The organism is Halarchaeum grantii, from assembly GCF_014647455.2.
GTDB lineage: Archaea > Halobacteriota > Halobacteria > Halobacteriales > Halobacteriaceae > Halarchaeum > Halarchaeum grantii.
Map to the genome: position 1 here is coordinate 276,580 of NZ_BMPF01000003.1, position 223,733 is coordinate 500,312.

General features: G+C 69.3%; 198 protein-coding genes and 2 pseudogenes (1 of these 200 running past the window's edge). 96 read left to right on the top strand and 104 right to left on the bottom strand.

Going from position 1 to position 223,733, the window contains the following annotated elements:
* Together IEY12_RS11325 and IEY12_RS11330 are read right to left on the bottom strand one after the other, a co-directional pair.
* Positions 1 to 564 carry the 5' portion of a glycosyltransferase family 2 protein gene (locus IEY12_RS11325; protein ID WP_188883825.1) on the bottom strand. It extends 375 nt beyond the left edge of the window, so only the first 564 of its 939 coding nucleotides appear in the window; it begins with the start codon at positions 562 to 564; the stop codon falls past the left edge of the window.
* The gene (locus IEY12_RS11330) at positions 561 to 1,772 is read right to left on the bottom strand and encodes a glycosyltransferase family 4 protein (RefSeq protein WP_188883826.1); all 1,212 of its coding nucleotides are present in this window, start codon (positions 1,770 to 1,772) and stop codon (positions 561 to 563) included. Before IEY12_RS11330 ends, IEY12_RS11325 begins: the two co-directional genes overlap by 4 nt.
* Before the next feature lie 99 nt (positions 1,773 to 1,871).
* On the opposite strand from IEY12_RS11330, the gene IEY12_RS11335 reads away from it, so the two are divergent.
* The gene (locus tag IEY12_RS11335) at positions 1,872 to 2,687 is read left to right on the top strand and encodes a polysaccharide deacetylase family protein (RefSeq protein ID WP_188883827.1); all 816 of its coding nucleotides are present in this window, start codon (positions 1,872 to 1,874) and stop codon (positions 2,685 to 2,687) included.
* Positions 2,688 to 2,702: 15 nt separating this feature from the next.
* On the top strand, positions 2,703 to 3,926 hold the full coding sequence (locus tag IEY12_RS11340; protein WP_188883828.1) for a hypothetical protein: 1,224 nt from the start codon (positions 2,703 to 2,705) through the stop codon (positions 3,924 to 3,926).
* Here IEY12_RS11340 and IEY12_RS11345 read toward each other — a convergent pair.
* From IEY12_RS11345 to IEY12_RS11360, 4 genes are all read right to left on the bottom strand, one after another.
* Positions 3,923 to 5,086: a glucosamine inositolphosphorylceramide transferase family protein gene (locus IEY12_RS11345; protein WP_188883829.1), complete on the bottom strand. Its 1,164-nt coding sequence runs from the start codon at positions 5,084 to 5,086 to the stop codon at positions 3,923 to 3,925. The two genes, IEY12_RS11340 and IEY12_RS11345, sit on opposite strands and share 4 nt — an antisense overlap.
* Positions 5,087 to 6,313, bottom strand: a complete 1,227-nt coding sequence (glmU, locus tag IEY12_RS11350) for a bifunctional sugar-1-phosphate nucleotidylyltransferase/acetyltransferase (protein WP_188883830.1) — start codon at positions 6,311 to 6,313, stop codon at positions 5,087 to 5,089.
* A 94-nt stretch (positions 6,314 to 6,407) separates the two neighbouring features.
* Entirely contained in the window at positions 6,408 to 7,718 is a 1,311-nt protein-coding gene (locus IEY12_RS11355) for a hypothetical protein (RefSeq protein ID WP_188883831.1), read from the bottom strand.
* A gap of 2 nt (positions 7,719 to 7,720) precedes the next feature.
* Positions 7,721 to 8,767 (bottom strand): LamG domain-containing protein, encoded by a 1,047-nt coding sequence (locus IEY12_RS11360; protein WP_188883832.1) that lies wholly within the window; start codon positions 8,765 to 8,767, stop codon positions 7,721 to 7,723.
* A gap of 284 nt (positions 8,768 to 9,051) precedes the next feature.
* Between IEY12_RS11360 and IEY12_RS11365 the strand changes: the two genes are divergently transcribed.
* Complete coding sequence (locus IEY12_RS11365; protein WP_188883833.1) at positions 9,052 to 10,149, top strand: CobW family GTP-binding protein; 1,098 nt, start codon at positions 9,052 to 9,054, stop codon at positions 10,147 to 10,149.
* On the opposite strand, the gene IEY12_RS11370 is transcribed toward IEY12_RS11365, so the two are convergent.
* Entirely contained in the window at positions 10,146 to 10,298 is a 153-nt protein-coding gene (locus IEY12_RS11370; protein WP_188883834.1) for a hypothetical protein, read from the bottom strand. The two genes, IEY12_RS11365 and IEY12_RS11370, sit on opposite strands and share 4 nt — an antisense overlap.
* Positions 10,299 to 10,379: 81 nt before the next feature.
* Here IEY12_RS11370 and IEY12_RS11375 point away from each other — a divergent pair, with 81 nt between their 5' ends.
* Positions 10,380 to 10,637: a DUF7542 family protein gene (locus tag IEY12_RS11375; RefSeq protein WP_188883835.1), complete on the top strand. Its 258-nt coding sequence runs from the start codon at positions 10,380 to 10,382 to the stop codon at positions 10,635 to 10,637.
* 57 nt (positions 10,638 to 10,694) lie between these two features.
* Here IEY12_RS11375 and IEY12_RS11380 read toward each other — a convergent pair whose 3' ends face one another.
* A complete protein-coding gene (locus IEY12_RS11380; protein WP_188884020.1) occupies positions 10,695 to 11,873 on the bottom strand; it encodes a glutathione-independent formaldehyde dehydrogenase in 1,179 nt (392 codons plus the stop codon).
* Positions 11,874 to 12,003: 130 nt separating this feature from the next.
* Here IEY12_RS11380 and IEY12_RS11385 point away from each other — a divergent pair, with 130 nt between their 5' ends.
* The gene (locus tag IEY12_RS11385) at positions 12,004 to 13,002 is read left to right on the top strand and encodes a glycosyltransferase (RefSeq protein WP_188883836.1); all 999 of its coding nucleotides are present in this window, start codon (positions 12,004 to 12,006) and stop codon (positions 13,000 to 13,002) included.
* Positions 13,003 to 13,170: 168 nt separating this feature from the next.
* On the opposite strand, the gene IEY12_RS11390 is transcribed toward IEY12_RS11385, so the two are convergent.
* The 5 genes from IEY12_RS11390 to IEY12_RS11410 form a co-directional block, all read right to left on the bottom strand.
* The gene (locus IEY12_RS11390) at positions 13,171 to 16,077 is read right to left on the bottom strand and encodes a GAF domain-containing protein (protein WP_188883837.1); all 2,907 of its coding nucleotides are present in this window, start codon (positions 16,075 to 16,077) and stop codon (positions 13,171 to 13,173) included.
* A gap of 70 nt (positions 16,078 to 16,147) precedes the next feature.
* Entirely contained in the window at positions 16,148 to 17,149 is a 1,002-nt protein-coding gene (locus IEY12_RS11395; protein ID WP_188883838.1) for a DUF5305 family protein, read from the bottom strand.
* 5 nt (positions 17,150 to 17,154) lie between these two features.
* Positions 17,155 to 17,655, bottom strand: a complete 501-nt coding sequence (locus IEY12_RS11400; protein ID WP_188883839.1) for a hypothetical protein — start codon at positions 17,653 to 17,655, stop codon at positions 17,155 to 17,157.
* Complete coding sequence (locus tag IEY12_RS11405; RefSeq protein ID WP_188883840.1) at positions 17,652 to 18,656, bottom strand: signal peptidase I; 1,005 nt, start codon at positions 18,654 to 18,656, stop codon at positions 17,652 to 17,654. Before IEY12_RS11405 ends, IEY12_RS11400 begins: the two co-directional genes overlap by 4 nt.
* 16 nt (positions 18,657 to 18,672) lie before the next feature.
* Positions 18,673 to 19,218: a hypothetical protein gene (locus tag IEY12_RS11410; protein WP_188883841.1), complete on the bottom strand. Its 546-nt coding sequence runs from the start codon at positions 19,216 to 19,218 to the stop codon at positions 18,673 to 18,675.
* 146 nt (positions 19,219 to 19,364) lie between these two features.
* Here IEY12_RS11410 and IEY12_RS11415 point away from each other — a divergent pair, with 146 nt between their 5' ends.
* Positions 19,365 to 19,817, top strand: a complete 453-nt coding sequence (locus tag IEY12_RS11415) for a hypothetical protein (RefSeq protein WP_188883842.1) — start codon at positions 19,365 to 19,367, stop codon at positions 19,815 to 19,817.
* Here IEY12_RS11415 and IEY12_RS11420 read toward each other — a convergent pair.
* A complete protein-coding gene (locus tag IEY12_RS11420) occupies positions 19,789 to 20,742 on the bottom strand; it encodes an oxidoreductase (protein WP_188883843.1) in 954 nt (317 codons plus the stop codon). The genes IEY12_RS11415 and IEY12_RS11420 overlap by 29 nt on opposite strands.
* Positions 20,743 to 20,802: 60 nt before the next feature.
* Positions 20,803 to 21,729 carry a thiamine-phosphate synthase family protein gene (locus IEY12_RS11425; protein ID WP_188883844.1) on the bottom strand — a complete coding sequence of 309 codons (927 nt, stop codon included), beginning with the start codon at positions 21,727 to 21,729 and terminating at the stop codon, positions 20,803 to 20,805.
* A gap of 112 nt (positions 21,730 to 21,841) precedes the next feature.
* Between IEY12_RS11425 and tenA the strand changes: the two genes are divergently transcribed.
* From tenA to IEY12_RS11440, 3 genes are all read left to right on the top strand, one after another.
* Positions 21,842 to 22,507, top strand: a complete 666-nt coding sequence (gene tenA, locus IEY12_RS11430) for a thiaminase II (RefSeq protein WP_188883845.1) — start codon at positions 21,842 to 21,844, stop codon at positions 22,505 to 22,507.
* Positions 22,504 to 23,148: a TenA family protein gene (locus IEY12_RS11435; protein ID WP_229871201.1), complete on the top strand. Its 645-nt coding sequence runs from the start codon at positions 22,504 to 22,506 to the stop codon at positions 23,146 to 23,148. Before tenA ends, IEY12_RS11435 begins: the two co-directional genes overlap by 4 nt.
* Positions 23,149 to 23,276: 128 nt before the next feature.
* Positions 23,277 to 24,752: a sodium:solute symporter family transporter gene (locus tag IEY12_RS11440; RefSeq protein WP_188883846.1), complete on the top strand. Its 1,476-nt coding sequence runs from the start codon at positions 23,277 to 23,279 to the stop codon at positions 24,750 to 24,752.
* 80 nt (positions 24,753 to 24,832) lie between these two features.
* On the opposite strand, the gene IEY12_RS11445 is transcribed toward IEY12_RS11440, so the two are convergent.
* Both IEY12_RS11445 and IEY12_RS11450 read right to left on the bottom strand, forming a co-directional pair.
* On the bottom strand, positions 24,833 to 26,167 hold the full coding sequence (locus tag IEY12_RS11445) for a hypothetical protein (protein ID WP_188883847.1): 1,335 nt from the start codon (positions 26,165 to 26,167) through the stop codon (positions 24,833 to 24,835).
* Positions 26,164 to 26,847, bottom strand: coding sequence for a hypothetical protein (locus tag IEY12_RS11450; RefSeq protein WP_188883848.1), 684 nt, complete (start codon positions 26,845 to 26,847; stop codon positions 26,164 to 26,166). Before IEY12_RS11450 ends, IEY12_RS11445 begins: the two co-directional genes overlap by 4 nt.
* A 123-nt stretch (positions 26,848 to 26,970) precedes the next feature.
* On the opposite strand from IEY12_RS11450, the gene IEY12_RS11455 reads away from it, so the two are divergent.
* On the top strand, positions 26,971 to 27,900 hold the full coding sequence (locus IEY12_RS11455; RefSeq protein WP_188883849.1) for an ABC transporter ATP-binding protein: 930 nt from the start codon (positions 26,971 to 26,973) through the stop codon (positions 27,898 to 27,900).
* A complete protein-coding gene (locus IEY12_RS11460; RefSeq protein ID WP_188883850.1) occupies positions 27,897 to 28,685 on the top strand; it encodes an ABC transporter permease subunit in 789 nt (262 codons plus the stop codon). Before IEY12_RS11455 ends, IEY12_RS11460 begins: the two co-directional genes overlap by 4 nt.
* Before the next feature lie 159 nt (positions 28,686 to 28,844).
* Here the strand turns inward: IEY12_RS11460 and IEY12_RS11465 are convergent, their stop codons facing one another.
* Positions 28,845 to 29,312 carry a universal stress protein gene (locus tag IEY12_RS11465; protein ID WP_188883851.1) on the bottom strand — a complete coding sequence of 156 codons (468 nt, stop codon included), beginning with the start codon at positions 29,310 to 29,312 and terminating at the stop codon, positions 28,845 to 28,847.
* Positions 29,313 to 29,444: 132 nt separating this feature from the next.
* Between IEY12_RS11465 and IEY12_RS11470 the strand changes: the two genes are divergently transcribed.
* Entirely contained in the window at positions 29,445 to 30,842 is a 1,398-nt protein-coding gene (locus tag IEY12_RS11470; RefSeq protein WP_188883852.1) for a GntP family permease, read from the top strand.
* Between the two features lie 326 nt (positions 30,843 to 31,168).
* Here the strand turns inward: IEY12_RS11470 and gfo6 (IEY12_RS11475) are convergent, their stop codons facing one another.
* The 4 genes from gfo6 (IEY12_RS11475) to IEY12_RS11490 all read right to left on the bottom strand — a co-directional run bounded on the left by gfo6 (IEY12_RS11475) (position 31,169) and on the right by IEY12_RS11490 (position 37,138).
* A complete protein-coding gene (gene gfo6 / locus IEY12_RS11475; RefSeq protein ID WP_188883853.1) occupies positions 31,169 to 32,239 on the bottom strand; it encodes a D-xylose 1-dehydrogenase Gfo6 in 1,071 nt (356 codons plus the stop codon).
* Between the two features lie 49 nt (positions 32,240 to 32,288).
* On the bottom strand, positions 32,289 to 34,916 hold the full coding sequence (locus IEY12_RS11480) for a glycoside hydrolase family 2 protein (protein WP_188883854.1): 2,628 nt from the start codon (positions 34,914 to 34,916) through the stop codon (positions 32,289 to 32,291).
* 72 nt (positions 34,917 to 34,988) lie between these two features.
* Entirely contained in the window at positions 34,989 to 36,602 is a 1,614-nt protein-coding gene (locus tag IEY12_RS11485) for a GMC family oxidoreductase (RefSeq protein ID WP_188883855.1), read from the bottom strand.
* A complete protein-coding gene (locus tag IEY12_RS11490; protein ID WP_188883856.1) occupies positions 36,599 to 37,138 on the bottom strand; it encodes a gluconate 2-dehydrogenase subunit 3 family protein in 540 nt (179 codons plus the stop codon). Before IEY12_RS11490 ends, IEY12_RS11485 begins: the two co-directional genes overlap by 4 nt.
* A 126-nt stretch (positions 37,139 to 37,264) precedes the next feature.
* On the opposite strand from IEY12_RS11490, the gene IEY12_RS11495 reads away from it, so the two are divergent.
* A complete protein-coding gene (locus tag IEY12_RS11495) occupies positions 37,265 to 38,407 on the top strand; it encodes an ABC transporter ATP-binding protein (protein WP_188883857.1) in 1,143 nt (380 codons plus the stop codon).
* 37 nt (positions 38,408 to 38,444) lie between these two features.
* On the opposite strand, the gene IEY12_RS11500 is transcribed toward IEY12_RS11495, so the two are convergent.
* From IEY12_RS11500 to IEY12_RS11520, 5 genes are all read right to left on the bottom strand, one after another.
* Positions 38,445 to 39,095: a DUF624 domain-containing protein gene (locus IEY12_RS11500; protein WP_188883858.1), complete on the bottom strand. Its 651-nt coding sequence runs from the start codon at positions 39,093 to 39,095 to the stop codon at positions 38,445 to 38,447.
* Between the two features lie 83 nt (positions 39,096 to 39,178).
* Positions 39,179 to 40,039: a carbohydrate ABC transporter permease gene (locus tag IEY12_RS11505; RefSeq protein WP_188883859.1), complete on the bottom strand. Its 861-nt coding sequence runs from the start codon at positions 40,037 to 40,039 to the stop codon at positions 39,179 to 39,181.
* A complete protein-coding gene (locus IEY12_RS11510) occupies positions 40,032 to 40,955 on the bottom strand; it encodes a carbohydrate ABC transporter permease (RefSeq protein WP_188883860.1) in 924 nt (307 codons plus the stop codon). The genes IEY12_RS11505 and IEY12_RS11510 overlap by 8 nt, the downstream gene beginning before the upstream one ends.
* A 21-nt stretch (positions 40,956 to 40,976) precedes the next feature.
* Complete coding sequence (locus IEY12_RS11515; protein ID WP_188883861.1) at positions 40,977 to 42,326, bottom strand: extracellular solute-binding protein; 1,350 nt, start codon at positions 42,324 to 42,326, stop codon at positions 40,977 to 40,979.
* Between the two features lie 191 nt (positions 42,327 to 42,517).
* Positions 42,518 to 45,010: an alpha-L-arabinofuranosidase gene (locus IEY12_RS11520; RefSeq protein WP_229871211.1), complete on the bottom strand. Its 2,493-nt coding sequence runs from the start codon at positions 45,008 to 45,010 to the stop codon at positions 42,518 to 42,520.
* A gap of 184 nt (positions 45,011 to 45,194) precedes the next feature.
* Here IEY12_RS11520 and IEY12_RS11525 point away from each other — a divergent pair, with 184 nt between their 5' ends.
* Together IEY12_RS11525 and IEY12_RS11530 are read left to right on the top strand one after the other, a co-directional pair.
* Positions 45,195 to 47,330 carry an alpha-L-arabinofuranosidase C-terminal domain-containing protein gene (locus tag IEY12_RS11525; protein WP_188883862.1) on the top strand — a complete coding sequence of 712 codons (2,136 nt, stop codon included), beginning with the start codon at positions 45,195 to 45,197 and terminating at the stop codon, positions 47,328 to 47,330.
* 48 nt (positions 47,331 to 47,378) lie between these two features.
* On the top strand, positions 47,379 to 48,479 hold the full coding sequence (locus tag IEY12_RS11530) for a M24 family metallopeptidase (RefSeq protein WP_188883863.1): 1,101 nt from the start codon (positions 47,379 to 47,381) through the stop codon (positions 48,477 to 48,479).
* Between the two features lie 173 nt (positions 48,480 to 48,652).
* Here the strand turns inward: IEY12_RS11530 and IEY12_RS11535 are convergent, their stop codons facing one another.
* The 5 genes from IEY12_RS11535 to IEY12_RS11555 all read right to left on the bottom strand — a co-directional run bounded on the left by IEY12_RS11535 (position 48,653) and on the right by IEY12_RS11555 (position 54,820).
* On the bottom strand, positions 48,653 to 49,714 hold the full coding sequence (locus IEY12_RS11535; RefSeq protein WP_188883864.1) for an ABC transporter ATP-binding protein: 1,062 nt from the start codon (positions 49,712 to 49,714) through the stop codon (positions 48,653 to 48,655).
* A complete protein-coding gene (locus IEY12_RS11540) occupies positions 49,707 to 50,765 on the bottom strand; it encodes an ABC transporter ATP-binding protein (RefSeq protein ID WP_188883865.1) in 1,059 nt (352 codons plus the stop codon). Before IEY12_RS11540 ends, IEY12_RS11535 begins: the two co-directional genes overlap by 8 nt.
* Before the next feature lie 3 nt (positions 50,766 to 50,768).
* Positions 50,769 to 51,752 (bottom strand): ABC transporter permease, encoded by a 984-nt coding sequence (locus IEY12_RS11545; protein WP_188883866.1) that lies wholly within the window; start codon positions 51,750 to 51,752, stop codon positions 50,769 to 50,771.
* A gap of 11 nt (positions 51,753 to 51,763) precedes the next feature.
* Complete coding sequence (locus tag IEY12_RS11550) at positions 51,764 to 52,774, bottom strand: ABC transporter permease (RefSeq protein ID WP_188883867.1); 1,011 nt, start codon at positions 52,772 to 52,774, stop codon at positions 51,764 to 51,766.
* A gap of 162 nt (positions 52,775 to 52,936) precedes the next feature.
* The gene (locus IEY12_RS11555) at positions 52,937 to 54,820 is read right to left on the bottom strand and encodes an ABC transporter substrate-binding protein (protein WP_229871222.1); all 1,884 of its coding nucleotides are present in this window, start codon (positions 54,818 to 54,820) and stop codon (positions 52,937 to 52,939) included.
* A gap of 219 nt (positions 54,821 to 55,039) precedes the next feature.
* On the opposite strand from IEY12_RS11555, the gene IEY12_RS11560 reads away from it, so the two are divergent.
* Positions 55,040 to 55,252, top strand: coding sequence for a hypothetical protein (locus IEY12_RS11560; RefSeq protein ID WP_188883868.1), 213 nt, complete (start codon positions 55,040 to 55,042; stop codon positions 55,250 to 55,252).
* 136 nt (positions 55,253 to 55,388) lie between these two features.
* Positions 55,389 to 57,317 carry a glycoside hydrolase family 127 protein gene (locus IEY12_RS11565; protein ID WP_188883869.1) on the top strand — a complete coding sequence of 643 codons (1,929 nt, stop codon included), beginning with the start codon at positions 55,389 to 55,391 and terminating at the stop codon, positions 57,315 to 57,317.
* On the opposite strand, the gene melA is transcribed toward IEY12_RS11565, so the two are convergent.
* The 3 genes from melA to IEY12_RS11580 form a co-directional block, all read right to left on the bottom strand.
* Positions 57,314 to 58,642 (bottom strand): alpha-galactosidase, encoded by a 1,329-nt coding sequence (gene melA, locus IEY12_RS11570; RefSeq protein ID WP_188883870.1) that lies wholly within the window; start codon positions 58,640 to 58,642, stop codon positions 57,314 to 57,316. The genes IEY12_RS11565 and melA overlap by 4 nt on opposite strands.
* A gap of 123 nt (positions 58,643 to 58,765) precedes the next feature.
* Positions 58,766 to 60,271 carry an alpha-N-arabinofuranosidase gene (locus IEY12_RS11575; protein WP_188883871.1) on the bottom strand — a complete coding sequence of 502 codons (1,506 nt, stop codon included), beginning with the start codon at positions 60,269 to 60,271 and terminating at the stop codon, positions 58,766 to 58,768.
* A gap of 77 nt (positions 60,272 to 60,348) precedes the next feature.
* Positions 60,349 to 61,107, bottom strand: coding sequence for an IclR family transcriptional regulator (locus IEY12_RS11580; protein ID WP_188883872.1), 759 nt, complete (start codon positions 61,105 to 61,107; stop codon positions 60,349 to 60,351).
* A 110-nt stretch (positions 61,108 to 61,217) separates the two neighbouring features.
* On the opposite strand from IEY12_RS11580, the gene IEY12_RS11585 reads away from it, so the two are divergent.
* On the top strand, positions 61,218 to 62,393 hold the full coding sequence (locus tag IEY12_RS11585) for a mandelate racemase/muconate lactonizing enzyme family protein (RefSeq protein WP_188883873.1): 1,176 nt from the start codon (positions 61,218 to 61,220) through the stop codon (positions 62,391 to 62,393).
* A 631-nt stretch (positions 62,394 to 63,024) separates the two neighbouring features.
* On the top strand, positions 63,025 to 63,894 hold the full coding sequence (locus IEY12_RS11590) for a fumarylacetoacetate hydrolase family protein (protein ID WP_188883874.1): 870 nt from the start codon (positions 63,025 to 63,027) through the stop codon (positions 63,892 to 63,894).
* Between the two features lie 137 nt (positions 63,895 to 64,031).
* Here IEY12_RS11590 and IEY12_RS11595 read toward each other — a convergent pair whose 3' ends face one another.
* From IEY12_RS11595 to IEY12_RS11610, 4 genes are all read right to left on the bottom strand, one after another.
* A complete protein-coding gene (locus IEY12_RS11595; protein ID WP_188883875.1) occupies positions 64,032 to 65,435 on the bottom strand; it encodes a dihydrolipoyl dehydrogenase family protein in 1,404 nt (467 codons plus the stop codon).
* A 300-nt stretch (positions 65,436 to 65,735) separates the two neighbouring features.
* Entirely contained in the window at positions 65,736 to 66,974 is a 1,239-nt protein-coding gene (locus IEY12_RS11600) for a tyrosine-type recombinase/integrase (RefSeq protein WP_229871225.1), read from the bottom strand.
* Positions 66,975 to 67,250: 276 nt separating this feature from the next.
* The gene (locus tag IEY12_RS11605; RefSeq protein ID WP_188883876.1) at positions 67,251 to 67,997 is read right to left on the bottom strand and encodes a ThuA domain-containing protein; all 747 of its coding nucleotides are present in this window, start codon (positions 67,995 to 67,997) and stop codon (positions 67,251 to 67,253) included.
* Between the two features lie 46 nt (positions 67,998 to 68,043).
* Positions 68,044 to 68,709: a ThuA domain-containing protein gene (locus IEY12_RS11610; RefSeq protein ID WP_188883877.1), complete on the bottom strand. Its 666-nt coding sequence runs from the start codon at positions 68,707 to 68,709 to the stop codon at positions 68,044 to 68,046.
* Positions 68,710 to 68,827: 118 nt separating this feature from the next.
* Here IEY12_RS11610 and IEY12_RS11615 point away from each other — a divergent pair, with 118 nt between their 5' ends.
* The 4 genes from IEY12_RS11615 to IEY12_RS11630 all read left to right on the top strand — a co-directional run bounded on the left by IEY12_RS11615 (position 68,828) and on the right by IEY12_RS11630 (position 73,041).
* A complete protein-coding gene (locus tag IEY12_RS11615) occupies positions 68,828 to 69,496 on the top strand; it encodes an RraA family protein (protein ID WP_188883878.1) in 669 nt (222 codons plus the stop codon).
* Between the two features lie 60 nt (positions 69,497 to 69,556).
* On the top strand, positions 69,557 to 70,747 hold the full coding sequence (locus IEY12_RS11620) for a mandelate racemase/muconate lactonizing enzyme family protein (protein ID WP_188883879.1): 1,191 nt from the start codon (positions 69,557 to 69,559) through the stop codon (positions 70,745 to 70,747).
* A 103-nt stretch (positions 70,748 to 70,850) separates the two neighbouring features.
* Entirely contained in the window at positions 70,851 to 71,867 is a 1,017-nt protein-coding gene (locus tag IEY12_RS11625; RefSeq protein WP_188883880.1) for a GDSL-type esterase/lipase family protein, read from the top strand.
* A gap of 79 nt (positions 71,868 to 71,946) precedes the next feature.
* Positions 71,947 to 73,041 carry a Gfo/Idh/MocA family protein gene (locus tag IEY12_RS11630; protein ID WP_188883881.1) on the top strand — a complete coding sequence of 365 codons (1,095 nt, stop codon included), beginning with the start codon at positions 71,947 to 71,949 and terminating at the stop codon, positions 73,039 to 73,041.
* Positions 73,042 to 73,045: 4 nt separating this feature from the next.
* On the opposite strand, the gene IEY12_RS11635 is transcribed toward IEY12_RS11630, so the two are convergent.
* Entirely contained in the window at positions 73,046 to 74,500 is a 1,455-nt protein-coding gene (locus tag IEY12_RS11635; protein ID WP_188883882.1) for a family 4 glycosyl hydrolase, read from the bottom strand.
* A 138-nt stretch (positions 74,501 to 74,638) separates the two neighbouring features.
* Between IEY12_RS11635 and IEY12_RS11640 the strand changes: the two genes are divergently transcribed.
* Positions 74,639 to 75,409, top strand: a complete 771-nt coding sequence (locus tag IEY12_RS11640; protein WP_188883883.1) for an SDR family NAD(P)-dependent oxidoreductase — start codon at positions 74,639 to 74,641, stop codon at positions 75,407 to 75,409.
* Positions 75,410 to 75,506: 97 nt separating this feature from the next.
* Here IEY12_RS11640 and uxaC read toward each other — a convergent pair whose 3' ends face one another.
* Together uxaC and IEY12_RS11650 are read right to left on the bottom strand one after the other, a co-directional pair.
* Positions 75,507 to 76,874 carry a glucuronate isomerase gene (gene uxaC / locus IEY12_RS11645; protein WP_188883884.1) on the bottom strand — a complete coding sequence of 456 codons (1,368 nt, stop codon included), beginning with the start codon at positions 76,872 to 76,874 and terminating at the stop codon, positions 75,507 to 75,509.
* Positions 76,875 to 76,941: 67 nt separating this feature from the next.
* Positions 76,942 to 77,886: a mannonate dehydratase gene (locus tag IEY12_RS11650; protein ID WP_229871228.1), complete on the bottom strand. Its 945-nt coding sequence runs from the start codon at positions 77,884 to 77,886 to the stop codon at positions 76,942 to 76,944.
* A gap of 110 nt (positions 77,887 to 77,996) precedes the next feature.
* On the opposite strand from IEY12_RS11650, the gene IEY12_RS11655 reads away from it, so the two are divergent.
* The gene (locus IEY12_RS11655) at positions 77,997 to 78,362 is read left to right on the top strand and encodes a hypothetical protein (protein WP_188883885.1); all 366 of its coding nucleotides are present in this window, start codon (positions 77,997 to 77,999) and stop codon (positions 78,360 to 78,362) included.
* Between the two features lies 1 nt (position 78,363).
* Here the strand turns inward: IEY12_RS11655 and IEY12_RS11660 are convergent, their stop codons facing one another.
* Both IEY12_RS11660 and IEY12_RS11665 read right to left on the bottom strand, forming a co-directional pair.
* Positions 78,364 to 78,825, bottom strand: a complete 462-nt coding sequence (locus tag IEY12_RS11660; RefSeq protein ID WP_188883886.1) for a universal stress protein — start codon at positions 78,823 to 78,825, stop codon at positions 78,364 to 78,366.
* Between the two features lie 156 nt (positions 78,826 to 78,981).
* Positions 78,982 to 79,953, bottom strand: a complete 972-nt coding sequence (locus IEY12_RS11665) for an endo-1,4-beta-xylanase (RefSeq protein WP_188883887.1) — start codon at positions 79,951 to 79,953, stop codon at positions 78,982 to 78,984.
* A gap of 363 nt (positions 79,954 to 80,316) precedes the next feature.
* Here IEY12_RS11665 and gfo6 (IEY12_RS11670) point away from each other — a divergent pair, with 363 nt between their 5' ends.
* Positions 80,317 to 81,408, top strand: coding sequence for a D-xylose 1-dehydrogenase Gfo6 (gene gfo6, locus IEY12_RS11670; protein ID WP_188883888.1), 1,092 nt, complete (start codon positions 80,317 to 80,319; stop codon positions 81,406 to 81,408).
* A 59-nt stretch (positions 81,409 to 81,467) separates the two neighbouring features.
* Positions 81,468 to 81,716, top strand: a complete 249-nt coding sequence (locus IEY12_RS11675) for a hypothetical protein (protein ID WP_188883889.1) — start codon at positions 81,468 to 81,470, stop codon at positions 81,714 to 81,716.
* A gap of 1 nt (position 81,717) precedes the next feature.
* Here the strand turns inward: IEY12_RS11675 and IEY12_RS11680 are convergent, their stop codons facing one another.
* From IEY12_RS11680 to IEY12_RS11710, 7 genes are all read right to left on the bottom strand, one after another.
* Positions 81,718 to 82,830: an oligopeptide/dipeptide ABC transporter ATP-binding protein gene (locus IEY12_RS11680; protein ID WP_188883890.1), complete on the bottom strand. Its 1,113-nt coding sequence runs from the start codon at positions 82,828 to 82,830 to the stop codon at positions 81,718 to 81,720.
* Positions 82,823 to 83,908: an ABC transporter ATP-binding protein gene (locus tag IEY12_RS11685; protein WP_188883891.1), complete on the bottom strand. Its 1,086-nt coding sequence runs from the start codon at positions 83,906 to 83,908 to the stop codon at positions 82,823 to 82,825. The genes IEY12_RS11680 and IEY12_RS11685 overlap by 8 nt, the downstream gene beginning before the upstream one ends.
* Positions 83,909 to 83,911: 3 nt before the next feature.
* Positions 83,912 to 84,946, bottom strand: a complete 1,035-nt coding sequence (locus tag IEY12_RS11690; protein WP_188883892.1) for an ABC transporter permease — start codon at positions 84,944 to 84,946, stop codon at positions 83,912 to 83,914.
* Positions 84,933 to 85,943: an ABC transporter permease gene (locus IEY12_RS11695; RefSeq protein WP_188883893.1), complete on the bottom strand. Its 1,011-nt coding sequence runs from the start codon at positions 85,941 to 85,943 to the stop codon at positions 84,933 to 84,935. Before IEY12_RS11695 ends, IEY12_RS11690 begins: the two co-directional genes overlap by 14 nt.
* Positions 85,944 to 86,124: 181 nt before the next feature.
* Complete coding sequence (locus tag IEY12_RS11700; protein WP_188884025.1) at positions 86,125 to 87,921, bottom strand: ABC transporter substrate-binding protein; 1,797 nt, start codon at positions 87,919 to 87,921, stop codon at positions 86,125 to 86,127.
* A 115-nt stretch (positions 87,922 to 88,036) separates the two neighbouring features.
* Positions 88,037 to 89,851, bottom strand: a complete 1,815-nt coding sequence (locus IEY12_RS11705) for an ABC transporter substrate-binding protein (protein WP_188883894.1) — start codon at positions 89,849 to 89,851, stop codon at positions 88,037 to 88,039.
* A 105-nt stretch (positions 89,852 to 89,956) separates the two neighbouring features.
* Positions 89,957 to 91,780, bottom strand: coding sequence for an ABC transporter substrate-binding protein (locus IEY12_RS11710; protein ID WP_188883895.1), 1,824 nt, complete (start codon positions 91,778 to 91,780; stop codon positions 89,957 to 89,959).
* A 134-nt stretch (positions 91,781 to 91,914) separates the two neighbouring features.
* On the opposite strand from IEY12_RS11710, the gene IEY12_RS11715 reads away from it, so the two are divergent.
* Together IEY12_RS11715 and IEY12_RS11720 are read left to right on the top strand one after the other, a co-directional pair.
* On the top strand, positions 91,915 to 93,996 hold the full coding sequence (locus IEY12_RS11715; RefSeq protein WP_188883896.1) for an alpha-glucuronidase family glycosyl hydrolase: 2,082 nt from the start codon (positions 91,915 to 91,917) through the stop codon (positions 93,994 to 93,996).
* Between the two features lie 371 nt (positions 93,997 to 94,367).
* Positions 94,368 to 96,626, top strand: a complete 2,259-nt coding sequence (locus IEY12_RS11720) for a glycoside hydrolase family 3 N-terminal domain-containing protein (protein ID WP_188884026.1) — start codon at positions 94,368 to 94,370, stop codon at positions 96,624 to 96,626.
* Between the two features lie 153 nt (positions 96,627 to 96,779).
* Here IEY12_RS11720 and IEY12_RS11725 read toward each other — a convergent pair whose 3' ends face one another.
* The 3 genes from IEY12_RS11725 to IEY12_RS11735 all read right to left on the bottom strand — a co-directional run bounded on the left by IEY12_RS11725 (position 96,780) and on the right by IEY12_RS11735 (position 100,188).
* Positions 96,780 to 97,655 (bottom strand): fumarylacetoacetate hydrolase family protein, encoded by an 876-nt coding sequence (locus tag IEY12_RS11725; protein WP_188883897.1) that lies wholly within the window; start codon positions 97,653 to 97,655, stop codon positions 96,780 to 96,782.
* Between the two features lie 113 nt (positions 97,656 to 97,768).
* Positions 97,769 to 98,743, bottom strand: coding sequence for an aldo/keto reductase (locus tag IEY12_RS11730; RefSeq protein ID WP_188883898.1), 975 nt, complete (start codon positions 98,741 to 98,743; stop codon positions 97,769 to 97,771).
* A gap of 206 nt (positions 98,744 to 98,949) precedes the next feature.
* Positions 98,950 to 100,188, bottom strand: a complete 1,239-nt coding sequence (locus IEY12_RS11735; RefSeq protein ID WP_188883899.1) for a mandelate racemase/muconate lactonizing enzyme family protein — start codon at positions 100,186 to 100,188, stop codon at positions 98,950 to 98,952.
* Positions 100,189 to 100,807: 619 nt separating this feature from the next.
* On the opposite strand from IEY12_RS11735, the gene IEY12_RS11740 reads away from it, so the two are divergent.
* On the top strand, positions 100,808 to 101,572 hold the full coding sequence (locus tag IEY12_RS11740) for an IclR family transcriptional regulator (RefSeq protein WP_188883900.1): 765 nt from the start codon (positions 100,808 to 100,810) through the stop codon (positions 101,570 to 101,572).
* A gap of 241 nt (positions 101,573 to 101,813) precedes the next feature.
* Positions 101,814 to 102,899 (top strand): Gfo/Idh/MocA family protein, encoded by a 1,086-nt coding sequence (locus IEY12_RS11745; RefSeq protein WP_188883901.1) that lies wholly within the window; start codon positions 101,814 to 101,816, stop codon positions 102,897 to 102,899.
* A 41-nt stretch (positions 102,900 to 102,940) separates the two neighbouring features.
* Here the strand turns inward: IEY12_RS11745 and IEY12_RS11750 are convergent, their stop codons facing one another.
* The 5 genes from IEY12_RS11750 to IEY12_RS11770 form a co-directional block, all read right to left on the bottom strand.
* The gene (locus IEY12_RS11750; protein WP_229871231.1) at positions 102,941 to 103,723 is read right to left on the bottom strand and encodes a hypothetical protein; all 783 of its coding nucleotides are present in this window, start codon (positions 103,721 to 103,723) and stop codon (positions 102,941 to 102,943) included.
* Between the two features lie 66 nt (positions 103,724 to 103,789).
* Positions 103,790 to 104,362, bottom strand: a complete 573-nt coding sequence (locus IEY12_RS11755) for a DUF2238 domain-containing protein (protein WP_188883902.1) — start codon at positions 104,360 to 104,362, stop codon at positions 103,790 to 103,792.
* A 291-nt stretch (positions 104,363 to 104,653) separates the two neighbouring features.
* Positions 104,654 to 105,397, bottom strand: coding sequence for an SDR family oxidoreductase (locus IEY12_RS11760; protein ID WP_188883903.1), 744 nt, complete (start codon positions 105,395 to 105,397; stop codon positions 104,654 to 104,656).
* A gap of 25 nt (positions 105,398 to 105,422) precedes the next feature.
* Positions 105,423 to 106,337 (bottom strand): DMT family transporter, encoded by a 915-nt coding sequence (locus IEY12_RS11765; protein ID WP_188883904.1) that lies wholly within the window; start codon positions 106,335 to 106,337, stop codon positions 105,423 to 105,425.
* Positions 106,338 to 106,388: 51 nt separating this feature from the next.
* Complete coding sequence (locus IEY12_RS11770) at positions 106,389 to 108,041, bottom strand: thiamine pyrophosphate-binding protein (RefSeq protein ID WP_188883905.1); 1,653 nt, start codon at positions 108,039 to 108,041, stop codon at positions 106,389 to 106,391.
* A gap of 91 nt (positions 108,042 to 108,132) precedes the next feature.
* Between IEY12_RS11770 and IEY12_RS11775 the strand changes: the two genes are divergently transcribed.
* Together IEY12_RS11775 and IEY12_RS11780 are read left to right on the top strand one after the other, a co-directional pair.
* Positions 108,133 to 109,104, top strand: a complete 972-nt coding sequence (locus IEY12_RS11775; RefSeq protein WP_229871239.1) for a D-2-hydroxyacid dehydrogenase — start codon at positions 108,133 to 108,135, stop codon at positions 109,102 to 109,104.
* A 46-nt stretch (positions 109,105 to 109,150) separates the two neighbouring features.
* On the top strand, positions 109,151 to 110,053 hold the full coding sequence (locus IEY12_RS11780; protein ID WP_188883906.1) for a ribokinase: 903 nt from the start codon (positions 109,151 to 109,153) through the stop codon (positions 110,051 to 110,053).
* On the opposite strand, the gene IEY12_RS11785 is transcribed toward IEY12_RS11780, so the two are convergent.
* The 6 genes from IEY12_RS11785 to IEY12_RS11810 are packed head-to-tail and all read right to left on the bottom strand — an operon-like array spanning position 110,050 to position 116,883.
* Positions 110,050 to 112,248, bottom strand: a complete 2,199-nt coding sequence (locus IEY12_RS11785; RefSeq protein WP_188883907.1) for an LUD domain-containing protein — start codon at positions 112,246 to 112,248, stop codon at positions 110,050 to 110,052. The two genes, IEY12_RS11780 and IEY12_RS11785, sit on opposite strands and share 4 nt — an antisense overlap.
* Positions 112,245 to 112,748, bottom strand: a complete 504-nt coding sequence (locus tag IEY12_RS11790) for an LUD domain-containing protein (protein WP_188883908.1) — start codon at positions 112,746 to 112,748, stop codon at positions 112,245 to 112,247. Before IEY12_RS11790 ends, IEY12_RS11785 begins: the two co-directional genes overlap by 4 nt.
* A gap of 48 nt (positions 112,749 to 112,796) precedes the next feature.
* A complete protein-coding gene (pdxA, locus tag IEY12_RS11795; RefSeq protein WP_229871242.1) occupies positions 112,797 to 113,810 on the bottom strand; it encodes a 4-hydroxythreonine-4-phosphate dehydrogenase PdxA in 1,014 nt (337 codons plus the stop codon).
* Between the two features lie 27 nt (positions 113,811 to 113,837).
* Positions 113,838 to 115,085 carry a four-carbon acid sugar kinase family protein gene (locus IEY12_RS11800; protein ID WP_188883909.1) on the bottom strand — a complete coding sequence of 416 codons (1,248 nt, stop codon included), beginning with the start codon at positions 115,083 to 115,085 and terminating at the stop codon, positions 113,838 to 113,840.
* Positions 115,078 to 116,400, bottom strand: a complete 1,323-nt coding sequence (locus IEY12_RS11805; RefSeq protein ID WP_188883910.1) for a nickel pincer cofactor-dependent isomerase, group 22 — start codon at positions 116,398 to 116,400, stop codon at positions 115,078 to 115,080. The genes IEY12_RS11800 and IEY12_RS11805 overlap by 8 nt, the downstream gene beginning before the upstream one ends.
* A gap of 57 nt (positions 116,401 to 116,457) precedes the next feature.
* Positions 116,458 to 116,883 (bottom strand): nucleoside 2-deoxyribosyltransferase, encoded by a 426-nt coding sequence (locus tag IEY12_RS11810; protein WP_188883911.1) that lies wholly within the window; start codon positions 116,881 to 116,883, stop codon positions 116,458 to 116,460.
* Positions 116,884 to 116,976: 93 nt separating this feature from the next.
* Here IEY12_RS11810 and IEY12_RS11815 point away from each other — a divergent pair, with 93 nt between their 5' ends.
* Positions 116,977 to 117,918: a nucleoside hydrolase gene (locus tag IEY12_RS11815; RefSeq protein WP_188883912.1), complete on the top strand. Its 942-nt coding sequence runs from the start codon at positions 116,977 to 116,979 to the stop codon at positions 117,916 to 117,918.
* Between the two features lie 174 nt (positions 117,919 to 118,092).
* On the opposite strand, the gene corA is transcribed toward IEY12_RS11815, so the two are convergent.
* Positions 118,093 to 119,079: a magnesium/cobalt transporter CorA gene (gene corA, locus IEY12_RS11820; RefSeq protein WP_188883913.1), complete on the bottom strand. Its 987-nt coding sequence runs from the start codon at positions 119,077 to 119,079 to the stop codon at positions 118,093 to 118,095.
* Complete coding sequence (locus IEY12_RS11825) at positions 119,076 to 119,243, bottom strand: hypothetical protein (RefSeq protein ID WP_188883914.1); 168 nt, start codon at positions 119,241 to 119,243, stop codon at positions 119,076 to 119,078. The genes corA and IEY12_RS11825 overlap by 4 nt, the downstream gene beginning before the upstream one ends.
* A 141-nt stretch (positions 119,244 to 119,384) precedes the next feature.
* Here IEY12_RS11825 and IEY12_RS11830 point away from each other — a divergent pair, with 141 nt between their 5' ends.
* The 4 genes from IEY12_RS11830 (at position 119,385) to IEY12_RS11845 (ending at position 123,388) form a co-directional block, all read left to right on the top strand.
* Positions 119,385 to 120,269, top strand: coding sequence for a ParA family protein (locus IEY12_RS11830; RefSeq protein ID WP_188883915.1), 885 nt, complete (start codon positions 119,385 to 119,387; stop codon positions 120,267 to 120,269).
* Positions 120,266 to 120,631 (top strand): DUF7970 domain-containing protein, encoded by a 366-nt coding sequence (locus tag IEY12_RS11835; RefSeq protein WP_188883916.1) that lies wholly within the window; start codon positions 120,266 to 120,268, stop codon positions 120,629 to 120,631. The genes IEY12_RS11830 and IEY12_RS11835 overlap by 4 nt, the downstream gene beginning before the upstream one ends.
* 132 nt (positions 120,632 to 120,763) lie before the next feature.
* Positions 120,764 to 121,381 (top strand): rod-determining factor RdfA, encoded by a 618-nt coding sequence (gene rdfA / locus IEY12_RS11840; RefSeq protein ID WP_188883917.1) that lies wholly within the window; start codon positions 120,764 to 120,766, stop codon positions 121,379 to 121,381.
* Positions 121,382 to 121,426: 45 nt separating this feature from the next.
* Complete coding sequence (locus IEY12_RS11845) at positions 121,427 to 123,388, top strand: archaea-specific SMC-related protein (protein ID WP_188883918.1); 1,962 nt, start codon at positions 121,427 to 121,429, stop codon at positions 123,386 to 123,388.
* Between the two features lie 37 nt (positions 123,389 to 123,425).
* Here the strand turns inward: IEY12_RS11845 and IEY12_RS11850 are convergent, their stop codons facing one another.
* The gene (locus tag IEY12_RS11850) at positions 123,426 to 124,907 is read right to left on the bottom strand and encodes a molybdopterin-dependent oxidoreductase (protein WP_188883919.1); all 1,482 of its coding nucleotides are present in this window, start codon (positions 124,905 to 124,907) and stop codon (positions 123,426 to 123,428) included.
* An 85-nt stretch (positions 124,908 to 124,992) separates the two neighbouring features.
* Between IEY12_RS11850 and IEY12_RS11855 the strand changes: the two genes are divergently transcribed.
* From IEY12_RS11855 to IEY12_RS11865, 3 genes are all read left to right on the top strand, one after another.
* Positions 124,993 to 125,856, top strand: a complete 864-nt coding sequence (locus tag IEY12_RS11855) for an FAD-dependent oxidoreductase (RefSeq protein WP_188883920.1) — start codon at positions 124,993 to 124,995, stop codon at positions 125,854 to 125,856.
* Positions 125,857 to 126,090: 234 nt separating this feature from the next.
* Positions 126,091 to 126,855 (top strand): IclR family transcriptional regulator, encoded by a 765-nt coding sequence (locus tag IEY12_RS11860; protein WP_188883921.1) that lies wholly within the window; start codon positions 126,091 to 126,093, stop codon positions 126,853 to 126,855.
* Between the two features lie 163 nt (positions 126,856 to 127,018).
* Complete coding sequence (locus tag IEY12_RS11865) at positions 127,019 to 127,243, top strand: hypothetical protein (protein ID WP_188883922.1); 225 nt, start codon at positions 127,019 to 127,021, stop codon at positions 127,241 to 127,243.
* Positions 127,244 to 127,378: 135 nt separating this feature from the next.
* On the opposite strand, the gene xacF is transcribed toward IEY12_RS11865, so the two are convergent.
* The 3 genes from xacF to IEY12_RS11880 form a co-directional block, all read right to left on the bottom strand.
* Positions 127,379 to 128,821 carry a 2,5-dioxovalerate dehydrogenase gene (gene xacF / locus IEY12_RS11870; protein ID WP_188883923.1) on the bottom strand — a complete coding sequence of 481 codons (1,443 nt, stop codon included), beginning with the start codon at positions 128,819 to 128,821 and terminating at the stop codon, positions 127,379 to 127,381.
* A gap of 82 nt (positions 128,822 to 128,903) precedes the next feature.
* Positions 128,904 to 129,998, bottom strand: a complete 1,095-nt coding sequence (locus IEY12_RS11875; RefSeq protein ID WP_188883924.1) for a Gfo/Idh/MocA family protein — start codon at positions 129,996 to 129,998, stop codon at positions 128,904 to 128,906.
* 117 nt (positions 129,999 to 130,115) lie between these two features.
* Positions 130,116 to 130,844: a fumarylacetoacetate hydrolase family protein gene (locus IEY12_RS11880; protein WP_188883925.1), complete on the bottom strand. Its 729-nt coding sequence runs from the start codon at positions 130,842 to 130,844 to the stop codon at positions 130,116 to 130,118.
* A 750-nt stretch (positions 130,845 to 131,594) separates the two neighbouring features.
* Here IEY12_RS11880 and IEY12_RS15885 point away from each other — a divergent pair.
* Both IEY12_RS15885 and IEY12_RS11885 read left to right on the top strand, forming a co-directional pair.
* The gene (locus IEY12_RS15885) at positions 131,595 to 131,723 is read left to right on the top strand and encodes a hypothetical protein (RefSeq protein ID WP_268246005.1); all 129 of its coding nucleotides are present in this window, start codon (positions 131,595 to 131,597) and stop codon (positions 131,721 to 131,723) included.
* 187 nt (positions 131,724 to 131,910) lie between these two features.
* Positions 131,911 to 132,849, top strand: coding sequence for a dihydrodipicolinate synthase family protein (locus IEY12_RS11885; RefSeq protein ID WP_188883926.1), 939 nt, complete (start codon positions 131,911 to 131,913; stop codon positions 132,847 to 132,849).
* 633 nt (positions 132,850 to 133,482) lie between these two features.
* Here the strand turns inward: IEY12_RS11885 and IEY12_RS11890 are convergent.
* The 3 genes from IEY12_RS11890 to IEY12_RS11900 form a co-directional block, all read right to left on the bottom strand.
* On the bottom strand, positions 133,483 to 134,778 hold the full coding sequence (locus tag IEY12_RS11890) for a TRAP transporter large permease (protein WP_188883927.1): 1,296 nt from the start codon (positions 134,776 to 134,778) through the stop codon (positions 133,483 to 133,485).
* Positions 134,778 to 135,317: a TRAP transporter small permease gene (locus IEY12_RS11895; protein WP_188883928.1), complete on the bottom strand. Its 540-nt coding sequence runs from the start codon at positions 135,315 to 135,317 to the stop codon at positions 134,778 to 134,780. Before IEY12_RS11895 ends, IEY12_RS11890 begins: the two co-directional genes overlap by 1 nt.
* 197 nt (positions 135,318 to 135,514) lie before the next feature.
* Positions 135,515 to 136,597 (bottom strand): TRAP transporter substrate-binding protein, encoded by a 1,083-nt coding sequence (locus IEY12_RS11900; protein WP_188883929.1) that lies wholly within the window; start codon positions 136,595 to 136,597, stop codon positions 135,515 to 135,517.
* A gap of 169 nt (positions 136,598 to 136,766) precedes the next feature.
* Here IEY12_RS11900 and IEY12_RS11905 point away from each other — a divergent pair, with 169 nt between their 5' ends.
* Positions 136,767 to 137,801, top strand: a complete 1,035-nt coding sequence (locus IEY12_RS11905) for a mannonate dehydratase (RefSeq protein WP_188883930.1) — start codon at positions 136,767 to 136,769, stop codon at positions 137,799 to 137,801.
* A gap of 28 nt (positions 137,802 to 137,829) precedes the next feature.
* On the opposite strand, the gene IEY12_RS11910 is transcribed toward IEY12_RS11905, so the two are convergent.
* On the bottom strand, positions 137,830 to 138,273 hold the full coding sequence (locus tag IEY12_RS11910; RefSeq protein ID WP_188883931.1) for a universal stress protein: 444 nt from the start codon (positions 138,271 to 138,273) through the stop codon (positions 137,830 to 137,832).
* Between the two features lie 830 nt (positions 138,274 to 139,103).
* Here IEY12_RS11910 and IEY12_RS11915 point away from each other — a divergent pair.
* Positions 139,104 to 139,424 carry a hypothetical protein gene (locus IEY12_RS11915; protein WP_188883932.1) on the top strand — a complete coding sequence of 107 codons (321 nt, stop codon included), beginning with the start codon at positions 139,104 to 139,106 and terminating at the stop codon, positions 139,422 to 139,424.
* 54 nt (positions 139,425 to 139,478) lie between these two features.
* Here IEY12_RS11915 and IEY12_RS11920 read toward each other — a convergent pair whose 3' ends face one another.
* The gene (locus tag IEY12_RS11920) at positions 139,479 to 140,486 is read right to left on the bottom strand and encodes an aldo/keto reductase (RefSeq protein ID WP_188883933.1); all 1,008 of its coding nucleotides are present in this window, start codon (positions 140,484 to 140,486) and stop codon (positions 139,479 to 139,481) included.
* 97 nt (positions 140,487 to 140,583) lie between these two features.
* On the opposite strand from IEY12_RS11920, the gene IEY12_RS11925 reads away from it, so the two are divergent.
* Complete coding sequence (locus IEY12_RS11925; protein ID WP_188883934.1) at positions 140,584 to 141,588, top strand: TIGR03557 family F420-dependent LLM class oxidoreductase; 1,005 nt, start codon at positions 140,584 to 140,586, stop codon at positions 141,586 to 141,588.
* Positions 141,589 to 141,601: 13 nt separating this feature from the next.
* On the opposite strand, the gene IEY12_RS11930 is transcribed toward IEY12_RS11925, so the two are convergent.
* On the bottom strand, positions 141,602 to 142,480 hold the full coding sequence (locus IEY12_RS11930) for an SMP-30/gluconolactonase/LRE family protein (protein WP_188883935.1): 879 nt from the start codon (positions 142,478 to 142,480) through the stop codon (positions 141,602 to 141,604).
* 54 nt (positions 142,481 to 142,534) lie between these two features.
* Positions 142,535 to 143,266, bottom strand: a complete 732-nt coding sequence (locus IEY12_RS11935; protein WP_188883936.1) for a sugar phosphate isomerase/epimerase family protein — start codon at positions 143,264 to 143,266, stop codon at positions 142,535 to 142,537.
* 168 nt (positions 143,267 to 143,434) lie between these two features.
* Here IEY12_RS11935 and IEY12_RS11940 point away from each other — a divergent pair, with 168 nt between their 5' ends.
* Positions 143,435 to 144,457 (top strand): NAD-dependent epimerase/dehydratase family protein, encoded by a 1,023-nt coding sequence (locus tag IEY12_RS11940; RefSeq protein ID WP_188883937.1) that lies wholly within the window; start codon positions 143,435 to 143,437, stop codon positions 144,455 to 144,457.
* Here the strand turns inward: IEY12_RS11940 and IEY12_RS15890 are convergent.
* Entirely contained in the window at positions 144,454 to 144,582 is a 129-nt protein-coding gene (locus IEY12_RS15890; RefSeq protein ID WP_268246006.1) for a hypothetical protein, read from the bottom strand. The two genes, IEY12_RS11940 and IEY12_RS15890, sit on opposite strands and share 4 nt — an antisense overlap.
* A gap of 309 nt (positions 144,583 to 144,891) precedes the next feature.
* Here IEY12_RS15890 and IEY12_RS11945 point away from each other — a divergent pair, with 309 nt between their 5' ends.
* Entirely contained in the window at positions 144,892 to 146,049 is a 1,158-nt protein-coding gene (locus IEY12_RS11945; protein ID WP_188883938.1) for an MFS transporter, read from the top strand.
* 25 nt (positions 146,050 to 146,074) lie between these two features.
* Here IEY12_RS11945 and dgoD read toward each other — a convergent pair whose 3' ends face one another.
* On the bottom strand, positions 146,075 to 147,226 hold the full coding sequence (gene dgoD / locus IEY12_RS11950) for a galactonate dehydratase (RefSeq protein ID WP_188883939.1): 1,152 nt from the start codon (positions 147,224 to 147,226) through the stop codon (positions 146,075 to 146,077).
* 313 nt (positions 147,227 to 147,539) lie between these two features.
* On the opposite strand from dgoD, the gene IEY12_RS11955 reads away from it, so the two are divergent.
* A complete protein-coding gene (locus IEY12_RS11955) occupies positions 147,540 to 148,736 on the top strand; it encodes an iron-containing alcohol dehydrogenase (protein WP_188883940.1) in 1,197 nt (398 codons plus the stop codon).
* A gap of 157 nt (positions 148,737 to 148,893) precedes the next feature.
* Here the strand turns inward: IEY12_RS11955 and IEY12_RS15735 are convergent, their stop codons facing one another.
* The 3 genes and pseudogenes from IEY12_RS15735 to IEY12_RS11965 all read right to left on the bottom strand — a co-directional run bounded on the left by IEY12_RS15735 (position 148,894) and on the right by IEY12_RS11965 (position 149,818).
* The gene (locus IEY12_RS15735; protein WP_229871248.1) at positions 148,894 to 149,214 is read right to left on the bottom strand and encodes a TetR family transcriptional regulator C-terminal domain-containing protein; all 321 of its coding nucleotides are present in this window, start codon (positions 149,212 to 149,214) and stop codon (positions 148,894 to 148,896) included.
* A 164-nt stretch (positions 149,215 to 149,378) separates the two neighbouring features.
* A pseudogene (locus IEY12_RS15930) lies at positions 149,379 to 149,507 on the bottom strand (TetR/AcrR family transcriptional regulator); the annotation flags it as partial.
* A 26-nt stretch (positions 149,508 to 149,533) separates the two neighbouring features.
* Entirely contained in the window at positions 149,534 to 149,818 is a 285-nt protein-coding gene (locus IEY12_RS11965) for a hypothetical protein (RefSeq protein ID WP_188883941.1), read from the bottom strand.
* Between the two features lie 144 nt (positions 149,819 to 149,962).
* On the opposite strand from IEY12_RS11965, the gene IEY12_RS11970 reads away from it, so the two are divergent.
* Positions 149,963 to 151,279, top strand: coding sequence for a phosphoribosylglycinamide synthetase C domain-containing protein (locus tag IEY12_RS11970; RefSeq protein WP_188883942.1), 1,317 nt, complete (start codon positions 149,963 to 149,965; stop codon positions 151,277 to 151,279).
* A 34-nt stretch (positions 151,280 to 151,313) separates the two neighbouring features.
* Here IEY12_RS11970 and IEY12_RS11975 read toward each other — a convergent pair whose 3' ends face one another.
* Entirely contained in the window at positions 151,314 to 152,318 is a 1,005-nt protein-coding gene (locus IEY12_RS11975) for a sensor histidine kinase (RefSeq protein WP_188883943.1), read from the bottom strand.
* 142 nt (positions 152,319 to 152,460) lie between these two features.
* On the opposite strand from IEY12_RS11975, the gene IEY12_RS11980 reads away from it, so the two are divergent.
* Positions 152,461 to 154,749: a DUF2298 domain-containing protein gene (locus tag IEY12_RS11980; protein ID WP_188883944.1), complete on the top strand. Its 2,289-nt coding sequence runs from the start codon at positions 152,461 to 152,463 to the stop codon at positions 154,747 to 154,749.
* Here IEY12_RS11980 and IEY12_RS11985 read toward each other — a convergent pair whose 3' ends face one another.
* Entirely contained in the window at positions 154,750 to 155,115 is a 366-nt protein-coding gene (locus IEY12_RS11985; protein ID WP_188883945.1) for a hypothetical protein, read from the bottom strand. It abuts the gene before it with no gap.
* A 97-nt stretch (positions 155,116 to 155,212) separates the two neighbouring features.
* On the opposite strand from IEY12_RS11985, the gene msrA reads away from it, so the two are divergent.
* From msrA to IEY12_RS12010, 5 genes are all read left to right on the top strand, one after another.
* Positions 155,213 to 155,743: a peptide-methionine (S)-S-oxide reductase MsrA gene (gene msrA, locus IEY12_RS11990; RefSeq protein WP_188883946.1), complete on the top strand. Its 531-nt coding sequence runs from the start codon at positions 155,213 to 155,215 to the stop codon at positions 155,741 to 155,743.
* Positions 155,744 to 155,852: 109 nt separating this feature from the next.
* Positions 155,853 to 156,791: a M48 family metallopeptidase gene (locus tag IEY12_RS11995; RefSeq protein ID WP_229871251.1), complete on the top strand. Its 939-nt coding sequence runs from the start codon at positions 155,853 to 155,855 to the stop codon at positions 156,789 to 156,791.
* Between the two features lie 57 nt (positions 156,792 to 156,848).
* Positions 156,849 to 157,325 carry a universal stress protein gene (locus tag IEY12_RS12000; protein WP_188883947.1) on the top strand — a complete coding sequence of 159 codons (477 nt, stop codon included), beginning with the start codon at positions 156,849 to 156,851 and terminating at the stop codon, positions 157,323 to 157,325.
* Between the two features lie 855 nt (positions 157,326 to 158,180).
* The gene (locus IEY12_RS12005; protein WP_188883948.1) at positions 158,181 to 159,500 is read left to right on the top strand and encodes an orc1/cdc6 family replication initiation protein; all 1,320 of its coding nucleotides are present in this window, start codon (positions 158,181 to 158,183) and stop codon (positions 159,498 to 159,500) included.
* Between the two features lie 226 nt (positions 159,501 to 159,726).
* Positions 159,727 to 160,545, top strand: coding sequence for an SDR family oxidoreductase (locus IEY12_RS12010; protein WP_188883949.1), 819 nt, complete (start codon positions 159,727 to 159,729; stop codon positions 160,543 to 160,545).
* Between the two features lies 1 nt (position 160,546).
* On the opposite strand, the gene IEY12_RS12015 is transcribed toward IEY12_RS12010, so the two are convergent.
* The 3 genes from IEY12_RS12015 to IEY12_RS12025 all read right to left on the bottom strand — a co-directional run bounded on the left by IEY12_RS12015 (position 160,547) and on the right by IEY12_RS12025 (position 161,573).
* Positions 160,547 to 160,966: a CopG family ribbon-helix-helix protein gene (locus IEY12_RS12015; protein WP_188883950.1), complete on the bottom strand. Its 420-nt coding sequence runs from the start codon at positions 160,964 to 160,966 to the stop codon at positions 160,547 to 160,549.
* Positions 160,967 to 161,012: 46 nt separating this feature from the next.
* Positions 161,013 to 161,228: a hypothetical protein gene (locus IEY12_RS12020; protein WP_188883951.1), complete on the bottom strand. Its 216-nt coding sequence runs from the start codon at positions 161,226 to 161,228 to the stop codon at positions 161,013 to 161,015.
* Positions 161,229 to 161,315: 87 nt separating this feature from the next.
* Complete coding sequence (locus IEY12_RS12025; protein ID WP_188883952.1) at positions 161,316 to 161,573, bottom strand: hypothetical protein; 258 nt, start codon at positions 161,571 to 161,573, stop codon at positions 161,316 to 161,318.
* 172 nt (positions 161,574 to 161,745) lie between these two features.
* Between IEY12_RS12025 and IEY12_RS12030 the strand changes: the two genes are divergently transcribed.
* Complete coding sequence (locus IEY12_RS12030) at positions 161,746 to 162,552, top strand: aldo/keto reductase (RefSeq protein WP_188883953.1); 807 nt, start codon at positions 161,746 to 161,748, stop codon at positions 162,550 to 162,552.
* Between the two features lie 120 nt (positions 162,553 to 162,672).
* Entirely contained in the window at positions 162,673 to 163,524 is an 852-nt protein-coding gene (locus tag IEY12_RS12035; RefSeq protein WP_188884031.1) for an eIF2B alpha/beta/delta subunit family protein, read from the top strand.
* A 353-nt stretch (positions 163,525 to 163,877) separates the two neighbouring features.
* Here the strand turns inward: IEY12_RS12035 and IEY12_RS12040 are convergent, their stop codons facing one another.
* From IEY12_RS12040 to IEY12_RS12050, 3 genes are read right to left on the bottom strand one after another with little or no spacing between them, the layout of a single operon-like run.
* Entirely contained in the window at positions 163,878 to 164,960 is a 1,083-nt protein-coding gene (locus IEY12_RS12040; RefSeq protein ID WP_188883954.1) for a sugar ABC transporter permease, read from the bottom strand.
* The gene (locus IEY12_RS12045) at positions 164,957 to 165,922 is read right to left on the bottom strand and encodes a carbohydrate ABC transporter permease (protein WP_188883955.1); all 966 of its coding nucleotides are present in this window, start codon (positions 165,920 to 165,922) and stop codon (positions 164,957 to 164,959) included. Before IEY12_RS12045 ends, IEY12_RS12040 begins: the two co-directional genes overlap by 4 nt.
* A 3-nt stretch (positions 165,923 to 165,925) precedes the next feature.
* Entirely contained in the window at positions 165,926 to 167,188 is a 1,263-nt protein-coding gene (locus IEY12_RS12050) for an extracellular solute-binding protein (protein ID WP_188883956.1), read from the bottom strand.
* A gap of 236 nt (positions 167,189 to 167,424) precedes the next feature.
* Between IEY12_RS12050 and IEY12_RS12055 the strand changes: the two genes are divergently transcribed.
* On the top strand, positions 167,425 to 168,561 hold the full coding sequence (locus IEY12_RS12055) for an ABC transporter ATP-binding protein (RefSeq protein ID WP_188883957.1): 1,137 nt from the start codon (positions 167,425 to 167,427) through the stop codon (positions 168,559 to 168,561).
* Positions 168,562 to 168,651: 90 nt separating this feature from the next.
* Here IEY12_RS12055 and IEY12_RS12060 read toward each other — a convergent pair whose 3' ends face one another.
* Positions 168,652 to 170,661 carry a DUF7997 domain-containing protein gene (locus IEY12_RS12060; protein WP_188883958.1) on the bottom strand — a complete coding sequence of 670 codons (2,010 nt, stop codon included), beginning with the start codon at positions 170,659 to 170,661 and terminating at the stop codon, positions 168,652 to 168,654.
* Between the two features lie 102 nt (positions 170,662 to 170,763).
* Here IEY12_RS12060 and IEY12_RS12065 point away from each other — a divergent pair, with 102 nt between their 5' ends.
* Both IEY12_RS12065 and IEY12_RS12070 read left to right on the top strand, forming a co-directional pair.
* The gene (locus tag IEY12_RS12065) at positions 170,764 to 172,830 is read left to right on the top strand and encodes an alpha-amylase family glycosyl hydrolase (protein WP_188883959.1); all 2,067 of its coding nucleotides are present in this window, start codon (positions 170,764 to 170,766) and stop codon (positions 172,828 to 172,830) included.
* A 44-nt stretch (positions 172,831 to 172,874) separates the two neighbouring features.
* Positions 172,875 to 173,927 (top strand): TrmB family transcriptional regulator, encoded by a 1,053-nt coding sequence (locus IEY12_RS12070; RefSeq protein ID WP_188883960.1) that lies wholly within the window; start codon positions 172,875 to 172,877, stop codon positions 173,925 to 173,927.
* Positions 173,928 to 173,953: 26 nt separating this feature from the next.
* On the opposite strand, the gene IEY12_RS12075 is transcribed toward IEY12_RS12070, so the two are convergent.
* The 7 genes from IEY12_RS12075 to IEY12_RS12105 form a co-directional block, all read right to left on the bottom strand.
* On the bottom strand, positions 173,954 to 174,520 hold the full coding sequence (locus tag IEY12_RS12075) for a GNAT family N-acetyltransferase (protein WP_188883961.1): 567 nt from the start codon (positions 174,518 to 174,520) through the stop codon (positions 173,954 to 173,956).
* A gap of 95 nt (positions 174,521 to 174,615) precedes the next feature.
* Positions 174,616 to 175,266 carry a polysaccharide deacetylase family protein gene (locus IEY12_RS12080; protein WP_188883962.1) on the bottom strand — a complete coding sequence of 217 codons (651 nt, stop codon included), beginning with the start codon at positions 175,264 to 175,266 and terminating at the stop codon, positions 174,616 to 174,618.
* Between the two features lie 54 nt (positions 175,267 to 175,320).
* Positions 175,321 to 176,022, bottom strand: a complete 702-nt coding sequence (locus tag IEY12_RS12085) for an ABC transporter ATP-binding protein (RefSeq protein ID WP_188883963.1) — start codon at positions 176,020 to 176,022, stop codon at positions 175,321 to 175,323.
* A gap of 3 nt (positions 176,023 to 176,025) precedes the next feature.
* The gene (locus tag IEY12_RS12090; RefSeq protein WP_188883964.1) at positions 176,026 to 176,817 is read right to left on the bottom strand and encodes an ABC transporter ATP-binding protein; all 792 of its coding nucleotides are present in this window, start codon (positions 176,815 to 176,817) and stop codon (positions 176,026 to 176,028) included.
* Positions 176,814 to 177,908, bottom strand: a complete 1,095-nt coding sequence (locus IEY12_RS12095; RefSeq protein ID WP_188883965.1) for an ABC transporter permease subunit — start codon at positions 177,906 to 177,908, stop codon at positions 176,814 to 176,816. The genes IEY12_RS12090 and IEY12_RS12095 overlap by 4 nt, the downstream gene beginning before the upstream one ends.
* Positions 177,909 to 178,838 (bottom strand): urea ABC transporter, permease protein UrtB, encoded by a 930-nt coding sequence (urtB, locus tag IEY12_RS12100; RefSeq protein ID WP_188883966.1) that lies wholly within the window; start codon positions 178,836 to 178,838, stop codon positions 177,909 to 177,911.
* Positions 178,835 to 180,106 (bottom strand): urea ABC transporter substrate-binding protein, encoded by a 1,272-nt coding sequence (locus tag IEY12_RS12105; RefSeq protein WP_188883967.1) that lies wholly within the window; start codon positions 180,104 to 180,106, stop codon positions 178,835 to 178,837. Before IEY12_RS12105 ends, urtB begins: the two co-directional genes overlap by 4 nt.
* 478 nt (positions 180,107 to 180,584) lie before the next feature.
* Between IEY12_RS12105 and IEY12_RS12110 the strand changes: the two genes are divergently transcribed.
* From IEY12_RS12110 to IEY12_RS12145, 8 genes are read left to right on the top strand one after another with little or no spacing between them, the layout of a single operon-like run.
* The gene (locus tag IEY12_RS12110) at positions 180,585 to 180,989 is read left to right on the top strand and encodes an urease subunit beta (protein WP_188883968.1); all 405 of its coding nucleotides are present in this window, start codon (positions 180,585 to 180,587) and stop codon (positions 180,987 to 180,989) included.
* Complete coding sequence (gene ureC / locus IEY12_RS12115) at positions 180,986 to 182,686, top strand: urease subunit alpha (RefSeq protein WP_188883969.1); 1,701 nt, start codon at positions 180,986 to 180,988, stop codon at positions 182,684 to 182,686. Before IEY12_RS12110 ends, ureC begins: the two co-directional genes overlap by 4 nt.
* The gene (locus IEY12_RS12120) at positions 182,683 to 183,027 is read left to right on the top strand and encodes an urease subunit gamma (protein ID WP_123078179.1); all 345 of its coding nucleotides are present in this window, start codon (positions 182,683 to 182,685) and stop codon (positions 183,025 to 183,027) included. Before ureC ends, IEY12_RS12120 begins: the two co-directional genes overlap by 4 nt.
* Entirely contained in the window at positions 183,024 to 183,659 is a 636-nt protein-coding gene (gene ureG, locus IEY12_RS12125) for an urease accessory protein UreG (protein ID WP_188883970.1), read from the top strand. Before IEY12_RS12120 ends, ureG begins: the two co-directional genes overlap by 4 nt.
* On the top strand, positions 183,660 to 184,637 hold the full coding sequence (locus IEY12_RS12130; protein WP_188883971.1) for an urease accessory protein UreD: 978 nt from the start codon (positions 183,660 to 183,662) through the stop codon (positions 184,635 to 184,637). It abuts the gene before it with no gap.
* Positions 184,638 to 184,639: 2 nt separating this feature from the next.
* A complete protein-coding gene (locus IEY12_RS12135) occupies positions 184,640 to 185,242 on the top strand; it encodes a UreE family protein (protein WP_188883972.1) in 603 nt (200 codons plus the stop codon).
* Positions 185,239 to 185,940, top strand: coding sequence for an urease accessory protein UreF (locus IEY12_RS12140; RefSeq protein WP_188883973.1), 702 nt, complete (start codon positions 185,239 to 185,241; stop codon positions 185,938 to 185,940). Before IEY12_RS12135 ends, IEY12_RS12140 begins: the two co-directional genes overlap by 4 nt.
* A gap of 40 nt (positions 185,941 to 185,980) precedes the next feature.
* Positions 185,981 to 186,370 (top strand): ribbon-helix-helix domain-containing protein, encoded by a 390-nt coding sequence (locus IEY12_RS12145; RefSeq protein WP_188883974.1) that lies wholly within the window; start codon positions 185,981 to 185,983, stop codon positions 186,368 to 186,370.
* Here IEY12_RS12145 and thiD read toward each other — a convergent pair.
* Entirely contained in the window at positions 186,367 to 187,605 is a 1,239-nt protein-coding gene (thiD, locus tag IEY12_RS12150) for a bifunctional hydroxymethylpyrimidine kinase/phosphomethylpyrimidine kinase (protein WP_188883975.1), read from the bottom strand. The two genes, IEY12_RS12145 and thiD, sit on opposite strands and share 4 nt — an antisense overlap.
* Positions 187,606 to 187,784: 179 nt before the next feature.
* Between thiD and IEY12_RS12155 the strand changes: the two genes are divergently transcribed.
* From IEY12_RS12155 to thiM, 8 genes are all read left to right on the top strand, one after another.
* Positions 187,785 to 188,696 carry a TIGR03571 family LLM class oxidoreductase gene (locus IEY12_RS12155; protein WP_188883976.1) on the top strand — a complete coding sequence of 304 codons (912 nt, stop codon included), beginning with the start codon at positions 187,785 to 187,787 and terminating at the stop codon, positions 188,694 to 188,696.
* Positions 188,697 to 188,958: 262 nt separating this feature from the next.
* Complete coding sequence (locus IEY12_RS12160) at positions 188,959 to 190,731, top strand: nitrite/sulfite reductase (protein ID WP_188883977.1); 1,773 nt, start codon at positions 188,959 to 188,961, stop codon at positions 190,729 to 190,731.
* Entirely contained in the window at positions 190,724 to 190,864 is a 141-nt protein-coding gene (locus IEY12_RS12165; protein WP_188883978.1) for a hypothetical protein, read from the top strand. The genes IEY12_RS12160 and IEY12_RS12165 overlap by 8 nt, the downstream gene beginning before the upstream one ends.
* Positions 190,861 to 192,201, top strand: a complete 1,341-nt coding sequence (locus IEY12_RS12170) for an MFS transporter (protein ID WP_229871253.1) — start codon at positions 190,861 to 190,863, stop codon at positions 192,199 to 192,201. Before IEY12_RS12165 ends, IEY12_RS12170 begins: the two co-directional genes overlap by 4 nt.
* Positions 192,202 to 192,339, top strand: a complete 138-nt coding sequence (locus tag IEY12_RS12175) for a hypothetical protein (protein ID WP_188883979.1) — start codon at positions 192,202 to 192,204, stop codon at positions 192,337 to 192,339.
* The gene (gene mobA / locus IEY12_RS12180) at positions 192,336 to 192,938 is read left to right on the top strand and encodes a molybdenum cofactor guanylyltransferase (protein WP_188883980.1); all 603 of its coding nucleotides are present in this window, start codon (positions 192,336 to 192,338) and stop codon (positions 192,936 to 192,938) included. Before IEY12_RS12175 ends, mobA begins: the two co-directional genes overlap by 4 nt.
* A gap of 63 nt (positions 192,939 to 193,001) precedes the next feature.
* Positions 193,002 to 193,628 (top strand): thiamine phosphate synthase, encoded by a 627-nt coding sequence (gene thiE / locus IEY12_RS12185; protein WP_188883981.1) that lies wholly within the window; start codon positions 193,002 to 193,004, stop codon positions 193,626 to 193,628.
* Positions 193,625 to 194,458, top strand: coding sequence for a hydroxyethylthiazole kinase (gene thiM / locus IEY12_RS12190; protein ID WP_188883982.1), 834 nt, complete (start codon positions 193,625 to 193,627; stop codon positions 194,456 to 194,458). The genes thiE and thiM overlap by 4 nt, the downstream gene beginning before the upstream one ends.
* A 6-nt stretch (positions 194,459 to 194,464) precedes the next feature.
* On the opposite strand, the gene IEY12_RS12195 is transcribed toward thiM, so the two are convergent.
* Positions 194,465 to 194,902: an Hsp20/alpha crystallin family protein gene (locus IEY12_RS12195; RefSeq protein ID WP_188883983.1), complete on the bottom strand. Its 438-nt coding sequence runs from the start codon at positions 194,900 to 194,902 to the stop codon at positions 194,465 to 194,467.
* 183 nt (positions 194,903 to 195,085) lie between these two features.
* On the opposite strand from IEY12_RS12195, the gene IEY12_RS12200 reads away from it, so the two are divergent.
* From IEY12_RS12200 to IEY12_RS12220, 5 genes are all read left to right on the top strand, one after another.
* Entirely contained in the window at positions 195,086 to 195,472 is a 387-nt protein-coding gene (locus IEY12_RS12200) for an SHOCT domain-containing protein (RefSeq protein WP_188883984.1), read from the top strand.
* 65 nt (positions 195,473 to 195,537) lie between these two features.
* Positions 195,538 to 196,335, top strand: coding sequence for an aldo/keto reductase (locus IEY12_RS12205; RefSeq protein ID WP_188883985.1), 798 nt, complete (start codon positions 195,538 to 195,540; stop codon positions 196,333 to 196,335).
* A gap of 135 nt (positions 196,336 to 196,470) precedes the next feature.
* Positions 196,471 to 197,202, top strand: coding sequence for an ABC transporter ATP-binding protein (locus IEY12_RS12210; RefSeq protein WP_188883986.1), 732 nt, complete (start codon positions 196,471 to 196,473; stop codon positions 197,200 to 197,202).
* Positions 197,195 to 198,424, top strand: coding sequence for an FtsX-like permease family protein (locus IEY12_RS12215; protein WP_188883987.1), 1,230 nt, complete (start codon positions 197,195 to 197,197; stop codon positions 198,422 to 198,424). Before IEY12_RS12210 ends, IEY12_RS12215 begins: the two co-directional genes overlap by 8 nt.
* Positions 198,424 to 199,650 carry an ABC transporter permease gene (locus tag IEY12_RS12220; RefSeq protein ID WP_188883988.1) on the top strand — a complete coding sequence of 409 codons (1,227 nt, stop codon included), beginning with the start codon at positions 198,424 to 198,426 and terminating at the stop codon, positions 199,648 to 199,650. Before IEY12_RS12215 ends, IEY12_RS12220 begins: the two co-directional genes overlap by 1 nt.
* Here IEY12_RS12220 and IEY12_RS12225 read toward each other — a convergent pair.
* Together IEY12_RS12225 and IEY12_RS12230 are read right to left on the bottom strand one after the other, a co-directional pair.
* Entirely contained in the window at positions 199,647 to 200,168 is a 522-nt protein-coding gene (locus IEY12_RS12225) for a metal-dependent hydrolase (RefSeq protein ID WP_188883989.1), read from the bottom strand. The two genes, IEY12_RS12220 and IEY12_RS12225, sit on opposite strands and share 4 nt — an antisense overlap.
* Before the next feature lie 144 nt (positions 200,169 to 200,312).
* Positions 200,313 to 201,317, bottom strand: coding sequence for an aldo/keto reductase (locus IEY12_RS12230; protein ID WP_188883990.1), 1,005 nt, complete (start codon positions 201,315 to 201,317; stop codon positions 200,313 to 200,315).
* 211 nt (positions 201,318 to 201,528) lie between these two features.
* Here IEY12_RS12230 and IEY12_RS12235 point away from each other — a divergent pair, with 211 nt between their 5' ends.
* The 4 genes from IEY12_RS12235 to IEY12_RS12250 all read left to right on the top strand — a co-directional run bounded on the left by IEY12_RS12235 (position 201,529) and on the right by IEY12_RS12250 (position 204,696).
* On the top strand, positions 201,529 to 202,335 hold the full coding sequence (locus tag IEY12_RS12235) for an aldo/keto reductase (RefSeq protein ID WP_188883991.1): 807 nt from the start codon (positions 201,529 to 201,531) through the stop codon (positions 202,333 to 202,335).
* A 24-nt stretch (positions 202,336 to 202,359) separates the two neighbouring features.
* Entirely contained in the window at positions 202,360 to 203,295 is a 936-nt protein-coding gene (locus tag IEY12_RS12240) for a M48 family metallopeptidase (RefSeq protein WP_188883992.1), read from the top strand.
* Between the two features lie 167 nt (positions 203,296 to 203,462).
* A complete protein-coding gene (gene mobB, locus IEY12_RS12245; protein WP_188883993.1) occupies positions 203,463 to 203,918 on the top strand; it encodes a molybdopterin-guanine dinucleotide biosynthesis protein B in 456 nt (151 codons plus the stop codon).
* Between the two features lie 91 nt (positions 203,919 to 204,009).
* The gene (locus IEY12_RS12250; protein ID WP_188883994.1) at positions 204,010 to 204,696 is read left to right on the top strand and encodes a trimeric intracellular cation channel family protein; all 687 of its coding nucleotides are present in this window, start codon (positions 204,010 to 204,012) and stop codon (positions 204,694 to 204,696) included.
* A 68-nt stretch (positions 204,697 to 204,764) separates the two neighbouring features.
* Here IEY12_RS12250 and IEY12_RS12255 read toward each other — a convergent pair whose 3' ends face one another.
* Positions 204,765 to 206,393: a bacterio-opsin activator domain-containing protein gene (locus IEY12_RS12255; RefSeq protein WP_188883995.1), complete on the bottom strand. Its 1,629-nt coding sequence runs from the start codon at positions 206,391 to 206,393 to the stop codon at positions 204,765 to 204,767.
* A gap of 191 nt (positions 206,394 to 206,584) precedes the next feature.
* Between IEY12_RS12255 and IEY12_RS12260 the strand changes: the two genes are divergently transcribed.
* From IEY12_RS12260 to IEY12_RS15895, 10 genes and pseudogenes are all read left to right on the top strand, one after another.
* A complete protein-coding gene (locus IEY12_RS12260; RefSeq protein WP_188883996.1) occupies positions 206,585 to 206,962 on the top strand; it encodes a hypothetical protein in 378 nt (125 codons plus the stop codon).
* A 207-nt stretch (positions 206,963 to 207,169) separates the two neighbouring features.
* A pseudogene (locus tag IEY12_RS12265) lies at positions 207,170 to 208,546 on the top strand (diaminobutyrate--2-oxoglutarate transaminase); the annotation flags it as partial.
* Positions 208,543 to 210,021 carry a pyridoxal phosphate-dependent decarboxylase family protein gene (locus tag IEY12_RS12270; RefSeq protein WP_188883998.1) on the top strand — a complete coding sequence of 493 codons (1,479 nt, stop codon included), beginning with the start codon at positions 208,543 to 208,545 and terminating at the stop codon, positions 210,019 to 210,021. The pseudogene IEY12_RS12265 and the gene IEY12_RS12270, both read left to right, overlap by 4 nt.
* A complete protein-coding gene (locus tag IEY12_RS12275) occupies positions 210,018 to 211,853 on the top strand; it encodes an IucA/IucC family protein (protein WP_229871256.1) in 1,836 nt (611 codons plus the stop codon). Before IEY12_RS12270 ends, IEY12_RS12275 begins: the two co-directional genes overlap by 4 nt.
* Positions 211,850 to 212,473, top strand: a complete 624-nt coding sequence (locus tag IEY12_RS12280) for a GNAT family N-acetyltransferase (protein ID WP_188883999.1) — start codon at positions 211,850 to 211,852, stop codon at positions 212,471 to 212,473. Before IEY12_RS12275 ends, IEY12_RS12280 begins: the two co-directional genes overlap by 4 nt.
* Positions 212,470 to 213,891, top strand: coding sequence for a lysine N(6)-hydroxylase/L-ornithine N(5)-oxygenase family protein (locus IEY12_RS12285; protein WP_188884000.1), 1,422 nt, complete (start codon positions 212,470 to 212,472; stop codon positions 213,889 to 213,891). Before IEY12_RS12280 ends, IEY12_RS12285 begins: the two co-directional genes overlap by 4 nt.
* Positions 213,888 to 215,714, top strand: coding sequence for an IucA/IucC family protein (locus IEY12_RS12290; RefSeq protein WP_188884001.1), 1,827 nt, complete (start codon positions 213,888 to 213,890; stop codon positions 215,712 to 215,714). The genes IEY12_RS12285 and IEY12_RS12290 overlap by 4 nt, the downstream gene beginning before the upstream one ends.
* A gap of 832 nt (positions 215,715 to 216,546) precedes the next feature.
* Complete coding sequence (locus IEY12_RS12295) at positions 216,547 to 217,761, top strand: Cdc6/Cdc18 family protein (protein ID WP_188884002.1); 1,215 nt, start codon at positions 216,547 to 216,549, stop codon at positions 217,759 to 217,761.
* A gap of 151 nt (positions 217,762 to 217,912) precedes the next feature.
* Complete coding sequence (locus IEY12_RS12300) at positions 217,913 to 220,054, top strand: hypothetical protein (RefSeq protein WP_188884003.1); 2,142 nt, start codon at positions 217,913 to 217,915, stop codon at positions 220,052 to 220,054.
* Entirely contained in the window at positions 220,051 to 223,506 is a 3,456-nt protein-coding gene (locus IEY12_RS15895; RefSeq protein ID WP_188884004.1) for a UvrD-helicase domain-containing protein, read from the top strand. The genes IEY12_RS12300 and IEY12_RS15895 overlap by 4 nt, the downstream gene beginning before the upstream one ends.
* Positions 223,507 to 223,733: the final 227 nt, after the last annotated feature.

Sequence of the window (223,733 nt, forward strand, 5' to 3'; positions counted from 1 at the left end):
GTCGGCGAGGGCGTCGCGCTCGACGAGCAGGGTCGAGCCCGGCCCCATGAACACCCGCATCGAGAGCAGGGCCTCCGCGAGTTCGCGCCCGCCCTCCCGGACCGCGTCCGCGCGGAAGACGCGCTCGGAGACGGCGTCGGCGATCCGCGCGCCCGCCGGGAGGTCGGCGCTCGCGTAGTCGCAGTACGCGCCCACCCAGCCCTCGCCCCGCTCCGCGAGGACGGCGAGTTGGCGCTCGAGCTTCCGGGGGAGCCACTCGTCGTCCGAGTCGAGGAAGGCGACGTAGTCGCCGCGGGCGGCCTCGATGCCGGTGTTGCGCGCGGCGCTCACGCCGCGGTTCGTCTCGTGGGCGACGTAGCGGACGCGCGGGTCGTCGTAGGCGCGAACGACGGCGGCCGTGTCGTCGGGCGAGCCGTCATCGACGACGACGACTTCGAGGTCCGCCATCGTCTGCGCGAGGGCGCTGTCGACCGCGCGCGGGAGGACGGCCGCGCGCCGGTAGGCGGGAATCACGACGCTCACGCGCGGGGCGTCCCCGTCGCGTGTATCGTCGATCTCGCTCATTCGGCCATCACGTCCCGGTGGATCTCGCGGACGCGCTCGGCGTGGCGCGCCCACGTCCAGTCGTTTGCGAGGAGGCGGCGATGGCCGCGCTCGCCCATCGCGCGCAGGCCGTCGGGAGAGTCGAGGAGGGCGTCGATGGCGTCCGCGAGCGCGTCCGCGTCGCGCGGCGGGACGAGGATGCCGGTCTCGCCGTCGGCGACCATCTCCGGGACGCCGCCGACGGCCGTCCCGAGGATGGGCGTCTCCGCCGCCATCGCCTCGTACATCACCGTCGGGCGCGCCTCGGTGTGACTCGGGTGGACGAGGAGGTCGGCGGCGACGTGCCAGCGCCGCACCGCGACGGGGTCCATCCGCCAGAAGGCGTGCGTGCCGTGGTGCATCTCGCCGAGTTCGTTCACGAACCACCACCGGAGGTCGCCGTCGTGCCCGATGGCCGCGAGATAGACGTCCTCGCGTTCGAGTTGGTTCAGCGCCGCGACGAGCTCGCGCACGCCCTTCGCGGCCTCGAAGCGCCCGACGTAGAGGAGGACCTTCGTGTCGGGGTCGAGGCCGAGTTCGCGCCGGATGGCCTCCCGTCGGTCGGTCGGGAACTTCGACGGGTCCTCGCCGATGGGCACCGTCTCCACCTTCGAGGCGGGCGCGAAGCGCCGCGCGACCGCCGCGAGTTCGTCGGAGACGGTGAGCACCCGGCTCGCGTAGTCGATGGTCTCGCGAATCCGCGCCTGCACGTCGTCGGTGAAGGAGTCGTAGTTCCGCAGATCACCCGCGTGCGTCATCGCGACGAGCGGGACGTCGTTGTCGCGGCAGTAGTCGAGCGCGCCGTAGCCGTCGAGGTAGACGCCGCAGGTGTGGACGACGTCGTGTGGCGTCTCGAACGTCTCCGGGACGAAACTCGAGAGGCGTCTGCGCATCGAGTTCCCGGAGACGTGGTAGAAGCGCGACTTCGGGAGCGCGTAGAGGAAGCGCGGGTAGTGGACGCGATAGCGGCCCCAGCGCTCGGTTCGCGGGACGTGTCTGTACTCCGAGTAGGGGCCGACCGGGGGCGCGATGGGGGAGGGAGAGACGACGTCGAGGCCGACGCCCGCCTCGCAGAGCGCGTCCAGCGAGCGGTGGTTGAACGGCGTGCGGACTTGGAAGACGTGGCTCGGGTGCTCGACGGCGACCGCGAGCGCGCGGTAATCGGCGGCGTCCGCGTCGGCCTCGGACATATCCACGCAATCGCTGACACGGCGGATAACGCTTCCGGGGACCCCGCCGAGCGCGCGAACGGGGGTAGACGTTTACTCGCGCGGAGACGAGTGTGGCGCATGGACATTCCGGAGGCCGTCTCGGCGGGAAAGGAGGCCGTCTGGCGGACGCTCGCGGAGGCGGACGCCCGCCTCGGCGTCGCGGCGCCGACCTCGCAGAACGTGGTGTTGATGTACCACTCCGTCGGCGGGAGCGCCGGGAACACCGACGGTCGCGTCGTCACCGTCGAGGCGTTCCGCGAGCTGCTCGCGTGGCTCGACGGCCGCTACGAGTTCGTCGACCTCCCGGCCGTGCTCGACGCCGGCGACGGCCCGCGCGTCGCCGTCACGTTCGACGACGCCTACCGGAGCGTCCACCGTCACGCGCTCCCCGTCCTCCGCGAGTTCGACGCGCCCGCCACCGTCTACGTCATCGCCGACCGCGTCGGCGGGGCGACGGAGCGCGGCGTCCCCTACCTCACCGAGGCGCAGATACGGGAGCTCGTCGCCGACGACCTCGTCACGGTCGGCAATCACACGCGCACCCACGCGCGGTTGAGCGCGCTCGACGAGGCCGCCCTCCGCGAGGAAGTCGTCGGCGCCAAGGACGCGCTCGAAGCGCGCTTCGACTGCGACGTCGAGCGCTTTTGCTACCCCTACGGCGACTACACGCCCCGCGTGGTTGACGTCGTCCGCGAGAGCCACGACTACGCGACGGCCGACGACGGGCACGTCGCGCCCGCGACCGACCCGCACCGAATCCCGCGCGTCGATGCCTCCCAGCGGCCGACGGTGGTGCGTTGGGAGCTCACGGGCGCCGCCGAGAGCCTCCGGCGGCGCGTCGGGGGCGCCCCGCAGGGCGAAGGTTATGCCGATACGGGGACACGGATAGCGTAGTGTGTACTCGATGCCATGACCCGAGACCGCTGCGGCCCGCCGCGACGCGCCGTCCTCGGCGCGTCGCTCGCCGCCGCCCTCGGCGCCACTGCCGGGTGCGCGTCCCTCTTCGACGGCGACGACGACGGGGACGACGGGGGTGGCGTCGTGCCTGACGGCGCGCCGCTCACCGAGGGGGTCTTCGCCGCGCTCCGCGACGGCTACGTCGTCGGGATGGCGGACGCGCTCGACGGCGCCGTCTTCGACCCCGAATCCACCGAGACGCCCGTCCAGGACGCGCTCGACGCCGTCGACGCCCGCGGCGGCGGCCGCGTCTACCTCCCGCCGACGCGCGTCACCGAGACCGGCCCCATCCGCCCGCACGCGAACACGGGCGTCGTCGGGTTCGGCATGAACGTCTCCGTCGTCGAAATCACCGGGGCGGGAACGGACGGCGTGCGCTTCGACCGCCCGACGTCCGTCCAGCGCGTCGTCCTTGACGGCTTCGAGCTCAGGGGGCCCGGAGGCAAGCGGGATACCGGCGTCGCCTGCCACTACGTCGACGCGACCGGCGACCCCGCCGACGACCCCGCCGACGTCCACGTCGGCCGCCTCTACTGCCGGCGGTGGGCGAACAGCGTCCTCCGCGTCGAGACGGGCGTCGGCCCCTTCCAGTGTCGCTACGACTTCCTCCGCGCGGACGACTGCGACGCCGGCGCCGAGCGCGCCCTCCTCGACTGGCGCTCCTCGTACGGGCCCGCGAACCGCTTCGGCACCGTCGTCGCCTACCCGGCGGCGGGCGCGAGCGGGCGCGCGTCGACGATACTCGCACAGGACGGCGGCGAGCTCGCGTTCGGCGACGTCACCGTCGGCGGGACCGCCGGCGCGCTCGTCGCCCAGCGCGACGGCCGCCTCCACGTCGAGCGCGCGCACTGGGAGCCCGAGCGCCAGCCCACGACGCCGGACGCGCTCGTCTCGCTCGCCGGGGAGGGGGCCACCCGCGTCGGTGACGTCGTCGTCGACGCCGGCCGCGTCCCCCACGTCTACGAACTCGGCGGCGGCTTCGCGAACAAGCTCCTGCTCGCGCCGGGCGCCGCGCGCGGGCGCGTCACCGACGCCGTCGTCCACGTCACGGGCGGCGCGGCGGCGGGAAGCCGCTCGTGGTACTTCGGCCCGCTCGCGGACGTCAGCGTCGACGGCGGCGTCCCGAACCGCGGCCGCCTGCGCGTCCTCGGCGACGCGGGCGACGGCGTCGCCTAAGCCCGGAACATCCCGATGGCCCAGTGGTGGTCGCCGGTGGCCTGCCAGCCCAGTCCCGGGTTCCCGTCCACCGCGCACCACCACCCCTCGCCGTCGTACCACGGGTCGAACTGGTGTGCGAACCCGGAGCGCCAGCCGAGCGTCTCGCCGCTCGCGGACACCACCGGCGTCTCGCTCGCCGGCCGGTCGCGGTAGGTGTCGGGCGTCAGCGCCGTGATTTCGTAGGCGCACACCGCGCCGCCGTAGTGGTCGGTGCCGTCCTGATAGAACGCGAGCACGCGGTCGTCGCGAACGACCGGTCGCCCGCCCGGCCGGCCGCCCGCAGGCCGCCCGGAGACGACGGGGTTCGCGTCGTGTGCCATCCACGCGCCGTCGAGCGTCGCCGCGTGGTAGGCGTGGACGTCGCGGCCGTCCCCGAGCAGCGCCCACCAGCGCCCCTCCCAGCGGAAGAGCGTGGCGTCGTGGAGGCCGGCGGGGGGCGCGATGAGCTCGGCGACGCGCTCCCAGCCGTAGGGGAACTCGCGGGCGCGGTAGAGCGTCACGGGCGCGGGGTTCGCGGGGTCCTTCGACCACGCGTCCGGAACCATATACTGCTCGCCGCGCCACCGGAAGACGTACGGGTAGGAGAGGTGGTCGTCCGTCGCGAGCACCACCCGGTCGTAGGACCAGTCCGCGCCGTCCTCGCTCGTCGCGTGCGCGATGACGGCCGTCGGCTCCCGGTCGTGGGCGTACACCTCGAAGAAGCAGTGCCACTCGCCGTCGCCGCAGAAGAGGAAGGGGTCGGCGACGCAGTGCGCGCCCGTCACGTCCGTCACGTCCTCGACGGTCAACACCGGTTGGACGACGCCGGGCGCGGGCGCGGGCGAGAGCGGGTCCGACTCGGGCGCCGCCGTCGGGTACGTCGGGACGTCCGGGCCGCCGTGGAGGCCGTCGAGGCTGCCGGCGTCGACGCGTCCGGGCCGGCGCTCCGTCCGCGTGTGGTGGAGGAGTTCGCCGACGCGCCACGCGAGATTTCCCAGCGTCGGCGACGCGCCGAGACGCGAGCGGAGCGCGCGCACGGCGTCGCTCGCGCCCACTCCGCGATCCGCCGACGTGGCGTCGAGACGGCCGCGGGGATGGGTGGTTGGCGTCCCGTCGCCGCGCCGGCCGTCGCCCGTCATCTACTCGCCCCCGCGCTCGCGGCGGCCGCGCTCGCTGTCGGGGTCGAACATGACCGTCTCGCCCGGGCGCGTCGCGCCGTCCGTCGGGAGCTTCACGCCCGCGTTCAGGCTCGTGTTGATCCCCGTCTTCGCGCCGTCGCCCAGCACCACGCCGAGCTTTCGGCGGCCCGTCGAGACCGCCTCGCCCTTCACGAGCATCTTCACCGGCCCGTCGTCGTGGCGGAGGTTCGCGACCTTCGTCCCCGCGCCGAGGTTCGTGTGACGACCCAAGACGCTGTCCCCGACGTAGTTCAGGTGGGGAGCGTGCGCGTCCGCCATCAGGACGCTGTTCTTCACCTCGACGCCGTGGCCGATCTTCCCGCCGGGCCCGAGGTAGGTCGCACCCCGAACGTAGGCGTTCGGCCCGACCGTCGCGTCCGCGTCGAAGTACGCGGGCCCCTCGACGACGACGCCCGAGCGGACCGTCGCGCCCGCCTCGACGACCACCGGCCCCGAGAGGTCGGCGTCGTCGTGGACGTCGCCGTCGATTCGCCCCTCGAGTTCGCCGAGCTTCCACTCGTTCGCCTCCAAGAGCTCCCACGGCCGCCCGACGTCCAGCCAGCGCTCGAACGCCACCGGCGCGACCGAGTACGCCTCGCAGGCCCGCGCGAGCACGTCCGTGAACTCAAGCTCGCCGCGCTCGGACTCCCCGACGTCGAGCCACGCCTTCGCCTCGGCGGGCAGGGCGTACGCGCCCGTGTTCACGAGGTCGCTCGGTGGCTCCGCGGGCTTCTCGACGACGCCCGTCACCCGCTCGCCGGCGTCGTCCGTGATGAGGACACCGTACTGCGTCGGGTCAGGGACTCTGAACGCGCCGACGGCGGGCGCGCGATCGTAGAGCACCGAGAGCGAGTCCTCATCGTAGAGCGCGTCGCCGTTCAGCACGACGAACGGCGCGTCCTCGAGTTTCGGCGACGCCGCGCGCACCGCGTCCGCCGTCCCGCGCTGCTCGGTCTGCGTCGCGTACTCGAGGTCGAGGCCCGCGTGCGTCTCGCCGAACTGCTCGCGAACCGAGTCGTCGTCCGACTGGACGACGAGGACGACGCGCGACGCGCCCGCCGCCGCGGCCGCCTCGACGGTGTGCGCGACGAGCGGCCGTCCCGCCACCGGGAGCATCGGCTTCAGCTGGCGGTCCGTCAGCGGCCGCATCCGCGTCCCGCGACCCGCGGCGAGAACGACTGTCTGCATGAGTCGACCATCGACGACGGGATATAAAGAACCACGTCTATCGCGCCCCCGTCGAGTCGTCAGCCCGTGACGCGGCGGCGCGCCGCGACGTGCCTCACCCGAGCGGCGTCCCGGCCTCGCCGAGCGCGCGCAACCCGCCGGTGGTCGCCGAGGAGTGCGTGACGTCGACGTCGCTCGCGGCGCCCTCGTAGAACGACGGCTTCGCGGGATCGTTGGGGGCGCTGAGGTTCACGACGTTCGACGCGAAGCTCCCGCCGAGGCCGTAGTACGGGCCGAGCCGCTTGCGCGCGGGGTCGTTTCCGTTGTAGGCGTCGTGGCCGAGTTCGTAGACGTAGTCGGTGGTGCCCGTGATCTGCTTCACGTCGCCGATGGTGGCGGTGCCGTTGCCGAGGAGGCGCACGAGCGCGCTCGGCGTCGTGGGGTTCGACGTCGGCTCCCAGTGGATGCTCTCGAAGCGCACCTGCGCGTCCCACGTCTGGTGGAGGACGGTGCCCGCGCTCCCGCCCATCGTGAGGTAGTCGACGGTCTGCGTGCCGCCGCGCGTGAAGAACACCGTCGTGTTCCGCCCGCTCGACTCCGCGATTGGGTAGGCGGCGATGGTGCCGAACCAGTTCGCCGGGCCGTACCACGAGCGGAACTCGAAGAGCCCGTCCTCGTCGCCGGCGTCGCAGTCGTAGACCGTGAGTTCCTCGTGGCGGCACTGGAAGGGGCCGACGCCCTCCTCAACACGGTAGACGGAGTTCGTCCACCCCCAGAGGACGAGGCGGCCGATGTGGAGGTTCTGCGTGTCGCCGCTCACGTGGTGGATGGCGACGCCGGAGTTCGTCCCGGGCCCGGGGCCGTTCAGCGCGAACCCGTCGAGGTGCGCGTGGTCGACGCCGCCCGCCTCGTCGAAGACGACGCCGCCGACGCCGGCGAGGGTGATGTTCACCTTCGAGATGTCGGGCCCGAAACCCCGGATCTCGGTGTTGCTCGGGACGGTGATGCTCCCAGCTTCGCTGATGGAGTTCGGCGGGAGGCGGACGGTGCCGCCGCCGTTCGCGTCGAGGAGGTCGACGGCGTCCTGAACGGGCGTGTCGGTGTCGGCGGGGTCGACGGTCTGTGGCGCGGCGAGCTGGCGCGCAAGGACGACGAGGTCCCCCTTCACGAGCGCGTCGGTCACGCCACCGTCGAGGTCGCTCGTCAGCGACCCGAGCGCGTTCCACCTCGCGCCGTCCCCGACGTAGACGCGGCCCGTGTCGGTCGCGAGGAACTTCGAGTTCTCCTTTGGCGCGTAGTTCGTCCGGTTCGCGTCCGCGTCCCGGACCTCGACGTCGGCGTCGAGCGCCTCGAAGTTCGCGTTCAGCGGGACGTGCCAGTCGGTCGTGCCCTCGGCGGGCGTGTTGTAGCTGTGGTTCTCGGTCATGGTCAGATGGTACCGCCGTAGCCGTAGGCGCCATAGCCCTGCTCGCCGTAGTCGTCCTCCGGCGAACTCGTCGTGGTGGTCGGTTCGGGCGTCGTGGTCGTCGTAGTCGGTTCGGACGTCGTTGTGGTGGTCGGTTCGGACGTCGTGGTCGTCGTCGGCGTCGCGGGGCTCGTCGTCGAGGTGCCGTCGTAGAGCGCCTTCACGGACGCGGCGGGGAGCGCGACGTCGTAGACCCGGACGTCGTCGATGGCCCCGCCCATGTCGTAGACGTCGTTCCACTCGTTGTGGCCGCGCCCGAGGTAGAGCGGGCTGTTGTCGGGACGCACCGCGCCGGACTGACTCTCGTCGCGCCCCACTTCCGCGCCGTCGTAGTAGCAGACGAGGGCGTCGCCGTCCCACGTCGCGAAGAGGTGGTGCCACTCGCCGTCGTGGGGGTCGAAGTCGGCCCACGGGTTGACGAACGCGCGGCCGGAGTCGACGCCGACGCGCGCGCGGACGCTCCGCGCGGTCTGCACGTCGAGGACGTAGCCCGACCCCCACATGTGGTCGGTGGCCTTCTGAACGACCGTCTGCTCGACGGCCGAGGAGCGCGTGCGGAACCACCCACCGAAGGAGAGTTCGGCGGTCGGGACGAGCGCGGGGTCCGACGGGACTCGCGCGTAGTGGCCGTCGCGGCGCCGGCAGTCCATGCTCCCCGCGCCCCGAACGCCGGGCCGGCCGAGGATCGGATCACCGACGAGCGTCCCGTCGCACCCGCCGGCGACGTCGCGAACGGTGCGGCCGCCCTCCTCGTCGAGCGTCCAGCGCGCGACGGGCGCGGGAAGCGACACCGCGACCGACGCGTTACCGGTGACGTGCGCCAGTTCGACGGGGGTACCGCCGTAGCCGTACGCGACACCGCCGGCGTCGCCGCCCTCGGTACCGTCGAGGACCGACGCACAGCCGGCGAGCGACGCGAGCGTGGACGCGCCGGCGAGTTTCACGAGGTCGCGACGCGAGAGCGGGAGGCCGCCACCGTCGCCGTCGTCGGCTGGTCTTCGTTCACCCATCAGTCGTACTATAGACATCCGTCGAGATACGTCTATCTCTACGACGGGCAGTCGACCGCTCGGCCACACGCATCCGACGCAGTCGTCAGGTCCCCCTCGAAGCGCTATATTCCGAGATATATCGCAGTCAGACGATATTAGAGGAGGTCGTGTTCCACATCGGGTCTCGGACCGCCGCCGACAGCGACGAATCCGCGCCACCATATTGTTCGACTATCGTCGAACCATCCGGTGGGTGTCGGCGGGCGAACCTTTTAGCGCGGGCGTGCGAAGCACGGGACGTGATGACGGAGTCCATCCCGGTGACGGTCGTGAGCGGCACCCTCGGCGCGGGGAAGACGACGCTGGTCAATCACGTCCTCGCGAACCAGCGGGGCTACGAGGTAGCGGTCATCGTCAACGACATGGGCGACGTCAACGTCGACGCCGAACTCGTCGCCGACCGGAACGAGGAGACGGGCGTCGTCGACCTCTCGAACGGCTGTATCTGCTGTCGCCTCCAGGACGACCTGCTCACGGAGGCGAAACGGCTCGCCGACGAACGCGACTTCGACTACCTGCTCGTCGAATCGTCGGGTATCAGCGAACCCGTCCCCGTCGCGCGCGTCTTCCTCGACGGCTCCGAGGACAGCGACGTCGACCCCGCGGAGTTCTTCCGCCTCGATACGATGGCGACGGTCCTCGACAGCTACGGGTTCTGGAAGGAGTTCGATGCCGGCGCGAGCCTCCCCGGGGACGCCGAGGCCGCGAGCGCGGACGAACGGCCGCTCAGCGAGGTGCTTGTCGAGTCCGTCGAGTTCTGCGACGTCCTCCTCCTCAACAAGTGCGACATGGTGCCCGACGACGTCCTCGACGACGTCGAGGCGGTCGTGCGCGAACTCCAGCCGCGCGCCGATATCGTGCGCACGACGCACGCCGAAATCGACCCCGGACGCATCCTCGACACGGGGCGCTTCGACTTCGCGGAGGTGTCGCGCTCGCAGGGGTGGAAACGCCACGCCGCCGACGCGGGCGACGGCGGACACGGGCACGCGCACGGCGAGAACGCGGCCGAGCGCCACGGCGTCACCTCGTTCGTCTACCGGAGCGAGCGCCCGTTCCACCCGGCGCGCCTCGCCGCGTGGCTCGACGACCCCGACCCCGGTATCGTCCGCGCGAAGGGGTTCTGCCGCGTCGCCGGCTCCGAGGAGGTCCTCGGCGTCAGCCAAGCGGGGGCGGCCGTCCAAGCCGGCCCCATCGGCGCGTGGGAGGACGGCGACGACCGGGAGACGCGCCTCGTCTTCATCGGGCAGGAACTCGACGAAGCGCGTCTGCGCGAGGAGCTCGACGCGCTCCTGTGTGGGGACGACGAGGACGCCGAGACGTACCCGTTCCCGCTCTAGACGCCGAGTTCCTCGCGCAGGTCGTCCCAGGACTCCTGGAAGCCGTGCGTCGACGTCGACTCGCCGCCCATCGCATCCTGATAGAGGTCGTCGTACTCGAGGAGTTGTCCCCAGCCCCCGTCGTAGACGGCGCTACAGTAGATGCACATAGTGCGGGATACGCGACGTGACGCCTTATCTGTTCGCCCGCGACCGGAGCGCTCTTCCCCGGGCGACGCCGAGAGCCGGGCATGACGGCGAACGCGGCGAGCGACGAGAACGTCGTGGTCGAGTGCCGCGACTGCGCGTTCCGCGAGGCGGTCCGGAACCTGGGGCGTGCGCGCGTCGCGCTCGACGACCACGAGACGGCGACCGGCCACGAGGTGGACTGGGAGATCCGGCGCGTCGCGGCCGGCGTCGAGCGAGCGGGCGCGGACGCCGGCGTCTGCGGCCTCCCGAATCGGTCGACCCCGGAGACGCCGCTGCTCGACTACGAGGACGACGCGTAGCGCGCGGACGGGACGGCGGAGCGGACGCGACGCGGCAAAAAACGGGACGGTCGGTGGCTAGGGTTCGAGGATGACCTTCGTGACGCCTTCCTCGCGGTCGTCGAACTTCTGGTACATCTCGGGGGCGTCCGCGAGGGATTCGCGGTGCGAGACGACGAAGCTCGGTTCGGCGCGGCCGGCGACGATGAGGTCGCGCAGGTAGCGGTTGTAGGACTTCACGTCACACTGGCCGGTGGCGAGCGCTTGGCCCTTCTCGAAGAGCTTCCCGAAGTCGATGCCGAGGCGGCCGGCGGCCTCCATCTCGCTGATGGTCTCGGGCGCGCCGGGGTCCTCGGGGACGTAGAGGCCGATGATGCCGAGCTTCCCCTTCGGCTCGACGACGCGGATGAGCTGGTTGATGAGGACGCCGGGGTTCTCCTTCGTCGGGTCGTAGGGCTCGTCGTCGTCGCGGTCCTCGTCCGGTTCGACGGACTGGTAGCCGACGGCGTCGACGCCCTTGTTGACCTCGCCGCCGTTGGCGTCGATGATCTGCTCGACGGGGTTGCCCTCCTCGAAGTTGATGGGGGTGGCGTCGCAGTGCTCCTCGGCGAGGTCGAGGCGACTCGGGACGCGGTCGACGACGTAAATCTCCGAGGCGCCCTTGATCTTCGCGCTGTAGGCGGCCATCAGGCCGACGGGGCCGGCGCCGAAGATGGCGACGGACTCGCCGGGCTGGAGGTCGGCGAGTTCGGTGCCGTGCCACCCGGTCGGGAAGATGTCCGCGAGCATCGCGAAATCGTCCTCGTGGCCCTCGTCCGGCAGTTTGAGGGCGTTGAAGTCCGCGTAGGGCACGCGCATCTTCTCGGCCTGTCCGCCCTGATAGGGGCCCATGCCGACGTAGCCGTAGGCGCCGCCGGCGGGGACGCCCCCGTCCGGGTTGACGTTCAGGCAGAAGCCGGTCTTCCCCTGCTCGCAGTTCTTACAGTGTCCGCACGCGACGTTGAACGGGATGGAGACGCGGTCGCCGACGTCGAGCGAGTCGACGCCCTCGCCGACCTCCTCGACGACCCCCATCGCCTCGTGGCCGAAGACGATGCCCTCGTCGGCGGCGGTTCGGCCCTCGTACATGTGCAGGTCGGACCCGCAGATGCACGTCGACGTGACGTCGATGACGACGTCCGTCGGGTTCTGTAGCTCCGGTTCCGGCACGTCCTCGACGGCGACTTCGTGTGCGCCCTTGTATACGACTCCTTTGATTGACATTGGTTAACTCCCATTAGTTGGTTCACTATCAATTATAATAAGCGCTAGGGCGGCGTGCACTTCTCGGGGGACCGATGCGCGCCCCCTCACAGTTATTCGCCCGAGCGGCGTACGTGCGGGTGAGATGGCTCCCGACAGCGAGCGAGACGGCGTGGACGTCACCGTCGTCGTCGTCACGTACAACTCGGCGGGGACGGTCGCGGAGACGCTGGCGTCGCTCGCCGAGCAGACCTATCCGGCGGCGCGCTACGAGGTCGTGGTGGTCGACGGGGGGTCGACGGACGCCACTCGCGACGTCGTCGCGGAGTTCGACGCGACGCTCGTCGAGGCCGACGGCGCCGGTATCGGCGCGTGCCGGAATCGCGGCGTCGACCTCGCGGACGGCGACTACGTCGCGTTCACGGACTCGGACTGCCGGGTGCCCCCGACGTGGCTCGCGTCGCTCGTCGCGCGCATGGAGGAGTACGCCGACGAGGACTCGGTCGTCGGCGTCGGCGGCCCGAACGTCGCCTTCGAGGACGACCCGACGTTCGCGAGGGTCGTCGGGAGCCTGCAGCGCACGGTCTTCGGCTCCGGCGGGAGCCCGCAGTCCAAGTCCATCGACGACGAGCGCCTCGTGGAGTCCGTCGCCGCCTGCAACGTCCTCTACCGGCGGGAGGTGTTCGAGGCGTACCGCTACGACGACGACGTGAACGTCGGCGAGGACGCCGACCTTCACTATCGCCTCGCGCGCGACGGCCATCGCTTCTGTTACGCGCCGGATATCGTGGTCCGCCACCACCTCACGCCGACGGTCGGCGCGTTCGCTCGGAAGAGCCGCTCCTACGGGAGGGCGATGGCGCACCTCCAGCGCCGCCACGGCGCGCTCGTCCGGTGGTACGCGCCGCTCCCGACGCTCGCGCTCCTCGCCGGGGGCGCGGCCGCCGCACGCGACGCCCTGAAGGGTCCGAAGTACGTCCCGCTCCTCTGTCTCGCCTACTGCCCGGTCGCCGCGTCCGCGACGCGCGCCGTCTATCGGGAGCAACGGACGCCGCTCGCGCTCCTCGTGCCGCTCCTCCTCCTGCTCCAGTACGCCGCGTACGGCGTCGGCTTCGCGGAAGGACTCGTCGACACGACCACGTAATCACACCATGCAGTATTTCTGTTCAGTACTACTGGACAGTAATACTGTGTGTAGTCACCGGGCGTCTCGCCGTCCGCGACGGCGACTGAGACGGAACCGGGTCGGTGTCGCATCGAAGCGCCGTCGCGCTCCCGGTCCGCCTCGGACCCGGCACTGGCGGCCGGCGGTTCAGGAGGGGGTGCCGAGGACGTCGTCCAAGACGGCGGCGAGCGCCTTCCGTAGGTGCTGGTGGAAGGTCGGCCCGGAGACGCCGAGGTCGGACGCGACCTCCTCGCCGGTCCGCTGGCGCGGCCACTCGAAGTAGCCGTTAGCGTGGGCGGCGCGGAGCGTCTGGAGCTGGCGGTCGGTCAACATCTCACCGAGGTCGTGGCGGACGGAAGACGCGGCGGTGTCGGGCGTCGCGGTTCGCCGCGAGAGGTCGGCCGAGGGGAGGTATGTGCGGACGCCGTCCGCGAACGCGCGGACGTCCGTGGACGGCCGCACGACGGCCGTCACGCTCCCACCGTCGGGCGTCGCGTGAATGTGCCGGATGGTCGCGGCGCGGTCGGCGAACGCCTCGACGACCGGCGTGTTCGAGACGACGAACGCGAGCAGCGTCGTGTCGGACGCCGAGCGAACGACGTCGGCGTCCGTGACGGTGACGCTCTGCTCGGCGGCGGCGAGGACGTCGTCGGCGCCGCCATCGACGGTCGCGTACACCAGCCACGCGTCGTCGTGAGGGGCGACCGCGTCGACGTCGAGCGTCCGGTCGGCGCGGCGCGCGAGCGCGAACAGCGGGTCGTCGACGTCGTCGAGGTCGAACTCGAGTTCGAGCGAGCCACCGGAGAGGAGCGTCTCGCTCCGCTCGACGGTGTCGAGGGCGTTCGCGATGTGCGCGGCGAGTTCGACGAGGACGTCGCGTTCCTCGCCGACGAACGCGTCGGGGACGCCCGCGTAGAGTTCGAGGACGCCGTAGTCGGTGTCGTTGTAGCGAAGCGGGAGCGTTATCGCGCTCCTGAACCCGCGTGCCATCGCCTCGCGCCGGAGGTCCGCGACGGTGGGGTCACGGAGGACGTCCTCGACGACGACGGGCTCGCCAGATTCGACGGCGCGGCGAGCGCGGCTGTGCTCGGCGTCGCGTTCGATGACGTAGTCGAGGAAGGACTCGCCCTCGCCCGCCCACGCGGCGACGTCGATGTCGGGGTCGAGCGTCCCGATCCACGCGAGCGCGTAGCGGTCGTCGGTAGCGAGGTTCTCGCAGACGGCGCGGAGGACGCTTCCGCGCGAGTCCGCCTGCACGAGCGCGCCCATGATGTCGCGAATGACGCGGTTCAGTCGGTTGAGGCGCTGGAGGTCGCGGTTCCGTTCGCGGAGCTGGACTTCCGTCTCGCGCAGGTCGGCTTCGCGGGCGGCGCGTTCGAGCGCGCTCGTCGCGTTCGTCACGAGGAGGTCGGCGACGGCGGCGTCGCGTTCGCCGAACGAGGACCGGTCGGGTGCACCGGCGACGAAGACCCCGTGGTCGCCGAGCGGGTACGCCATCGCGCTTCGGGCGTCCGGCCACGGCGCGTGCTCGGCGTCGAGGTCGTGTTCGACGACGGTGCGCTGGTCGACGAAGGCGTCCCAGACGAGGCGGCCGCCGCCCGACGCGTCGACCGGCGGGAGGTCGCCGTCGCCGGCGACGGGGCGGAGGCGGCCGTCGGCGTCGTCCCAGCGATAGACGGCGATACGGGGCGCATCGAGGACGTCGTGGGCCGCCTCGACGGTGATGTCGGCGACTTCGTCGGGGTCCGAGGCGCGCGAGAAGTCGTCCGAGCGCGCGTGGAGGATGGCGAGCGCGCGTTCGCGGTCGCGGAGCGCGGCGGTGCGCTCGATGCGGTCGAGGGCGGCCGTGGCGTTCGTCGCGAGGATGTCGGCGAGCGTCCACACGCGAGCGGGCGCGCTGTGTTCCTCGAGCCCGAAGACGAGGACGCCGTGCGACCCGAGCGGGACGTAGAGGGCGGCGTCGGCGAGTCCGCGCTCGCGGCCGTCGTCGATGTCGGCGACGGCGTACTGTTCGGGCGTCCCGGAGTGGTAGACGCGGACGGCGGGGGTGTCCTCCGTGAGGTCGTAGTGGAACGGCCCGCTGTCGGCGATATCGGCCGTCGCGGCGGCGGGAACGAGGCGCTCGGTCGCCTCCTCGACGAGGTAGACGACGCTGTGCGAGACGGGGACGACGTACTCGACGGTGTCGGCGACGGCGTCCACGACGGCGGTCCGGTCGTCGGCTTCGAGGAGTCGCGTGGCGGTATGCTGGAGGCCCTCGAACGCCCGCTCGTAGCGCTCGCGTTCCGTGAGGTCACGGCCGATGCCGGCGATGCCGACGACGTCGCCGTCGTCGCCGTAGAGCGGGGCGGCACTGAACTCGAAAGGGGTCGTCCCGCCGTCGTCGCGTTCGAGCGGGAGTCTGACCGTCACGGACTCGCCGTCGAGGACGGCGGCGATCGTGGCTTCGAGGGCGTCGTGATGCGTCGGTGGGACGACGTCGGCGGCGGTGAGTTCGGAGAGGTCGGCGTCGTCGTAGCCGGTGACGTCGCGGAGTTCGTCGCTCCAGTAGAGCGGCGTGCCGTCGGGCGAGGAGACGTAGATGACGTCGTCGAGCGCGCCGAGAACGGTGTCGACGAACGAGAGGTACTCGTCGAGCACGGCGTCGCGGTGGTAGCGGCGGATGGCGTCGCTCGCGGTGTCGAGGAGGTGCTCGGCGAGCGCGCGTATGCTGTCAGAGCCGTCCTTCCGGAGGTAGCTCGTGACGGACGCGTCGATGGCGTCGCTCGCGACGCGCTCGCTCCCCTCGGCCGTGAGGAGGACGAACGGGAAGCGCTCGTCGCGCGCTCGGACGGCGGCGAGGAGTTCGAGGCCGGTCCGCTCGGGCATCGAGTAGTCGCTCACGATGCAGTCGGCCGTTTCGTCCTCGACGGCGGCGAGGGCGTCCGTGGGGTCGGTGGTCGTCGAGACGTCGACGCCGTCGTCGGCCGCGCGCTCGAGATGCGTCTGCAGGAGGTCGAGGAACGCCGGGTCGTCGTCGACGAGGAGGAGGCGGTACGGGTCGGAGACGAGCATTCGGGTTCCCACCTAGAGCGAGCGAACGGGTATGCGTTTCGCGGTTTTCGAGCCGTGAGCGGGGGGTGTCTCAGTCCTCGGTCGAGTTCGCGCGCGGCGTGTACCGGTAGCGCGCGGCCGGCGTGAGGACGACGTAGTGGCCCGATTCGGCGTCGTGGACGACGCGCCCGTCCACGTCGATGGCGACGTCGACGAGGTCCTCGAGCGTCGCGACGTCGACGACCGCGTCCGCCGTGTCGGGCGGCACGCGTCCGGCCGAGATCCACGCGTCGTAGCGGTGTCGGTGCAGGTCCTCGGCGACGGCCGCGAGCGACGGGCGGTAGGCGCGATGCCACGCGAGGACGCCGGCGGCGGTGAGCGCGAGCACCGCGCCGAGGCCGCCGAGCGCGGGGGGCGGAACGAGCCGTGCGGACGGCACGGGTACGGTCCGCGTTCGCGGCGTGTCGTGGTCGCGCGCATTCGACGGCGTCGCGGCGTCGTACCAGTCGCCGTGGAACGTGAGCGGCGCGCGCTCGGTGACCGTCCCGGTGTAGCCGGCGAGCGTGTAGGTCGCGTTCGCCCGGACGGCGACGCTCACCGTGCCGGCGCCGCCGACGTCCGCGCGGTGGGTGGCGAGGCGCTCGCGCACGCGCTCGGTGTCGATCGCGACCGGGGTGGCGAGCGCGCGCGTGTCGGACGCGGTCCGGGTGGTGAGCGGGACGCGGCGCGTCCAGAACGTCTCGCCGTCGCGCGTCGCGGAGTAGACGAGCGTCACGGTCTGTGTGACCGAGTCGAAAGAGGCGTTCGAACTGGCTAGTGTCGCTGTCATGCGGAGCGTCGGCGCCTCGCGCGGGATGACGGCGGGGTCGCGGAGGACGGTCCCGGAGTCGTAGAGCGACGTGTTCTCGGTGACGGTGGCGTTCGCGTCGAACGCGAGCGTGGCGCGCTGGGCGTTCTCGCGGTCGGTGACGTCGGTCGTGGGCGGGTGCGTCGCCGTCCAGCCGGCGGCGCCGAACGCCACGAGCGCGAGGACGCCGAGGACGAGCGCGACCTGCGGGCCGCGTTTCGCGAGGAGGTAGGTGAGTCGGAGCATACGTATCAGGTCGTGACGGTAGTCGAACGGTTCGGTGCGGAGACGGTGACGCCGGCCCCGTCGGCCTCGACGTCGAAGGCGAGCGAGCTGCCGTCGCTCGCGGTCCCGTCGACGGCGACGTCGACGGTCCGGTTCGCGCCCGCCGCGAGGGTGACCGACGCGCTGTCGCCGACGGTCGCGCCGTCGACGACGAGGTCGGCGTCGCTCGCGGCGTCACCCCGGAGCACGACGGTGACGGTGGTGGACTGACCGAGGTAGTTCGTGACGGTGACGAGTCGGCTCGTCTCGTTCGCGGTGACGGCGTCGGCGACGTCGAGCGCGAGGAGGCCGTTCGCGTCGGAGGCGACGGGGACGGACGACCCACGGTCGAGCGCGCCCGTCGTGTACGCACCGCTACCGGCGACGCCGTAGGCGAGCGCGCCGACGAGCGCGAGCGAGAGGACGGCGACGAGCGTCGTGTGCGACCACCCGCCGGACCGGCTCCGACTCCGGCGTCGGCGACTCACTCGAACCCCTCCACGAGGAGGCGGCGGAGCCGCGACCGGGACGCCCGCAGCCGCTCGCCGCCGTCGACGACGAGGGCGACGAGCGCGAACAGCGGGGCGAACGCGAGTGCGGTGCAGGCGAACGCGGCGAGCAGCGGGTGGATGGCGTCCAGTCGCGCGACGGTCCCCTGCGGGAGGACGGCCGGATAGCTCCGTATCGCGACTTCCACGGGGACCGGGCCGGGCGTCGCGGGTGCGCGAACGGTACCGGTGGCGGTGACGGCGGTGGCGTTTCGCGTCGTCTCGACGGCGTGCAGGCCGGTGGTGTGGACGACGCGGGTCGCCCACGGCTGGTCGGCGACGCCGACGGCGTAGGAGACGGTCTGCGCGGTGCCGACGGCGAGCGTCGAGGCGGAGCCGGTCGCCGTCGCGTCCTCCACGGCGAGGAAGGTCTCGGAGTGCGACGCGCCGCCGAACGCGACGACCGCCGCGGTCCCGAGGAGGCCGGCGACGAGTAGCGGGTAGACGACGCTTCGCGCGCGTTCGGGTCGGTCGCTCGCGGGGGCGTCGCGGCGCGCGCCGAGGAGGCCGGCGGCGGCGAGCGCGCCGATGAGGACGGCGACGTTCTCGCGGGCGATCCGGACGGCGCGCCCGAGGCCCGGGAGGAGCACGGGGTCGCCGTTCCACGTCAGCACCGCGCCGACGATGGCGTCGCGCGCCACGGGCGGGTAGCCGGCGCGCTGGTCGGTCACGGGGTTGTTGTCGCCGCGCGTGAGGTAGCCCTCGGGCGTCTCACCGACGACGCGGTGCGTGGTGTAGTCGCCGCGCGCGGCGCTCCAGAAGGTCACGATGTCGCCGGATTCGACGTCCCCGGCGGGGACGACGACGTAGCCGTCGCCGACGCCGATGGTGGGCTCCATGCTGTCCGAGTAGACGTACGACACCTGTACGGGCGCACCGGCGGGTGCGGCGACGAGCAGTGTCGAGAGCACGAGGACGGCGAGAACGGCGATGCGGAACAAGAACGGGGAGAGGTGCTTAGGCGTTGACCGTGACCGTCCCGGAGAGGTCGGTGCTGTTGTTGAGGCCGGTGGTGTCGACGCTCACGACGACGTAGTGCGTCTCGTCGGGATCGGCGGTGAAGGTAGTACTGGTCGTGTCGACGGCGGTGCCCACGTACCCGCCCGTGGAGTTGTAGACTGCGAGCTCGACGTTATCGCCAGAGGGGTCGGTGTTGTCGAACGCGTAGCCGAGCTCGAAGCTGTGCGAGGCGGCGCCGTTGTTGGTGACGTTGAACGCGTACGTCGGCGAGGAGGTCGTGTTGTCGCCGATGCTGAACGTGCTGTCGCCGTTGACGCCGGAGGCGGCGCTGTTCGTGAAGTCGATGGTGAGCTGGCCGTTGCTCCCGGTCCGGACGAGGTCGGTCGAGGCGTTCCCGGGACTGAGCGCGATCAGACCGGCGTCGTCAGCGACGACGTCCATCGTGGACGTCCGGTCGACGGACGCGGTCGTGAACGCGCTCGCGCCGACGGCGGACGCGATGACGACGATTCCAAGTGCGAGTGCAGCGATTTTGAGACGCATACAGACTAAACAGAGTACGTTCGGACCGGAAAGGTCGCTGTCTATTCACTTACCCGCGCGCGTCGAGAGCCTATCTGAATAGGGTCGGGGGCCGACGGCGGTGACGGGGAGACAGAGCTATGGGCCTGTGGTCGCTGGGTCGTGCCATGGCTGAACAGAGCACGTACCGACGCCTCGTCGGCATCTACGCGAAGGACGCGACGGCGACGGCGACGGGGGTCGTGATCGCACTCGTCGCGTTCTTCGGGCTCCCGGTCGGGCCCATCGAGGTACGACTACTGCTCGCGCTCGCGGTCGTCGGGACGCTGTTGAACCTCTTCGAGTTGCACGCGCCGGAGGAGCGAACGCGGGGGTTCACGGTCGCGTGGGTGCTCGCCGGCGGCGCCCTCACGGTCGCGTTGTTCGTCGTCGGCTTCCTGCTCGCCGCGCCGTTCGTCGAGGCGGTGTACGCGGGCCTCGCGTCGTTCCTCGTCACCTCCATCGGCCAGTACGTCGCGGTGGTGTCGACGAAGCCCATCTGGGGCGACGAGGAGGAGGAAGAGGACGCGGAGCGGCCGGGGTCGGAGTTACCTACGCAGGGGCGGGGAGGTCGTAGGTGACGCCGGTCAGTTCCTCGGAGACCGACCAGAGGCGCCGGGCGGTCGCGCGGTCGTAGGAGCGCTCGCTCGACTCCTGCGTGGTCGGGTGCCCGCGCATGTTCCGGAAGCCGCCGGGGCCGACGTACTCGCCGCCGTCGACGCTCGGGTGGGTGGCGGCGTAGAGGAGCGGCCACGCGCCCCGCTCGGCGGACTGCGCGAGGAGGGCGTTCGCGGCCTCCATGAGGAGGACGCGGAGGCGCGAGCCCTCGGCCTCGGGGCCGCGCCGCTGGAGGTTCGTCGCGGCGTAGCCGGGGTGGCAGGCGACGCTCGTGACGCTGGCGCTCGCGGCGCGCAGCCGGCGGTCGAGCTCGTAGGCGAAGAGGACGTTCGCGAGTTTCGACTGCGCGTACGCGCCCCACTTCTCGTAGTCGACCTCGCCGTGGAGGTCCTCGAAGTCGATGCGGCCGTTCTCGTGGACGCCGCTCGACTGCGTGACGACGCGGGACTCGCCGGTGGTCCGCCGGAGGACGGGGAGGAGGCCGGCGGTGAGCGCGAAGTGCCCGAGATGGTTGACGCCGAACTGTGTCTCGAAGCCCTGCGCGGTCTCGGAGCGCGGAATCGCCATCACGCCCGCGTTGTTGCAGAGGACGTCGAGCGCGTCGAACTCGCTCCCGTACCAGTCGACGAACGCGCGCACGGAGTCGAGGTCCGCGAGGTCGAGTTCGCGGACGGTGAGTGACGCGCCCGGGTAGTCGGCTTCGACGTCGGCCTTCGCGTCGCGGCCGCGCTCGGTGCTCCGACACGCCATGACGACGTGCGCGCCGCTCGCGGCGAACGCCTCCGTCGCCTCGTAGCCGATACCGCTGTTCGCGCCGGTGACGACGACGGTCCGGCCGGCCTGTGCGGGCATCTCGGTCGGCGTCCACTCGGCTGACTCGTCGAACATGCGTTCAACTCGCACCGCCAGCCGTATAACTCGTGTCGCCGCGGTGTGTGCCGCCGCGACTCACTCGGCCGCGGCGACGAGGGCGAGCGCGCGCGAGACTGCGTCGCGGGCGTCCGTGCCGAAGACGTAGCAGACGGGTTCGACGCCGTACGCGCCGCGGTGATAGGCGACGGCGGGGACGCCGTCCGCGAACGCGCGCCGGAGCTCCGCGTCGCGGCCGTCGTAGTCGGCGTCGAACTCGACAGGGTCGTCGCCTCGCTCGCGGGCGGCGTCGAGGAGGGCGTCGCTCGTCGCGAGATTGAGCGCACCCCGTATCGTCGCGTCGCGCTCGTTGGCGGCGAGGAGCGCGCCGGCGACGTGCTGGGACGCGCCGAAGGCGGGGTCGGAGGGGACGTCGATACGCCCGCGAACGGCGTGGACGCGCCCGGGGACGGCGGCGACGTCCGCCTCTCCCGTGGGGTCGGGGAGCGCGCTCGCGACGTTCGTCCCGACGTTCGGGACGTGTGCGGCGGCGTCGGCGTCGGCGGCGAGCGTGCGGACGGCGACGCGGACGTCGCGGAGGCGCTCGCGTTCGCGCGCGGCGGCCGCATCGGGTCCGCGCACGCAGAGGTCGCATTCGAGGCCGTCGAGCGCGGGCATCGCCTCCTCGTGGAGCGCGCAGACGGGACCCCGGTCGACGAACGACTGGAGGAGGGTCTCGATTTCGACGAGCGCGTCGTAGGCGTCGAGGTCGCCGTCGACCCAGCCGTCGGCGACGCGCGCCGCGGTCCGCCGGAGGCGCTCGTCGTCCGCGAGACGCTCCTCGACGTGCGCCTGCCCCGCGAGGTACTTGCTCACCGCGGCCTGCGTGATGCCGAGGAACTCGCCGATTTCGCGCTGGGCGCAGCCGCGCTCGGCGAGTTCGTGCGCGAGCGCGACGCGAACGGCGGGGACGAACGACTCGGCGACGATTTCGGCCGGGAGGCGGAGTCCGTCTCGCTGCTCCATCGGTGACTACTGGATTATACCACCCAACCATACCTCTGTCGGTGGCGGGACGGCGAGGGTATAATTGAGTTATACAACAAACTATTACCCGTATCGCCGCCCCCGTTAGCGCATGCCCATCAGCGACGACCTGCTCGACGCGGGAGAGGCGCTCTGGCGCGCACAGAAGACCCACCCGTTCGTCACCGAGTTGGCGGACGGCACGCTCGACGAGGCGGCGTTTCGCCACTGGGTCGAACAGGACTACCGCTACCTCCTCGACTACGCGCGCCTGTTCGCCGTCGCGGGCGCGAGAGCGCGCGACGAAGCGACGATGACGACGCTCGTGGGGATCGCGCACGACACGCTCGCCGAGGAGATGGACCTCCACCGCGAGTTCGCCGCCGACTACGGTATCGCGCGCGAGGAGCTCGAGTCGGTGAGGAAGGCGCCGACGTGCGAGGCATACACGGGCTTCCTCGTGCGCACGGCCTACGAGGGGTCGCTCGCGGAGATCGCGGCCGCGCTCTACCCGTGCGCGCAGGGCTACCTCGACATCGCCGCGCACGCCGCCGAGCGCGCGACGGGCGAGCACCGATACACCCCGTGGCTCGAGGCGTACACGAGCGACGAGTTCCGGGCGGTCGTCGAGCGGATTCGCGACTTCGTCGACCGCTGTGGCGAGCGCTCCCCGGGCGAGCACGACGCGATGCGCGAGGCGTTCCTGACGAGCGCGCGACTCGAGTACCGCTTCTGGGAGATGGCGTACACGCGCGAGGGCTGGGAGGTGGACGCGTGAGCGACGGCGTCGAAGCGTTGCGCGACGCGAGCGCGTGGGACGCCGCCGTCAGCCACGAGTTCGTCGGCGGACTCGCGGACGGCACGCTCGACGCGGCGGTCTTTCGGGACTACCTCGAACGGGACTACGCGTTCGTGGAGACGCTCGCGGGCCACATCGGCCACGCGGTCGCGGACGCGCCGACGATGGCGGCGAAACGCCGCTTCTCCGAGTTCCTCGCGACCGTCGTCGGCCCCGAAGACGACTACTTCGAGCGGGCGTTCGACGCGCTCCCCGGGCCCGCGCTCGCCGACGCGGACCCGGACGCGGGCGACGTCGGCGCGGCGTTCGCCGACTGCTTCGCGCACGCCGCAGCGGCCGGCGGCTACGCGGAGACGCTCGCCGTCCTCTGTCCCGTCGAGTGGGTCTACCTCGAATGGGCGAGCGCAATCGAGACCCCGCCGGAGCCGTTCCACTACCGCCGGTGGGTGGAGATGCACGCGAACGAGGCGTTCCGCGAGTTCGTGACGTGGCTCCGCGCGGAACTGGAGCGCGAGCTCGAGCGGGTGTCCGCGCGTCGCGCGGCCCGCGTGGAGCGCCTCTTCGTGCGCGCAGTCGACCTCGAAGTCGCATTCTTCGACGCCGCGCTCGCGGACCCATAACCTAGTTATACCACAACATTATATACCGGTGAGCGGCCACTGCGGGACGTGAGCGACCACGACACGCCGAGACAGGAACCGACGCCAGAGACGCACCGAGCGGCGAGTGACGGAGCGGAGGTGGCGTGATGCTCGACGCGACGCTCACGCTCGCCGTCGCCGTCGTCGCGCTCGCCGCGACGAGCGCCGTCGGCGTCTGGTACGCGCGTCGCGGCGAGCGCTCCCTCGACACCCTCCTCACCGCACGCGGGAGCGCGAGCGAGGGCACCACCGCCGCCTCCATCGTCGGCTCCGTCATGGGCGCGTGGATCCTCCTCAGCCCCGCCGAAGCCGGCGCCGCCTACGGCGGCCTCACCGCCGTCCTCGGATACGCGCTCGGGAGCGCCGTCCCGCTCCTGCTCTTCGTCCCCGTCGCGCGACGCGTGCGCAGCGTCATGCCGGACGGCCACTCGCTCACCGAGTACGTCCGCGCGCGCTTCGGCACCGGCTTCTACCTCTTCGTCCTCGTCGTCTCCGTCTTCTACATGTTCGTCTTCCTCGCCGCCGAGATGACGGGCGTGACCGCCGCGCTCGCGCTCGTCGCCGGCGTTCCGCCGTGGGCGACCGCCGCCGTCATCGGCGGCTTCGTCCTCGCCTACACCGCCTACGGCGGCCTCGTCGCCAGCCTCGTCACCGACACCGTCCAGACCGCCGTCGCGCTCCCACTCCTCGTCGCCGCCGCCGTCGGCGCGCTCTGGCAGGTCGGCGGAACGGGCGCCGTCCACGGCACCGTCGCGCGCGAGACCCCACAGCTCCTCACGCTCACCAATCCGGCGGCCGTCGCGTTCGGCTTCTACGTCGTCTTCGCCGTCCTCGGCGCGAACGTCCTCCATCAGGGGGTCTGGCAGCGCGTCTGGGCCGCCGAGAGTACGACGTCCGTCCAGCGCGCCTTCGGCGTGAGCGCCGTCGCCGTCGTCCCCCTGATACTCCTCGCGGGGCTCTTCGGTGTCGTCGCCGCCGCGCGCGGCCTCGTCGACGGCAACGCCGGCATCTCCTTCTTCCTCGTCGTCAACGACGTCTTCCCGCCGTGGCTCGCGCTCGGCGTCGTCGTTCTCGCCGTCCTCCTCGTCGCCAGCACCGCCGACACCGTACTCAACGCCATCGCGAGCGTCGTCACAGTCGACCTCGCCGAGTTCAGCGATGCCGACGAACGCACACTCACACGCGTCGCGCGCGCCGCCACCGGCCTCGTCGCGCTCGCCGCCGTCGTCGTCGGCGCACAGGGCTACGACGTCCTCACGCTGTTCTTCCTCGCCGACCTGCTCGGCGCCGCGACGTTCGCGCCGTTCGTCCTCGGCCTCTACCTCACCTCGCTCGGCGAACGCGGCGCGCTCACCGCCTCCCTCGGGGGACTCGCCGTCGGCCTCGCGTTCTTCCCCGGCGTCGCCGGCGTCCTCGGAGAAGCCGGTCTCCCCGTCTCGCCCTCGTTCTTCTGGGTGTTCGTCGGCTCCACCGCCGTCTCCGTCGCCGCGACGCTGCTCGCCGCCGCCGTCTCCACCGGGGAGTACGACTTCCGCGCACTCGGCCGCGTCGGCGCGCGCCTCACGGAGGTGAGCGAGCGATGATCTCGGAGCTGGGGTTCGCCGCGCTCGTCTGGGGCTCCGTTGCGCTCACCCTGCTCGTCCTCGCGTACATCCTCGCGACGCTACGCTGAGAGCGCGCCGACGACCCGCTCGCTCGCCCCCGGGACGGCCGCCGCCACGTACGCGACCCGGACGTAGCGCCCGACGTCGCGCACGAGATAGGTGACGGGCACGGGGTCGTCGTAGCTCGCGAGTTCGTCGTCGCTCCGCCGGATCGTCTCCGGGAGCCACCGGAGCCCGAGCGCGTTGAGCCGTGGGTGTCGGCCGCCCCGGGCGCCCGTGAGCGCCGTGACGGCATCGGAGCGGATCGCGACGACGTCCTCGGCGTTCTCGACGGTCGCGTAGTCGCCGCTCTCCACGGCCGCGACGAGCGCGTCGAGCGCGCGCAGGCCCGCGAGCCGGCCGTGGTGCTCGCGGATCGCGCCCGCGACGCGATCCATCTCGCGGTAGTAGCTCGCGTCGGACTGGACGTCGAAGAGGATGTCGTCGAGCGCGCTCCTGACTGCGATGGCGTCGATGTCCGCGTCCACGAGGTCGCTGCCGTGGTCGGCGTCCGAGACGTCGCTCGCGCGCTCCGCGACGGCGTTCGCGAGCGTCGCCTCCGCCGCGTCGAAGGTCCCCGCGTACGACCGCGTCGCGTCGAGCGAGGCGACGAAGCGGTCGTAGAGGTATGCGGCGTCCGCGACCGCGACGCGCGCCGATTCGAGCGCCGCCGCCTCGTCGGCGACGGCGGGCGGCCCGTCCGGGGCGGGGTCCACGAACGACCGGGGCGAGCGGAGCGACCGGATGCTCGTCCGGGCGTTCGCAACGAGGTCCTCGAGTTCGGCGTGCACGAGGAGCGCGCGCACGGCGTCCTCGGGGCTCCCGACGTAGCGCCAGCGCTCCCGGAACGCCCGCACGTCGTCCGCCACCGGCGGGGCGCGCTCGCGGACGTCCGCGCGAGTCAGCGACCCGTCGACCGCGCGCCACCCCGCGCGCGCCGCGGCGGCCGCCCGGCGCGCGTCGCGGAGCGCGTCGAGCGTCCCGGCGTCGGTCGAGGCCGACCCCGCCCGGTCGAGGGCGTCCGTCGCGTCCGCGTAGCGCTCGGCGAGCGCGTCGCGAACCGCGCCGTTCGGCACGTCGTCTCCCGTGAGCGGATGCGGGACGGCGTCGAGGTCGGCGCGCGCGCTCGCCGCCGCGCGGTCGAGGTAGTCCGACGCGACGGCGACGGGGAGCGGCGTGGGGATGGTCGGCAGGTCGCCGCCGAAGTCGTCGAAGGGCGCCGTCTCGACCGTCGGCTCGGTGTCGTCCCCGTCGATGGGGTCGAGGGCGCTACAGCCCGCGAGCGCGCCGAGGCCGACGGCGCCGACGCCCGCGAGGAAGCCGCGTCGGTCGCGGCCCGAATCGGCGTCGCTCATCGCTCGCCCCCGCTCGCGGTGTCGCTCGCGTTTTCGGGGAGCGGGCCGGCGTCGAGCGGGGGGCGCTCCGTCCGGTTCTCGATTTCGCCGGGTCGCGGACTGCAGCCGCGACTGCTCCACGAGGAGCCGTGGCTCGTGACGGCGTCGGGGTCGAGAGCGTCCGGGATGCGAATGAACCACGCGGTCACGTCGTCGGCGTCCGCCTCGCAGGCGTCGGACGCGTCGCGGTAGTAGCTCCCGTAGTCGATGTCGATGCTCGTCGCCGTCCAGTTCACGTAGCAGAGTTCGAGGCGGTGGCACGCGCCGACGGACCGGTGTTCGAGATAGACGGTCTCGGAGCCGTAGTCGGTGGCGTCGAGGAAGTCGCGTGCGGCGCTCGCCTCGACGCCGTCGGCGAAGCGGACGCGCTCGGCCGTCTCGTCGGTGGCGATGAGCGGGCGGCCGACGTAGCGCGGCGGCGACTCGGTGGTCGTCGTCGCGTCGCGCGGGCGGACCCACGCCAGCAGGCCGTTGCCGCTCGCGCGGAGGGTGACGGTATCGGGGTCGGCGAGCGTCGTGCCGGACAGCGACCGGTCTGGTGCGCTCTCTGAGGACGACGAGCTACCGTTACAGCCGGCGAGCGCGCCGAGGCCGACGGCGGCCGCGCTCGCGAGGAACCGTCTGCGCGTGTGGAGGGCCATCTCTGGACGGGGTGACGGAAACCGGGCACAAAAACCCGTCCCTGACTGCGGCGCGCGTTCGTGCGAAGGAGTGTCACGGTCTCACCCAAGGGCTATACGCCGCCTGTCTGAACACCTACCCGTATGGCCGCCATCGAAATACGGTCCCTCCGGAAGCGATTCGGCGACGTCACCGCCCTCCGCGGTATCGACCTCACCGTCGAGGAAGGCGAGGTGTTCGGCTTTCTAGGCCCGAACGGCGCCGGGAAATCCACCACCATCGACGTCGTCCTCGACTACCTCCGTCCCACCGACGGGTCGGTGTCCGTCTTCGGGCACGACGCCCAGACGGAGACGAAACGCGTGCACGAGCGTCTCGGCGTCCTCCCGGACGCCTACGGCCTCACCGGCCACCTCACCGCGCGCCAGCACGTCCAGTTCGCGATCGACTCGAAGGACGCCGACGACCACCCGCTCGAACTCCTCGATCGGGTGGGAATCGCGGAAGCCGCCGATCGGAACGTCGAGGGCTTCTCGAAGGGGATGAAGCAGCGCCTCCTCCTCGCGTGCGCACTCGCCGGGTCGCCCGACCTCCTCATCCTCGACGAACCCTCGACCGGCCTCGACCCGAACGGCGCGCGCCGGATGCGCGAGATCGTCCGCGAGGAAGCCGAGCGCGGCGCGACCGTCTTCTTCTCGAGTCACATCCTCGGGCAGGTCGAGGCCGTCGCCGACCGCGTGGGCATCCTCGCGGACGGCGAAATCGTCGCCGAAGACCACATCGCCGACCTCCGCGACGCCGTCGGCGACGCCGGCGGGACGCTCGTCCTCACGCTCGACCGCGCGCCCACGGAGTCCGAGCTCGCCGCCGTCCGCGGCGTCGACGGCGTCTCCGGTGTCGACGTCCGCGAGAACGCCGTCACCGTCGCGTGCCCGGCCGAGCGGAAGGCCGCGGTCGTCGACGCGATACGCGGGGAGGGCGCGGTGCTCCTCGACATCGAGTCCCGCCAGACCTCGCTGGAGGACCTCTTCGCGACGTACACCGACGGCGCCGAGGGGGAGGTGGAGCGATGAGCTGGCGTGTCGTCGCCGAGCGCGACGCGCGCGACCCGTTCCGCTCGATGAGCGCGCTCGTGCTCTTCGGCCTCTTCGGCCTGCTGTTCGCCGCCGTGGGCTACCTCGCGTCGGGGAGCACGGGCGTCGCCGGCATCCTCGGCTCCGTCGCGAACGGCATCGTCCCGCTCGCCGGCTACGGGATCTGCTACGGCGTCATCGCCGGGAAGCGCGACAGCGGCTCGCTGCGCGTCGTCCTCTCGCTCCCGCACTCCCGGCGCGACATCGTCCTCGGGAGCGCGCTCGGCCGCCTCGCCGTCCTCGCGCTCGCCGTCACCGTCGGGTTCGTCACCGCCGTCCTCGTCTTCCTCGCGGCGGGCGGGGGCGGCATCGACGCGACCGCCGTCCTCCTGACGTGGGCGCTCGCCGTCCTCTTCGCCGCCAGCGTCGTCGGCGTCGGCGTCGGCATCTCGGCGGCCGCGCGGACGGCCGGACGCGCCGTCGCGGGCGTCGCGAGCGCGTACGTCCTCTTCGTCGTCGCGTGGAACTGGATCCCGGGCCTCGTCCGCTACGTCATCGGTGGCTTCCGCTTCCCGACGGGCCCGACGCCGACGTGGGCGACGGTGTTCGCGTACTGTAACCCGGAGCGCGCGTACGCGGTGCTCTCGTCGACGGTCGCGAACCGCGCACCGCCGGTATCGAGCGAGGTGTATACGTCGCCCGGGTTCGCGCTCGCGGTGCTCGTCGCGTGGACGGTCGTTCCGCTCGCGCTCGGCTACCTGCGCTTCGAGCGCGACGACCTCTGAGCGACGCGCCCGCGCGCCGTTTCGACGGAGTTATATCGAACGCGAAAATACGGATGGGTAGCGACTGCTGTAGCAGTGTTCTTCTTGCTCTCGTTCGCGTGTCGTTCGCCCGGCGGCGCGGTGGGTGAGCGCCGCGACGGGTGAGCGGCGCGGAGTGCGCTACTCCTCGGACTCCGTGTGCACGGTGACGTAGCCGTCGAAGTCGAGGAGGATGCGCTGGATCCAGTCGCCGAAGAGGGCCTTCCCGGCGGGCGAGCGGCGCCGGCCGGTGACGAAGATGTGGTCGCAGTCGTAGTCGTCGGCGGCGGAGAGCGTCGCGGTCCCGTAGCCGCCGTCGATGACGCGAACGGCGACCTCGTACTCGACGTCCACGCCGTCGAGGGCGTCAGCGACGTAGTCAGCGAGCGCGCCCTCGGCGGCGTCGATGAACTCCGCCTCGTTGTCGTAGGTGACGCCCTCGATGCCGCCGAGCGCCTCGAACTTCTCGGCGTCCGAGCTGAGGTGGCGTTCGGTGGCGAACGTCAGGACGGTGAGCGGCGCGTCCGCGCCGCGTGCGTGTTCTGCTGCCTCGCGGAGGAGGTTCGAGTGTGCTTCCGACTCTTCGACGACGACGAGTCCTCGATGCATAGTCGGGGGTAACGACTCCCATCTGATAAAACCCACTGTCTATAATTAAAAATAATCATTCTCTTATAGTAACACCATGTCCAGTATTGCATAATTTTTATGTGGTGGGATTATCGTTCGTGAGATAGAGCGATGTCAGCAACACTCCCAGCACTCGCAGCGTTACTAATTGGCGTCGCCGTGGTCGTCCTGCTCCTCGTCGTGTGGGACCTCCCGGCGTTCGTCGGCCTCGTCATCTCCGCGCTCGTCGTCGGAGTCGTGAACGCAGCGCTCCTCCCGGACATCGCGTTCGGCTCGATACCCGGGGACGTCGCGACTGCGTTCGGGAACAACATGGCGGGTATCGGTATCCCCATCCTGATGGCCGCCATCATCGGGAAGTCGATGACCGAATCGGGCGCCGCCAACCGCGTCGTCCGGTCGTTCCAGTCCATCGTCTCGGACAAGAACGCCGACTTCGCGCTCTGGGGGAGTAGCACCATCCTCGCGATCCCGGTGTTCTTCGACAACGTCTTCTACCTCATGGCGCCGCTCGCGCGCTCCATGCGGGCCCGCATCGGCGATAACTACGCGCTCTACATCGCCGTCGTCGGTGGCGGTGGCACGGCCGCGCACGCGTTCGTTCCGCCGACGCCCGGCCCGCTCGCCGTCGCCCAGGAACTCGGACAGGGTACCTCGATCCTCGGTACGACCATCGTCATCGGCCTCGCCGTCGCGATCCCGTCCGCGCTCATCGCCGGCGTCGCCTACGGCCGCTTCATCAACACGCGCATCGACATCCCGCTCCGGGAGTCGATGGGCACCACCGCCGAAGACCTCGAAGAGCAGGCGAAGAAGTCCACGGAGAGCCTCCCCGGCTTCTTCGAGTCCCTGCTCCCGATCTTCGTCGCCGTCGCGTTCATCGCCGCCGGCACGTTCGTCACGACGTTCAAGGACATCTACCCGTCGCTCGCGGCCGTCCAGCCGTTCACGAACTTCATCGGTGACGCGAACTTCGCGCTGACCGTCGCCGCGATGGTCGCCGCGCTCACCTACCTGCGCATGGACGACTTCCCGCGTCAGGTCTGGCAGGACGAACTCACCGAAGCACTCCAGAACGGTGGTAACATCGCCGCGATCACCGCCGCTGGTGGCGCGTTCGGTGCGATGCTCGCCGCCTCCGGCATCGGCATGGTCATCGCTGACGCCCTCAGCGGCGTCGGCATCGGCCTGCTCATCACGGCGTGGCTCATCGCCGCCATCGTCCGCATCGCACAGGGGTCCGCGACCGTCGCGATGATCACCACCGGTGGGATCATGGCGCCGCTCGTCCCCGAGCTCACCGTCCACCCGGCCTACCTCGTCATGGCCATCGGCGCGGGCGGTATCACGACCTCGTGGTACAACGACTCCGGCTTCTGGATCGTCAAGGAGATCGGTGGCCTCACGCAGATGGAGACCCTCAAGACGTGGACGGCGGTCACGTCCATCCTCTCGGTCGCCGCGCTCGTCATCGTCCTCATCTACTCGACGATCCTCCCGCTCGCCTGAGCGACGACGAGACAGCCGCGACCTCCGTTCGACCCGTCGGTCGGCGTCGCACGCGCGACGCTTCTTTTTCGTTCCGCCGCTTCCGGATAGAGTCGTTGAGCGGGTTCCACACCCGAGGATCGTTTCTCGACGCTGATTGCCGCATCACAGCGACGCATAGACGGCTCGCGCGTATCGTTCGAGTCGGGGCGGCACGAAATAGGTTCCGGGAGAAGCGGACAGTATGAGGGAGGACTTTACGCGATTATTCCCGTAATACGTCGGTACAGACGGTGCAGTCGTCCGACGATACCGGCAGAAGCGGCTGCTAGTTGCGGGGTGCGCGCTCAGTCGAGCGCGACCGTCTCGCCCGACTCGGCGGACTCGTGGAGCGCCGCGAGGACGCGCATATCGTAGAGGCCGTGCTCGCCGTCCGCGTAGACCGGCTCGTCGGAGAGGACGCGGTCCGCGAAGTAGTCGAACTCCTCCGTCATCTCGTTCACGTCCTCGGCTTCCGCCGACACCGAATATCCCTCGCGGTCGAGTTCGAGGCGACACTCCATGTGGAACGCCGGCGAGAGCGTGAGCTTCCCCTCGGTGCCGGTGATGGTCAACTCCGTGTCGTCGTAGGCGTTCTGCGTCGCCGTGAACGCCGCGTGCACGCCGCCCTCGTAGACCGCCGTCGCCGTCGAGCGCTCGTCCGGGACGTCCGCGAACGCCTCGTCGTAGGACGCCATCTGCGCCTGCACGCGCACCGGGTCCGCGCCGAGGACGAAGCGCGCCGTGTTGATCGGGTAGATGCCGAGGTCCATCATCGACGTCCCGTAGCCGCTCGCGTCCGGGTCGAGGCGCCACTGGTTCGGGTCGTCGATCAGCGAGAGGATGGGCTGGGAGTTGTTCCCGTACACCTGCACGGGCTCGCCGATGGCGCCCGCCTGCACGAGGTCGCGCGCGCGCCGGACCGCCGGTTCGGTGTGCATCCGGTAGGCGACCATCAGCGGGACGTCGCCGCCCTCGGCGGCCTCGACCATCGCCTCGGCCGTCTCGACGCTCTCCGCCATCGGCTTCTCGCAGAGCACCGCCTTGTCGAGGTCGGCCGCCGTCTCGACGTACGCGCGGTGGTAAGCGTTCGGCGTCGCGATGTAGACGGCGTCGTACTGCTCGGCGAGCGCGCCGTCGTGGAAGTCGTCGCCCGACATCGCGTGCGGGACGTCCGCCTCCTCGGCGTAGCGCTCGGCCTTCTCCACGGAGCGACTGATGAGCACCGACACCTCACAGAGGTCCGTCTCGCGGATCGCCGGGATGGCCTCGTCGACCGTCCACCACCCGAGGCCGACGAGGGCGAACCGGACCGTCCCCTCCGTCGTCGTCTGCCAGTCGCGCTCCGCGAACGAATCGAAGACGTCGTCGAACTCCATAGCGATTAATCCGCAGAGCGGACAATAAATATGTGTGGAACGCCCCGCCTCACTCGGCGAGGAGGCGGTCGAGGACGGCGCGCGCGACCGGGTTCTCGTCGTAGGCGTCGGTCACGCGGAGCGTGCAGACGTCGAGGCGCCCGTCGCCGAGCGAGCGCGAGACGACGGCACCGCCGGGGTTCTCGATCCAGCCCTCGACGTAGCCGACCGACACGTCGTCGGCCACTTCGAGGTCGCTGACGTACGCGTACGGGTAGAGGTCCGCGAACGCCCACCCCGGCACCGCGTCGAGTTCCGGGAGGAGGTCCTGAAAGAGGACGCCCGCACAGAGGTTCCAGCTCTCCTCCTCGGGGAGCGCGGTGTACGTCACGTCATCGACGGGCGCCATCCCGCCCTCCTCGTCCGGGAGCACGACGACGTGTCCGCCGTGCTCGACGAACTCGCGGAGCGTCGCGTCGACGGCGGTGACGACCGAGACGTCGGCGTCGCCGGGGACGTCGGCCGTCGCGTAGCCGTGCTCGGCGAGTACGTCGCCGAGTCCGTCGTCCTCGACGAAGACGGAGACGGGCGGCGCGTCGTGGGCGGCGTCGACCGCGACGTCGCGGCTCGCGGTGCGCTCGCCGTCCGTCACCGAGAGCGTGGCCGTCGTGAGCCCCGGGGCGGCGGGCGCCTCAGCCGTGACGGCGTCCGTGAGACGGGTCTGCTCGTGGGCCGGAACGGCGACGTCGACGGTGCCGGTCTCGCCGAACGCCGACCACTCCAGCGTCGCCTCGTAGGGTTCCGCAGTGTCGTTGGCGACGACGACGTCCGCGCTGACGCGCTCGCCCGCCTCGAAGGCGTGTCGCGACGGCGCGAGGTGGAGCATGACGGGGGCGTTGAGGCGCGCGAAGTCGTCGTGGAAGACCTTCTCCTCGCGCTCGTAGTCGAGGATGCCGTTGAACTCCCACTCGATGTCCGTGAGCTCGGTGATGACGTAGCCGGCGACGCCCTCGTGCTCGCGCATGTCGGCGATGATCGGCTCGACGGACTGGAACTCGCGGCGTTGCCACGCTTCGGCGAACGCGTCGAGCGAGTCGAAGACGTCCGCCGCCGGGCTCTCGGCGAAGCGCTCGCGGACGCCCGCGGGGCGCTTCATCCCCGTGAGGAAGTCGTGGTCGAACCAGTGGGGGTCGCCGCCGTCGCGGCCTTCGAGGCGCGAGACGTCGCAGAGCCCCCACGTCCCGAACTCGGAGACGAGGAGGGGGACGTCGGGGTCGGCGCGGACGTCGCCGTAGTTCTCCTCGGGGTGCTCGACGATGTGGTCGAGTTTCTCGCGCCACGCGCCCACGCGGTCGGGCGCGACGAAGTACTCGTGGTAGTCGTTGAGGTCGGTCGCGACGTGCGCCCACCCCGAGTTGTCGCAGACGAGACGCGTCGCGTCGAGTTCGCGCGCGTCCGCGTAGAACGCCTCGAGGTAGTCCTGCTTCTCCGTGTCCGTCCAGAGCGGCTCCTCGTCGTCGTCGTGGCCGATGCCCCACTCCTCGTTGTAGAGGCTCCACGCGATGACGCTGGGGCGGTTGTAGTCGCGGGCGACCATCGCCTCGAACTGCTCGCGAACCTCGCGCTTCGAGCGCTCGGAGTAGACGGCGGGGTTCGCGGGTTCCTCCCAGACGAGGATGCCGAGGCGGTCGGCGAGGTCGAGGAACGCCGGATGGGCGGGCTTGATGTGCTTGCGCAGGAGGTTGAACCCGAGTTCCTTCGCCGTCCGGATCTCGCGCTCGAACGTCTCGAGGTCGGCGGGCCGGTAGTAGGTGTCCGGGTAGAACGCCTGGTCGAGCGCGCCGCGCATCGTGAACGGCTCGCCGTTGAGGTAGAGCTCACCGTCCTCGCGGGAGACACTGCGCATCCCGAAGGTGTCCGTGTGCTCGTCCAGCGTCTCGCCGCCCGCCGCGAGGCGGACCTCGACGTCGTAGAGCGCCGGGTCGTCGGGCGTCCAGTAGTCGGCGTCCGGGATGGCGAGGTCGAGCGACGCCGTCTCGCCGTCGAGCGCGGCCGACTCGCTCGCGACGGGGGCGCCGGCGTCGTCGACGACGGTGACGTGAACGTCGGTCGGGCTGTCGTCGGACGCGGTGACGGCCACGCGGGCGGTGTCGTCCTCGAGGTCGGGGGTGACGCGGGCGGCCGCGACGCGCGTCTCGGGGACGGTGACGAGGTCGACGGCCTGCCACGGGCCGCTGACGCGCGTGTACCACGGGTCGCCCTGCTTGCCGTGCGGGATCTCCGAGATGTCCTCGGGGTCGCGGACGCGGAGGACGATAGTGTTCTCGCCGGCGGTCAGCGCGTCGGTCACGTCGAGGCCGAAGGGGAGATACCCGCCGGTGTGGTCGCCGACGCGCTCGCCGTTCACCCACACGGTCGCCTCGTAGTCCACGGCGCCGAAGCGGGCGAAGACCCGCTCGTCGCCCGCCGCGAGCGCGTCGGCGTCGAACGTCCGGCGATACCAGCCGACGCCGGTGTACTCGCGGAGGTCCGGTTCCTCCTGCCACGAGTGGGGGACGGAGACGTCGCGGGCGTCCGGCCACGCGGCGTCGGGTTCGTAGAACGCCTCGTCGAGCCCCGCGTCGTCGGGGTCCGTGATGAACGCCCAGCGACCCGAGAGCGTGCGCGTCGCGTCGCGAGCGTGTAGCGCCTCGTTCATTATCAATGGTGTAACTACCGGCGATCCTATTCTATCTTTCGGAGGGCACGAGGGCGGAGGGGCGGGTCCGGCTCAGAGGTCCGCGTGGATGTGGTCGGCGGCCTTGAGCGAGAGCGCCCCGATAGTGACCGTGGGGTTCATCGCGCCGCCCGTCGGGAAGACGCTGCTGGAGGCGATGGAGAGGTTCGAGAGGTCGTGGGTGCGCAAGCGCTCGTCCACCACGCTCTCGCTCGGGTCGGTGCCCATCCGCGTCGTCCCCATCGGGTGGCTCCCCGCCCACGGCTGCGTGGGGTTCGCGGCGTACGTCACCGTCACGCCGAGCTCGTCCATGATGTCGCGCTGGACGTCGAGGGCCTTGCGCGCGGTCTCCACGGCGTGCTCGCCGATCTTCCACGAGACGTCCGGGACCGGGTTCCCGTGGTCGTCCGTCTTCGAGGTGTCGAGCGTCACTCTGCTGTCCTCGCGCGGGAGCTGCTCGACGAGCGCCTCGGTGCCGACGTAGCCGCCGACGCGCGTCGCGAGCGTCGACGCCAACTCGTCGCCCCACGACCCGTCTGAGAGCGCGGCACCGACCGTCGTCGGCCCCGCGTAGTTCAACAGGCCGACGAAGAAGCTCCCCGGCGTCGGCTCCTCGTGGTCGTAGAACTGGTGGGTGACCGACGTGGTGAAGCCGACGCGGTGTTGCTTCGTCGGCTGGTCGAGGCGGCCGCCCATGCCGACGAGCGCGTGCTCCATGAAGTAGCGCCCGACCGCGTCGGAGGTGTTCGCGAGCCCGTTCGGATACTGCTCGGACTCGGAGAGGAGGAGGAGACGCGGCGTCTCGACGGCGCCGCAGGCGATGACGAACTGGCGGGCCTCCTGTCGGTGCTCCGTCCCGTCCGGCGTCGCGTAGACGGCGGCCTCGACCGTCTCGCCCGCGTCGTCGTGCTCGAGGCGCTGCACGGGCACCCGGTCGAGGACGCGCGCGCCCTCCGACTCGGCCTTCCGGATGTGGACGTCGCCGCTGTACTTCGCGCCGGACGGACAGACCGGCATGCACGTCCCGTAGCCGACACAGCCGCTCCGGCCGTCGTAGGACTCGTGGTTGCGGGCCTGTGGCACGGAGTGGAGCGTGATGTCGAGTTCGTCGCAGGCCTCCTCGAACAGCGTGTCCGAGTAGCTCGGCGGGAAGGCGTCCATCGGGAACGCCTCTTCACGCGGCGGCGCGAAGGGGTTGTCCGTGCCGCCGGAGACGCCCATCTCGGCCTCCACGTCCGCGTAGTAGGGGCGGACGTCCTCGTAGTCGAGCGGCCAGTCGACGCCCAGTCCGTAGCGGGAGTCCATCTCGAAGTCCTTCGGGTGGAGGCGCGGCGTGTAGCCGATCCAGTGCAGCGTCGTGCCGCCGACGCCCTTGACGCGCGTGTCGTTGAGCGGGTAGGAGACGCTCCCCGAGGACGTGAACGCGTCGCGCGCGCCGCCCATGTCCCAGACGTCGCTGCGGTCGTGGGCGGGGCGAAGCGAGCGCTCCATCCGACGGATGCGACTCTGGAGGTCGAATCGGGGGCCGGCCTCGAGGACGACGACGTCGTGGCCGCGCTTCGCGAGCGAGTGCGAGAGGAGACCGCCGGCCGGCCCGGCACCGACGACGCAGACGTCGGCGCGCTCGGAGGGCGAGCGGTCGATGGAAGGGGTGTCGTTCGCACTCATAGGCTCGGCTCCTGCTGGTAGGCGCCGAGGCCGCCCGGGTAGCCGGCCGGGTTCTCGGTGCCGGCGATCGCGCCGCCCTTCGGCGAGGAGAACAGCGCGTAGAGGAGGTCGTTGACGAGGTAGTACCGGACGCGCTGGCGGTCGTTCCCGTCGGGGTCGGGGTCGGCGTGTCGCTGGCCGAGCGCGCGCAGGACGTCGTCGCGTTCCTCGACGGAGAGGTGGCGGAACGCGGCACCGGCCTCCGCCTCCGCGCGCGAGTCGAGGACGGCGACGGCGTCCACCACCTGCGAGCGGTGCGCGTCGTCGTCCTCGAAGCGACCAGTGGCGTACGTCTCGACGAACTCGGCGGTGCCCTCGACCGAGGAGGGGTAGAGGACGTCGGCGAGCGAGACGAGCGTGCCGATCGGTTCGTCGGGCGTCGGTTCCCCGCCCCCGTCAGGGGGACGGTCGTCGGAGACGGTGTAGACGGCGGCGCCCCCGACACCGATTCCGGCGGCCGCGAGGGCAGCGATGGCGTCGCGACGCGATAACTCCATGATTATTCATACGGTTAGAGGAACTTAACGTCTCCGTCGCCCCGCCAGTGCGAGGATTCCCGGAATGTGTCACCGTAACAATGGAGAACAATTATGTACTATCCGACGAAGGATATAGTGGAAACCATGAGCGAAGTCGGATTTAACCACGTCAAGAAGATGTACGACGGCGACATCGTCGCCGTCGAGGACTTCAGCCTCGACATCGAGGACGGCGAGTTCGTCACGATCGTCGGCCCGTCCGGGTCCGGGAAGTCCACGCTCCTCCGAATGCTCGCGGGACTCGAGGACATCACCGGCGGCGAGATCACCATCGGTGACCGCGTCGTGAACGACATCGCCGCACAGGACCGGAACGTCGCGATGGTGTTCCAGAACTACGCGCTCTACCCGCACATGACCGTGCGGAAGAACATGTCGTACGGGCTGAAGCTTACGTCCGACCTCGACGACGAGGAGATCACCAAGCGCGTCGAGGACGCCGCCGAGATGATGGGGATCGAGGACCAGCTCGAGAAGAAGCCGGCCTCCCTCTCCGGCGGCCAACAGCAGCGCGTCGCGACCGGCCGCGCCATCGTCCGTGACCCCGACGTCTTCCTCATGGACGAGCCGCTCAGCAACCTCGACGCGAAGCTGCGCGCGCACATGCGCATCGAGCTCCAGCGCATCCAGGACGACCTCGAGACGACGACGGTCTACGTCACGCACGACCAGGAGGAAGCGCTCACGATGAGCGACCGCGTCGTCATCCTCGACCAGGGCGAACTCCAGCAGGTCGGCACGCCCGCAGAGGTGTTCGACGAGCCCGCGAACCTCTTCGTCGCCGACTTCATCGGCTCGCCGTCGATGAACTTCTTCGACGTCGAACTCGTCGGGAACCGCCTCGAGGGCGAGGCGTTCTCCTACGAGGTGTCCTCGGGTGTCGCCGAGCGCATCGAGGAGCGGCGCACCGACGACGAACTCGTCCTCGGCATCCGCCCCGAGCACATCCACTTCGCGGAGCCCGATTCCGTCAACGCCATCGGCGCGATGCTCGACGTCCACGAACCCGTCGGCGACGACAACTACTTCTACCTCCGAGCGGGCGACACCGAGTTCACCATGCGCATCATGGGCGACCACGCACACGACGAGGGCGACGAACTCACCGTCTCCTTCGACGAGGAGAAGATGCACGTCTTCGACAAGGCGAGCGGCGAGAACATCATGACGGACACGGGGACGCCCGTCTCCACGAGGTCCAGCGAGCAAGTGACACAGCAGACGTAACGTATCGCGACGGCCTCGCTCTTTCTTCCGTCCCGTCTCAGTTTCGCCGTGATTCCGCGTACGGCGAGGACGCGTCCTCGGGCTGCTCGGTCACCGGCCCCAGTAGCACCTCGAGGTGGAACGAAAAGGCGATGCCGGCGAAGACGAGGGCGAACGCGACCGTCAGCAGGCCCGTGACGATCGCGACGAGGAGCGTCCCCATCGCCACCATCACCGCCGAGATGGCGTTCTGCCCCGTCCAGCGGACGGCCGACCTGAGCTCGGGTTCAAGGTCGCCGCCGTTCGCGAGCCCAACGAACGTCGGGACGAGGAGGAGCCACGCGTACGCGGCGACGTAGGTCGTGACGACGGCGAGTGCGAGCGTCAGCGCCGAGCGCGACGCCACGTACTGCCGGGCGTAGAGGACCGAGATGCCGAGGAAGACGGCGGGGACCCCGGTCAGCAGGACGGCAGAGAGGCCGTGGCGCCGGAGCGTCGCGCGAACGTGCGAACGGTCGATACTGTACCCCTCCCTGAGCGACTGGATCGCGGCGTACGCGGCGAGCGTCGCCGGTCCGAGCGTGACGACCGGGAGGGAGCAGAGGAACCAGAGCAGGCTCACGAGGATGAGTCGCGGGCCGTTTTCGTAGAAGAACCCCACCGCGTCGAAGAAGGACCGGTAGACCGTCTTCGTGTCGACTGATCTCATTACGCTAGCTGTACGGGCGCGCCAGTAAGTAGGTTACCCTCGTGAACGACGCCGGTCGGCGTCGCGCCGGGGTGACGAGGGCGTTACGTCACGCCCTGCATCTCCACGGCGGACATCAGCTGCTCCTGTAGGAGGAGGAACAGGATGAACAGCGGCCCCGACGCGATGACGGCGGACGCCATCGTGACGGACGGCTGGTAGGTGAAGTTGTCCCGGAGGACGACGATCCCGATCGGGAGGGTGTACATCGCCTGATCCTGGAGCACGATGAGCGGCCAGAGGAACTGGTTCCAGCTCCAGACGAACATGAACAGCGCGAGCGCGGAGAGGATCGACCGCGAGAGCGGGAGGATCATCCGCGTGTAGATCCGCCAGTTCGAGAAGCCATCGAGCTGGGCGGCCTCCTGAATCTCGTAGGGGATCTCCCGGAAGAACTGCGCCAGGAGGAAGACGCCGAGCGGCCCGGCCGCGAACGGCAGGATGACCGCGAGGTAGTTGCTGAGCAGCCCGAGGTCAGAGATGAGGATGTACAGCGGGATGATGTTCACGAAGCCCGGAACCATGAAGCTCGCGATGATGAGCCCGAGCACGTAGCGCTGGCCCGGCCAGTCGAGGCGGGTCAGCGCGAACGCGATCATCGAGTCGACGATCAACACGAGCAGCGTCGTGGTCGACGCGATGAGCAGCGTGTTGAACGCCCAGCCGATGATGAGCGAATCGGCGAGTAGGCCCGCGTACGCGTGCAGCGAGACCGGGTCCGGGATCCAGTTCATCCCCGCCGCGATGGCGCCCTCCGGCGTCTTGAGCGACGTCGAGATCATGTACATGTACGGCATGAGGAACAGCAGCGCCGCACCGTACATGACGGCGTGTACGAGCACACTCCGCGCGGAGACTTCTCCGGGGAGGAGCGATTCGAGACGGGTGGTGGTTGCGTTACTCATTGTCGCCTCCGATGAGGTAGTAGTTCAGGATGGACACGACGACGAGGATCGCCGTCAGGACGTAGCCGATGGTCGCGGCGTAGCCGAAGTTCTGCTGGTTGAACGCAGCCTCGTAGAGGTACATCACCAGCGTCGTGGTCGACTGCCCCGGGCCGCCGGACGTCATGACGTACGGCTGGCCGTACACCTGGAACGCCCAGATGAGGTTGATGACGACGACGAAGAAGATCGCGTGACGCATCTGCGGGACGGTGACGTCCCGGAACATGCGCCACGTCCCCGCGCCGTCGAGTTTCGCGGCCTCGTAGAGGTACTCCGGCACGCTCTGGCGGGCGGCGAGCAGGATGACGAAACTGAACCCGACGAGCCACCAGACCGTCGTGATCGCGATGGACGGCATCGCGAAGACGTACGACTGGAGCCACTGCGGCGGGTTGGACATGACGAGTCCGAGGTAGTAGTTGATGACGCCGTACTGTGTCGAGTAGAGGTTCGTCCAGACGACGGCCGCGACGGACACCGTCAGGATGTACGGGCTGAAGAAAATCGCCCGGAGCACGCCCCGTCCCCGGATGTCCCTATTGACGCCGAGGGCGAGGCCGAGGCCGACGATGACGATCGACGGAACGGTGAGCAGCGAGAAGTACAGCGTGTTCCCGAGCGCGTTCCAGAACTGCGGGTCGCCGAGCAGGTGGGTGTAGTTCCCGATCCCGATGAACTCGGAGCGCGAGGGGAAGAACGCGTTCCACTCGAAGAGGCTCATGTAGCCGCCCATCAGGAGCGGGTAGAGCAGGAACACCCCGAAGAGGACGAGGTACGGGAGCGAGAAGAGAATCCCCTCGACGAGCTCCTTGCGCGAGCGACTGACGTTCGAGAGAACCCCCTCACCTCCTTTGAAACGGTCGATAGCTGACATAGTGAAATCGTGAGAGAGTGGTTACTGGATGGTGGACGTCCAGTTATCGACGCCGTTCTGGATGGCTTGGTCCACCGAGATGTTCTGCGAGTACGCGTCGGTGATCCACGTCCAGTTGCTGGTGTCGTAGAGGTTCGCACTCTCGGGCTGCGGCCAGTAGGCGAGTTGGCCGTCCTCCGCCATCTCCTTGAACGGCTTCAGCGTCTTGTTCCAGATGTCGGATTCCGGGAGGGCGTCCCCGTTCAGGATGGGGCTGTAGGCCGGGAGGTGGCCCGCTTCCGAGCCCCACGAGGGGTTCTCCTGGGTGATCCACTCCGCGGCGGCGACGGAGGTCTCGATCCGCTCTTGACTGGCGTTGGACTTCTGCGGGACGATGATGGTGTGACTGTCCGCGGTGGTGCGCAGTTGGTCGGCGTCGGGGAAGACGCGCGGCTTGTCGAAGCCCCACTCGAAGTCCTGTTCGCGCATGACGTTCACGTACCACGTTCCGTTGACCGTCATCGCGACGGAGCCGTTCCGGAAGCTCTGCGCGACGCGGTCGGCCGAGATGTCGGGGGTGTCCCAGTTGCGCTCGCCGGAGACGCTCGCGAGGAAGTCGAGGGAGTTGGTCCCGGCTTCGTCGCCGAAGACCGCCTCCGTCATGTCGTCGTTGAACATCTGTCCGCCGTACTGGTTGAGACCCATGAACCACTGACGGAACCCACCGCCACCGCCCCAGTACGGGTCGGGGCTGAACGGCTTCGCGTCCGTGTTCTCGAGGATGGCGTTACAGGCCTCCTCGAACTGCTGGAAGTTCTCGATCGGCGGCTCGACGCCGGCTTCGTTGAGGATGTCGACGTTGTAGTAGAGGCCGACCGGGTGGGAGTCCATCGGCACCGCGTACGTGCCGCCGTCGATCTGGCAGGCGCCGAGGATCTGATCGACGTAGTCGTTCGAGGAGAGCATCCCGCTGATGTCGTTCAGCGTCGGCTTGAACCGGCGGAGGTAGGACGCGTGCGAGATGGCGAGGTCCGGCGGCGACCCGCCGGTCATCGCGGTGTACAGACGGTTGTAGTGCTCCTCCCACGGCGTCCGCTGGCGGTTGATGGTGACGTCCTCGCCGAGCGGGCGTTCCTCGTTGAACTTGTCGATGATGGACTTCATGACCTCACCGTCACCACCACCGAACAGGGTCCAGTAGCTCAGCTCCATCCCGCTACCGCCGCCACCGCCGCCACCGCCGCCACCGCCGGTTAGTCCCGAACAGCCGGCGAGGCCGACGGCTCCCGCGACGCCCGCCGCCTGGAGGAACCGTCGTCGGCCGGTTCGTTCGTTCGATGCCTGTCGCTGGTCGGTATGCGTGTCCGCACTCCCCACTGTGTTGTCCGACATCACACTCAAACAAGACCACCTATTCATAATAAATGTTCCCCAAGAACCTGTGACACAGGCGACGAATTATAAGTTGGAAAACGTAACGTTACATCATTGCATACACTGTGTTTCGCTTCGGTGAACCCGGCGTCTTTACACCTATACTCCTGTTCCTGATTTCGCGGTGGCTACGGAAGTGAGGGAGTCGACTACTCCTCCTGTTGCCCCCGACCGCTCCGCTCCGACTTGCCGGGTTGGGAGTCCGCCCCGTCCCGCCCCTTCCGGCGGCCGGGTTTCCGCTCGTTCTCTATCGGGATGTCCTCGACGCCGTCGAGGCCGGGCCAGACGCCGTTGTCGCCGATGACGTCGGCGCGCCCCCGATCACCGTCGACGTAGAGACGCGCGACCGAGGCCGGCCCGAGCGAGAGCGCGAGCGTGCCGTCCGAGCCGACTTCCCGCACGACGTGCTCGACCGTGTAGTTCGTCGGCTCGTCCCACGACATCGGGAGGGCGTGCGGAAGCGGGCGCTCCGACGCCGACGGCGCGAGCTGGACGAGTTCGACCGCGCAGTCCGCGTAGCGCTCGCCGAGCTCGACCGACACCTCGCTGTCCGTCCGGAGGTTGCGGTTCGTGAGGAAGACCGCGAGTTCGCGGCCGCGACGCGCCTGCATCGCGGCGGCGTCCACGTACGGGACGTCCGACATCGGCTCGATGCGCGGGCCCGTGTCCGGGAGGTCGCGACTCGCGCCGGTCGTCTCGACGCCGACCGAGTTCCACTCGGTATCCCCCTCGAAGACCGCCGAGTAGAGGCCCGTGACCGACCCGTCGGGCCGGAGCGGGTTCGGATCCGGCGGGTAGTCGTCCGTCTTCACGGGCACCCACGACTTCGTCGGCACCCACGTCTGCGAGACCCACTCGACGGTGTCCGGCTGGCGAATCGCGGCGTTCAGCGCGCCCGCGACGTACGACGCGCCCGGCATCGTCTCCGGACCGGGGTAGGGCGCGCCCGACGCGACCGTCGGGAAGATGCCGAGCTCGCTGAGGTTGAGGTAGAAGTCGTCGTACCCCTTCTCGTCCGCGAGGTCGCCGAGACCGGCGAGCTGGTCGCCGAGTTGGGTCGCCGCCATCACCATCACCTCGTTGTAGTCCCAGTCGTCCGCGTCGTGTTCGGCCTTCCACGACTCGACGGCGTCCGCGTCGTCGAGTCCCCACTGGTAGCGGTGGATGTTCAGCCCGTCGAGGAGGTCGGGGTCGAGTTCCTCGAGGAGCGTCTCGTTCCACGGGTTGTCCGCGTGCGCGGCCTCCCCCGGGTCCCACCCGCTCGCGATGACGGTGATGTCGTCGTCGACGTCGCGCATCGCCTCCGAGTAGGCGTCGAAGCCGATGCGCTCCTCGGAGCCGGTGGCGTACTCGCCCGCGTCACTGGTGTGGCCCCACTGCCAGTCGCCCCAGACCTCGTTGCCGACGCCCCAGTGCTCGACGCCCCACGGCTCGGAGCGGCCGTGGTCGGCGCGTAGCGACCCCATCTCGGTGTCGGCGTCGGCGTTGACGTACGCCACCCAGTCGGCGGCGTCCTCGGGGAGTATCTGGCGCTCGGCCGCCCACTCGGGCGGGTTGTCCCACCAGCCGACGGTGATCTCGGGCGTGAGGTCCGCGACCTCGCAGAGTTCAAGGTACTCGGCGGTGCCGAAGAAGTTGGGCTGCATCCCCTGCCACGCGTGGTTGAAGCGCGGCGTCCGCTCCGCGAGCGGGCCGATGCCGTCGCGCCAGTTGTACTGACTCGTGACGTTCCCGCCCGGCCACTTCAGCCACGTCCCGTTCTGCTCCGCGAGCAGCTCGACCGTGTACGGGTTGAACTTGCCGTTGACGGCGTCGTCGGCGGCGAGTTCGACGAAGTCGACGTCGAAGTGGCCGGTCCCCTCGGCGGTGAACGTCACGGCGTACTGGCCGTACGGCGTCTGGACGTCCGCGACGGCGCCGCCGACGTACTGGTCGCCGCTCCGCTCGTCGAGTTCGAGCGTCGGTTCGTGGCGCGTCCACTCCGCCCCGACGCCGAGCCGTTCGGCCGCGAGGACGTCGCCGTCGAGCGTTTCGAGGGCGACGGTGACGGCGTCGACGCTCCCGCGCACGGAGACGCCGAGGTCGTAGCCGAGCGTGCGCTGGTCCGGGAGGACGATGCGCTGTTTCAGGCCGCCGCTCGCGTCGTCGAGCGTGATGCGGGGATAGCCGACGGCGCCGTTCGGGGTCTCCCCGCCGGCGACGTGCTCGCCGTCCGTCCGGTGGGCGACGTCGACGCCGTCGCCGGCGACGCGCTCCCACGGATAGGGCAGCACGTCGTCCCGGTCGATGTCGTAGAAGGTGTCGATGCCGTCGCCGAACCAGTAGTCCGGCACCCGCCAGAACGTGGGGTTCATGGCGTGCAGCGAGTAGACGCCGGGATAGATGGTGGCGTCGCCGTAGTGCTCGTTCAGCCGACCGAAGAGCGTGTCGGGGACGGTCGCCTCGGAGCGCTCGTCGGTATCGACCGAGACGGTGTTCCGAACGGGCGTGCGCGAGTCGGCGTCGTCGGCGGACGCGACGCCGCTCCCCGCGCCGGTGACGGCGCCGGCGGCCAGGAGGGACTGTGTGGCGAGGTACTGGCGTCGGGAAAGGCCGGCGCGCTCGGACTCCGTGCTCTCCTCGTGCGGTGGGTCGGACGACATGTGTTCACAACCATCTCCCGTCAATATAAATAATTAACGTTAATGATTGATGTCGTTTCCGGGACGACTGCATCGAATCGTCGGACGCTCGTTCAGTACGGGGAAACGGGAAGCCAGCGACGGGAGCCGGTAGAGTCGGCCGGTCGGCATAGCTATTTACGGGCCCTCCGTGACACACGAAGGCATGGCCGACCTCCTCCGCCACACGAGCGGTGGCGACGGGACCGCGACCGTCAGTCTCGACCCCGACCGGCGCGCCGACCACGACGTCTCGGACGAGCTCTTCGGGAAGTTCGTCGAGCACCTCTACTCGCCGTGGCGCGTGAAGAACGCCCTCGAAGCCCAGACGCTGTTCAACCCGACCGTCGGCTCGTGGAAGTTCCAGCACGAGACCTACGACGCCGACGGCGGACGCGGCGCCATCCACGACCACGACGAGATCGACGAGCGCATCCGGACGTACGTCGAGACGCACGACCTCCCGGCGGCCGACCGCCTCGAAGCCGCCTATCGGGACGGCTGTGCGTTCTGGTGGTTCCACCACGGCGACGGCGTCCGCACCAGCCCCGACGTCGGCACCGCCGGCGACCGCGCCCAGCGCATCGAAACCGACGGCGCGCACGGGCACGCGGGCATCGCGCAGTGGTGTTACCTCCCGCTCCACCGCACCGAGCGGTTCGAGGGCGACGTCGCGCTCCGCGCCACTGACGAGACGACGGTCCGCCTCGCGGTCCACGAGACGGACGCCGACGGCGCGCTCGGCGACCCCGTCGCCGAGACGACGGTTCGCGCCGGCACGACGATGGCGACCCGCGAGTTCGACCTCGGCGTCGTCGACTACGACTGCGCCGACGACGCCGTCTTCGGCTTCAGCGTCACCACCGACGCGGACGCGAACCTCGTCCTCGACCACGTTCGCTGCTACCCGGACGACCACGTCGAGACCGCCGACCCCGAAGTCGTCGAGTTGCTCCGCGACGCCGACCTCCCCGTCCTCCGATGGCCGGGCGGGAACTTCGTCTCGGGGTACCATTGGCGCGACGGCGTCGGCCCCGTCGAGGAGCGCCCGACGAAACCGAACCCCGCGTGGGACGGCATCGAACCGAACCTCTTCGGGACCGACGAGTTCCTCCGGTTCTGCGAGGCCGTGGGCTGTGAGCCGATGGTGTGCTTGAACGCCGGCGACGGCACGCCCGGCGAGGCCGCGCGCTGGGTCGAGTACTGCAACGGCGACCCCGAGGAGACCGAGATGGGCGCGCTCCGCGCCGCCAACGGCCACCCCGAGCCCTACGACGTCACCTACTGGGAGGTCGGGAACGAGGTCTACGGGCCGTGGCAGGTGACGTGGACGACGCCCGACGGCTACGCGGACCGCCTCGCGCGCTTCCGCGAGGCGATGGCGGCCGTCGACGACGACATCGAGGTGTTCGCCTGCGGGAACCGACTCACCGACTGGAACGACCCCTTCCTCGCGGCGAGCGACGACCTCGACTGGCTCACCGACCACGTGCTCCTCGAAGCGCACGCGGACGCGAGCACCGACCCCGTCGAGCTCTACAACGCTCACACGGGCGTCGCCGAGCAACTCAGCGAGGAGTACGCCGCCGTCCGCGCGGACTGCGAGGACGCCGGCCTCGCGGGGACGCGCCTCGCCATCACCGAACTCCAGTTGTTCACGCGCTTCGACGAGGGCGCTGAAGGCGACGCGATGACCGAGGACGACCTGCCGCGAAACTCCTCCATCACCGAAGCCGTCTTCGACGCGTCCATCGTCACCGCCTGCATCCGCGACGGCTTCGTCCGCATGGTGACCCACTCCGGCGTCGGCAACCACGGCGCGGGCATCCGGAAGACTCGTGAGCGCACGCACGCCGAACCCTGCTACTACGGCCAGCGCCTCGGGCTCTCGCTCGCCGGCGGCACGCCCGTCGGCGTCGACCTCACCTGCGGGACCTTCTCCACGGCGGCGACGTTCGGCGCCGACACCGCGGAGTGGTTCGGCACGCTCGATCCCGTCGAGGACGCACCCGCCGTCGACGCCGTCGCCGTCGACGACCCCGACGGGCACGACGCCGCCGTCCTCCTCGTCCACCGCGACGCCGGCCGCGGCGACGTCGACGTCGAACTCGCCGGCGGCGCGCTCCTCGACGGCCACGGCGAAGTGGCGGTGACAACGCTCGCCGCCGAGGAGATGACCGCCGAGAACACCTACGAGGACCCCGAGCGCGTCACGCCCACGACGGAGACGCACGCCGTCGAGGACGGCGTCGTCTCGCTCACGCTCCCGCGCTACGGCGTCGTCCGCGTCACCGCCGACTGACGCGGCCGGACGCGAGGCTTTTTACTCGCCGCACGCACCCCTTCAAGTATGGCGTACGCCACGGCGACGAAGCTCGACAGAATCGACGCACTCCGCGAGCGGCGCGGCCTCGACGAACTGTGGTTCCTCACCCCGACGAACTACGGGTGGCTGAGCGGCGGGAACCCCATCGTGGACGCGACGAGCGACGTCGGCGTCGCCGCACTCGGCGTCGGCGAGGACGGCGTGCGCGTCCTCGCGCCGAACAACGAGCGCGCGCGCATCCGCGAGGAGGAACTCCCCGGACTCGACGAACACGGTATCGCGCCCGAGACCACCGAGTACGGCTGGGAGTCGCACTCGCTTCGCGAGGCGGTCGCCGCCCACCACCGGGGCGAGGCCGCCGCCGATGTCCCCGTCGCGGGCCTCGACGTCGTGGACGCGACGCCGCTTCGCGCGCCGATGCCGGCGGCGGAGCGCGAGCGCTACCGAGCGGCGTGCGAGGAGACGGCGGCGGCCGTCGAAGCCGTCGCGCGCGACGTGACGCCGGGGACGACGGAGCGGGAGGCGGCCGCCGATCTCGCGCGAGCGCTCCGACGGCGCGGCTTCCGCGCGCCCGTCGTCCTCGTCGGCGGCGACGAGCGCTCACAGCGCCACCGCCACTTCACGCCGACGGACGCCGAGCTCGGCGATTTCGGCCACCTGACCGTCGTCTCGGAGCGCGCCGGCCACGACGTCGCGGTGACGCGGACGGTGGCGTTCGACGCGCCCGCGTGGCTCCGCGAGCGCCACGACGCCGCCTGTCGCGTCGCGGCGACCGCGCTCGCCGCGACCCGCGAGGCCGCAACGGCCGGCGACGTCTTCGACGCGATCGCCGACGCCTACGACGCGCTCGGATACGAGGGCGAGTGGCGCGCGCACCACCAGGGCGGCGCCATCGCGAGCGCGACCCGCGAGTGGACCGCCACGCCGGGAAGCGAAACGCCGATCGAGCGCCCGCTGCCGTACGCGTGGAACCCGACCGTGCAGGGCGCGAAATGCGAGGACACCGCGCTCGTCACCGACGCGGGAGTGGAGGTGGCGACGACGACGGGCGAGTGGCCGACGACGACCTACGAGGCGGTCGGCTACGACGCCCGCGTCGCCTTCCACGACCCGCTCGACCCCTGAGGTTCGACAACCGTCGTATAAACAATTATGTGGTCGTCGAACTAGCTGGCGTGTGTGCAGTACACGTGTACGCGATGTGCGACCGACGTGACGCGACAGAACGGACTCCTCGTCTGCCAGAACTGCGGCTACGCCCCGAAACACGGCGCGGACTAAAAGGAGAAGAGTAGCCCTCAGTCGACCAGTTCGGGACTCTCCCAGTACTCGTGGTCGTCGATCGCCCGGTAGCAGGCGACGCGGTGATTCCCGGCGTCGTCGACGTCCGTGCCCGGCGGTTCTTCCTTGCAGACCTCACGCGCCTCCGGACAGCGCGTGTGGAAGCGACAGCCCTCCGGCGGGTCGCGCGGGTCCGGGATGTCGATCTTGCGAAGCGGCGACTCCGGTTCCTCCTCGGCGTCCGGATTCAGGTTCGGCGCCGCCCACATCAACACCTTCGTGTACGGGTGCTGGGGGTTCTCGATGACCTCGTCTATCGGGCCGATTTCGACGAGCTCGCCGAGGTACATCACGCCGATGCGACCGTCCGCCTTCCCCGTCACGTAGCTCGCGTTCGAGAGGTTGTGGCTGACGAAGAGGTAGGAGGTGTCGAACTGGTCCTGCAGTTCGAGCATCAGGTCCATCATGTCGATGCGGAGGCTCACGTCGAGCGCGCTCACGGCCTCGTCCGCGAGGATGAGGTCCGGGTTCATCAGCAGCGCGCGGATGAGCGCGACGCGCTGGCGCTCGCCGCCCGAGAGCTGGTGCGGATAGCGGTTCGCGTAGTCCTCCGGGGGCTCCATTCCCACGCGGGAGAGCATCTCGTGGACGCGCTCGCGCCGGTCGAAGGCGTCCATGTCGGGTTTCGTGAGCTTCAGCGGCACCATGAGCGAGTGCAACACCGTCTTGTTCGGGTTGAGCGACGCGCCGGGGTCCTGATGGATGATCTGGAGCGCGCGGCGGATGCGCTCGAAGGGGATCTCGACGTCGCCGTCCTTGTCGCGGGCCTCCCAGACGTCCTGCCCGCGGTACGCTATCGAGCCCTCTGTCGGGCGTTGGGTCCCGATCGCCGTCTTCCCGAGCGTCGTCTTCCCGCAACCGGACTCCCCGACGAGCGCGACGACGTCGTTCTCCTCGATGTCGAGGCTGACGCCGTCGACGGCTTTCACGACGTCTTTCTCGCGGGAGAAGATGCCGGACTCGGACTCGAAGTGGACGTGGACGTCGTCGAGCGAGACGACGTGCTCGCCCTCAGTCATTGTACTCTACCTCCTGCAGGTTCAGCGGGATCTCCTCGCGAGTCCGGTCGATGTAGTGGCATTTGGATTGGTGGTCGGCGCTGCCGCCGGCGGACTGGAACGGCGGGTCGTTTTGCACGCAGTTCTCGTCGGAGATCGGACAGCGCGGGTGATACGTACAGCCCACGGGCACGTTCACCGGGTCCGGGCTCTTGCCCTCGATCGGCCGCATCTCCTCGCGCGGCGTGTCGAGGTTCGGCGTCGAGTTGAGGAGCGCGCGCGTGTACGGGTGTTTCGAGTCCGTGAGGACGTCGTAGGCGGGGCCGACCTCGATAAACTCGAAGGCGTAGAGGACGCCGATCCGGTCGGCGAGGTTGGCGACGAGCGGGAGGTCGTGCGTGATGAAGACGATGGTGAGGTCGCGCTCGCGGCCGATCTTCCGGATGAGCTCGATGATGGAGCGCTGCATCAGGAGGTCGAGCGCGGCCGTCGGCTCGTCCATCACGAGCACCTCGGGTTCGAGGAGGAGCGAGAGCGCGAGGAGCGCGCGCTGCTTCATCCCCCCGGAGAGCTCGTGCGGGTAGGACTCGAAGACCTGCTCGGGCTCGAGGTAGAGCTGTGAGAGGAGTTCGTCCGCGTGCTCCATGCCCGCATCGACGTCGCGGCCGTGCGTCTTCAGCGTCTCCTCGAAGTGGTCGCCGATGGTCATCGTCGGGTTGAACGAGCTCATCGCGCCCTGGAAGACCATCGCGATCTGCTCCCAGCGGATCTCCTTGATCTCGGCCTCCGACTGGTCGAGGAGGTCGATGGGCTCGCCCTCTTCGGGGTGGAACATGATCTCCCCGGAGAGCACGCCGGGTTCGGGGACGGCGTCGAGGAGCGCGGACGCGAACATCGACTTCCCGCTCCCGGACTCGCCGACGACCCCGAGGATCTCGCTCCGGTCGACGTCCATGTCGACCGAGTCCATCACCTTGGACTCCCCGCGCTCCATGTCGAACGTGACCGAGGCGTTCCGGACTTCGAAGATCGGATCCGTGACGTCGAACTTGTGTGTGGCTTCAGCGTGCATGAGTTACTTCTCCATCGGCGTGGTGTCGTCGATAGTCTCGGCGTGACGCGCCCTGATGCGTGGGTTGAAGAGCCGCTCGGTCCCCTGCGAGAACAGCACGAGACCGAACGACAGCATGACGATGGTCACCATCGGGAGGACGACCCAGTAGACCGAGTCCCACGAGTAAATCGCGCCGCCCGTCGAGTACGCTCGGTTCAGCATGATCCCCCAGTTGTTGAACGAAACCGGGAGGATACCGAGGTAGTAGAGGGCGACGGACCCGAAGATGACGGCGCGTGCGGTGTTCACGAAGCTAATCAGGACGAACGGCATGATGTTCGGCAGGATGTCGTCGAAGATGATACCGCTGAGCGAGCGCCCCATGATCCGCGACGCCTCGACGTAGGAGTTGTCGCGGAGTTCGAGCACCTGCGAGCGGATGTTCCGCGCGAGACCCGCCCAGCCGTTGATCGAGAGGACGATACCGATCAGGTACGGGCTGCTCGGCTCGAACGTGACGACGATGAGGATGATCAGCGGGAGGCCGGGAATCGTCATCGCGATGTCGACGATGGTCGAGATGACGGCGTCGACCGTCCCGCCCTTGTATCCGGAGACGGTGCCGAGGACGACGGCGATAGCGGTCGCGAAGACCGCACCCGCGAGGATCATCTTCAGCATCGGCGGCGTCGCGTGGACGAGGCTGGCCATCAGGCTCTCGCCGAGGTTGTTCGTCCCCAGCGGGTAGCCCGACGCCTCGAAGATGCCGGCGAGTCGCGGACCGCCGACCTCGGGCGGGTCGACGAGCCTGACGCCGACGGTGCCGACGAAGATGTAGAACAGGATGATGAGCGTCCCGAGTCGCGTCCGCCAGTCGCTCCAGACGACGCGGAACGGAGTCAGGACGTAGCGATCCAGTCGCTCTCGATAGAGGTCCGATTGGGACCGTGCGCTCTCTCGCTCGATACTCGAACCGCCCGTGAACGTATCGTTGGCTTCTGACATGGATGCGCTCGTTAGTACGACTCACCCGACCCCGAGGAGACGCGGGGGTCGACTTTGCTGTAGGTCAGGTCGGCGAACAGGATACAGATGACGACGGCGACCGTGATGGTGATGAAGATACCCATCATGAGCGGGTAGTCCCGCGCGTTGATCGCCGTCAGCAGGTAGTAGCCGAGTCCCGGGTACGCGAAGATCTGTTCGAGAATGACGGAGCCACCGAACATGAACCCGATGGAGATCATGAACTGCGTGTACAGCGGGAGCACGGCGTTGCGGCCGACGTAGCGGGTCGCGATCCGACGCCCGGAGACGCCGCGAAGGTGGGCGACGCGGATGTACTCCTCACCGATCTCCTTGATCGCGTTGCCGCGCATCCCGAGCGAGATACCCCCGAAGCCAGTGATGACGAGCGAGAGGATGGGGAGGATCGAGTGCTCGATGATGCTCCCGATGTACGCCACCGAGAACGAGGCCTCCATGCCGGACGCGACGTTGCCCGAGGCCGGGAGGAGGGAGAGCTGAATCGAGACGACGTAGACGAACAGGAGCGCGGCGATGAAGTACGGCACCGAGTTGAGGAACATCGAGACCACCGTCGAGCCGTTGTCGAACCACGACCCCTCCTTGTACGCCATCACGGCGCCGAGGACGATGCCGATGGCGAACGTGAGGATGATGGAGGTCGTGAGCAAGAAGAGCGTCCACGGGGCGGACTGGAGGATGATGTCCGCGACCGGTTCACCGTACCAGATCGAGCGCCCGAGGTCGCCCTGCGCGAGACTCGAGATGTAGTACCACAACTGCATCCAGATCGGCTCGCCCGGGTGAATGTTCATGTACTCCGCCGCGAGCGACTGGAGCTCGCTCATGCTGATCTGGTTTCCCGTGCGGGACTGCATGAGTTTCGCACGGAGGTAATCGACCGGGCCACCGGGCATCGCCCGGACGAGGAGGAAGGTGAGTACGACCACGGATAAGACCGTGAGAATCGACTGGCCGACTCGCCTGACTATGTATCGCATGGATTACTGTGTGACATCATTATTGTAGTGTCATATAGATTGTGGTCTTTAATGCAAGACGGCGCGGCGATGGCGGTCGGTGACGCCGCGACGGCGCCGTAGACCGGTGAAAAGCGGAGAAGCGTCGCAGTCGTCGCGTCGGCGTTCAGTTGGTCTTCTCGTTCAGTTGGACTTCCCGTTCATGAGGCCCATGCGCGGGAACCACCACTGCGGCCACTTCGCCTGCCACGCGGCGTCGTCCTTGGCGGGCTCCCAGTTCCAGTCATCGCTGGTCATCCACGCGGTGTCGTTGATCTCGAGGATGGGGAGCATCGGGATGAACTGGTTAGCGACCCACGCGAACTCCGTGATCGCCTCCTGGAGGTTCTCCTCGGAGGCGTTCCGGACGTTCTGGAAGAGCTGGAGGACGTCGACGCTCTGCAGTTCGCCGTCCGGTTCGCCGACGGGCGGGACCTCCACCTCCGTCGGCTTGAAGTTCATCTTGTACACCTTGTCCGCGAGCGGGCGGAACCACTGGCCGAAGGTGTACCACGGGTTGTCGCGACCGAGCGTCCACCCGGTCGCCGCAGTGACGTAGTTCCCCTCGAGGTAGTGGTTGGGGTAGTAGGACGTCGAGTCGATCATCTTCACCTCGGAGTCGATGCCCTCGTCAGTGAGCAGGCTGGAGATCGTCTGGTAGATCGGATGCCAGTCCGTGTAGCCCGACGGGACCTTGATCGGCATCGAGAGCTGCGTCCCGTCGGGGCGCATCCACTTGCCGCCCTGCTTCGTGTAACCCTCCTCGCGGAGGAGGCGCCGGCCGCGCTCGGGGTTCTGATACCGGTGGAGCTGTTCCTCGCCCTCGTCAGTGACCCAGCGCGTCCAGCGGTCGGTCTGCTCGTTCTGCCCGTTGATGTTGCCGACGAGACCGCTCGGCGCCTGCACGGGGACGCCGAACTCCCCGTAGTTGCGCGAGACGAGGTCGCGGTCGATGAGTTCGGCGATGGCCTGACGGACGCGGATGTTCCCGAAGTCCTCGTGTCCGCAGTTGAACGGGAGGGCCTGCCCCCAGAGCGCGGGGATCTGGTTCGTCAGGATGCCGTCGTTCTGTTTGGCCTGGCTGAGGACGGACTGGGGCGGCGTGAAGTTGCGCACCATGTCGATGTCCCCCTCGGGAGCCATCCCGAGGACGACGCTCGCGGTGTCCGTCGAGGCGCGGATGACGTCCCAGTAGTCGAAGTTGATCTGGTCCGCGTCCGGGTGGTGCTCGTAGAGCTCCATCCGGAGCCGGTTCGAGGAACGGGAGACGAACTTGAAGGGGCCGTTCCCGAACGGCTCATCGAACGAGGCGCTTCGGAGGTCGGTACGGACGCTGTTGCGCTCCTCGTCGCTCGTCGCGTCCATGAACCGTTCGACGTACTCGCCGTAGCGGTGATAGGGAACGTTGAGCCAGAAGTTGTTCAGCGACTGGCGGAAGATGCTCTCGTTGACCGAGCCGTCGAGCGGGAGTTCGATCTGCCGATCGCCGGTGACCTCGATGTCGTTCGCGTTGTACAGCCCGGCGACCGTCGAGTTGACGGCGGCGTGGCAGACGAACCACGCCATCAGGTCCTCGCCGGTGACCGGGTCGCCGGGGTCGCCGTTGTGCCACGTGAGCCCGTCGCGGACGGAGAGGACGGCGCGCTCGTTCTGGCCGTCGAACTCGTCGATGGAGACGGCGTAATCGGAGAACTCGTTCGTCGAGATGACCCACCGCTGCAGCATGTCCGTCTGCATCGGGTGACTGAACGGCTGGGTGAAGTTGAAGTGGTTGAACTGCCAGTTCGTCGGGTTGGCAGTGACGTAGTTCGCGAAGGAGTCGTCCGCGACGCCGGAGCCGCCGGACCCGTCGCTCGATCCGGTGGTCCCCTGCGTCGTGGTCCCGTCGTCGTTCTGCCCACCGCATCCCGCGATCGACACCATCCCCGCACCGGCGCCGGCCATCCCGGCGCGACGCATGAGCTCGCGACGGTCGATACCGCTACTAGCCCGACTGCTATCGTCACTCGAGTGGTTGCTCGATGTCACACAGGGTCATGTCGATTCATCCATAATAAATGTTAGCAAAGTATTCCAACTCGGCGACCGAACGCACGTTCTTCGGGTCGATACGGCCTATACCGCCGGGTATGCCGTATCTCGACGGCCGTGAGGAAACGGGACGACGCGGCGGTCGAGGCGCCTCGACGGCGGGTCGGGTTCCACGTATCGGTACGTATTTCACCGCGTCCGTGCTACCGATGCACAATGCAGCTGAGCAAGACGGTCTTCCGGTTTCTCCTCGTCATCGTCTCGTTCCTCGCACTCCTCACCCTGTTCATACTCCCGTTTCAGACGCCGGGAACCGGCGGATACGTCATCACGATACTCACGCTGGCCGTCCAAGTGGTGTTCATCCTCGCGCTCGCCGCTGCGCTCTACTTCGACTGGGACCCGCTCCGGGAGTTCGAGGAAGCGTAGAGGAGAATAAGCCGATCACCTCGTCCTGTTCCGCTCTGTGAAACGCCGAGTCTGCAAACCGGATCACCGGACGGGGTATCCGGTCGGCCGGTGGCCGATCCATCACAATTAATACCGTCTGTGCGGAGACAGTACTATGACTCGACGCCCGACTGACGAGCGACTCGACCCGGTACCGCTCACCGACGTCTCGATCGACGACGGGTTCTGGAACGACCGCCTCGAGACGAACCGCGAGGTGACGCTCGAACACCAGTACGACCGCCTCGGGGAGCGCAGCCTCGAGAACTTCCGCCGCGTCCGCGACGGGAAGACCGGCGGCTTCCAGGGGATGTGGTTCGAGGACTCGGACACGTACAAGTGGTTGGAGGCGGCGAGCTACGTGCTGGCCACCCGCGACGACCCCGAGTTGAGGGAGCGAGTCGAGGAGGTCATCGAGCTGGTGGGGGCGGCCCAGGAGGAGGACGGCTACCTGAACACGTACTTCGCGCTCGAGGAGCCGGAGAACCGATGGACGAATCTGAACATGATGCACGAACTCTACTGCGCGGGCCACCTGATCGAGGCGGCCGTCGCGCACCATCGGGCGACCGGCGAGACGTCGCTCCTCGCCGTCGCGACCGACCTCGCCGACCACATCGACGGCGTCTTCGGCACCGGCCCGGACGACCTCGACGGCGTCCCCGGCCACGAGGGCATCGAGCTCGCGCTCGTGAAGCTCTACCGCGTCACCGACGAGGAGCGCTACCTCGACCTCGCGCAGTACTTCGTCGACCGACGCGGCCGCGAGGACACCCGGCTCGGGTGGGAGGCCGAACACCCCGATGAGACCGGCGGCGACGTCCCGCCCGACATCTTCCTCGAGGACGGCAAGTGGGACGGCTCCTACGCCCAAGCCCACGAACCCGTCCGCGAACAGGAGACCGTCGACGGCCACGCCGTGCGCGCGATGTACCTATATAGTGGCGTCGCCGACCTCGTCGCGGAGACCGGCGAGGACGACCTCTACCGCACCCTCGAGACGCTCTGGACGAACATGACCACGAAGCGGATGTACGTCACCGGCGGCATCGGCTCCGAGTCCGCCCACGAGGGCTTCACCGTCGACTACGACCTGCGCAACCGCACCGCGTACGCCGAGACCTGCGCGGCCATCGGGAGCGTCTTCTGGAACCACCGGATGTTCCAGTTGACCGGTGAGGCGCGCTTCTACGACGTGCTCGAGCGCGCGCTCTACAACGGCGTGCTCGCCGGTGTCTCGCTCGACGGGACGTCGTTCTTCTACGAGAACCCCCTCGAGAGCCTCGGCCACCACCACCGCGCGGGCTGGTTCCAGTGCGCGTGCTGTCCGCCGAACGTCGCGCGACTCTTCGCCTCCCTCGGCGAGTACGTCTACGCACAGGGCCCCGACGACGACGTCTACGTCACCCTCTACGTCGGCGGCGAAGCCGACCTCAGCGTCGACGGCGCGGACGTGACGCTCACGCAGGAGACCGACTACCCGTGGGGCGACTCGACCACCGTCGGTATCGAGACCGAGACGCCGGTCGAGACGGCGCTCCACCTCCGCGTGCCCGAGTGGTGTGAGGACGTCGCGGCGTCCGTGAACGGCGAGCGCGTCGAGGCCGACGCCGGGGACGGCTACGTCGTCATCGAGCGCGCGTGGACGGACGGCGACTCGGTGACGCTCGACTTCGCCCTCCCGGTTCGGCGCCTCGCCGCGCACCCGGACGTCCCCGACGACGCCGACCGCGTGGCGTTCCAGCGTGGCCCGCTCGTCTACTGCGTCGAGGAGGCCGACCTCGACGGCGTCGCTCCCTCGCACCTCCGCGTCGACCCCGGGTCGACCGTCGAGACCCGCGAGGAGGCCGACCTCCTCGACGGCGTCGTCACCATCGAGGGCGACGCGCGCGCCGTCAGCACCGAGGGCTGGGAGGGCGCGCTCTATCGGGAGTACGACGACCTCGCGGACGACGAATCGGTGGCGACGCTGACCGCGATCCCCTACTACGGCTGGGACAACCGCGGGGCGGGCCGGATGCGCGTCTGGCTCCCGACCGACTAGGCGAACGCGGGGAGGTAGTCGGCGTTCGCCGCGAGGAGGTCGTCGACCATCGCGTCGAGTTCGTCGAGCGTGCAGGCGGCGCCCGCGAGCGGGTCGAGTTTGATCGCGCGCCGAAGCGCGTCCTCGTCGCGCTCCAAGCCCGCTTCGACGGCCTGCTCCTGTACCGCGACGTTCGTGCGAATCAGCGCCGCGAGCTGTGCGGGGAGGTCGCCGACCGAGCAGGGGTGGACGCCCGTCCCGTCGACGAGACACGGCACCTCGACGCAGGCGTCGTCGGGGAGGTTCGTGATGGAGCCCCCGTGGTTGCGGACGTTCGCGTTCACGCGACGCGGCGTGTCCGTCTCGATGGCGTGGATGATGCGGGCGGCGTACTCGTTCGAGCGCGACACCGAGAGGTCGACGTCCTCGACGTCGCGCTCGGCCTGCCACTCCTTCATCCCGCGATAGAACTCGAGGTACGCGCCCGTCGGCATCCACGAAGCCGTGATACCACCGGGGCCCTCCTCGTACCCGTCCGGCGGCGTGAGCTCCTCGACGACGGCCGCGTCCGTGCGGAAGTAGGGGAGGTACTCGCTGAGGTGGTGGCTGGACTCGGTGACGAAGTAGCCGAAGTGCTCGAGTAGTTCGAAGCGGACCGGGTCGGCGGTGTAGTGCTCGTCGTCGGCGGCCGCCTCGTGGAGCGCGGGATAGATGCTCTCGCCGTCGACTTCGGCGTCGAGGAACCACGCCATGTGATTGATGCCGGCGACCCAGTGCTCGAGGTCGTCGGCGTCGACGCCCGCGTAGTGCGCGATGGCCTCGGCGGTGTGCTGGACGCTGTGGCAGAGGCCGACGACCTCGATGTCGGTCGCTTCGTCGAGCGCCCAGCAGAGTATCGCCATCGGGTTCGTGTAGTTGAGGAGGAGGGCGTCCGGGCAGACCGCCTCCATGTCGTGCGCGACGTCGAGGAGGGTCGGGAGGGTGCGCATCGCGCGGAAGACTCCGCCGGGACCGAGGGTGTCGCCGACGGCCTGCTCGACGCCGTACTCGCGCGGGATTTCGACCTCGTTCTCGAAGGGGTCGGCGCCGCCGACGCCGATGGTGCAGAGGACGTAGTCCGCCCCCTCGAGCGCCTCGCGGCGATCCGTCGTCGCCTCGACGGTGGCGTCGTAGTCGCCCGCGTCAACCATCGCCCGCGCGACCGACGCGGTGCGTTCGAGGGCGTCCGCGTCGACGTCCATCAGGACGACATCGCTGTCGGCGAGTGCGGGATAGGAGAGGACGTCACCGAGGAGGTTTCTGGCGAACGTGACGCTACCGGCACCGAGGAAGACGATGGTGGCCATGGTCGGCCGAGACGGCACACGCTGTTAAGCGCTTGCATGAATCGAGAACCCGTCCGGCGAAACCGACGTGGAGCGCCCGAGCAGGGGCGCTCCGGAGCTACGAGACGAGGGTGGGGTGTCGGTTTACTCGAGCGTGATGGCGGCGACGGTGGACGCGTCGAGGTCGACGGTGAGAACGCCGTCGGCGACGTCGACGTCGAGGTCCTCGGCGACGAACTCGTCGGCGTTGTCGGCGTCGACGTGGAGGCCGGCGTCCTGGCCCTCGAAGAGGACCTGCGCGTCCGCGACGTCGTCGGCGGTGACGCCGCCGTCGACTTCGACCTCGACCGAGTGGCCCTCGCGGCAGTCGAGGTTGGTGACGGTGACGTACGTCTCGCCGTCCTCGCTCACGGAGGCGGAGGCGCCGACGAGCGGCAGGTCGTCGTCCTTGCGCTCGACGTCACGCGTCGGCGCATCGACGGTGGTCGTGACGGCCTCGTTGGCCTTGTGGGGCGCGTAGAGGTCGAAGACGCGGTACGTGGGGCGGGCCCACGCGTCGTCGCCGTCCGTCTCCACGAGACACTGGAGGACGTTGACGGTCTGCGCGATGTTGCTCATCGTCATCACGTCCGCGTTGTGGTTGAAGATGTCGAGGACGGCGGCGGCGGAGAGCGCGTCGAGGACGGTGCCCGGCTGTTCGAGACCGTTCTCCGGGACGGCTTCGGGATGCCACGTCCCCCACTCGTCGATGATGACGCCGATGTCGCGCGTCGAGGCGGCGGCGTCGACGGCGGACGCGATGCGCTCGATGTGCTCCTCCATCTCGAGGGCCTCGACGAGGAGTTCGTCGTAGTCGTCCTCGTCGGACTCGGAGACGGTCATCGCGCGCCCGTAGTAGTGGTGGAGCGTGATGTGGTCGAGCGGGAAGTCGACGCCCCACCGACCGCTCGCGACCTCCTCGAGGAAGCGGCGGTTCCACTCGTGGCCCTCGAAGCCACAGGCGATGAGGTCGACGTCGTAGTCGAGCATGAGGTTGTCCATCGACCCCATGTAGGTCGCGAAGCGGCGGTACTCGCGGGCGTACTGCTCGGGGCTCATCTGACCGCCACAGCCCCAGTTCTCGTTGCCGACGCCCCAGAAGGGCACCTCGTAGGGCTCCTCGTGCCCGTTCTCGCGACGCCGGTCGGCGAGTTCGGTGTCGCCGTCGTAGCCGCAGTACTCCATCCAGTCGGCGGCCTCCTGCGGGTCGCCGGAACCGACGTTCGCGGCGAGGTAGGGCTTGGTTCCGACGCGCTCACAGAACTGGAGGAACTCGTCGGTGCCGAAGGCGTTGGACTCCTCGGGGACGTCGTCGCGGCCCTGCGCCCAGAAGAGGTTCCGCCGTCGCGGGCGGTCCTCCTGTGGGCCGACGCCGTCCTCCCAGTGGTAGTCGTCGGCGAAGCAGCCGCCGGGCCACCGGAGGACGGGGATGTCGAGGTCGGAGAGCAGTTCGAGGACGTCCGTGCGGAAGCCGTCCTCGCCGGCCGTGTCGTCCGTGTAGAGGCCGTCGTAGACGCAGCGGCCGAGATGCTCGGAGAAGTGGCCATGCACTTCGGGTTCGATGCGGTCGATACGCGCCTCTGGATGAACGGTAACGCGGGCGTTTGCCATACAGTTCCAAGATTGGATGGTCGACCATTATAAATAGTTCGGTTCAATGGGTGTGACGAACCACCCGGACGCCGAATCTACTGATACTTCATGTTGACCTCGATGACGTTCGCCGTCCGGAGGACGAGGTCCGGGATGTCCTCGAGGAAGCGGTCGTCCTGCATCCCGCTCTTCGGTCCGGAGACGCTGACCGCGCCGAGGACGCCGTCGTCGCCCGTAATCGCCGCGCCGACGCAGCGCACGCCGGGGATACGCTCCTCGTCGTCGACCGCGAACCCGCGCTCGCGACATTCCTCGATCTCCTCGAAGAGCACGTCGCGGTCCGTGACGGTGTGCTCGGTGACCGCCGGGAGGCCGTGCTCGTCGAGGACGTCGTGGATCGTCTCGTCGTCGAACTCCGCGAGAATCGCCTTCCCCGCGGAGGTCGTCGAGAGGTGGACGCGCTTGCCGACGTGGGTGTCGAGTTGGAAGGCGTCCTCACCCTCGGCCTTCGCGTAGAAGACCGCCTTCCCGAAGTCCTCGACGACGAGGTTCGCGTGCTCGCCGGTCTGGTGGGCGATCTTCTGAATCTCGGGTTCGGCGACCTGATAGAGCGGGTCCTGCTTGCGGGCGTAGCCGCCGATCTCGAGGAAGCGCGAGCCGACGCGGTAGCCGTCGTCGTCGCTCGTCACGAACTCGTTCTGCTCGAGCGTCCGCAGGTGATCGAAGACCGTACTCGTGGGGAGGTCGAGGTGGGTCGCGAGCTCGGAAACGCCGGCACCGTCGAGATCCCGGAGCGCTTCCACGATATCGATGGTCGTTTGCACCGACCCGATGGGCGCGTCCTGCGTGGGCATACTGTGTCCGTTGGCAAGTGAGACGTATAGGGCTTCCGCCACTGGCGGAATAAATAGTCGAATTCCAGATAGATATATTTAATAGCCCGGTGGCTAACGTATCGAATGCAATGTCGGACGTAGAAATCACCGGCGTAGAAACATATCTGGTCGCGAACCCGTGGAAGCCGTGGGTGTTCGTCGAGCTCGAGACGGACGCTGGCGTCACGGGTCTCGCGGAGGCCACGACTCACGACAAGCCGCGCACGGTCGCGGCGGCCATCGACGAGATGTCGAACTTCTTCATCGGGAAGGACCCCTTCGACACCGAGGCGCTCTGGCTGGAGATGTACCGCAACGAGTGGTTCTCCAAGAACGTCATCAACACCACCGTCTGCTCCGCCATCGACATGGCGTGCTGGGACATCAAGGGCAAGCTCCTGGACAAGCCCGTCTACGAGCTGCTCGGCGGTCCCGTCCACGGTACGGAGCTTCGCACGTACGCGAACGGCTGGTACCAGAACACCGGCGGCACCCCCGAAGGGTTCGCCGAAGCCGCGAAGGAGGTCGTCGACCACGGCTACGACGCGATGAAGTTCGACCCCTTCGGCACCGCGTGGCAGTCCATGTCGCGCAAGGAGCAGAACAAAGCCGTCGACATCGTCGGCGCCGTCCGCGACGCCGTCGGGCCGGACGTCGACCTCATGATCGAGTGCCACGGCCGCTTCTCCGCCGGGCAGGCCGTGGAGATCGCGCGCGAGATGGCCGAGTTCGAGCCTACGTGGTTCGAAGAGCCGTGCCCCCCGGACTCGATCAACAGCCTCGCGGAGGTAGCGCGCAAGTCGCCCATCCCGGTCGCGACCGGTGAGCGGCACATGACCAAGCACGACTTCTACGAGCTGGTCACCCGGACGGACGTCGACGTCTTCCAGCCCGACCTGATGAACACGGGCGGCATCACCGAGGGCAAGAAGATCGCCGCCCTCGCGGAGGCCGACCACGTGGACGTCGCGCCGCACAACCCGCAGGGCCCCGTCGCGGGCGCCATCTACGGGCACTTCTGTACGTCCATCCCGAACTTCCGCATTCAGGAGATGTTCCAGACGTTCGACGTCGACTGGGTCAACAACCTCATGAACAAGCCGCTCGTCGTCGAGGACGGCTACATGCAGATCCCCGACGGCCCCGGCTACGGCATCGAGCTCGACCACGACGTCGTCTCCGAGCACATCTACGAGGAGGACCGCGTCCACACCATCGACCTCTGGGAGTCCGGCTGGGAGGACCGCGCACAGGACAAGCGCTAACCCCCCGAACCCCACCACCGTCGGCATTCGTCCCCTGCCGGGCCGACCGTTCCGTTCGGCCCCTACTGCCGTTTTCTCGCCGCCCACGACCCGGTAAGCGGCGGCGCTGTGCGTCTCGTTTTTCCTCGTCGTTGTCGCGTGCGCCCGCCGAGCAACAACAACGAGCAGCGTCCGTGTAGCTCATCTACCGAGCAGCAGCCACGAGCGCGAGCGTACGCGCGCAGAGTAAGAGACACGTGCCCGCCGTGACCGGTCGGCGAGCCACAGACGACGTGGTCCGTGTCTACCACGTGTTCGCGTGGCACGCCGCTCTCGACCTCCACGAGGCGCGCCGGTATCGCACGGGGGAAGTCGCACTGCCGATCCCGTGCCGAGCGGCGTGACCGGTGCGTCGTCAGCGTACCGATTCGTCGCGGATGCGCGACGCCGAGAAAGGAATGGTAACACACACCATATCCGCCATCAGCGGAACGCCGTTCCGGTAGGGTATGCCGGGTTATCGGCCGTACCGGTCGTGCTTTACAGAGTTATTCGCGTCATTTCTGTGGCCAGATTTGTCCGGCATCGCCGGACTCTGGTGTGAAGGTCCGATACACAAAGATATTTAGCAGTCGGTGGTGGACGTAGGAATATGCGATATTATCGTACGAAGCGGGATGACACCGTCTCGCTCATCGCACAGGAGGGCGAAACGGCCTACGACCTGACCGCGACCGAGAAGTCGCCGGACTCCTTCATGGACCTCGCGGCCGCCGCGTCGCTCGCGGACACGACCGTCGACGACATCGCGCGCCCGCTCACCGAGGAGGCCCCCACGGTCGACCTCGCGGACGTGCGCGAACACCTCATCCGCCCCATCGACCCCGACGAGGTCTGGGGCGCCGGCGTGACGTACGCCATCAGCCAAGAGTCCCGCGAGGGCGAAGGCGGACTCGAAGAGGCCTACATCGGTGCGTACGAGGGCGAGCGTCCCGAGGTGTACTTCAAGGCGACGCCGACGCGGACCGTCGGTCCCGGGGACAACGTGGGCATTCGCGGTGACTCCGACTGGGACGTTCCCGAGCCGGAGTTCACGACGATCCTCCACGACGGCGACATCGTTGGCTACACCGTCGGTAACGACATGTGCAGTCGCGACATCGAGCGCGAGAACCTCCTCTATCTCCCGCAGAGCAAGATCTACGACAAGAGCTGTGCCATCGGTCCCTGCGTCGTCACCGAGGAGACCATCGGTGACCCTCACGACGTCGAGATGACGCTCACGATCGAGCGCGACGGCGACGTCGCCTTCGAGGAGTCGACGTCGACGAGCGAGATGGTTCGCACCGTCGACGAGCTCGCCGAGTTCTTCCGACGCTACAACCACGTCCCGGAGTCCACCGCGCTCCTTACCGGGACGTCGATCATCCCGCCGGACGACTTCACGCTCGAAGAGGGCGACCACATCAGCATCGAGATCGAGAACGTCGGCACCCTCGAGAACACCGTCGAACAGCTCTGATCGAGCGGCAGTCGCGAGACCGTCGGCGAATCCCGAAGAAGCGCGCGAGCGACGGGGCGCGTCTCGCGCTAGCAGTCCATCGATGCGGACGAAATCCTCTCCCGTCGTCGGAGCGACGCGCACCGCGACCGGGCGCGTCAGTCGAGTTCCGCGCGAGCGTCCCGGACGAGGCCGTCGAGTATCTCGGGCGTCGTCGGGTGGTAGGCACGCTCCGGAACGTCGCGGACGTCGAGTTCGTTCTCCAAGACGACCTGCATCGTCTTCGCCATCACGTCCGCCTCGTAGTGGAGACCGTGATAGCCGAGCACCGTCCCGTCGTCGGCGTCGACGACGAGGCGGGCGTGCCCCCAGCGAACCTCCTTCAGCTTGAAGATGCCGTCGTCGGTGGCGTCACGCGACGCGACGACGACTTCGTGGCCCGCGCGCCTCGCTTCCTCGGCGGTCAGCCCGAGCGACGCGTACGGATAGACGCTCGCGCCCGCGAACGCCACTTCGTGATGGATGGGGTCGTACTCGGTGAGGCGCTCGCCGGCGACCGCGCGACGGACGTTCTCCGCGACCGTGCTCCCCTCCTCCTTCGAGTGATGGAGGAGCATCCGCTCGCCCAGCGCGTCACCCGCGACGAAGACGGTCGGGGCGTCCCGACACCGCATCGTCGCGGTGTCCACCCAGTCCCCCGCACCGACGTCGATACCCGCGTTCCCGAGGCCGATGCCCCGAACGTTCGGCCTGCGACCGGTGAAGAGGAAGAGCTGGTCGGCCTCGACGTCGCTGCCGTCGTCGAGGCGGACGCGGACGCCGCCGTCGCCGGTTCGCTCGACGGACTCCTCGCGGACCTCGGTCCGTATCTCGACGCCGAAATCCTCGCGATAGCAAGCGAGGAGTTCGTCGCCGAGCCGGTCGGCCGCACGGTCCAGCGGCCGCGCGTCGTGCTCGATGACCGTGAGGTCCATCCCCGCGGCCTCGCTCAGGTAGGGGACGAGTTCGAGCCCGACGTATCCGAAGCCCATCACGACACCGGAGTCCGGGAACTCGGTCGCGTCGAGGACGTCCGCGCTTCCCATCCAGTCGGCCGCATCGAGACCCGGGACGTCGGGGACGTTCAGCGACGACCCCGTGGCGACGACGACGTAGTCCGCATCGAGGTCGCGCCCGCCGACCCGAACGGTATGCGCGTCGACGAGGTGGCCGGTGTCGTGGACGAACTCGACGTGCTCGCGCTCCGCGAGGCCGTGGATGGACTCGCGGCGCGACGCCGCCCAGTCGAGGACGTGGTCGTCCTTGTGCGCGACGGTGCGTTCGAGGTTCACCTCGGGTGCCGCGCCGTCCAATCGGGGGTCGTGGCGCGCCTGATAGCGATGTGCGGTCGCCGAGAGAACGGCCTTCGAGGGCATACAGCCACGGAGGATACAGAGCCCACCTCCGGGGTCGCCGTCGTCCACGAGCGTCAGTCGGACGTCCATCTCGGCGAGCTCGCTCGCGGCGGCCGCGCCCGCGCTCCCGTACGCCCCGAGGACGACGACGTGTGGTCGGTCGGTCATACGCGAACGTACGGCGTCGGGCGACAAAGAGGATGGGGCCGGACCGGTGAGCGCATCGCGCTCCGTGTGCGAGGAGTGAGTCCGTCGTCGCGGTAGCGGTCGAGGGCGCGCGGGGTCGATGTCGACGCCGGATCCCGTCCCGTGAGGCGGCGAGTTCGCCGTCACTCGCCCCCGAGACCGCGGATCGCCGGTCCAGACAACTGCGGACACGGCGGGGTGGTGTGACGGCGTGGGCGACGCGCGCGACGTTCACGACGGCGAAGGCGTCGCCCGATTTCAGTATAGCGCCATGGGGTGTATCTACGCGAACAGCCCGGAGAGCGAGTCCGACATCACGGTGCGCAGGTGCATGCGGCGGTCGGCTTCGCTCAGGTAGTTCTCGAGGACGACGGAGGCGTCGGCGGAGCCCTGCGCTTCGGCGACGGGCGTGAAGCGCTCGGCGACGTCGACGACGGCCTCGCCGTAGAGCGAGTACCAGAAGCGCCGGCCGTACTTCGGGGTCGGTGCCTCGCCGCGCACCGTCACGCCCGTGCGCTCGACGAGAGCGGCGAACCACCGACGGAGGGTGTCAACGTGGACGTGTCCCGCGTCGGCCGTCGCCGAGGGGAAGACGTAGCCCGTCCACCCGTCCCTCTCGGCGACGGCGTCGAGGCGCGCGTCGAGGACGTCCGCGCCCGCGAGCATCGACACCGTGCCGGGGCCGTTCTTCCGGTCGCCGTCGCGGAAGTCGAGGTAGGGGTAGTCGTCCTCGTCGGGGTCGAGGACGACCTGTCGGACGTGGAGCGCGGCGAGTTCGGAGGGGCGCAACCCCCACCCGCAGAGGCCGACGACGAGGAGGCGTTCGCGGCGGTCCGCCGTCGCCCGCCAGAGCTCCGCGACGTCGTCCTCGGAGAGCGAGGGGTTGTCCCACTCGGGGACGTCGAGGCCGAGACGGGTCTCCATGCGGCGCATCGGGTTGTAGGCGATGTAGCCCGCGTCGACGAGTTCGCGGTAGAAGCGCCGGACGTCCTCGACGTACTTCCGGCGCGCGGCCGGGGTCTGGAGGGTGCGGTCGAGGACCTTAGACACGGTGAACGCGCGGTCGATCTCCTCGGCGCGTCGGGACTCGTCGCGGAGGCCGTCGAGCAGGTCGGGACCGTGGAGGTCGCAGTAGAGCCGAACGTACTTCTTCAGGCGCGCGCGATACGGGCGAATCGTCGTCTCCGGGTGGCCGCGATACCGGAGTTCGTCGAGGTGCGCGTCGAGGCGCTCGCGGGTGCGTTCGGCGGCCTCGCCCTCCGGAAGCCCCCAGTCGTAGCCGTCGTCGTCCGCGCCGTCGAGGACGTGCTCGCGGTAGAAGTCGGCGGGCGAGGCATCGAACTCGCGCTGGAGGTGCTTGACGAACCCCGGATACCGGCCGTTCAGCCACCGATAGGTGGGGGGTTCGGCGTCGGGACGGCGCTCGCAGTCGGGGTCGGCGCGCATCTCGGGGACGACGGTCTCGCGGAGGAAGGCGACGCAGTCCGCTTCGGCCATCGTCGCGTAACGTGAGTCACTCATAGCGCTCGCGGCGGGGGTGCGGTGTTCTAAGCCCGCCGGTTTCAGTGGGTAGAGCCAGACGGTCAGAGCACAAATAGGTTGTCTTGTGTGGTTGTCCGCTACCAGACAACCACACAAGACGCGTTTTCGACGCTGTACGGCATCGAACGCATAAATCACATATCGCGATAGTAAATCGGGGCGCACGCGGGGCGGTCGAACGGGGACGCTATCGACCGGTCGAGAGGGAGAGCAGCGCCGCTACGGCGGTCGAGCGCGCGAAAAAAGGCGGGCGCGTCAGTGGACGGTGCGGTCGTCGCTGGTGTCGATGTCCTCGATGGGGTCGGCGTTCCCGCGCGTGACGTCGGGCGCGTCGTCGTCGCGCGCCGCCCACTCGGCGGCGTTCCGCAGGACCTGCTGAACCTCGTCCTGGTAGTAGACCGGATAGGTCTCGTGGCCGGGGCGGAAGTAGAAGATGCGGCCCTTCCCCCGGTGGAAGACACAGCCCGAGCGGAAGGTCTCGCCACCCTCGAACCACGAGTTGAAGACGAGGGCGTCGGGTTGCGGGATGTCGAAGTGCTCGCCGTACATCTCGGCCTCGGGCACCTCGAAGGACTCGGGGAGGCCCTCGGCGATGGGGTGGGCGGGGTCGGTGACCCAGAGGCGCTCGGTCTCGCCGGCCTCGCGCCACTTCAGGTTGCACGTCGTGCCCATGAGGGACTTGAAGATCTTCGAGAAGTGCCCGGAGTGGAGGACGAGCAGGCCCATCCCTTCCTCGACGACGTGGCGCTTGACGCGCTCGACGACGTGGTCCTCGACGTGGTCGTGGGCGGCGTGCCCCCACCACGTGAGGACGTCCGTCTCCGCGAGGACGTCCTCGGTGAGGCCGTGCTCGTGGTCGTGGAGGGTAGCGGTCTCGACGTCGAAGCCGCCCTCCTCGAGCGCGTCGGCGATGGCGGCGTGGATGCCGTCGGGATAGAGTTCGGCGACGGTGTCGTTCTCCTGCTCGTGGACGAACTCGTTCCAGACCGTGATGCGTGTCATGCGGTCACGGACGAAGCGCGGGCAGAAAAACGCACCTATCGCGCGTTCAGTCGCGCGTGACCCAGCGGACGGCGTTCGCGAGGAGGGCGCGGACGCCGTCGTTCGTGAGCGAGGCCTCGTCGTGGCCGAGCGAGGAGTAGAAGACGCGCCCGTCGCCGTACTCGTTCGTCCACGCGACCGGCATGTCGGCGTGCTCGGGGTGGTCCATGCGCGCGAGCACGCGCACGTCGTCGTCGACATCAAGGACGTACGGCTCGTCGTGGACCGCGAAGTCCGCGAGCGCGGCCGTGACGGGGTGGTAGTGGTCGACGACGCTGACGTCGTACGTCGTCTGCTCGGGGTGCGTGAGGAAGTGCCCGCCGACGAGTTCGCGCAGTTCGGGGAAGGGCTCCTCGCGCGCGTCGATGACGGCGTCCGGATCGTCGGCGGCGGTGTTCGTCAGGTCGGCCGCGCAGTGGACGCCGAGGTAGCCCCCGCCGTCCGCGACGAACTCGAGGAGGCCCTCGCGCTGGGCGTCGCTGAGCGTGCTGTCCGTGAGGTAGTCGACGACGGCGTCGTACCCGGAGAGGTCTTCGAGCGCGGCCTTCTCGGTGGTGCTCGTGACGTCGATACTGTCTGGAACGGCGTCGGCGAGGAGCGGACCGTTCGTCTCGAAGCGATGGAAGGGGAAGCGGTTCCCGCCGATGAGGAGGACCGAGCGCGCGCTGGTCATGGCCGTGAATACGTGCGAGCGGTCATTAGTGCTTCGCACCCGACGACGCGAACCCCGCGCGGGTTGCCGGAGGCGCCACGGGTATGCGATATCTCCGAGACGATAGGGACGACCACCCATGGGAATACCCACCGAGCAACGCGAACGGCTGTCGAACCTCCACAGCGCCATCGTCAACGACGTGACCGACGAGATGGGCATCACGAACAACGTCATCCCGTGCACGCGGCTGGAGGCGCTCTGGAGTCGCGACCCCGTCATCGGGACGGCGCATCCGGCCCAGCGCGTCGAAGTCGGCTACGAGGAAGCGGGCGCGGACGACCCGCGCGACTCGGCGTTCTTCCAGTACCTCGAGGCCGCTGACGAGGGCGACTTCGTCGTGATGGCGTCACCGGACACGCAGGTCGGCCTCTGGGGCGAGCTACTGAGCACCATCGTCCAGGAGAACGGCGCGGTCGGCGCACTCATCGACGGCCCGACGCGCGACTCGCGGATGATCGAGGAGCACGAGTTCCCCGTGTGGGCGGGCGGCCACAGCGCCATCGAGTCGTTCGGCCGCGTGAGCTTCCGCGAGTGGGACGTCCCCGTCCAGGTCGAGGGCGTCACCATCCGACCCGGCGACGTGGTCTTCGCGGACTACGAGTCCATCGCCGTCATCGACCCCGACGACGTCGCGGAGGTCATCGAGCGCGGCGAGGAGGCCCTCGACACCGAGAACGATGTCCGGCGCGACGTCCGCGACGGCGACAGCGTCTACGAGGTCTGGGAGCGCTATGGCACCCTGTAGAAACACCCGGCGGGTTTCCGGTACTGCGTCGTTTATGCCCGGCGCCGACCGAGGTGGACCATGGTAGCACGGAGCGACGTCCGCGACGTGGAGGTCACGGACGTCCAGACGACGCGCATCGGCACCACCTTCGAGTGGACGCTCGTCCGGGTCTACACGGACGCGGGCGTCACCGGGACGGGCGAACTCGTGCTCGGGCCAGCGGCCGACGCGTACGTCGAGCACGCGAAAGAGCTGCTCGTCGGGAAGAGCCCGCTCGATGTCGACGCGCGGATGACCGAGCTCTACGACGGGCTCTCCTATCTCGGCGGGATGAACGGCGTCGGCGTCACGGCGCTCTCGGGCATCGACGTCGCGCTCCACGACCTCGCCGGGAAGCTCCTCGAGGTGCCCGCCTACCAGTTGCTCGGCGGGAAGCACCGCGACGCCGTCCGCGTCTACTGCGACGTCCACGCGGGCGCGCACCTCCACGACGCCGCCGAAAGCGGGGACGAGGGCACGTATCGCCCGGAAGCGTACGCGGACGCCGCCGAAGCGGTCGTCGACGAAGGGTGGGACGCCGTGAAGTTCGACCTCGACAGCCCGGACAGGCACGTCATCGACCGGAAGAACAAGCACCTGAACGCGCGCGCTATCGACTACCGCGCGGAGATCGTCGAGACGGTCACCGACCGCGTCGGCGACCGGGCGGACGTCGCCTTCGACTGCCACTGGAGTTGGACGGCCGACACCGTTCGACGCCTCGCCGCCGCCGTCGAGGACGACGGCGTCTGGTGGCTCGAGGACGCCGTCCCGCCGGAGAACCACGACGTCCAGATGCGCGTCACGCGCGACACGGACGTCACCATCGCGGCCGGCGAGAACGTCTACCGCGTCGAGGGCGCGCGCCGCCTCGTCGAGGAGCAGGGCGTCGACGTCATCCACCCGGACGTCCCGAAGAACGGCGGGATGCTGGAGACGAAGAAGATCGCGGACATGGCGAAGGCCTACTCCATTCCGCTCGCGCTCCACAACGTCGCCTCGCCCGTCGGAACGATGGCGTCCGCGCACGTCGGCGCCGCCGCCTCGAACTTCCTCGCGCTCGAGTACCACGCCCGCGACGTCCCGTGGTGGGGCGACGTCGTCGAGGAGGACGTCCTCGAACCGGGGCGCATCGAACTCCCGGACGCCCCCGGCCTCGGCGTCACGCTCGACCTCGACGTCGTCGCCGAGCACCTGTTGGAGGGCGAGAAACTGTTCGACGAGGCGTAGCCTCGTCGAGCACGCGGCGCGAAGCGACGCCCAGTTCGACGAAGCGTAGCTTCGTCGAGCGGCGTCCGATAGTCTCATACGGACGTCACCCGAGTCGGTGCGTATGGAGTCAGCGGAGTATCCGGTGTCGCTGCACAACGTCGCGGAGACCGTGCCGGCGGAGTGGGCCGACGGCGGCGAGCGCCTCTGTCGCGTCCCGGCGTCGGTCGGCGAGGAGTTGAACGAGATGGCGCGAACCCGCGTCCGGCATCCGACGGGGAGCGAGGTGCGCTTCGTTCCGGCGGACGACGAGACGACGATAGAGGTGACGCTCTCGGCGGCTGAGGAGACGCAGGTGCGGGTGTTCTGGGGCGTCTTCCAGCCGTGGGAGCCGACGGCGATCGGCCCGGAGCCGGAGACGCTCTCGCTCTCGGTGCCGGAGCGACTCGCGGACCTCGCGGCGACGGGGGAGACGGGGCGGTTCGACCCGCGCGTGTGCCGGATTCGCTTCGAGCGCCGGACGGCCGCCGCGCTCCACGGCGTCAGCGGCGACTGCCGGCCGCCGCGCGACGACGAGCGCCCCGGAAAGCGCCATCTCGCGTACGGGACTTCCATCACGGAGGGCGCGGCGGCGTCCGCGCTCCACACGGACTACGTTTCGCACGTCGCGCGCGAGAACGGCTACGACGCGCTGAACCTCGGCTGCTCCGGCTCGGCGTACTGCGAGGCGGCGATGGCCGACCACGTCGCCGGGCGCGACGACTGGGACGTTGCGACGCTCGCGCTCTCCGTGAACATGGCGAACACGGGCGGGTTCGAACCGGAGACCTTCCGCGAGCGCGCCGACTACTTCGTGAACACCGTCGCGGACGCGAACCCGGAGAAGCCCGTCGTCTGCATCACGCTCTTCCCGTATCACGACGACCTGACGGCGTCGGGGGACGCCGAGCACGCGGCGGCCTATCGGGCGGCGCTCCGCGAAATCGTCGCGGACGCCGACCGGGAGAACTGCCACGTCGTCGAGGGCCCGGAGCTCCTCGACCTCACGGGGCTCGGTGCGGACCTCCTGCATCCGGGCGACGCGGGGATGGCGGCCATCGGCGACGGACTGGCGGAGCGCCTCGACGCCGTCGTCGAGTGAGGGGCGGGACCGGGGCGCGTCGCCCCGCGACGACCACATTCCCGGACGGTTTATGGTGACGGTTGTCTTGGACGGAGACATGGAGCCTGTACGAGTCGGGATTCTCGGCTGCGGAACCATCAGCGACGCCTACCTCGGGGCGAACGACCGCTTCGACGAGTACGACATCGTCGCGTGCACGGACCTCGATATGGAGCGCGCGGAGGCGACGGCCGCCGAGTACGGCATCGAGGCGCTGGAGAGCGAGGCGTTCGTCGAGTCGGACGTCGAGCTCGTCGTGAACCTGACGCCGCCGTCCGTCCACGAGGGGACCTGCGAGCGGATGTTGGCGGCGGGCAAGCACGTCTACGTGGAGAAGCCGCTCGCGGCGTCCGTCGAGGACGCGGCGGGCATCCGCGCGGCCGCAGACGACGCCGGCCTGCTCGTCGGGTCCGCACCGGACACGTTCCTCGGCGCGGGCCTCCAGACGTGCCGGCGCGTCATCGACGAGGGCCGCATCGGTGAGCCGGTGGGCGCGACGGCAATCTGGACGTCGCCCGGCCACGAGACGTGGCACCCGAACCCCGACCTCTACTACAAGGAGGGCGGCGGGCCGCTCTTCGACATGGGCCCCTACTACGTGACGGCGCTCGTCACGCTGCTCGGCGCCGCCGAGCGCGTCACCGGGTCGGTCACGCGCGCACACGACACGCGCACCATCACGAGCGAGCCACGGGCCGGCGAGGAGATAGCCGTCGAGGTGCCGACGCACGAGTCGGGCGTGATCGACTTCGGCGACGGGACGGTGGCGAACGTCACGACGAGTTTCGACGCGCAGGACTCGACGCTCCCCGACCCCGCGTTCGAGATCTACGGCACGGAGGGGACGCTCGCGGTCCCGGACCCGAACCACTTCGAGGGGCCGGTGCGCGTCTCCGACGGCGACGGCTTCGAGACCGTCGAGATGGCACACGACTACACGGCCGGCCGGGGCGCGGGCGTCGCGGACCTCGCGCGCGCCATCCGCGACGACGGGTGGACGCATCGGACGAGCGCCGACCTCGCGTATCACGTCCTCGAAATCCTCGACGGCGTCCGCGCGTCCGCCGAGCGGGGCGAGCACGTGACCGTGGAGAGCGCGCCCGAGCGCCCGGCGCCGCTCCCCGAGGCGTTCCCGGGCGACCGCGACGAGTGACCAGTTAGATCTCGACGTCGACGCCGTCGAGGACGTCCGCGTCCGCGACGTTCCAGTCGTCGAGGTACTCCTCTTCGGCGGCGACGAGTTCGGCGAACAGCTCGGCGGCTTCCTCCGTCTGGAGCGTGCGGACCTGCGGGTCGATGAGGAAGCCCCGGAAGGCCTGATCGAGGTCGCCGTCGCGGGCGGCCTCGATTATCGTCTCGATGGTGTCGACGTGGCCCCGGATCATGCTCTCGACGGGGCGGGGGAAGCCGCCGGCGGCGAGCGGGCGGATCTCGCTCGCGCGCACGACCGCGTTCGTCTCGACGACCGCGCCGCGCTCGATGCCCTCGACCTGCCCGCGATTGGGCAGGTTGACGTTCGTGACGACGGACTCCCCGCCGGCGAGCGCTTCGAGGATGTCGAGGAACGCCTCGCCGGAGGCCTCGAGTTCGAACGCCTTCTCGCCGGCGAGCCACGCCTCGACGTCGGTCGTCTGCTCGGACTCGGCGGGCGTCCAGTGTTTCGCGCGGAAGTCGCTCCCCGTGCGCTTGACGCCCCAGCGATTCAGCCCCTCCTGTCCGCCGTGGAGGAACCAGTTCGCGTACTCGACGATGTGGCGGTCGCCCGCGAACGGCAGGACGCCGAAGCGCCGGAAGAGCTCCCACGACACCTGCCAGTTGTCGACGAACGGGCTCGCGTCTTCGAGGTCGGCGGGCGTGAACTCGCGCGTGCCCGCCTCGCTCTCCGCGACGTCTTCGAGCAGCGGCCAGAGGTCGACGCCGTCGCAGTAGGCCTCGTCGATCCACGTGAAGTGGTTGATGCCCTTGACGTTCACCGAGACGTCCGCGCGCTCGGCGTCCACGTCGAGGTGCTCGCTCGCGAGGTCCGCGAGGTGCGCGCGGGCGTGCAGGACCTCGTGGCACATGCCGACGGCGTTGATGTCGGGGTACTCGTCGTAGAGCGCGCGCGTGACGAAGTGGACGGGGTTCGTGAAGTTGAACACCCACGCGTCGGGGCAGTGCTCGCGAACGCGCGCGGCGATGCGCTTGTAGTCGTGGATGGTGCGCATCGCACGGAAGATACCGCCCGGCCCGATGGTGGCGGCGACGGCGCCGTAGATGCCGTGTTCCTCGGGGACGTCGAGGTCGTGGACGAACGTCTCGGAGGGGTCGTACTGCGTGGAGAGGAGGACGACATCGGCGCCCTCGAGCGCGGCGTCGAGCGAGCCGGTCGCCTCGTACGTCCAGTTCGCGGTGGCGTCCTCGCGCTCCTGCACCCAGTTGCCGAACTCGGCGTTGCGCTCGGCGGCCTCGACGTCGAGGTCGTAGAGCCGCACGGTGCCGTCGAAGGCGGAGAGCGCGAGGTCCTGCACGAGGTTCGGCACCCACTGTCGGCTCCCGCCGCCGACGTAGGCGATCGTCACGTCTTCGGGGTCGAGTCGCTGTCCACGCGTCGCTTTGCCGATGGCTTCCATGTCCGTGTCGTGTCAGGCGACGCCCAAAGCAGTACCGGAGCACGTGACTATTCGCCGGTAGACGCCGCGACGGTGACGCACGGGGCGTCGCCGGCGTCATGCACCACGTATAAATCACCGGCCGAAGAAGGGCAGACCATGGCCGCAGAGAGCATGCCGTCCGTGAGCGTCGAGGGGAAGACAGCCGTCGTCATCGGGGGGACGAGAGGGATCGGCCGCGCCATCGCCCTCGGGTTCGCGGAGGACGGCGCGGACGTCGTCGCGACGAGTCGCACCGAGGACGCCGTCGCGGACGTCGCCGAGGAACTCCGCGAGCGCGGCGCGAGCACGACCGAAGTGACCTGTGACGTGACGAGCGACGCGGACATCGACGCGCTCGTCGAGGCCACCGTCGCGGACGTCGGCGACGTCGACGTCCTGGTGAACTCGGCGGGCGTGAACGCGACGACGCCCGTCACGGAGATGACGAACGAGGAGTGGGAGCGCGACATCGCCGTCGACCTCACGGGCGTCTTCAAGGCCTGCCGCGCGTTCGCCCGCGAGATGGACGAGGGGAGCATCATCAACATCTCCTCGATGTCCGCCGACCAAGCCCGGGAGGCCCGCCCCTCCTACTGCGCGGCGAAGAGCGGCGTGAACGGCTTGACGCGCGCCGTCGCCGCCGACCTCGCGCCGGACATCCGCGTGAACGCCATCGCGCCCGGGTTCGTGAAGACGGAGATGGCCGGCCCGAAACTCGACGACGGCTCCGAGTTCCGCGAGACCGTCGACGAGCGAACGCCGATGGAGCGCGTCTCGACGCCCGACGAGATGGTCGGCACCGCCATCTACCTCGCGAGCGACGGCGCGTCGTTCACGACGGGCGAAGTCATCACCGTCGACGGCGGCTACGACCCGAGCGCGCAGTAGGTCGAGCCGACGGTTCGACCGAATACGCGAACGGTGAACATCGCGGGACCGACGGTCCCGCTGGCCGCACGGGGGCGACGGACGCTATGCCGGGCCCTCAGAGCCCGTAGAGTTCCTTCGGTCGGCGGTAGGCGACGTGCCGGACGAGGCGTTCGGCGTTCGCCTTCGGGATGCGTCCCTGTTCGACCATCTCGCCGACCGTGGAGGCGAGCGTGCGGCGGAACATCTCGAAGCGCGAGCCGTAGGAGACGAGTTTGCGCGAGTCGCTCACCATCCCCGCGTGATTCGCGAGGAGGTCGACGTTCGCGACGCGCTCGAGCTGGTTCGCCATCCCCATCGGGCTGTCGTTGAACCACCACGCCGGCCCGATGCTGACGGTCGGGTAGGCGCGCGCGACGACGGTGGCGCTCGCGTAATGCGTCGGGTCGAGGACGTAGAGCACCGTCTCCGTCTCGCCGTCGAAGCGGTCGAAGAAGTAGTCGAGGTCGTCGACGACGTTCACGTCGGGCGTGGAGACGTCACCGCCCGCGTTGATGCCGACGTCCTCGTAGAGCGCCTCGCGGTAGTCCCGGACCGCACCAATGTGGAGTTGGGTCACCCAGTCCTTCTCGCTGTTCAGCTCGCCGACGAACTCGAGCAGGAAGGCCTTGAAGTCGCGAGCCTCGGCCTCGGTGGGCGCGTCGCCCCGGCGGGCCTTCGCGTAGACGGCGGCGGCGCGGGACTCGCTCACGGGCTTCGAGACGGGCGTCGTCCCGGTGCCGACGTCGCAGGCGAGACAGCCGTGCTCGGCGAAGTGGTCGTGGGTCTCGCGGAGGCCCTCGAGGAAGCCCGCGAACGTCGAAACGTCCGCGTCGGTCGCGTCGTCGAGGTCGGCGACGAACTCGTCCCACGCGGCGTTCTCCACCTTCATCGCGCGGTCCGGGCGCCACGTCGGGCGGACGTCGACGCCCTCGACTTCCTCGGCGGCGCGCTCGTGGTACGCGAGGTCGTCGGTCGGGTCGTCGCTGCTGCAGAGCACTTCGACGTCCATGTCGCGCAGGACCTGCTGGGGGCGCATCGACTCCTCGGCGAGTTGCGCCTTCGTCTCGTCCCAGATCTCGTCGGCGGTGTCGGCGTTCAGCGGTTTCTCGATGCCGAAGCGCCGCTTCAGGTCGAGGTGGACCCAGTCGTAGGTCGGGTTCCCCGCGAAGTCCGGGAACACCTCCGCGAGCGCGTTCCACTTCGCGCGATTCGACGCGTCGCCGGTGATCTTCTCCTCCGCGACGCCGCGCTTGCGCATCAACTGCCAGACGTAGTGGTCGCTCGCGCCCTCGACCGCCCAGATGTCGTCCCACGGTTCGTTCTCGACGACCTCTTCGAGGTCGACGTGGTTGTGCGGGTCGATTATCGGGAGGTCCGCGACGGCGTCGTAGAGGTCGCGGGCCGCCTGCGAGTCGAGGAGGTAGTCCTCGTCCATGAAACCCATACCGTCGCTTGCTCGGAGACGGCGGATAAATCTACTGAACGCGGGGGCGAGGATGCGGTGGCTCGCGCTATTCGAGGAGGCCGCGGATGTAGCCGATGGCGAAGAGTCGTCCCATGTCGGTGTAGCCCGACTGGGCCTCCGAACGGTCCTCCTCGTCGAGCATCCGGGGGACGTGGTCGGGGCGGATGGGGCCGTCGAAGCCGACGTCGAGGTAGGCGTCCATCGCCGCGCGCATGTCCGTCTGCCCCTCGTCGTGCCACGTCTCGTTGAACGCCTCGGCGTGCCCCTCGACGTCGCGGAAGTGGACGAAGTGGATCTTCTCGCCGAGCGCGCGGATGGTCTCGGGGACGTCCGCGCCCATCGCCGAGAAGTTCCCCTGACAGAACGTCACGCCGTGGTTCGGGCTCTCGTGCATCTCGAGGATGCGCTCGTAGTTCTCGACGGAGTTGACGATGCGCGGGACGCCACGGAGTTCCGCGACCGGCGGGTCGTCGGGGTGGAGCGCCATCTTCACGCCTGCGTCCTCGGCGACCGGGACGACTTCGTCGAGGAAGTACTGGAGGTTCTCCCAGAGTTCGTCCTCGGTGATGCCGGCTGCGGGGTGGTCGTCGGCCTTCTCCAGGAGCGCGTGGTCGTACGCGGTCGTGAGCGAGTCGCCGCGCACGGGGAGCGAGTCGGAGGTGCGGACCACGCCGACCGGGTTCTCCGTCCACACCCAGCAGTAGACCGGGATGTCGAGTCGGCCCATGTTCCGGATGAGCGTCTTCACCGTCTCGATCTCCTCGTCGCGGCCCTCGAGGCCGAGCACCGTCTTCTCCATCGGCGGGCGGTCCTCGACGACGTCGAGCGAGAGGCCGTGGTCGGCGAAGCGCTCGCGGGCGGCGAGCAGCGACTCGTACGTCCACCACTCCTCCTCGCCCCAGAACCGGACGACGGCCGTGTCGAGGCCGAGCTGCTTGGCGATCGTCCACCGCCGGTCCGGGCGCGGCGGGAGCATGGTAGTCGGGTCCATGCGAAACGGGTTGTGGAGGAGCCGTATTATAGCCTTCTCCTCGTTCGTCGCGGGTGTCGCACGGACCGAAAGACCGTTCCGTATCGAGTGCCCCCCGTACGACAAGAACCATGACAGACGTCACACGGTACCAGACGCGAGTCGAGGACGGAACGTTCGCCGTCGAAACCGACGACGGGTGGCTCGAAGTGGGTGCGGTCGCGGACATCGTCGACCTCTTCGGCGGCGAGGAGTACGTCATCGAGTACACGGACCAGCAGGCCGCCGTCGCGTGGCTCGACACGGACGACGACAACACCATCACCGTCGACGTCCGCGAGACGCTCGAAACGATGAGCTACACGGACGACTTCGTCTCGAACCTCGCGTCGACGCCGGTCGACGAGGAGACGACGGAGGGGTATCCGAAGCGGACCGCGCTCTACGTCTCGCTGATGCGCGAGATACTCGACTCGAAGGGGAACCCCGAGGAGTGAGTTATTCGGTCGCGACCGTCACGTAGCCGTCGAAGTTGAGGATGACGCGCTGGGCAAAGTCGCCGAAGATGGCTTTGCCCGTGGGCGAGCGGTTCTGGCCGACGATGAACGCGTGGTCGCAGTCGTTGTCCGCGCCCGCCTGTACGACGGCGCGTGCGCGCTCGTCTTCCTCGACGACGTCGACGAGGACGTCCCACTCGAGGTCGAAGTCGCCGTCGATGACCTCGCGCGCGATGTCGTTGGCGTCCTGCTCTGCGCCCTCCAGAATCGTGCCCTCGCCGTAGCTGACGTTCTCGACGTCGCCGATGGACTCGAGGGTGTCGAGGTCGTGCTCGTACTCCGATTCGTCGAGCAGCATCAGCAGGAGGAGGTTCGCGTCCGTACCGCTGGCGTTCTCAGCGGCCTCCCGGAGGAGGTCGCGGTGTGCGTCCGTGTCGTCGACGACGACGAGTGCGTGTTCCATCTCACCATCTACCGGGTCCCTTCACAACATAAAACCACCGGCGTCGCGCGGCCGGCCGCCGACGCGTGCGGGCGTCTCAGCGGGTACGCGGCCGCGAGTAGCCACTGCCTCGCAAACGGGTGTTCGGCGCCGGCGACTAAAGTGGTGGGGGAATTTCTAGTCGGTGTCCTCAAGGCGCTCCTTCAGTGCGTGGTAGGCGGGCTTGGGGTCGTTGCTCGCGTCGAAGAGCAGGGGGTCCTCGGTGACGTGCGGGAACCACTCGGGAATCCACGAGTCGCTGTCCCGAACGCCCCAAACGACGAGCGTGTCGACGCCTTCGGCGAGGCAGACGTCGAGGACGTCGCGGTAGTCCTCGGCCTGCCGCTCGCGGTGGTTCTCGGGGGCGTCCGCTTCGGGGTAGGCGACGTCCATCTCGGTGACGTGGACGTCGAGGCCGAGGTCGCTGAAGCGCCGGACGTTCTCGGCGACCGACTCGGGGTCGGGGACGCCATCGAGGGCGTGCATCTGGAGGCCGACGCCGTCGACGGGGACGCCGCGGTCGAGCATGCCTTCGAGTAGCTCGTAGATCGCGTCGGACTTCTCGTTGACGGCGTCCGCACCGTAGTCGTTGTAGAAGAGGTCGGCGTCGGGTGCGACGTCGTTCGCCCAGCGGAAGGCGTCGTCGAGGTAGCGTTCGCCGAGCGCGTCGTACCAGACGGAGTCGCGCATCGTGCCGTCGTCGGCGACGGCCTCGTTCACGACGTCCCACGCCTCAACCGTCCCGCGATAGCGGCCGGCGACGGTGTGGACGTGGTCGCGGAGGAAGGCGGCGAGCTGGTCGTCGGTGTAGTCCCACTCCTGGAACCAGTCGGGGAGTTGGTTGTGCCAGACGAGCGTGTGCCCGCGGAGCGCCATGTCGTGTGCCTCGGCGAAGTTCGCGACGGCGTCGGCGTCCGTGAAGTCGTAGACGCCGGGTTCGGGACGCATCGGCCCCATCTTCATCGCGTTCTCGGCGGTGACGGTGTTGAAGCCGCGTCTGAGGGAGGTCCAGTAGCCGGCGTCGGTTCGCAGGGGGTCGGCGGCGACCGCCGCGCCGAGTCGGAAGTCGGCCGCGTCGGCGGCGTCGCGGAGCGTCGTGTCTTCGGGCATCGGCACGGACGTACGGAGCGCGCGGCCTTAGGTACTCGCGTTCCACCCGTCGATATCCGCGAACCCATCGATACACAAACAATAATTTAGTTATAATGAACACGATGTCAGCCGAGAGTCTCGTCGGTGTGGTGTCCCCGTCCGGACGACATTACAGGAGTATTCGTGTAAACGGCGCCGTGGGTGCGTCTATCCCTCACGAACGACAGCCCACGAACAGCGAACGGGCGTGCGATGCCCGCACTACCGTCCGAAAACACGACTCGTATGTTCATTCATTAAGAACAATCGGGCAGCGATGCGGACGCCGGAGACACCGACCGCATCGTCCAGTTTTATGCCCGCCGGCGACCACGAACGGGTATGGAGACGGCGACAGCGTTCGACAGGTTCAGGGACGGCTACGAGGAGCGCGACTGGGACGACGGCGCCGACGGCACGGTCCGCATCGCGCTCGTCGGCCTCGGCTGGTTCGCGCGCGACGAAGCGCTCCCGGCGATCGCCGACTGCGACTACGCCGACGTCACGGCCACCATCAGCGGGTCCGCCGAGAAGGCCCGCACCGTCGCCGACGAGGCCGGCGCCGACACCGCGCTCACCTACGAGCGGTTCCACGACGGCGAGGGGAGCGACGCCTACGACGCCGTCTACGTCGCGACGCCAAACGCCCGCCACCTCGAGTACGTCGAGACGGCCGCCGAACTGGGCAAGGACGTCATCTGCGAGAAACCCATGGAGGCCACCGTCGAGCGCGCCGAAGCCATGGTCGACGCCTGTGAGGCGGCCGGCGTCACCCTCATGGTCGCCTACCGGATGCAGGCCGACCCCGTGATGCGACGCGTCCGCGAACTCGTCGCCGACGGCTTCGTCGGCGATGTCGCGCAGGCGGGCGGGACGTTCGCGTTCCCGATGTTCGCAAACGAGGACGCCGACCCCGACCAGTGGCGACTCGACCCCGACCTCGCCGGCGGCGGCTCCCTCTACGACATCGGCGTCTATCCGCTCAACACGCTGCGCTTCGTCCTCGACGCCGACCCGACGAGCGTGCAGGGCTCGCTCACCAGCCCCGACGAGCGCTTCGACGGCCCCGTCATCGACGAGCACGCCGCCTTCCTCCTCGAGTTCGACGGCGGCGTGCAAGCGCTCTGCCGGTCGAGCTACGGCTCACACGGCGAAAGCAGCCTCCGAATCGACGGGAACGAGGGCGCGATCACCGTCGAGAACGCCTTCAGCCCCCGTGGCGAGCGGACCGTCGTCCTCGAACGCGACGGCCGACGGAGCCGCCACGAGGGCCTCGGATCGAACGAACTCACCGAGCAGTTCGACTACTTCGCGTACTGCCGTCTCACCGGCCGGACACCCACCGCCGACGGCGAGCACGGGCTCGTGGACATGCAGGCGCTCGACGGTATCCAGACGGCCGCAGCCGGTGGCCGCCGGGTCGACCTCGACTGACGGCACGACACTCATCGAGGCGATGGAGTTATGCATCGACGCCTCGCAGGATTAGCGAAATGGTACGATGGTCATGGGACGCCTTCTGGGACACGGTAGAGAACTTCACGCCGCTCTGGTTCGCGCTCGCGGTCACGGACGCCCTCATAGGCCTCGGCCTCGTCTACATCCTCCTCTCACAGCCCTTCGATACGTCGGATCCGAGCGTCGTCGTCGCGACCGTCGACCTCGCAATCGTCGCCGTCACGCTCGTCCCGCTCTGCTACGTCCTCTACCGGATCCGCCAGCTGAAGCGAGAAGAGTACTGAGTCAGTCCGCCGTCGTCGCGCCCTCGCCGCCCTCGGTCGTCTCCTCCTCGAGTTCCTCCACGGACGGGCTGTTCCAGTAGTCGTGGTCATCGCCGTACGCCCGGAAGCAGGCGGCCGGGTGGTCGTCCTCGCTCGACCCCTCAAGCGTGGGGTCCTGTTGCTTGCAGACCTCGCGCGCCTCCGGACAGCGCGTGTGGAAGCGACAACCCTCCGGCGGGTTCGTCGGGTCCGGGATGTCGATGTCCCGAATCGGCGGCTCCTGAACCCGCGTCGCGTCCGTCTCCAAACTCGGCGTCGCCCACTTCAGCACCTTCGCGTACGGGTGCTTGGGGTTCTGGAGCACCTCGTCGACCGGGCCGATCTCGACGAGCCGACCGAGGTACATGATGCCGATGCGACCGCCCGTCTTCTTCGTCAGGTAGCGGGCGTTCGAGAGGTTGTGGCTGATGAACAGGTAGGAGGTGTTGAACTGGTCCTGCAGTTCGAGCATCAGGTCCATCATGTCGACGCGCAGACTCACGTCGAGCGCGCTCACGGCCTCGTCCGCGAGGATGAGGTCCGGGTTCATCAGCAGCGCGCGGATGAGCGCGACGCGCTGTTGCTCGCCGCCCGAGAGCTGGTGCGGATAGCGGCCCGCGTAGTCCTCGGCGGGCTTCATGCCGACGCGCGCGAGCATCCCGTGGATGCGCGCCACGCGGTCCTCGGCCGTCATGTCCGGCTGCCACGTCTTCAGCGGGCGTTCGAGGATGCTCACGACGCGGCGGTTGGGGTTCAGCGAGCTTCCCGGGTCCTGATGGATGATCTGGAGCGCGCGGCGGATCTCGTCGAACGGGATGTCGACGTCGCCGTCCTTGTCGCGGGCCTTCCAGACGTCCTGCCCGCGATACTTCACGGCGCCACCGGTGGGGCGCTGGAGGCCGATCGCCGTCTTCCCGAGCGTCGTCTTCCCACAGCCGGATTCGCCGATCAGGGCGACGATCTCGTTCTCGCCGATGTCGAGGTCGACGCCGTCGACCGCCTGCACGACGTCGGGGTCGGAGAAGAGTCCGCCCTGGTTCTCGAAGTGAACTTCGACGTCTTCGAGCGAGACGACGGGTTCGTCGGCGTTACTCATCGACACGCACCCCCTCGATGTGCAGCGGCACTTCCTCTGGAACCTGCTCCCAGTAGTGACACGCCGAGGCGTGGACGACTTCGTTCGACTCCGCGTCTTCGTTCGTGATCATCATGTCTGGGTCGTTCGTCTCGCAGAACTCGTCGGCGAGCGGGCACCGCGAGTGGTACGAACAGCCGGTCGGGACGTTCACCGGGTCCGGGCTCTCGCCTCTGATCGGCTCCATGTGCTCGACCGGCGTCTCCAAGTTCGGCGTCGAGTTGATGAGCGCGCGCGTGTACGGGTGGTGGCCGTCGTTGATGATGTCGTCCGCGGTGCCGACCTCGACGAACTCGAAGGCGTAGAGGACGGCGATGCGGTTCGCGAGCCCCGCCGCGAGCTCGAGGTCGTGCGTGATGAACACCATCGTGAGGTTGTACTCGTCGCGGAGCTCGGAGAGCAACGCGATGATGGAGCGCTGCATCAGGAGGTCGAGCGCGGCCGTCGGCTCGTCCATCACGAGCACTTCGGGTTCGAGGACGAGCGAGAGCGCGATGAGCGCGCGCTGCTTCATCCCCCCGGAGAGCTCGTGCGGGTAGGCGTTGAGGATGCGCTCCGGGTCGAGGTAGACGTTGTTGATGAGTTCGCGTGCGCGCTCCATGCCCTCCCCTTTCGGGACGTCGTGGGCTTTGAGCGTCTCCTCGAAGTGCTTCCCGATGGACATCGTGGGGTTCCACGAGTCCATCGCGCCCTGGAAGACCATCGAGATGTCCTCCCAGCGCATCTGTCGGAGTTCCTCCTCGCTCTGGTCGAGGACGTCGACCGGCTCGCCGTCCTCCGGATAGAACGTGATGTCGCCGGTGGTGATGCCGGGTTCGGGGACGGCGTCGAGGAGTGCGGACGCGAACATCGACTTCCCGCTCCCGGACTCGCCGACGACCCCGAGGATCTCCCCGCGCTCGATGGACATGTCGACTTCGTTCAGCACGCGCGATTCACCACGGTCGAGGTCGAAGAGGGCGCTGAGGTCCTCCGCCTCGATGATGGTGTCCGATTCGGCGTCCGTGTAGATCGGTAGGTGTTGTGTCTGGTGACTCATGGTTCAGAACATCCCCTTGGTTTCGCCCGAGTCCGCGTCGCCGCTCGACTTCGAGGGGCCGCCGCCGGCGTGGCGAGCGCGGACGCGCGGGTTGAACAGGCGGTCGGTTCCCTGCGCGAAGAGGATGAGTCCGAAGACGAGCAGGATTATCGTGATCATCGGGAAGATGAGCCAGTACGCGGTGTCCCACGTGTAGAGCGCGCCGGCGGTCGAGTACGCCCGGCTCATCATGACGCCCCAGTTCGGCTTCGACGTCGGCAGGAGGCCGAGGAAGTAGAGGCCGACCGAGGAGAAGATGACGTTGCGCGCCGCCTGCACGAAGTTGACGACGACGTACGGCATCAGGTTCGGGAGGATGTCCTCCCGGATGATGGTGCTCGTCGGCACGCCGATGGTACGCGAGGCCTCGATGTAGGACTCCTCGCGGATGGTGAGCACCTGCGAGCGGATGGAACGCGCGAGCCCCGCCCACGCGTTGATGGTGAGGACGATACCGATGACGATGGGGCTCTTCGGCTGGAGGAGCACGGAGAGGACGATGACGAGCGGGAGGCCCGGAATTGTCATCGCGATGTCCGTGATCGTCATGAGCACTTGGTCGACGGTGCCGCGCTTGTAGCCGGAGAGCGTCCCGACGGCCGTCGCGACGGCGATGGCGAAGACGGCACCGGAGGCGATCATCTGGAGCATGAACGGCGTCGCGTGGACGATCTGCCCGAGGATGCCGCGACCGAGGTTGTCGGTGCCGAGCGGGAACTGCCAGTTCGTGAACGGCCCGACGTAGCGCGGGCCGGCGCCGATCGTCGGCTCGGGGACGAGCATGACGCCGACCGTCCCCATCAGGATGTAGAGGAGGACGATGAGCGAGCCGATACGAACCCGCCAGTCGGACCACGCGATGCGCGCGGAGGCGAACAGCCACGTCTCGAGCCACCGCATGTAGCGGTCACGGCGAGTGACCTCGGTGTCCGACTCGGCGTCGAATATCGAGGCGTCCGCGTCCGTCTCAGCGTCTGTGGGTGTCTCAGTAGGACTCATTGTTATCACCACCAGCCCGTGGGTCGATGAAGCCGTACGTCACGTCGGCGACGAACACGCCGATGACGACGGTGATCGTGATGACGATGAACCCGCCCATCATCAGCGGGTAGTCCCGAGCGCCGATGGACTGGTAGAGGTAGTAGCCGACGCCGGGGTAGCGGAAGATCTGTTCGAGGATGACGGAGCCGCCGAAGATGAACCCGATGGAGATCAGCAGTCCGGTGTACATCGGGAGGATGGCGTTCCGACCGACGTACCAGAGCGAGATACGCCGGGAGGGGAGACCGCGCAGTTGCGCGACGCGGAGGTAGTCCTCCCCGAGCACGCGAATGGAGTTCCCGCGCATCGTGAGCGCCCACCCGCCGAAGCCGGTGATGACGAGGGACGCGATCGGGAGCGCGGCGTGGTGGAGGACGCCCGCGATGAACGCGTAGTTGAACCCGACGATCGTCTCGGTGTTCATGCGGCCGCCCGTCGGGAACCACTGGAGCTGGTAGCCGAGAACGTAGACCAGCAGGATACCCGCGACGTAGTAGGGGATCGAGTTGAGCAGGATGCCGACGATGGTCGACCCGAGGTCGATGCGTTCGCCCTCGTTGTACGCCATGACGGCGCCGAGGACGATGCCGATGGCGAACATCAAGAGGATGGAGACGACCATCACGAGGAGCGTCCACGGGAGCGCGTTCGCGATGATGTCCGAAACCGGCTGGTTGTAGACGACGGAGCGCCCGAAGTCACCGGAGAGCACCGCAGTCATGTAGTCGATGTACTGCTGGAGCACCGGCTTCTCCGGGTTGATGTTCGTGTAGGCCTGCACGAGTGCGTTGATCCGCTGCATGTCCACGCTACCCGACGAGGACTGGATGAGCTGTGCCTTGAGGTAGTCCATCGGTCCCCCCGGCATCAGCCGTATCATCCCAAATGTGAGGGTGATGACGACCACCACTGTTAACAGGGCTTGGGCAACCCGTTTAGTGATACGATTTGCCATGGCAGAGGGAAACCAATCCAGCATTATTAACCTTCCTAATTGACGAACGTTAATGTCGTATATCGATGGAGGGCGTAGCGAATGCGGAACGGGCCGTCAGAAGAGCTGAAAAAGCGGCGGCCGCGAGTCGACCGGAAGCGTACGGGGGGTATGGGACCGGGGTCGGCCGAGCGTGCAGCGCCTAGTTCGTCGGGGTGACGTAGCCGAAGCGCGGCCAGTAGTAGTTACACCAGTTGACGAACTTCTTGTCCGTGTCCGCCGGCGGGATGTCCCACTCGCGGGTGTCCCAGAAGCTCGGGCGGACCTTCTCGATGAGCGGGAGCATCGGGAGGTTCTGGTTGACGACCCACGCGAGTTCGCGCGTCAGGTCGGTGACCTCCTGCTGGTCGCCGGTGGTGGCGAGCGTGCTGAGCTTCTGCTGGATGTCGACGGGCGACGCCTCGCCGTCCGGGGAGCCGAACGCGGGCGCCTCGGGCTTCTCGGGGTAGTTGAGCGTGGACGTCACGGTCCCGCTCGTGAGGATCCACGAGAGCGTGAAGAACGGCTTCGTCTTCCCGGAGTTGTTCCAGAACCACGGTGCGACCTTGAAGTTGGAGGGGCCCCAGTACTGCCCGAAGAACGTCGTGTTCTCGACGCCGCGCTTCGTCGTATCGATGCCGAAGTCGCTGAGCATCTGCGCGACGGTCGTGGTGAAGCTCGCGATGTCGCTCCAGCCGGAGGGCGTGGGAATCTCCATCGTGAACTGCTCGCCGTTGGGCTTGTACCACTGCCCGCCCTGCTTCGTGTACCCCTCTGCCTTCAGGAGTGCCTCGGCTTTCGCCGTGTCGTTGTAGGGCTCGTAGGCCTCGACGTCGCCGCCGAGGTTCTCCTTCCACGTGCCGGTGACGAAGCTCCCGACGCCGGCGGGCACGGAGACCGCGTGCTTGACCGGGTCGGCGAGGTCCGCCATCTTCTGCTGGTCGATGGCGTGCGCGACGGCGCGCCGGACGTTGCGGTTCCCGAAGTCCTCGTCGTCGTGGTTGAACGCGAGGCCGAACCCGTTGTAGCGCGGGACCTCGTACTGGCGGACGTAATCGGGGAACGACTTGACGATGCGCTGGGGCGTGAACCCGTTCATGACGTCGAGGCTCGTGCCGTTCTTCATGTCCGCCCACTTCTGCTGCGAGGACGCGAAGTAGTTCACCTCGTACGTCGGGAACGCCACGTTGTCGGCGTCCGGGTGGTCCTCGTACTTCGTGAGCGTGAGCGTCTGCTGGTTCGCGGACTCGTGCTCGAAGGGGCCACAGCCGAGGGGTTCGCTCGGCTGGTAGTTCTGGACGTCGCCCTGGACGGTCTCGCGTTCCTCCTCCGTGGAGGCGTTCCGGAACGCCTCGGCGAACTCGCCGTACTTCCGGTGCGTCGGCGTGTCCATCCACGTTCCGTTGAAGACGGTCATGATGGTCTTCTCGCGGTACTCCTCGTGGAGGGCGTACTCGAGGGTCGTCTCGTCGACGGCGGTCGCCTCCTCGACGTAGTTCGAGATCTCGTAGCCGAAGCCCTGGTCGATGGTGAACTTCGTGACGAAGTCCTCCGCAGTGACGGGTTCGCCGTCGTGCCACGTCTCCCCCTCGCGGAGGGACACCGTCAGCGTCGCCCCGTCGAACTCCCAATCCTGGAAGAGGTAGGGGATGATTTCGTCCGTCTTCTGGTTGTAGAAGATGAACGGGTCGAACACCACGCGGCCGCCCACCGTCGCGTAGTGGCTGGGCGCGTAGGAGTTCCACTGCATGTTCGTCGGGATGTAGCGACCCTGAATGGTGAGCGAGTCGTCGCCCGAGCCGCCCCCACTGCTCCCGTCAGTCGTGGACGTGCCGCCGTCGCCACCCTCGCTCGGCGTCTCCGAGGAACAGCCAGCGAGCGCTGCCGCGCCCGCCACGCCGCCCATCTTGAGGAACTGCCGACGCGCGGACCGCCAATCGTGACTACTACCGTCTGGCATACACACCCGAGTATCCCACACGAATATTTATTCCTTTGCATCGGCAGAATAGTAACGAAAGAAGGTTAGAGACCGGCGTCGCGAGCGGCCCCGTCGCGGGCGGCTCTCTCCGGCGTTACTGCTCCTTCGGCGAGACGACACCGATTCGCGGGAACCAGAAGTACTCGTTGTTGACGTACTTGTGGTCGGTGTCCGTCGGCGGGACGTTCCAGCGCTTCGAGTTCCAGAACGAGGAGCCGCTCACCTCGACGATGGGGAGCATCGGGAGGCTCTGGTTGACGTCCCACGCGAGTTCGCGCGTGAGCTCCGTCACCCGGTCGTCGTCGCTCACCGTCCCGAGCGACTGGAGCGTCGAGCGGACGTCCGCGGGCGACGTCTCGCCCTCCGGTTCGCCCATCGGCGGTACCTCGGGCTGCTCCGGGAAGTTGAGGTTGGACATCACGGTCCCGCTCGTGAGGACCCACGAGAGGCTGAAGAACGGCTTCGGGAGCGCCGAGTTGTTCCAGAACCACGGGACGACCTTGAAGTCCGAGGGCCCCCAGTACTGCCCGAAGAACGTCGTGTTCTCGACGCTCTTGTTCTGCGTCTCGATGCCGAAGTCGGTGAGCATCTGCGCGACGGCCGTCGTCATCGAGGCGACGTCGCTCCACCCCGACGGCGACGGAATGGTGAGGGTGAAGCGCTCGCCGTTGGGCTTGTGCCACTGCCCGCCCTGCTTCGTGTACCCCTCCTGTCGGAGGAGTTCCGCGGCCCGCTCGGTGTCGGTGTAGCGCTGGTAGACGTCCGTCTCGCCGCCGAGGTTGCGCTCCCACGTCCCCGTCCAGAAGCTCCCGATGCCGGCGGGCACCGAGACTGCCTGCTTCGACGACCCGAGGAGGTCGGCGGCCCGCTCCTGGTCGACGACGTGCGCGAAGGCGCGCCGGACGTTGCGGTTCCCGAAGTCCTCGTCGTCGTGGTTGAACGCCATCGAGTAGCCGTTGTACGCCGGGACCGTGTACTGCTCGACGTAGTCCGGGAGGGTCTTGACGATGCGCTGGGGGAAGAACGTCGTCGTCGTCGCGTCGAACGTCCGGCCGTTCTTCACCGCCGCCCACTGCTGTTGGTTCGAGGAGGAGTAGGTGACTTCGTACGTCGGGAAGGTGATCTGGTCCGCGGTCGGGTGGTCCTCGTACTTCGTGAGCGTGAGCGTCTGCTGGTTCGCGGACTCGAACTCGAAGGGGCCGGAGCCGAGGGGTTCGCTCGGCTGATAGTTCTGGACGTCGCCCTGAACGTTCTGCCGCTCCTCCTCCGAGGAGGCGTTCTCGAACGCCTCGGCGAACTCGCCGTACTTCCGGTGCGTCGGCGTGTCCATCCACTCCCCGGAGAGGACGAGCAGGATGGTGTCCGTCCGGTAGGGCTTCTTCAGGCCGTACTCGACGGTGTGTTCGTCCACCGCCGTCGCGTCGTCGATGTAACTGGCCGCTTCGTAGCCGAAGCCTTGGTCGATGGCGAACTTCGTGACGACGTCCTCGGCGGTGACGGGTTCGCCGTCGTGCCAGGTGTCGCCCTCGCGCAGGGAGACGGTGAGCGTCGTCCCGTCCACCTCCCAGTCCTGGAAGAGGTAGGGGATGAGTTCGTCCGTCTTCTGGTTGTACCGGAGGAACGGGTCGTAGACCATCTTCCCGCCCTGCTGGGCGTAGTGGCTGGGCGCGTAGGAGTTCCACTGCACGTTCGTCGGCACGTAGCGGCCGGGAACCGTCAGCGCCTGATCGCCCGAGCCGCCGTCGCTCCCGTCGTCGCCGCCCGTCGTCGACGTGGTGTCTGTTCCCTCGCTCTGACTCGGCGTCTCGGAGGAGCAGCCCGCGAGCGCCGCCACGCCTGCCGCGCCGCCGAGTCGGAGGAATCGTCGTCGCGCGTGTCGAAGACTGTCGTCGTCGGGGCCGTCTGTCATACGTACCCACCAACAAACATCATTATTATTTATAAATTAGGGTTCCGGGGACGGTTCCCTCGACGAGCGCGGTCGAAGCCGGAAGGAGAAGGGGGTCGAGCGGCGTTACTCGGTCTTCGGCGAGATGGCGCCGGTGCGCGGCCAGTAGTAGTACGGGTAGCGGACGTACTGCTCGTCGGCGCCCTTCTCCGGGACGTTCCACTCGTTCGTGTTCCAGAAGGACTGGGAGACCTTCTCGATGAGCGGGAGTTCGGGGAGGCTCTGGTTGACGACCCACGCGAGTTCGCGCGTCAGTTCGGTCGTGCGCGCCTCGTCCGTCGAGGTACCGAGTTCGCGCAGGATCCCGCGAACGTCGGTCGCGGTCGCCTCACCGTCGGGCTCGCCCATCGGCGGCACGACCGGTTCCTCCGGGAAGTTGAGGGTGTTGGTGCTGGTGTCGCTCGTCAGCAGCCACCCGAGGCTGAAGAACGGCTTCGGGCGCACGAAGGAGTTGTTCCAGAACCACGGGATGACCCGGAAGTTCGAGGGGCCCCAGTACTGCCCGAAGAACGTCGTCGTCTCGACGTTCGAGTTCTGCGTCTCGATGCCGAAGTTCGTCAGCATCTGCGCGGTCGTCTGGACGAACGAGACGATGTCGCTCCAGCCGGCGGGCGCCGGAATCTCGAGCGTGAGCTGTTCGCCGCTCGGCGTGTACCACTTGCCGCCCTCCTTGGAGAAGCCCTCGCCGCGCAGGAGGGCCTCGGCCTTGCTCGCGGAGTCCGAGCCCATGTACGTCTGATAGGCGGAGACGTCGCCACCGAGGCTCCCCTTCCACGTACCGGTGTGGTAGCTCCCGACGCCGGTCGGCGCCGTGACCGCGGTCTTCGTCGGGTCGGCGAGACTCGCCATCTTCTCCTGATCGAGGATGTACGCGAACGCGCGTCGGACGTTCCGGTTCCCGAATATCTCGTCGTCGTGGTTGAACGCGAGCGCGAACCCGTTGTACGCCGGCATCTGGTACTGGGTGACGTAGTCCGGGAGGGAGTTGACGATGCGCTCCGGGAAGAACGTCGTCGTCGTCGCGTCGAGCGTCTGGCCGTTCTTCACCGCCGCCCACTGCTGCTGGTTCGACCCCATGTAGGCGACCTGCGCCTTCGGGACCGGAATCGTGTCGGCCTCGGGGTGGTCCTTGTACTTCGTGAGGTTGAGGTTCTGCTGGTTCGCGGACTCGAACTGGAACGGCCCACAGCCGAGGGGCTCGCTCGGCTGGTAGTCCTGGATGTCGGAGAGGACCGTGTCCGTCTCCTCCTGCGAGGAGGCGTCGCGGAGGCGTTGGGCGAACTCGCCGTACTTCTGGTGCGTCGGCGTGTTCATCCACGACCCGGAGAAGGTGAGGACGAGGAGGTCAGTCCGGTAGGAGTTGGCGAGCGAGTACTCGACGGTCGTCTCGTCGACCGCCGTCGCGTCCGTGATGTAGTTCGCGATCGTGTACTGGAAGCCCTCGTCGATGGTGTACTTCGTGACGAAGTCCTCGGCCGTCACGGGTTCGCCGTCGTGCCACGTCACGCCCTCGCGGAGCGTCACCGTGAGGGTGTCGCCGTCCTTCTCCCAGCTCTGGAAGAGGGTGGGGATGATCGTGTCCGTCTTCTGGTTGTAGAAGATGAACGGGTCGAACACGAACGCGCGCCCGGGGTTCGAGTAGTGGCTGGGCGCGTAGGAGTTCCACTGCATGTTCGTCGGCACGTACGTCCCGGGGACGGTCAGCGACTGGTCGCCCGAGCCACCACTGTCGCCGCCGTCGCCGGTGGTCGACGTGGTCGTCGTGCCGTCCCCCTCGCTCGGCGTGTCCGAAGAACACCCGGCGAGCGCCGCCGCGCCCGCGACGCCGCTCAGTTTCAGGAACGTACGTCGCGGAGACTTCCCGTCGCTGTGGTTGTTATCGTCCACCATACCACCCCATATCCTTCATTAATATTTATTCTTTTCCATAGTGGCCGGTTCGGTCGGCGCACCCGCGAGTGACGCGGGGCGTCCGCGGCCGCAGACGACGAAGCTTTTAGCCGCGCTGGTGGATACGGTGTCGTATGGTAGTCACCGACTACGACGACTGCTGGCTTCAGTACGATCGAGTCGACGACCCCGATCGGTTGTCCGCGTACCGCCGGCGCTGTCTGCACGCGTACGTCTCCGAGGAAGGCCCCGAGCTCCGAGCCGTCCGACAGGAGCTCCGCGTCGGCCTCGACGGGCTACTCGGGCGCGAACCGCACCTCTGGCAGCACCCGCCGCGCTCGCAGGACGGCTTCCTCGCGGTCGGCCGGCGCGACAACATGGAGGTCGTGCGCCACGCCGTCGACGCCGCGGAGGTCGACGGCCTCGACGAGGAGGGGTACGTCCTGCGCGCGACCGAGTGGGAGGGCCAGGACTGCGTGGTCGTCACCGCGAACACGGACCGGGGAATGCTCTTCGGGACGTTCCACCTCCTCCGCCTGCTCTCGCTCGGCGAGCCCATCGCGGACCTCGACGTCGTCGAGGAGCCCCGCGCGAAGGAGCGCGTCATCGACCATTGGGACAACCCGTTCCGGGGCTCCGTCGAGCGCGGCTACGCCGGTCAGTCCATCTTCGACTGGGAGACGCTCCCGGACCTCCGCGAGCGGTACTGGGACTACGCGCGCCTGCTCGCCTCCACGGGCATCAACGGCGTCGTCGTGAACAACGTGAACACGGAGAAGCCCGACCGCGAGGGGGCGAACGACGCCATCGCGGGGATGGAGGGGTGGCAGCTCCTCGAGAGCGAGAACCTCGAGAAGGTCGCGGCGCTCGCGACGGTGTTCCGACGCTACGGCGTCCGGACGTTCCTCTCCGTGAACTACGCGGCGCCGATGCTCGTCGGCGACCTCGACACCGCCGACCCGCTCGAGGACGACGTGGAGGCGTGGTGGAAGCGGAAGGCCGACGAGCTCTACGAGCGTATCCCGGACTTCGGGGGCTTCCTGGTGAAGGCCGATTCCGAGGGCCAGCGCGGCCCCTACGACTACGACCGCGACCACGCGGAGGGCGCGAACGTCCTCGGGCGCGCGCTCGAACCCCACGACGGGCGCGTCTTCTGGCGCGCGTTCGTCTACTCCGAGCACGAGGACCGCGCCGTGCAGGCCTACGAGACGTTCGAGCCCCTCGACGGCGAGTTCCACGACAACGTCACGCTCCAGATCAAGAACGGCCCCATCGACTTCCAGCCGCGCGAACCCGTCTCGACGCTCTTCGGCGCGATGCCGGAGACGAACGTCGCCTGCGAGCTCCAGATCACACAGGAGTACACGGGACAGGGCGTCCACGCCTGCTCGCACCTCCCGCAGTGGGAGGAGGTCCTCGAGTTCGACACGCACGGCGACGGCGAGGGCACCGAGGTTCGCGACCTCCTCGTCGACCGGGCGGGCGAGGGCTTCGCGGGCGTCGCGAACGTCGGTGAGGACCGCAACTGGACGGGCCACGACCTCGCGCAGCTGAACCTCTACGGCTTCGGCCGCCTCGCGTGGGACCCGACGCTCGGCTCCGAGGAGGTGACCCGCGAGTGGGCGGCCCAGACGTTCGGGCGGAACCCGAGCGTCGTCGAGACGGTCACGCGCATCCAGGAAGAGTCGTGGCCGGCGGTCATCGACTACGAGACGGGCGGCATCGGCCTCATGCACATGATGTACAACGGCGAGGCCCGCCTCGAGAACCACTACGACCCCGGGCCGGAGGAGTGGCCGGAGTACACCGGTATCGCAGAGGACGGTATCGGCCTCGACCGGACGCCGTCGGGGAGCGACTACGCGAGCCAGTATCAGGGCCCGTGGCCGGCGCGCTACGCCGACCCGGAGACGTGCCCGGAGGAGCTCCTGCTCTTCTTCCACCACCTGCCGTGGGAGCACGAGCTCGACGACGGCACGACGGTGATCCAGCGCCTCTACGACAACTGCTTCGAGGGCGTCGAGGCGGTGCGTGCCCTCCGCGAGCGCTGGAGCGCCCTCGCGGGGACGGTGGACGAGCGCCGCCATCGGCGCGTCGCCGAGCGCTTCGACGAGCAGGTCGTACAGGCCGAGCGCTGGCGCGACAGCCTCGTCTCCTACTTCTACGAGTACGCGGGCGTTCCGGACGAACGCGGGCGCGTGCCGCTCGACGACTGACGCGGCACGACACCAGTGTTCTTCTTTGCGTAACGCCCGTGATTGATAGGTGCCGGTCTATTACGGCATTACACCGGTCGTGTTAGAAAGGCTGACTGGGCGCTGAGACGGCGTACGATTCGATTACGCCAGTATTCGTGTAAAGCGGTTCGTCACGAAAGTACAGTCGGTATCCCCGTCCGGCCGGTCGGCGGGAGGCACGTCGGCGGAAATCGTTCCTCAATGAAGAACTGTTGTGTCGTGATTCTGCGTTACCGGCGTCCATACGGTTAAGAACGAGGGTGCCAACAGCCAAGACGATGACCGACCAGACTACAGCGCCCACGGACGCGACCACCGTGGACGAGCGCGTCGAGGCGATACTGGCGGAGATGACGCTGGCGGAGAAGGCCGCCCAACTCGGCTCCGTGAACGCGGAGCGAATACTGACCGAGGACGGCGAGCTGGACAGGGACGCCGCCGAGGAGTACCTCGCGAACGGCATCGGGCACCTGACGCGCATCGGCGGGGAGGGGAGCCTCGACCCGGAGCGCGCGGCGGAAGTGACGAACGAACTGCAGGAGATCCTGCGCGAGGAGACGCGCCTCGGGATTCCGGCGATCCCGCACGAGGAGTGCCTGAGCGGATACATGGGGCCGGCGGGGACGACGTTCCCGCAGGGGATCGGGATGGCCGCGACGTTCGACCCCGCGCTGATGGCGGACGTGACGGACACCATCCGCGAACAGCTCGAAGCCATCGGCACCGTCCACGCGCTCTCGCCCGTCCTGGACGTCGCGCGCGACCTCCGCTGGGGGCGCGTCGAGGAGACCTTCGGCGAGGACCCCTATCTCGTCGCCGCGATGGCGTGTGGCTACGTCGACGGCCTCCAAGCCGACGGCGACGGCATCTCCGCCACCCTCAAGCACTTCGTCGGCCACGCCGTCGGCGAGGGCGGGAAGAACCGCTCGAGCGTCCACCTCGGCGAGCGCGAGCTCCGCGAGACACACATGTTCCCGTTCGAGGCGGCGATCCACGAGTCGGGCGCGGAGAGCGTGATGAACGCCTACCACGACATCGACGGCGTTCCCTGCGCGAGCGACGAATGGCTCCTCACGGACGTCCTCCGCGGCGAATGGGACTTCGACGGCACCGTCGTCTCCGACTACTACAGCGTCGAGTTCCTGAAGAGTGAACACGGCGTCGCAGGGACGGAACGCGAGGCCGGCGTGACGGCGCTCGAGGCGGGCGTCGACGTGGAGCTCCCGTACACGGACTGCTACGGCGAACACCTCGTGGAGGCCGTCGAGCGCGGCGAGCTCGCGGCGTCGACGGTGGAGGAGGCGGCGCGACGCGTCCTCACGATGAAGGCCCGGAAGGGCGTCCTCGACGACGCCACCGTGGACGCCGCGAGCGCGAGCGACCCGTACGACACCGAGGAGGCGAGCGAGCTGACGCGACGCGCCGCGCGCGAGTCCATCACCCTCCTGAAGAACGAGGACGATACCCTCCCGCTCGCCGGCGACGCTCTCGACTCCCTCGCCGTCGTCGGGCCGAAGGCGGACGACGCGCAGGAGCTCCTCGGCGACTACGCCTACGCCGCCCACTACCCGGACGAGGAGACGGCGTTCGAGGCGACGACGCCGCTGGACGCGCTGCGCGCACGCGGCGACGCCGAGGGCTTCGACGTCCGACACGCCGAGGGCTGTACGACTACCGGCCCCGCTACCGACGGCTTCGACGACGCCGTCGCGCAGGCCGAGGACGCCGACGTCGCCCTCGCCTTCGTCGGCGCCCGCTCCGCCGTCGACTTCAGCGGCACCGAGGCCGACATGGAGCAGCGCCCGAGCGTCCCGACGAGCGGCGAGGGCTGTGACGTGACGGACCTCGGCCTCCCAGGCGTTCAGGAGGAGCTCGTGGCCGAGCTCCGCGAGACCGAGACGCCGGTCGTCGTCGTCGTCGTCAGCGGGAAGCCCCACTCCATCGAGGAGATCGCGGAGGAGGCCCCGGCGGTCGTGCAGGCGTGGCTCCCCGGCGAAGAGGGCGGGGACGCCATCGACGCCGTCGTCTTCGGCGACCACAACCCCAGCGGCCACCTCCCCGTCTCCATCCCCCGCAACGTCGGCCAACTCCCCGTCCACTACAGCCGCCGTCCGAACAGCGCGAACGAGGAGCACGTCTACACGGAGAGCACGCCGTTGTACGCGTTCGGGCACGGGCTGAGCTACACGGAGTTCGAGTACTCGGGTCTCGAGCTCTCGACGGACAGTCTCGAGCCGGCGGGGACGCTCACGGCGAGCGTCACCGTCACGAACGCGGGCGAGCGCGCGGGCACCGACGTCGTCCAGCTCTACACGCGCGCAGAGAACCCGGATCAGGCGCGCCCCGTACAGGAGCTGACGGGCTTCGAGCGCGTCCACCTCGAACCCGGCGAGTCCGCGCGCGTCAGCTTCGACGTCCACGCCTCCCAACTCGCCTACCACGACCGCGACATGAACCTCGCAGTCGAGGAAGGCCCCTACGAGGTCCGCGTCGGCACCGCCGCCGACGACATCGTCGACACCGCCGCCTTCGACGTCACCGCGAGCAAGGAACTCCCGCGCACCGGCCGCACCTACTTCACCGACTCCCGCGTCGAGTCCGGCGAGTAACCCGACACGGCGGCCCTCGGTTTCGACCAGTGCGACGGCGCGACGAGGGGGGTCACTCGTCGTCGAAACGGTATAACTGTAGCGCGAAAAGGCGACGGCGGCGACGTGGCTCTGTGGAGCGTGCGAACGTGAGAAAACCCGCGTCGCGTCGGTTCAGACAGTGACGGTCCCGTTGGTGAGTTCGCCGACGTTTTCGACGTCGATGGTGATCTCGTCGCCGTCCTGAAGGGTGAAGTCGTCGGGGACGAGACCGGTCCCGGTGAGGAGGACGGCGGTCTCGGGCAGGACGTTGTGTCGGCCGAGGTAGTCGACGAGTTCCTCACAGGAGTGCACCATCTCGCCTGTCGTCGTCTCGTCCTCGTAGACGACGTCGCCGTTGCGGGCGATCCGCATCGAGAGCGTCAGCTCGTGGGGGTCGCCGACCGTCCCCGGGGAGGCGACGCACGGGCCGATCGAGCAACAACGCTCGAACACCTTCGCCTGCGGGAGGTAGAGGGGGTTCTCCCCCTCGATGGAGCGACTCGATACGTCGTTGCCGACCGTGTAGCCGACGACGTCGCCGCGGTGGATGACGACGGCGAGTTCGGGCTCGGGGACGTCCCACGTCGAGTCCCCGCGCACGCCGATCGGCTCGTTCGGCCCGACGGTTCGGGACGGCGTCGCCTTCAGGAAGAGCTCCGGGCGCTCGCTCTCGTAGACGTCGAGGTAGACTTCGGGCTTCCCGCTCTCCTCCTCACGGGCCTGCTCGCTGATCTCGTAGGTGACGCCGGACGCCCACACTTCCTCCGCCCGAACGGGCTGGTCGGCCTCGGCGGCGAGGCGGCCGGGGTCGACCGAGTCCGCGTCCGGGATGCGTGCGGCCGCGACGTCGTCGAGGGTCTGCTCGGTCGCGTTCGCCGCGCGCGCCAGCGCCGTGAACGAGCCGAGGTCCTCGGACGCCGACGTCAGGTCGTACGCCTCGCCGTCGTTGGTCTCCGCGACCAGATGAGTGCCGTCACTACCCTCCACAGAGAGGTGGTAATACCGCATACCTCACAATCCGTCACCGTGCATAAAAGCGTATCCCTATTGGCAACCCGTCCCCGGGCGTCGGGTCCGAGTGCGTAACGGTGGTCCCCGCTGTATCACACCGTCGCGAGCCCTCAGTGCCCGAAGACCGGGACGGGCTCGTAGGGCTCTTCGAGGTACGCCATCTCGGAGTCCGAGAGGTCGACGTCGGTGGCCTCGACGGCCTGCTCGAGGTGCTCGACGCTCGTCGTCCCGACGATGGGCGCGTCCACGGTGTCCTTGTGGAGGAGCCACGCGAGGCTGACCTGCGCCATCGTCAGGCCCTTCTCCGCCGCCAGCTCCTCGACGCGCTCGTTGATCTCCTCGCCGCCGGCACTCGAGTAGTCGGGGTTGGGGTTGTGCTTCTGCTCGGGGTCGCCGCGCGTCGTCGCGTGGATGTCCTCGTGGGGGCGCGCGAGGTAGCCCTGCGCGAGCGGGCCCCACGGGATCAGGCCGACGCCGGCCGACTCACAGAGCGGGTTCATCTCGCGCTCCTCCTCGCGGTAGACGACGTTGTAGTGGTTCTGCATCGAGACGAACGACTCGAGGTCGAGCGCGTCGCTGGTGTGGAGGGCGTCGGCGAACTGGTGGGCCCACATCGACGACGCGCCGAGATAGCGGACGTCGCCGCGACGGACGGCGTCGTCGAGGGCTTTCAGCGTCTCCTCGATGGACGTCTCCGGGTCCCAGCGGTGGATCTGGTAGAGGTCGACCGTCTCCATGCCGAGCCGCTCGAGGGAGTTCTCCAACTCCTGCTCGATGGTCTTCCGTGAGAGGCCCGTCGCGTTCGGGTGCGGGTCCGCCATCGCGGGGAACCGCACCTTCGTCGCGACCACCTGCTCGTCCCGGTCGTACCCCGCGAGGGCGTTCCCGAGGATCTCCTCGGATTCGCCGTTCGAGTAGGTGTTAGCCGTGTCGAAGAAGTTGATTCCGAGGTCGATGGCCCGCTCGATGATCTCATCGGCCTCGTCCTCCGCGAGCATCCAGTCGCTCCCGCTCCCGAAGCTCATACAGCCCAGACAGATCTCGCTGACGCTCATCCCGGTGGAGCCGAGTGTCGTGTACTCCATGCAGAAGCGCTCGGCGACGGAACGTAAATACCCACGGGTGGCGGAACTACGGCGTCGCTGCGCGCATCGAACGGAAGAGCGCCCCGGCGTGGAGCGCCCGGAAACGTGACAGAAGACGGCGACGGAGCCGGGTTGCGTCCCGGTTACTCGACGAAGCTTACGCTTCGTCGAACTGGGCGACGCGAGGCGTCGCTTGCTCGACGAGGCTACGCCTCGTCGAACAGGGTCTCGCCGGCGACCATGTGGTCCCCGACGGCGTCGAGGTTGAGGGTGAGGCCGAGACCCGGTTCCTCGGGGATCTCCATGCGGCCCTCCTCGATGAGGTCGTCCTCCTCGACCAGGTCCTCCCACCAGCCGAGCTCGTAGGAGTGGTACTCGACGGCGAGCGAGTTCGGGATGGCGGCGGCGACCTGTGCGGAGGCCATCGTGCCGATGGGCGAGGAGACGTTGTGCATCGCGACCGGGATGTAGTACATCTCCGCGAGGTCCGCGATCTTGCGGGTCTCGCGCATCCCGCCGACGCGCGGGAGGTCGGGCGCGACGATGTCGACGGCCTGCGGTTCGAGGAGGGTGCGCTGGCCGAACTTCCGGTAGACGTTCTCCCCGACGGCGATCGGCGTGGAGGAGAAGTCCGTCACCTTCTGCTGGACGTCGTGGTTCTCCGGCGGGACGGGGTCTTCGAGCCACCAGACGTCGTACTCCTCGAGTTCGCGCGCGAGACGCTTCGCGCTCCCCGCAGTGAACGACCAGTGGCAGTCGAAGGCGACGTCCGCCTTGTCGCCGACGGCTTCCGTGGTTGCCTCCACGATCTCGACCTTGTGGTCGATCTCGGGGTTGCGGAGGTGGCGGTTCGCGCGGTCCTTCTCGTGGCCGGAGGGGACGTCGAGGTCGAACTTGATAGCGTCGTAGCCGAGGTCCTCGACGACGCGTTCGGCCTCGGCGGCGCAGGCCTGCGGGTTCGCCTCGTCCTCCGTGTGGAGGTCACAGTAGATACGGACCTCGTCACGGTACTTCCCGCCGACGAGCTGGTAGGCGGGGACGTCGAGGAGCTTGCCCGCGACGTCGTGGAGCGCGATCTCGATCCCGGAGATGGCGGAGATGACTTTGCCGGAGATGGAGCCCTCGCCGCTCATCTTCTGGACGAGGTGCTCGTAGAGGCGATCGATGTCGAGCGGGTTCTCGCCGACGAGGAACGGCTTCATGCGCTCGATGATCTCGGCGTCGCCGCCGCCCCAGTATGACTCACCGGTGCCGACGACGCCGGCGTCGGTGTAGACGCGAACGAGGATCCACGGGTAGTTCCCGTCGACCATCGTCGTCTGTACGTCGGTGATCTCGGCGTCGCGCGTGCCACCACGCTCCTTCTCGACACCCATCGTCTCCGCTGAGAGGTCCCGCATCGTATACTCCGCGTTCGGGTCGCGGAGCTTCTCGTAGTCGACCATTGCGTCCGAGGTATTCAAAGGGGTCGTAGTAAAGGTTGTGGATACGAGCGCCCGGCCGCCACGCGATCGGGGAGGGCGAGAGGCGCGAATACGGGCCGTTCAGGGTCGGAATAGCTGAATTCGGGAGAGGGACAACACGTCAGAAGAATCCGCCACAGCCGGACGTCCGTGAGGGCCGGAGACAGAGACGTGTCGCTGGTGTGGGACGAAGCGGTCGATCCTTCGTCCGGCTGTGGCGGATATTTGGCTGGGTTCGGGGCGAGAGCGGGAACGCGTCGGTCCGCGGCCGAAACCGGCGTCCGCGCGTGTTTCCGGAGCGCCGCGACCGGGAAACGGACGGGGCGTTCAGCCATCGACCGGCACGCGCTCGTCCGCGACGCGTCAGCGGCGTCGACAGCGCGGATCGCGGTGGCGACGGCTCCTCCCTCCGGCGGCAGTCGGGGTGTGTCGACCGGCGTTCACACGACGTTCAGGCGGTTCCGAGACCGTTCGATCACCGATGCGTTCCTCAGGCGCGCGTAGCGGCGCCCTCGGCGTTGATCACCGGTGAGACCGTCGGCTCCCTTATGTTCACGATTGATGAATAATAGTTTTGTATGCTGGCGTATAACGTACGGTCATGCTCAAGGAAGCGTCGAACCCAGTGAAGTCGACGGTACGGACGTTCGAGGTGTTGGAGGGCTTGAAGGAGTTGAACGGGGCGCGCGTGACGGAGCTCGCGACCCACCTCGACCTCCCGAAGAGCAACGTACACAACTACCTGAGTACGCTGCGACAGGAGGAGTACGTGGTGAAGGACGGGGACGAGTACCGCATCGGCCTACGGTTCTTCGAGCTCGGTGCGTACGCGCGCAATCGGATGAAGATCCACAACATCGCGCGCCCGGAGATCGACGAGCTCGCGGCGGAGACGGGCGAGCTGACGAACCTCCTCGTCGAGGAGCACGGACGCGGGTCCTACCTCTATCGCGCCCGTGGCGAGCAGGCGGTTCGCGTTGCCGCTCACGTCGGAACGCGCGTCCCCCTCCACAGCACCGGGCTCGGGAAGGCGATCCTCGCACATCTCCCCGAGGAGTACGTCGAGGAGATCATCGCCTATCACGGCCTCCCGAGGAGCACGTCGGAAACGATCACGGAACCGAATGAGCTCTACGAGGAACTCGAGCGCACGCGCGAGCGCGGCTACGCCATCGACAACGAGGAGCGTCTGCGTGGGCTGCGGTGTGTCGCCGCGCCCATCCTCAGCAACGAGGACCGCGTCCTCGGCGCGGTCAGCATCGCCGGCCCGACGAACCGACTGCAGGGTGACCTCTTCGAGGAAGAACTCCCCGAGCGCCTCCTCGAGACCGTCAACGTCATCGAGTTGAACGTCACGTACTCGTAACGTCGCGTCGCCTATACAGGACTCCTATTCTTCTGTCGAGAACGGTTGTACAGTTCGATGCGGTGGTTTACAGCCATACAGCCATCAGTTCTAGGGGGTGCAGTCGGCGAGCGGGAGTTCGCCAGCGGAGAACGGTTTCGGGTGTGGCCATCGTTCCGGCGGTGGCGGACGGACGTGGCTCGCGTTCACCGGCGGTCGGACCGAGGGAGGATTTATGCGTGCGCGCGGGCAGAAACACACGATGGCACACGGCGTGATACAGGTCGGCACGGGCGGGCAGGGCGAGAACTGGTGTCGGACGTTCCTCGAACCGCACGTCGCGGCCGGGCGCGTCGAGCCGGTCGCGGCGGTGGACGTCGACGAGGACGCCCACGAGAACGCGGTCGACGGCCTCGGGCTCCCGCCCGAGCGGTGCTACACGGACGTCGAGGGGGCGTTCGCCGCCCACCCCGAAGCGGACTTCTGCACGGTCGTGGTTCCGCCGTGGATCCACGAGGACGTCGTGGACGCTGCCCTCGAGCACGGCCTCGATATACTCTCCGAGAAACCCATCGCGGACACGCTGGAGGCCTCCGTCCGCATCGCCGAGAAGGTCGAGCGCGCGGGCGCGAAGATGGGCGTGACGATGAGCCACCGCTTCGATCGGGACAAGACGACGCTGCGCCGGGAGATCCGCGCGTCGCGAAACGGCCCGCTCGACTACCTGGTCGGGCGCTTCACCTGCGACCTCCGCGAGTACGGCGAGTGGGGGGCGTTCCGCCACGACATGGACGACCCGCTCCTCGTCGACGGCGCCGTCCACCAACTCGACTTCCTCGCGGACATGGCGGGTGAGACCTGCGAGACGGTCTACGCGGACACGTGGAAGCCCGAGTGGGCGGAGTACGACGGCGACTGTCAGGCGCTCGTCCAGATGCGCATGCGGAACGGCGTCCGTATCAGCTGGGAGGGCGCGAAGGCCAACGCGGTCGGCCTGAACAACTGGGGGCAGGACTACGTTCGGGCGGAGTGTCGGGACGCGACGCTGGTCCTCGACGACCGCGAGCTCGCCCGTCACGCCCACCAGGAGGAGCCGGCGCGCTGGGGGCGCGGCGACGACGACCCCGAGGAACTCGCGCTCGCGGAGCGCGAGCACTGGTCGAACACGTGGCTGGTCGGGCAGTTCTGTGAGTGGCTGGACGGCGGCGAGCCGATGGCGACGAACGTCCGGGCGAACCTCCAGTCGGTCGCGCTCGTCGCGGCCGCCGTCGAGTCGAGCGAGACCGGCGAGCCGGTTCGGGTCCAAGAGCGACTGCGTGAGGCGGAGGCCGACGTCGACCTCAAGTAACGCGGCGTGCGCGAGGGGTGGAGTGGCGGGCGGCCGAGGGCTCAGAGCGGGAGGCCGCCCCAGCGGAGGGAGACCATCGCGGCGATGATGACGAACTGGAGGACGCCCTGAACGCCGGATATCTTGGCGTTTCGGAGGCCGATGTCGCCGACGAGGTCGGTGTCGGGGTTCTCGGAGGTTATCTCGCGGTAGATGCGGACTTCGCCGGGCATGAGGACGCCGTTCCCGAGGACGGTGAGGAGCGTGATGTCGACGAGGACGACGAGCATGACGGGGCTCGTCATCGCGAACGCGCCCATCGTGTCGTAGAGGAAGGCCGCGCTCCCGACGACGGCGACGCCGAACCACGCGAGCCAGCGCCGGTCGCGGAAGGCGTCGAACTGGTAGCCGATGCTGAGGAGCGAGGGGACGGTGACGGCGGCGGTGAAGAGTGCGAGCCACGGCATCGCGTGCGGGAAGACGCTCATCCGCATCGCGAGCGTGATGCCGCCGACCGTCGTGATCGCGGCGAGCGTCGGCATGACGAAGAAGAGTTTCGGGGTGAACTTCTCGAAGACGGCGGCGCGGACGCGCGGGTCGACGCCGCCGAGGACGGGCCCGATGACGGCGGCCATGAAGACGTCGATGCCGGTCCAGAGGGCGCCCGCCATCACGTGGACGTAGGTGTGTTGTTGGACGCTCGCGGCGGTGACGGCGTAGACGAGCGCGAGGAGTGGGAGCGCGACGACTGCGAGCGCGAACGCGGGGTTCGCGCGCCGCGCCAATCCGCCGATGGTGGCGACGACGCTCGTCCGATTCGTCGGCTGCGCGGACCGTGTACTCATGCGCTATGCTGTCTCACTAACTCACTTGACAGTACTGGTCGCGGCGACGGGACGGGCGTTCGCGGCTCAGTCGTCCGCGTCGAGCACGCCCTCGAGGACGCGGTCGCCGAACGCGAGCACGAGGAGCGCGCCGACGGCGTCGAAGAAGAGGTCGCCGAGCGTGTCTTCGTGCCCATACTGGATGAGGAGCGGTTCGAGGCCGAGGCGTCTGGCGGTCGTGTGGACGACGTACTCGAGGGCCTCCCAGAAGAGGCCGGCGCCGACGGTGGCGCCGAGGACGTAGCGCGTCGGGTCGCGGTCGCGGCGGCGAGCGAGGAGGTGGGCGGCGGCGCCGACGAGCGACGCGGAGAGCGTGTGCGTGACGTGGTCCCACCACCAGACGTCGTCGTAGGGTCCGAGCATCCCGGTGGCGTGGAGGAGCATGGAGCCGGAGAGCCAGACGCGGTGGCGGGGACCGAACCGGAAGCCGAGGGCGCACCGGAGGGCGCGCGGGAGGAACGTCGCGACGAACGCGACGAGGCCGTTCGCGACCGCGCCGGGGTTATGCTGGCGGACGCCGGTGGCGACCACGCCGAGGATGGCGACGCGGAGCGTCCAGTCGACGGCCGCACCCGCCCGCTCGATGCTGTCGGTGCTCACTGTACCGGAGAGCACTCGCGCGGCCGAGTTAACTGCCGTGGTCCGGCGAGCGGGACGCACTGCGAGGAGGAGGTACCCTGTCGGTTTGACCAATCCGGACATCCAGACAGGAGAGTCAGCCATGCCACTCAGACAAACTGGTCAGAAGTACTGTCCAGTAATACTGTACAGTAATACTGTATGGGGTTTCTGAGTGGTCGGGGTGAGCGGTGGCGCTGGATGGGCGTGCTGTGCAGGCGGGTTCGCTGTTCCGACGACGTGTTCGAGGAGACAGACGGGGTCGGTGTCGGGCTACCAGTCCGCGAACTTGTCGCGCCGGAAGAGGTCGAGTTCCTGGACGACGTTCGGGTCCTCCTGCTCGGCGGCGAACGCGATGGCGTCCGCGACGTCCTCGGGCGCGGCGGCCTCGTCGGGGTCGAGTTGCTCGCTGAACGCCGCGCCGTCCTCGCTCCCGAACTCCGTGCGGACCTCCGTCGGGTTCACCGCCGTGACGCCGACGCCCTCGGTGCCGACGTTCGCCTGCACGCTCAACGCGAGGCCGCGCGTCCACCACTTCGTCGCCGCGTAGACCGGGCTCGCCGGGCGCGGGTACTGCCCGGACATGCTGCCGAGGAAGATGAGGTTCCCGTCGCTCTCCTTCAGGTGGGGCATCGCGGCGCGCGCGACGTAGAACATCCCGTCGCAGTTCACCGCCATCATCTGCCGATAGGCCTCAAGGTCGAGGTCCTCGATGGTCGTCTCGTCGCGGCCGAGACCCGCGTTGTTCACGACGACGTCGAGGCCGCCGAAGGTGTCGACGGCGTCCGCGACGAGGGCCTCGACCGCCTCGGCGTCCGTGACGTCCGCCGCGTGGACGAGCACGTCGACGTCGTGGTCGGCGAGGAGGTCGTCCCGGAGTGCTTCGAGGCGCTCCGTCCGTCGCGCACTGAGCGCGACGTCCGCGCCGCGTACCGCGAGTTCGCGCGCCGTCGCGCGTCCGATGCCGGAGCTCGCGCCCGTGACGAGCGCGGCCGCGTCTTCGAGCGAATCGCTCATGGTCGAGCGGGTGAGTGACAGACCCTTAGGCGTTGTCCACTGGGACGCCCGTCGCGACGAAGTAGACGCCGGCGAGCGCGACGCCGGCGCCGGCGAGCGTGACGGCGGACGGCACCTCGTCGAGGAGGACGGCGGCGAGGAGCGTGCTGACGACGGGCGTGCCGAGCATCGCGGCGCTCCCGACGCTCGCGTCGACGTGCTCGAGCGACCAGTTGAATCCCGTGTGCGTGAGGAGGCCGGGGCCGACGGCGAGGCCGAGGAAGATGAGCCACTCGCGGGCCGGATACGGGCGGAAGACCGGCGTGCCCGTTCCGACGGCGAAGGCGCCGACGGCGAGCGTCGCCATCGCGTAGACGACGGTGACGTACGGGAAGAGCGGGAGGCGCTGCCGGACGGAGCGCCCGGCGAGCGTGTAGGCGGCGAAGCCGATGGCCGCGAGCACCGCGAACGCGTTCCCGAGGAGCGGGTGCGGGCCGCCGAGGAGCGAGGAGACGAAGACGCCGCCCGTCGAGAGGAGCGCGACGCCAGCGAACGCGACCGTGAGGCCGGCGAGCATCCGACGGGAGACGCGCTCGTCGAGGAGGGCGTACGCGCCGAGGGGGACGATGGCGGCGTGGAGTTGCGTGAGCGTCGTCGCGGCGGCGACGGTCGTCCAGTCGACGCTGCGGAAGAAGACGAGGAAGTGGCCGCCGAGGATGACGCCGGTGACGGCGCTCACGAGCAGGTCGCGCCCCGAGATCGCGCGGAGGGCGTCGCGGTGGCGGAGCAGGGCGACGGGCGCGACGGCCGCCGTCGTGAAGAGGAGGCGATAGAAGACCTGGGTCGCGGTCGGGGCGTGACTCCATCGGATGAGGATGGCGGCACTCCCGCCCGCGAGGATGGCGAGCAGGAGCACGAGCGGCGCGAATGCGCCGGGGTCAGAGCGGAATCGGTCGAGCATTCACTCGCGGATTCGAGGGACGCCGCCAAGAATGGCGTGATACGGAGGCGATTACGCGCGGTCGAGGTCGCTCTCGTACTCGCTCGCGGCCGCCGCCGAGGGTTCGTCCGGGTCGACGGCGACGTCCACGAGGTCGGGGCCGTCGCGGGCGAGCGCGGCGGCGACGGCGTCCGCGGCCGCGGTCACGGTGTCGACGCTGGTGGCGCGCACGCCCATCCCCTCGGCGACCGTGGCGAAGTCGGCGGCGTCCCACGCGAAGGCGCCCTCCTCGGCGTCGCGTATCGCCGGGGACTTCGAGATGACGCCGTAGTCGGCGTTGTTCGAGACGACGACGGTGACGTTCAGGTCCGCCTCGGCGAGCGTGTGAAGCTCGTGAACGCACATCATGAGGCCACCGTCGCCGGTGAGGCAGAGGACGGGCTCGTCGCGCCCGACGGCCGCACCGATGGCGGCGGGGAGGCCGACGCCCATGCCCGCCCACGACCCGGCGGTGACGAACGTCTCGGGGGTATGGGCGTCGAAGGCCTGCATCGACCAGAGGCGGAAGCCCCCGACGTCCGTCGTCACCGGGACGTCGCGCGGGGTGGCGTTGCGGACGGCGCGCAGGAGCGCGGGCGCGCGCTCCGGGTCGAGGAGGTCCGCGTCGGCGAGGTGGCGCTCGTACTCCGCGCGGACGTCGCGGCCGACCCGCTCGCCGTCCCAGGTATCTCCCGAATCGAGGCCGTCGAGCAGGCGGTCGGCGGCGGCCGCGACGTCGTCGACGATGGCGACGTCCGCGTCGTAGGCGGCGTCGACGTCCGAGAGCGCGAGCGTGACGTGGACGAGCGCGTCGCCCATCGGGAGCGACCAGCCGTCGGTGGTGACGCCGTCGAAGTCCGTTCCGAGGGCGAGCACGACGTCGGCGGCGTCGAGCGCGGCGACGGCCCCGGCGGGCGTGTGACTGCCGGTGACGCCGAGACACCGCGGGTCGTCCTCGGGGAAGACGCCCTTGCCCTTGTAGGAGGTGAGGACGGGTGCGTCCAGCGCGTCGGCGAGCTCGCGGACGGCCTCGGGGCCACCGGGAGAGCGCCGCGCGCCGCCGCCCGCGTAGACGAGGGGGCGCTCGGCGTCCGCGAGGAGGGCGCGCGCGGCGGCGTCGGCGGCCGCGTTGTCGTAGGTCCGCGTCTCGGGGGCGACCGCCGCGTCGGGGGCGTCGCCCACGTCGGCGGCGAGGAGCGAGGCCGGCACGCCCAGCCGAACGGGCCCGTAGGGCTCGGTGAGCGCCGTCTCGATGCCCGCCGCGACGGCGCTCGGGAGGTCGACGGCGCGCTCGACGGTGACGTTCTCCTTCACGACGGCGTCGAACGTCCCGGGGTCGAGTTCGTGGATGGGGCCCTTCCCCCGGTGCTCGGGCGCGACGTCGGCGGAGACGTGGAGTATCGGCACGCAGTCCTCGTGGGCGTTCTGCAGGCCGTGCATCGCGTTCGTGTCGCCCGGGCCGGGGACGGTGAGCGTCGCCGCCGGCCGGCCGGTCGCCTCGTAGTACCCCCACGCGACGTGCGGGATCGCCGTCTCGTGGCGCGCCATCACGTACGTCATCTCGTCGCGGTCGGCGACGACGCGGTCGAGCGCGAGCGTCTGCGTCCCCGGGAGACCGACGAGCAACTCGACGCCCGCGTCGCGGAGGGCGTCGTGGACGACGTCGGCGCCAGTTCGGCCCGTCATACGCGACCGAGCGGGCGCAGTGTACAAGGCAGTATCCCCCGACCCCTGCCGTCGGCGGTACAGTTATGCGCGCCTCGCTGGACGAACGAGCATGAGCGAGCACACGGTCCTCGTCCTCCGCGAGGGGACGCACGGAATGCCGATGAGCGAGTACGCCGCCGCGATACGCGAGCGACGACCCGACGACGACGTCGTCCTCGCGCGAACACGCGACGAGGAGCGCGAGCTGATCGCGGACGCGGACGTCGTCACCGGCGGCGGCCTCGGTCGGGACCTCCTCGAGCGCGCCGACGGGCTCGCCCTCTTCGCGGCAATCTCCGCCGGCTACGAGCACCTCCCGCTCGACGACATCACCGCGCGCGGCGCCGTCGTCACGAACGCCTCCGGGGTGCACGTCCCGAACATGGCCGAGCAGGTGCTGGGGAACCTCCTCGTCTTCGCGCGCCGCCTCGACGAGGGATGGCGCCGCCAGCAGGTGCCGCGCTGGGAGCACTATCAAGCGGGCGAGCTGAAGGACTCGACCGTCACCGTCGTCGGCCTCGGCGCCATCGGGCAGGGCATCGTCGCGCGCCTCGAGCCGTTCGGCGTGGAGACGGTCGGCGTGCGCTACTCCCCGGAGAAGGGCGGCCCGACGGACGAGGTCGTCGGCTTCGACGGCCCCGGCTTCGAGGCGGCGCTCGCGCGCACCGACTACCTCGTGCTCGCGTGCCCGCTGACGGACACGACCGAGGGCCTCGTCGACGACGCGGCGTTCGGGACGCTCCCGCCGGACGCCGTCCTCGTGAACGTCGCGCGCGGCGGCGTCGTGGAGACCGACGCGCTCCTCCGCGCCCTGCGCAAGAACGAGCTCCGGGGCGCCGCGCTCGACGTCACCGACCCCGAACCCCTCCCGGAGGACCACCCGCTCTGGGCGTTCGAGAACGTCCACGTCACGCCGCACATGGCGGGGAGCACGCCCGAGTACTACGAGCGGTGTGCGGACATCCTCGCGCGGAACCTCGAACGCGTCGACGAGACCGGCGACTACGCGGGCCTCGAGAACGCCGTCGCCGAACCCGAGTAGCGGGCTTCGACACGGTTTAGGCGACACGGGCGTTCGACTCGGACGAATGTCCATCGTAGTCGTGGGGTCGTACGTGGCGGGATTGACGATGCAGGTGCCGCGCTTCCCGGTCGCGGGCGAGACGATTTCGGCGTCGTCGTTTACGGCAGGCGCGGGCGGGAAGGGGTCGAATCAGGCGGTCGCGGTGTCGCGGCTCGGCGTCGAATCGGCGTTCGTCGGGCGGGTGGGCGACGACGACTACGCGGCCGACGCCGAGGCGCTCTGGGCGCGCGAGGGCGTCGGGGCCGAGCACGCCGAGCGAGTCAGTGAGGCGACGACAGGCGTCGCGTTCATCCTCGTGGACGACGACGGCGAGAACCAGATCGTCGTCTCGGGCGGCGCGAACAACCGACTCGGGAGCTCGGAAGTCGAGGCCGCACGCGACGCCATCGCGGACGCGGACGTCCTGCTCACCCAACTGGAGATCCCGGTCGCGGCCGTCGAGGCGGCGCTCGACGTCGCGGGTGAGGTGGGGACGACGGCGATACTGAACCCGGCGCCCGGCCACGGGTTGCCGAGGGAGGTGGTGGCGAAGGCGGACTACCTCACGCCGAACGAGAGCGAGGCACGCGTCGTCGCGGGCTACGGGCCGGACGACGACGTCTCTGATGAGACGGTGGCGCGCGACCTCCACGCGATGGGCGCGGGCACGGTCGTGCTGACGCAGGGCGCGAACGGCGCGATGGCGCTCGACGACGACGGCGTCACCTCGGTGCCGGCGCCGGACGTGACCGTCGTCGACCCGACGGGCGCGGGCGACGCGTTCAACGCCGGGTTCGCGGTCGGCCTCCACGAGGGCAAACCGCTGCGGGAGGCGCTCGCGTTCGGCTGTCGCGTCGGATCGCTCGCCACCACCGCAGAGGAAGTCGTGCCCGCGCTGCCGTCGCGCGAGGCCGTCGAGGAGTTCTAGGGACCGGGGTCGAGGAGCTCGACGGGGTGGGTGACGTCGCGCCCGAAGAGGTCGCCCATCTGCTCGGTGCAGGACGTCCCGCTCGCGACGAGCGTGCGGTCGTCCTCGTCGGCGAACTGCTCGTAGAGGTCCTCGCCGACGTCCATCGAGAGCTCGTAATACTCGGACTTGTAGCCGAAGCTCCCCGCCATCCCGCAGCACTCGACGTCCGAGGTGACGACGTCGAAGCCGTGGTCCTCGAGGACGGCCTCGGTGTAGGCCTCGACGCCGAGGGTGCGCTGCTGGCAGTGCGAGTGGTAGGCGACCGGCTCCTCGGGAGCGGCGAGAGTCGACCCATCGGCGCCGTTCTCGAGGAGGCCGTAGACGTACTCCATGACGTCGTAGCTGTTCTCGGCGAGGCGGTCGTGCGCCGCCTCCGGGAGGAGGTACTCGTACTCGCGGCGGAACGCCGCCAAGTCGGAGGGCTCGATGACGGCGACGTCGAAGCCCGCCTCCAGGTAGGGCTCGAGGTCGGCGGCGACCGCGTCGGCCTGCTCGCTCGCGGTGTCGATCATCCCCTGTGAGAGTGGGGCGCGCCCGCTCTCGATGGGCGAGGCGAGTTCGACGTGCGCGCCGAGCGCTTCGAGGACGCGGACTGCGGCCTTCCCGCGCTCGACGAGCACGTAGTTCGTGTAGGCGTCCGGGTAGAGGAGGACTTTTCGGGTGGCGTCCGCGTTCGGCGCGCGCGGCCGTCGGGACTCGAACCACTCCACGAGCGTCTCGCGCTGGAACTGCGGGAGGTCGCGTTCCCGGGAGACGCCGAGGTACTCGTCCATGAGCGAGCGGACGGGGCCGAGTTTCGCCGTCCAGTTCGAGAGGGGCGCGGTCTTGCTCCCGAGTTCGGCGAGCGTCCCGAAGTTCCCGAAGAGGCGCTTCTGGAGGTCCACCGAGTCCTCGGCGTCCGGGGTGAGGCCCTCGACGAGGAACTCGAACTCGCTCGGGGTGGCGTCGCCGTTCAGCCGGTCGCGGACGACCGTGTTGATCCACGGGATATCGATCTTCACGGGGCAGGCGTTCACGCAGCGCGAGCACCCCGTACAGAGGTCGTTGAACTCGTCTGCGGCCTCCTCGCCGCGAAGGCCGGCCTCCCAGCCGGTCGCGATGCCGCCCGTGTAGGTCTCGCCGCCGAAGGCGTGGCCGCCGACGTGCTGGAAGTTCCCGCAGGAGTTCGCGCACGCGCCACAGCGGATGCAGTAGAGCGTCTCCTTCAACTGGTCGTCCTCGCGCATGTCGAGGCGGCCGTTGTCGATGAGGACGAGGTGGAACTCGCGCTCGCCGTCGCCCGACCCGAGGGGGTCGTCGGGGTTCTCGAAGTCGATCGTGGGGGAGTCGACGGGCGGCGTGAACATCGAGACGTACTGCGAGATGTCCTGTCCGGTCGCGGTCTTCGAGATGAGCTCGACGAACGGCTGGAGCTCCTCGACGCTCGGGAGGATCTTCTCGACGCCGGTGACGGCGACGTGCGTGTCGGGCGTCACGGCGGTCTTTCGGGCGTTGCCCTCGTTGGTGACGAGCGTGATGGTGCCCGAGTCCGCGAGCACGAAGTTCGCGCCCGTCATCCCCATGTCGGCGGCGTGGATCTTCTCGCCGAGGTAGTCGCGCGCGAACGCCGTGAGCTCCTCGGCGGTCTCGAAGGGCTCCTCGGGGTCGAAGACCTCGTTGAAGAGGTCGGCGACGTCCTCGCGCGAGCGGTGGAGCGACGGGCCGATGAGGTGGGAGGGGCCCTCGTCGGCGACCTGAAGGACGAACTCGCCGAGGTCGGTCTCCCAGACGTCGACGCCGGCGGCCTCGAGGGCGTCGTTCATCTCGATCTCCTCGCTCGTCATCGACTTCGACTTGACGAGGGTGTCGGCGTCCTTCGAGTCGGCGACGTCAGTGATGTACCGGTTGGCGTCGGCGGCGTCGTCGGCGACGTAGAGGTGGCCGCCGTTCGCCTCGACGCTCTCGCGGACCTGCTCGACGAGCGCGGGGAGGTCCGCGATGGCGTCCTCCTTGATGGCGCGCGCTTCCTCGCGGAGCGCCTCGAAGTCGTCGAAGCGCTCGATGGCGTCGTAGCGCTCCGCGTTCATGTGCGTGATGTTCTCGTGGACGGCGTCGCCCTCGGTCTCGAGGAGGTGGCGTATCTTCTCGGCCTTCCGGCGGCGCTCGGCGCTCATCGTTCCTCCAGAATCAGGACGTGGACGTGTTTCGGGCCGTGGACGCCCTCGACGAGCGCGCCCATGTCGCCGGTGGAGCTGACGCCGGTCGCGAAGACGGACGACCCCCCGTCGGCGAAGCGCACGCCGAGGTGGTCGCTCGCGGACTCGACGTCCGGGAGGACGTCCGACTCGCGGACGACGGCGACGTGTGTCGGCGGGTAAAGGCTCACGGGCTCGGTCCCCGCGGGGTCGGAGTCGACGACGAGCGTCCCGTAGCGGGCGATGGCCTTCCCGGCGCGCGTCACGCCGGTGTTGGCCTCGCGCAGGAGACGCGGTGTCGGGGGCGTCTCCACGGCAGTCCCGTCGAGGGAGACGCCGTCGATACCCAAGGGCACGCCGACCGCAGGTGGGTCGATGGCGGACGCGAGCGCGTCCTCGAACCCGTCGGGGGTCGTCCGCGTCCACCCCACCTCCAGGCGGTCGAGCGACGATTCGAAAGTCGATAGCGCGGTGCTCATGTCCGGGTCTTCTTCGACCGTCCTGTTAACCCTTGGCTTGCCGGGTGGTCACGCGTCCCGGTCGCGGCGGTTGCGGACGGCGGTCGCGGCGAGCGAGATGGCGTCGCGCATGCTCGCCGGGGAGGCGACGCCGTCGCCCGCGATGTCGAATGCGGTGCCGTGGTCGACGCTCGTGCGGACGATGGGGAGGCCGACGGTCACGTTGACGCCGCTCACGCCCCCGGCCTCGTCGAAGCCGAGCGTCTTGATCGGGATGTGGCCCTGGTCGTGGTACATGGAGACGACGCAGTCGAAGGCGCCGCGCGCGGCGCGGACGTACACCGTGTCCGGGGACTCGGGGCCGACGGCGTCGATGCCCTCGGCGCGGGCGCGCTCGACGGCGGGCGCGATCTCGTCGGCTTCCTCGTCGCCGAGGAGGCCGCCGTCGCTCGCGTGCGGGTTCAGGCCGGCGACGCCGATGGTCGGGTCGTCGAGGCCGAGGTCGCGCAGGCCCTCGCGCGTGACGCGAATCGTGTCGAGGACGCGCTCCTCGGTGACGAGGTCGCAGGCCTCGCGGAGCGGGACGTGCGTGCTGACGTGCGTGACGCGGAGGTCGTCCTCGACGAGCATCATCGAGTAGGTCTCGGTGCCCGTGCGCTCGGCGAGGAGGCCGGTGTGCCCGGCGTGCTCGGCGCCCGCCATGCGGGTCGCCTGCTTGTTGATCGGCGCGGTGACGATGCCGTCGACGACGCCGTCGAGCGCGAGGTCGATGGCGCGCTCGACGTAGTCGAGGCTCGCCGCGCCGAACGACTCGCGGAGGACGCCCCACTCGTGGTCGGCGACGTTCGCGAGGTCGAGGACGTCCATCGTCCCGGCGTCGTAGCGCGCCTCTCGCGGGTCGTCGATGGCGCGCACGTCGAGGTCGAGGCCGCGGATGGCGAGCGCGCGCCGGAGGACGGCGGCGTCGCCGACCACGAGGAGGTCGGCGTCCGTCGCTCCCTCGGCGAAGGCGGCGGCGACGACTTCCGCGCCGATACCGGCGGGGTCACCCATCGTCACGGCGAGTCGCGGGGGTCGCTCCATTCGCCGATGCTTCGGCAGGTGGGGGCTTTACCGTTTCGCGCCGGGGACGCGCCGGACGTAGTCGAGGGCGTCGGCGAGCGTCGCGTCGCCGCCGAACGCGCCGGCTTTCGTGACGAGCGGCGTCCCGTCGGCGCGGCCGCCGCGCACGACGCTCCCGGGGACGCCGGGCGCGACGGCCTCGCCACGGAGCGCCAACCCGCCGGCGTCGAGGGCGTCGAGGGCGGCGCGGGCGACGGCGCCGCCGGTGAGAACGAGGCCGTCAGGCGCGCTCGCGTCCCAGACGGCGCGTGCGGCACGCCCGAGGGCGTCGGTGACGCGGTCGCGCGCCGCGCGCTCGCTCACGTCGGCGTCGCGGGCGGCGGCGAGCGTCGTCTCGACATCCTCGCGGGTTCGCGCGGACGCGAGGACGACGACGGACGAGGCGGCGAGGCGGTCCCGGCAGGTCGAGACGGCGTCGGCGGCCGCACCCTCGGGGTCGGTGACGGCGCGCTCGGCGGCGAGCGAGACGACCGCCGAATCGGGCAGGTGGTCGAGTTGGGCGAGCGTCTCGGGGGCGACGCTCCCGGCGACGCCGAACGCCGTGCCGGTGGGGGTCTCGCGGAGGGACTGGCGCTCGACGGTGGGCGCGTCGAGGGTGACGTGCTCGGCGAGGCCACCGCTCCCGACGAGAAGGGCGTCTCGCTCGCGCGCGGCGTCCGCGACCGCGGCGAGATGGGAGTCGTGGACGGCGTCGACGGCGGTGACGCGCGCGCCGTCCAGCGCGACGTCGCCGCGCGCGACCCGTTCGACGCCGGTGTGTCCGACGTCGTCGAGGCCCTGCGCACGCAGGAGGCCGGGAAGCGAGGAGTCGGTGACGGGGCCGTCCGGGTCGTTTCCGGCGGGCGTGTCGGCGACGAGGTCGCCCTCGACGAGGTGGACGCCACACGCGGTGACGCGGCCGTTCGAGGGGAACGCGGGCGCGACGGCGGCGGCCTCGGCGTCGGCGGCGTCGAGCGCGGCCGCGATCTCGGGGCCGAGGTTCCCGCGAAGCGTCGAGTCCACCTTCTTGTAGACGACGGCGGCGTCGACGCCCGCGAGGACGTCGCGGACGCGGCGGGCGGCCGCGTCCGGGGCGAGATAGCGCGAGTCGGTGTCGGCGACGACGACGGCGGCGTCCGTCTCGAAGTCGGGGGTGAGGCAGACGACCGTCTCGTGGCCGCGCGCGGCGAAGCCGTGGCCGGTGTCGCACGCGCCCGTGAGGTCGTCCGCGACGACGAGCGCCGCCCGCTCAGTCATCGTCGAAGCCGAACGCGAAGTCCCCGGCGGCGTCGAAGGAGAGGGCGACGCGCGGGCCGACGGTCGTGTCGTCGCGCGCATCGAGGTCGGCGGCGACCGGCTCGGAGACGTAGAGCGCGTCGGGTTCGAGGGTGTTCTCGATGTAGGCGATGCGGAGGTCGGCGGGGTCTTTCACGCCGAGCATCGAGTAGGCGAGTTCGAGGGTCGCGCGGTCGCTCGGCGTGACGACGGGCACGAAGACGCGCGCGGGTTCGCCGCTCGTCGCCGCGTTCGTGTAGGTGTCCGCGAGGTCGACGTCCGCGAGCAACTGCTCGTGGGCGAAGTCCGCGAGCCCCATCCCGATGGCGTTCCCGTGCGAGGCGAGCGTGAGACCACGGACGTAGATACGGCCGATGTCGGGTGTATCTGGCTCCTCCTCGCCGGCGTAGCGATAGCGTCCGATGACGTTCGTGTCCATGCCCGACCCGGAGACGTCCTTCCCGAGTTCGTCGACGACGAGCAGGTCGAGGTCATCAACGGGGAGGCCGGCGAAGAGGTCGGCGGATGCCTCGAGCAACTCGGGTTCGCGATCGAGTATCTCGTCGGCGGGCACGCCCTCGATGCGGGCGGCGCGCTCGCGGGCGTTGTCGAGGAGGGCGATGCCGCCGACGACGGGCGTTTCCTCGAAGAGGAGCGCGGCGCGCTCGCGGATGACGGTTTCGAGGCCGCGCGAGATGGCGGCGTTGTGCATCTCCTCGGCACCGCGCTGTTTCCCGAGGCCGACGACGGCCATCTTCGCGAGGCCGGACTCGACGTCGCCCCGGAAGTCGGTGTGGAGTTTGACGCGGTTCGCGAGGAGGACGGCGTCCGCATCGAGCGCGACCGTCGAGGCGGGGACGGGACGCCCCTCGTCGTCCTCGGCGACGGATTCGACGGCCATCGACGCGCGTATCTCACACCCCAGCGAGTCCTCGGTGACGCCGTACTCGGCGAGGACCTCGCGCTGTCCCTCGGCGGTGGCGCCGCCGTGGCTCCCCATCGCGGGGAGGACGAACGGTTCGAGGCCGCGCTCGCGGAGTTCGTCGACGGCGGTGGCGACGAGTTCGGGCATGTCGTGGATGCCGCGACTCCCCATCGTCACCGCGACGTCGGCGCCGTCGTCCAAGGACTCGAGCGCGGGAATCGCGTCGATGGCGTCGCGGGTCGCCGCCGCGACGTCGTCGACCCGTGGCGGGTCGCGGTGGCGTTCGGCGAACGCAAATCGCGGGAAGTCGGCGACGTCGACGTCGTTGATGGCCGCGAGCGCGTCGGCGTCGGGCACGTCGAGTTCGACCATGTGAGGTACTCGCACGAGGGTCGTCTTAGCGGTGGCGACTCGTCGCCCCCGTCGGCCTTACTCGGTGCGCGACTCGACGGTGTCGAGGAGGGCGTCGGCGGAGTCGTCGAGCGTCGTGAGCGCGCCGTGAATCATCGCGTTGAGGGTCTCGTCGGGGGCGAAGACGCGGTCGTCGGTCTTCAGGCCGAAGACGGGGACGTCGTTCTCGTGGGCGATGCCGATCTCGACCATCACGCCCTCGTCAGGGACGCGGCCGTCGAGGACGGCGACGACGGCGTCCGACTCGACGACGCCCTCGCGGTCGAGTTCGAAGATCGTCTCCATGCGCTCGGCCTCGGAATCGAACTCCCGGTCCACGGTCTCGACGCCGTCGCGCTGCGGGAGGAAGACGTCGTGGCCGGCGTCCTCGAGACGGTCGGTGAGGTCGGCGTTGAACGAGCGCTCCATCGGGTTGAACAGCGGCGCGGCGAAGTAGAGTCGCATACCGCAGCATCGGCCCAGCGGGGATTAACGGTTCCGCGTCGCGCACGCCACCGACGGCGAGCGCTTAAGTGCGTCTCGGCCCGCCGTTGGAGTATGTCCCGGAAAGTCCTCTTCGACACCGACCCCGGCTGCGACGACGCGGTGATGCTCGCCGTCGCGCTCGGCCACGACGATGTCGACGTCGTCGGCCTCTCGACCGTCTGCGGGAACACCACCGTCGAGAACACGACGCGGAACGCGCAGGCCATCCTCGAGCTCGGCGGACGCGACGACGTGCCGGTCGCTCGCGGCTGTGCGCGCCCGCTCGTGGACGAGCTCGCGACCGCCGAGTGGGTCCACGGCGAGGGCGGCATCCGGGGCGACCTCCCCTATCCGGAGGAGGAGGAGGTCGTCGAGTCGCACGGCGCGGACTTCATCCTCGAGCAGGCCTACGAGCACGGCGCGGACCTCACGATCGCGGCCGTCGGCCCGCTCCCGAACCTCGCGCTCGCGCTCGCCAAAGAGCCCGACCTCCCGGAGATCGTCGGCGAGATCTACGTGATGGGCGGGGCGGCGCTCGCCGGCGGGAACGTCACGCCGGTCGCGGAGGCGAACTTCCACAACGACCCGGCGGCGGCGAGTCGCGTCGTGCAGGACGCGCACGCGAAGATGGTCGGCCTCGACGTCACCGACAGTGCCTCGATCCCCTTCGCGGACATCGAGGAGTACGAGGAGCGCGGCGGCGCCTTCGACGTCGTCGCGGAGTGGCTGCGCTACCCCACGGAAACGCTCGACGTCGGCGAGGAGGGGCCCGCGATCCACGACGCCGCCGTCGTCGCGGACCTCATCGACCCGGGCGTCCTCGACTTCGAGGAGTACTACTGCGAGATCGACACGACGGGCGGCCCATCCCACGGTTCCGTCATCTGCGACCAGCACGACATCTACGGCGAGGAGCCGAACACCCACGTCGCCGTCGACATCGACGTCGAGCGCTACCGCGAGACCGTCGAGGCCGGCCTCGAGGGGTACGCGGCGGGCGCGAGCGGCGACTGACGGGGGACGGCGGTTTTCCGGCTGGTTCATCGAGCGGTTAGCGGCGGCGCCGGCGACATCGAGTCCCGTCGAGACGCCACACCGAACCCAGATAAACTGTATGTCGCGATATTCAATGCCGGGGTGCGGACGCGTGCGGAGTGGCGCACGATAGCGCTCGGCGCGAGCGATGCTCTAGATCCAGTCCTGGCGGCGGAAGTGCGCGAGCATCAGGCCGGTGACGAGCACCATCCCGAGCATGGTCGCGGGGTAGGCGTAGTCCCAGCCGAGTTCCGGCATCGCGACGGCGCCGCCGTCGAAGTTCATGCCGTAGACACCGACGACGAACGTGAGCGGGATGAAGATGGTCGCGACGACGGTGAGCGTCTTCATCACCTCGTTGGTGGACTGGGAGACGGAGTTGAGGTAGATGTCGCGCGACCCGCTGGAGAGGTCGCGATAGGTCTCGATGAGGTCGACGACCTGGACGAGGTGGTCGTAGACGTCCCGGAAGTACTTCTCGTTCTCGTCGGCGACCTCGGGGATGTCGCCCCGGGAGAGGTAGGAGAGGGTTTCGCGGGCGGGCCACGCGATCTTGCGGAAGGCGAGGAGGTCGCGCCGAACGTCGTTCAGCTCCTCGAGGATGTCGGGGCTCGGGTTGTCGAGGACGCGCTCCTCGACGGACTCGATGTCGTCCTCGATCTCGTCGAGGAGGTGGAAGTAGTCGTCGACGATGGCGTCCATGATGCGGTAGGCGAGGAAGTCGGTGCCTCGGTTGGCGACGCGCTCGCTGTGGGACGACCACCGCGACGTCCCGGGTTCGACGACGTCGACGTCGGTGGTGGAGAGGGTGACGAGCCAGTCCTCGCCGATGAAGAAGCCGACGGGACTGGTGCGGATCTCCTTGTCGAACTCGACGTCGGCACGCTGACTGAGGGTAGCGGTCTTCATGAGGACGAACGTGTGCGCGTCGTACTCCTCGACCTTCGGGCGGGTCTCCTCGCGGACGACGTCCTCGACGGCGAGCTGGTGGATGTCGAAGCGCCGGCGGAGGCGTCGGAGGTCGGCCGATTCGGCGGCGTCGGCGTGGACCCACGTCTCGCCGTCGGTGTCGACGGCGGCGCCGAGGTCGTCGAAGCGCTCGACGCCGTCCGGCGTGTACGTCATCGCGTGGAGCGTCATCGCGTGTCCTCCACGGATGGTTGGGGGATCACGATGAGGCTGATGCCCGCCATGACGGCGGTGAGGGAGAACGCCCGGCCGGGGTATGCGACGGAGACACCGGCGACGTAGGCGAGGAGGCCGGGAACGAGGAGCGCGCTCCCCGCGACGGTGTAGCGGTCCATACGCCCGCTCACACGCCCCGGAGGGATAGAAGACACGGGCCATACGATAATACTAGACAGTACACTTAGTCAGTAATACTTCGTAGGTGTACTGAGTGGGTTGGCGAAAGCTACTTGGTCGGCCCCGCGCATGGAGTGCGTATGCCGACGACCGCATACACGATCTGGAGCGAGGCCGGCGGGGTGGGGAAGACCACCTTCACGGTCACGCTCGCGGCCGCGCACGCCCGACACGGCCAGCGCGTGCTCGTCGTCGACCTCGACCCGCAGGACGGCGGGGCGACCCACCACTTCGGCGCGACCGACGAGCGCTCGAACCCCGAGGCGGACAACCTCGTCCGGCACATGATCGGCCGTCCGAAGGGCGACTTCGCGGACCTCGTCGAGGGCGTCGCCGACGGGATCGACCTCGTGCCGTCGCACAACATGCTCGAATCCCTCGAGCGCAACCTCCTGCGCGCCCAGCGCATGGAGGAGGACATGGGCGAGGAGTTCGTCCCCGAACGCCAACTCCGCCGCGTCCTCAGCGAGAACGCGATTCCCGAGACGTACGACGTCATCATCATCGACCCGCCCGCGACCGGCGGCCAGCACGTCTACAACGCCGTCTACGCGGCGTCGAACCTCCTCATCCCCATCGAGCTCTCCGCGAAGGGACAGGAGTCCGTCGAGGGGATGCGCGACACCGTCGAGGGCATCGAGGCCGAGCTCGAGGACGTCGAAGTCGGCGTCCTCGGCGTCGTCCCGAACCGCGTCTCGAACACGAAGACCCAGTCGGCGTACAAGGAAGCCCTCGAGGAGCAGGGCTTCCCCGTCGCGCCGGTGGAGGTCCGCGAGCGCCGCGCGATGCTGGAGGGCGCGTGGGACGCCCAAACGACCCCCTACGAGTTCGCGACCGGTCGCGAGCGCGTTCGCGAACGCGAGCTCGAGACGCTCCGGCAGTTCGACGAGCTCGCGCGCTACGTCGCCGCGCAGTTCGGCGTCGAGTTGGACGAATCCGACATCGACGAGGAGGTGCGACTATGAAGTCCGGCGCGAGCGACCCGTTCGCAAACGACGACGACGAAGGCGAGGAGGCGAGGGAGTCCGAGGCCGACGCGTCGTCCGAGGGTGCGGCGAGCGAGAGCGGGGACGCGTCGAGCGACGAACCGATCGAACTCCCCTACATCTACCGGCGCGACAAGGTGAAGGACGAGCGCCCGGACGTCCACCAGCTGTTCGTGCGCTCGGAGACGGACGAATCGGCGCGCGACGCCGAGCGAGACCTCGAGAAACTCCTCGGCGAGGACGTCTACCGCCTCGACGCCCGCGAAGCAATCTACCTCGCGGGGATGCGCCACCTCGACGAGGCGGCGGACGTGCTCCGCGAGTGGGGGTACGACCGCTGACCGGCGAGCCGGCGGACCGGGCCGTACCCGCTCTGAGCCCGCCGAATACCAGCTGACAGGCACTTACATAGATAGGGGTGTAAACCGACGCGGCAGAACACTTATATCGCGGCTCGGCTTACGTGACGTAACATGAGTGCAGACGAAGCGACCTGCAACTGCAAGGTCGGCCGGGTCGCGTCCGAGTACGGGCTCGGGGAGATCGGCGAGGAACTGGCGTCGCTCTGGCGCGGCGAGGAGGGCGAGTCGTACAGCCTGCGCGACCTCCAGCATTACTTCAACCAGCGCGTCCTCGAAGCGGAGTTGCGCTCGGCGAACGTCGAGGTGCTCGACGGCGAACTGGAGAACACCTATCGCCTCCTCACGGACGACGACGTGAGCGCGGGGATGCGGACGCAGGCGATGGGGCGACTCGAGCGCGACGGCGTCGACGTCGAGGCCGTCGAGAAGGACTTCGTCTCCCATCAGTCCATCCACACGCACCTCCGGGAGTGCCTCGGCGCCGAGAAGGACCCCGAGCCGGCGGACCGCGTCGCCTCGACGCAGAGCACGGTCGGATCGCTGGAGGCGCGCACGGAGAAGATCGCGGCCAACAACCTCGAACGCCTCGCCGGCGAGGAAGTGTCGCTCGAAGGCTTCGACGTCATCGTGACGACGCACGTCACCTGCGACGAGTGCGGGCGGCGCTACGAGTTCGGCGACCTACTCGACGACGGTGGCTGTGAGTGTCGCCTCCCACAGCACGCCTGACGGCTTGCAGTACCTATAAGTCGGCACGCTTCGTCAGGGGCGGGTATGCAAACGAGTCGTGCCGAGGGGACGGACGCGAGTATCCGAGTCTCCAACATCGGCGGTATCGAGTCGACGGAAGTCGACCTCACACCGGGCGTGAACGTCCTCGTCGGACGGAACGCGACCAACCGGACGTCCTTTCTCCAGTCGCTGATGGCGGTCTCGGGGAGCCAGCGCGCGTCGCTGAAGGGCGACGCCGAGGAGGGCCGCGTCGAACTCGAGCTCGGCGACGAGACGTTCACGCGCGTCCTGACGCGGCGCGGCGACGGCGTCGACTTCTCCGGCGACCCCGTCCTCGACGACCCCGAGCTCGCGGACCTCTTCGCGTTCCTCCTCGAGGACAACGAGGCGCGTCGCGCCATCGCCACGAAGGGCGACCTCCGAGACCTCGTGATGCGACCGGTCGACACGGAGGCGATCAACGACCGCATCGACGAACTCGTCGCGGAGCGCGAGCGCATCGACGACGAGATCGAGAGCGCGGACGCTGCGAGCCGCCGGATTCCCGAGCTCGAGGAGCGCCGCGTCGACCTGCAGGACGAGATCGAGGCGAAGCGCGAAGCCCTCGAAGCCAAGCAGGACGAGATCGACGAAGCCGACGCCGGCGTCGAGGAGTCCCGCGAGGAGAAGGACGACCTCGAGCAGGCGCTCGACCGGCTGAACGACCGGCGCGCGGAGCTCGAACGCGTCGCCTCGCGGCTGGAGAACGAGCGCTCCAGTCTCGCGTCCGTCCGCGAGGAGCGCGAGGACGTCGAGGAGACGCTCGCGGACCTCGACGCGGTCGACGAGGACGAGGTGACGTTCCTCGAGGAGCGCGTCTCCTCGCTTCGCGATCGGAAGCGGCGCCTCGACTCGACGATCACGCAGCTCCAGAGCCTCATCCAGTTCAACGAGGAGATGCTCGACGGCGAGCACACCGAGGTCCTCCAGCTCCTCGCGGACGAGGAGGGCGCGGAGTCGAGCGCGGTGACGGACGCGCTCCTCCCGGAGTCCGAGCACTCGCAGGGCCGCTGTTGGACGTGTGGCTCCGAGGTGTCGATGGACGACGTCGAGGAGACGCTGGAGAAGCTCCGCTCGCTCGCGCGCGAGAAGCGCACGGAGCGCTCGGACGTGACGAGCGAGCTCGAGGACGTGCAGGCCGAGCGCAACGAGCTCGAGACGCGCATCGAGCGCCGCGAGAGCCTGGAGTCGCGGCTCGAGGACCTCGGCGAGGAGATCGAGGAGCGCGAGGACGCCGTCGAGCGCCTCACCGACGAGCGCGAGGAGGCACAGACGGCGGTCGAGGACCTCGAGGAGACGGTCGAGGACCTCGAGGAGGGCCGGCACAGCGCGGTGCTCGACCTCCACCGGGAGGCGAACGAGCTCCAGTTCGAGCTGAACGACCTGCAGGACGACCTCGAGCGCGTCGAGGAGGAGATCACGGAGCTGCAGGCGGAGGCGGACCGCCGCGAGGACCTCGAAGCGGAGCGCGAGGAACTGACGACGGAACTCGAGGACCTGCGGACGCGCATCGACCGCCTCGAAGCGGAGGCTGTCGAGTCGTTCAACGAGCACATGGAGACGGTGCTCGACGTGCTCGATTACGGGAACGTCTCGCGGGTGTGGATCGAGCGCGCGGAAGAGCAGGTCCGGCAGGGCCGCCGGAAGGTGGAGAAGACGGTGTTCCGCCTGCACGTCGTCCGCACGGGCGCGGACGGCACCGCCTACGAGGACACGGTCGACCACCTCTCGGAGTCCGAGCGCGAGGTCATCGGCCTCGTCTTCGGCCTCGCGGGCTACCTCGTCCACGAGGTCTACGAGGAGTGCCCGTTCATGCTGCTGGACTCGCTGGAGGCCATCGACTCGGATCGCATCGCGGCGCTCGTCGACTACTTCCACGAGTACGCGCCCTACATCGCCGTCGCGCTCCTGCCGGAGGACGCGCAGGCGCTCGACGACGACTACCGGCGCGTCACCGAGATCTGAACCGCGTCGCGTTCAGCGACGCGGAACGCCCGCCGCGCTAGACGGTGAGCGTGGTCTCGGCCCACCCGGACGCGCCCGAGGGGAAGGTGTCCGTCTCCGCTCGCGGTTGGACGGTGCCGTCGTCGGTGACGGCGCGCGCGCGGACGTCGTGCTCGCCGCTCGGCGGAGCCTCCCACGTGTAGGCCCACTGGCGCCAGACGTCGCCATCGAGCGCGCCGTCGAGGCGCTCGGAGAGTCGGGCGTCGCGCCACGTCTCGCCGCCGTCGACGCTGACCTCGACGCGGGCGACGCCGCGCGTGCCGGCGTAGGCGACGCCGGCGAGCGTGACGGCATCGGGGGCGCGCTCGGTCGCCCAGATCTTCGTGACGGCGTTCACGGGACCGGTGCCGTGCCAGCCGCGGCGCTCCCAGTAGCCGTCGGCCTCGCGCTCAAGGAACTCGAGGGCGGTCACCCACTTGACGTTCACCTCGCCCCAGTGGCCGGGGACGAGCAGGCGGACCGGGTGGCCATGCGCGCGGGGGAGGGGGTCGCCGTTCATGCCGAACGCGAGGAAGCCGTCGCGGAGCGCGGCGAGGGGGAACTCGACCTCGTAGCCGTCGGCGGCGTGGACCATGACGCAGCCGCAGTCGCTCGATATCGCGCGGCCCTCGAGGAGCGCGTCGACGGGGACGCCGGTCCAGACGGCGGTGTCGGTGAGTTTCCCGTCGACGGGGTCGGAGACGCAGCGGAGGGTGTCGACGGCGTCGGTGCGCTCCTCGCGTTCGCGGAGGGCGTCGAAGCCGACGGGCGCGGGGTCGTCGATGGCGCCCTCGAAGCGCAGCTCCCAGTCGGCGGCCTCGACGTAGGGGTCGGCGCTGTTGATGTCGACAGTGTAGAACTCGTCGTTCGTGGAGAGGAGGCCGGGGAGGCCGTCGACGGCGAGCGATTTCTCGTCGGCGTCGGCTTCGAGGGCGGCGACGCGTTCGTCGCGGTAGCGCCCGTCGGCGGGGACGGGTGTGCGGACGGCCGTGTTGCGGCCTGCGTAGCCGGCGAGCGCGCCGAAGACGGCGACGCCGCCCGCGGCGCGGAGGACGCGGCGACGGGCGGGCGAGAGCGCGGCGCGGGGCGGTCGCGGGTCGGCGAGGAAGTAGAGGACGACGACGGCGGCGGGGACGCCGGCACCGAACGCGCGAAAGAGGGAGCCGGTGGTGACGGCGGTGACGGCGGTGACGAGGAGGGCGACGGCGAAGACGCCGAGCGCGGGGGCGTCGAGTCGGAGGGCGATTTCGACGATGCTACCGACGAGCGCGGCGAGCACGAGCACGGTGAGGGCGAACGCGACGGCGTAGGCGACGGCGTCGGTGAGGCCGGGGGCCTGCGAGACGACGACGCCGACGAGGGCGCCGGGCGTGTATCGTGCGACGACGTCGTAGGCGGGGGTGACGACGAACGCGAGCGTCGCGCCGGCGACGGCAAACGACCCGGCGACGGCGGCGAGCGCGGCGAGCACGGGCGCGGCGACCCGGTCTATGTCGGCCATGCACGCGATACGGGTGGTCCCGTGTTAGCAGTTGTGCCTCCCGTGGTCCCGAAACCACTATGGCTCTCTCGAACCCCGAGTCTGTATGAGCGAGACGGCACGCGCGGACGGGGGGACCGGGGGAGAGGAGGAGCGACGGGACGTGGTGGTCGTCGGCGGCGGGCCGGCGGGCTGTGCGGCGGCGGTGTTCACGGCACGCTACGGCCTCGACACCGTCGTCTTCGACCGCGGTCCGTCCTCGATTCGGCGCTGTGGCCACCTCGAGAACTACCTCGGCTTCCCCGCCGGCATCGACATCGAGACGTTCGTCGCCCTCGCCCACGACCACGTCGAGCAGTCCGGTGGCGACGTGATCGCCGACACCGTGGAGTCGGTCGAGCGCGCCGACGGTGGCTTTCGGGTGGCGACGGCCGACGGCCGCGTCGTTCGTGCGGAGCGCGTCGTCGCCGCCGCGAAATACGGGGGCGACCCGTTCCTCGGCCTCGACGAGGACGCCGTGGAAGTCGTCGCACACGACGGCGAGGAGTCCGAGCGCTTCGACTCGGCGTACGCGGACCGAGAGGGCCGAACCCCGACGGAGGGCTTCTACGTCGCGGGGCCGCTCGCTGGCGTGCGCGACCAAGCGCTCGTCGCGGCGGGCCACGGCGCCGGGGTCGGGTGCGCCATCGTCGAGGACGTCCGCCGCGAAGCGGGCTACTGGGAGGCCGTCGCCGCCTACTACGACTGGGTGCGCCGCGAGGAGAACCTGACCGGCGAGTGGGCGGACCGCGAGCACTGGCGCGAGTACCTCGCGGCGAACGCACCCGAGGACGTGGACGAGGAGACGTTCCAGCGGGTGTGCGAGGCGTACATCGACGAGCGCTTCGCGCAGTACCGCTCGCCCGAGGAGCGCGAACGCCTCCAGTCGGAAGGCCACGCGCGCCTCGCCGAGCACCTCGACGTCGAGTAGGTGCCGTCGTGTTCGCCCGACGGGAGCGGGGTCGATTACACAGATACGGTCGTAAAACGCCTGTAACCGACGGTACTGCGTCGATGAACGATGGCCCGTCTCCACGGGCGGCCGTAGACAGTGGTCCCCGTTTCCCGCTGGAGGATCCCGAACGCGCTGTCCGGGCTTGTGGCTGATGTGTTCGTTTGCACACCGAGAACAACACTTATACGATTCCAGTGTAGTCGATCAAATATGCCCGAACAAAGCCGGCGAACGGTCGACGCAGTCCACACCGCCTGCGATATCCTCGATGTCCTCCAGACGCGCGAGCGTGCGGGAGTTACCGAAATCGCCGAGGAGGTCGGACTCGCGAAGGGAGCTGTCCACCGTCATCTAGTGACGCTCAACAACCGCGAATACGTTGTGAACGAGGACGGCGAATACCGCCTAAGCCTCCGCTATCTCGATATGGCGAACCAGGTGAAGGGGATGGTCGGGAACTACGACGTCATCGCGGGCGAACTCCAGAACCTCGCGGAGGCTACGGGCGAAATCGCGCAGTTCGCGACTGAAGAGCACGGATGGGTGACGTACGTGTACAAATCAACCGGTGATTCCGGTATTCAAACGGCCTCTTCGGCGGGCAAGCGCGAGTACATGCACTCGACGTCGCTCGGGAAGGCGATGCTCGCAGAGATGGACGAGGAGCGTGCCCGCGATATTCTCGCCGATCACGAGATGCCAAAGAAGACCGAACACACGTGCACGGACGCCGAGGCGCTGATGGAACTTCTCTCGGACGTCCGCGAGCGCGGCTACGCCCTCGATAACGAGGAAAACATCACCGGCCTGCGCTGTGTCGGGATGCCACTCACGGACAGCGACTCAGACGTCTTCGGCGCGGTGAGCGTCTCCGGGCCGGTGAGTCGTATGACGGACGAGCGCATCGACAGCGAAATCGCCGAGACGCTCGAGCGCTCTACGAACGTCATCGAAATCAACTCGAAATTCGCCTGAGGAGCACGGCTCTCCGCGTCGGCGACGGGCACCGAGGGGTGCGTGACACTTCCACACACGACACAGTGCCGGCGACCTCCGCGACAGTCCCTCGATGCGGAGGGCGCCGGGCTTCGCTTCGACAAAGAGCAGAGCGAGGCGTCGAGCCGCTCTCTCGGAACGCATGCACGAGGACAAAAACCGGGACGAAATCGCTACTGTGAACCCCCACCGGTCGAAGGGGAAGAGGAAGTCACCTCGGGTTCGCATCTCGCGTACATCCGCTCGTAAACATCGCGGTGCATACGCTATCGCCGCCGATCGATTCTCCGCGGAGAGTGAGTCCGTCGTCGAGGAGTATCCCTACGTCGAGGGGGCGTGGACGGAGTTCGAGTACGACGACGCGTGAGCCGAGTGCCAGACGCTCGACTGTGCGGGGCGGTGCGTCGTCGGACCGCGTGCGTCGGGTTGGTCGTGTGAACCGCGACGCCGAAACGAGAGCGCGACGGCCCGCGGGACCGTCGCGTCCGGCGTTAACGGACGTTCAGTAGTTGTCGTAGACGGTCTTGGAGATGGTGTAGAAGTCGATACCGGCGTCGCCCTGCTCGCGCCACGTCTCGGAGGAGGAGCGCTTGAAGCCGCCGAAGGGAACGTGGAGCTCGAGGCCCGTGGTCTTGTCGTTGACCTTCACGACGCCCGCCTCGGAGTCGTCGATGAAGCTCTTGGCTTCGGTGTGGTCGTCGGTAACGATGCTGGAGGAGAGGCCGTAGTCGACGTCGTTCGCGACGTCGAGGGCCTCCTCGTAGTCCGAGACCTTGATGACAGCGACGACGGGACCGAAGACCTCCTCTTGGGCGATGCGGTAATCGCGTTCCACATCGGTGAACACGGTGGGCTCGACGTAGAACCCGTCACCGAGATCGTCGGGGACGCCGCCGCCGGTGGCGAGCGTCGCGCCCTCGTTCTCGGCGATGTCGATGTACTCGAGGGTACCCTCGACCTCGGACTCGGAGACCTGCGGACCCATGTCCGCCTCGTTGCCGGGGCCGATCTCGATGGACTCGGCCTCGTCGACGAGGGCGTCGACGAACTCGTCGTAGACGTCCTCGTGGACGATAGCGCGCGAGCAGGCCGTACAGGACTGCCCGGTCGTTCCGAAGCCACCGGACGCCACGATGTCGGCGGCCTCCTCGGGGTCGGCCGAAGAGGCGACGACCGTCGGGTTCTTGCCGCCCATCTCCATCTGGGCGCGCTTGCCGTGGTCGGTCGCCTGATCGTAGACCATCTCGCCGACCTGCGAGCTCCCGGTGAAGGAGACGGCGTCGACCTCGTCGGCCTCCACGAACGTGTTGGCGACGGAACTACCGGGACCGGTGACGACGTTCAGGACGCCGTCGGGGAGGCCGGCCTCGTCGAGGGCCTCGGCGAGCGCAACGGCGGGACCGGGCGCGACGCTCGCGGGCTTGAGGACGACCGCGTTCCCGGTCGCGAGGGCGGGCGCGAGCTTCCAGGCGGGAATCGCGATGGGGTAGTTCCACGGCGTGATGAGCGCGGCGACGCCGACCGGCTCCTGGATCGTGTAGAGGTCCGTGTCGGGGCCGCTGGCCTGTTTGCGCGTTCCGCCGAGGTCGGACGCCTTCTGTGCGAAGTAGTAGAAGATGTCGATGGCGCGCTGGACCTCGCCGGCGGCCTCGCCGCGTGCCTTGCCCTCTTCGGCGACGAGCTGGTCGGTGAGTTCGTCCTTCTTGTCGTCGAGGATCTTCGCGGCCTCGCGCAGGACCGTCCCGCGCTCGGGGCCGGGCGTCGCCGCCCACTCGTCGGCCGCCTCGGCGGCCGCCTCGACTGCCTCGGTCGCGTCCTCGCTCCCGGACTGCTGGTAGCGTGCGACGACTTCGCTCGGGTCGGCGGGGTTGACGACGTCGAGCGTCTCGCCCGTCTCCGTCGTCGTCCACTCGCCACCCACGTAGTTCTTGTTCGCGTCTGGCATGCAGACGTGTGGTTTGTCGTCCGACTTGAGGCATCTTTGGGTACCGGCGGGCTTTGCTCACCTTGTCACGCTGTCTCGCGATTCACCACGACGTGATGGTAACGTCCCTGAGCGGGCGGCTCAGCGGGATTTCGACGCGGCCACCGGTGTATTCAGAAAGATAGAACGCGACGATGATTTCGAGCGATCTGAGCGCGTCCGTTCCGGGCGAGCGGTTCTCCGCCTCGCCGTCGAGGAGGGCGACGACGTGCGCGGCGGCGTTCGGGAACGCGCGCTGGTAGTCCTCGTCCCACGTCCACGCCCCCTCGATCCCCGGGAGGTCCGCCTCCGTGTGCTCGCCGTCCTCGAGCCCCCAGTAGCGCCACTCGCCGTCGTCGTTGTTCATGTAGAGTTTCCCCCCCGAGCCGACGAAGTTCAGCGTCATCGAGGAGTCCTCGCGCGGTATCGTGCAGTCCACGGTCACGAACGTCCCGTCGTCCATCACGACGAAGCCGCCGCCGCCCGCGTCGTCGACGTCCACGGCCGCGTCCAGCGACTCCACCGCCTCGTTCTCGCCGGTGATGTGGCCGGTGACGGACTCGGCGCGCGCGTCCAGCAGGTAGACGAGCGTGTCCAGCAGGTGCGTCGAGTTCCGCAGGAGCTCCATGCGGTACTGCGCGCTCACCGAGTGGACGTCGCCGAGCAGGTCCTCCTCCTGCACGAGCGCGCGGAGGCGCTCGAGCTTCTCCGTGAAGCGGAAGGAGTGGTTCACGAGCAACTCCGCGTCCGCCTCCTCGCAGGCCGCGATCATCCCCTCGGCGTCCGAGACGCTGGACGCGATGGGTTTCTCGCACCACACCACGTCCGGGTCGCCGATCTCCACGGCGTCCGTGACGTGGTCGTGGTGGAGGAACGACGGCGTACAGACGGAGACGACGTCGAGGTCCTCGGCCTCCAGCATCGCCGTGTGGTCCGCGTAGAGGGCGTCATCCGGGAGGTCCCACGCGTCGCCGAACGTCGAGAGCTTCTCCTCGTCGAGGTCCGCGATGGCGACGAGCTCGACGCCGTCGGTCGCCGCGTAGCCGCCCGCGTGACTCGCCTCGAACTTCTTCCGTCCGATGTCCTCCTCGTCGTGCATGCCGAGGATGCCGAGGCCCGCGATGCCGCCCGCCCCGATGATGCCCGCGCGGTACGTCATCCGCCCACCTCACTGTCCGGCGTCACCGGATGCCCAGCTCGCGTTCCTCGACGCGCCGCACGCTGCTCGTCCATACCCGCCCTATTCGGACGATATATAATAAATTATGGTGTGTCGTTACCGCTCGACGGCGTGCTCGAGGGTGCCGATGCCCTCGATTTCGACTTCGACCTCGTCGCCGTCCTCGAGGCTGTTGACGCCGGCGGGGGTGCCGGTGATGATGACGTCACCCTCCTCGAGGGTCATGTACTGGGTGATCTCCGCGACGAGTTCGGGGACGCTGAAGATGAACTCGGCGATGCTCGAGGACTGCCGGACCTCGCCGTTGACGCGGAGTTCGACGTGTGCGTCGTCGGGGACGTGCTCGGGGTCGGCGACGACGGGGCCGAGCGGGCAGGCGCCGTCGAAGGCCTTCCCGCGCACCCAGTTCTGCTCGACGTACTGGTCGTCGCGGTTCGAGACGTCGTCCGCGACCGTGTAGCCCGCGACGACGTCCATCGCCTCCGACTCGGGGACGTTCCGACACTGCTCGCCGATCACGATGCCGAGCTCGACCTCGTGCTCGATCGTCTCCTTCCCCTCGGGGGGCGTGATGGTGTCGCCGTGGCCCGCGACGGTATTCGGCGGCTTCAGGAAGAGCAGCGGTCGGTCCGGAACCTCCATGCCCTCCTCCTCCGCGTGGTTCGCGTAGTTCAGCCCCACGCAGATGATCTTGCTCGGGTCGCTCGGCGGCAGGACGTCGACCTCCGAGGGCTTGTACGTGCGCTCGCCGAACTCGATACCGTCGTCCGTCCAGTTACCGTTGCGGATCGCACCAGCAGGATCACGGAATCTGACGTGTCGCATCGTCCAAGGCATCACCGAGAAAGTACTAAGCAATGTCGGTCCCAAGTGGTCCGGTCTTGACGGATTTAGGTCGAGTTCGTGAGCCAAGTCGTTTCCCGAAGGAGAACGCGGCCGGCCACAGATGGGCGGGCAGTGAACCGACCGGTATAGCCGGAGAGGACCAGCAATAGGAGGTGAGGATAGGTCGAGTGGTGGTCTCCAGACGTGACGACAGCAGGTGGCTGTTACACGCATATCTGTGTAAACGGTTCGACCTGGCGGAGCGGCCACCGTCATCGCGTAACCAATCGATAACGCCCGTTATCGGGTCTCGAAGGGTATCAGCCAAACGAGCAGCCAAGTGAGCGCGTTCTCAACAAGAGAACTGACGGCGTGTCTCCCAGTGCGAGAATCGTACACAGACCGACCCAACGGCGTAGTGGAAACGGCGTTCAGGCCGCGTACGGGAGGCGGTCGTCGTTCGCCACGGGGGAATAGGACAGTGAAGCGGCCCACCGCCGCCTCGCGGCCGATAGTCATAACAGCCCGTTGAGGAACTTGGAACACGAAATCGAGGTTGCCTTCGGAACTCACCCTCACGAGCGTCTTCTAGTTTGTTGCGGTCGAGTGTACGATCTCGGGGACCTCTGATTGGAGCGTGCCCGTGCTCTACGATGCACTCTCGTCGGGCGACCGGGCCCGCGTACGCATACGCCGCGATGCCCGTCTCCTCCATCTGAGGTCCGCGGCTGGATCGGCGTCGATACCCACATGCACGTCGCACAGGGGGAAATCTTCGCCCCTGTCCTCGACCACATCGAAGCGGGGGACGCCAAGGTCAGCGAGAAGACGACTGGCCCCGAGCAGCACGCGCCCTTCGGCGGGATCAGCAGTCCTTAGGCACATGTACCGAACAGGGCGACGCCGGTCTCGGCTACTCCATCACAACGAAGACGGTCTGCCGGAACCGCCGAGCAGTCCTGCGGTCGGTGAACCGGTTACCTGTCTCCCGTACAGCGATTGCCGGGCACGTCCTGAACCGCTTTCGTCGACAGCTTTATATCACATCTCCCTGTTTACGGTACCAATGCCATCGGCCACCAAACAGGTCAAGCAACGGCTACGCGGCGTCGCAACTGGACTCCTCACTCCGTTTGACGAGGACCGGGAAATCGTCCACTGGAAGATCGAAGAGAACGCGAAGTCGCTGTACGACAGCGGCATCCGGACGTTCTTGGCGGCTGCAAACATCAGCGAATACCACTCCCTGTCGCAGAGCGAGCGGATCGCTGTCACCAAGACGAGCGTCGATGCGCTCCCCTCCGACGCGTGCGTCCTCGCCGGCGTGGGCGGTAGTACGGACGACGCGATAGAACTGATCGACGCGTACGATCAGATCGGGGTCGACGCGATGATGATCATGCCCCCCGACCACACCTATCTCCACGAACAGGGGCTACTCAACTACTATCGCGATCTCGGTGAAACATCGGAAGCACCGCTCGTTCCATACGTCCGCGGGTTCGACCCGTCGGTTGACTACTTGGCCGAGCTGACCCGCCTCGAGAGCGTCGTCGGTATCAAATACGCCCTCGAGGACCCAGTGAAGCTGGGCGCCGGCGTCGCAGCCGGTACCGATGACGTCGTCTGGGTGGACGGGCTCGCGGAGCCGTACGCGGTCAGTTTCTGGGCGGAGGGTGTCGAGGGGTTCTCCGCCGGCGTCAGCAACTTCCGTCCGGAAGTGGGCTTGGAGCTGTACGACGCCCTCGTCGCCGAGGATTGGGACCGAGCACGGAAGCTACGAGATGCGTGTCTCCCCTACCAGCAGTTCCGAGAACAGACCGGACAGAACAACACCATCGCCGGTGCGGTCAGTGTCCCGGCGGTCAAGAAGGGGCTCGAGCTCGCCGGCCTCCATGGCGGTGCCGTTCGCGATCCGATTCGGCCGCTCGACGACGAGAAGGAACAACGCGCGGAGGAGTTGTATCGGCAGTTAGACGACGACATCAGCCGTCTCGTCAGGTAACCGAACACCGTTAGTGTCGGAGTGGTCAGTAGCCCAGACGATGAGGTAGCGTAGGAGTCCGGGAAGCGGTCTATTAGCCGCCATCGTCGCTGGCCACCGAGGCCTCGTGTTTTCTGAAACCGACCACCATTTGAAGGCTGTATAACCGGGACCGGTAATAGTCAGAGAGCAAGGCCCGACTGCAATCGTTCATATATGATTTCCGTATAGACACGTCTACGATATATCCTAACAAATGGGAGGAGGCCACAGGATAGCAGTGAGTACCTGCACTGGACATTCGTGGGTCACGGTATCGACCTTCTCGTCGGGTGTCCGGGAACGCAGACACTCCCCTCCTTGATCAAATCGTCGCTGAACGTGAAGAGGTTCGGTACGTGATGGCGCGCGACGAGACAGCGTAGAGACAACATTGACACGATGAAGGCGACAGCGCCCCGACGGCGGCGCTAACGATTCCGGAGCTAGGCAATACGGACGCGGTTCACGGCCTCAAGAACGCACTGGACGACTACGTCCGGATACCCCACGTCTCAAACTGGCTTAATCAGACAAGACTGGCCACCGTGGGCTGACGGAGATCCCATATTAAGAGTGAGAGACAGGACTGAAGAAGAAAAGAGCGGGGACCGGTTATCCCGCGAGGTTATACGGGATCCACGTGGTGAGGTCGGGGAAGAACACGATCAGCAGGACGACGAGAAGGATGGGGATGTAATAGGGAATGACCGCCTTCATGACTTCTTTCAACGTCGCGTCGGTCACTTTCTCCAAGACGAACAGCACCGATCCGAGTGGCGGCGTGACGACTCCCAGCATCAGCGTGAGGATCATCACGATGCCGAAGTGAATCGGATCGATACCAACCTGCTGGATCACGGGCATGACGATTGGCGTCATGATCATGATCGTCGCGGTGATACTCATGAACGTCCCGAGGAGCAGGAACAGGCCGACGAACAGGAAGAGGACGGCTGTCTGGTTCGTCGTGGTCGCGAGTACCGTCTCCGCCAAGAGGGTCGGGATACCGAGTTGCAGTGCCACGAGTCCGTACAGCATCGCGATGCCGATGATGAACAGGATGGCGAACGTCTCAACCATCCCCCCCCTGAACTCCTTGACCATGGAGCCGGGGGTCAGGTCTCCGTTAACGAAGCCGAGAAGGAGCGTGTAGAGGACAGCGAGCGCCCCGGCCTCGGTCGGGGTGAACATCCCGGTCGTGATGCCGGCAATGATGAAGATGGGAATCGCGAGCGCCGGAAGCGCGCTGACGAAGCTCCGGTAGCACTCACCGAAGTCGAAGCTGCCGGTCTTGCCCGGACCGTTCTTGAGGACGACCGCGTAGACAAACAGCGACAGGAACAGTGCGAGGAGAACACCCGGAATGATGCCGGCTAGGAAGAGCGAACCGATCGACTCCTGAGCCAGCACCGCAAAGAGGATGATCGGGACACTCGGGGGAATGATCGGGCCGATGATCGAGGAGGTCCCCGTGACGCCGATCGCCGTCGACTTGTCGTAGTCGTACTCGCGCATCGACGTATACTCAACGCGACCGAGGCCCGCCGCGTCCGCGACCGCGAGCCCAGACATTCCCGAGAATATCAGGCTGGCGAGGATGTTCACCTGGGCGATACCGCTTCTGAACTGACCGACGAGCGAATTGGCGAACTCAAAGACGTTTTCGGTCATCCCCGTCCGGTTCATCAGCCGCCCCAGCATGAGGTAAAACGGTACCGCCAGCATAACGAAGCTGTTCAGGCCATGCAGGAGTTGATTGGAGATAATCCCCGGATTGAAGCTCGGCCCGATGGGGAGTAGCATCACGAAGACTGACGTCGCGCCGAGTGCGATTGCGATAGGGACGCCGATCGCGTACAGGAGCAACAGAGTCCCAAGGAATGCCAACAGGATCGTGTCTACTGCCATTACTCGGCTACCTCCGTGGTGATCTTATCTGTCCAAGTCGTGACGCCGAGCGATTCGAACAGGTTCCAAACCTCGTAGACGAGTGTCACCGCCAGTCCGAGCGTAATGCCTGCGTAGACGTAGCTGGACTGGATTGGTAGGTCCAGCAGCCGGTCGCCCCAGTTTTCGATTCCGGCGAGGCCGGCGGCGTAGACGGCCACGGCGAGGAACGCAACCACGATCAGCTGCGTGACGGCGTCAATCGCCATCGCGGCTCGCGGGGACCGGGTCTCGATCGTGTCGCGCAGAATGTCCATCTTGATGTGCTCGTCGTTTCTCGAGGCGACGGCCGCGCCGAAGAACGTCCCGAAGATCAACGTGTATCGGGCGACGGGCGTAGTCCACCAAGCTCCACCTGCAATCGGGAGCTCGAACACGCGGACCACGACCTGGACAGTCGCCAGGAAGACGATTATCATGAAGAGGAACGTTGCCACGTTCAGGACGACCCGATCGAATACAGTGTCGTCTCGTAACTCGAGTGACTGGTCTATATCCATGGCACTCGTACTCTTCCCATCTAATAACACATATAATTTACTGAAACCGGAAGTGCTGGCGTGGTATCTAATCTAGCCAGTACCCGACAACGAGAGGACCGCAAAAACGTCAGAGGCGATTATCTGGAGTTAGTTCTCGGTCTCGGCTGGTTCGCGTTCGCTGTTCAGTTACGGGGTTCTACGCAATCGTGGCCCTATTACAGATTTCGCCATTTGTCCCAAGTCCCGGCATAGGTCGTCTCGAACAGTTCCTCGACGGCAGGACGTCCGGCCTCGGCGAAGGCCTCCTGATCGACATCGTCGACGATGGTCATTCCTTCTTCTTTGATCCTAGTCATCAGCTTTTCCTCCTGTTTCATTGCCTCTTCAGACGCCTCGGCAGTGGCCTCGTTGGCCGCCTGCGTGATCATGTCCTGGTAGGTCTCGTCGAGGCCTCGGAAGAAGTCGTCGTTGATGTACATACTCCCGCCGAGGACGAGATGACCGGTCAGGTTGTAGTAGTCCTGCACTTCCCAGAGCTTCAGCGACGAAATCTGTGCCGGCGGCCCCTCAGACGCTTCCACGACACCAGTTCGGAGTCCCGAGTACAGTTCGTTGAGTGCCACCGGCGTCGGGCTCGCACCGATTTCCTCCCAGATCTGTATCCAAGCGTCCTCTTCGGGCAGGCGGAGGTCCATGTTCTCAACGTCACCGGGCTTCTTGACCTCGTTGTTGGACGTGTAGTGTCGGACGCCGCGGTAGACGCGGGGCTCACCCATCACGCGGACGTTCCCGTCTTCGCGGATCTGATCGTACGCCGGTTGGTACTCGTCGCTCTGCATCACGGTGAGCAGCTGATCGAAGCTCTCCATGACAAACGGCTGGTTGACGAAGTAGTACTCGTTTGCCCAGCGCTGGTACGGAGCGGAGCCGCCGGTGTACATCTCGATGCTTCCACTAGAGAGGAGGTCGATGCTCTCGGGTTCGGACCCGTAGGAGCCACCGGGAGTGACCTTAACGGAGATGGCGCCGTCCGACTCGGACTCGACCTTCTGCTTAAACTTCTCGCCGGCGTTGACCATCGGCGTTCCGGTCTCGTTGACGCTGGGAAGCGTGATGCTGACCTCACCACCGCCGCTACCACCGCCGTTACTACTGTTGCTGCCGGACCCGGTTCCGCCGCCATCCGACGAGCTACATCCGGCAAGTCCGACGACGCCGGCGGAGGAGAGGGCGGCGAGGACGCTGCGGCGATTGTACACTCTACTCGACTCTGGCTTACCGTCATCTCGGCGCGGCATACCTCCTCAGTATCACCAAGAATTAATAACGTTTGTGGTGCCGAAGGTTGGGTCGCCCGGAGAAATAGAGACTAGCCGACACTTCAGGCTGGATTGGATACCGTCGAGTCGGGACGCAACTGCACCTGACACCCACACATATTTATAGTTCGACGGAACACCTCACGGTATGCCCGTGAGACAAGGTACTATTAGCGTCGGCGTACGGACGCGGAACCTCTCCACGTCACGGTTGAACTTCATCCGGCAGCTGGGAGCAACCGATGTCTTCGTTGACCACGCCGATACCGACGAGGAACCGGACGAGTTCAATGACCGGACGGCGTCATACACCGTCGAGGTCGGTCGCGGCACGATCCCGTCGGCCGAAGAACTCACCGAGGCCCGCGAACACGTCGAGGAACATGACCTCACGCTCCGTGGCATCCAGTCGCTCCCGTACTCACTGTACGGTGACATCATGCTCGGCCGCGAGGGCCGCGAGGAAGCGCTCGAACAGATCAAGACGCTCATTCGCAACCTCGGCGAGGCGGATATCCCGATCCTCGGATACCAGTGGAACCCCCGCGGCGTCGTCCCCATGCGCACGGAGCCGGTTGAGCTACGGGGGAACGCCACGGGGACGGCCTTCGACCTCGACGAGATCGACAACCCCGACGAACCGGTCCTCGACCACGAGTACACCGAGGAGGAGTTCTGGGACAACTACCACGGTTTCCTCAAGGAGGTGCTGCCAGTTGCCGAGGAGGCGGGCGTTGACCTCGCACTCCACCCCGTTGATCCGCCGTCGATCGAGTCGATCGGCGGCATTCCGCGGCTGTTTCGGAACGTGGAGAACTTCGAGAAGGCGATGGACCTCGTTCCGAGCGACAACCACGGGCTCAAGCTCTGTCTCGGCTGCTTCTCCCAGATGGGCGAGGACGTCACGGAAGTCGTCCGCCGGTTCGGTGAGAGCGACGACATCGTCTTCATCCACTTCCGTGACGTCGTCGGCGCAGTCCCGCAGTTCCACGAGACGTTTGTCGACGAGGGGAACTTCGTGACGGCGGATGTCGTACGCACGCTGGAGGATGTCGGCTTCGACGGCGTCGTGATCCCGGACCACGTCCCCGAAATGGAGGGCGACGACGACTGGCGACACCGCGCGCGCTCGTTCACCGTCGGCTACCTCAGAGGTGTCGTCGACACCGTCACCTCGGAATAAAGAGTCGTCACGGTACCGTCGTTGACTTCTATTCGGTGTGGACCGTCACTGGGCCGTCGAAGTTGAGCAGAATCGATTGCGCCAGATCACCGAAGATCGCTTTCCCTGTGGGACTGCGTTTCTGGCTGACGACGTAGATGTGCGTGCAGTCGTTCTCCTCAGCGAACGAGATGATTCCATCCGGTAGTGATGCGATTTCACTGACCACATCGTACTCCACGTCAACGTCGCGGAGCACCCGATCGGCGAGCTCCGTCGTTTCCTCTCGCATCCGGGATTCGAGATCATCGACTGACTCGATTTCGTCTACGCGACTATCACTCGATCGCTGGAGAGTCGACCTGTAGTCGTTCTCGTCGACAGCCGCCAGGACTATCAGTTCTGCACCGATCCCGGCAGCGTGCCTTCCAGCGGTGCGCAGCATTTTCTCTCCGACATCGGTCTCGCGAGCTAGCACCAGCAGGCGATCCATACCTAAGAGTTCCGCCGTATCGTATAAAATAGTATCGCCTATCACGCCGGACCACTGACGAGCCCCTCTATTCCCGGTCGTTGAGGAGCGTTCTCTACTACCGAGCCGAGTCATCAAGCCCACTAGACCGTCTGTACCGCCATGTCAGACATGTCATGGAAGGTGGCTTTCACTGCTCTCCCCGGGACCGAATACCGGGCGAAACACTCCGAAGATGTGTGTTCACGAGTGGGGAACAGTTTCCGGCCGACCACAACGATGACTGGAATTTCACAGCCGACCACCGACTCATCTATCCTCATATCTCACGCCGTTAGCGTGGGGGCAACGTCATCCCGATCGGTGCGTTCTCGGAGCGAGAACAGAGAATGAGCGGTCGCCTCGCTACGAACAATCGGTAGGACTGGTACCTGCAGAACGACCGGTCAGTCCTGTACGGTCGCCTCTTGGATGATCGTCCACGGGGGCGGTGCCGTTGCGTTCGTCAACGGAATCGTCGAGCACACCGGGTCCATCGGAATCGGAGCCGACCTCAACTCGTTCATGTTCCCGAGAGTGTCTGCTGTTACTCGTTCTCTTCATGAGCACAGCGTCGTACACTGGGCGATAGGGATTACATGGATACTCGTGTAAACTATCCGCTCTCGGGCGCGACAGCCACAGAAGGGATCCGACGATCCCAAGATCGTTTCTCAAAAGAGAACGGCCGGTCGTGTCAGGTGAAGCGTACCGTCCGAAGTAATCCGTGGAGTGGCAGATTAGGTCAGGTTCCTCGATGGAGCCCCACGTCGCCTTCTGCTCGTCGGTGAGGCCACTTCAGTAGACTGCCTATGAACGTCCACGCTCGCGGGGACGACCACCCGTACGCGGGCGCGGAAGCGGGCGTCGCCGACGGGCGCTTCGAGCGGGGGTCGCCCGCGTACGAGCGGAAGGTCGCGCACATCGCGGCGATGTGGCAGTCGCGGCGGGACTTCGCTCACCAGGTCGCGTGCTGTCTCGACGACGACACCGTCGAGCACGGCGTCTACACGGGACTGAGCGACAACGCGAACCGGTGGTTCAGCCTCGAACGCGTGCGGACGGAACTCGGCTATCGGCCCGAGGACGACGGCGCGGCGTGGGACGCGCCACCCGAGGAAGAGATAAAGTAGTGACTCTATGTAACGATTGTACGGGACGGATAAAACCGTTCGGGTGGGGCGCGCTCAGGCGGACGTCTCGTAGTACTCGCCGCCCTCGTCGTAGCGGGCGTCGAGGATGCGCTCGAACTGCGCGTCGGAGAGCGAGACGTCGACGGCGCCGAGGTTCTCGGCGAGTTGCTCGGTGGTGCGCGCGCCGACGATGGGAACGCAGGTGAAGGAGGGCTGATCCATCAGCCAGCGCAGCGACACCTGTGCGGGCGTCGCGTCCTCCTCGTCGGCGACCGCCTTCACCGCCTCGAGGACGTGCCAGCCGCGCTCGGAGACGTAGTAGTCCGAGAAGACGTCGTCGAGTTGGCCGCGCGAGCCCTCGGGCGCCTCGACGTCGTAGGTGTCCTCGCCAGCACGCTCGTACTTCCCGGTGAGGAAGCCGCCCGCGAGCGGGGAGTACGGGCAGACCGCGAGGTCCTGATCCGCACACACCTCGAGGTAGTCGGAGACGTCGCGCTGGTAGGCAGCGTGGAAGAGCGGCTGCGTCACGTCGAAGCGCTGGAGACCCTCCGTGTCGGCCTTCCAGAGCGCCTTCGTGAGCTTCCAGGACGCCATCGTCGAGGCGCCGAGGTAGTTCACTTTGCCCTCCTCGACGAGCGCCGTGAGGGTTTCGAGGGTCTCCGTGATGGGGGTGTCGTCGTCCCAGCGGTGGATGTAGTAGACGTCGAGGTAGTCCGTGCCGAGGCGGTCGAGCGTCCCCTCGATCTCGGCGCGGATCGTCTTCCGGGAGAGGTTCTCCTGGAAGCGCGACTCCTGCGTCCAGTAGACCTTCGAGGCGAGCACGTAGTCCTCCCTGTCCCGGTCGGCGAGCCAGTCGCCGATCCACTCCTCGCTCTTCCCGTCGCCGTAGCCGTTCGCGGTGTCGATGAAGTTCCCGCCCGCGTCCGCGAACGCGTCGAGGAGGTCGTGCGCGTCCTCCTTCTCCGTCTCGACGACGCCGTTCGACTCCTTCCCGAAGCGCCACGTCCCCAGACAGAGCTGCGAGACGTCCACGCCCGTCGCGCCGAGTTTCGTGTACTCCATGCGCGAATGGTCACCGCCTGCGACAGTCAATCCATCGGTTCACCAACGGAGCGGGGAGCGAGGAAGGCTTTTAGTCGTGTTGGTGCGACGGTGACGCATGACACGGTTCGGCTACTTCGCGTCGCTCGAGGAGTTCTCGCCGGCGGCGTGCCTCGAACAGGTCACGCTCGCGGAGGAGGCGGGGTTCGAGACCGTCTGGGTCAACGACCACTTCCACCCGTGGTTCGACCACCTCGCCGACGGGAGCGAGGCCCACGGCGGGAACTGCTGGTCGTGGCTCCCCGCCGCGCTCGAACGCACCGACGACGTCGAAATCGGCACCGGCGTCACCGCCATCCTCGAGCGCTACCACCCCGCCAACGTCGCCCACCAGCTCGCGACCCTCTGTGAGCTCTACCCGGAGCGGGTCTTCCTCGGCCTCGGGACCGGCGAAGCGCTCAACGAGCGCCCGCTCGGCTACGAGCGCCCGGCATACGGCGAGCGAGCCCGGCGCACTGCCGAGGCGATTCGCGTCATCCGCGCGCTCTTCGAGGGGTCGTTCGTCGACTTCGACGGCGAGTTCTGGGAGCTCGACGGCGCGAACCTCTACACCGGTCCCGAGGAGACCCCGCCGATTCACGTCGCCGGGAGCGGGCGGACGTCCGCGCGGCTGGCGGGCGACCTCGGCGACGGCTACGTCACCGTCTACGAGGACCCCGAGCGGGTCGAGGAGGAGCTGTTCCCGGCGGTCGAGCGCGGCGTCGAGAAATCGGCGCGCAACGGGACGCTCGACGACGTCGAGAAGACCGTCCACATACACGTCGCCTACGACGAGGACGAATCGCGCGCGCTCGAAGCCTGCGAGCCGTGGCGCTGTACGCTCCTCCCCATCGTCTTCGAGGCCGACGTCGCGGACCCCCGATACCTCCAGTCGCACGGCGACAAAGTCAGCGAGCGCGCGATGCGCGACGCCTTCGTCGTCACGGACGACCCACAGGACCTCCTCGACGTCACGGAGACGTACGTCGACGCGGGCTTCGACCAGATCGTCTATCAGAGTTCGAGTCCCGACCAAGCGGCCTTCTGCGAGGTCGTCCGCGAGGAAGTGATGCCCTCGTTCTGAGGGCGCACGCCGCTCACTCGACGGGGAACGCCGAGCGGAACTCCGGTCGGCCGGTGACGCCGGCGGGGGCGTCGAAGCGGAAGAGCGCGCCGGCGCCGTCGCCCTCCGTCCCGCGCTCGCCGCCCTCGAGCGCCGTCGTCACGTAGACGTCGTCGTAGTCGGCGCCGCCGAAGGTGACGCAGGACACCTTCCGCGCGGGGAACTCGATGCGGCCGCGTTCCGCGCCCTCCGACCCGTAGCGCGCGACGACGCCGCCGTTCCAGCGCGCCGACCAGAGGTCGCCATCGGCGTCGACCGTCATGCCGTCGGGGACGCCGGCCTCCTCGGAGAGGTCGAGGAAAGTGCGCCGGTCGGAGAGCGCGCCCGTCTCGCGGTCGTAGTCGTAGCAGTAGACGGAGTTGGCCTCGGACTCGGTGAGGTAGAGGCGCTCGCGGTCGAGCGTGAACCCCATGCCGTTCGGGATGTCGTAGCCGTAGTCGTCGGCCTCGGTCACCGTGCCGTCCGTATCGAGGCGGTAGAGGCGGCCGAGTTCGTCGTCGGTCGGCATCGTCCCGGCGTAGACGCGCCCCTCGGGGTCGGCGATGACGTCATTGAAGCGCGTGTGCGTCGCGGACTCGACAACGGTCACGTGCTCGAGTCGGCCGTCGACGAACCGGTCCACGCGGCCCGCGCCGCGAAAGCAGAGGAGCGAGCCGTCCTCCTGGATGGTGAACCCGCCGAGCGCTATGTCGTCGTCGAGGACGCGCTCGTAGTCGTCGCGCGCGGGGTCGTAGCGGTAGAGGCGGCCGTTCGGGATGTCCGTCCAGTAGAGGCGTTCCTCGTCGGGGTGCCAGAGCGGTCCCTCACCGGTGTGACAGCGCGTGTCGGCGACGCGCTCGATGTCCACGTGCATGCGTCGCCCTACCGCCGACCACCACATAAAGAGTCGGTCGACGGGACGGGCGCGCTACCAGTACCGCTCGACGACCGCGTCAGCGTGCGCGAGCGTCTCGTAGGAGTCCGGGCGCTCCTCGGCCTCGTAGATGAGCCACGAGAACCCGTGCTCGCGACAGGCCTCCACGACGGCGGCGATGTCGATGTCACCGTCGCCGACCTTGACGGTGCCGGGTTCGCCCGCGACGTAGTCCTTCAAGTGGACCTGGTCGATGCGGTCGGCGTGCGCGTCGAGGAAGGCGAGCGGGTCGCCGCCGCCCGCGCCGATCCACCCGAGGTCCGGTTGGAGGCCGACGACGTCGGTGACGTCCGCGAGGTAGTCGAGTGCGTGTCGGCCGTCCACCTCGACGAGCTCTTGGTCGTGGTTGTGGTAGTGGAGCGTGAGGCCGTGCTCGTCGAGGGCGCGCGCGGCGGCGTCGAGGCGCTCGCCCGTGGCTTCGACGGCTTCGGCGGACGCGAAGTGCTCGGGGTCGAGCCACGGGACGGCGACGTCCGTACAGCCGAGCGCGCGGTACGTCTCCGCGACGCCGGCGGGGTCGGCCTCGATATCGTCGAGCGCGACGTGGGCACCGGCGGCGTCGAGGCCGGCGGCGTCGAGCGCGTCCGTGAGCGCCGCGACGCTCGCGCCGTCGAGTCCCGCGAACTCCACGCCCCCGAAGCCGGTTTCGCCGACGCGCTCGACGACGGCCGGGAGGGGGTCGTCGACCGCGTGCAGACTGTACAGTTGGAAGCCGACGTTCGTCATGGGCCGGTATCGGCGGAGTGACGTAATAAGTTCGGTGGTGCGACCGACGCCGTCGCGTCCGCCGGCGTGGGCGGCGGCGCGTGACCGGAGGGGAAACCACCAAGAGGACAGCGGCAGAACGGGGGAGCGTAGTGTGTACTTTAGTTCTCGATAGACGGAGTGTGGGCGATGACTGACGTCCTCGTCGTCGGCGGCACCGGCCTCATCAGCACGGGCGTCGTCCGTGGGCTCGTCGCGGCCAGCCACGACGTCACGGCGTTCACGCGCGGGGAGCGCGACGCCGAGGTGCCCCAGTCGGTCGCGCACGAGACCGGCGACCGGAACGACGACGCGCGCCTCGCGGAACTCGCCGCCGACGTCGCCCCGGACGTCGTCATCGACATGGTCTGCTTCACGCCCGAGCAGGCCGAGGCGGCCGTCGAGGCGTTCGGCGGCGAGATAACGCAGTACGTCTTCTGCTCGACGGTGGACGTCTACGCGCGCCCGCCCGAGCGCAATCCCGTCACGGAGGACGCCCAGCGCCACGACGCCGACCACCACGTGAGCGACTACGGCCTGAACAAGACGCGCGCCGAGGACGTCTTCTTCGACGCCCACGACGACGGCGCGTTCGCGACGACGGTCCTGCGGCCGTGGGACACCTACGGCGAGGGCGCCCCGCTCAACCACACCCTCGGCAACGGCACCTACTACGTCGACCGCCTGCGGGCGGGGAAACCCATCGTCGTCCACGGCGACGGCACCGGCCTGCTGTCGGCGTGCCACCGGGACGACGTCGCGCGCGGGTTCGTCGGCGCCGTCGCGAACGAGGCCGCGTACGGCGAGGCGTACAACGTCACGGGCGACGAGTGCATCACGTGGAACCAGTACCACCGGCGGGTCGCGGCGGCCATCGGCGCGCCCGAGCCCGAGCTCGTCCACGTGCCGACGGACGTGCTCGTCGACGTCGCACCCGAGCGCACGGGGATGCTCCGCGATCACTTCCAGTTCTCGACGCTCTACGACAACACGAAGGCGAAACGCGACCTCGGCTTCGCGTACACCGTCCCACTCGAGGAGGGCGCGCGACGGACGGTCGAATCCCTCAAGGAGGAGGGACGTATCGCGGAGTGGGAGAGCGAGCCGTTCGACGACCGACTCGTCGCGGCGTGGCGGGACGCGACGGCGGACGTCCGCGAGGAGCTCGCTTAGTCGTCGGCGACGGCGAACGCCCCGCCGTCGTCGGCGTCGCAGTCGTGCTCGAAGAAGACGTCGAGGTCGTCGAACTCGGTCTCACAGACCGCACACCGGAGGTCGCCGACGGTCGCGGTCGCCATCAGGCGACCACCTCCCCGGTCGCGGGACACCGATAGCCTCGATGGCATGTCGGCGCGGCGGCCGGAACCGTGGACCCGGCCCGACCGCGAGGGGTGGTGTCCGCGCGACGCGTGGTGTCGACGGGTGAGGACAACGACGTCACGACTGCTGCTTGCGCGCGGATCCATGTAAGTGTATCCCAGAGGGCCACTCGAACGCACGAAGGCGGAAGTAGGAGAGGGAATGGACCCACGCGGACGAGTACCGAGGGCGCGGCAACCCGCCCGCCGATCCGCGACTTTTACTGGTCGGGCGTGGACGATACCGACATGAGCGCTCGTCGCCGCTGGACGGCCGCCGTGTTCGGCTTCACCGTCGGCGACGCGCTCGCCCTGCAGGTGCGGGGCGCGCTCGTCCCGAGCCTCCAGCGCGCCTTCGACGTCGACCCCGCGCTCCTCGGCCTCGTCGCGCCCGCGGGCACCGTCGGCTTCCTCTGCACCGTCCTCCTCGCCGGCGCGGCCGCCGGCCGCCTCGACGTCCGCCGTACCGTCCTCGCCGCGCTCGCGGTGGCGAGCGTCGCGCTCCTCGCGATGAGCGCCGCGCCCGCCTACGGCGTCTTCCTCGCGTTCCTCTTCGTACAGGGGAGCGCGGACGGCGTCGTGCGCGGCCTCGACCGCCCCGTCCTCGCGCACTTCTATCCCGAGCAGCGCGGGCGCATCTTCAACGTCTACGGCCTCGTCTGGGCGGTCGGGGCCGCCGCCGCGCCGCTCGTCGTCGTCGCCGTCCTCGCCGTCGGGAACTGGCGCTGGGTGTTCGCCGTGCTGTCCGTGGCGTTCGTCCCCGCCGCTGTCCTCGTCGCGCGCGCCGGCCCGCCGAGCATCGAAACGGGCGAGCGCGCGCTCTCACGGGAGCGACTCGCGGCGCTGCTTCGCGACCGGCGCATCCTCGGCGTCCTCCTCGCGCTCGTCTGCAGCGGCGGCATCGAGGGCTGTCTCTTCACGTGGCTCCCCTACTACGCGAGCGGCTTCCTCCCGGAGGCGTACGCGAACGTCCTGCTCTCCGCGTACCTCGTCGCGTACGTCCCGGGGCGCGCCCTCTACGGCGCTATCGTCGGCCGCGTGGACCCGCTGGCCCTCGTCGCCGTCCTCGGCGCCGTCACCGCGCCAGCGCTCTACGTCGCGTTCACCGCGAGCGGGACGGTCGCCGTCGTCGCCGCCGTCCTCGTCGTCGGCCTCTGCGTCTGTGGGCTCTACCCGACGCTCTCGGCGTTCGGCGTGAACGTCGCACCCGCGTACAGCGGCCCGGTGAACGCGCTCACGACCGGCGCGAACTACCTCGGTCTCTCGCTCGCGCCCGCCGCCGTCGGCGTCCTCGCGTCCGCGACGAGCGTCGGCACCGCGCTCTCGTCGCTCGTCGCGCCGGCCGTCGGGGTCGTCGCCGTCGCACTCGCGCTCCGAACACGCTCGGGGACGGCAACGGCGGCCTGAGGAAGGGTGGCGCTCGCTCAAGGGGTCACCACTCGGCGACGCTGCCGTCGTCGTGGCGCCAGACCGGGTTGTGCCAATTCACCTCCTGCTCGGCCATCTCGCGCACGTGCGCTTCGTCGATCTCCACACCCAGCCCGGGTGAGTCCGGGATGTCCACGTACCCCTCCTCGTACTCGAACACCGACGGGTCAACGAGGTAATCGAGGACGTCGCTCGTCTCGTTGTAGTGGATGTCCAGACTCTGCTCCTGAATCAGCGCCGCGTGCGACGTCGCGTCCACCTGGATGCACGACGCCAGCGCGATGGGGCCGAGCGGGCAGTGGGGCGCCATCGCCACGTCGTACGCTTCGGCCATGTCCGCGATCTTCTTCACCTCGCTGATCCCCCCGGCGTGCGAGAGGTCCGGCTGAATCAGGTCCACCACCCCCTGCTCGAACACCTCCTTGAAGTCCCACCGCGAGAACAGCCGCTCGCCCGTCGCGATCGGCACCGTCGTCGTCTCCGCGATACCCGGCAGCGCCTCGTTGTGCTCGGGCAGCACCGGCTCCTCGATGAAGAACGGCTCGTAGGGCTCCAACGCGCGCCCGAGTCGCTTCGCCATCGTCTTCGACACCCGCCCGTGGAAGTCCACCCCGATGTCCACCTCGTCGCCGACGGCCTCCCGAACCTCGGCGAGGCGCTCAACGGCCCGCTGGACCGCCGCCGGGCTGTCGATGCGCTCCATCTCCGCGGTCCCGTTCATCTTCAGCGCCGTGAACCCCGCCTCCACCTTCTCCGCAGCGGCCTCGCCGACCTCGGCGGGCCGGTCGCCGCCGATCCACTGGTAGACCCGCACTTTGTCGCGGACCTTCCCGCCGAGGAGTTCGTGGACGGGCGCACCGTACTGCTTGCCCTTGATGTCCCAGAGCGCCTGGTCGATGCCGGCGATGGCGCTCATGAGGACGGGCCCGCCCCGGTAGAAGCCGCCGCGATACATCGTCTCCCAGTGGTCGGCGATCCGCGACGGGTCCGTCCCGAGGAGATAGGTGTCCATCAGTTCCTCGACGGCCGTCCGCACCGTCTTCGCGCGCCCCTCCACCACCGGTTCGCCCCATCCGACGACGCCGTCCGACGTCTCCACCTTCAGGAACAGCCACCGTGGCGGCACCTCGAACAGCTCGTAGTCGACTATTTCCATGGCGGCGCTTGGCTCACCGGGCGCTTAAGCGTTGGTCATCCCGGCCCCGTCGTGCAAACACTCTAGTAATACTGACCAGTAGTATTGTTCAGACAGACTGTTTGTGTTGTCTGTCTCGGTCGTGCGCTCGACCGGCACACGACCGAGGACGCAGTCGTGGCGGTGTCCGCCGACGGCGAGCGCGGCGTGCAGACCGCGCCGCAGCGCCCACCGACGCGTCGAGCGCTCGTGCGGCCGTCGGGTTCGGCGCGCGACAGCGCACTCGGACAGGCGGTCGCGGGCGTTTAACCCGCCGGCGGACCGAGGGAGGGGTATGCACGCACTTGAGGACCCGGAGGCACCGTTTCGCTTCGACTACCGGCCGGCGGCGATACGGTACGGCGCGGGCGAGGTGACGGGGCTCGGCGACGAACTCGCTCGCGTCGGCGTCTCGAACGCCCTCGTCGTCGCGGGGACGACGACCGGGACGACGCCCGCCGTGATCGACCCCGTTCGGGAGGGCGCGGGGAAGCGCCTCGGCGAGGTGTTCGCGGAGACCACGCCGGAGAAGCGCCTCGACACCGCGCTCGCGGGCGCGGCGCGCTACGACGACCGGGGCTGTGACGGCATCGTCGCGCTCGGCGGCGGGTCGAGCCTCGACGTCGCGGCGGCGGTTCGCGCGCTCGTCGCACACGACGACCGGGAGGAGGCGGTCGCGGCGTTCGCCGACACCGGGCGCCTGCCCGTCCCCGAGGGCCTCCCGCCGCTCGTGGTGGTGCCGACGACGCTGGCGGGCGCGGACCTCTCGCTCGGGGCGGGCCTCACGGCGACGCCAGCGAACGGCCACGTCGAGACGGCGGTCGACGGCGGCCTCTCCGCGCCGGGGTTGATGCCGGAGGCGGCCGTCTACGACCCCGAGTTGGTCGCGACGACGCCCACGGGCGTGCTCTGCGCGTCCGCGATGAACGGCTTCGACAAGGGCGTCGAGTCGCTCTACGCGCGGACGGCGACGCCGATCACCGACGGGACGGCCGCGCGCGGCCTCGCGTTGCTCCGGGACGCGCTCCCGACGCTTCGCGGCGACGATCCCGACTACGGGCGGGCGCTCAGGGGGATGGTCCTCGTCCAGTACGGCATCGCGCGCCCGGAGGGGTCGACGCTCGCGCTGATTCACGCGTTCGGGCACGGCCTCACCGCGCACGCGCCGGTCCAGCAGGGCGCCGCGCACGGGGCCGTCGCGCCACACGCGCTCGCACACCTCTTCGCGGGGGCGGACGGGCGACGCGAGCTACTCGCGGACGCAGTGGGCGTCGAAGCCGACGACCCGGCCGGGGGCGTCGTGGAGGCGGTGGCGAGCGTGCGGGACGCGCTCGGACTGCCGGCGCGATTGCGCGACGTCGACGGCGTCGAGCGCGAGGCCCTCCCGGCGATCGCGGCGACGACGGCGGCCGACGCACTGGTCGAGAACGTCCCCGCCGGGGTCGCGGTCGACGCGAACGCGCTCGAAGGCGTCCTCGACGCGGCCTGGTGAGCGAGCTTAACCGTTGGCTACCGGACGAGAGGACGTGACGCGAACGAGTCCGCCGCCCCGGCCGAGGGGGGAGAGGGGGGGAGTGGCCGAGGCGCACCGTGGCCATCGGGGCCACGATACAGTGGAGGCGACGGACCGGCAAAGGGGAAGTCCCTAACTATGTAGACTCGGCGAGGAGGCAGTCGTCGACGTACCGGTGGAGTTCGGCGCGGGTGGCGGCGGCGACGTCGCTGTCGGTGGTCACGCGGTCGAACATCGCCCCGGAGAGCACGGTGGCGAGGAAGCTCGCGACCCGCTCGGGGTCGACGTCGCGGAAGACGCCGGTCTCGACGCCGTCGGCGACGATGTCGGCGAGGTGCGCGTGGAAGCGCTCCTGCGTGCGGGTGAACTGCTCGCGGTAGGCCTCGTCGTGGGCGGCCTGCGCGCGTAACTCGATGAGCGCCCGCAGGAAGTCGGGGTTGTGTTCCTCCCCGGACACCGGGAGGTGTGGTCGAGGAAGTCCCGGAGGCGCGTCTCCGGGTCGGCCTCGCCGTCCGCGGGGGCCTCACGTTCCTCGAAGCGTTCGAGCATATATCCCAAGAACTCGAGGAGGAGGTCGTCCTTCCCCTCGTAGTGGTGGTAGAGCAGCGACTTCGACTTCGGGAACTCCTCGCCGATGCGCTGGATGGTGAGGTCGGCGTAGCCGTGCGTGCAGAGCGCGTCGTACGTGGCCCGCATGATGGCGGTTCGGGTGTCCGCTGGCTCCTCGGGGAAGGGGCCGTCGTCGTCCATGTCGGGAGGGTTGCGGGTCACGGCAGTTAGCTACTTCCTTCGACGGTCGCGTCCGACCCGGCGCGGGCGGCGTCGTTCCCGGCGCGCCACGCGTCGAGGCAGTACCGACACCACGTGCGGTGGGCGGGCGGGTAGACGGCGAGCGACTTGGCGCGGAAGTCGCCGTCGACGGAGCAGCGCGGGCGGGTCGTGTCGCCCTCGTCGTCGGGCCGGGGGAGGTGGAGCCGGGGTCTGCCGGTGGGGGAGACGAGGACGGTGTCGTCGGCCGGGCCGGCGGGAGGGGCGTCAGCGGGGGTGGTCGCGTCAGTCATCGGTGGGGTGGTGTCGCCGGCGTTCGGGGTCGGGTGAACGGTCAGCCACCACGCATTGACTGAACGTTCACTCAGCAATAAGCGTTTCGTGCGAGCGGCGCGAGCGCCCCCCAGGCTTTACTCGCCGCCGCGCCACTCCCGAGTATGGATACGAAGAACTTCCTCTTCTGCTCGCTCGACGCCGCGCTCATCACGGACCTCGCGTGGCAGGTCCACCGGGAGGGCCACAGCGTCAAGTACTACATCGAGGCCGAGAGCGACCAGGAGATCGGCGACGGGTTCGTCCCGAAGACCGACGACTGGGAGAGCGACGTCGAGTGGGCCGACGTCATCGTCTTCGACGACATCTGGGTCGGCGCCGACATCGGCACCGGCGCGCTCGCCCAGGACCTCCGCGAGCGGGGGAAGGCCGTCGTCGGGGGCACCCCGAACACCGACCACTTGGAGGAGGACCGCGGCTATGCCATGGAGGTCCTCGAAGAGCACGGCGTCAACACCGTCGAGCACCACATCTTCCACGACTTCGACGAGGGCGTCCAGTTCGTCCAGGAGAACCCCGCACCCTACGTCATCAAGCCTCTCGGCGAAGTGCAGAACGTCAAGCGCCTCCTCTACGTCGGCAACGAGGACGACGGGAGCGACGTCGTCGACGTCCTGCGCGCGTACAAGAAGGCTTGGGGCCACCGCATGAAGGGCTTCCAGCTCCAGCGCAAGGTCGAGGGCGTCGAGGTCGCCATCTGCGGGTTCTTCGACGGCGAGCAGTTCATCGACGACGTCAACTTCAACTTCGAGCACAAGAAGCTGTTCCCGGGGAACATCGGCCCGTCCACCGGTGAGATGGGGACGAGCATGTTCTGGGGCGGCCGGAACAAGCTCTTCGAGGAGACGCTCGGCAAACTCGAGGGCTGGCTCGCCAACGAGGGATACGTCGGGAGCATCGACGTCAACTGCATCGTCAACGAGACGGGCATCTACCCGCTCGAGTTCACGCCGCGCTTCGGCTACCCGACCATCGCCCTCCAGGAGGAGTCCATCGAGTCGAGTACCGGGGAGTTCTTCTACGACCTCGCGCACGGCAACGATCCCGACCTGCAGGTGCACAACGGCTACCAGATCGGCGTTCGGATCGTCCTCCCGCCGTTCCCGTTCGACGACGAGAAGACGTACGACGAGAACTCGCGGAACGCCGCCGTCGTCTTCGACACCGACTCGCGCGAGGGTATCCACATCGAGGACGCGAAGCAGGTCGACGGCCAGTGGCGGGTCGCCGGCGAATCCGGCATGCCCCTCGTCGTCACCGGGAAGGGCGAGACGATGCAGCAGGCGCGCGAGCAGGCCTACGGCCGCATCGACGACATCGTGATGCCGAACATGTACTATCGGGACGACATCGGCGAGCGCTGGACCGAGGGCGACGGCGACCGCCTGCAGGCGTGGGGCTACCTCGGGCCGCAGTCGTAGACGACGCGAAGTGCAGGCGTCGCGGAGGCGGACGCTACGCCCGCCGGAGCGTCACGGCGAAGACGGCCCCGGTCGGGTCGTTGGCGCCGGCGGTGATGTCGCCGCCGAAGGCATCGACGAACTTCTTCACGAGATAGAGGCCGAGGCCGTTCCCCCGACTCTCGGCGCCCTGTTCGCCGCGCTCGAACAGCGTCTCGGCGCAGTCGGGCGGGATCCCGGGGCCGTCGTCGGCGACGCTGACGGTGACGGTGTCGGGCGTGTGGTCGACGGTGACGGTGACGTGCGGTTCGCTCGCGGGGTTGTGCACGACGGCGTTCTGGAGGAGGTTGTAGAAGACCGTCCCGAGCATCGGCGTCGCCTCGACGGCGAGGTCGGCGTCGAGGTCCGGGGCGCTGACGACGGCGTCGGGGTGCTCGCGACGGACGGCCTCGACTTCGCGCTCGAGCGTCTCCGCGAGCGGGACGGGGTCGGTGACGACTCGGCCGTCGACGACGGCGCCCGCCATGCCGTCGGCGGTCTCGGTTGTGCGGATGATGTCGTCGACGGCGCCGACGATGCGATCGTAGGTCGGGCACTCGACGGCGTCGGACTGCTCGCGGAGGTGGTCGACCCACCCCCCGATGATCGTAGCGCGGTTCCGGATGTCGTGTCGGAGGACGCGACAGAGGAGCGCGAGGTCCTCGACGCGCGGGTCGTCCTGCTCGCGGAGGACGGCACAGACGGGACGCGGGGGGTCGTCGGCGACCGGCGTGAAGCGCGCGCTCAGGGTACGGTCGCCGACGGAGAGCCGGGCGCGGGCGTCGTCGCGCTGGCCGACGCGGACGGCAGTGAGCGCGTCGCGATAGGACCGCATTCCGCCGTCGACGGCGTCGAAGGCATCGTCGAGGAGCGCGTCGGGAAGATCGTCGTGCGCGGCGGCGTTCGCGTCGCTGACGGCCCCATCGGTGTCGTAGACGAGGACGGCGTCGCGCGTCCGCTCGAGAACGTCACCCGCTCCCGGAACGGTGTGCTCGACGCCCATGTATGAGAGATAGCACACCGGACACGTACTTATTCCTGTCGGTTAAATATAATTTTCAGGTGGTCGGACCGGGAAAGGGCCGACGGGAGCGTCGCGGGCCCCACCGAACGACCGGGCCGAAACCGAAGACATATAGCCACCACTCACGCGATTTCCGACGATGCAATACGGGCTGGTCGGCCTCTGGTGGCTGGTCTTCGCCGCGCTCCTCCTCGTCGGCGTTCCGCTCGCGTCCCGGCTCTATCCGGGCGCCCCCGAGCGCGGCGTCGCCGTCGCGCTCCCGCTTTCGCTCGTCGCGCTCCTGCTCGGCACCTACTGGGTCGGCCAACTCGCGTTCGGGCCGCCCGCCGTCGCGCTCGTCGCCCTCGCGCTCGTCGGCCTCTCCGCGTCCGTCGCGTCCCGCGAGGCCTTCTCGTTTCCGCGGCGGGCGTACGCCGAAGCGCTCGTCGTCTTCACGCTCGCGTTCGGACTGCTGCTCGCGATCCGCGCCGTCGACGCCGGCGCCGTCCCGGGCGCGGGCGAGAAGTTCCTCGACTTCGGTCTCCTGCAGGCGCTCCTCCGCGCGCCCGCGCTCCCGCCCGAGGACTTCTGGTTCGCCGGCCACCACGTCGTCTACTACTACGGCGGCCACCTGCTCGCCGCGACGCTCGCGACGCTCACCGACACCGCCGGCCGCTACGCGTACAACCTCGCGCTCGCCGGCGTCTACGCCACCGAAGTGACGGCGGCGTTCGGCCTCGCGCGGAACCTCGCCGCCGACAGGGGGTATCCCGCGCGCGCCGCCGGCGCGCTCGCCGCCGTCTGCTTCGGCCTCGCGAGCAACCTCCTCACACCCGTCCGCCTCCTCGCCGGCCTCCTCCCCGATCCGTGGACGGCGGCGCTCGCGGACGCCCTCGGACGCACCGTCGCGGAGGCGAGCGTCACCCCCGAGACGTTCACCTACTGGACGGCCTCGCGCGCGATGCACGACGCCGACACGGTCTACATCACCGAGTTCCCCTTCTTCAGCTACCTGAACGGCGACCTGCACGCGCACATGGTCGCCGTCCTCGTGACGTTCCTCGTCGTCGGCGTCTGTGAGGCCTACTGGCGCGCCGACGACGTCGGACACCGACGCCGCCTCCTCTGCGTCCTCGGGGCCTGCGTCGGCGCCGTCACCCTCGTGAACACGTGGGGTCTCGCGACCGCCACCGGCCTCGTCGCGCTCACCGTCGCGCTCGCGCCGGCCTCGCCGCGAACGCTGCTCCCCGCGCGCCTCCGAACCGGATTCGGCGCGCGCCGTGGCGGTCTCGCCGCACTCGACGGGCGCGGCTCGCTACGGTCGCGACTGCCCGAAGAGGGCACACGGCTCGCCCTCGGCGTCACCGTCGCCGTCGGCGTCGCCCTGCTCGGCCTCCTGCTCGTCGCGCCGTTCGTCGACAACGTCCTCCTCAGCGGCGTCAGCGGCCGCAGTCCCGCCCTCCTCCCGAACCGGAGCCCGCTCGGCGGCTTCCTCGTCGTCCACGGCGCGTTCCTCCTCGTCCTCGGGAGCTACCTCGCCGGGCGAACCGCGCTCACGCCGCGACGCGTCGGCGCGCTCTCCGCGCTCGCCGTCGGTCTCCTCGTCGCCGGGTGGCGTCTCGACCTCGTCGGCCTCGCGCTCGCCGGCCCGCTCGTCCTCGCCGGCTGGTACCTCCTGCGCACCCGCTCCGACCGGGTGGGCTTCGAGACCGTGCTCGTCGTCGCGGGCGCCGGCCTCGTCGTCCTCGTCGAGTTCGCCTACCTCCAGGACTCCGCCGCCGCCGGCCGCCTCAACACCGTCTTCAAGGCCTACTTCTCGGCGTGGGCGTTCTGGAGCGTCGCCGCCGGCGTCGCGCTCGCGAGCCTCCTCACCCGCGCGCGAACGTGGCTGCCCGTCTCCCGCGACGACCGTCGCGTCGTCGGCGCCGCCTGCGTCGCCCTCGTCGTCGCCACGCTCGTCCTCCCCTACGCCGGCCTCGCGCTCACCGACCAGTTCACCGGGACGAGCGACCCGACACTCGACGCCATCGAGTACGCGCACACCGACCACCCCGAGCAGGCGGCCGCCATCGAGTGGCTCGCGAACGAATCGGGAACGCCGACCATCGTCGAACGCCCGGGGCGGACCGCGTACGCGTGGCGCAACCCCGCCTCCAGCCTCACCGGCGTCCCGACGGTCGTCGGCTGGGTGCACGAATCCATCTATCGGGGCGGTGAAGCGTACGCGACGCGCGCGAACGACGTCGACGCCATCTACACGACCACCGAGACGACGAGTCGCCACCTCCTCCTCGAGAAGTACGACGTCGAATACGTCTGGGTGAGCGCGCTCGAACGCGAGCGCTACGGGAACGTCACGGCGCGCTTCGCGGACGACCCCGCGCTCTCCGTGGCCTACGAGAACGACGGCGTCACCGTCTACGCCGTCGCGGAGAACGCGAGCACGTAGTCAGCCGGTGTGGACGTCCGCGCGAGCGCCCACGTCCTCGGTCGTCGCCTCCTCGTACGCGACGTCGAAGGACGCCGCGACGACCGTCGTCGAGTCGGCGGGGACGCGCACGCGCTCGCGTCGAACGAGCGTGTCGTCGCCGAGGTCGGCGTAGAGGTAGACGTCCGCGCTCGCGCGTGACGACGCGGGGTTGGCGATGCGCGCCCGCACGGACAGGGCACCGGTCGCGTCGCCGCCGGCGGGCAGCCAGACGCGCTCGACGCGCAGCGGCGACCCCGGCGAGTCGAGACAGCCCGCCGCGCCCGTGAGCGCCGCGAGCGCGCCGAGGCCACAGGCACGGACGATCCGTCGTCGACGCCACTCCATACCCGGAGGGTACGCGCCGGCGGACAAGTGCTTTCCGCACCCGGCGGCCGCGGACGCTCGCGTCAACTACATACCCACAGAGGCCCTTCGAGGGAGTATGAGCGAGCGAGCAACCGCGACGTTCGGCGGCGGCTGTTTCTGGTGTATCGAGGCGGCCTTCGAGGAACTCGAAGGCGTCGAGAAGGTCACGTCCGGCTACGCCGGCGGCCACGCCGAGGACCCGACGTACGAGGAGGTCTGCGCGGGCGAGACGGGCCACGCGGAAGTTGTCCAACTCGAGTACGATCCGGCCGTCGTGAGCTACGACGAGCTCCTCGAGGTGTTCTTCACCGTCCACGACCCGACGCAACTGAACCGGCAGGGCCCGGACGTCGGCACGCAGTACCGCTCCATCGTCCTCTATCACGACGACGAGCAGCGCGAGCAGGCCGAAGCGTACGTCGACGCGCTCGACGAGGAGTACGACGACGACGTCGTCACCGAGGTCGAGGCACTCGAGACGTTCCACCGGGCGGAGGAGTACCACCAGAACTACTTCGAGAAGAACCCGGACGACGCCTACTGCACGATGCACGCCCAGCCGAAGGTCGAGAAGGTCCGCGAGCGCTTCGAGGCGAAGCTCGCGTAACCCCCGGCGAAACCGTATCGCGATATCGGATGTATGAGGAGCGGGACGAGACGGCAGGCGTCCCCGCCCGCCGGAACGCGTTTTTACCACGCATCCGTACACGGAGTCGATGACCCGAGCCGGGTTACGCGCGCTGATGGCGGTCGTCGGCGTGACGCTCCTCGTCGCCTACTTCGGCGCCGCCTACCTCGCTTACTGGGTGCTTGCGTCGCTCTGGGCGGCGCGGCCCGACCCGGCGACGATGCTGCTCGTCGTCGCCGTCACGGCGCTCGTCTTCGGCACCCTCAGCTACGCGTTCGGCACGCGTCGTCTCCTCTCGAACCTGAACGCGACCTACCTCCCGCCCGAGCGGGCGTCGCGGCTCTACGACCGCATCGAGGAGTTCGCGGCGGAGATGGATATCGACGTCCCGGACGTCTACGTGGGCGCGATGGCGGCACCGAACGCGTTCGGGGGCGTGCGCAGCGGCGCGGTCGTCCTCGACCGCTCGCTCTTTCGCTTCCTCACGACCGAGGAACTCGACGCGATACTCGCACACGAGCTCGCGCACCTCGAGAGTCACGACGGCCTCGTGCAGACGCTGGCGTTCAGCCTCGGCCAGACGGTCGCGGGCGTCCTCTCCGTCGCGCTCTTCCCGGTCGCGCTCTTCGCGACCGGGCTCGCGAAGGCGTGGGCGTGGCTCGCCGGGCGGCCGGAGGGGTGGGCGGAGACGCCGTTCGGGCGTTTTCGCGCCGCCGTCGACGGCGTCACCGTCGTCGTCCTCGTCGTCCTCACGCTCGCGGTGCGCGCGCACTCGCGAAACCGCGAGTTCGCCGCCGACGACCGGGCCGCCGAGCTGACGGGGCGGCCGCTCGCGCTCGCGTCCGCCCTCAGGAAGATCCAGCGCGCCACCGAGCCCGGGTGGGGCGTCCTCTCGCCGCTCTACGTTCACAGCGACGACGAGAACCCGATCGCGGAGTGGTTCTCGACGCACCCGAGCCTCGACGACCGAATCGAGCGCCTCCGCGAGCGGGCGGCGGAGAGGGGCGTCCGCGTCCCGGTGGAGTGAGCGGCGAGCGCATCGGCGGGACGAAGAGCGAAGTGGCGGGGTAGCGTAGCGAGATACGTGTACGAGCACATCCTGGTGCCGACGGACGGGAGTGACGCGTCGATAGAGGCGCTGGACGAGGCGTTCGAACTCGCGGAGCGGTTCGAGGCGACGGTACACGCACTCTACGTCGTCGACGACGCCGCGCTGGCGTCCACCGGACTCGACGACATGAGCTTCGACACGCACGTCGACGACTTCTTCGCGGACATGGAGGCGGTCGGTGAGCGTGCGACCGACCGGATCCGCGAGGCCGCGGCCGAAGAGGGGATCGACGTCGTAACCGCAGTCGTCAATGGAACGCCGGCACACGAGATCGTCACGTACGCGAACGAGCACGACATCGACCTCGTCGTGATGGCGACGCACGGGCGACGCGGCGTCGAGCGCGTGCTTCTCGGGAGCACGACCGAGCGGGTGGTCCGTCGAGCGAACGTGCCGGTGTTGACGGTCCGGATCGGTGCCGAAAAACCGCCGAGGGGGTCGACAGAATAAACGCGGACGACAGCCGGACGTGGCGATGTCGGTTCGGCGACGCTGAGGCGGACCACCAGCCAGTACTGCGGACGGGATGGTGTCGAACGGGGTCGGAGACCGGTCGGAGAGCGGACGCAGTGTACGGCGAATCGAACACCACCGTGTCCGGAGAAAAAGTCCGTTTCAGGCACTATATCACTCGATCTATCGAGTTCGGGGCGTGGTGGTGGGGGGACACCGGTCCGTCCGGGATACCGCCGAGCCCTGAGCGCGGAAAGGGAGGAGGAGAGGAAACCGACGGAAGCGGTGGTCGAGCGGGCGTCGGGACGAGAATCGGGACGTCGAGATACCGGCGGACAGCGCTGGTGGGGAGCCGGGACGCGCCCGACCGTGGACACACCACTATGTCCGCTGTTCTGTGGAGTGGGCGGAATGCGACGGCCACCGGGGGGGGACACTCACCCCACTTTGTCCGCAGTAACGACGGGAGAAGACCGGGTGGGGGAACGGGATGCGGCAATACGTGCCGCCGCGGTTCGGGAAGGATTGAAGCAACAGAGAAGAGAGAAGAAGACAAGGAGAAGAATAGTTTGATAGAAGACATATCTTCATTCTATATGTTCTATTTTGTTCGCAGTGCGGATACTGTTTTGTTTTCTCTTTATTCAATCTTTTCCCTCATCTAGAGTCCTCTCTTCCACCCCCTCCCTCCCTTTCGCCAGTACTGCGGACAAAGTGGAGGGGGTGTGTTAGCCGACACCGTTATCCGTCTTCGATAGGCCTTCAAGTGAACTCGGAACAGCGGACGCTCCGGACACTCCGGACACTCCGGACGCGGTGGCTTTATTGTGGTCGGCGGTCTGGGACGTTCGCATGGGGCTCTTCGAGCGGGACACCGACATCTATCGGGACCGCGACGCACTCCGGGAGGACTACCAGCCAGCCGAACTCGTCGGGCGGGACGAGGAACTCTCAACCTACACGTCCGCCCTCCAGCCGGTCATCAACGGCGAACAGCCGAACAACGTCTTCCTCTACGGGAAGACGGGCGTCGGGAAGACTGCGGCGACGCGCTACCTCCTCGACCACCTCCGCGAGGACGCCGACGAGTACGACGACATCGCCCTCGACATCATCTTCCTCAACTGCGACGGCCTCTCCTCCTCCTACCAGGTCGCCACCCACCTCGTGAACGAACTGCGCGCCGAGCACAACCAGATCAGTACGACGGGCTACCCGCTCGCGACGGTCTACGAGATGCTCTGGGAGGACCTCGACTCGCACGGCGGCACGGTCCTCATCGTCCTCGACGAGATCGACAACATCGGCGACGACTCCATCCTCTATCAACTCCCGCGCGCTCGCGCGAACGGCAAACTCGAGGACACCCAAGTGGGCCTCATCGGCATCTCGAACGACTTCTCCTTCCGCGACGACCTCTCGCCGAAGGTGAAGTCCTCGCTCTGCGAGAACGAGATCCACTTCCCCGCGTACGACGCCACCGACCTGAAGGCCATCCTGAAACAGCGCGCGGACGTCGCGTTTCACGACGGCGTCCTCGACGACGGCGTTATCCCGCTCTGTGCGGCCTACGGCGCGAAGGACGCCGGTGACGCCCGCCAATCCATCGACCTCCTGATGAAGGCGGGCGACGTCGCGCGCGACGACGAGGCCACCACCGTCACCGAGGACCACGTCGACCGTGGGCGCACCGCGCTCGAACGCGGCCGCATCGAGGAGGGCATTCGAGGGCTCACCGAGCACGGCCACCTCGTGCTCTACGCGCTCGTGACGAACGACCTCGAGGGCGAGACGCCGATCCGCTCGCGCGACGTCCGCCCGCGCTACACGCGCTTCGCCGAACTCGCGAACCGCGACCCGCTCGTCCCCCGCCGTATGCGCGATCACCTGAGCGAGCTCGCGATGCTCGGCATCATCTCGGTCACGGAGCGCAACGAGGGGCGACGCGGCGGCACCTACCGCGAGTACGAACTCGACATGCCGGTCCAGCAGGTCCTGAGCGCGCTCTCGGAGACCGTCGAACTCGTCGGCGTTCACGAGTCGGTCGTCGAACTCGCGACGGACGTGATGCCGGACGTCGCGGCGGCGGCCGCCGCGAGCGCGGAGGCGGACGGCGAGGGTGAGGACGCGGACGACGACCACGAGGACGCCTCCCTCGCCTCCTTCGAGTAGCGCGTCCGAGCGAACCCGATTACTGCGGACGCGGTGGGGTATACGGAACCCTTATCTGTCTGTATGGAAGTCCGAGGGCGGACCAGCGGCTGACACCCGCACATTGAACACCGGAAAACCCGCTGAGAGCCGCGTCTCAACCGTCGATACAGCGGACGAGGTGGTGTTCGGTTCGGCGTCGTGACGAACCGAAAGCGGTCTGAACCGGCCCGCCCTAGCCCGGGTGATGCGTGTGCTCGTCACGGGCGCGACCGACCGATACGGCTACGCCGCCGCACGGGCGCTCGATGACGCCGGTATCGACGCCGTGGTGCTCACCCGTGACACCGATTCGCCGGCCGCGCGAGCGCTCACGGCGCACGGTCTCGACGTCGTGCACGGCCGGCGCGACCAACTCGACCACGTCGAGGACGCGCTCGCCGACGCGGACGGCGCCTTCCTCTCCGTCGGAACCGGGTCGGCGCGCACCACCACGGAGCGGGGCGAGACCCTCGTTCGCGCCGTCGAACGAACCGGGACGCCCGCCGTCCACGCCTCGGTGTTCGGCGCGGACGAGCGCCCCGGCGTCCGCTGTGTCGACGTCCGCGCGAGCGTCGACGCCGACCTCGCCGAGCGAGGCGTCCCGCACGTCTCCCTCCGGCCGGGCATCCCGCTCGACGCCTTCGAGCGCGTCCGCGAGACCGTCGAGGCGGAGGGACGACTCCCCTTCCCGCTCGAGGGCCACGCCCGCGCGGCGTTCACCGACCCCCGCGACGTCGGCCGCGCGACGGCCGCAGTCTTCCGAGGGGACATAGCGGGGTCCGAGCGCCTCCCCGTGGTCGGCGGGACGCACTCGCTCTACGACGTCGCGACCGCGCTCGAAGCCGTCACCGGGGAGTCGGTGCGCGCGGACCCGCGACCCCCGACGGACGCGCCGCGTTCGCTCACCGCCTTCTACCGATGGGTGAACGAGGGCGCACTGCTCGCCCCTTCGGGCGCGCTCACCGAGCGGTACGGCGTCGAGACGGCCGCGCTCGCCGACTACTTCGAGCGACGCGACTGGTGAGTCAGGCGAACGGCCCGACGTCGTCAACCGGTGTGACCGAGTAATCGACGGTGAGGGTGTCCTTCGTCGCGCGGACCTTCCCGACGAACGTCGAGATGTCCGCGAGCTCCCCTTCGAGGATGAACAGCTCCATGCAGTGATGGTCGCCGACGTGACTGTGGAAGTTCGCGGCGACGAGGCTCTCGTTCTCGTGGCGCAGATGCATCATCTTCTCCTCGACGGTCGTCGTCTCGTAGTCGAACATCACGGTGACGACGGCCATCAGCTCGCGGTCTTCGAGGCGTTTGTCCTCGAACTCGCCGAGGAGGTTGCGTGCGGCCTCGCGGACGACTTCCGAGCGGCCGGTGTAGCCGTGCTCGTCCGCGAACTCGTCGATGCGGTCGGCGAGTTCGTCCGGCATGGAGATGGAGACAACGGTCATGGCTAGTAACTCGGCGCCGCTCGAATAATAAGGATTGCCCGTCGCGCTAGTGCGTCGTGTGCGACTCGTGGTCGGACGTCGGGTGTCGCCACGCTTCGAGCGTGTAAATCCCGAGCGCGGCGAGCGCGACGAGCGCGGCGGCGGCGATGACGTAGAAGAGCGCCATCGACTGCACGCCCACGACGATGACGAGGACGAGCGCGATTATCTCGGCGACCGCGGCGACGCCGAAGATGCCGAACGCGAGGTCTTGTAACTCCATATCCGCCGATACTGTCGAAACCCGCTTATTCGTGTCGGTCCGCGAGCGGCGACCGGTCCTGCGCCCCTCCGAGGGCTATCGCCCGTCTCAACGCATATGCCGGAGGTGGCGGCGGTGCTTCGAGCGCGCGATCATGAAGACGAACGCGCCGAACGCCATCGTGAGGAAGCTCATTCCGACGATGATCGCGGCGACCGTGAGCGTCGACGACGAGATGATCTCGATGCCCTGTACGACGGCCATCGGGTCCCCGATGAGTTCGTTGAGGAAGATGACGCAGCCGACGCAGAGGCCGATACAGCCCGCGACCATCATCGAGAAGGAGTAGACGCCGCTGTTCAACACGGCGTCCGGACGTTCCAGTGGGCGGCGGTACCGACCACTGAGCGCGTCCCTCCCTCCATCACTATATCGATCTGATTAGTCTCCAGCAGTAATAACTCTTCGCCGAGCGCCGTACACGGACGAACCCACCGGAGTCCGGGGGTTCAAGCCGCCGGCACCCCATTCGATTCGTATGCCCATCGAGATGCCGCGCCTCGGACTCGGGACGTACACCGACGACGACCAGGAGGGCCGCTACGACGCCGTCAAGACCGCCCTCGACGTCGGCTATCGGCACATCGACACCGCGCAGGTCTACGAAAACGAGGAGTATGTCGGCGCCGCGATAGCGGACTCGGACGTCGCGCGCGAGGACGTCTTCCTCGCGACGAAGACCGTCCACCACGACGTCCCCGAGTCCCCCGGGGACGTCCGGGACGCCATCGAGGGCTGTCTCGAACGCCTCGGCACGAACTACGTCGACCTGCTCTACGTCCACTGGCCGACCGGCGTCTACGACGCCGAGGCCGTCCTCGGCGCCTATCAGGACGCCCACGACGACGGACTCGTCGAGCATATCGGCGTCTCGAACTTCCTCCCCGAGCACCTCGAGGAAGCCCGTGAGGTCCTCGACGTCCCGATCGCCGCCCACCAGTTCGAGATGCATCCGCTCCTCCCGCAGGACGAACTCCGCGCGGACGCCCGCGAACACGGCTATTGGGCGGTCGCCTACTCCCCGGTCGCACAGGGCCGCGTCGCCGACCTCGACCCCGTCGTCGAGGCCGCCGACGCCCACGACGCCTCCCCGTATCAGGTCGCGCTCGCGTGGCTCCTCTCGAAGGAGAACGTCGCCGCCGTCCCGCGCGCGACGGGCCGCGCGCACATCGCCGATAACTACGGCGCGCGCGACCTCGAGTTGACCGCCTCGGAGGTCGCGGCCATCGACGCCATCGAGGACCGCGAGCGCCTCATCGACCCCGAGTGGGCGCCCTGGAACTGACGCGCGCTGACCACGGGGCCGGGTGGTCGACGGCGCGGGGCGTGAGCGCGTCTCGTCGGCCATCAGCCGGCCGATTCGGGAGGGGACAAATCCTTAACGGTGGAAACCCGATCCACCTACATGATTGATGAGGCGGTACAGGACATCGAGGAGATGCGGTCGCAGAGCGCCTCCGTCGTCGCTGTCAAGGCCGCCCGCGCGCTCGAAGAGCTCGTCCACCGCGACCACTACACGGTCGAGGAGGGGCTCCGGTCGCTCGAGCGCAACAGCAACGCGCTCCGGCGCGCGAGCCCATCGCACACGCTCCTGCACACCACCCAGAAGCGGATTCTCGAGCGCGTCACGGAGCCCGAGCCGACCGACGTCGAGGAGATGACCGCCAGACTCCGCACGACCATTCGCGACGTCGTCGCCGACGTCCAGACGAGCAAGGAGCGAGCGGCGGCGGAGGCCGCCAGAACCCTCTCCGACGGCGACACCGTCCTCACCCACGAGAGCTCCTCGACGGTCATCGCGACGCTCGAACACGCCCTCGAGGACGGGCTGACGCTCGACCTCTACGTCACGGAAGCGAGACCGCGCTTCCTCGGGCGGCGGACCGCGCGCCGGCTCGCCGACCACGACGCCATCGACGTCACCGTCGTCGTCGACGGCGCCGCCGGCTACTGCCTCGACGAGTGCGACCGCGTCCTCGTCGGCATGAACTGCTTCGTCGACGACGTCGTCTACAACCGCGTCGGCACCTTCCCCATCGTCACCGCCGCCGACTACCACGACGTCCCCGTGACCGTCGTCGGCTCCTCGATGAAGTTCATCGGCTCCGACTTCGTCTTCGAGAACACGCTCCGCTCGCCCGCCGAGGTGCTTCGGGAGCCGGCGGACGGGTTCTCCGCGCTCAACCCGAGCTACGACGAGACGCCGATCGAACTCCTCGACACCGTCGTCACCGAGGACGGCGCGATGCAGCTGTAGCCCTCCCGAGGCGTCACCGCGGACGGCGCACGCACAGCCCCACTCGAGACGGCGTCTCCCGTTCCTGCTCACGCGCTCGACCGACCACTCGAATCGGACTGGACGCGGGGTCTTGCGGGGGTCGTGCGTGCTTTTGTTTCGGTCGAACTGGGAGATACTGGTCGATTCGAGTCTCAGGAACGGGTTTTGGAAGAATCGCGTCGCGAGTCAGGCCCGTGACCGGCGCGAGCGGCATCGAATCGCCGCCGTTCGGCCGTTCGACGCTCTGAGCCCGTGTGGACTCCTGCGATGTCCGCAGTGTCGATGGGCCCGGAACGTGTCCCTCGGTCCGCCACGCGGCGACTGTGGGGGCGTTAGCCCTCCATGCCGCTGAAGGAGAGGCCGCCCTCGATGTAGCGTTGGGCGACGAGGTAGACGAGCATGATGGGGAGCGCGAACGTGAGTGCGAACGCGGAGAAGCGCGCCCACGGGATGGAGTACTCGCTGACGAGCGAGTAGAGCCCCACGGGAAGGGTGTAGTTCTGCGTGCCGAGCAGGGTCTGGGCGACGACGAACTCCGTCCAGCCGGTGAGGAAGGTGAAGATGAAGACGGTGGCGAGGCCGGCCGCGGAGAGCGGGAGGATGACCTCCGTGACGACGCGCCACGTCGGCGCACCGTCGACGATGGCGGCTTCCTCGTAGGAGGTGGGGATGCCGTCCATGTAGGTCTTCAACAGCCACGTGTTGAACGGGACGGCGGTCGCGGCGTAGTAGACGGAGAGCGCGAGTTTGTTGTCGTTGATGCCGAACTGGACGTAGACGGTGTAGAGACCGATCAGGAGCGCGATGCCGAGGCCGCCCCCGACCTGCGTCATGAGGACGTAGACGAAGAGCACCTTGCGCCGGAGGATGAACTGGCGACGCGAGAGCGCGTAGGCGGCGGGGACGACGAGCGCCATCGAGATGAGGACGGTGGGGACGGAGACGGTGATGCTGTTCCAGAGGAAGTGCTTGAACGCCGAGGGGTTCTCGATGCCGTAGCGCGAGACGTCGAGCAACACGAGTTTCGGCGTGTGGAACGCGAGCGCGAGCTCCGTCCCCGGGATGTTGAGGAGCACCGTGTACGCGGGCACGATGAGGTCGCCGACGACCCAGAGGAACGACTTGAGGGTGGGGTTCGCGGGGACGAGTGCGAGGCCGCCCGAGGAGTAGATGGAGCCGCCGGTGCTGGAGAGGGCGGCCATCAGTATCCAGTAGATGGGGAAGAGAAGCGCGAGGCAGAGCGCGAGCGCGCCGACCGTCGCGAGCAGCGACTTCGCGGGCCCGCGTGGGGACTGCTCGCCGGCGCGGATCCGCCTGAGGGTGTAGACGGCGTCCCGCCCGGTTTCGACGGGAGCGAGCACGAGCGTGCGGGCGCCCTCGCCGAGTTTGCCGGCCATGCCGCCGAGGATGCTCACTGTTCGGACACCCCCTCGGCGAGGCGGCCGCGCTTCACGTTCAGCCACATGAACGTCCCGATGAAGACGACGGCGATGAGGCTGATTGCGGCGCCGCGTCCGTACTCGGAGAAGGAGAGGGCTTCGCGGTAGCCGTAGACGACGATGAGTTCGTTCGCCCGCGCGGGGCCGCCCTGATTGAAGACGTAGGGGACGAGGAACTGCTGGAAGGAGGCGGCGGCGGTGAGGATGGCCGCGAAGAGGACGGGGCGCTTGATCGAGGGGACGGTAACGTGGAGGAAGCGGGAGAGGTAGCCGGCGCCGTCGACTTTCGCGGCTTCGTGGAGTTCCTCGGAGACGTCTTGGAGCGCGCTGACGGTGATGATGACCATGAAGGGGTAGGAGAGCCACGCTTCGGTGACGTTGTACGCCATGAAGGCGGTCCAGCGCCCGGAGAGCCACGCGATGGCCTCGATGCCGACGGAGCCGAGGAGCTGGTTCGCGAGGCCGAACTGCGCGGAGCTGAAGATGCCGCGCCAGACGGTGATGGTGAAGATGGCGGGCAGCCCCATCGGGAGGACGATGAGCGAGCGCATGAGGCGCTTGCCCCGAACGCGGTCGCTGGTGACGACGAGCGCGATGGTGATGCTGAGCGAGAGCTTGAGCGCGACGCTCGTCGCGACGAAGAGCCACGTGATGCCGAAGGAGTTCCAGAACTGCGGGTCGGTGAGGACGCTCACGTAGTTCCGGAGGCCGACGAACGTCGCTTCGCCGAACGTCAGGACGGAGAAGGCCCCGTCGCCCGCGAAGAGGTTGGCGGGCGCGGCGTTCGTGAACGAGATGCCGACGAGGTAGAGCACCGGGAAGAGCATGAACGCCGCGAAGACGAACAGCCCGGGGAGGACGAGGAGGAGCGAGAGGTCCCGCTTCTCGAGGAAGGGGACGTCAGCGACCCGGTCGCCGACGGTCGAGATGGCCGACATCGCTCACTCCCAGTTGCTGCGGACCGTCTCGGCGGCCTGCGAGAGCGCGGCTTCGGGCGTCGCGTCGCCGTTGAACGCCTTGATGAGCGCGCTCTCGACGGGCGGCCAGACCTTGTTGACCTTCGGGTGGGTGGGCATCGGCGTGCCCTGGTCGACGGCTTCGGAGAAGGCCTTGACTTCGCCGGGGAGGTCGTCGCTGCCGACGAGGCTGGCGAGGACGGGGATGCTCCCCTGCTGTTCGGCGCGCTGGAGGATGTGGTCCTCGTTGGTGGCGAACCACTCGACGAACGAGCGGCCGGCCTCGGTGGCGGGGCCCCCCTCGCGCATCGCCTTCGAGAAGTACCACATCTTCACGCCCGTGTAGGGGTTGGCTTCGCCGCCCTCGGGTTTCGGCGGCGTCGTCACCTCGTAGTTGACGCCCTTCTCGTTGAGGGTGGAGAGGTACCACGGGCCGTTGATGGCGAACGCGGCGTTGCCGGAGGCGAAGATGGACGCCTGTGGCTCGTAGGTGGGGTCGTTGGGCATGTAGGGCTTGAAGTTGTCGAGGGCGAACTGGAGGCCCTCGACGACGGGGTCCTTGTCGATGCCGAGCATGTCGTCCTTCGAGGCGTCGAAGTAGTAGCCGCCGAACGCCTGGAGCCAACTGCTCGTGAAGTAGGGGTTGAAGGGGTAGCCGAGGCCGTACTGGTTCTTCGAGGGGTCGTGGTAGTCCGCCATGACGTCGACCATCTCGGCGACGGTCTCGGGGGGCTCGTCGACGATGTCGGTGTTGTAGATGAGCGTCACCGTCTCGGCGGCGTGCGGGAGGCCGACGATCTGCCCGTCGAACTGGACGGCGTCGGCGGCGGCGCTCGTAAAGGTGTCGAGCGAGACGTCGAGCTCCCCGGTCTGGTCGGCGAGGAAGCCGCGCTGGGTGTAGTCGCCGACCCAGTCGTGGGCGTGCTCGAAGGACTGCGGGCCCTGTCCGGCGGGGATGGCGCTCGTCGTCTTCTTCTCCATGGAGGAGATGTCGGCGCCCTCGACGGTGTGGGGCGACTGCTCGTTGAACGCGGTGATGGCGTCCTCGCGGAGCGGCTGCTCGGTGTCGGTGAGCGCGTACCACGCGGTCGCCGTCCCGCCCCGTTCGGTCGTGGTGTCGCCGCCGTCGCTCGACGCGTCGCCCGAGGGGGTGCTCTCGGACTGCTGGACGCCGACGCATCCGGTCAACGCGACGAGCGCGCTGGCGCTTCCGACTCCGGCGATGAACTCCCTGCGGTTCGATGTCATGGATGAACGTTAGTTGTGTTTGTAGTTCGTATATTAAATTCTTCGGTTCTGGGGTCTGTGGAGCGAGAATACGGGCGTTTGAGACGTCTCTGCCGGCGGTCCGGGGCGAGTAAGCGAGCCATCGGGGACGAGTCGAGCCGGGCCTCGCCACCGTCTATGAAGTCCTATGTAATATTACTTCCCACATGATGGTAACGGGGGAAGATTTATATCTTCACGTGTCAACCTCTCTCGGGATGGCAACCGTCACGCTCGACACCCTCCGAAAAGAGTTCGACAACGGGCGAATCGTCGCCGTCGACGACGTCTCGCTCGACGTCGCGGACGGCGAGTTCGTCACCGTCGTCGGCCCCTCTGGATGCGGGAAGTCGACCACCCTCCGCATGATCGCGGGCCTCGAGAGTCCGACGAGCGGCTCGATCCGCATCGGCGGCGAGGACGTCACCGACCTGCACGCGCGCGACCGGGACGTCGCGATGGTGTTCCAGAACTACGCGCTCTACCCGCACAAGACCGTCCGCGAGAACATGGCGTTCGGCCTGCGGATGAGCACCGACCTCTCGAAGGCCGAGCGCCGCGAGAAGGTCGACGAGACGGCGGAGATGATGGGCATCGAGGAGCTCCTCGACGACACGCCCGGGGAGCTCTCCGGCGGGCAGAAACAGCGCGTCGCGCTCGGGCGCGCGATCGTCCGCGAGCCCGACGTCTTCCTCTTCGACGAACCGCTCTCGAACCTGGACGCGAAGCTCCGCACGACGATGCGCACGGAGATCCAGCGCCTCCAGGACGAACTCGGCGTCACCTCCATCTACGTGACGCACGACCAGGAGGAGGCGATGACGATGGGTGACCGCCTCGCCATCCTCGACGGCGGCGAACTCCAGCAGACCGGCCGCCCGAAGGACGTCTACGAGCGCCCGCGCAACGAGTTCGTCGGCGGCTTCGTCGGGTCGCCCTCGATGAACACGCTCCCGGTCGTGGCGTCGGGTGACGACTCCGGCGTCACGCTCTCGAACGACCGCGTGCGCTACGACCTCTCGGGCGAGCGCGCGCGCCGCGTCGCCGACGCTGGCGTCGAGGACATCCATCTCGGCGTCCGCCCCGAGGACGTCCGCGTCGTCGACTCCGGCGGCATCGACACCGTCGTCGACGTCGTCGAACCCGTGGGGAGCGACAACTACCTCTATCTCGACCTCGGCCCGGACTTCATCGCGCGCGTCGACGCCGACGTCGAACCAGCGATGGACGACCGCATTCAGGTCACCTTCGACGAGCGCGACGTCCACCTCTTCGACGCCCGCACCGGCGACTCCCTCCTCTACGACGGGGACGCCGAGGGCGACGAGCGCGACGAACGGACGATTCCCGCCTGAGCGGTCCCGTCGCACGGGCGTGACGGCCGCCGGTCCGCGTTCCGATTCCTTCTCCCGCACGCGACGGCCACGGGCGACGCGGCTGCCCGTCTATTCGACGTGCCCGTCCGGGGTGGCGGCGCGCTCGTCGCCCTCGAGGAGCGCGAGCGTCGCGCTCCGGATGGCGTGCGGCCAGCCGAGCGGCGTCGCGGAGTCCGGCGTCCCGTCGTCGAAGACCTGCTCGGGGAGGTGGCCGGCCTCCGTGACGAGGGCACCGCCCGGCGCGACGAGCGCGAGCAACTCGCGGGCGCGCCGGTCGAGGGCGGTGGCGCGCTCGTCGCCGGCGGCGCGACAGAGCGCGGCGAGTTCGGCGGCGGCGTTCGCGCCCCACGCGGTCGAGACGGTCCAGATCTTCTCGCCGCCCTGCTCGCGCTGACGCCACGCGTCCCCCTCGTAGCGAACGAGGCCGCGAACGGCGCCCGCGTCGCGTTCGAGGCCGTCGAGGACGGTCGTGACGTGCTCGACGAGTCGGTCGCGGCGCGTCGCGTCCACGTCGCCGACGCGGGCGTAGGCGCGATGGGCGCTCGCGAGCGCGAGCGTCGCGGAGTCGAGGCGGTCGTCGAGGCCGTCCTCGGGGCTCTCGGGGCCGTACTCGCGGAGGGCGTACGCGCCGCGCGATTCGACCCAGAGGTCGTCGATGGCGTCGTACACGTCGTCGGCGTGCTCGCGGGCGCGTGAACCGACGGCGTCGTCGCGTTCGGCCGCGACGGTGGCGTAGGCGTCGAGGAACGTCGCGGCGGTGTGCGTGAAGCGCCCGGTCATGTCCTCCCACGCGTTCTGGCAGGTCTCGGGGCGGCCGTCGGCGGCGAGGGAGGCGTCGAGGCCGTCCACGCCGGCCGCGACGACGTCCGCGTAGTCGCCGTCGTCGTAGTCCGCGAGGAAGCTGAGCACGCTCGCGGTCTGGTCGGCCTGATAGTTGTGGCCGTCGCCGGCTTCGAGGCGGCCGTTCGCCCACCCGGGCGCGAGCGAGCCGTCGAACGCCCAGACGCGGTGTGGCCACGTGCCGTCGTCGAGCTGGGCGGCGGCGTAGGCGTCGGCGCTCCGCGCGAACCACTCCTCGAGGCCGAGGTCGAAGCGCCGGTCGGCGGTACGGAGGAAGCCCGAGATCTCGGCGTCGTCGCGGAACCACGCGTAGCCGTAGCCGCCGGAGTGGACGTAGTGGGGGTCGAAGTCGGGGCCGGCGATGCGGAGGCCGGTGGCCCCGGTGAGCGAGGCGAGCACGCGGAGGTCGGTGGCGACGGCGTCGGCGGCGTCGCCCGCGTTCTCGGGGCCGGTGCCGGCGTCGGTGTGCGCGGCGTCGCGGAGCGTCTGTGCGTCCGCGTCGGCGGCGTCGCGGATGGCGGCGAGCGCATCGTCGCGCGGCGTCTCGGTGCGCGAGGTGAGGAGGGTGGCGAGGGTGGCGTGGCCGCCGTCACCGGGGACGACACCGAGGACGGCGCCGGTGAGGAGGGCGTCGTCGTAGCGGCCCTCGGGGCGCTCGCGGGGGTAGTCGCGGGGGTCGTCGCCGAGGACGGCGCCGAACTCCGTCGCGTCGCCGCGAACGGTGTGGAAGCCGGTGGCGCTCGCGAGGTAGTTGGCTTCGTCGGCGTGATAGACCTCGACGGCGTCGCCGTGGTGGAGTTGGGCGAGGCGGTCAGCGCGGCCGTCGGGGGTGAACTCGACGTAGCAGACGATGTCGACGCCGTCGGCGTCGCGCAGGTCGAAGTGGGTGCGGTGGCGCGCGCCGTCGGCGTAGTCGTACTGGACGACGGTGCCGTGGGCAGTCTCGTGCGTCGTCTCGACGAGCGCGGTGTCGTCGACGTAGCGCTGGGTGGCGTTCGCGGCGTCGAACCACTCGGGGTCGCTCGCCTCGTCGGTGCGGACGCCGAAGCGCGAGCGTGCGATGCCGCTGTGTCCGACGAGCGGATAGCTGTGGTCGCGGACGGCACCCGAGGAATCGATGTGGATGAGGCGCCCGTCGTGGCCGGTGAAGCGGCCGTCGGTGGTGCGGCGTTCGCCGGGGAAGCGTCTGTCATGGTCGCGGTGGCGCTTGTAGTCGCGGAGCGCGTCGCGGAGATGCATGGCCGTAGTTGGTCGCCGGGGGTCTAATAGATATGGTGTAATAGTATCTCTAAGATTTCCGGAATCGCTGGCTCCAAGTGACCGACCCGCGAGCGGACGTGTATGCACCACCCCGGGCCACCCCGGTTCGTCGACGTCGGCGAGACGGTCGACCTCGCCCCCCGAAACCCCGACCCCGACGCCACCTACCGCTGGCGCCTCCGCGAGCGCCCCAGCGGGAGCGACGCCGGCGTCGGCGACGCGCCCGTCGTCGCCCTCGAACCCGACGCTCCCGGCCGCTACGAACTCGAACTCGACGCCCCGGACGGCACGCACGTCCAGACCGTCCACGCCTACGACGTCGTCGAGGAACCCGTCACGTTCCGCGTCGCCGACGACGACGTCGACGCCGACCCGGCGGCCGTCGAGTTCGTCTCCGTCTACGGGGCGTTCAACGACTTCACGATGGGGACGCTCACCGCCGAGCGGAGCGCCGACGACGACGCGTGGGTCTACGAGACGACGCTCCAACCGGGGACGCACGAGGCGCTCTTCGCCGTCGACGGCGAGTTCGACGCCTTCGCCGCCGACGAGGTGGTCGTCGAGGGGCCCGGCCGGCCCCGCGTCTCGCTCGACGCGGCGGTACGCGGTGACGAACTCGTCGTGCGCGCGGCCGCCGAGGCCGCCCCGAACGGGCGCGACCCCGAAACGGTCTTCGCGTTCGACGACCGCGACGCGCTCTCGCGCGCCGACGCGACCGTTGACGGCGCCGAACTCCGCGTCCCCCTCGACGCCATCCCCGTCCACGCGCGCCTGCACGCCGTCCCGGTCGCCGAGCGCCACGGCGTCGCGGCGACGCTCGAAATCGAACGCGACGGCGAGGACGTCGCCCTCTCGGACCCCGGCGGGGCGCCCGACTGGGTACGTGAGGCCACCATCTACGAGATATTCGTCCGCGAGTTCGCGGGCGCGGACCTCGACACGACCTTCGGAGCGATCGAGGAGCGCGTCCCCTATCTGGCGCATCTCGGCGTCGACGCCGTCTGGTTCACGCCCGTCTGCGCGAGCCCGACCCGCCACGGCTACCACATCACGGACCTCTTCGACACTGCCGACGACCTCGGGACGCGCGCGGAGTTCGAGTCGCTCGTCGAGACCCTCCGGGACGCCGGCATCAGGGTGCTCTTCGACCTCGTCATCAACCACACGTCGCGCGACCACCCCGCCTTCCACCTCCACCGCGCGGGCGTCCCCGCGTACGCCGAGCACTACGAGCGCGTCCCCGCAGAACAGGACACGACGGACGTCGACTGGGCGGGCGCGGACGCGCCCGGCCACTACTTCAACTGGGCGAAGATACCGAACCTGAACTACGACTCGCTCGCCGTCCGCGCGTGGATGCTCGACGTCGTCGACGAGTGGGCGGACGTCGTGGACGGCTTTCGCTGCGACGTCGCGTGGGGCGTCCCGCACGGCTTCTGGAAGGAGGTCCGCGCCCGCGTGAAAGCCGACGACGCCGACTTCCTCCTCCTCGACGAGACGGTGCCCCGCGAGGTGGACTTCGATGAGGACGAGTTCGACGTCCACTACGACACGGACTTCTACGAGGCGCTCCGCGACGTCGGGTCAGGGGAGGCGCCCGCCGACGCCGTCCTCGACGCGCTCGACGCGTCGCGTCGCCACGGGTTCCCGGCGGACGCCGCGCACATGCGCTACGTGGAGAACCACGACGAGGACCGCTATACGGAGGTGTGTGGTGAGGCGCCGCTGCGCGCCGCCGTCGGCGCGACGTTCACCCTCCCGGGCGTCCCGATGATCTACTACGGGCAGGAGCGCGGCGTCGCGGACTACCGCGGCCCGATGCGGTGGTACGACGGCGACGCCGACCTGACCGCGTTCCACCGCCGCCTCGTCGCCCTTCGCGACGAGCACGACGCCCTGCGCGCGCCCGCCGCGGCCGTCGAACGCGTCGCACACACCTGCGAGTCGGGCGACGCCGACGACGTGACGGTCTACGCCCGCGAGGGCGACGAGGAGACGCTCGTCGTCGCGCTCCACTTCGGTGCGGGCGAGGCCGTCGTCGACGTCGAGCGCGCCGTCGACGCGACCGACCTCGTCTCGGGGGCGGACGCGCGCGTCGCGGCCGGCCTCGCCGTCGACTCCGTCGCGGTCTTCGCGGCGCGCGAGTAGCGATCACCGAGGGGTATACAACCCTCGCACGCCCATCCCCCGGTATGGACTCAGCGGACGTCGAAACCCTGCTCAGGCGCTTCGGCCTCTCGGAGAAGGAGGTCGACACCTACCTGACGATACTCGAACTCGGGGAGGCGAAGGCGAGCACCGTCTCGGACGAGGCGGGGACCTCGAAGCGCTACGTCTACAGCATCGCGGAGGAGCTCGAGGAGCGCGGCTTCGTCGAGGTGAACGACCACGCGGTGCCGACGACGATACGCGCCCGGCCGCCCGAGGAGGTGCGCGCCTCGCTCACGGACGACGTGGAAGAGATGGCGCCCGCGCTCGAGACCTACTACTCCCAACCGGAAGCGCCCACGCAGGAGTTCGAGGTGGTGAAGTCGCGCGTGACGGTGCTCAAGCGCCTCTCACAGTTCGTCTCGCGCGCGGAGTCGGAGATCACGCTCGCGGTGCCGGCCACGCACCTCGACGCCGTCCGCGAGGACCTCCGGGACGCCGTCGAACGCGGCGTCTTCGTCCTCCTGCTCGTCTCGGACGCGGACCCGGGGGCGGACGCGGACCTCGACGGCGTCGCGTCGGTCGCGCGCGTCTGGGAGCAGCCGATGCCGACGATGCTCACGGTCGACCAGAGCGGATGCGTCGTCGCGCCGAGCGAGATGCTCGCGCGCTCGAACAGCGACGAGCAGGCCATCGCGTTCGAGCAGCCCCAACTCGGCCCCGTCATCGTCGGCTCCTTCCTCGGGAACTACTTCCCGATGGCGAGCGAGGTGTACACGACGGCGCGCGACGACCTCCCAGCGACCTACGTGGACTTCCGGAACGCCGTGTTGCAAGCGACGCTGCATCGCCGCGAGGGCGACGGTCTGCGCGTCACGGTCGAGGGCCACTTCGTCCGCGACCCCGGCGACGCGGTGACGCTCGACGGCCGCGTCGTCGAGGTGCGCCAGTCGCTGCTCGAACCCGCGACGAACTCCTTCCCCGTGGAGACGTCGCTCGTGGTGGAGACGGACGACGGCGACGTCCACACGGTCGGCGGTCAGGGGTCGTTCGTCGAGGACGTCGAGGCGGACGAAGCGACGCTCTACTGGAGCTAAATGGATCCGTACGCGTTCGAGGCGGTTCAGTCGAGCTCGCGTCGCATCTCGAACTCGAGGGCGTGCTTGGCGACGACCTCGAAGTCGTAGCGCTCGTAGAGCGCGACGGCGGGCGCGTTCGACTTCTCGACGTGGAGCCAGACGGTGTCGACGCCGCGCTCGCGGCCGAACGCGAAGAGCGCGCGCATCGTGTGCGTGCCGACGCGCGCGCCCTGATAGTCCGGTTGGACGAAGATGGCGAGTTCGCGCGTGCCGTCGTCGCGTTCCGAGTCGGGGACGAGGACGGCGTGCGCGGCGGGCGTCCCGTCGTGGCGGACGACGACGTGGTGGGCGCCGAGGTCGCCGAGGCGCTCGAGCCACGAGCGGACGGCGTCGCTCCCGAGCGGCGGGAGGCCCTGCGCGCGGTCGGCGTGGTCAAACGTCACGTACATCCCGGTGAGGTCGTCGACGACGTCGGCGCTCAGGCGGCCGTGATAGCCGGTGATGTCGAGGGTCCGGCCCCGCTCGTCGTCGACGGTGGTGACGAACTCACTGCCCGACGACGAAGTTGACGAACGATTTTTGAATTCTGTATTTGGGGCGCCACTCGACATCTTCTGTTCACTCTATTGGACGAACGCAACACTAATAGGTCTTTTTCCACACGGTATATTATGGTGTTCGTTGGGTTGGCAGAACCCGCACCCGCTCAGAGGAGGTCGCGTGGGTCACCGAGCGCGACGCCGTGCGCGTCGAGGGCGTCGAGGTACGCCTCGAACGCCGCGACCGTGTTCCCGCCGTCGTGGAAGAGCAGGAGATCGTTCGGCTCGCTCGCGAGGCGCTCGGACTCCGCAGCGACGTTCTCGCGCATCGCCTCCGGGGTCTCGACCTCCCAGTCGGCGACGTCGAGCGTCCACCCCCAGTCCCGGTAGCCCGCGTGTTCGTCGTCGTACCAGTCGTACGCGAACGCGGTGGCGTCCGGCCCGACGAAGCCCTCTTCCTCGAGGACTTCCTGGAAGTCGTCGGCGTGCTCGTCGCCCCGGTCGCCGTAGGGGAACCGGAAGAGCCTCGCGGGGCGCTCGACGCCCGCGCGCTCGTAGACGTCGTCGAGGAGCGCGTCGGTGCGCGCGACCTCCTCGCGGAACGCCCCGACCGAGAGGTCGCTGGCGTGCGTGTGCGTGTCGGCGTGGTTGCCGAGGAGGTGGCCGGCCTCGACGGCCGCCACCGCGTGCGCGGCGTGCTCGTCGAGGCGCCGGCCCTCGCAGAAGAAGACGGCCGTGACGTCCCGCGCCGCGAGCAACTCGAGTTTCTCGGGCAGCGTCTCCGAGGGCGCGTCGTCGATGGTGGGGTAGGCGGGCATCGTCGCGGGGTTCGACGCGCCGAACAAAGAGCCTTCGCGAGGCGGCGATCCGACCTAGACGGCGAGGTAGGAGGCGATGGCGTCCTCGTCCGTGAGGGCGTCCGCGCCCACCTCGTCGACGATGCGCCCGCGCTTCATCGCGTAACACCGGTCGGCCATGTCCTGGATCGCGCCGAGGTTCTGCTCGACGAAGAGGACGGTCGTCCCGAGGTCGGCGTTGAGCTCGCGGAGGTTCTCGCTGATCTCCTCGACGATAGAGGGCTGGACGCCCTCGCTGTGCTCGTCGAGGAGGAGGAGGTCGGGGTTGCCGACGAGCGCGCGGCCGATGGCGAGCATCTGCTGTTGGCCGCCGCTCATCGTCCCCGCCTTCTGCGTGCGCCGCTCCTCGAGTATCGGGAAGTAGTCGTACACCTCGTCGTAGAGGTCATCGGTGCTCGCGTCGTTCACGCCCTCGCCGACGAGGAGGTTCTCCTCGACGGTGAGGTCGGGGAAGACGTCGCGGCCCTGCGGGATGTAGCCGATGCCGGCGCGCGCGCGGCGGTCCGGCGGGGTGCCCGCGAGGTCCTCGCCGCGATAGCGGACCGCGCCCGACTCGGGTTCGAGGAGGCCGATGATGGTCTTCATGAGCGTGGACTTCCCGGCGCCGTTCTTCCCCATGACGCCGACGAGTTCGCCCGCCTCGACGTGGAGGTCGACGTCGCGGAGGACGAGCGTGGTGTCGTAGGCGACCGAGAGGTCCTCGCACTCGAGGAGCACCGCTCACTCACCCCCCAGGTAGATGCGCCGCACCTCGTCGTCGTCGCGGATCGCCTCGATGTCGCCCTCGCGGAACACCGCGCCGCGGTGGAGCACCGTCACGTCGTCGGCGATGTCCGCGACGAAGTCGACGTCGTGCTCGATGACGATGAACGCGATGCCGTCGGCGTTCAGGTCGGTGACGAGCTCCGCGACCTCGTCGCGCTCCTCGACGGAGAGGCCGGCGACGGGTTCGTCGAGGAGGAGGAGGTCGGGTTCGAGCGCGGCCGCCATCCCGATTTCGAGGCGGCCCTGCTCACCGTGCGAGAGCTCGCCCGCGAGCGTCTCGGCCTGCCCGCCGAGGTCGACGCGTTCGAGGGCGTCGCGGACGGCGGGTTCGAGGTCGCCGTCGACGACGCGCTGGATGGGGAGGCGCATGTTCTCGAACGCAGTGAGGTCGTCGAAGACGGAGGGCACCTGGAACTTCATGCCGATGCCCTGATCGACGCGCTCGTTCGGCCGGAGGTCGGTTATCTCCGCGCCGTCGTAGTAGATGGCGCCCTCGCTGGCCTCGTGGCGGCCCGTGATGAGCTTGAGGAGCGTGGATTTCCCGGCGCCGTTCGGGCCGATGAGACAGCGTAGTTGGCCCTCCTCGACGGCGAAGTCGACGCCGTCGATGGCGGTGAAGCCGCCGAAGCGCTTCGTGAGGCCGTCGGTCTGCAAGAGCGTGTCCGTGCCGGGGCCGGTCGCGGCGACGGCGGGCGGTTTGCGGCCGGACGTATCGGGTGCCGTGGAGTCGGTGTCTGTCGTGGTCATTCGGGGGTTCCCTCCATGGTGTCGCTATCGCTGGTGCGTTGCGCGCGTTCGCGGACGGCGACGACGGCTTCGCGGGCGCGCGGGACGATGCCTTCGGGGACGAAGAGGATGGCGACGAGCAGGACGACGCCGACGACCACCATCGCGTACTGGCTCCCGGTGACGGAGAGCTGCTGGCGGAACCACTCGATGGCGACGGTGGCGACGACGGCGCCGAGGAGCGAGCGCCGGCCGCCGACGGTCACCCAGACGACGGGGATGGACGCGAAGGTGATGCCGAAGACGGTCGGGCTGATGTAGTTCCCCCACGAGGCGTAGAGGACGCCGGAGAAGCCGGCGAGCGCGCCGCCGAGCGAGAAGACGAGGAGCTTGATGCGCCGGACGTCGTAGCCGAGCATCTCGGTGCGGTCGGCGTCCTCGCGGGCGGCGACCATCGCGTAGCCGAAGCGCCCGTTCACGAGCGCGCGCAGGCCGAGGTATACGGCGAGGAGCGCGACGAGCGTGAACCAGTACAACGAGCTACCGTCGAGGGTGAGCGCGGCGCCCCCGACGCCGAACGTGAGGTTCGGGATGGCGGGGATGCCGTTGAAGCCGCCGAGCGCGACGGAGCCGACCGACCACTCCGCGCCCGCCGTCTGCGCCATGAACGTGTTGAGGACGATGGCGACGACGAGCGTGAGGATGGTGACGTAGACGTCCCGGACCTCGCCGTAGAACATGAAGTAGCCGAGGACGAACGCGGCGAGCGTCGCGAGCCCGACGGCGAGGGGGAGCGCGAGCATCGTCGTCACGGCGCTCGTGAGGTTGAGGCTGACGATGCCGAACGTGTAGCCGGCGATGCCGAAGAAGACCACCTGCCCGAAGCTCAGGATGCCCGTGTACCCCCAGACGACGGAGAGCGAGAGCGCGAGGATCGCGTAGAGCAGGTAGAGCGCGGCGCTGGAGGCGGCGTAGCTCCCGAAGCCGATGGGGTAGCCGACGAGGAGGGCGAAGACGAGGGCGAAGCCGACCCAGAACGTCCGCGTGTTCCCGAAGGTGTTCGGGCCCTCGAAGGGGTCGACGAGCCGGTCGAAGCGCTCACCGAGCCCCATCTATTCGCCCTCCATTCTGTTGCGGACGTCCTCGACGAGGCCCGTCAGGCCGCCGCTGAGGAGGCGGATGGCGACGACGGCGGCGACGAGCATCGCGATCTGGCCGGCGAACGTCCCGAAGAGGTTGGTGAACGCGGCGTCGATGGCGCCGAGCAGCCCGCCCGAGAGCGTCGTCCCGAGGAGCACCGAGGGGCCGCCGATGACGACGGCGACGAACGCCTCGACGAGGAACGATGAGCCCATGCCGGGGACGACGGTGAGCGTCGGCGCGTAGAGCGCGCCGGTGAGGCCGGCGAGCGCGGAGCCGATGACGAACGTCGTCGTGTACATGCGGTCGGTGTCGACGCCGAGCGAGCGCGCGGTGTCCGCGTCCTGAATGGTGGCGCGGGCGCGGATGCCGAACTCGGTGCGCGTGAAGACGACGTACATCGCGCCGAGCACGAGGACGGCGACGGCGGCGAGCAGGATGCGGTACGTCGAGTAGGAGAACGCGCCGTAGGCGACGTTCCCGAGGGGTGTGGCGACCTGCGCGATGGAGTTCCCGAAGAGGATGCGCATCCCCTGCGTGAGCACGAGGCCGATCGCCCACGTCGCGACCATCGAGTCGAGGAGGCGGCCGTAGAGCGGTTCGACGACGGACTTCCCGAGGGCGCGCTCGCTCACCCAGTTGATCGCGGCGCCGGAGACGACGACGCGCTCGACGACGAAGCCCAGTATCGCCGCGAGGACGATGCCGGAAATCATCGCGACGGGGAGGGGTGCGCCGGCGTTCGACGCGAGCGTCGTGCCGTACGCGCCGATCATGATGAACTCGCCGTGGCCGAGGTTGATGACGCCCATCATCCCGAAGATGACGGCGAGGCCGACGGCGGAGAGCACCACGAACGCGAAGTTATCCGCGAACTGGAACAGCAGGTTGAGCGGGTTCATTTCGTCGTGTCGGCCTCCTCGTAGAAGTTCGCGGGGACGTACTGCGTGGTCTCGTCCTCTTCAGCGAGGTCGACGTCGACCGTCTCGGAGAGGAACTGCTCGGGGATCATCTGCTCGTCCTTGACGGTGATGTTGTGGTTCTCGTCGCAGTGGAAGACGCGCATGTTGTGCGTCATGTGGTGGACGGGCCCCTGCAGGGAGATGTCACCCTCGGGCGCGGCGACGTCCATGCCCTTCTCGAGTTCTTCGATGATGTCGGCCTGATCCGTGGAGCCGACGGCTTCGGCGGCCTGCGCGTACATCTTGATGGAGAAGTAGTTGTTCACCGCCTCCTCGTTGATGTAGGAGGCCTCTGGGAACTTCTCGTAGAAGCGACTGACGAACTCCTCGTTCCGGGAGGTGGGGAGCTCCTCCATGTAGTTGAAGCCGCCGTAGACGTCCTTCATCGCGGGCGCGTCGAGGCGCTTGTGCTGGTAGCCTTGGGCCATGACGGTGGAGGTGCCCATCGGGATGTCGAGGCCGGCGGAGCTCCGCTGGCTCCAGAAGGAGGTGTGGTTCGCGCCGACGAGGAGCGCCATCACGAAGTCGGGGTCGGCGTCCTGAATGTTGTTGATGGTGGAGCCGAAGTCGGTGACGGAGAGCGGAATGAACTCCTCGCCGATGACGTTCGCGTCGTGCTCGTCGGCGAGCACGCGCACCCAGTCGGCCGAGAGCTGGCCGAAGTTGTAGTCGGCGGCGATGGTGTAGACGTCGGAGCCGAAGTTCTCGACCATGTAGGGGAAGACGCTGCCGAGTTGCTGGCGCGCGGTCGCGCCCATGCAGAAGGTGTAGGAGTCGGCGACGCCGCCCTCGTACTGCGTGGTGTAGAAGTAGAGCTGTTCGTTCTGGTCGATGATGGGCCGGATGGTCTCGCGGGTCGCGGAGGAGTAGCCCGCCCAGAGGGCGTCGACGTTCTCCTCGTTGATGGCTTGGCGGGTGAGTTGCTGGTAGCGCTGGTTGTCGGATTGGGGGTCGGGGGCGAACGTCTCGATCTCGTTGCCGAGGATGCCGCCCTCCTCGTTGAGCTCCTCGATGGCGAGCATGCTCGCTTGGTACTTCGGCGTGCCGTTGAGCGCGAAGTTCCCGGAGCGGTCCTCGATGATGCCGAGTTTGACGGTGTTCTCGCCGCTTCCGCTGCCGGTGAGACAGCCGGCGAGCGCGGTGCCGCCGAGCGCGGCACCGGTCGCGAGGAAGGAGCGCCGCGAGGCGCCCGAGCGTCCGTCCGTCATGCGAGACACCCCATCGGCGACCGAACGTCCCGAACCGCAACCATCTGTGAATCGACACCCGAACCGAATTCCGAAATACTTGGGCAAGCGTTCATACAGTATCGACATTCCCGGACATTCGGTTGTAACTCAAAAACCTTGCCATTCGCGTATAACCATTGTACGAATTAGGGGTATATGTTTAAGGAATCAATGTGTATGCTGAATACGGTACACGAACATAACCGAACGCACCGTCGAAACACGCTCGATTTCTCATTCTATGGATGGACGTTCGTACACTATATATCGGCGCCACATCTCCTATCTGGACGAACACCACAGTCCTTCCGGTAGAACGGGACTATGTTCAACAATATACTCTATCTCGTGCAAATATTGGCGAGTGTGCGAGTCATTATTGTGTATAGCTAGAGAGTCACGGACAGTATGGTCGTACTTGAGTTCGAGCGGTCGCCGAGCACGGGGGCGACGGCGGATGGGTGAGCGCCTCGTCCCCGGTGAGGTCGTGCCCGGCGAGGGCGACGTATCGATCAACGAGGGCCGTGAGACGGCGACCGTCACCGTCGCGAACACCGGCGACCGGCCCGTGCAGGTGGGCTCGCACTTCCACTTCTTCGAGGCGAACGGCGCGCTCGCCTTCGACCGGGAGGCCGCGTTCGGGATGCGCCTGAACGTCCCCGCCGGTACCGCCGTCCGCTTCGAACCGGGCGACGAGCGCGACATCGACCTCGTCGCTATCGGCGGGAAACAGCGCGCCCACGGGATGAACGGCGTCGTGAACGGGAGCGTCGCCGGCGACCCCGGCGCGGCGCTGGCGCGCCTGCGGGAGGCGGGCTTCGCCGACACCGGCACCGACGAGCAGACGGGGGACGAGTCGTGACCCGCGACGTCTCCCGCGAGGCCTACACGGAGCTCTACGGCCCCACGGTCGGCGGGCAGGTGCGCCTCGGCGACACCGACCTCTACGCCGAGGTCGAGGCGGACTATCGGACGCGTGGCGACGAGGCGGTCTTCGGCGGCGGGAAGACGCTCCGGGACGGCCTCGGGATGGCGCCCGGCGTCACGAACGAGGAGGGCGCGCTCGACTGGGTGATCACGAACGCGACGATCCTCGACCCCGTCCTCGGTGTCGTGGCGGCGGACGTCGGCGTTCGGGACGGCCGCATCGCCGGCATCGGGAACGCCGGGAACCCGGACACGATGGACGGCGTGGACATGGTCGTCGGCGCCGGGACGGACGTCTATCCGGCGGAGGGGAAGCTCCTCACGCCGGGCGCGCTCGACGTCCACGTCCACTTCAACGCCGCCCAACTCCCCGAGCACGCGCTCGCGGCGGGCATCACGACGATGCTCGGCGGCGGCTACGGCGGCGGCGCGACCACGACGACGACGGGCCCGCGAAACGTCGAGATGTTCCTCCGCGCCGCCGAGGACTGGCCGGTGAACGTCGGCTTCTACGGGAAGGGGTCGAGTTCGCGCCCGGAGTCGCTCTACGAGCAACTCGAGGCAGGCGCGTGCGGCCTGAAGATCCACGAGGACTGGGGCGCGATGCCGGGCGCCATCGACACCTGCCTCACGGTCGCGGACGAGGCGGACGTGCAGGTGGCGATGCACACGGACACCCTGAACGAGACGGGGTTCGTGGAGAACACGATGGACGCCGTCGACGGGCGGACCGTCCACCTCTTCCACATCGAGGGCGCGGGCGGCGGGCACGCCCCGGACATCATGGAGACGGTCGGCGACCCGAACGTCCTCCCGTCCTCGACGAACCCGTCGATGCCGTACACGACGAACACGTTCGACGAGCACCTCGACATGGTGATGGTCTGTCACCACCTGAACCCGGACGTCCCCGAGGACGTCGCGTTCGCGGAGTCGCGCATCCGCGCGGAGACCATCGCCGCCGAGGACGTCCTGCACGACACGGGCGCGATCTCGATGATGACGACGGACGCGATGGCGATGGGCCGGATGGGCGAACTCGTCTCGCGGACGTGGCAGACCGCACACAAGATGAAGGACCAGCGTGGCGCGCTCTCCGAGGAGGGGGCGGGCGACAACGAGCGCATCCTCCGGTATCTCGCGAAGTACACGATCAACCCCGCGATCGCCGCCGGCATCGACGACCACGTCGGCACGCTCGAACCGGGGAAGCTCGCGGACTTCGTCCTCTGGGAGCCGGCGTCGTTCGGCATCAAGCCGTTCGTGACGTTCAAGGGCGGCTTCCCGGTCTACGGCGAGATGGGCGAGGCGAACGGCTCGCTGATGACCTGCGAGCCGATGATGCAGCGCCCGCGCGCGGGAGCGGTGGGGAGCGCGAAGAACGCCCTCTCGCTCGCGTTCGTCAGCCGCGCCGCGAAGGAGAACGGCGTCGGCGACGAGTACGACCTGACGACGGAGACGGTCGCCGTCTCCGGGGCGCGCACCGTCTCGAAGGGCGACATGGTCCGCAACACCACCTGCCCCGACGACATCGAGATCGACCCGGAGACCTTCGAGGTCCGCGTCGACGGCGAGCACGTCACCTGCGAACCGGCCGAGGAACTCCCGCTCACCCAACGGTATATGCTATGAACCTCACCCCGAAGGAACGCGAACGCCTCACGATTTACACGGCGGCACAGCTCGCGCGCGACCGCAAGGAGCGCGGCGTGAAGTTGAACCACCCCGAGAGCATCGCGTACATCTCCGACTGGATCTTCGAGGGCGCGCGCGAGGGGAAGGACGTCGCGACCCTGCGCGCGGAGGCGACCGGCCTCCTCGGGCGCGAGGACGTCATGGAGGGCGTCCCCGAGATGATCGACATGGTGCAGGTCGAGCCGATGTTCCCGGACGGGACGAAGCTCGTCACCGTCCACGACCCCATCCGCTCGGACAGCGCGCGTGACATCGGGAGCGGGGCGGGCGAGCCATGAGCGCCGAGGAGCGCCGCACCCACCGCGACGTCGCCACGGTGGGCATCGGCGGCCCCGTCGGGTCGGGGAAGACGTCGCTCATCAGCGAGGTCGTCCCCCGGCTGCGCGACGCGGGCCTCGACGTCGGCGTCATCGCGAACGACATCCTGACGCAGGCGGACGCCGACGCCCTCCGCGAGCGCTTCGCGGGCGTCGTCCCCGAGGACCTCGTCGCGGGCGTCGAGACGGGCGCGTGCCCGCACACGGGCATCCGCGAGGACCCGTCGATGAACCTCCGGCAGATAGACGACTTCGTCGCCGCGCACCCCGAGTTGGACCTCGTCATCGTCGAGAGCGGCGGCGACAACCTCGCGGCAACCTTCGACCCCGAGCTCGCGGATTACTCGCTCTACGTCATCTCCGTCGCGGAGGGCGACGACATCCCCGCGAAGCGCGGGCCCGGCGTCGTGGACTGCGACCTCCTCGTCGTGAACAAGACGGACCTCGCGCCGCACGTCGGCGCTGACTTGGAGAAGATCGAGCGCGACGCCGCCGCCGTCCGCGACGGCCCCTACGTCCTCACGGACTGCAAGGCCGAGACGGGCGTCGAGGACGTCATCGAGCACGTGCGCTCCGAGGTGCTCTTCGCGTAGATGGCGACCGAGGAGGCGGCGGGCGCGTCGGACGCGAGCGCGCTCCCCGAGGCGCCGGCGGATGCGGGCGAGCGCGCGTTCCCGCCGGAGTTCGAGGCGTACGTCGACGAACCGCTCGCGCAGACGGCGGTCGGCGCGCCCGGAAAGGTCGGCGAACTCGAAGCGCGTTTCGCGCGCGACGACGGCGGGAAGACGCGGCTCGTCGAGGATTACGCGCGCGTCCCCTACCACCTGAGCGGGACGCTCGGTCACGACCGCGGGCGGCCGGACGGCACGACCGTCTACGTGCAGAGCCCGACCGGTGGCGTCGCGCAGGGCGACCGGAACCGGATGGCTCTGCGTGCCGAAACGGACGCGCTCGCGCACGTGAGCACGCAGAGCGCGACGAAGGTGCTCGCGATGAACGCGAACTGCGCGCGCGTCGACCAGACGTTCGTCGTCGGCGACGGCGCGCACCTCGAGTACGTCCCCGAGCAGACGATTCTCCACGATGGCGCGCGCTACTGTCAGGAGACGGCGGTGACGCTCGGACGGGACGCGACGGTCTTCCTCACGGAGACGGTGGTTCCGGGTCGCCTCGCGCGCGAGGAGGCCTTCGAGTTCGAGCGCTACTACGCGCGCACGACCGTCGACGGCCCCGACGGGCGCCTCCTCGCCGATACGACGCATCTCGCGCCGGGCGACCCGCACGCGGACCCCCGGCGCGCGGGCGTCCTCGACGACTACGCGGTCTTCGGGACGGCGTACCTCGCGACGACGCGCGACGTCGACTGCGAGTCGTTGAGCGAGCGCCTGCACGGGCGCGCGAGCGACACGGTGGCGCGCGCGGCGGCGTCCACGCTCCCGAAGGACGCGGGCGTCGTGGTGCGCGCGCTCGGCGACCGGGCGAGCGACGTTCGGGCGGCGCTCCACGCGGCGTGGGACGCGAGCAGTCGCGCGCTCCGTGACGCGCCCGCGCCCGACCAGCGGAAGAACTAGCCATGGACCTCTACGACACCTACATCGGGAACACCGCGGACGAGGCGGTGGCATCGCGCGTCGAGCGCGCGGCGACGCGGGAGCTGACGCTCGACGAGACGACGCGGCGGCGCTCGCGCTTCCGGACTGAGACCGAGGACGGGACGGACGTCGGCGTCGTGACCGGGAAGGCCGGGAGCCTCGAACCGGGGGACGTCCTCGCGAGCGACGACGCGGCGGCCCTGCTGGTCGTCGGTCTCGCGGCGCGCGACGCGCTCGTCGTGGACCTGCACGAGGCGGACGCGACGCCGGAGGCGATGGCGCTCGCGGCGAAACTCGGGCACGTCGTCGGGAACCGCCACCGCGACCTCGCGGTGCGGGGCGCGTCGGTCCTCGTCGCCCTGGACGAGTCGGTCGAGCGCCACCGCGAGGAGGTCGCAGCACACCTCCCGGACGGCGCGACGACGCGCGTCGAAGCCGTCGACCCGATGCGCTTCGACGACGGAACGCCCGACCACGCCCACGGCGACGACCACGTGCACGAACACGGCGACACCCACGAACACGACCACGGAAACGCGACGGGCGTCCGAGCGCCGAACCCGGACGGGGGCGAGTCGAAGTGACGTCTGATGTCGACTCGGACGCGCGCGCGTCGCTCTCGGCGTATCGCCTCGCGGACTCCTTCCTCCCGGTCGGCGGGAACACGGTCTCCTACGGCCTCGAGCAGTTCGTCGCCTCGGGGCGCGTCGAGACCGCCGACGACCTCGGCGAGGTCCTCGAGAGCTACCTCCGCCGACAGGTCGGCCCCTGCGAGACGGTGGCGATCCGGGCGGCGCACGACGCGACCGACGACCTCGACGCGCTCGAGCGGGTGGACGACGCGCTCCTCACGCGCACGCTCGCGGCGGAGTTCCGCGAGAGCGCGACGAAGGCCGGCCGACGACTCCTCGAGGTGGAGGCGGAGACGAGCGCGGATTCGGTCGTCGCGGCCTACGAGGAGCGCGTCGCGACGGCGGACGCGCCCGGGACGTATCCGGTGGCGCTCGGCCTCGTCGCGGCGCGACGCGGCATCGACCCGGTGGAGGCCTGCCTCCTGCACGGCCACGCCTTCCTTACCGACATGCTCGGCGCGGCCCAGCGCCTCCTGAGCCTCGGGCACGTCGCCGCCCAGCGCCTCCTCGACGACCTCGCGGACGTCGTCGCGGACGTCGTCGCGGCGAACGCGGAGCGCCCGCTCGAACGCATGAGCCCGTTCGCGCCGCTCATCGACGTTCACGCGATGGAGCACGAACGCGCCGACCGCCGACTCTTCGTGAGCTAGGGGGTAGTTTTACGCCGGTCGAGCGCCTTCACCCACGAACATGGTCAAGTCCACGGTGCGGTTCCCGGAGGAGGTGCTCGATGCCGTGGAGGAACTCGTCGAGCGTGACCTCTTCACGAACCGCTCGGAGTTCCAGCGCTTCGCCGTTGAGTGCATCCTCGCGCAGGTGGACGAGGAGTACGAGCCACAGATGCTCGACTACGACGAACTCTACTCGGAGGTCTTCCCCGAGGAGTCCACGGACGACCCCGCCGGCGTCCCGGACGCGGCGTCGATGGAGGAGGAGTTCCTACAGACGGCGGCGCGCGTCCGGCAGTTCGCGATGCGCGGCGAGATCGAGACCGCGGAGGAACTCGTCGACACGCGCTATTCGCCGGCCGACCCGCGCGCCCTGCTCCTCGAGGACTTCCTCGCGGGCTATCGCGACTAGGGGAGGCGCTCGCGGAGCGCCGCGACGTCGGCCGCGAAGCACGTCGCGGCGTCGCCGTCGCACTCGCTCGGGTCGACGAGGACGGGTGCGTCCGCACAGACGTCGAAGGCGCGAGCGACGCGTTCGTCCGGCGGGAGTGAGGGGTCGGGCGCGCAGGTGCGCGCGCCGTCTTCGCCCCACGTCTCCGCGTCGTACGGGACGGTGGCTGCGTAGCGAAGCGACGGGTCGTGCTCGCGGGCGGCGAGGAGGAGTTCGCCGGGGCGACTCGGCACGTCGAAGCGAACGACGCCGCTCGCGTCGGGCGCGGCGACGTCGGCTGCGGATTCGGCGTACGGGGTCGCGCCCGCCACGCTCGCGTCGCCGTGCTCGGCACGGAGGGCACGGACGGCCTCGACGGTGGCGTGGCGGTCGGCGTCGTCGCGGAGCGCGGCGAGGTGGTGGACGCTCCCGGTTTCGGTGCCGACGGCGTGCGGGTAGCGGACGGCGCGCGCGACGTGCTCGATGCCGGCTTCGACGGCGGTGTCGAGGTCGTCGCCGGTGGCGAGGCGCGCGGCGATGGCGCTGGAGAGCGTACAGCCGGAGCCGTGCGTGCGGGCCGTTTCGACGCGCTCGTGCTCGAAGACGCGGACGTCGTCGGCGGTGACGAGGACGTCCACGGCGATGTCGCGGTCGTCCTCGACGTAGGGGTCACCGCCGGTGACGAGGGCGGCGTCGGCGCCCTGCTCGCGGAGGCGCTCGCCGGCGACGCGGGCGTCGACGCGGCTCTCGATGTCGACCCCGGTGAGCGTCTCGGCCTCGTCGGCGTTCGGGGTGAGGAGCGCCGCGTGCGCGAACAGCGTCTCGTAGGCGGCCTCGACTCGGTCGTCGGCGAGCGCGTCGCCCGACGTCGCGACGAGAACGGGGTCGACGACGACGGGGGCGTCGATTTCCGCGACCCCCTCGACGACGGTTTCGAGGGTGTCCGACCGGCCGAGCATCCCGGTCTTGACGGCACGGACGTCGTAGTCGTCGCGGACGGCGTCGAGTTGCGCGGCGACGTCGGCGGGCGGGAGGTGGTGGACGCCGTGGACGCCGCGCGTGTTCTGCGCGGTGACGCTCGTGACGACGCTCGTTCCGTAGGCCCCACAGGCCTCCATCGTCTTGAGGTCGGCCTGAATGCCGGCCGCGCCGCCCGAGTCGCTCCCGGCGACGGTGAGTGCGACGGGGTAGTCGACGGGTGCGGCGCGGCGCGTCACGCTCCTCCCTCCTCACCGGGTCGGTGTCTCGTGCTCGCGGTCATACACCACGGTATCATGCAGTAGTACAATAGTGTGGTGGACCGCGCCCGTCGGCGCGTCGGTGTGCCCGGTGAACGCGCCCGCGTGGGGTTCGCCGCCGCCCGGCGGTTTTTGGGCGTCCGGCGTCGAATCGGCCCATGGAGACGCCGAATCGCGGCTACGAACGCCTCTTCGGGGGCGACGACCTGACGGTCGGCGCGACGTTCCCGCTCACGGGCACACGCGAGGAGCGCCCGGACGTGGCGCGCGAGTTGGCGCTCGCCGAGCGCCTCGAGGACCTCGGCTTCGACGGCCTGTGGGCGCGCGACGTGCCGACTTACTGGCCGGAGTTCCGGGACGCCGGCCAGACGTTCGACCCGTGGACGTGGCTCTCGCAGGTCGCCGCACGCACCGAGGCGGTCGCGCTCGGGACGGCGAGTATCGTCCTCCCGCTCCGTCACCCGCTCCACGTCGCGAAGAGCGCGGCGAGCCTCGACCGCCTCTCGGACGGCCGCCTCGTCCTCGGCGTGGCGTCGGGCGACCGCCCGCCCGAGTACGAGGCGTTCGGTGTGAGCGAGGCCGAACGCGGTGCGGCGTTCCGCGAGAGCGTCCGTGTCCTGCGGGCGGCGTGGACGACCGATTTTCCCGAGGTGGAGACGCGCTGGGGGCGAATGGACGGGACGCTCGACGTCGTGCCGAAGCCCACTCGGGGCGATCTCCCGCTCCTGGTGACGGGGAACAGCCGCCAGTCCCGCGAGTGGATCGCCGAGCACGGTGACGGCTGGCTCTTCTACCACCTCCCCGACGACACCCTCCGGGACTACCTCGACGACTGGCGCGCGCGCACGGACGCGCCCTTCGTCACGACCTGCACGGTCGAGTTGGCCGACGACCCCGACGCGCCCCCGGAGCACGTGAATCAGGGCTTTCGCGCGGGCGCGGCGTGGTTCCGCGAGTACTTCCGCGACCTCGACCGGTGGGGCGTCGATCACGTCCTCGTCGGGGTGACGGGTGACGACCGCGAACGCGCGTACGAACGCGTCGCCAGCGACGTCCTCGACGCGCTCTGAGTGCGCCGAGTCCACGAACACGGAGTCGAACACCTCCCATGCCGGATATAATTTTACGAACGGGCTGTTTCACTCCGACCACGTCCTTATACACTCCCCAATACACCCAATACGACCTATTTCCTGAAGGGAAATCCGACAGTGGAAGGTCGAATGAACAGAACTCTTTTACTTGAGAAGAAGGACAGACTATCCGTAATCAGCGCACGATACTTCACCGGTCGTCTGAATCGGTGGACGAACGTGTGCGGGACACACCACCATGGCACACAAGAAGGAAGACGTCAAGGGCGAGCTGTACGGCGACGCGGTCAGGGAGAAGATAGAGGAGTTTGCGGCGGACGGCTGGGAGTCCATCCCCGAGGACGAGCGCGAGGAGTGGTTCACCCGCTTCAAGTTCTGGGGGCTCTTCCACCAGCGCAGCGGGCAGGAGAGCTACTTCATGATGCGCCTCAACAACTGCGGGGGCGTGCTGAAGCCCGAGCAGTTGCGCGCCATCGCGGAGGTCGCCGACGAGTACGCGCGCGGCCCCGTTGAGAACCCGCGCTGGGGGAACGGCTGGATCGACTACACGACCCGCCAGTCCATCCAGCTCCACTGGCTGAAACTCGAGGACGTCCCCGAAATCTGGGAGAAACTCGAGTCCGTCGGCGTCTCCAGTCGCTCGGCGGGCGGCGACACGATGCGCAACATCTCGGGCTGCCCGGTCGCCGGGAAGGACGCCGACGAGTACGTCCCGACGCGCGACCTCCTCGACGAGATCGAGGAGGGGATCCGGGGCGATGACGCGCTCGCGAACCTCCCGCGCAAGTTCAACATCTCCGTGACGGGCTGCACGGTAGGGTGCGCGCAGGACTCCATCAACGACGTCGCCTTGGAGCCCGCTCACCGGCCGGTGGACGGCGAGCACACGAAGGGGTTCAACGTCCGCGTCGGCGGCGGCCTCGGCGGGCGCGAACCCCGGAAGGCGCGCTCGCTCGACCTCTTCGTCACCCCGGAGCACGCCTACGACACCGTCCGCGCGTTCGTCGAGCTCTACCACGAGGAGGGGAACAGGCAGAACCGGAACAAGAACCGCGCGCGCTTCTTCGTCGACGAGTGGGGGACGGAGGAGATCCGCGAGGAACTCGACGAGCGCCTCGACTTCGAGCTCATGCACGCGGGCACGGACTTCCGGGGCGAATACACCTACAACGCCGGCAAGCGCGACGAGGAGGGGAAGCACGACCACGTCGGCGTCCACGACCAGACCGACGAGCTGAGCTTCGTCGGCGTCAGCGTCCCCGTCGGGCGGATGCCCGCGACGGACGCGCTCGAACTCGCGGACCTCGCGGACCGCTACGGGAGCGGGGAAGTCCGGCTCTCGCGCCGGCAGAACCCGCTCATCATGGACGTCCCGGACGAGCGCGTCCCCGACCTCCTCGAGGAACCGCTCCTTGAGACGTACTCGCCGGACCCGAACGTCTTCACGCGCGGCGGGATGGCGTGTACGGGCACCGAGTTCTGCTCCATCGCGCTCGCGGAGACGAAGACGCGGATGGCGGAGACCCTCCAGTGGCTCCAGCGCACCGTCGAGGTGCCCGACGACGTGACGCAGCTGAAGATCCACTGCTCGGGCTGTACGGCTGACTGCGGGCAGGCGATGAGCGCGGACATCGGCCTGCAGGGGATGCGCGCCCGGAAGGACGGCGAGATGGTCGAGGCGATGGACGTCGGCGTCGGCGGGAGCATCGGCGAGGAGCCGAGCTTCATCGAGTGGGTCCACCAGCGCGTCCCCGCCGACGAGGTGCCGGGCCTCCTCGCGAACATCGTCGAGACGTACGTCGAGATGCGCAACGACGAGCAGACGTTCCGCGAGTGGGTGGCGGCGACCGGCAACGAGACCATCGCCGAACTCGCCGAGCCCGAGGAGACCGACTACACCGACCCGTGTCTCACGGACGCGAAGCAGTCCTGGTATCCCTTCGATTCCGGCGACGGCCCGGCGCCGACGGCTGCCGACGGCACGCCGCTGGAGGCACAGAGCGATGACTGACGGGAACGACGCGCGGGACGTCGCGCCCCTCGACGTCGCGCCCGAACTCCACGGCGACATCACAGCCGCGGGTGAGCGCGCGGCGGCGGGCGCCACCGGTGACGCGAGCGTGGGAGGTGGCGGCCACGAATGATCTCGAAGAAGACCGAGCAGCTCGTCATCGCCACCGTCGGGTTCTTCTGGGCGTTCCTGATGTGGTTCTCGACGGCGGCGTTCAGCACGTCCATCGACAGCGCGTTCGGGCTGACGACGGGCGGGCTCGCGCTCCTCGCGAGCAGCGCGCTCTGGCTCGCGCCCCCGGGTCGCGTCATCGCGGGGTGGGCGGCCGACCGCTTCGGCGCACACAACACGTTCGCCGCCATCCTCGCGTACTCCGGCCTGATGAGTATCGCGTCGGCGTTCGCGACGAACTACGACGTGCTCTTCGTCGAGCGCCTCGTCGTCGCGTCGGCGGGCATCAGCTTCGTCGTCGGCATCCAGCACGTCTCCCAGTGGTTCGACGACCACGAGATCGGCACCGCGGAGGGCATCTACGCGGGCACGGGGAACGCGGGTGCCGGCGTCGGCGCGCTCGTCCTGCCGCGTCTCTACGGGACGAACTTCGGGGACGCCTTCCTCCACCTCGGCATCGTCGCGCTCGTCATCGCCGTCGTCTACAAGTGGCGCGGCGAGCCCGCGAAGGACGTCGCGACGGCGGAGACGGCGCGCTCGAACGCCGGCATCAAGGACACGCTCTACGTGTGGACGCGCTTCGCGGCCATCGGGCTGATGCTCGCGTACGCGATGTCGTTCGGCCTCGAAATCGCGATGAACTCGTGGCTCCCGACCTACTACGCGAGCGGGTTCCAGGACGCCATCGCCGGCCTCGGGTTCACGGGCGTCGCCGCGATTCAGACGGCGGCCGGGACGTTCGCGGCCGTCCAGTCGTTCAACGCCTCGCTCTTCCGGCCGTTTTCAGGGTACATGTCCGACCTCTGGCAGCGCAAGGAGTGGACGCCGTACCCGTTCCTCTCGGCCGAGCAGGAGTACGCGCCGCGCGTCCACTGGCTGATGACCGCGCTCCTCCTCATCACGCTGATGATGTGCGCGCTCACCGTCGCGGGGACGATGGGCCTCCTCCCGGTCTCCGTCGTCGTGCTCGCCGGCTTCGGCATCGCGGTGAGCTTCGGGACCGGCGGCGTCTTCGCCATCGTCCCGCTGATGTTCAAGGACCGCCCCGGCATCGCCGCCGGCTTCATCGGCGGCATCTCGACGGCGGGCGGCATCGTCTACCCGCTCGTCTTCGGGTGGATACCGGACATCCACATGGGGTACGCGGCCGTCGCCATCGTGTTCTTCGTGCCGTTCATCGCCTTCTTCGTGTGGGCGATGCGCTCGGAGCAGAGCCTGAGCGAGCACGGCATCGGGTCGCGGGAGCGCTGGCTCGGCCCGGAGAAACCCACCAACGCCGTTCCCGGGGGTGACGACTGAATGAGCGACGAGACGCCCGAGGAGCCGTGGTACCGCTGGGGGAAACGCGTCCTCTACGCCGAGATGGGGGTCGCGGTGCTCGTCACCGTGTTCTCGCTCGCGATGGCGTTCATGGGCGAAGCGGGGTACATCGCATGATCGGACGCGAGGACTGCGCGGCCGTCGTGGTCGCGAGCGGGCGCACGCACCGCTCGGCGTCGGCGGACGGTGACGCGACGGACGCCGCCCGACTGCGCCACGTCGTCGAGCGCGTCGCGCCGCTCGTCGGCGAGGTTGTGGTGTGCTGTCGGCGCGACCAGCGCACCCGGTACGCGCGGGCGCTCGAGGCCTCCGACGTCTGGGCGAGCGCGGACGCGACCGTCCGCTTCGCTCGCGAGCGCACCCCGGGCGACCTGATGGCGGGGCTCGCGGGCGCGCTCCACGAGACGGACGCGCCGTACGTCGCGGTGCTCTCGGCGGGCGGGCGCTCGCCGGGGCGGCACGCGGTCGCGTCGCTGTTCGCGTCGGCGCGCGAGGCGGGCGAGTCGACCGTCCCCGTGATGAAGGGGCGCCCGCTCCCGCTCTCGGCGGTCTACCACCGCGAGGACGCCCTGCGGGCGTGCGGGGCGGCGATCGCGGAGTCTGTGTCGCACGCGAACGGCGTCGTCGAGCACCTCGACGGCGTCCAGCACGCGACGGAGCCGGCCGACGAGCCGACGTGGTCGCGCGCGGCGTCCGGGTCGGCGGCGACCCGATAACGCCGACCGTCGCGGAGTCGGAATCCTTTTGCGTTCACGACCGACCACCAGTAGGTACAACGAGTGAATATCGACACGTACCTCGTCACGCAGGGCAGCCGCTCGCGCGGGCGCACCACCGAGGACGTCGTCGCGGCCGCGATTCGCGGCGGCGTGGACGTCGTCCAGCTCCGCGAGAAGGGTGCGAGCGCGCGCGAGCGCTACCACCTCGGGCGCGCGCTCCGCGAGCAGACCCGCGAGGCGGACGTGACGTTCCTCGTCAACGACCGCGTGGACATCGCGGCCGCCATCGAGGCGGACGGCGTCCACCTCGGCGACGAGGACCTGCCGGTCGCGGCCGCCCGCGAGAGGCTGGGCGACGACGCCGTCGTCGGCCGCTCCGTCTCCACCGTCGAGGGCGCGCGCCGCGCCGTCCAGGCGGGCGCGGACTACCTCGGCGTCGGCGCCGTCTACGCCACCGACTCGAAGGACGTCCGCGAGGAACACGCCGAGGTCGGGCCCGATCGCGTGGCCGCCATCGCGGACGCCGTCGACGTCCCCATCGTCGGTATCGGCGGCATCACGCCCGCGAACGCCCCGGACGTGATTCGGGCGGGCGCGGACGGCGTCGCCGTCGTCTCCGCGATCACCGCCGCCGACGACCCCGAGGCGGCGACCCGCGAGCTCAAAACAGCCGTCGAGAACGCATGACTACTGACTTCACCCTCACCGAGACGCTCGACAGCATCGCCGCCGACCAACCCCTCGTGAACTGCGTGACGAACGCCGTCACCGTCAACGACGTCGCGAACGTCACGCTCTACTGGGGCGGCCTCCCCGTGATGTCGGACGACGCCCGCGAGGTCGACGACATGGTCGCGGGCGCGCAGGGCTGTCTCCTCAACATGGGGACGGTGAGCGAGGCGGGGGAAGAAGCGATGCTGACCGCGGGGCGCGCCGCGAGCGAGCACGGCGTCCCGCTCGTCGTCGACCCCGTCGGCGTCGGCGCGACCCCGACGCGCGACCGGGTCGCCGAGCGCCTCGTCACCGAGCTCGACCCGACGGTCGTCAAGGGCAACTACGGCGAGATAAGCGCGCTCGCGGGCGCTGACGCCGACGTGCGCGGCGTCGAATCCGTGGGGGAGTACGCGGCCGTCGCCGAGTCGGCGGTGTCGCTCGCGCGCGACACCGGTGCCGTGGTGGTGGCCTCCGGCGAGACGGACGTCGTCGCGACCGACGCGGCCGCCTACGAGGTCGAGTCGGGCGACCCGATGCTCGGGTCCGTCGTCGGCACCGGGTGCATGCTCGGCGTGACGCTCGCGACGTTCGCGGGCGCGCTCGAGAACATCGAAACAGCGGCGCTCGCGGGGACGCTCGCGTTCGGCGTCGCGGGCGAGGCCGCCGCGCGCGGCGCGTTCGGCGACTACGAGGGGCCGGCGAGCTACCGGACAGCGTTCCTCGATGCGGTCGCCGGCCTCGGGGACGTCGAGCATCCCGACCCCGACGACAGGGTCACGCGCGTCCTCGACGCGGACGCCTGAGTCGCCTTACTCGACTTCGATGGTGTGGCCGCCGGAGTCGTCGGCCTTCGAGAGCGTGACGGTGAGGACGCCGTTCTTCATCGTCGCGGAGACGGCGCTCTCGTCGATGGGCTCGGGGAGGTCGAGGCGTCGCGAGAAGGTGCGGCTGCTGCGCTCGCGGCGGATGTACTGCCCCTCCTCCTCGCCCTCTTCCTCGCTCTCCGCCGTGTGTTCGGCGGTGATGGCGAGCGTCTGGTCCTGCACGCGGACGTCGACGTCCTCCTTCTCGAAGCCGGGGAGGTCGACGGTGACGACGAAGTCGTCGTCGGTCTCCGCGACGTCGACGGCGAACCCGCCGAGCGAACCGCTCTGCTCGCTCTCGATGCGCTCTGCGGCCTCCTCGAACTGGCGGTTGAGTCGGTCGAAGAGCCGGTCGATGTCGTCGAAGGGATTGCGTCGGGACATACACGACTGAATTCGTGTTGCGGGGAATAAAGCGTAACGGCGGTCGTGTCGCACGTTGCCTCTTCTCACGAGGCCTTCGCGGTCCGCGCCGTCGGGCGCGTGCCGTCACCGCGGTTCGGCATCGCACGTTCGGCACAATACTTACCGAGGGTCGTCGCGCATCCCCACGTAGGTGACCTCGTGATGGCTGACACACGGCCGACCGACGGCACGCTCCGGACGCTCCTGCTCGTCCTCGCCGCCATCGTCGTCGCGCCACTCCTCGTGATGGCGGTGGCGGTCCCGATGATGGGGCTGTACGGCGGCATGATGGACGGCTCCGGCGGGATGATGGGAGCGTACGGGGGAATGACGGGCGGCTACTCACCGCTCTGGGGAATCGGGCCGCTGCTCGTCTTCCTCGTCGTCCTCGCCGTCCTCGCCTACGTCGCGTATCGCGCACTCGCCGGCCGGCAGGCGACTGACCCCGCGCTCGCGGAACTCCGCCTCGCGTACGCCCGTGGCGACCTCAGCGACGAGGAGTACGCGTCGCGCCGCGAGACCCTCCGCGAGGACGACCGCCGGGAGTGACCGGGTCGCCCACGGGACATACCGTGGCCCGCAGGGTTTTGGGCGTGCCCGCCGACGCGACGACCATGAGCGAGTTCCACCGACTCGGCCTCGGGACGTACCGGAACACCGACCCCGACGCCTGTCGGACCGCCGTCGAGACGGCGCTCGAGGCGGGCTATCGACACGTCGACACCGCCCAGATGTACGACAACGAGAGCTACGTCGGCGAGGGAATCGCGGCCGCCGACGTCGCGCGCGAGGACGTCTTCCTCGCGACGAAACTCGACACCGACAACCTCGCGCGCGACGCCGTCCACGAGTCGAGCGCGGCAAGCCTCGAGCGACTCGATACCGACTATGTCGACCTCCTCTACGTCCACTGGCCCATCGACAGCTACGACGCCGCGGAGACCCTGCCCGCGCTCGACACCCTCCGCACCGAGGGCGCGATCCGGAACGTCGGCCTCTCGAACTTCACGCCTGAGCTGCTCGACGAGGCCATCGAGACGCTCGACGCGCCCGTCTTCGCCCATCAGGTCGAGATGCATCCGCTCCTCCAGCAGGAGGCCCTCCACGAGCGCGCCGTCGCGGACGACCACTGGCTCGTCGCCTACTGCCCGGTCGCGCGCGGGCAGGTCGCGGACGTCCCCGAACTCGTCGAACTCGGCGAGAAACACGACGCGACGCCGTATCAGGTGTCGCTCGCGTGGCTGCTCTCGAAGGAGAACGTCGCCGCCATCCCGAAAGCCACCTCGAAACAGCACATCGTCGAGAACTACGGCGCGCTCGACGTCGAACTCTCCGAGGCGGACGTCGCGAAGATCGACCGGATCGAGCGCGAGGAGCGCCTCGTCGACTTCCCCGCCGCACCCTGGAACTAGCGCGCTCGCCGCCCGAACCCGCGACGGGACCGTGAGCCGGAGCCCGCGATTCGGGGTCGGCGACCCGCCGCAGAGCGCCGCCGGAGGGGGACCCGCGACCCTTATGCACCCCCGTCCGTATGTCACGAGTAGTGTATGTCCGGCCGCGCCTCACCTGATACGGCCGTCGTCTCGTGTGCCGGCGTCGCGAAACGGTACACGCGCGGCGACACCGGCCTCCTCTCACGCAGTCGCGACCGCCCGACCGTCACGGCCCTCGACGGCGTCTCGCTCGACGTCCACGCGAACGAGATCGTCGGCCTCGCCGGGCCGTCGGGCTCCGGGAAGTCCACGCTCCTCCACCTGCTCGCCGCGCTCGACCTCCCCAGCGAGGGGTCGGTGACGCTCGCGGGCGAACGCACCGACGCCCTCTCGACGCGCGAGCGCGCGCGTCTCCGCCTCGACTCGGTCGGTATCGTCTTCCAACACTTCCACCTCCTCCCGACGCTCACCGCGCGCGCGAACGTCGCGCTCCCGCTTGTCGAACGCGGCGTCCCGAAGCGCGCGCGCCGCGAGCGCGCCGTCGCCCTCCTCGAACGCGTCGGCCTCGGCGACCGGACGACGCACACCCCACCGGAGCTCTCGGGCGGCGAACAGCAGCGCGTCGCCATCGCGCGCGCGCTCGTCACCGACCCCGCCGTCGTCGTCGCGGACGAACCGACGGGCGAACTCGACACGGAGACGGGCGCAGCCATCCTCGAGGCCTTCCGCGACGTCGCCGACGACGGCCGCGCGGTCGTCCTCGCCTCGCACGACCGGGCGACGCTCGAGGCCGCCGACCGCGTCATCGACCTCCGCGACGGCCGGGTGGTCGACGCCGATGCGTAGCCGCCTCGTCGGGTTCGCGGGCCTGGTCGGCGTCGGCCTCCGCCTGCTCGCCGGCCGCCTCCGATCGGGGAACCGGCGCCGCGTCCTCCTCAGCGTCACCGGCGTCGCGCTCGCGGTCGCGCTCCTCGTCGTCGTCTCCGGCATCAGCCTCGGCCTCGCGAGCAGCAACACCGTCTACGGCTCCGGCGTCGACTACTGGATCGTCCCCGAGTCCGCGTCCGCGTCGACGATGGCCATCGACGTCGGGAGCGCGCAACTCGGCGCCGCCCACCCGACGAGCGAGCGCATCGCCGGCATCGACGGCGTCGACGCCGTGACGCCCGTCCGAACGAGCCTCGTCCGCCTGCAGGCCGGGAGCGCGAGCGAGTACGTCGTCCTGCTCGGCGTCCTCCCGCAGTCCGGCGTCTCCGTCGCCGGCCTCTCGACGGCCCACCTCACTCCGGGCGACCCCTACTACGCGAACGGGAGCTACGACGGCGAGTGGACGGGCGAGCTCGTCCTCTCGGAGGGCGCGGCGGGCCTGCTGAACGCCACGAACGGCAGCGCGGTCGGCGTCGCCGGGCAGGCGAACGCGTCGTTCACCGTCGCCGACGTCCAGCGCGCGAGCACCGCGTCGGGCGCGGGCCAACTCCCCGTCGCCGTCGTCCACCTCGCCGAATCGCAGGCGGTCACGGGCGGCACCGCGAGCGACACCGCCGACCAGTTCGTCGTCGCGACGGACACGCCCGCGGTGAAGGACGACCTCGCCGCCGTCTACCCGCAGTCGCGCGTCGTCGCGAGCGGCGGCGGCGGGCTCTCCGCCATCGGCACGTCGAAACTCGCGCTCGCCATCGCGGTCACGGCGTTCGTCGTCGCCGTCGTCGTCGGAACGCTCTTCGTCGCGACCGCGCTCGGCCTCGAAGTCGCCGCCGACCGCGCGACGTACGCGACCCTGCTCGCCATCGGCCTCCGAACGCGCTCGCTCGCCGTCGTCGTCGCGACGCAGGCGGTCGCCGTCACGCTCCTCGGCGGCGTCCTCGGCCTCGTCCTCGGCGGCGGCGGCGTCGTCGCGGCGAACGCGCTCGCCCGGCGCTACCTCACGGAGAGCGCCATCGCCGCTTACCCGCCCGCCGTCGTGCCCTACGGCCTCGGGACGGCGGTCGCGGTCGGCCTGCTCGCGACCCCGTACCTCGTCTGGCTCGTCACCCGAACGGACGTCCTCGACCACCTCGCCACAGAGTAATGTTCACGAGATTCCGCGCCGCCGTCGGCATCGCTCTCGCCCAGTTGCGCCGCGACCGCACGCGCACCGCGCTCGCCGTCACCGGCGTCGTCCTCGCCGTCCTCGCCGCGACGCTGCTCGGGGGCGTCGGCTTCGGCGTCGTCGAGACCGGCCAGCAGAAGTTCGACCAGTCCGGCCGCGACCTCTGGATGACGGGCGGCCCCCTCCAGATCAGCCCGGGGAGCGTCGGCGGCTTCCAGCCCGGCGTCACGGACGCACACACCCTCTCCGACGACCTCTCGGCGCGCGAGGACGTCCGCACGGCGGTGCCGCTCTCCTTCCAGACGGTCTACGTCGGCGCGAACGAGTCGTCGCTCTCCACCATGGTCGCCGTCGGGACGCCCGGCGTCGGCGGCAGTTCGGTTCGCCTCACCGCCGGCGACGGCTTTACGACGGGGGGGCGCGCGCACTACGCGGGCGGGAGCTACGACGGCCCGATGACGCGCGAGGTCATCCTCGACCCGCAGACGGCGGCTCGCCTCGGCGTCGGCGTGAACGACACCGTCCACCTCGGTGCGACCGTCGTCGGCGCGCGCGAGCACGCGTGGCGCGTCGTCGGTATCTCGCCGACGTTCCGGCAGTTCCTCGGGACGGGCGCGGCGACGGTACCGCTCTCGGAACTCCAGTCGATGACGGGCACCGCCCGCGAGGACCGCGCCGCGATGCTCACCATCGACGTCGTCGAGCGCTCGGACCCAAGCGCCGTCGAGGCCGACCTCCAGCAGACGTACCCGAACTACGACGTGCGGACGAACCAGGAGCAACTGCAGGCCGTCCTCGAGCAGAAGGCACTCGTCATCGCGAGCGGCCTCACGCTCACCGTGCTCGCGGTCATCGCGGGCGTCGCGCTCACCGTGAACCTCCTCCTCCTCCTCGTCTACCAGCAGCGCCGTACGCTCGCCGCCGTTCGCGCTATCGGCGTCTCCGGGACGACGCTCGTCGCTATCACCGCCGTGCAGGGTCTCGCCATCGGCATCATGGGCGGGGCAATCGGCGTCGCGCTCACCGTCCCGCTCGGGCGCGGCCTGAGCGAACTCGCGGCGATGCTCGTCGGCTTCGACGGCCTCGTGCAGACGCCGCCGCTCGTCCTCGCGGCCGGCGGCGCGCTCGCCGTCGTCGTGGGCGCCCTCAGCGCCGCCGTCGCCGGCTATCGCGTTGCGGGCGTCGACGCGCTCGAAGAGCTCTAGTGCCACGCGCGGCCGAGGCGGTACTGGACGACGAGGAACGCGCCGAGCGCGACGACGCAGAGCGCGAACTGGAACGCGAGGAAGGACGTGAGTTCGAGGTTCGCGAAGTGCGAGAGGAAGCCGCCCTCGTCGCCGTACGGCGGCGTGCCGAGGAGCGGCCAGACGAGGAAGACGAGGTACTCGTACTCGCCGGCGAGCACGTGTCCGACCGAGTCGCCGACGAGGTGGGAGACGTAGCCGATGCCGAACGCGACGCTCACGACGACGCGCTCGGCGTGCCGGCAGAGCAGGTAGACGGCGCCGCAGACGACGACGAGCGCGAGCACCGAGTGCGCGAGCGAGCGTCCGGACGGGAGCACGCCGACCGTCCACGCGAGCGGCTTGTCCACGAGGTCCGGGAACTGCGTGCCGACCGCGAGCGCGCCGACCGCGAGCCACGTGGACGCGTCACCGCGCGCGCGGTACTCGTAGGGGAGATAGCAGAGATAGCCGAGCGCGAGGTGTCCCCACGGCCACATGGGTGTCCGTTGGCGAGTCGCTCGTTTAGTCGTTGTCGTCGGCGGTGACTCGCCGCTCGTGAGGGGGCGGCGTACCGAGAGCGTCGGGCTCCGGCGGCGTCGGGGGACGAGTCGGACGAACGCCGACAACCGTCTCGCGAGCGTTTAGATGTCGCTGTACGGGCCGCCCTTCGCCTCGGTGAGGCGCTCGACCTGCTCGTCCGAGAGGTCGATGTCGGCGGCACCGAGGTTCTCGGCGAGCTGGTCGGTGGTGCGCGCGCCGACGATGGGCGCGGCGACGCCGTCGCGATGCATGAGCCACGCGAGCGCGGTCTGCGCGGGCGTCGCGTCCACTTCCTCCGCGACTGCTTCGAGCTCGTCGAGCACGTCGAAGTTCTCCGCCGTGAGGTAGGCCTCCTCGAAGCCGCCGGAGGCCGCGGCCAGCGAGTCGCCGGTGAGCCCCTCCTCGCGCTCGTACTTGCCGGTGAGGAAGCCCTGTCCGAGCGGGCTCCACGGGCAGACGCCCATCCCGTAGTCGCGCGTCATCTCGAGGTAGCCGCCCTCGATTTCGCGGTCGACGAGGTTGTAGCGCGGCTGCGCGACGGTGAACGGCTCCCAGCCCTCGCGCTCGGCGATCTCGTTCGCCTTCGCGACCTTCCACGCGTCCGGGCGGTGACAGGACGCGCCGAGGTAGTGGACCTTGCCGTCCTCGACGAGGCCGTTCAGCGTCTTCATCATCTCGCGCGCCGGCGTCTCGTCGTCCCAGCGGTGGATGTAGAGGACGTCCACGTAGTCCGTGTCGAGGCGCTCGAGGAGGGCGTCGATGCGGTTCCGGACGGTCTTCCGGTTCGTTCCTCGACTGTTGGGGTCGCCGTCGCGGATCTGCCAGTAGACCTTCGACGCGACCGTGTAGCGCTCGCGGTCGCGCTCCGCTAGCCAGTTCCCGATCCACTCCTCGCTCTTCCCGGCGCCGTAGACGTCGGCGGTGTCGATGTAGCGCCCGCCCGCGTCGGCGTAGGCGTCGAGGAGTTCGTACGCGCGCTCCTCGCCGATCTCGACGTCCCCGTCCTCGGTCTCTTTCCCGAAGCGCCACGTCCCGAACTGGAGTTCGCTCGTCTGCAGGCCGGTCTCGCCCAGCGAGACGAAGTCGAGGTCGATGTCATCCGTCATCGTCCGATAGGTGTGCGATGGCACGGAAAAGCGTTCAGCAACCGGCAGGGCGCGGCGGGCGCTCGGCGCTCGGCGAGTACGCGACCCCTGCTGGGCGGGGGGTGTGAAGGGTCCCGTTCGGGACGTCGATACCGCACACGCGTACGGCCGGACGCGACCCGCCGGGTCCGCGACCCGAAGCACTATGCTCCCGTCTCACCCACCCATCGGCGTGAACAGAGTCCCCTCTCTCGGCCTCGGAACGTGGCAGAACACCGACACTGAACGCTGTGCGGAGAGCGTCCGGACCGCGCTCGAAGCGGGCTACCGGCACGTCGACACCGCGCAGTACTACGGCAACGAGGCGGCCGTCGGCCGCGGCATCGCCGCCGCCGACGTCGACCGGGAGGACGTGCTCGTCGCGACGAAACTCCACCCCGAGCAGTCCGGCCTCGCCCGCGAGCAGGTCGTCGAAGGTGTCGAGGACAGCCTCGACCGCCTCGGCCTCGACACCATCGACCTCTGTTACGTCCACTGGCCGGTCGGGAACTACGACGCCGCAGAGACGCTCGCGGCGTTCGACGAGCTCAGGGACCGCGGCCGCATCGCGCACGTCGGCGTCTCCAACTTCGATACCGCGCTCCTCGAGGAGGCGATGGACGTCCTCGACGCGCCGCTGGTCGCCCATCAGGCCGAGACGCACCCCCTCCTCGCACAGGACGACCTCATCGAGCACGCGCAGGCGAACGACTACTACCACGTCGCGTACTCGCCGCTCGCGCGCGGCGAGGTCTTCGACTCGCCCGTCCTGACGGACATCGCGGAGGCGCGCGACGTCACTCCCGCGCAAGTCAGCCTCGCGTGGCTGCTCTCGAAGGAGAACGTCTGCGTCGTCCCGAAAGCCACCTCCGAACGGCACATCGCGGACAACCGCGCCGCGCTCGACCTCACGCTCACCGCCGACGAGATCGCGCGCATCGACGCCATCGAGCGCGAGGAGCGCCTCGTCGAGCGCGACGGCGCGCCCTGGCAGGACTGACCCCGGCGAGCGCCCTCCGTCCCCGTGTTCCCCTCCGCTCACCCGTCCGCCACCGCCGGCCTCGCCGTCCGCGCGTGGGGCATCACGCTCGGCCTCTGCGCGTGCTCGCTCCTCGGCGCCGCCGCCGTCGCCGCCACCGGCGCGCCCCTCCTCGCAGTCGTCGGTGGCGTCGGCGGCCTCTGCGTGCTCGCCGTCGCCGCCGCGCGCTCCGGCGGCCGCTTCGCGTTCGACGCCGGCCACGCGCGCCCGCTCCGCGCCGACGAACTCCGCGCGGTCCGCCGCGCCGCCCGCGACGTCGCCGAGCGCGCCGGCCGCCCCGTCCCCCGCCTCGTCGTGATGGAGATGGACGCCCCCGGCGCGGTCGTCGGCTACGACGACGGCCGGCCGGTCGTCGCCGTCGACCCGCTGCTCCCGCGCGTCGTCGGCGAGCCCGGCCTCCGCGCGCTCCTCGCGCACGAACTCGGCCACCTCGGGAACGACCTCTACACGGACGCCCTCCGCCAGTACACGCCGCAGACGCTCGGTTTCTGCGCGCTCTGGCTCGGCGGCCTCGCCGGGCGCGGGCCCGTGCCCGCGACGCTCGGTACGCTCTGCTTCCTCGCGCTCTCCTTCTCGGAGGCGCGTCTCGCGCGCTGGCCGCGCTACGCCCTCGGCGGCGGCGTCGAACTCCTCGCGCTCGCCGCGAGTCGGTACGCGAACCGCTGCGAGGAGTACCGCGCGGACGCCGCCGCCGCGTCGCTCGTGGACGCCGCGACGCTCGCGGACGCCCTCTACCGGGTCGCCGCCGTCGCCACCGGCGAGAACCTCGAGGACGTCGCGGGGCCGGTCCCGTGGAACGCCGACCGCTCGCTGCGCTTCGCGTGCTTCGCCACCCACCCGAGCGTCGAGTCGCGCGTCGAGCGCCTCGGCTGCGAGATCCCGGCGTGGGCGCGGCCGTACGAGCCACACCGCGACGCGTGAGGCGGCGCGGGGCGACGCGGTGGCGCGCTCGCGTCCCGCCGTCCTCCGCTCGCCGTCTCGTTCGCCCTGCCCACGGGCGAGTGACGCGGGGAGGCTGCGCCATTCACGCGGCCGCACGGCGTCGCACAACGCACGCCTTACCCGTCGCCCGTCCCTATCCGTGGCCGATGAAGGTCGTCGGAATCGTCGGGCCGAGCGACGCCGGGAAGACCACGCTCGTCGAGCGCCTCGTGCCCGCGCTCGCCGAACACGGGCCGGTCGGGACGGTGAAGTCCATCCACCACGACGTCGAACTCGACGAGGCCGGAAAGGACACCCACCGCCACCGGACGGCGGGTGCCGAGCGCGTCGTCGGCGTCACGCCGTCGCTCACCGCGACGTTCCGGTCGGTCGGGAAGGACGACGGCGGCGAGGGGGAGGCGCTCGCACGCGCACTCGACGAGTTCGACGACGCGGCGTTCGTCCTCGTCGAGGGGTTCGCGGACTCACCCCACCCGAAGATCGCGGTCGGCGACGTGGCCGAGGACGCGCTCGGCGGCCGCGTTCTCGCGCGCGTCACCGACGGCGAATCGGCGGACGTCGCGGCACTCGTCGCGGCAGTCCGGGCGCTCGAGGACGCGTGAGGCGCGTTCGAACCCTCTCGGTTCGAGGCAACGCTCGCCGCACGGCAGCGAGACGGTGCGCTCAAGGCGCTCGACGCGCTTCCCACTCCTAATGCTTCCCGACCTCCTCGATGGTCTCGTCGCCGACCCGTTCGCGGTGCTGAACGCGGTCGGTCTCGTCGCGTTCGCGCTCGTCGGCGCGACGAAGGCGATCCGCGAGGAGTTCGACCTCTTCGGCGTGACCGTCGTCGGCCTCGGGACGGCGTTCGCAGGCGGCGCGACCCGCGACATCCTCGTCGGCCGCGTCCCGCTCGCGCTCCAGTCCTTCGGCGAAATCTCGCTGGGCCTGCTCGGCGTCGCGCTCGCCATCGCGCTCAGCGTCACCTTCGACGACGCCGACGAGCACCCGGTGGCGGTCGCCTCCGACGCCGCCGGTCTCGCGGCGTTCGCGACTGCGGGCGCCATCGTCGCCACCGACGTCGGCGTCTCCGGCTTCGGCGTCGTCGCCATCGCCGTCATCAACGCCTGCGGGGGCGGCGCGTTCGCGGACATCCTCCTCGACCGCTCGCCGTTCATCCTCGTCGAGGACTTCTACGCGAGCTGTACGGTCCTCGGCGGCCTCACCTACTGGCTCGTCGACGTCGGCGCGTTCGCCGGCGTCGTCGGGAGCGCGGCGGGCACCGCCGCCGCGTGCTGTGCCGCCGTCACCATCGGCGCGCGCTTCGTCGGCGTCTACTTCGGCTGGCGCCTCCCGACCGCGCAGTCGCTCGCCGTCCACACGAGTCGCGGCGAGCGCTGACGCCGCGAACAACAGCGGACACGGTGGTGTGGTGTGGCACGCGACCGCCCGCGATCGTCACGGCGGGCCTACGCGTCGTCGAGGAGGCGACCGAAGACCTTCCGCTGGACGGCCCGGAGGTGCTGTGAGAACGTCGGCGGCGAGACGCCGAGCGCCTCCGCGACCGCCGACCCGCTCGTCTCGCGCGGCCACTCGAAATAGCCCATGAAGTACGCCGACTCGACGGCGGTGCGCTGGCGCTCCGTGAGCGCCTCCGACCAGACCGCGTGCAGGCGCTCCAGCGAGTCGTCGTGCGCGGGCACGCGACGCTGCGCGATGGGCTCCGCGTCGCCGTCGACCGCCCGAATCGTCTCGACGACGCGGCGTACCGCCGACTCCTCCGGGAGGTGGACGGTCATGTCGAGGTCGCGCCCGTCGACGACGACCGACGCTATCGCGCCGCCCAGCGACGCCACCTCCGACATCACCGGCACGTCGCTCACGCGGAGTTCGAAGCGAACGCCGTCCGGTTGCTCGCTCACCACCGAGACCTCGTCCCACTCGTCGACGGCCGCCGTCATCGCGTCGACCGCCTCCACCGAGCGCTCGTCGGCGACGCCGTAGATGCGGAACGCGTCGTCGCGTACCGGAATCGCGCGCTCGAGCGTGATCGTTCCGTCCGGGTCCTCCGCGTCGTCGAGCGAGCGCACCGCGTCGTGCAGGCGGAACTCGAGCTCCACGACCGTCTCGCTCACGAGCGCGCGCTTGCGCTCCGCGGCCGCGATCGCGTGCCCGACGACGCGGCCGAGGCGGGCGACGATTCCGCGCTCCGCCGCCCCGAACGCGTCCTCGCGGTCCGCGTAGACCACGAGAACGCCGTACGTCGTCTCCCCGTTGACGACCGGAATCGCGGCCGCCTCCGCCGCCGATGCGACGGCCTCCGCCTCCGCGAGCGCGTGCTCCCGGGTCGTCCGTATCTCGCCCGCCTCGAGCGCGCGCCCGCTCAGCGAGTCGGCCCCGTCCGACGCCCCCGAGAGCGCGACGGCGTCGGGCGTCGCGTCCCCGCCCGCGTCCGCACGCACCGACACCGTCTCCGAGCGCGGTTCCGGCGCGCCCAGCCACGCGCACTCGTAGCACTCCGAGGCGGCGAGGCGCTCGCAGGCCGCGCGCTCGACCTCCCGACGGGTCGCGCGCTCGATGACGGCCGCCGTCACCTCGTGCACCGCGTCGTGGAACCGGTTCACGTCGCCGTCACGCGGTCGACTCCGCTGCGACTCGTCGTCCGACGCCCCCGCCCGCTCGTCGCCGTCGTCGGGGACCTCGGCGACGACGACGCCCGCACCGTCCGCCGCCACCGGCGTGACGCGCAGCGTTCGCGCGACTCGCGTCCCCGCCGCGTCTCGCACCGTCGCGTCGAGGGTGCGGGTGGCATCCCGGTTGGTGACGCGGGCGTCGGCCGCCGCGTCGAGGTGGTCGCGAACGCGCGCGGCGTCGCGCTCGCCGAGCAGCGTCGCGAGCGACGACCCGGCGAGGGCGCCCGCCTCGTAGCCCAGTCGCTCGCGGGCGACGTCGTTCACCGCGAGCACCGCCCCCGACGCGTCGACGTGGTAGACGCCGTCGTCGAACAGCGCCGAGAGCGCACGCGCGCGGCCGTCCAGCACGTCGCGGTCCGCCGGCGCCCGAAACCGCGTGCCGGCGCCGTCTCCGTCTTCGGTCATCGAGTAGTGGATTCGGGTGGCCGCGAATAAATCCCCCGTCGGCGTCACCGCGTCCCGCGCGCCGCGTGCGACGCGCGAACAACGGCGGATACGGCGGTGTCGGTCGGTGAAACGACCGCCACGCCTATTCGCGCCGCCGTCGTCGGTGTGCGTATGCACGCGTCGCCGTCGCGTCCCGTGGGTGTCGGGCGGTGAGTCTCGCCATCACGCACTTCGCGTTCGGCGCGCTCTGTGCGACCCTCCTCCTCGCCTACCTCCCGGTGCGGACGCGCTACGGCTTCCCGCTCGTCGTCGGGAGCGGCGTCTGGGCGATGCTCCCGGACTTCTGGCACGTCGCCCCCACGGCCGGCACGCTCTTTCGCACCGTCGGCCACTCCGTCCTCGGGAACGTCTTCTGGCTCCACCCGCTCCTCGACGCCGCCGACCCCGAGGACACCCACTTCCTCGGCGCCGTCATGGTCGGCGTCTACTTCCTCGTCAGCCTCGTTCACGCCGAGCGACGCCGCGACGCGCCCGTCTTCGCCGTCGAGTGGGAGCGTCTGCCGCGCGCGCTCAGGCGTCGCCGCTGACGACGGCCGCGACGGCGGGCGACGGATCGCCGGTGGTCTCTTGGCTCGCGAACACAACTCCGTCGACACGTCACACGGTTTAGGCCGGCCTAAAATCCGGTAGATTTACCTTCTTTAGGTTAGCCTAAAACAACGCATGCTCCGACGGCGACCCCGACTCGGACGGACCGCCCCGCCCGGACGAACGCGCTCTCGTCAACCCGAGGTGCCCACATGAGCTATCGCGACGCGAGCAACGACGCGCTGCTCGCCCAGCAGGCCGAGCGCGAGTCGAACGCGCGCACCTACCCGCGCCACCTCCCGCTCGCCATCGCCGAAGCCGGCGGCGTCACCGTCACCGACATGGACGGGAACGAGTACTACGACTGCCTCGCCGGCGCGGGCACCCTCGCCCTCGGCCACAACCACCCCGCGCCAACCGAAGCCATGACGCGCGTCCTCGACGACGAGCGCGCCATCCACACCCTCGACATCACCGCGCCTGCGAAGGAGCGCTTCGTCGACACGCTCCTGTCGAGTCTCCCCGACGAGTTCGCCGAGAACGCGAAAGTCCAGTTCTGCAGTCCCGCCGGCACCGACGCCGTCGAGGCCGCCCTCAAACTCGTCAAGGCCGCCACCGGGAACCGGTCGATACTCGGCTTTCAGGGCGCCTACCACGGCATGACCGCCGGCGCGCTCTCCCTCCTCGGCGATGCCGAGACGAAGGACGTCCCCGGCGTCCTCGCCGACGTCCACCACCTCCCCTTCCCCGACGACTACCGCCCGCCGTTCGGCGTCGGCGGCGACGACGGCCACCGCCTCGCCAGCACCTACGTCGAGAACCTCCTCGCCGACCCCAAGAGCGGCATCACCGACCCCGCCGGCGTGATACTCGAACCCGTGCAGGGCGAGGGCGGCGCGAACCCCGCACCCGACGCGTGGCTCCGCGAGATACGGCGCATCACCCGCGAGCACGACGTCCCCCTCGTCCTCGACGAAGTCCAGACCGGGCTCGGGCGTACCGGCGAGACGTACGCCTTCGAGCACGCCGGTATCGTCCCCGATGTCCTCGTGCTCTCGAAGGCTATCGGCGGCGGCCTCCCGCTCTCCGTCGTCGTCTACGACGACGCCCTCGACGAGTGGGGTCCCGGCGCGCACGCCGGCACCTTCCGGGGCAACCAACTCGCGATGGCCGCCGGCGACGCCACCATCGACTACGTCCTCGAAAACGACCTCGACGCGCACGCCGCCGAGATGGGTGCGCGCCTCCGCGACCACCTCGAGGGCGTCGCCCACCTCGACGCCGTCGGCGACGTTCGTGGACGCGGCCTCATGCTCGGCGTCGAGTTCGTCGACCCCGACGCCCCGTGGCCGGGCGCCGGTCCGCACGCCCCCGACGGCGACCTCGCCGCCGCCGTTCAGGCGGCGTGTTTCGAGCGCGGCCTCATCGTCGAACTCGGCGGCCGCGAGAGCGCCACCGCGCGCTTCCTCCCGCCGCTCGTCGTCACGCGCGAACAGGTCGACGACATCGCGGCCATCTTCGTCGACGCCGTCCGCGACGCCGTCGCCGCCGACGACTCGCTCACGCCCGAGGTGTCGCCGTGAGCGCCGACGGTCTCTTCCTCGACGCCGACCTCGGCGAGAAGGCCTACCGGAGTGCGATGGCGCACGCCGTCGACGCCGTCCTCGACGCCCGCGACGACGAGCCCTACTCGGGCGCCACTCCGGACGCTCTCGCCGCCGAACTCGACGCGCCCGTCCTCCCCGAGGACGGCGTCGGCCTCTCGAACGCCATCGAGGACGTCGCGGGCGACGTGCTCGCGCACTCCGTCGACACCTCCCATCCCCGGACGGCCGCGCACCTCCAGTGCCCGCCCATGATACCCGCGCTCGCCGCCGAGGCGATGCTCACGGCGACCAACCAGTCGCTCGACTCCTTCGATCAGGCACCCGCCGCCACCGTCCTCGAGGGGCGCGTCGTCAGCGCGCTCGCCGACCTCTTCGACCTCCCCTCGGACGCGGACGGCGTCTTCACGAGCGGCGCCACGCAGTCGAACTTCCAGGCGCTCCTCCTCGCGCGCGACCGCTCCCTCGCCGAGCACCTCGAATACGACGTCCAGCGCGACGGCCTCCCCGCCGCGGCGCGCGACCTGCGCGTCGTCGTCTCGGAGGAAGCGCACTTTACCACCGAGCAGGCCGCCCACTTCCTCGGCCTCGGCGAGGACGCCGTCGTCGCCGTCGAGACCGACGCCGACCACCGGATGGACGCCGACGCGCTCGCCGCGACGCTCGACCACCTCGACCGTGAGGGACGCGAGGTGTTCGCCGTCGTCGGCACCGCGGGCACGACGGACTTCGGCGCCATCGACCCGCTCGACGCGCTCGCCGACGCCGCCGCCGAACACGACGCGTGGTTCCACGTGGACGCGGCCTACGGCGGCGCGCTCGCGCTCACGGACGAATCCGACCGCCTCGCCGGCATCGAGCGCGCGGACTCGCTCGCCGTCGACTTCCACAAGCTCTTCTTCCAGCCCATCAGCTGCGGCGCGTTCCTCGTCCGCGACGGCGCGGCGTTCCGCCGGATGGCGCGCACCGCCGCCTACCTCAACCCCGAGGCGCACGCGGAGCGCGGCGTCCCGAACCTCGTCGGCAAGTCCACGCAGACGACGCGGCGCTTCGACGCGCTCAAACCCTACCTCACCTTCCGCGCCGTCGGCCGCGAACGCCTCGGCGCGCTCGTCGACGCGACGCTCGCGCTCGCCGACCGGACGGCCGCGCTCCTCGCCGACGCCGACGACTTCGAACTCCTCGCCGACCCCTCGCTCACCACCGTCCTCTTCCGGTATCGGCCGCGCGAGCGCATGCCCGACGCGGCCGTGAGCGACCTGAACGCCGCCGTCCGAGAGGCGCTGCTCGCGGACGGTACGGCGCTCGTCGCGCGCACCGACGTCGCCGGCGTCACCAGCCTGAAGCTCACCCTCCTGAACCCGACGGCGACGCTCGACGACGTCGCCGAGACGCTCGACGCGATTCGGGCCGTCGCCGCCGACGTCGAGGCGGCCGGGGAGGTGTCCCCGTGAGCACCCCGAACGCCGACGCCCCCGACCGGGGCGACGCGGCCCCCACGGAGAGGGCCGTGGACCCGACGCGCCGCGCCGAGGACGCCACCGTCCACGCCTTCCTCAACTGCTACCTCCGCGAGCGCGGCGACTACGACGTCACCGAGTCGTCCGTAGCGGGCGTGTCGCCGGGCGCCGACGGCCTCCTCCGCGCTACGCTCCCCGCACAGGACATCGCCCTCCTCGCGCCCCTCGACTACCGCTCGCCGACCGAACGCCACCGCTTCGAGACGCCGGTCCGGTATCGGCTCCCCGGCGGCGGCGTCCACGACGCGGACGCCGCGACGCTCGCGACGCTCGTCCTCACCGACCTCGCGCGCGACGCCGACACCGACGTTCCGACCGCGCTCCTCCGGCGCGTCCTCACCAGCCAGCAGAACACCGAGGCGTTCGTCGCCGCGCGTGCGGGCGACGCGGAGCGCCTCTACGCGGACGATCTTTCCTTCCGCGACGCCGAGCAGGCGCTCGTCTTCGGCCACCACCGCCACCCCACCCCGAAGAGTCGGCAGGGCATCGCCGCCCACGAGCGCGAGACGTACGCCCCCGAACTCCGTGGGTCGTTCGCGCTCCACTACTTCCGCGCCGACCCGTCGCTCGTCACGCAGGAGAGCGCGCTCGAGCGCTCGGCCGCCGACTGGGTGGCCGACGCCCTCCGATGCGACGACGCCGTCCCCGACGCCTTCGTCACCGAGCACGTCGAGAGCGACGACGTCCTCCTCCCCGTGCATCCGTGGCAGGCCGACTACCTCCGCTCGCGCGACTACGTTCGGGACGCGCTCGGCGACGGCCTCCGGTATCTCGGCGCCGTCGGACGCGAGTTCCACCCGACGACGTCCGTCCGCACGCTCTACAGCGAGGGCGCGCCCTTCATGGTGAAGTCCTCGCTGCACGTCCAGATCACGAACTCCGTGCGGGCGAACAAGCGCCCCGAGCTCGCGCGCGGCGTCGCCGTCGCCGACCTCCTCGAAACCGGGTTCGGCGACGAGCTCGCGGACGCCTTCCCGCGCTTCGACGTCGTGCGCGACCCTGCGTACCTCGCGCTCGACGTCGGCCCCGACGCCGAGTCCGGCCTCGAGACCGTCCTCCGCGCCAACCCTTTCCGCGGGAGCGCGGCGGCGAACGCCACGCCCGTCGCGTCGCTCTGCCAGGACGCCATCCGGGGGCGCTCCCGACTCGGCCGCCTCGTCGCGTCCATCGCCGAACGCGACGGCCGCAGCACCGGGGACGTGAGCGCCGACTGGTTCCACCGCTACCTCGAAGTCGGCATCCGGCCCGTCCTCTGGCTCTACCTCGTGCAGGGCGTCGGCGTCGAAGCCCACCAGCAGAACTCCGTCGTGACGCTCGACGACGACGGCTACCCCGAGCGGTTCCACTACCGCGACAATCAGGGGTTCTACTTCCCCGAATCGCAGTACGAGGACGTCGCGGCGTACCTCCCCGGCGTCGGCGAACGCGCACAGACCGTCTGCGCGGACGCGCTCGCGGACGAGCGCCTGCGCTACTACGTCGTCCTGAACAACGCACTCGACGTCGTGAACGCGCTCGGGTACGCCGGCGTCGCCGACGAAACCCGCCTGTTGGGCGTGCTCCGCGACGAACTCGAACGCGCACGCGAGCGCTACGACCGGCCGTCCTCCTCGCTCCTCCGGCCCCTGCTCGAGGACGCGACCGTCCCGTGCAAGGCCAACCTCCTCACGCGCTTTCGCGGCCTCGACGAACTCGAGAACGACCTCGAGAACCAGTCCGTCTACGCCGACGTGACCAACCCCCTCGTCACCGAACTCGACCGATGACCGACCCGACACTCACCGTCAACGACGACTACGACTACCGCACCTACGACCGCGACATCGACCGCCAGCTAGCGTTCCGGCCGGCGAGCGAGTCCCGCGATCTGGGGCGTCTGCATCGCTGGCTCGGGAGCGAGCACGTCCAGCCCTACTGGGAGCTCGACCTGCCGCTGCCCGCGTTCCGCGAGCGCCTCCGCGAGAAGCTCGCCGACGACCACCTCACGCCCTACATCGGCTGTCTCGACCACGTCCCGATGAGCTACTGGGAGTGCTACTGGGCCGCCGAGGACGACGTCGCCGCGCACTACGACGCCGACCCCGCCGACCGCGGCGTCCACCTCCTCATCGGCCCCACCGAATACCTCGGGCAGGGCTACGCCGTCCCGCTGTTGCGCGCCGTCACCGCGATGCAGTTCCGCCACCCCGAGACCGACCGCGTCGTCGCCGAACCCGACGCCCGGAACGACGCCGCGCGTCGCGTCTTCGAGCACTGCGGCTTCCGCGACGAGGGCGCGTTCCGCTTCGAGGAAGCCGGGAAGGACGCCCGCCTCCTCGTCTGCGAGCGCGAGCGCTTCGAGCGCGACGTCGCGCCCACGCCGGCCTCGGGAGGTGGCGAGCGATGACCGACGGCGAGGACGCGCCGGTTCGCGACGTCGTCGGAGTCGGGCTCGGGCCGTTCAACCTCGGGCTCGCCGCGCTCCTCGACGGCGTCGCCGAGGACGTCGATGCGGTCTTCCTCGAACGCGAGGCCGAGTTCAACTGGCACGAGGGGATGCTCCTCGACGGGACGACGCTCGAAGTGCCGTTCCTCGCGGACCTCGTGACGCTCGCCGACCCGACGAGCGAGCACAGCTACCTCAACTACCTCCGCGAGACGGGGCGCATCTACGAGTTCTACTTCTACGAGACGTTCCAGATACCGCGCCGCGAGTACAACGACTACCTCCGGTGGGTCGTCGAGCGCCTCGACGCGCCCGCGTTCCGACGCGAAGTCGTCGACGTCCGCTGGGCGGACGCCGACGCGAGCGCCGCCGATACCGGCGCTGGTGCCGACGCGCCCGGCCACTACGTCGTCACCGCACGCGACCCCGAGACGGGCGAACGCGACACCTACCGGGGTCGGCATCTCGCGCTCGGCATCGGCTCGCGCCCGCACGTCCCCGAGCACCTCCGGGGCCACCCCGACGCGGACGTCTTCCACACGGCGGCCTATCGACACACCCGCGAGCGCGTCCTCGACGCCGACTCCGTGACCGTCGTCGGCTCCGGGCAGAGCGCCGCCGAGGTCGTCGCGGACCTCCTCGAGCGCCAACCCGAGCACGACTACCGCCTCGACTGGCTCACCCGCTCGGAGGGCTTCTTCCCCATGGAGTACTCGAAGCTCGGCCTCCAGCACTTCAGCCCGGAGTACGCCCAGTACGTCTACGACCTCCCCCAGTCGACGACGGACGACCTCGTCGCGAACCAGGACCTCCTCTACAAGGGCGTCGACCCGGAGACCAGCGCGGCCATCTACGACCTCCTCTACCGGCGCTCCATCGGCACCGCCGACCCCGACGTCGGCCTCTTCGCGATGACCGACGTCCGCGATATCGCCGCCGTCGACGGCGGCTACGCGCTCGACTGCCACCAGTGGCAGGCCGAGGAGTCCTTCGTCCACGAGAGCGAGGTCGTCGTCCTCGGCACGGGCTACGAGCGCCCCGTCCCCGGCTTCCTCGACCCGCTCGAGGACGACATCGCGTGGGACGACCGCGGGCGCTTCGAGGTGACCGCCGACCACCGCCTCGACGTCGACCTGCCGGGCGACGTCTTCCTCCAGAACGCCGACCTCCACACCCACGGCGTCGGCGCGCCCGACCTCGGCCTCGGCGCCCACCGGAACGCGACGTTCGTGAACCGCCTGCTCGGCCGCGACGCCTACCCGGACGACGTCGACACCGTCTTCCAGGACTTCTCCGTCGACGCCTTCGTCGAGCGCGCGCCCGGCGCCTCCCGCGACGGGAGCGAGACGACCGTGACTACCACCGACCCCGACCGATGAACTCAGACGACGACCTCCGCGAGCGCGCACTGACCCCGGACGTCCGCCGAACCGTCGAGCGCCGCCTCCTCACGAAGATGCTCGAGGAGTTCAGCTACGAGGAGATACTCGACCCCGAGCGCGTCACGGACGGCGACGCCGCGACCGACGGCGAGCACGCCACCTATCGCGTCTCGCTCGACGCCGCCGACTACCGCTTCGACGCCACCGAACGGCTCCTCGACAGCTACTCGGTCGACGGCGAGAGCGTCGAGCGCCGCGACCCCGGCGGCGCGTTCGAGGCGACGACGGACCCGATCCGTCTCCTGCGCGACCTCGAAGCGAGCGTCGACGTCGACGCGCTCACCGCCGGGAACCTCGTGCGCGAGTACGAGCGCACCCTGCTCGCGGACGCCCACATCGAGGCGAAACGCCGCGCGCGCGACGACCACGACCCGACCGCGCTCGACTACGCCGAACTCGAGGGCGAGATGACCGGTCACCCGTGGATTACCTACAACAAGGGCCGCCTCGGCTGGGGCTACGACGACTATCGAGAGTATGCGCCCGAGCGCGGCGAGCGCGTCACCCTCTCGTGGGTCGCCGTCCGCCGCGACGACGCCACCTTCGTCGCCACCGACGGCGTCACTCACGACGGCCTCGTGCGGGCCGAACTCGGCGAGCACTACGGCGTGTTCCGCGAGCGCCTCCGCGAGCGCGGCCTCGACCCGGACGCCTACTACCTCCTCCCCGTCCACGACTGGCAGTGGGAGCACAGCATCGTCCCGCTGTTCGGCGGTGACATCGCCCGCGACGACATCGTCCCGCTCGGCGAGGGCCCCGACGACTACCTCCCCCAGCAGTCCGTGCGGACGTTCGTCAACGTCGACGACGAGGAGAAACACCACGTGAAGGTGCCGATGCGCATCCTCAACACGCTCGTCTGGCGCGGCCTCCCCGGCGAGCGCACCGAGATCGCGCCGACCGTCACCGAGTACGTCCAAGGTATCTACGAGCGCGACGACTTCCTCCAGTCGGAGGGCCTGATACTGCCCGGCGAGATCGCGGGCGTCAACTACGACCACAACGACTTCACCGCCATCGACGGCTCGCCCTACCAGTATCACGAACTCCTCGGCGCCGTGTGGCGCGAATCCATCTACACCTTCCTCGACGACGGCGAGGACGCCGTCACGCTCTCCGCGCTCATGCACGTCGACGGCACGGGGACGCCGTACCTCTCCCGCCTCGTCGAGCAGTCCGGCCTCACCCTCGACGAGTGGCTCACCGAGTTCTTCGACACCGTCCTCCCGCCCCTCCTCCACTTCCTCTACCGCTACGGGACCGTGTTCTCCCCGCACGGCCAGAACACCATCCTCGTCGTCGAGGACGGCGTGCCGACGCGCCTCGCCATCAAGGACTTCGCGGACGACGTGAACGTCAGCGACCGGCCGCTCCCCGAACTCGAACGCCTCCCCGACGAGGTGGACGCCGTCCTCCGCAAGGAGGACCCCGAAGGCCTCTGCCAGTTCATCTTCTCCGGGCTCTTCGTCTGCGTCCTCCGCTACGTCGCCGACGTCCTCGAACGCCACGAGGACTACGACGAGACGGCGTTCTGGACGCACGCGCGCGAGACGGTGCTCGACTACCAGCGCGACTTCCCCGAGCTCGAGGATCGCTTCGACCGCTTCGACCTCCTCCGGCCGGAGTTCACGAAGCTCGCGCTCAACCGGAATCGCCTCCTCGACTACGGCTACGACGACGCCCCCGGCCGGCCGCACGCGAGCGAGCACGGCACCGTCACGAACCCGCTCCACGCCGTCGCCGACCGCACCGACGACTGAGACCGGGCGGACGCTGGCTGTCGCATCACTGACGGCCCAGTGACCGTCGCCCACCCATCCAGCGTCTACGACGAGATGGAACGGTCGCCTGCGGGTGTCACAGCCGTCACTGCACACGCGAGTGAGTGAGCGGATGAGCGTTCCACGCGCACACCGTGTTTCCGGTGAATCGGCTGTGGTGGCCGGGGGTCGGCCGCGATGCCGGGACGACACGGCGGACCGCCGTGCTGCCACCTCGACTGTCGAGCGCGACGCGGACAGACACACCGGGTTTCCGGTGAAACACGTTCGAGAGTCCCCGGTGGCGTCACGGTGTCGGCGACAGTCGGTGACGAATCGGGGCCGGTGGCTGACGAAGAGATGAGTAGTACTATATACTATAGCTTCGTTAAAATCCACTAGCTAGATATCTGTATTATGAAGTCGATACTGTTGTATCGACGTATTCTTCTTGAAACAACCCCCCACTCCTCAGCAGTTTCTCGCGCTCGACGGGTCGCCCATCGCTTCGATGGGCTGCACCTCCTCCGACGGGCTCCTCTCCTCACTGGGCCTTTGTTTCCGATTGGCACCCACACGTCTCCCCGGTCGTCCGCATCGACGTGCCACCACGTTGACCGCTACGTCGAGCGCCGCAAGCCGTCTCGCCGTCGTGTCGTCCCCGCGCGGCCGCTCGTATCCCCCGTCGCCCGAGGGGCGTACCGCGCTTCCGGTGAAATGGAACCCCGGCTTCGTGACCCCTCCCATGCCTCTCTGACCTATTTCACCGGAAACCCGGTGTGTGTGTCTCGGAAACGCTCAAGTATATTCACCGGAAACACGGTGTCACCGAATGCCCGACACCGACGACCTCTTCATTCGCGAGGACCCCGTCTTCACTAACAAGGAGCTCCTCGAAATCAACCACCTCCCCGACGAGGGGCGCATTGTCGGCCGCGACGAGGAAATCCGCCAGCTCGCCAATGCCGTCAATCCCGCCATTTTCGGTCAGAGCCCGAGCAACATTCTCATCTACGGCAAGACGGGCACCGGGAAGTCGCTCTGCGCCAAACACGTCTCACAGCGCCTCGTCGAAACGGCCGGTGAGGAAGACATCGACGCCGTCTACGCCTATGTTGACTGCGCACAGGACTCCACGGAGACGCAGGCTGTCCAGACGCTCGCCAGCAGCGTCAACGACCGCGCGCGCACCGACGCGAAGATTCCCGACAAGGGCATCAGCACCGCGACGTACTACAAGCGCCTCTGGCGCATTCTCGACGCCCGCCACGACATCGTCCTCGTCATCCTCGACGAGATCGACAAACTCGAGGACGACGACATCCTCATGCAGCTCTCGCGCGCCGGTGAAGCCGGGAAGATCACCGACTGCAAGGTCGGCGTCATCGGCATCAGCAACAAGATCAAGTACAAGGACCGGATGGATGAACGCGTCAAATCGAGCCTCTGCGAGCGCGAGTTCGTCTTCCCGCCGTACGACGCCGACCAACTGAGCAGCATCATGCGCGCCCGCGCTGATGCGTTCCGTGACGGCGTCCTCGACGACGCCGTGATTCCGCGCGCCGCTGCCCTCGCTGCGCGCGAGCACGGCGACGCACGCAAGGCCATCGACATCCTCCGGTACGCGGGCGAGATCGCTCAGTCGAGCGGCTCCGAGGCCGTCGAGGAGCGCTTCGTCGTCGACGCCCGCGAGCGTGCCGAAACCGACCGGTTCCGCGAGCTCATTCGCGGGTCGACGCCGCACTCCCGCTACGTCCTCCACGCCCTCGTCGTGCTCGCGCTCGACGACGACACCGACGACGACGGCTTTCGCACGACGCGGATCTACGACGTCTATGAGCAAATCTGCCGGCAGGAGGGCCTCGACGCCCTCTCGCTTCGTCGCGTGCGCGACCTCCTGAAGGAGCACGCGTTCCTCGATATCGTCGAGCAGTCCCGACACAGCGGCGGGAGCGCCGAAGGCACCTACACGAACCACACGCTCCTCGAGGACCCGACCGTCATCCGCGAAGTACTCACGGAGACTGCCACCCCCAAGGGCGCGTAGCCCGGCCGTTGGTTTCACCGGAAACCCGGTGTCCGAGATGTCGTCCACTCCCGAGCGAGTGACGGCCAGCAACGCGTACCCCGTCCGCCACGTCACTCGTTGAATCGCGGCCACTTATGCCGCTCTCGCGCCAACGACACGCCGTTCGAGAGTGCGCCCCAACACCCATTCCGCCGGCCGCGACGCGCGGGCGCTCGACGTCACCGTCCACGTCTGCGCGGAGGAGACGCTCACCGCGTGGGCGCGCCGTGACGCGAGCGCGCGCGCCCTCGTTCTCACGCCCGAGCGCCTCCACCGGCGCAACCTCAAGCACGCCCTCGCCGCCGCCGACCGCCCGCGAAGCAGCCTCCGCCTCACCGACCCCCGGAGCGTCGCGAACGCGGTGGCCGACGACGGCGGCGAGCGCGCCCGCCTCGACCGCGCCGACCGACTCCGTCTCGTCGGCGACGTCCTCGCCGACGACCCCGACGGCGTCGACGCCCTCCGGCGCGCCCTCGGGACGGACCTCGGCGCGCGCGCCGAGACGGTCGAGGCCGTCCGCGAGGAACTCGACGTCGTCGCCGGCGGCCGCGACGACGCCACCGACGCCCTCCTCGACGTCGCCGACACCCTCCCCGCGTACGCGCGAGACGAGACGACCGCGCTCCTCCGCGGCGTTCGCGCCGTCGAACGCGCGCTCGCCGACCGGACGGACGCCGACGTCTCGCCCGCCGCCGCGCTCCGCGACGGCCGCGCGGCGCTCGCCGCGAGCGACGGCGACGCCTGGACGGCCGCCTACCCCGCCGTCGAGCGCGTCGCCGTCGCCGGCGTCAGCACGCTCGGCACCGCGCTCCTCGACTTCCTCGGGGCGATCGCGGCCCACACCGATGTTGAGGTCCACCTCTTCACGCGTGCGCGGACCGGCCCCCGCATCGCCGAGCGACTCCCGGCGCGACTCCGGGTCGGCCGCGACGCGCAGGTCGACGTGGACGTGGTCGACCGCACGCCCGCGCGACTCGCCGCCGACATGCCGGCCGTCGAACTCGTCACGACCACGCGCCGCCGCGAGGCGCGCGCCGCGCTCGCCGCCGTCGACGTCCTCCTCGAGCGCGGCGTCCCCGCGAGCGACGTCGCGGTCGTCGCGCGCGACGTCGACCGCTACGAGCGCCCGCTCGCGTCGGCCGCCACCGAATACGGCCGCCACCTCTCCGTCTGGACGCAGCTCGCGCTCCGCGATACCCTCCCGTACCGACTGCTCGTCGCCTGCCTCGACGTGCTCGCGGCGCACGCCGGCGACCCGGGGGCGGTCGGGACGGGTGTCGCGACCGGCGCGCACGGCGCCGAGGACTCCGGCCGACCCGGCCGCGTCGGGGCCGACACGCTGTTCGCGCCGCTCGACTACGAGTGGGTGCCGCCGGACGCCCGCTCGCGCGCCGTCTGGCCGCTCGCCCACCCCGACGTCTCGGCCGTCCGCCACCGCGTCGACGACGGCCGCGCCCGCACCCTCGCCGACTGGACCGCGCGCCTCGCCGACGTCTCGGGGCCGACCGCCGCCGGCGTTCGACGGCTCCTCCGGTGGGTGCGCGACCGGCCCGCGAACCCCGACCCCCGATCCGTCGAGGACGCGCTCGCGCCCCTCCTCGACGCCTTCGACGACGTCGCCCTCCCCGCGCGCCTCGACGCCGACACGCCCGCCCTCGCCGAGACCTCGCAGACGGCGCGCGCGCTCGTGCGCTCCCGAACGCTCCTCGGCGAGACGCGCCGGAAGTACGCCGACTGGCTCGACCGCGGGCACGTCTCCCGGGGCTGGACGGCCGTCCGCGACGTCCTCGACGCCGTCGCCACCACCCGCCCGGGCCGGCGCGAGCACGACAACGCCGAGCGCGTCGACGTCCTCGACGCGAACGACACGTGGCTCCGCGACTACCGCTACGTCGTCGCCGTCGGCCTCGTCGACGGCGAGTGGCCCGACCGCCCCGACGGCGCGCTCCCCGCAGCCCTTCGGGACGCCGTCGTCGCCGGTGACGGGGCCGCGAGCCGGCTCGGCGTGCGCGGCGCGTGGACCGAGGAGCGCGACGCCGACCACTTCGTCGATGCCGTGCGCGCCGCCACCGACGGCCTCGTGCTCACGCGCTTCACCGAGGACAGCGCGGGCGCCACCTATCAGCGCTCGCCGCTCCTCGAGGACTGGGGCGTCGCCCCGCCCGTCGTCCGCGACGGCGGTGTCGCCGCCCTCATCGCGGCCGACCGGCGACTCGCCACCCCGCTTCGGTGCGTGCTCGACCCCAACGGCACGACGGGGGGATCGGAGTGACCGACACCACCCGGGGAGACGAGCGCGACGTCCCGCGACTGCGTGGCGCCCAGCGCGACATCCGAGACGCCTTCCTCGCGCACGATTCGGGACTCTTCGTCCTCGACTGCAACCCCGGCGCCGGCAAATCAACCGTCGCCGAGCGACTCGCCGCCGACACGCTCGCCCGCGCGCACGACCGCGGCGAGCGCGCCCCCGAGCGCAGCCTCTGCGTCACCTCCTTCGCCCGCGACGACGCCGCCGCGATCCGCCCCGGCATCGAGGACGCCCTGCGCGCGCTCGCTGACGATACCGACCGCGACGTGGACGCCGACCACGCCACCGCCCTCGGTGACGCGGACGCCCGTACCATCGCGCGACGCGCCCGCGCGAGCGACACCATCGGCACCATCGACGGCGTCCTGCGGACCGTCTTCGCCGACGTCGCGACCGAACTCGGCTTCGACGCGACACCGGACGTCGGGAACGAGGCGCGCCTCGCACCCCTCCGGGAGGACTGTCTCGCGGCCCTCCGCGACGACCCCGAGCACGCCGCGACGGCCCGCCGACTCGACGCCGCCTATCCCGGCGGCGAACACACCGCAGACCTCGACGCCCTCCTCGTCGACGCCCACCGCGCCGCCCGCGAACGCCGGCTCACCGTCGACGCCTTCGAGGACCGCCTCCGCGACGCCGTCGGTAGCGCCTACCCCGAGGGCCCGCCCGACGACTTCGCGGCCGTCGCTCGTGACATCGCCGCGTTCGTCGACCCCGAGACCGCCGAGCGGACCGCCGCCGGTTTCGACGCCGCCGAGCGCGAGGCCTTCCGCGAGACCGACCGCGCCACCCACGACGCGTGGCGCGCCGCCGTCACCGACTTCTGCGCGCTCCTCTGCGCGTTCGCGGAGCGCTACGACGCGCGAACGCGCGAGCGCGGCGTCGCCTCCCACCTCGACGTCGCCCACTGGGTCGCCGCCTACTTCGGCGACGACGCCCACGCCAGCGACTACCGGGCCGCCCGCCGCGCGCACTACGCCGCGCGCCTCGACACGCTCATCGTCGACGAAGCACAGGACGTCTCCGCCGTCCAGCACGACGCGCTCGCGCCGTTCGTCGACGCCGACACGCGCGTCCTCCTCGTCGGCGACGTCAAACAGTGCATCTACGCGTGGCGCAACGCCCACCCCGACCTCTTCGAGCGCGCCCGCGACGACGGCGTCTACTTCGGCGTCGACTGGGAGACGCACGTCGTCGAGCGCGCCCAGCGGACCTATCGCGCCCGCCCGGACGTCGCCGCCGCCATCGACGCCGTCTTCGCGGACGTCCTCACCGACCCCGAACGCGGCAACGCCGGCGCGCTCACCCTCGACTACCCGTCGCTCGTCGCCGACCGCCCGCCGCTCGACGCCCCGAGCGTCCACGTCGCCGCCCACGGCACCGACGGCCGCCCCGGCACGCGCGACTGGGCCGAGCGGGAAGCCGCCCACCTCGCCACCTACCTCGCGGGCGCGCTCACCGACGGCACCCTCGACACGCCGGACACCGACGACGGCGACTACCCCGGCATCACCGTCCTCTTCCCCCGGCGGACGCATATGGACGCCTTCGCCGACGCGCTCGCCGCTCGCGGGATCTCCGTCGCCGACGCCAGCCAGCACCTCTTCGCGCACCCGTCCGTCCGCCTCGCCGTCGCCGTCGTCCGCTGGCTCGTCGCCCCCTTCGACGCCGAGCGAACCGCCGCCCTCCGCGACGCCGACGCCGTTCCCGACGCGCTCGTCGAGGCACTCGACGCCCGCGAGCTGGACATCCGGGACGCCACCGATACCGACGACGGGGACGGCCTCGGTGTGGTTCTCGACGGCCTCCGCTCGCTCGCCGAGCGACGCGCCCGCCACGCCAGCGACTCCGGCGCGCGCGTCCTCGAAGACGTCGTCGAGCGCCTGCACCTCTCCAGCGACCCGCTCGGCGTCGATCCCGGGCGTGCCGAGCGCCGCGTCGCCGCGCTCGACGCCCTCCTCGATCACGTCGCCGACTGGACGGGCGACGAACGCCCCGCGCTCGCCGACCTCGCCGCCCTCCTCGAACGCTACGCCGAGTCGCCCGGCGACGGCCCGTCGGTCCCCGTCCCCGACGCGGACGGCCACGACGTCGTCTTCCGCACCATCAACCAGATGAAGGGCGACGAGGACGACGTCGTCGTGCTCGCCGACCTCAGCGCGCACCTCGGCTACCACGGCCCCCACCGCGACGTCCTCCTCGCGCACGGCGACCACCTCGCGCTCGCCCCGCCCGCCGACTGCGGCGACGCCCCCGCCATCGACGGCTACGACTTCGGCGTCTACGCCCACCCCGAACGCGCGCCCGACGACGGCCGGGAGCGCCGCGACGCCGGCCTCCGCTGGGCGAGCGAGCGCTGGGTCGAGCGGCGTCTCGCCGGCCCGCCCGCGCTCGCCGCCGCCGCCGGCGACCACCGCGCCGAACGCTGGCGCCTCCTCTACGTCGCCGCCACGCGCGCACGCGACCACCTCGTCCTCTCACTCCCCCGCGACCGCCACCCCGACAGTCGCCGCCCACGCGACCACTGGATGGACGCCCTCCACCGTGGCCTCGGCCTCGCGGACCTCGAGCGAGGCACGCGCACCGTCGACACGCGCGCCGGCCCCGTCGCCGTCGACGTCAACGACGTTCCGCTCGTCGACCGCGTCGAATCGCCCGCCACGCCGCCCACCCCCCACGCCGCGACCGGAAGCGAGACGCCTACCACTGGGTGGACGCCGCGCTACGTCAACGCCAGCACACTCCACCCGCTCGTCACCGACCCCGACACCCACCTCCTCGACCACCTCCAAGGGACCGCCCTCCACACCGCCCGCGACGCCCCCGCCGACTCGCTCGCCCTCTCCTTCGACGGCTACGGACCCGACGCCGTCGGGACCGTCGCCCACGCCGTCCTCGCGACCGCCATCGCCGGCGGCGTCGACACCGAGACGCTCCGCGCGTGTCGCGGCCCGCTGGCCGCCCGACTCGACGCCGCCCTCCACGACGTCCCGTCCGGTGCGCGCGCCGAGCTCCGGGCGTTCGTCGCCGACACCGTTTGCCCACAGTTCGCCGATACCGACACGTGGGCGCGCCTCCGCGAGAGCGACGCCGTCCACGTCGAGGACCCGCTCGACGCCGTCGTCCGCGTCGGCGGCCTCGCCGTCGAGACGCAGAACGTCGCCGACGTCGTCTCCCGCCGCGACGGCCGGTGGTACGTCGACGACCTCAAAGTCGCCCTCGCCCCCAGCGACCCAGCGACGCGCGCCCGATACGACCTCCAGACCGCCACCTACGCGTGGGTGCTCGAACGCCAACACGACGCCCCGGCCACACCCGTCGTCACGCGCCTCGGCGTCGACCCGGCAGTCCGACGCGTCACCGCGCCCGTCGTGCCCGTTGAGGAGTGGCTCGCCGCCCTCGACGACCTCCGGTGACGCGCGAAAACCGTGGCACGGCAGGGCGTCCCGAAGGGGGTGGTGGTTCGACGGCCTTATCCGTTACCCGGGCATTCGAAGAAATGCGAAGGACGTGACGTGGCCCGGTTCACCCGGCGCCACCGACGCACTCCCTCCCGAATCTACTCGGGTGACGCTCCACCTCGCTTCCGGCGAGGTCGGAACGTCACCCTTAAGGGTATCCCGCGATTCGGAACAAATGCGAG

What these genes read in the sequence shown, in the direction of transcription:
- IEY12_RS12075 (WP_188883961.1), bottom strand. Translation starts at nt 174,520, where the DNA reads ATGTCGAGTGGCGCCCCAAATACAGAATTCAAAAATCGTTCGTCAACT.
- uxaC (WP_188883884.1), bottom strand. Translation starts at nt 76,874, where the DNA reads ATGGGTTTCATGGACGAGGACTACCTCCTCGACTCGCAGGCGGCCCGC.
- IEY12_RS11530 (WP_188883863.1), top strand. Translation starts at nt 47,379, where the DNA reads ATGGCGTACGCCACGGCGACGAAGCTCGACAGAATCGACGCACTCCGC.
- IEY12_RS12165 (WP_188883978.1), top strand. Translation starts at nt 190,724, where the DNA reads ATGACTGACGGGAACGACGCGCGGGACGTCGCGCCCCTCGACGTCGCG.
- IEY12_RS11390 (WP_188883837.1), bottom strand. Translation starts at nt 16,077, where the DNA reads ATGCTCGTCTCCGACCCGTACCGCCTCCTCCTCGTCGACGACGACCCG.
- IEY12_RS12285 (WP_188884000.1), top strand. Translation starts at nt 212,470, where the DNA reads ATGACCGACGGCGAGGACGCGCCGGTTCGCGACGTCGTCGGAGTCGGG.
- IEY12_RS11565 (WP_188883869.1), top strand. Translation starts at nt 55,389, where the DNA reads ATGACTCGACGCCCGACTGACGAGCGACTCGACCCGGTACCGCTCACC.
- IEY12_RS11635 (WP_188883882.1), bottom strand. Translation starts at nt 74,500, where the DNA reads ATGGAAGCCATCGGCAAAGCGACGCGTGGACAGCGACTCGACCCCGAA.
- IEY12_RS12145 (WP_188883974.1), top strand. Translation starts at nt 185,981, where the DNA reads ATGGTCAAGTCCACGGTGCGGTTCCCGGAGGAGGTGCTCGATGCCGTG.
- IEY12_RS11985 (WP_188883945.1), bottom strand. Translation starts at nt 155,115, where the DNA reads ATGGAGTGGCGTCGACGACGGATCGTCCGTGCCTGTGGCCTCGGCGCG.
- IEY12_RS11510 (WP_188883860.1), bottom strand. Translation starts at nt 40,955, where the DNA reads ATGTCAGCTATCGACCGTTTCAAAGGAGGTGAGGGGGTTCTCTCGAAC.
- IEY12_RS11580 (WP_188883872.1), bottom strand. Translation starts at nt 61,107, where the DNA reads ATGCCCACGCAGGACGCGCCCATCGGGTCGGTGCAAACGACCATCGAT.
- IEY12_RS12120 (WP_123078179.1), top strand. Translation starts at nt 182,683, where the DNA reads ATGAACCTCACCCCGAAGGAACGCGAACGCCTCACGATTTACACGGCG.
- IEY12_RS12095 (WP_188883965.1), bottom strand. Translation starts at nt 177,908, where the DNA reads ATGGGGCTCGGTGAGCGCTTCGACCGGCTCGTCGACCCCTTCGAGGGC.
- IEY12_RS12090 (WP_188883964.1), bottom strand. Translation starts at nt 176,817, where the DNA reads ATGACCACGACAGACACCGACTCCACGGCACCCGATACGTCCGGCCGC.
- IEY12_RS12230 (WP_188883990.1), bottom strand. Translation starts at nt 201,317, where the DNA reads ATGACGGATGACATCGACCTCGACTTCGTCTCGCTGGGCGAGACCGGC.
- IEY12_RS12055 (WP_188883957.1), top strand. Translation starts at nt 167,425, where the DNA reads ATGGCAACCGTCACGCTCGACACCCTCCGAAAAGAGTTCGACAACGGG.
- IEY12_RS11370 (WP_188883834.1), bottom strand. Translation starts at nt 10,298, where the DNA reads ATGTGCATCTACTGTAGCGCCGTCTACGACGGGGGCTGGGGACAACTC.
- IEY12_RS12065 (WP_188883959.1), top strand. Translation starts at nt 170,764, where the DNA reads ATGCACCACCCCGGGCCACCCCGGTTCGTCGACGTCGGCGAGACGGTC.
- IEY12_RS11980 (WP_188883944.1), top strand. Translation starts at nt 152,461, where the DNA reads ATGCAATACGGGCTGGTCGGCCTCTGGTGGCTGGTCTTCGCCGCGCTC.
- IEY12_RS11895 (WP_188883928.1), bottom strand. Translation starts at nt 135,317, where the DNA reads ATGGATATAGACCAGTCACTCGAGTTACGAGACGACACTGTATTCGAT.
- IEY12_RS11865 (WP_188883922.1), top strand. Translation starts at nt 127,019, where the DNA reads ATGCACGAGGACAAAAACCGGGACGAAATCGCTACTGTGAACCCCCAC.
- IEY12_RS12160 (WP_188883977.1), top strand. Translation starts at nt 188,959, where the DNA reads ATGGCACACAAGAAGGAAGACGTCAAGGGCGAGCTGTACGGCGACGCG.
- IEY12_RS11725 (WP_188883897.1), bottom strand. Translation starts at nt 97,655, where the DNA reads ATGCGGTATTACCACCTCTCTGTGGAGGGTAGTGACGGCACTCATCTG.
- IEY12_RS11330 (WP_188883826.1), bottom strand. Translation starts at nt 1,772, where the DNA reads ATGTCCGAGGCCGACGCGGACGCCGCCGATTACCGCGCGCTCGCGGTC.
- IEY12_RS11900 (WP_188883929.1), bottom strand. Translation starts at nt 136,597, where the DNA reads ATGCCGCGCCGAGATGACGGTAAGCCAGAGTCGAGTAGAGTGTACAAT.
- IEY12_RS12020 (WP_188883951.1), bottom strand. Translation starts at nt 161,228, where the DNA reads ATGGAGTTACAAGACCTCGCGTTCGGCATCTTCGGCGTCGCCGCGGTC.
- IEY12_RS11850 (WP_188883919.1), bottom strand. Translation starts at nt 124,907, where the DNA reads ATGGCCGACATAGACCGGGTCGCCGCGCCCGTGCTCGCCGCGCTCGCC.
- IEY12_RS11425 (WP_188883844.1), bottom strand. Translation starts at nt 21,729, where the DNA reads ATGGAGCAGCGAGACGGACTCCGCCTCCCGGCCGAAATCGTCGCCGAG.
- pdxA (WP_229871242.1), bottom strand. Translation starts at nt 113,810, where the DNA reads ATGGAGCGACCCCCGCGACTCGCCGTGACGATGGGTGACCCCGCCGGT.
- IEY12_RS11825 (WP_188883914.1), bottom strand. Translation starts at nt 119,243, where the DNA reads ATGGACCGCTACACCGTCGCGGGGAGCGCGCTCCTCGTTCCCGGCCTC.
- IEY12_RS12170 (WP_229871253.1), top strand. Translation starts at nt 190,861, where the DNA reads ATGATCTCGAAGAAGACCGAGCAGCTCGTCATCGCCACCGTCGGGTTC.
- gfo6 (WP_188883888.1), top strand. Translation starts at nt 80,317, where the DNA reads ATGGAGACGGCGACAGCGTTCGACAGGTTCAGGGACGGCTACGAGGAG.
- dgoD (WP_188883939.1), bottom strand. Translation starts at nt 147,226, where the DNA reads ATGGAAATAGTCGACTACGAGCTGTTCGAGGTGCCGCCACGGTGGCTG.
- IEY12_RS12155 (WP_188883976.1), top strand. Translation starts at nt 187,785, where the DNA reads ATGGAGACGCCGAATCGCGGCTACGAACGCCTCTTCGGGGGCGACGAC.
- IEY12_RS11360 (WP_188883832.1), bottom strand. Translation starts at nt 8,767, where the DNA reads ATGGGTGAACGAAGACCAGCCGACGACGGCGACGGTGGCGGCCTCCCG.
- IEY12_RS15890 (WP_268246006.1), bottom strand. Translation starts at nt 144,582, where the DNA reads ATGGCGACCGCGACCGTCGGCGACCTCCGGTGTGCGGTCTGTGAGACC.
- IEY12_RS11910 (WP_188883931.1), bottom strand. Translation starts at nt 138,273, where the DNA reads ATGGATCGCCTGCTGGTGCTAGCTCGCGAGACCGATGTCGGAGAGAAA.
- IEY12_RS11450 (WP_188883848.1), bottom strand. Translation starts at nt 26,847, where the DNA reads ATGGCCCTCCACACGCGCAGACGGTTCCTCGCGAGCGCGGCCGCCGTC.
- IEY12_RS12280 (WP_188883999.1), top strand. Translation starts at nt 211,850, where the DNA reads ATGACCGACCCGACACTCACCGTCAACGACGACTACGACTACCGCACC.
- IEY12_RS11905 (WP_188883930.1), top strand. Translation starts at nt 136,767, where the DNA reads ATGCCCGTGAGACAAGGTACTATTAGCGTCGGCGTACGGACGCGGAAC.
- IEY12_RS11735 (WP_188883899.1), bottom strand. Translation starts at nt 100,188, where the DNA reads ATGGTCGACTACGAGAAGCTCCGCGACCCGAACGCGGAGTATACGATG.
- IEY12_RS11945 (WP_188883938.1), top strand. Translation starts at nt 144,892, where the DNA reads ATGAGCGCTCGTCGCCGCTGGACGGCCGCCGTGTTCGGCTTCACCGTC.
- IEY12_RS11470 (WP_188883852.1), top strand. Translation starts at nt 29,445, where the DNA reads ATGTCAGCAACACTCCCAGCACTCGCAGCGTTACTAATTGGCGTCGCC.
- IEY12_RS11455 (WP_188883849.1), top strand. Translation starts at nt 26,971, where the DNA reads ATGGCCGCCATCGAAATACGGTCCCTCCGGAAGCGATTCGGCGACGTC.
- IEY12_RS12210 (WP_188883986.1), top strand. Translation starts at nt 196,471, where the DNA reads ATGTCCGGCCGCGCCTCACCTGATACGGCCGTCGTCTCGTGTGCCGGC.
- IEY12_RS11630 (WP_188883881.1), top strand. Translation starts at nt 71,947, where the DNA reads ATGGAGCCTGTACGAGTCGGGATTCTCGGCTGCGGAACCATCAGCGAC.
- IEY12_RS11550 (WP_188883867.1), bottom strand. Translation starts at nt 52,774, where the DNA reads ATGCGATACATAGTCAGGCGAGTCGGCCAGTCGATTCTCACGGTCTTA.
- IEY12_RS11855 (WP_188883920.1), top strand. Translation starts at nt 124,993, where the DNA reads ATGAGCGAGACGGCACGCGCGGACGGGGGGACCGGGGGAGAGGAGGAG.
- IEY12_RS12050 (WP_188883956.1), bottom strand. Translation starts at nt 167,188, where the DNA reads ATGACATCGAACCGCAGGGAGTTCATCGCCGGAGTCGGAAGCGCCAGC.
- IEY12_RS11845 (WP_188883918.1), top strand. Translation starts at nt 121,427, where the DNA reads ATGCAAACGAGTCGTGCCGAGGGGACGGACGCGAGTATCCGAGTCTCC.
- IEY12_RS11590 (WP_188883874.1), top strand. Translation starts at nt 63,025, where the DNA reads ATGCGATATTATCGTACGAAGCGGGATGACACCGTCTCGCTCATCGCA.
- IEY12_RS12130 (WP_188883971.1), top strand. Translation starts at nt 183,660, where the DNA reads ATGGCGACCGAGGAGGCGGCGGGCGCGTCGGACGCGAGCGCGCTCCCC.
- IEY12_RS11355 (WP_188883831.1), bottom strand. Translation starts at nt 7,718, where the DNA reads ATGACCGAGAACCACAGCTACAACACGCCCGCCGAGGGCACGACCGAC.
- urtB (WP_188883966.1), bottom strand. Translation starts at nt 178,838, where the DNA reads ATGAACCCGCTCAACCTGCTGTTCCAGTTCGCGGATAACTTCGCGTTC.
- IEY12_RS11340 (WP_188883828.1), top strand. Translation starts at nt 2,703, where the DNA reads ATGACCCGAGACCGCTGCGGCCCGCCGCGACGCGCCGTCCTCGGCGCG.
- IEY12_RS12220 (WP_188883988.1), top strand. Translation starts at nt 198,424, where the DNA reads ATGTTCACGAGATTCCGCGCCGCCGTCGGCATCGCTCTCGCCCAGTTG.
- IEY12_RS11660 (WP_188883886.1), bottom strand. Translation starts at nt 78,825, where the DNA reads ATGGAACACGCACTCGTCGTCGTCGACGACACGGACGCACACCGCGAC.
- IEY12_RS12105 (WP_188883967.1), bottom strand. Translation starts at nt 180,106, where the DNA reads ATGACGGACGGACGCTCGGGCGCCTCGCGGCGCTCCTTCCTCGCGACC.
- IEY12_RS11730 (WP_188883898.1), bottom strand. Translation starts at nt 98,743, where the DNA reads ATGGAGTACACGACACTCGGCTCCACCGGGATGAGCGTCAGCGAGATC.
- IEY12_RS11680 (WP_188883890.1), bottom strand. Translation starts at nt 82,830, where the DNA reads ATGAGTAACGCCGACGAACCCGTCGTCTCGCTCGAAGACGTCGAAGTT.
- IEY12_RS11620 (WP_188883879.1), top strand. Translation starts at nt 69,557, where the DNA reads ATGGTAGCACGGAGCGACGTCCGCGACGTGGAGGTCACGGACGTCCAG.
- IEY12_RS11490 (WP_188883856.1), bottom strand. Translation starts at nt 37,138, where the DNA reads ATGGAGTTATCGCGTCGCGACGCCATCGCTGCCCTCGCGGCCGCCGGA.
- glmU (WP_188883830.1), bottom strand. Translation starts at nt 6,313, where the DNA reads ATGCAGACAGTCGTTCTCGCCGCGGGTCGCGGGACGCGGATGCGGCCG.
- IEY12_RS11925 (WP_188883934.1), top strand. Translation starts at nt 140,584, where the DNA reads ATGACACGGTTCGGCTACTTCGCGTCGCTCGAGGAGTTCTCGCCGGCG.
- IEY12_RS11935 (WP_188883936.1), bottom strand. Translation starts at nt 143,266, where the DNA reads ATGACGAACGTCGGCTTCCAACTGTACAGTCTGCACGCGGTCGACGAC.
- melA (WP_188883870.1), bottom strand. Translation starts at nt 58,642, where the DNA reads ATGGCCACCATCGTCTTCCTCGGTGCCGGTAGCGTCACGTTCGCCAGA.
- IEY12_RS11995 (WP_229871251.1), top strand. Translation starts at nt 155,853, where the DNA reads ATGACCCGAGCCGGGTTACGCGCGCTGATGGCGGTCGTCGGCGTGACG.
- IEY12_RS11665 (WP_188883887.1), bottom strand. Translation starts at nt 79,953, where the DNA reads ATGCCCGAAGACACGACGCTCCGCGACGCCGCCGACGCGGCCGACTTC.
- IEY12_RS11785 (WP_188883907.1), bottom strand. Translation starts at nt 112,248, where the DNA reads ATGAGCGCCGAGCGCCGCCGGAAGGCCGAGAAGATACGCCACCTCCTC.
- IEY12_RS11965 (WP_188883941.1), bottom strand. Translation starts at nt 149,818, where the DNA reads ATGACTGACGCGACCACCCCCGCTGACGCCCCTCCCGCCGGCCCGGCC.
- IEY12_RS11625 (WP_188883880.1), top strand. Translation starts at nt 70,851, where the DNA reads ATGGAGTCAGCGGAGTATCCGGTGTCGCTGCACAACGTCGCGGAGACC.
- IEY12_RS11445 (WP_188883847.1), bottom strand. Translation starts at nt 26,167, where the DNA reads ATGAGCGACGCCGATTCGGGCCGCGACCGACGCGGCTTCCTCGCGGGC.
- IEY12_RS11520 (WP_229871211.1), bottom strand. Translation starts at nt 45,010, where the DNA reads ATGTCGTCCGACCCACCGCACGAGGAGAGCACGGAGTCCGAGCGCGCC.
- IEY12_RS11790 (WP_188883908.1), bottom strand. Translation starts at nt 112,748, where the DNA reads ATGAGCACCGCGCTATCGACTTTCGAATCGTCGCTCGACCGCCTGGAG.
- IEY12_RS11495 (WP_188883857.1), top strand. Translation starts at nt 37,265, where the DNA reads ATGAGCGAAGTCGGATTTAACCACGTCAAGAAGATGTACGACGGCGAC.
- IEY12_RS11440 (WP_188883846.1), top strand. Translation starts at nt 23,277, where the DNA reads ATGCTCGACGCGACGCTCACGCTCGCCGTCGCCGTCGTCGCGCTCGCC.
- IEY12_RS11410 (WP_188883841.1), bottom strand. Translation starts at nt 19,218, where the DNA reads ATGCGTCTCAAAATCGCTGCACTCGCACTTGGAATCGTCGTCATCGCG.
- IEY12_RS11395 (WP_188883838.1), bottom strand. Translation starts at nt 17,149, where the DNA reads ATGCTCCGACTCACCTACCTCCTCGCGAAACGCGGCCCGCAGGTCGCG.
- IEY12_RS11930 (WP_188883935.1), bottom strand. Translation starts at nt 142,480, where the DNA reads ATGCACGTGGACATCGAGCGCGTCGCCGACACGCGCTGTCACACCGGT.
- IEY12_RS15885 (WP_268246005.1), top strand. Translation starts at nt 131,595, where the DNA reads ATGCACGTCGCACAGGGGGAAATCTTCGCCCCTGTCCTCGACCACATC.
- IEY12_RS11700 (WP_188884025.1), bottom strand. Translation starts at nt 87,921, where the DNA reads ATGCCAGACGGTAGTAGTCACGATTGGCGGTCCGCGCGTCGGCAGTTC.
- IEY12_RS11535 (WP_188883864.1), bottom strand. Translation starts at nt 49,714, where the DNA reads ATGACTGAGGGCGAGCACGTCGTCTCGCTCGACGACGTCCACGTCCAC.
- IEY12_RS12195 (WP_188883983.1), bottom strand. Translation starts at nt 194,902, where the DNA reads ATGTCCCGACGCAATCCCTTCGACGACATCGACCGGCTCTTCGACCGA.
- IEY12_RS11365 (WP_188883833.1), top strand. Translation starts at nt 9,052, where the DNA reads ATGACGGAGTCCATCCCGGTGACGGTCGTGAGCGGCACCCTCGGCGCG.
- IEY12_RS11715 (WP_188883896.1), top strand. Translation starts at nt 91,915, where the DNA reads ATGGTAGTCACCGACTACGACGACTGCTGGCTTCAGTACGATCGAGTC.
- IEY12_RS11815 (WP_188883912.1), top strand. Translation starts at nt 116,977, where the DNA reads ATGTCCCGGAAAGTCCTCTTCGACACCGACCCCGGCTGCGACGACGCG.
- IEY12_RS12205 (WP_188883985.1), top strand. Translation starts at nt 195,538, where the DNA reads ATGAGCGAGTTCCACCGACTCGGCCTCGGGACGTACCGGAACACCGAC.
- IEY12_RS11335 (WP_188883827.1), top strand. Translation starts at nt 1,872, where the DNA reads ATGGACATTCCGGAGGCCGTCTCGGCGGGAAAGGAGGCCGTCTGGCGG.
- IEY12_RS12290 (WP_188884001.1), top strand. Translation starts at nt 213,888, where the DNA reads ATGAACTCAGACGACGACCTCCGCGAGCGCGCACTGACCCCGGACGTC.
- mobA (WP_188883980.1), top strand. Translation starts at nt 192,336, where the DNA reads ATGATCGGACGCGAGGACTGCGCGGCCGTCGTGGTCGCGAGCGGGCGC.
- gfo6 (WP_188883853.1), bottom strand. Translation starts at nt 32,239, where the DNA reads ATGGAGTTCGACGACGTCTTCGATTCGTTCGCGGAGCGCGACTGGCAG.
- IEY12_RS11835 (WP_188883916.1), top strand. Translation starts at nt 120,266, where the DNA reads ATGAAGTCCGGCGCGAGCGACCCGTTCGCAAACGACGACGACGAAGGC.
- rdfA (WP_188883917.1), top strand. Translation starts at nt 120,764, where the DNA reads ATGAGTGCAGACGAAGCGACCTGCAACTGCAAGGTCGGCCGGGTCGCG.
- ureG (WP_188883970.1), top strand. Translation starts at nt 183,024, where the DNA reads ATGAGCGCCGAGGAGCGCCGCACCCACCGCGACGTCGCCACGGTGGGC.
- IEY12_RS12045 (WP_188883955.1), bottom strand. Translation starts at nt 165,922, where the DNA reads ATGTCGGCCATCTCGACCGTCGGCGACCGGGTCGCTGACGTCCCCTTC.
- IEY12_RS11545 (WP_188883866.1), bottom strand. Translation starts at nt 51,752, where the DNA reads ATGTCAGAAGCCAACGATACGTTCACGGGCGGTTCGAGTATCGAGCGA.
- IEY12_RS11655 (WP_188883885.1), top strand. Translation starts at nt 77,997, where the DNA reads ATGACAGACGTCACACGGTACCAGACGCGAGTCGAGGACGGAACGTTC.
- IEY12_RS11600 (WP_229871225.1), bottom strand. Translation starts at nt 66,974, where the DNA reads ATGAGTGACTCACGTTACGCGACGATGGCCGAAGCGGACTGCGTCGCC.
- IEY12_RS11745 (WP_188883901.1), top strand. Translation starts at nt 101,814, where the DNA reads ATGGCACACGGCGTGATACAGGTCGGCACGGGCGGGCAGGGCGAGAAC.
- IEY12_RS12010 (WP_188883949.1), top strand. Translation starts at nt 159,727, where the DNA reads ATGCGTGTGCTCGTCACGGGCGCGACCGACCGATACGGCTACGCCGCC.
- IEY12_RS11640 (WP_188883883.1), top strand. Translation starts at nt 74,639, where the DNA reads ATGGCCGCAGAGAGCATGCCGTCCGTGAGCGTCGAGGGGAAGACAGCC.
- IEY12_RS11610 (WP_188883877.1), bottom strand. Translation starts at nt 68,709, where the DNA reads ATGACCAGCGCGCGCTCGGTCCTCCTCATCGGCGGGAACCGCTTCCCC.
- corA (WP_188883913.1), bottom strand. Translation starts at nt 119,079, where the DNA reads ATGACGCTCCACGCGATGACGTACACGCCGGACGGCGTCGAGCGCTTC.
- tenA (WP_188883845.1), top strand. Translation starts at nt 21,842, where the DNA reads ATGCCCATCAGCGACGACCTGCTCGACGCGGGAGAGGCGCTCTGGCGC.
- mobB (WP_188883993.1), top strand. Translation starts at nt 203,463, where the DNA reads ATGAAGGTCGTCGGAATCGTCGGGCCGAGCGACGCCGGGAAGACCACG.
- IEY12_RS11500 (WP_188883858.1), bottom strand. Translation starts at nt 39,095, where the DNA reads ATGAGATCAGTCGACACGAAGACGGTCTACCGGTCCTTCTTCGACGCG.
- IEY12_RS11710 (WP_188883895.1), bottom strand. Translation starts at nt 91,780, where the DNA reads ATGGTGGACGATAACAACCACAGCGACGGGAAGTCTCCGCGACGTACG.
- IEY12_RS11750 (WP_229871231.1), bottom strand. Translation starts at nt 103,723, where the DNA reads ATGAGTACACGGTCCGCGCAGCCGACGAATCGGACGAGCGTCGTCGCC.
- IEY12_RS11885 (WP_188883926.1), top strand. Translation starts at nt 131,911, where the DNA reads ATGCCATCGGCCACCAAACAGGTCAAGCAACGGCTACGCGGCGTCGCA.
- IEY12_RS11955 (WP_188883940.1), top strand. Translation starts at nt 147,540, where the DNA reads ATGCACGCACTTGAGGACCCGGAGGCACCGTTTCGCTTCGACTACCGG.
- IEY12_RS11720 (WP_188884026.1), top strand. Translation starts at nt 94,368, where the DNA reads ATGACGCTGGCGGAGAAGGCCGCCCAACTCGGCTCCGTGAACGCGGAG.
- IEY12_RS11385 (WP_188883836.1), top strand. Translation starts at nt 12,004, where the DNA reads ATGGCTCCCGACAGCGAGCGAGACGGCGTGGACGTCACCGTCGTCGTC.
- IEY12_RS11485 (WP_188883855.1), bottom strand. Translation starts at nt 36,602, where the DNA reads ATGAGTGCGAACGACACCCCTTCCATCGACCGCTCGCCCTCCGAGCGC.
- IEY12_RS12175 (WP_188883979.1), top strand. Translation starts at nt 192,202, where the DNA reads ATGAGCGACGAGACGCCCGAGGAGCCGTGGTACCGCTGGGGGAAACGC.
- IEY12_RS11575 (WP_188883871.1), bottom strand. Translation starts at nt 60,271, where the DNA reads ATGGCAAACGCCCGCGTTACCGTTCATCCAGAGGCGCGTATCGACCGC.
- IEY12_RS11420 (WP_188883843.1), bottom strand. Translation starts at nt 20,742, where the DNA reads ATGTTCGACGAGTCAGCCGAGTGGACGCCGACCGAGATGCCCGCACAG.
- IEY12_RS11560 (WP_188883868.1), top strand. Translation starts at nt 55,040, where the DNA reads ATGCAGCTGAGCAAGACGGTCTTCCGGTTTCTCCTCGTCATCGTCTCG.
- IEY12_RS12005 (WP_188883948.1), top strand. Translation starts at nt 158,181, where the DNA reads ATGGGGCTCTTCGAGCGGGACACCGACATCTATCGGGACCGCGACGCA.
- IEY12_RS12255 (WP_188883995.1), bottom strand. Translation starts at nt 206,393, where the DNA reads ATGACCGAAGACGGAGACGGCGCCGGCACGCGGTTTCGGGCGCCGGCG.
- IEY12_RS12215 (WP_188883987.1), top strand. Translation starts at nt 197,195, where the DNA reads ATGCGTAGCCGCCTCGTCGGGTTCGCGGGCCTGGTCGGCGTCGGCCTC.
- IEY12_RS12030 (WP_188883953.1), top strand. Translation starts at nt 161,746, where the DNA reads ATGCCCATCGAGATGCCGCGCCTCGGACTCGGGACGTACACCGACGAC.
- IEY12_RS11915 (WP_188883932.1), top strand. Translation starts at nt 139,104, where the DNA reads ATGAACGTCCACGCTCGCGGGGACGACCACCCGTACGCGGGCGCGGAA.
- IEY12_RS11765 (WP_188883904.1), bottom strand. Translation starts at nt 106,337, where the DNA reads ATGCTCGACCGATTCCGCTCTGACCCCGGCGCATTCGCGCCGCTCGTG.
- IEY12_RS11830 (WP_188883915.1), top strand. Translation starts at nt 119,385, where the DNA reads ATGCCGACGACCGCATACACGATCTGGAGCGAGGCCGGCGGGGTGGGG.
- IEY12_RS12080 (WP_188883962.1), bottom strand. Translation starts at nt 175,266, where the DNA reads ATGCCCGCCTACCCCACCATCGACGACGCGCCCTCGGAGACGCTGCCC.
- IEY12_RS12135 (WP_188883972.1), top strand. Translation starts at nt 184,640, where the DNA reads ATGGACCTCTACGACACCTACATCGGGAACACCGCGGACGAGGCGGTG.
- IEY12_RS11480 (WP_188883854.1), bottom strand. Translation starts at nt 34,916, where the DNA reads ATGAACGAGGCGCTACACGCTCGCGACGCGACGCGCACGCTCTCGGGT.
- IEY12_RS12110 (WP_188883968.1), top strand. Translation starts at nt 180,585, where the DNA reads ATGGGTGAGCGCCTCGTCCCCGGTGAGGTCGTGCCCGGCGAGGGCGAC.
- IEY12_RS11460 (WP_188883850.1), top strand. Translation starts at nt 27,897, where the DNA reads ATGAGCTGGCGTGTCGTCGCCGAGCGCGACGCGCGCGACCCGTTCCGC.
- IEY12_RS11675 (WP_188883889.1), top strand. Translation starts at nt 81,468, where the DNA reads ATGGTACGATGGTCATGGGACGCCTTCTGGGACACGGTAGAGAACTTC.
- IEY12_RS11525 (WP_188883862.1), top strand. Translation starts at nt 45,195, where the DNA reads ATGGCCGACCTCCTCCGCCACACGAGCGGTGGCGACGGGACCGCGACC.
- IEY12_RS11880 (WP_188883925.1), bottom strand. Translation starts at nt 130,844, where the DNA reads ATGCGACACGTCAGATTCCGTGATCCTGCTGGTGCGATCCGCAACGGT.
- IEY12_RS11770 (WP_188883905.1), bottom strand. Translation starts at nt 108,041, where the DNA reads ATGACGGGCCGAACTGGCGCCGACGTCGTCCACGACGCCCTCCGCGAC.
- IEY12_RS11685 (WP_188883891.1), bottom strand. Translation starts at nt 83,908, where the DNA reads ATGAGTCACCAGACACAACACCTACCGATCTACACGGACGCCGAATCG.
- thiM (WP_188883982.1), top strand. Translation starts at nt 193,625, where the DNA reads ATGACTACTGACTTCACCCTCACCGAGACGCTCGACAGCATCGCCGCC.
- IEY12_RS11740 (WP_188883900.1), top strand. Translation starts at nt 100,808, where the DNA reads ATGCTCAAGGAAGCGTCGAACCCAGTGAAGTCGACGGTACGGACGTTC.
- IEY12_RS12295 (WP_188884002.1), top strand. Translation starts at nt 216,547, where the DNA reads ATGCCCGACACCGACGACCTCTTCATTCGCGAGGACCCCGTCTTCACT.
- IEY12_RS11810 (WP_188883911.1), bottom strand. Translation starts at nt 116,883, where the DNA reads ATGCGACTCTACTTCGCCGCGCCGCTGTTCAACCCGATGGAGCGCTCG.
- IEY12_RS11595 (WP_188883875.1), bottom strand. Translation starts at nt 65,435, where the DNA reads ATGACCGACCGACCACACGTCGTCGTCCTCGGGGCGTACGGGAGCGCG.
- IEY12_RS12225 (WP_188883989.1), bottom strand. Translation starts at nt 200,168, where the DNA reads ATGTGGCCGTGGGGACACCTCGCGCTCGGCTATCTCTGCTATCTCCCC.
- IEY12_RS11970 (WP_188883942.1), top strand. Translation starts at nt 149,963, where the DNA reads ATGGATACGAAGAACTTCCTCTTCTGCTCGCTCGACGCCGCGCTCATC.
- IEY12_RS12060 (WP_188883958.1), bottom strand. Translation starts at nt 170,661, where the DNA reads ATGCATCTCCGCGACGCGCTCCGCGACTACAAGCGCCACCGCGACCAT.
- IEY12_RS11805 (WP_188883910.1), bottom strand. Translation starts at nt 116,400, where the DNA reads ATGGTCGAACTCGACGTGCCCGACGCCGACGCGCTCGCGGCCATCAAC.
- IEY12_RS12015 (WP_188883950.1), bottom strand. Translation starts at nt 160,966, where the DNA reads ATGACCGTTGTCTCCATCTCCATGCCGGACGAACTCGCCGACCGCATC.
- IEY12_RS12070 (WP_188883960.1), top strand. Translation starts at nt 172,875, where the DNA reads ATGGACTCAGCGGACGTCGAAACCCTGCTCAGGCGCTTCGGCCTCTCG.
- IEY12_RS11800 (WP_188883909.1), bottom strand. Translation starts at nt 115,085, where the DNA reads ATGACTGAGCGGGCGGCGCTCGTCGTCGCGGACGACCTCACGGGCGCG.
- IEY12_RS11585 (WP_188883873.1), top strand. Translation starts at nt 61,218, where the DNA reads ATGTCGGACGTAGAAATCACCGGCGTAGAAACATATCTGGTCGCGAAC.
- IEY12_RS11615 (WP_188883878.1), top strand. Translation starts at nt 68,828, where the DNA reads ATGGGAATACCCACCGAGCAACGCGAACGGCTGTCGAACCTCCACAGC.
- IEY12_RS12035 (WP_188884031.1), top strand. Translation starts at nt 162,673, where the DNA reads ATGATTGATGAGGCGGTACAGGACATCGAGGAGATGCGGTCGCAGAGC.
- IEY12_RS11860 (WP_188883921.1), top strand. Translation starts at nt 126,091, where the DNA reads ATGCCCGAACAAAGCCGGCGAACGGTCGACGCAGTCCACACCGCCTGC.
- IEY12_RS11780 (WP_188883906.1), top strand. Translation starts at nt 109,151, where the DNA reads ATGTCCATCGTAGTCGTGGGGTCGTACGTGGCGGGATTGACGATGCAG.
- IEY12_RS11415 (WP_188883842.1), top strand. Translation starts at nt 19,365, where the DNA reads ATGGCTGAACAGAGCACGTACCGACGCCTCGTCGGCATCTACGCGAAG.
- IEY12_RS12200 (WP_188883984.1), top strand. Translation starts at nt 195,086, where the DNA reads ATGGCTGACACACGGCCGACCGACGGCACGCTCCGGACGCTCCTGCTC.
- xacF (WP_188883923.1), bottom strand. Translation starts at nt 128,821, where the DNA reads ATGCCAGACGCGAACAAGAACTACGTGGGTGGCGAGTGGACGACGACG.
- IEY12_RS11920 (WP_188883933.1), bottom strand. Translation starts at nt 140,486, where the DNA reads ATGGAGTACACGAAACTCGGCGCGACGGGCGTGGACGTCTCGCAGCTC.
- IEY12_RS11515 (WP_188883861.1), bottom strand. Translation starts at nt 42,326, where the DNA reads ATGTCGGACAACACAGTGGGGAGTGCGGACACGCATACCGACCAGCGA.
- IEY12_RS11875 (WP_188883924.1), bottom strand. Translation starts at nt 129,998, where the DNA reads ATGACGTACCGCGCGGGCATCATCGGGGCGGGCGGCATCGCGGGCCTC.
- IEY12_RS11690 (WP_188883892.1), bottom strand. Translation starts at nt 84,946, where the DNA reads ATGAGTCCTACTGAGACACCCACAGACGCTGAGACGGACGCGGACGCC.
- IEY12_RS11375 (WP_188883835.1), top strand. Translation starts at nt 10,380, where the DNA reads ATGACGGCGAACGCGGCGAGCGACGAGAACGTCGTGGTCGAGTGCCGC.
- IEY12_RS11760 (WP_188883903.1), bottom strand. Translation starts at nt 105,397, where the DNA reads ATGAGCGATTCGCTCGAAGACGCGGCCGCGCTCGTCACGGGCGCGAGC.
- IEY12_RS11695 (WP_188883893.1), bottom strand. Translation starts at nt 85,943, where the DNA reads ATGGCAAATCGTATCACTAAACGGGTTGCCCAAGCCCTGTTAACAGTG.
- IEY12_RS11505 (WP_188883859.1), bottom strand. Translation starts at nt 40,039, where the DNA reads ATGAGTAACGCAACCACCACCCGTCTCGAATCGCTCCTCCCCGGAGAA.
- msrA (WP_188883946.1), top strand. Translation starts at nt 155,213, where the DNA reads ATGAGCGAGCGAGCAACCGCGACGTTCGGCGGCGGCTGTTTCTGGTGT.
- IEY12_RS11540 (WP_188883865.1), bottom strand. Translation starts at nt 50,765, where the DNA reads ATGCACGCTGAAGCCACACACAAGTTCGACGTCACGGATCCGATCTTC.
- IEY12_RS11940 (WP_188883937.1), top strand. Translation starts at nt 143,435, where the DNA reads ATGACTGACGTCCTCGTCGTCGGCGGCACCGGCCTCATCAGCACGGGC.
- IEY12_RS11890 (WP_188883927.1), bottom strand. Translation starts at nt 134,778, where the DNA reads ATGGCAGTAGACACGATCCTGTTGGCATTCCTTGGGACTCTGTTGCTC.
- IEY12_RS12250 (WP_188883994.1), top strand. Translation starts at nt 204,010, where the DNA reads ATGCTTCCCGACCTCCTCGATGGTCTCGTCGCCGACCCGTTCGCGGTG.
- IEY12_RS11465 (WP_188883851.1), bottom strand. Translation starts at nt 29,312, where the DNA reads ATGCATCGAGGACTCGTCGTCGTCGAAGAGTCGGAAGCACACTCGAAC.
- IEY12_RS11605 (WP_188883876.1), bottom strand. Translation starts at nt 67,997, where the DNA reads ATGACACGCATCACGGTCTGGAACGAGTTCGTCCACGAGCAGGAGAAC.
- IEY12_RS11705 (WP_188883894.1), bottom strand. Translation starts at nt 89,851, where the DNA reads ATGACAGACGGCCCCGACGACGACAGTCTTCGACACGCGCGACGACGA.
- IEY12_RS11345 (WP_188883829.1), bottom strand. Translation starts at nt 5,086, where the DNA reads ATGACGGGCGACGGCCGGCGCGGCGACGGGACGCCAACCACCCATCCC.
- IEY12_RS11775 (WP_229871239.1), top strand. Translation starts at nt 108,133, where the DNA reads ATGAGCGAGCACACGGTCCTCGTCCTCCGCGAGGGGACGCACGGAATG.
- IEY12_RS11650 (WP_229871228.1), bottom strand. Translation starts at nt 77,886, where the DNA reads ATGGACCCGACTACCATGCTCCCGCCGCGCCCGGACCGGCGGTGGACG.